The organism is Ruegeria sp. YTSA168 (genome assembly GCF_059610045.1).
In genome coordinates this window covers 112844-339270 of the sequence record NZ_JBXWMW010000001.1, presented here as the reverse complement: position 1 = coordinate 339270, position 226427 = coordinate 112844, and the positions used below count along the sequence as shown (strand labels likewise).

Annotated in this window: 219 protein-coding genes, 6 tRNA genes and 1 pseudogene (2 of these 226 running past the window's edge); 124 read left to right on the top strand and 102 right to left on the bottom strand. The window is 57.5% G+C overall.

From position 1 onward, the window contains the following. The 4 genes from AC2FFE_RS01715 to glmM all read left to right on the top strand — a co-directional run. On the top strand, positions 1 to 665 hold the 3' end of the coding sequence (locus tag AC2FFE_RS01715; RefSeq protein WP_496845685.1) for a multicopper oxidase family protein. Its footprint begins 706 nt before the window's first position; 665 of the gene's 1371 nt are visible here — the last part of the coding sequence; its start codon lies off the left edge, out of view; its stop codon occupies positions 663 to 665. Between the two features lie 101 nt (positions 666 to 766). After that, the gene (locus AC2FFE_RS01710) at positions 767 to 1687 is read left to right on the top strand and encodes a dihydroneopterin aldolase (RefSeq protein ID WP_496845684.1); all 921 of its coding nucleotides are present in this window, start codon (positions 767 to 769) and stop codon (positions 1685 to 1687) included. Next, positions 1684 to 2682 carry a dihydropteroate synthase gene (gene folP, locus AC2FFE_RS01705; RefSeq protein WP_496818625.1) on the top strand — a complete coding sequence of 333 codons (999 nt, stop codon included), beginning with the start codon at positions 1684 to 1686 and terminating at the stop codon, positions 2680 to 2682. The genes AC2FFE_RS01710 and folP overlap by 4 nt, the downstream gene beginning before the upstream one ends. A 33-nt stretch (positions 2683 to 2715) precedes the next feature. Beyond that, positions 2716 to 4059 (top strand): phosphoglucosamine mutase, encoded by a 1344-nt coding sequence (gene glmM / locus AC2FFE_RS01700; protein ID WP_496818624.1) that lies wholly within the window; start codon positions 2716 to 2718, stop codon positions 4057 to 4059. On the opposite strand, the gene AC2FFE_RS01695 is transcribed toward glmM, so the two are convergent. Continuing rightward, positions 4056 to 4958: a DMT family transporter gene (locus tag AC2FFE_RS01695; protein WP_496845683.1), complete on the bottom strand. Its 903-nt coding sequence runs from the start codon at positions 4956 to 4958 to the stop codon at positions 4056 to 4058. The genes glmM and AC2FFE_RS01695 overlap by 4 nt on opposite strands. Positions 4959 to 5036: 78 nt before the next feature. On the opposite strand from AC2FFE_RS01695, the gene AC2FFE_RS01690 reads away from it, so the two are divergent. After that, positions 5037 to 5348, top strand: coding sequence for an ArsR/SmtB family transcription factor (locus AC2FFE_RS01690; protein WP_496845682.1), 312 nt, complete (start codon positions 5037 to 5039; stop codon positions 5346 to 5348). Continuing rightward, positions 5345 to 5800: an SRPBCC domain-containing protein gene (locus AC2FFE_RS01685; protein ID WP_496845681.1), complete on the top strand. Its 456-nt coding sequence runs from the start codon at positions 5345 to 5347 to the stop codon at positions 5798 to 5800. Before AC2FFE_RS01690 ends, AC2FFE_RS01685 begins: the two co-directional genes overlap by 4 nt. 45 nt (positions 5801 to 5845) lie before the next feature. On the opposite strand, the gene ilvC is transcribed toward AC2FFE_RS01685, so the two are convergent. Then, positions 5846 to 6868 carry a ketol-acid reductoisomerase gene (gene ilvC, locus AC2FFE_RS01680; protein ID WP_170689671.1) on the bottom strand — a complete coding sequence of 341 codons (1023 nt, stop codon included), beginning with the start codon at positions 6866 to 6868 and terminating at the stop codon, positions 5846 to 5848. Positions 6869 to 6999: 131 nt separating this feature from the next. Here ilvC and AC2FFE_RS01675 point away from each other — a divergent pair, with 131 nt between their 5' ends. Then, positions 7000 to 7455, top strand: coding sequence for an Lrp/AsnC family transcriptional regulator (locus tag AC2FFE_RS01675; RefSeq protein ID WP_496818621.1), 456 nt, complete (start codon positions 7000 to 7002; stop codon positions 7453 to 7455). Continuing rightward, positions 7452 to 7910, top strand: a complete 459-nt coding sequence (locus AC2FFE_RS01670) for an Lrp/AsnC family transcriptional regulator (protein ID WP_496818620.1) — start codon at positions 7452 to 7454, stop codon at positions 7908 to 7910. The genes AC2FFE_RS01675 and AC2FFE_RS01670 overlap by 4 nt, the downstream gene beginning before the upstream one ends. A 6-nt stretch (positions 7911 to 7916) precedes the next feature. Here AC2FFE_RS01670 and hutC read toward each other — a convergent pair whose 3' ends face one another. Continuing rightward, positions 7917 to 8618, bottom strand: a complete 702-nt coding sequence (gene hutC, locus AC2FFE_RS01665) for a histidine utilization transcriptional repressor HutC (RefSeq protein ID WP_496845680.1) — start codon at positions 8616 to 8618, stop codon at positions 7917 to 7919. Between the two features lie 234 nt (positions 8619 to 8852). On the opposite strand from hutC, the gene AC2FFE_RS01660 reads away from it, so the two are divergent. After that, positions 8853 to 9980, top strand: coding sequence for an aminotransferase class V-fold PLP-dependent enzyme (locus AC2FFE_RS01660; RefSeq protein WP_496818617.1), 1128 nt, complete (start codon positions 8853 to 8855; stop codon positions 9978 to 9980). 12 nt (positions 9981 to 9992) lie between these two features. Here the strand turns inward: AC2FFE_RS01660 and AC2FFE_RS01655 are convergent, their stop codons facing one another. The 3 genes from AC2FFE_RS01655 to AC2FFE_RS01645 all read right to left on the bottom strand — a co-directional run bounded on the left by AC2FFE_RS01655 (position 9993) and on the right by AC2FFE_RS01645 (position 12242). Beyond that, positions 9993 to 11189, bottom strand: coding sequence for a UbiH/UbiF family hydroxylase (locus tag AC2FFE_RS01655; protein ID WP_496845679.1), 1197 nt, complete (start codon positions 11187 to 11189; stop codon positions 9993 to 9995). 73 nt (positions 11190 to 11262) lie between these two features. Further along, complete coding sequence (locus AC2FFE_RS01650; RefSeq protein ID WP_496818615.1) at positions 11263 to 11511, bottom strand: hypothetical protein; 249 nt, start codon at positions 11509 to 11511, stop codon at positions 11263 to 11265. Between the two features lie 86 nt (positions 11512 to 11597). Next, positions 11598 to 12242 (bottom strand): pyrimidine 5'-nucleotidase, encoded by a 645-nt coding sequence (locus AC2FFE_RS01645; protein ID WP_496845885.1) that lies wholly within the window; start codon positions 12240 to 12242, stop codon positions 11598 to 11600. Positions 12243 to 12341: 99 nt separating this feature from the next. On the opposite strand from AC2FFE_RS01645, the gene AC2FFE_RS01640 reads away from it, so the two are divergent. Beyond that, the gene (locus AC2FFE_RS01640) at positions 12342 to 12989 is read left to right on the top strand and encodes a GntR family transcriptional regulator (RefSeq protein ID WP_496818613.1); all 648 of its coding nucleotides are present in this window, start codon (positions 12342 to 12344) and stop codon (positions 12987 to 12989) included. Positions 12990 to 12992: 3 nt separating this feature from the next. On the opposite strand, the gene AC2FFE_RS01635 is transcribed toward AC2FFE_RS01640, so the two are convergent. After that, complete coding sequence (locus AC2FFE_RS01635; RefSeq protein ID WP_496845678.1) at positions 12993 to 14873, bottom strand: glycosyltransferase; 1881 nt, start codon at positions 14871 to 14873, stop codon at positions 12993 to 12995. Between the two features lie 82 nt (positions 14874 to 14955). After that, on the bottom strand, positions 14956 to 16122 hold the full coding sequence (carA, locus tag AC2FFE_RS01630; RefSeq protein WP_496845677.1) for a glutamine-hydrolyzing carbamoyl-phosphate synthase small subunit: 1167 nt from the start codon (positions 16120 to 16122) through the stop codon (positions 14956 to 14958). Positions 16123 to 16305: 183 nt separating this feature from the next. Here carA and AC2FFE_RS01625 point away from each other — a divergent pair, with 183 nt between their 5' ends. Beyond that, on the top strand, positions 16306 to 16791 hold the full coding sequence (locus AC2FFE_RS01625; protein ID WP_496818610.1) for a GatB/YqeY domain-containing protein: 486 nt from the start codon (positions 16306 to 16308) through the stop codon (positions 16789 to 16791). A gap of 24 nt (positions 16792 to 16815) precedes the next feature. On the opposite strand, the gene AC2FFE_RS01620 is transcribed toward AC2FFE_RS01625, so the two are convergent. The 3 genes from AC2FFE_RS01620 to ctaD all read right to left on the bottom strand — a co-directional run bounded on the left by AC2FFE_RS01620 (position 16816) and on the right by ctaD (position 19712). Further along, on the bottom strand, positions 16816 to 17307 hold the full coding sequence (locus tag AC2FFE_RS01620; protein ID WP_496818609.1) for a DUF2244 domain-containing protein: 492 nt from the start codon (positions 17305 to 17307) through the stop codon (positions 16816 to 16818). A 106-nt stretch (positions 17308 to 17413) separates the two neighbouring features. Then, positions 17414 to 17896 (bottom strand): GNAT family N-acetyltransferase, encoded by a 483-nt coding sequence (locus tag AC2FFE_RS01615; RefSeq protein WP_496845676.1) that lies wholly within the window; start codon positions 17894 to 17896, stop codon positions 17414 to 17416. A gap of 157 nt (positions 17897 to 18053) precedes the next feature. Continuing rightward, positions 18054 to 19712 (bottom strand): cytochrome c oxidase subunit I, encoded by a 1659-nt coding sequence (gene ctaD, locus AC2FFE_RS01610; RefSeq protein ID WP_496818607.1) that lies wholly within the window; start codon positions 19710 to 19712, stop codon positions 18054 to 18056. 189 nt (positions 19713 to 19901) lie between these two features. Here ctaD and AC2FFE_RS01605 point away from each other — a divergent pair, with 189 nt between their 5' ends. Both AC2FFE_RS01605 and AC2FFE_RS01600 read left to right on the top strand, forming a co-directional pair. Then, positions 19902 to 20657 (top strand): glutathione S-transferase family protein, encoded by a 756-nt coding sequence (locus AC2FFE_RS01605; RefSeq protein WP_496845675.1) that lies wholly within the window; start codon positions 19902 to 19904, stop codon positions 20655 to 20657. Positions 20658 to 20740: 83 nt separating this feature from the next. Further along, on the top strand, positions 20741 to 21160 hold the full coding sequence (locus AC2FFE_RS01600; protein WP_496845674.1) for an HIT family protein: 420 nt from the start codon (positions 20741 to 20743) through the stop codon (positions 21158 to 21160). A 472-nt stretch (positions 21161 to 21632) separates the two neighbouring features. Here the strand turns inward: AC2FFE_RS01600 and lipB are convergent, their stop codons facing one another. Together lipB and AC2FFE_RS01590 are read right to left on the bottom strand one after the other, a co-directional pair. Further along, positions 21633 to 22298, bottom strand: a complete 666-nt coding sequence (gene lipB, locus AC2FFE_RS01595; RefSeq protein WP_496818604.1) for a lipoyl(octanoyl) transferase LipB — start codon at positions 22296 to 22298, stop codon at positions 21633 to 21635. Between the two features lie 39 nt (positions 22299 to 22337). Beyond that, the gene (locus AC2FFE_RS01590; RefSeq protein ID WP_496845673.1) at positions 22338 to 22997 is read right to left on the bottom strand and encodes a DsbA family oxidoreductase; all 660 of its coding nucleotides are present in this window, start codon (positions 22995 to 22997) and stop codon (positions 22338 to 22340) included. A 143-nt stretch (positions 22998 to 23140) separates the two neighbouring features. Here AC2FFE_RS01590 and AC2FFE_RS01585 point away from each other — a divergent pair. Beyond that, a tRNA-Leu gene (locus AC2FFE_RS01585) sits at positions 23141 to 23227 on the top strand. 231 nt (positions 23228 to 23458) lie between these two features. On the opposite strand, the gene AC2FFE_RS01580 is transcribed toward AC2FFE_RS01585, so the two are convergent. Together AC2FFE_RS01580 and AC2FFE_RS01575 are read right to left on the bottom strand one after the other, a co-directional pair. Then, positions 23459 to 24244: a hypothetical protein gene (locus tag AC2FFE_RS01580; protein ID WP_496845672.1), complete on the bottom strand. Its 786-nt coding sequence runs from the start codon at positions 24242 to 24244 to the stop codon at positions 23459 to 23461. 172 nt (positions 24245 to 24416) lie between these two features. Beyond that, positions 24417 to 25217 carry a hypothetical protein gene (locus AC2FFE_RS01575; protein ID WP_496845671.1) on the bottom strand — a complete coding sequence of 267 codons (801 nt, stop codon included), beginning with the start codon at positions 25215 to 25217 and terminating at the stop codon, positions 24417 to 24419. Positions 25218 to 25732: 515 nt separating this feature from the next. Here AC2FFE_RS01575 and AC2FFE_RS01570 point away from each other — a divergent pair. The 4 genes from AC2FFE_RS01570 (at position 25733) to AC2FFE_RS01555 (ending at position 31394) form a co-directional block, all read left to right on the top strand. Continuing rightward, positions 25733 to 27616 (top strand): glycosyltransferase family 2 protein, encoded by a 1884-nt coding sequence (locus tag AC2FFE_RS01570; protein ID WP_496818598.1) that lies wholly within the window; start codon positions 25733 to 25735, stop codon positions 27614 to 27616. 95 nt (positions 27617 to 27711) lie between these two features. Further along, entirely contained in the window at positions 27712 to 28374 is a 663-nt protein-coding gene (locus AC2FFE_RS01565) for a class I SAM-dependent methyltransferase (protein ID WP_496818597.1), read from the top strand. Between the two features lie 31 nt (positions 28375 to 28405). Beyond that, positions 28406 to 29461, top strand: a complete 1056-nt coding sequence (locus AC2FFE_RS01560; RefSeq protein ID WP_496818596.1) for a glycosyltransferase family 2 protein — start codon at positions 28406 to 28408, stop codon at positions 29459 to 29461. Between the two features lie 25 nt (positions 29462 to 29486). Continuing rightward, positions 29487 to 31394 carry an ATP-grasp fold amidoligase family protein gene (locus AC2FFE_RS01555; protein ID WP_496818595.1) on the top strand — a complete coding sequence of 636 codons (1908 nt, stop codon included), beginning with the start codon at positions 29487 to 29489 and terminating at the stop codon, positions 31392 to 31394. A gap of 12 nt (positions 31395 to 31406) precedes the next feature. Here AC2FFE_RS01555 and AC2FFE_RS01550 read toward each other — a convergent pair whose 3' ends face one another. Next, positions 31407 to 31712, bottom strand: a complete 306-nt coding sequence (locus AC2FFE_RS01550; RefSeq protein ID WP_496818594.1) for a DUF6476 family protein — start codon at positions 31710 to 31712, stop codon at positions 31407 to 31409. Here AC2FFE_RS01550 and AC2FFE_RS01545 point away from each other — a divergent pair. The 4 genes from AC2FFE_RS01545 (at position 31711) to AC2FFE_RS01530 (ending at position 35230) form a co-directional block, all read left to right on the top strand. Continuing rightward, a complete protein-coding gene (locus AC2FFE_RS01545) occupies positions 31711 to 32745 on the top strand; it encodes an RluA family pseudouridine synthase (protein WP_480548955.1) in 1035 nt (344 codons plus the stop codon). The genes AC2FFE_RS01550 and AC2FFE_RS01545 overlap by 2 nt on opposite strands. Positions 32746 to 32891: 146 nt before the next feature. Further along, positions 32892 to 33788 carry an RNA polymerase sigma factor RpoH gene (gene rpoH / locus AC2FFE_RS01540; RefSeq protein ID WP_496818593.1) on the top strand — a complete coding sequence of 299 codons (897 nt, stop codon included), beginning with the start codon at positions 32892 to 32894 and terminating at the stop codon, positions 33786 to 33788. Between the two features lie 141 nt (positions 33789 to 33929). Continuing rightward, the gene (locus tag AC2FFE_RS01535; RefSeq protein ID WP_496818592.1) at positions 33930 to 34904 is read left to right on the top strand and encodes a Gfo/Idh/MocA family protein; all 975 of its coding nucleotides are present in this window, start codon (positions 33930 to 33932) and stop codon (positions 34902 to 34904) included. 56 nt (positions 34905 to 34960) lie between these two features. After that, positions 34961 to 35230: a DksA/TraR family C4-type zinc finger protein gene (locus AC2FFE_RS01530; RefSeq protein ID WP_496845670.1), complete on the top strand. Its 270-nt coding sequence runs from the start codon at positions 34961 to 34963 to the stop codon at positions 35228 to 35230. A 51-nt stretch (positions 35231 to 35281) separates the two neighbouring features. On the opposite strand, the gene AC2FFE_RS01525 is transcribed toward AC2FFE_RS01530, so the two are convergent. The 4 genes from AC2FFE_RS01525 to AC2FFE_RS01510 form a co-directional block, all read right to left on the bottom strand. Further along, positions 35282 to 37129 (bottom strand): amidohydrolase, encoded by a 1848-nt coding sequence (locus AC2FFE_RS01525; RefSeq protein WP_496818590.1) that lies wholly within the window; start codon positions 37127 to 37129, stop codon positions 35282 to 35284. A 171-nt stretch (positions 37130 to 37300) separates the two neighbouring features. Further along, positions 37301 to 39121 carry a M3 family oligoendopeptidase gene (locus AC2FFE_RS01520; RefSeq protein ID WP_496845669.1) on the bottom strand — a complete coding sequence of 607 codons (1821 nt, stop codon included), beginning with the start codon at positions 39119 to 39121 and terminating at the stop codon, positions 37301 to 37303. A 104-nt stretch (positions 39122 to 39225) separates the two neighbouring features. Further along, positions 39226 to 40173 (bottom strand): alpha/beta hydrolase, encoded by a 948-nt coding sequence (locus AC2FFE_RS01515; RefSeq protein WP_496818588.1) that lies wholly within the window; start codon positions 40171 to 40173, stop codon positions 39226 to 39228. Next, on the bottom strand, positions 40173 to 40463 hold the full coding sequence (locus tag AC2FFE_RS01510) for an SCP2 sterol-binding domain-containing protein (protein WP_496845668.1): 291 nt from the start codon (positions 40461 to 40463) through the stop codon (positions 40173 to 40175). The genes AC2FFE_RS01515 and AC2FFE_RS01510 overlap by 1 nt, the downstream gene beginning before the upstream one ends. Positions 40464 to 40532: 69 nt before the next feature. Here AC2FFE_RS01510 and AC2FFE_RS01505 point away from each other — a divergent pair, with 69 nt between their 5' ends. From AC2FFE_RS01505 to AC2FFE_RS01485, 5 genes are all read left to right on the top strand, one after another. Then, positions 40533 to 41102, top strand: a complete 570-nt coding sequence (locus tag AC2FFE_RS01505) for a tetratricopeptide repeat protein (RefSeq protein WP_480827537.1) — start codon at positions 40533 to 40535, stop codon at positions 41100 to 41102. Between the two features lie 22 nt (positions 41103 to 41124). After that, positions 41125 to 43935 carry a helicase-related protein gene (locus AC2FFE_RS01500; protein ID WP_496845667.1) on the top strand — a complete coding sequence of 937 codons (2811 nt, stop codon included), beginning with the start codon at positions 41125 to 41127 and terminating at the stop codon, positions 43933 to 43935. A gap of 6 nt (positions 43936 to 43941) precedes the next feature. Beyond that, on the top strand, positions 43942 to 44307 hold the full coding sequence (locus AC2FFE_RS01495; RefSeq protein ID WP_496845666.1) for an RNA-binding S4 domain-containing protein: 366 nt from the start codon (positions 43942 to 43944) through the stop codon (positions 44305 to 44307). 65 nt (positions 44308 to 44372) lie between these two features. Continuing rightward, complete coding sequence (gene fdxA, locus AC2FFE_RS01490) at positions 44373 to 44711, top strand: ferredoxin FdxA (RefSeq protein ID WP_353007833.1); 339 nt, start codon at positions 44373 to 44375, stop codon at positions 44709 to 44711. 284 nt (positions 44712 to 44995) lie between these two features. After that, on the top strand, positions 44996 to 45511 hold the full coding sequence (locus AC2FFE_RS01485) for a CarD family transcriptional regulator (RefSeq protein ID WP_170532727.1): 516 nt from the start codon (positions 44996 to 44998) through the stop codon (positions 45509 to 45511). A 349-nt stretch (positions 45512 to 45860) separates the two neighbouring features. On the opposite strand, the gene cobS is transcribed toward AC2FFE_RS01485, so the two are convergent. Further along, entirely contained in the window at positions 45861 to 46625 is a 765-nt protein-coding gene (cobS, locus tag AC2FFE_RS01480) for an adenosylcobinamide-GDP ribazoletransferase (RefSeq protein ID WP_496845665.1), read from the bottom strand. Between the two features lie 78 nt (positions 46626 to 46703). Between cobS and cobT the strand changes: the two genes are divergently transcribed. Continuing rightward, entirely contained in the window at positions 46704 to 47714 is a 1011-nt protein-coding gene (gene cobT, locus AC2FFE_RS01475; RefSeq protein ID WP_496845664.1) for a nicotinate-nucleotide--dimethylbenzimidazole phosphoribosyltransferase, read from the top strand. A gap of 29 nt (positions 47715 to 47743) precedes the next feature. Here the strand turns inward: cobT and AC2FFE_RS01470 are convergent, their stop codons facing one another. Further along, on the bottom strand, positions 47744 to 49624 hold the full coding sequence (locus AC2FFE_RS01470) for a cation:proton antiporter domain-containing protein (protein WP_496845663.1): 1881 nt from the start codon (positions 49622 to 49624) through the stop codon (positions 47744 to 47746). A 19-nt stretch (positions 49625 to 49643) separates the two neighbouring features. Further along, a complete protein-coding gene (locus AC2FFE_RS01465) occupies positions 49644 to 50108 on the bottom strand; it encodes an Lrp/AsnC family transcriptional regulator (protein WP_496845662.1) in 465 nt (154 codons plus the stop codon). A 138-nt stretch (positions 50109 to 50246) separates the two neighbouring features. Between AC2FFE_RS01465 and hppD the strand changes: the two genes are divergently transcribed. Next, positions 50247 to 51344, top strand: a complete 1098-nt coding sequence (gene hppD / locus AC2FFE_RS01460; protein ID WP_496845661.1) for a 4-hydroxyphenylpyruvate dioxygenase — start codon at positions 50247 to 50249, stop codon at positions 51342 to 51344. 106 nt (positions 51345 to 51450) lie between these two features. Here hppD and AC2FFE_RS01455 read toward each other — a convergent pair whose 3' ends face one another. After that, entirely contained in the window at positions 51451 to 53412 is a 1962-nt protein-coding gene (locus AC2FFE_RS01455; protein WP_496845660.1) for a hypothetical protein, read from the bottom strand. Positions 53413 to 53575: 163 nt separating this feature from the next. Here AC2FFE_RS01455 and AC2FFE_RS01450 point away from each other — a divergent pair, with 163 nt between their 5' ends. Further along, positions 53576 to 54271 carry an SIMPL domain-containing protein gene (locus AC2FFE_RS01450; RefSeq protein ID WP_496845659.1) on the top strand — a complete coding sequence of 232 codons (696 nt, stop codon included), beginning with the start codon at positions 53576 to 53578 and terminating at the stop codon, positions 54269 to 54271. Positions 54272 to 54273: 2 nt separating this feature from the next. Here the strand turns inward: AC2FFE_RS01450 and AC2FFE_RS01445 are convergent, their stop codons facing one another. The 3 genes from AC2FFE_RS01445 to AC2FFE_RS01435 form a co-directional block, all read right to left on the bottom strand. Beyond that, a complete protein-coding gene (locus AC2FFE_RS01445; protein WP_496845658.1) occupies positions 54274 to 54984 on the bottom strand; it encodes a GNAT family N-acetyltransferase in 711 nt (236 codons plus the stop codon). Between the two features lie 3 nt (positions 54985 to 54987). Further along, positions 54988 to 56280 (bottom strand): O-acetylhomoserine aminocarboxypropyltransferase/cysteine synthase family protein, encoded by a 1293-nt coding sequence (locus AC2FFE_RS01440; RefSeq protein ID WP_496845657.1) that lies wholly within the window; start codon positions 56278 to 56280, stop codon positions 54988 to 54990. Positions 56281 to 56351: 71 nt separating this feature from the next. Beyond that, positions 56352 to 57347 carry a GT-B fold glycosyltransferase domain-containing protein gene (locus AC2FFE_RS01435; RefSeq protein ID WP_496845656.1) on the bottom strand — a complete coding sequence of 332 codons (996 nt, stop codon included), beginning with the start codon at positions 57345 to 57347 and terminating at the stop codon, positions 56352 to 56354. A gap of 299 nt (positions 57348 to 57646) precedes the next feature. Here AC2FFE_RS01435 and AC2FFE_RS01430 point away from each other — a divergent pair, with 299 nt between their 5' ends. From AC2FFE_RS01430 to preA, 3 genes are read left to right on the top strand one after another with little or no spacing between them, the layout of a single operon-like run. Next, on the top strand, positions 57647 to 58981 hold the full coding sequence (locus AC2FFE_RS01430; RefSeq protein WP_496845655.1) for an NAD(P)-dependent oxidoreductase: 1335 nt from the start codon (positions 57647 to 57649) through the stop codon (positions 58979 to 58981). Between the two features lie 43 nt (positions 58982 to 59024). Then, a complete protein-coding gene (locus tag AC2FFE_RS01425; RefSeq protein ID WP_496845654.1) occupies positions 59025 to 59861 on the top strand; it encodes a methyltransferase domain-containing protein in 837 nt (278 codons plus the stop codon). A gap of 20 nt (positions 59862 to 59881) precedes the next feature. After that, positions 59882 to 61186 carry an NAD-dependent dihydropyrimidine dehydrogenase subunit PreA gene (gene preA, locus AC2FFE_RS01420; protein WP_496818569.1) on the top strand — a complete coding sequence of 435 codons (1305 nt, stop codon included), beginning with the start codon at positions 59882 to 59884 and terminating at the stop codon, positions 61184 to 61186. Positions 61187 to 61234: 48 nt separating this feature from the next. Here the strand turns inward: preA and AC2FFE_RS01415 are convergent, their stop codons facing one another. Beyond that, positions 61235 to 61843 carry a TetR family transcriptional regulator C-terminal domain-containing protein gene (locus AC2FFE_RS01415; RefSeq protein ID WP_496818568.1) on the bottom strand — a complete coding sequence of 203 codons (609 nt, stop codon included), beginning with the start codon at positions 61841 to 61843 and terminating at the stop codon, positions 61235 to 61237. 170 nt (positions 61844 to 62013) lie between these two features. Between AC2FFE_RS01415 and AC2FFE_RS01410 the strand changes: the two genes are divergently transcribed. The 10 genes from AC2FFE_RS01410 (at position 62014) to AC2FFE_RS01365 (ending at position 71348) form a co-directional block, all read left to right on the top strand. After that, entirely contained in the window at positions 62014 to 63264 is a 1251-nt protein-coding gene (locus AC2FFE_RS01410) for a Zn-dependent hydrolase (protein ID WP_496818567.1), read from the top strand. Positions 63265 to 63356: 92 nt separating this feature from the next. Next, entirely contained in the window at positions 63357 to 64811 is a 1455-nt protein-coding gene (hydA, locus tag AC2FFE_RS01405; protein WP_496845653.1) for a dihydropyrimidinase, read from the top strand. Between the two features lie 53 nt (positions 64812 to 64864). Next, positions 64865 to 65662: an ABC transporter ATP-binding protein gene (locus AC2FFE_RS01400; RefSeq protein WP_496845652.1), complete on the top strand. Its 798-nt coding sequence runs from the start codon at positions 64865 to 64867 to the stop codon at positions 65660 to 65662. Then, the gene (locus AC2FFE_RS01395) at positions 65652 to 66089 is read left to right on the top strand and encodes a GNAT family N-acetyltransferase (protein ID WP_496845651.1); all 438 of its coding nucleotides are present in this window, start codon (positions 65652 to 65654) and stop codon (positions 66087 to 66089) included. The genes AC2FFE_RS01400 and AC2FFE_RS01395 overlap by 11 nt, the downstream gene beginning before the upstream one ends. Further along, complete coding sequence (locus tag AC2FFE_RS01390; protein WP_496845650.1) at positions 66086 to 67018, top strand: ABC transporter permease; 933 nt, start codon at positions 66086 to 66088, stop codon at positions 67016 to 67018. The genes AC2FFE_RS01395 and AC2FFE_RS01390 overlap by 4 nt, the downstream gene beginning before the upstream one ends. Next, the gene (locus AC2FFE_RS01385; protein WP_496845649.1) at positions 67015 to 67860 is read left to right on the top strand and encodes an ABC transporter permease; all 846 of its coding nucleotides are present in this window, start codon (positions 67015 to 67017) and stop codon (positions 67858 to 67860) included. The genes AC2FFE_RS01390 and AC2FFE_RS01385 overlap by 4 nt, the downstream gene beginning before the upstream one ends. A 62-nt stretch (positions 67861 to 67922) precedes the next feature. Continuing rightward, positions 67923 to 68912, top strand: coding sequence for an ABC transporter substrate-binding protein (locus AC2FFE_RS01380; RefSeq protein WP_496818560.1), 990 nt, complete (start codon positions 67923 to 67925; stop codon positions 68910 to 68912). Between the two features lie 160 nt (positions 68913 to 69072). Beyond that, positions 69073 to 69786 carry an ABC transporter permease gene (locus AC2FFE_RS01375; protein WP_496818559.1) on the top strand — a complete coding sequence of 238 codons (714 nt, stop codon included), beginning with the start codon at positions 69073 to 69075 and terminating at the stop codon, positions 69784 to 69786. Then, a complete protein-coding gene (locus AC2FFE_RS01370) occupies positions 69779 to 70513 on the top strand; it encodes an ATP-binding cassette domain-containing protein (protein ID WP_496845648.1) in 735 nt (244 codons plus the stop codon). The genes AC2FFE_RS01375 and AC2FFE_RS01370 overlap by 8 nt, the downstream gene beginning before the upstream one ends. A 19-nt stretch (positions 70514 to 70532) precedes the next feature. Continuing rightward, positions 70533 to 71348: an ABC transporter substrate-binding protein gene (locus AC2FFE_RS01365; protein ID WP_496818557.1), complete on the top strand. Its 816-nt coding sequence runs from the start codon at positions 70533 to 70535 to the stop codon at positions 71346 to 71348. A gap of 39 nt (positions 71349 to 71387) precedes the next feature. Here AC2FFE_RS01365 and AC2FFE_RS01360 read toward each other — a convergent pair whose 3' ends face one another. From AC2FFE_RS01360 to AC2FFE_RS01315, 10 genes are all read right to left on the bottom strand, one after another. Then, on the bottom strand, positions 71388 to 72260 hold the full coding sequence (locus AC2FFE_RS01360) for a substrate-binding domain-containing protein (RefSeq protein ID WP_496845647.1): 873 nt from the start codon (positions 72258 to 72260) through the stop codon (positions 71388 to 71390). Then, on the bottom strand, positions 72261 to 72386 hold the full coding sequence (locus AC2FFE_RS01355; protein ID WP_496818555.1) for a hypothetical protein: 126 nt from the start codon (positions 72384 to 72386) through the stop codon (positions 72261 to 72263). Between the two features lie 13 nt (positions 72387 to 72399). Further along, a complete protein-coding gene (locus AC2FFE_RS01350; protein ID WP_496818554.1) occupies positions 72400 to 73662 on the bottom strand; it encodes a c-type cytochrome in 1263 nt (420 codons plus the stop codon). Then, on the bottom strand, positions 73663 to 74871 hold the full coding sequence (locus tag AC2FFE_RS01345; protein WP_496818553.1) for a formate dehydrogenase subunit gamma: 1209 nt from the start codon (positions 74869 to 74871) through the stop codon (positions 73663 to 73665). Between the two features lie 73 nt (positions 74872 to 74944). Then, positions 74945 to 75541 carry a formate dehydrogenase FDH3 subunit beta gene (gene fdh3B / locus AC2FFE_RS01340; RefSeq protein WP_039530246.1) on the bottom strand — a complete coding sequence of 199 codons (597 nt, stop codon included), beginning with the start codon at positions 75539 to 75541 and terminating at the stop codon, positions 74945 to 74947. Between the two features lie 15 nt (positions 75542 to 75556). After that, positions 75557 to 78451 (bottom strand): formate dehydrogenase subunit alpha, encoded by a 2895-nt coding sequence (locus AC2FFE_RS01335; RefSeq protein WP_496818552.1) that lies wholly within the window; start codon positions 78449 to 78451, stop codon positions 75557 to 75559. A gap of 154 nt (positions 78452 to 78605) precedes the next feature. Next, complete coding sequence (locus AC2FFE_RS01330; RefSeq protein ID WP_480827516.1) at positions 78606 to 78794, bottom strand: twin-arginine translocation signal domain-containing protein; 189 nt, start codon at positions 78792 to 78794, stop codon at positions 78606 to 78608. A gap of 58 nt (positions 78795 to 78852) precedes the next feature. Continuing rightward, positions 78853 to 79464: a TorD/DmsD family molecular chaperone gene (locus tag AC2FFE_RS01325; RefSeq protein WP_496818551.1), complete on the bottom strand. Its 612-nt coding sequence runs from the start codon at positions 79462 to 79464 to the stop codon at positions 78853 to 78855. Positions 79465 to 79467: 3 nt separating this feature from the next. Then, entirely contained in the window at positions 79468 to 80049 is a 582-nt protein-coding gene (locus AC2FFE_RS01320) for a DUF3306 domain-containing protein (RefSeq protein ID WP_496845646.1), read from the bottom strand. Beyond that, on the bottom strand, positions 80046 to 80600 hold the full coding sequence (locus AC2FFE_RS01315) for a DUF3305 domain-containing protein (RefSeq protein WP_480549037.1): 555 nt from the start codon (positions 80598 to 80600) through the stop codon (positions 80046 to 80048). The genes AC2FFE_RS01320 and AC2FFE_RS01315 overlap by 4 nt, the downstream gene beginning before the upstream one ends. Positions 80601 to 80859: 259 nt before the next feature. On the opposite strand from AC2FFE_RS01315, the gene AC2FFE_RS01310 reads away from it, so the two are divergent. Then, entirely contained in the window at positions 80860 to 82815 is a 1956-nt protein-coding gene (locus AC2FFE_RS01310; RefSeq protein ID WP_496845645.1) for a 4Fe-4S binding protein, read from the top strand. Here AC2FFE_RS01310 and AC2FFE_RS01305 read toward each other — a convergent pair. Continuing rightward, positions 82809 to 83537 carry a hypothetical protein gene (locus AC2FFE_RS01305; RefSeq protein WP_496845644.1) on the bottom strand — a complete coding sequence of 243 codons (729 nt, stop codon included), beginning with the start codon at positions 83535 to 83537 and terminating at the stop codon, positions 82809 to 82811. The two genes, AC2FFE_RS01310 and AC2FFE_RS01305, sit on opposite strands and share 7 nt — an antisense overlap. 108 nt (positions 83538 to 83645) lie before the next feature. On the opposite strand from AC2FFE_RS01305, the gene AC2FFE_RS01300 reads away from it, so the two are divergent. The 3 genes from AC2FFE_RS01300 to AC2FFE_RS01290 are packed head-to-tail and all read left to right on the top strand — an operon-like array spanning position 83646 to position 85878. Next, positions 83646 to 84707, top strand: a complete 1062-nt coding sequence (locus AC2FFE_RS01300; protein ID WP_170532826.1) for an Mrp/NBP35 family ATP-binding protein — start codon at positions 83646 to 83648, stop codon at positions 84705 to 84707. Beyond that, positions 84704 to 85402, top strand: a complete 699-nt coding sequence (locus AC2FFE_RS01295) for a biotin/lipoate--protein ligase family protein (protein ID WP_496845643.1) — start codon at positions 84704 to 84706, stop codon at positions 85400 to 85402. Before AC2FFE_RS01300 ends, AC2FFE_RS01295 begins: the two co-directional genes overlap by 4 nt. After that, complete coding sequence (locus AC2FFE_RS01290) at positions 85399 to 85878, top strand: DUF6505 family protein (RefSeq protein WP_480862458.1); 480 nt, start codon at positions 85399 to 85401, stop codon at positions 85876 to 85878. The genes AC2FFE_RS01295 and AC2FFE_RS01290 overlap by 4 nt, the downstream gene beginning before the upstream one ends. Here the strand turns inward: AC2FFE_RS01290 and AC2FFE_RS01285 are convergent. Beyond that, on the bottom strand, positions 85875 to 86375 hold the full coding sequence (locus AC2FFE_RS01285; protein WP_480549045.1) for a flavin reductase family protein: 501 nt from the start codon (positions 86373 to 86375) through the stop codon (positions 85875 to 85877). The two genes, AC2FFE_RS01290 and AC2FFE_RS01285, sit on opposite strands and share 4 nt — an antisense overlap. A gap of 126 nt (positions 86376 to 86501) precedes the next feature. Then, positions 86502 to 86578: transfer RNA gene (locus AC2FFE_RS01280), tRNA-Ile, on the bottom strand. Positions 86579 to 86685: 107 nt separating this feature from the next. On the opposite strand from AC2FFE_RS01280, the gene purM reads away from it, so the two are divergent. The 3 genes from purM (at position 86686) to rnd (ending at position 89597) form a co-directional block, all read left to right on the top strand. Beyond that, positions 86686 to 87732 (top strand): phosphoribosylformylglycinamidine cyclo-ligase, encoded by a 1047-nt coding sequence (gene purM, locus AC2FFE_RS01275; protein WP_496845642.1) that lies wholly within the window; start codon positions 86686 to 86688, stop codon positions 87730 to 87732. Continuing rightward, positions 87729 to 88325: a phosphoribosylglycinamide formyltransferase gene (gene purN, locus AC2FFE_RS01270; protein WP_496818543.1), complete on the top strand. Its 597-nt coding sequence runs from the start codon at positions 87729 to 87731 to the stop codon at positions 88323 to 88325. The genes purM and purN overlap by 4 nt, the downstream gene beginning before the upstream one ends. Positions 88326 to 88439: 114 nt before the next feature. Then, the gene (gene rnd / locus AC2FFE_RS01265; RefSeq protein ID WP_496818542.1) at positions 88440 to 89597 is read left to right on the top strand and encodes a ribonuclease D; all 1158 of its coding nucleotides are present in this window, start codon (positions 88440 to 88442) and stop codon (positions 89595 to 89597) included. 6 nt (positions 89598 to 89603) lie between these two features. Here rnd and AC2FFE_RS01260 read toward each other — a convergent pair whose 3' ends face one another. Next, positions 89604 to 90128, bottom strand: coding sequence for a hypothetical protein (locus AC2FFE_RS01260; protein WP_496818541.1), 525 nt, complete (start codon positions 90126 to 90128; stop codon positions 89604 to 89606). A gap of 140 nt (positions 90129 to 90268) precedes the next feature. Here AC2FFE_RS01260 and AC2FFE_RS01255 point away from each other — a divergent pair, with 140 nt between their 5' ends. Continuing rightward, entirely contained in the window at positions 90269 to 90679 is a 411-nt protein-coding gene (locus AC2FFE_RS01255) for a SufE family protein (RefSeq protein ID WP_496818540.1), read from the top strand. A 9-nt stretch (positions 90680 to 90688) separates the two neighbouring features. Here AC2FFE_RS01255 and AC2FFE_RS01250 read toward each other — a convergent pair whose 3' ends face one another. Beyond that, positions 90689 to 91345 (bottom strand): DUF1638 domain-containing protein, encoded by a 657-nt coding sequence (locus AC2FFE_RS01250; RefSeq protein WP_496845641.1) that lies wholly within the window; start codon positions 91343 to 91345, stop codon positions 90689 to 90691. A gap of 192 nt (positions 91346 to 91537) precedes the next feature. Then, positions 91538 to 92236 (bottom strand): corrinoid protein, encoded by a 699-nt coding sequence (locus AC2FFE_RS01245; RefSeq protein ID WP_496818537.1) that lies wholly within the window; start codon positions 92234 to 92236, stop codon positions 91538 to 91540. Between the two features lie 286 nt (positions 92237 to 92522). On the opposite strand from AC2FFE_RS01245, the gene AC2FFE_RS01240 reads away from it, so the two are divergent. Further along, a complete protein-coding gene (locus tag AC2FFE_RS01240) occupies positions 92523 to 93590 on the top strand; it encodes a PA0069 family radical SAM protein (RefSeq protein ID WP_496818536.1) in 1068 nt (355 codons plus the stop codon). Between the two features lie 45 nt (positions 93591 to 93635). Here AC2FFE_RS01240 and gltA read toward each other — a convergent pair whose 3' ends face one another. Both gltA and gltX read right to left on the bottom strand, forming a co-directional pair. Then, entirely contained in the window at positions 93636 to 94931 is a 1296-nt protein-coding gene (gene gltA / locus AC2FFE_RS01235) for a citrate synthase (protein WP_496818535.1), read from the bottom strand. A gap of 122 nt (positions 94932 to 95053) precedes the next feature. After that, entirely contained in the window at positions 95054 to 96454 is a 1401-nt protein-coding gene (gene gltX / locus AC2FFE_RS01230) for a glutamate--tRNA ligase (RefSeq protein ID WP_496818534.1), read from the bottom strand. A gap of 78 nt (positions 96455 to 96532) precedes the next feature. Here gltX and AC2FFE_RS01225 point away from each other — a divergent pair, with 78 nt between their 5' ends. Beyond that, the gene (locus AC2FFE_RS01225; protein ID WP_496845640.1) at positions 96533 to 98584 is read left to right on the top strand and encodes a ComEC/Rec2 family competence protein; all 2052 of its coding nucleotides are present in this window, start codon (positions 96533 to 96535) and stop codon (positions 98582 to 98584) included. Here the strand turns inward: AC2FFE_RS01225 and lexA are convergent. The 6 genes from lexA to AC2FFE_RS01195 all read right to left on the bottom strand — a co-directional run bounded on the left by lexA (position 98578) and on the right by AC2FFE_RS01195 (position 103403). Continuing rightward, positions 98578 to 99276: a transcriptional repressor LexA gene (gene lexA, locus AC2FFE_RS01220; protein WP_496818532.1), complete on the bottom strand. Its 699-nt coding sequence runs from the start codon at positions 99274 to 99276 to the stop codon at positions 98578 to 98580. The two genes, AC2FFE_RS01225 and lexA, sit on opposite strands and share 7 nt — an antisense overlap. A gap of 78 nt (positions 99277 to 99354) precedes the next feature. Then, positions 99355 to 100527 carry a molybdopterin molybdotransferase MoeA gene (locus AC2FFE_RS01215; protein WP_496845639.1) on the bottom strand — a complete coding sequence of 391 codons (1173 nt, stop codon included), beginning with the start codon at positions 100525 to 100527 and terminating at the stop codon, positions 99355 to 99357. After that, positions 100524 to 100997: a cyclic pyranopterin monophosphate synthase MoaC gene (gene moaC, locus AC2FFE_RS01210; RefSeq protein WP_496845638.1), complete on the bottom strand. Its 474-nt coding sequence runs from the start codon at positions 100995 to 100997 to the stop codon at positions 100524 to 100526. Before moaC ends, AC2FFE_RS01215 begins: the two co-directional genes overlap by 4 nt. Next, positions 100997 to 101809, bottom strand: a complete 813-nt coding sequence (gene trpC / locus AC2FFE_RS01205; RefSeq protein WP_496818529.1) for an indole-3-glycerol phosphate synthase TrpC — start codon at positions 101807 to 101809, stop codon at positions 100997 to 100999. Before trpC ends, moaC begins: the two co-directional genes overlap by 1 nt. Further along, positions 101806 to 102825, bottom strand: coding sequence for an anthranilate phosphoribosyltransferase (gene trpD / locus AC2FFE_RS01200; protein WP_496818528.1), 1020 nt, complete (start codon positions 102823 to 102825; stop codon positions 101806 to 101808). Before trpD ends, trpC begins: the two co-directional genes overlap by 4 nt. Next, on the bottom strand, positions 102822 to 103403 hold the full coding sequence (locus AC2FFE_RS01195) for an anthranilate synthase component II (protein WP_496818527.1): 582 nt from the start codon (positions 103401 to 103403) through the stop codon (positions 102822 to 102824). Before AC2FFE_RS01195 ends, trpD begins: the two co-directional genes overlap by 4 nt. Before the next feature lie 196 nt (positions 103404 to 103599). Here AC2FFE_RS01195 and AC2FFE_RS01190 point away from each other — a divergent pair, with 196 nt between their 5' ends. Then, positions 103600 to 105009: a divergent polysaccharide deacetylase family protein gene (locus AC2FFE_RS01190; protein WP_496845637.1), complete on the top strand. Its 1410-nt coding sequence runs from the start codon at positions 103600 to 103602 to the stop codon at positions 105007 to 105009. Positions 105010 to 105053: 44 nt separating this feature from the next. Here the strand turns inward: AC2FFE_RS01190 and trpE are convergent, their stop codons facing one another. From trpE to fabI, 5 genes are all read right to left on the bottom strand, one after another. Continuing rightward, positions 105054 to 106565: an anthranilate synthase component I gene (trpE, locus tag AC2FFE_RS01185; RefSeq protein ID WP_496845636.1), complete on the bottom strand. Its 1512-nt coding sequence runs from the start codon at positions 106563 to 106565 to the stop codon at positions 105054 to 105056. 9 nt (positions 106566 to 106574) lie between these two features. Continuing rightward, complete coding sequence (locus AC2FFE_RS01180; protein ID WP_496845635.1) at positions 106575 to 108416, bottom strand: peptidyl-prolyl cis-trans isomerase; 1842 nt, start codon at positions 108414 to 108416, stop codon at positions 106575 to 106577. Between the two features lie 80 nt (positions 108417 to 108496). Then, positions 108497 to 109672, bottom strand: coding sequence for an aminotransferase (locus tag AC2FFE_RS01175; RefSeq protein WP_496845634.1), 1176 nt, complete (start codon positions 109670 to 109672; stop codon positions 108497 to 108499). A gap of 81 nt (positions 109673 to 109753) precedes the next feature. Beyond that, positions 109754 to 110263 (bottom strand): xanthine phosphoribosyltransferase, encoded by a 510-nt coding sequence (gene gpt, locus AC2FFE_RS01170; protein ID WP_170532900.1) that lies wholly within the window; start codon positions 110261 to 110263, stop codon positions 109754 to 109756. A 4-nt stretch (positions 110264 to 110267) separates the two neighbouring features. Continuing rightward, positions 110268 to 111074, bottom strand: a complete 807-nt coding sequence (gene fabI / locus AC2FFE_RS01165; RefSeq protein ID WP_496818521.1) for an enoyl-ACP reductase FabI — start codon at positions 111072 to 111074, stop codon at positions 110268 to 110270. Positions 111075 to 111209: 135 nt separating this feature from the next. Between fabI and pdxH the strand changes: the two genes are divergently transcribed. The 5 genes and pseudogenes from pdxH (at position 111210) to AC2FFE_RS01140 (ending at position 113951) form a co-directional block, all read left to right on the top strand. Then, positions 111210 to 111815, top strand: coding sequence for a pyridoxamine 5'-phosphate oxidase (gene pdxH, locus AC2FFE_RS01160; RefSeq protein ID WP_496845633.1), 606 nt, complete (start codon positions 111210 to 111212; stop codon positions 111813 to 111815). 142 nt (positions 111816 to 111957) lie between these two features. Next, positions 111958 to 112464 carry a cold-shock protein gene (locus tag AC2FFE_RS01155; protein WP_353007746.1) on the top strand — a complete coding sequence of 169 codons (507 nt, stop codon included), beginning with the start codon at positions 111958 to 111960 and terminating at the stop codon, positions 112462 to 112464. A 7-nt stretch (positions 112465 to 112471) separates the two neighbouring features. After that, positions 112472 to 112939 (top strand): DUF192 domain-containing protein, encoded by a 468-nt coding sequence (locus tag AC2FFE_RS01150; RefSeq protein ID WP_496818519.1) that lies wholly within the window; start codon positions 112472 to 112474, stop codon positions 112937 to 112939. Between the two features lie 43 nt (positions 112940 to 112982). Further along, positions 112983 to 113059, top strand: a tRNA-Pro gene (locus AC2FFE_RS01145). 108 nt (positions 113060 to 113167) lie between these two features. Further along, a pseudogene (locus tag AC2FFE_RS01140) lies at positions 113168 to 113951 on the top strand (Stf0 family sulfotransferase). A gap of 11 nt (positions 113952 to 113962) precedes the next feature. Here the strand turns inward: AC2FFE_RS01140 and AC2FFE_RS01135 are convergent. Continuing rightward, positions 113963 to 114397 carry a hypothetical protein gene (locus tag AC2FFE_RS01135; protein ID WP_496845632.1) on the bottom strand — a complete coding sequence of 145 codons (435 nt, stop codon included), beginning with the start codon at positions 114395 to 114397 and terminating at the stop codon, positions 113963 to 113965. Between the two features lie 522 nt (positions 114398 to 114919). Between AC2FFE_RS01135 and AC2FFE_RS01130 the strand changes: the two genes are divergently transcribed. Together AC2FFE_RS01130 and AC2FFE_RS01125 are read left to right on the top strand one after the other, a co-directional pair. After that, positions 114920 to 118549, top strand: a complete 3630-nt coding sequence (locus tag AC2FFE_RS01130; RefSeq protein ID WP_496845631.1) for a vitamin B12-dependent ribonucleotide reductase — start codon at positions 114920 to 114922, stop codon at positions 118547 to 118549. Positions 118550 to 119091: 542 nt separating this feature from the next. After that, positions 119092 to 119337, top strand: coding sequence for an EF-hand domain-containing protein (locus AC2FFE_RS01125; RefSeq protein ID WP_496818516.1), 246 nt, complete (start codon positions 119092 to 119094; stop codon positions 119335 to 119337). 51 nt (positions 119338 to 119388) lie between these two features. On the opposite strand, the gene AC2FFE_RS01120 is transcribed toward AC2FFE_RS01125, so the two are convergent. Beyond that, positions 119389 to 120933, bottom strand: coding sequence for a trimethylamine methyltransferase family protein (locus tag AC2FFE_RS01120; protein ID WP_496845630.1), 1545 nt, complete (start codon positions 120931 to 120933; stop codon positions 119389 to 119391). Between the two features lie 400 nt (positions 120934 to 121333). Here AC2FFE_RS01120 and AC2FFE_RS01115 point away from each other — a divergent pair, with 400 nt between their 5' ends. After that, the gene (locus tag AC2FFE_RS01115; protein ID WP_496845629.1) at positions 121334 to 121861 is read left to right on the top strand and encodes an outer membrane protein; all 528 of its coding nucleotides are present in this window, start codon (positions 121334 to 121336) and stop codon (positions 121859 to 121861) included. A gap of 5 nt (positions 121862 to 121866) precedes the next feature. Here the strand turns inward: AC2FFE_RS01115 and AC2FFE_RS01110 are convergent, their stop codons facing one another. Both AC2FFE_RS01110 and AC2FFE_RS01105 read right to left on the bottom strand, forming a co-directional pair. After that, entirely contained in the window at positions 121867 to 123054 is a 1188-nt protein-coding gene (locus AC2FFE_RS01110) for a pyridoxal phosphate-dependent aminotransferase (protein ID WP_496845628.1), read from the bottom strand. A 40-nt stretch (positions 123055 to 123094) separates the two neighbouring features. After that, positions 123095 to 123442, bottom strand: coding sequence for an MmcQ/YjbR family DNA-binding protein (locus AC2FFE_RS01105; RefSeq protein WP_496845627.1), 348 nt, complete (start codon positions 123440 to 123442; stop codon positions 123095 to 123097). Between the two features lie 207 nt (positions 123443 to 123649). On the opposite strand from AC2FFE_RS01105, the gene cysS reads away from it, so the two are divergent. The 3 genes from cysS (at position 123650) to AC2FFE_RS01090 (ending at position 127525) form a co-directional block, all read left to right on the top strand. Continuing rightward, positions 123650 to 125047: a cysteine--tRNA ligase gene (gene cysS, locus AC2FFE_RS01100; RefSeq protein ID WP_496845626.1), complete on the top strand. Its 1398-nt coding sequence runs from the start codon at positions 123650 to 123652 to the stop codon at positions 125045 to 125047. A 64-nt stretch (positions 125048 to 125111) separates the two neighbouring features. Then, positions 125112 to 126746, top strand: a complete 1635-nt coding sequence (gene cimA, locus AC2FFE_RS01095; protein ID WP_496845625.1) for a citramalate synthase — start codon at positions 125112 to 125114, stop codon at positions 126744 to 126746. Continuing rightward, positions 126743 to 127525, top strand: a complete 783-nt coding sequence (locus AC2FFE_RS01090) for a squalene/phytoene synthase family protein (protein WP_496818508.1) — start codon at positions 126743 to 126745, stop codon at positions 127523 to 127525. The genes cimA and AC2FFE_RS01090 overlap by 4 nt, the downstream gene beginning before the upstream one ends. On the opposite strand, the gene AC2FFE_RS01085 is transcribed toward AC2FFE_RS01090, so the two are convergent. After that, on the bottom strand, positions 127526 to 128752 hold the full coding sequence (locus tag AC2FFE_RS01085) for an MFS transporter (protein ID WP_496818507.1): 1227 nt from the start codon (positions 128750 to 128752) through the stop codon (positions 127526 to 127528). 97 nt (positions 128753 to 128849) lie between these two features. On the opposite strand from AC2FFE_RS01085, the gene AC2FFE_RS01080 reads away from it, so the two are divergent. Genes AC2FFE_RS01080 through AC2FFE_RS01065 form a run of 4 tightly spaced genes read left to right on the top strand, consistent with a single transcriptional unit; the run spans position 128850 to position 130946 of the window. After that, a complete protein-coding gene (locus tag AC2FFE_RS01080; protein ID WP_496818506.1) occupies positions 128850 to 129482 on the top strand; it encodes a DNA-3-methyladenine glycosylase family protein in 633 nt (210 codons plus the stop codon). After that, a complete protein-coding gene (locus AC2FFE_RS01075; protein ID WP_496818505.1) occupies positions 129479 to 130144 on the top strand; it encodes an alpha/beta hydrolase in 666 nt (221 codons plus the stop codon). Before AC2FFE_RS01080 ends, AC2FFE_RS01075 begins: the two co-directional genes overlap by 4 nt. Positions 130145 to 130164: 20 nt before the next feature. Then, positions 130165 to 130644, top strand: a complete 480-nt coding sequence (locus AC2FFE_RS01070; protein WP_496845624.1) for a GNAT family N-acetyltransferase — start codon at positions 130165 to 130167, stop codon at positions 130642 to 130644. Continuing rightward, positions 130644 to 130946, top strand: coding sequence for a putative quinol monooxygenase (locus AC2FFE_RS01065; RefSeq protein WP_496818503.1), 303 nt, complete (start codon positions 130644 to 130646; stop codon positions 130944 to 130946). The genes AC2FFE_RS01070 and AC2FFE_RS01065 overlap by 1 nt, the downstream gene beginning before the upstream one ends. Before the next feature lie 6 nt (positions 130947 to 130952). Here AC2FFE_RS01065 and AC2FFE_RS01060 read toward each other — a convergent pair whose 3' ends face one another. Together AC2FFE_RS01060 and AC2FFE_RS01055 are read right to left on the bottom strand one after the other, a co-directional pair. Beyond that, positions 130953 to 131378 carry a VOC family protein gene (locus AC2FFE_RS01060; protein WP_496818502.1) on the bottom strand — a complete coding sequence of 142 codons (426 nt, stop codon included), beginning with the start codon at positions 131376 to 131378 and terminating at the stop codon, positions 130953 to 130955. Between the two features lie 32 nt (positions 131379 to 131410). After that, positions 131411 to 132016 (bottom strand): rRNA large subunit pseudouridine synthase E, encoded by a 606-nt coding sequence (locus AC2FFE_RS01055; protein WP_496845623.1) that lies wholly within the window; start codon positions 132014 to 132016, stop codon positions 131411 to 131413. A 212-nt stretch (positions 132017 to 132228) separates the two neighbouring features. Here AC2FFE_RS01055 and AC2FFE_RS01050 point away from each other — a divergent pair, with 212 nt between their 5' ends. Further along, positions 132229 to 132816 (top strand): HNH endonuclease, encoded by a 588-nt coding sequence (locus AC2FFE_RS01050; RefSeq protein WP_496818500.1) that lies wholly within the window; start codon positions 132229 to 132231, stop codon positions 132814 to 132816. Here AC2FFE_RS01050 and AC2FFE_RS01045 read toward each other — a convergent pair. Continuing rightward, entirely contained in the window at positions 132813 to 133280 is a 468-nt protein-coding gene (locus tag AC2FFE_RS01045) for a disulfide bond formation protein B (protein ID WP_496845622.1), read from the bottom strand. The two genes, AC2FFE_RS01050 and AC2FFE_RS01045, sit on opposite strands and share 4 nt — an antisense overlap. Further along, positions 133277 to 133855: a YqaA family protein gene (locus AC2FFE_RS01040; protein ID WP_170532969.1), complete on the bottom strand. Its 579-nt coding sequence runs from the start codon at positions 133853 to 133855 to the stop codon at positions 133277 to 133279. Before AC2FFE_RS01040 ends, AC2FFE_RS01045 begins: the two co-directional genes overlap by 4 nt. A 145-nt stretch (positions 133856 to 134000) precedes the next feature. Here AC2FFE_RS01040 and AC2FFE_RS01035 point away from each other — a divergent pair. The 5 genes from AC2FFE_RS01035 (at position 134001) to AC2FFE_RS01015 (ending at position 140038) form a co-directional block, all read left to right on the top strand. Beyond that, positions 134001 to 134086 (top strand) — tRNA-Leu (locus AC2FFE_RS01035). Positions 134087 to 134396: 310 nt separating this feature from the next. Beyond that, on the top strand, positions 134397 to 135611 hold the full coding sequence (locus tag AC2FFE_RS01030; protein ID WP_496845621.1) for a glycosyltransferase family 2 protein: 1215 nt from the start codon (positions 134397 to 134399) through the stop codon (positions 135609 to 135611). Positions 135612 to 135929: 318 nt separating this feature from the next. Then, a complete protein-coding gene (locus AC2FFE_RS01025; RefSeq protein WP_496845620.1) occupies positions 135930 to 136898 on the top strand; it encodes a TAXI family TRAP transporter solute-binding subunit in 969 nt (322 codons plus the stop codon). A gap of 102 nt (positions 136899 to 137000) precedes the next feature. Continuing rightward, positions 137001 to 139610, top strand: coding sequence for a TRAP transporter permease (locus tag AC2FFE_RS01020; RefSeq protein WP_496845619.1), 2610 nt, complete (start codon positions 137001 to 137003; stop codon positions 139608 to 139610). Beyond that, positions 139607 to 140038, top strand: coding sequence for a universal stress protein (locus AC2FFE_RS01015; protein WP_496818494.1), 432 nt, complete (start codon positions 139607 to 139609; stop codon positions 140036 to 140038). Before AC2FFE_RS01020 ends, AC2FFE_RS01015 begins: the two co-directional genes overlap by 4 nt. On the opposite strand, the gene AC2FFE_RS01010 is transcribed toward AC2FFE_RS01015, so the two are convergent. The 3 genes from AC2FFE_RS01010 to AC2FFE_RS01000 are packed head-to-tail and all read right to left on the bottom strand — an operon-like array spanning position 140039 to position 144127. Continuing rightward, positions 140039 to 141079, bottom strand: coding sequence for a lipocalin-like domain-containing protein (locus tag AC2FFE_RS01010; RefSeq protein ID WP_496845618.1), 1041 nt, complete (start codon positions 141077 to 141079; stop codon positions 140039 to 140041). It abuts the gene before it with no gap. Next, on the bottom strand, positions 141069 to 143483 hold the full coding sequence (locus tag AC2FFE_RS01005; RefSeq protein ID WP_496845617.1) for an FtsX-like permease family protein: 2415 nt from the start codon (positions 143481 to 143483) through the stop codon (positions 141069 to 141071). Before AC2FFE_RS01005 ends, AC2FFE_RS01010 begins: the two co-directional genes overlap by 11 nt. After that, a complete protein-coding gene (locus tag AC2FFE_RS01000) occupies positions 143480 to 144127 on the bottom strand; it encodes an ABC transporter ATP-binding protein (protein WP_496845616.1) in 648 nt (215 codons plus the stop codon). Before AC2FFE_RS01000 ends, AC2FFE_RS01005 begins: the two co-directional genes overlap by 4 nt. A 174-nt stretch (positions 144128 to 144301) precedes the next feature. Here AC2FFE_RS01000 and AC2FFE_RS00995 point away from each other — a divergent pair, with 174 nt between their 5' ends. Next, on the top strand, positions 144302 to 144757 hold the full coding sequence (locus AC2FFE_RS00995) for an ion channel (RefSeq protein WP_496845615.1): 456 nt from the start codon (positions 144302 to 144304) through the stop codon (positions 144755 to 144757). Here AC2FFE_RS00995 and cls read toward each other — a convergent pair. Then, a complete protein-coding gene (gene cls, locus AC2FFE_RS00990) occupies positions 144747 to 146159 on the bottom strand; it encodes a cardiolipin synthase (RefSeq protein WP_496845614.1) in 1413 nt (470 codons plus the stop codon). The two genes, AC2FFE_RS00995 and cls, sit on opposite strands and share 11 nt — an antisense overlap. Positions 146160 to 146230: 71 nt before the next feature. After that, on the bottom strand, positions 146231 to 147301 hold the full coding sequence (locus AC2FFE_RS00985) for an AI-2E family transporter (RefSeq protein ID WP_496845613.1): 1071 nt from the start codon (positions 147299 to 147301) through the stop codon (positions 146231 to 146233). A 145-nt stretch (positions 147302 to 147446) separates the two neighbouring features. Here AC2FFE_RS00985 and AC2FFE_RS00980 point away from each other — a divergent pair, with 145 nt between their 5' ends. Beyond that, positions 147447 to 148313 carry a YihY/virulence factor BrkB family protein gene (locus AC2FFE_RS00980; protein WP_496818486.1) on the top strand — a complete coding sequence of 289 codons (867 nt, stop codon included), beginning with the start codon at positions 147447 to 147449 and terminating at the stop codon, positions 148311 to 148313. Between the two features lie 108 nt (positions 148314 to 148421). Continuing rightward, positions 148422 to 148610, top strand: a complete 189-nt coding sequence (locus AC2FFE_RS00975) for a hypothetical protein (protein WP_496818485.1) — start codon at positions 148422 to 148424, stop codon at positions 148608 to 148610. A gap of 2 nt (positions 148611 to 148612) precedes the next feature. Here AC2FFE_RS00975 and AC2FFE_RS00970 read toward each other — a convergent pair whose 3' ends face one another. After that, entirely contained in the window at positions 148613 to 149329 is a 717-nt protein-coding gene (locus AC2FFE_RS00970) for an RlmE family RNA methyltransferase (RefSeq protein WP_496845612.1), read from the bottom strand. Then, positions 149329 to 150441, bottom strand: coding sequence for a Ppx/GppA phosphatase family protein (locus tag AC2FFE_RS00965; protein WP_496818483.1), 1113 nt, complete (start codon positions 150439 to 150441; stop codon positions 149329 to 149331). The genes AC2FFE_RS00970 and AC2FFE_RS00965 overlap by 1 nt, the downstream gene beginning before the upstream one ends. 180 nt (positions 150442 to 150621) lie before the next feature. Between AC2FFE_RS00965 and AC2FFE_RS00960 the strand changes: the two genes are divergently transcribed. The 4 genes from AC2FFE_RS00960 to AC2FFE_RS00945 all read left to right on the top strand — a co-directional run bounded on the left by AC2FFE_RS00960 (position 150622) and on the right by AC2FFE_RS00945 (position 155076). Further along, on the top strand, positions 150622 to 152508 hold the full coding sequence (locus AC2FFE_RS00960) for a PhoX family protein (protein WP_496845611.1): 1887 nt from the start codon (positions 150622 to 150624) through the stop codon (positions 152506 to 152508). Between the two features lie 247 nt (positions 152509 to 152755). Further along, on the top strand, positions 152756 to 153052 hold the full coding sequence (locus AC2FFE_RS00955; protein ID WP_496818482.1) for a virulence factor: 297 nt from the start codon (positions 152756 to 152758) through the stop codon (positions 153050 to 153052). Between the two features lie 26 nt (positions 153053 to 153078). Further along, entirely contained in the window at positions 153079 to 154005 is a 927-nt protein-coding gene (locus tag AC2FFE_RS00950; RefSeq protein WP_496818773.1) for a methylenetetrahydrofolate reductase, read from the top strand. 9 nt (positions 154006 to 154014) lie between these two features. Beyond that, positions 154015 to 155076, top strand: a complete 1062-nt coding sequence (locus tag AC2FFE_RS00945; RefSeq protein ID WP_496845610.1) for a methyltetrahydrofolate cobalamin methyltransferase — start codon at positions 154015 to 154017, stop codon at positions 155074 to 155076. Between the two features lie 85 nt (positions 155077 to 155161). Here AC2FFE_RS00945 and AC2FFE_RS00940 read toward each other — a convergent pair whose 3' ends face one another. Beyond that, entirely contained in the window at positions 155162 to 155698 is a 537-nt protein-coding gene (locus AC2FFE_RS00940; protein ID WP_496845609.1) for a winged helix-turn-helix transcriptional regulator, read from the bottom strand. Positions 155699 to 155737: 39 nt separating this feature from the next. On the opposite strand from AC2FFE_RS00940, the gene AC2FFE_RS00935 reads away from it, so the two are divergent. After that, the gene (locus AC2FFE_RS00935) at positions 155738 to 156109 is read left to right on the top strand and encodes a VOC family protein (protein ID WP_496845608.1); all 372 of its coding nucleotides are present in this window, start codon (positions 155738 to 155740) and stop codon (positions 156107 to 156109) included. Between the two features lie 63 nt (positions 156110 to 156172). Continuing rightward, positions 156173 to 156246 (top strand) — tRNA-Gly (locus AC2FFE_RS00930). Positions 156247 to 156354: 108 nt separating this feature from the next. On the opposite strand, the gene AC2FFE_RS00925 is transcribed toward AC2FFE_RS00930, so the two are convergent. After that, on the bottom strand, positions 156355 to 158403 hold the full coding sequence (locus tag AC2FFE_RS00925; RefSeq protein WP_496845607.1) for an ASKHA domain-containing protein: 2049 nt from the start codon (positions 158401 to 158403) through the stop codon (positions 156355 to 156357). 215 nt (positions 158404 to 158618) lie between these two features. Here AC2FFE_RS00925 and guaB point away from each other — a divergent pair, with 215 nt between their 5' ends. From guaB to AC2FFE_RS00910, 3 genes are all read left to right on the top strand, one after another. Next, positions 158619 to 160067, top strand: coding sequence for an IMP dehydrogenase (gene guaB / locus AC2FFE_RS00920; RefSeq protein ID WP_496845606.1), 1449 nt, complete (start codon positions 158619 to 158621; stop codon positions 160065 to 160067). Between the two features lie 16 nt (positions 160068 to 160083). Then, positions 160084 to 161241, top strand: coding sequence for an RsmB/NOP family class I SAM-dependent RNA methyltransferase (locus AC2FFE_RS00915; protein ID WP_496845605.1), 1158 nt, complete (start codon positions 160084 to 160086; stop codon positions 161239 to 161241). A gap of 111 nt (positions 161242 to 161352) precedes the next feature. Continuing rightward, positions 161353 to 163644 (top strand): ATP-binding response regulator, encoded by a 2292-nt coding sequence (locus AC2FFE_RS00910; RefSeq protein WP_496845604.1) that lies wholly within the window; start codon positions 161353 to 161355, stop codon positions 163642 to 163644. A gap of 5 nt (positions 163645 to 163649) precedes the next feature. Here AC2FFE_RS00910 and AC2FFE_RS00905 read toward each other — a convergent pair whose 3' ends face one another. Next, positions 163650 to 164243 carry a gamma-glutamyl kinase gene (locus AC2FFE_RS00905; protein WP_496818474.1) on the bottom strand — a complete coding sequence of 198 codons (594 nt, stop codon included), beginning with the start codon at positions 164241 to 164243 and terminating at the stop codon, positions 163650 to 163652. Between the two features lie 192 nt (positions 164244 to 164435). Between AC2FFE_RS00905 and recA the strand changes: the two genes are divergently transcribed. From recA to AC2FFE_RS00885, 4 genes are all read left to right on the top strand, one after another. Continuing rightward, on the top strand, positions 164436 to 165503 hold the full coding sequence (gene recA, locus AC2FFE_RS00900) for a recombinase RecA (protein ID WP_496818473.1): 1068 nt from the start codon (positions 164436 to 164438) through the stop codon (positions 165501 to 165503). A 182-nt stretch (positions 165504 to 165685) separates the two neighbouring features. After that, the gene (gene alaS, locus AC2FFE_RS00895) at positions 165686 to 168358 is read left to right on the top strand and encodes an alanine--tRNA ligase (RefSeq protein ID WP_496818472.1); all 2673 of its coding nucleotides are present in this window, start codon (positions 165686 to 165688) and stop codon (positions 168356 to 168358) included. Position 168359: 1 nt separating this feature from the next. Next, entirely contained in the window at positions 168360 to 168647 is a 288-nt protein-coding gene (locus AC2FFE_RS00890; protein ID WP_170533034.1) for a DUF1330 domain-containing protein, read from the top strand. Between the two features lie 360 nt (positions 168648 to 169007). Beyond that, positions 169008 to 169631, top strand: a complete 624-nt coding sequence (locus AC2FFE_RS00885) for a transglutaminase-like cysteine peptidase (protein WP_496818470.1) — start codon at positions 169008 to 169010, stop codon at positions 169629 to 169631. A 67-nt stretch (positions 169632 to 169698) separates the two neighbouring features. Here AC2FFE_RS00885 and AC2FFE_RS00880 read toward each other — a convergent pair whose 3' ends face one another. From AC2FFE_RS00880 to AC2FFE_RS00855, 6 genes are all read right to left on the bottom strand, one after another. Continuing rightward, the gene (locus AC2FFE_RS00880; RefSeq protein WP_496845603.1) at positions 169699 to 170538 is read right to left on the bottom strand and encodes a hypothetical protein; all 840 of its coding nucleotides are present in this window, start codon (positions 170536 to 170538) and stop codon (positions 169699 to 169701) included. A 300-nt stretch (positions 170539 to 170838) separates the two neighbouring features. Further along, the gene (gene typA / locus AC2FFE_RS00875; protein WP_480549148.1) at positions 170839 to 172656 is read right to left on the bottom strand and encodes a translational GTPase TypA; all 1818 of its coding nucleotides are present in this window, start codon (positions 172654 to 172656) and stop codon (positions 170839 to 170841) included. A gap of 76 nt (positions 172657 to 172732) precedes the next feature. Further along, on the bottom strand, positions 172733 to 173068 hold the full coding sequence (locus AC2FFE_RS00870) for a DMT family transporter (RefSeq protein ID WP_496818468.1): 336 nt from the start codon (positions 173066 to 173068) through the stop codon (positions 172733 to 172735). Positions 173069 to 173443: 375 nt separating this feature from the next. Continuing rightward, entirely contained in the window at positions 173444 to 174607 is a 1164-nt protein-coding gene (locus tag AC2FFE_RS00865; RefSeq protein ID WP_496845602.1) for an HD domain-containing protein, read from the bottom strand. Continuing rightward, entirely contained in the window at positions 174604 to 174849 is a 246-nt protein-coding gene (locus AC2FFE_RS00860; RefSeq protein ID WP_353007675.1) for a hypothetical protein, read from the bottom strand. Before AC2FFE_RS00860 ends, AC2FFE_RS00865 begins: the two co-directional genes overlap by 4 nt. Beyond that, complete coding sequence (locus tag AC2FFE_RS00855; RefSeq protein WP_480827471.1) at positions 174849 to 175502, bottom strand: alpha/beta hydrolase; 654 nt, start codon at positions 175500 to 175502, stop codon at positions 174849 to 174851. Before AC2FFE_RS00855 ends, AC2FFE_RS00860 begins: the two co-directional genes overlap by 1 nt. A gap of 177 nt (positions 175503 to 175679) precedes the next feature. Between AC2FFE_RS00855 and iscR the strand changes: the two genes are divergently transcribed. From iscR to AC2FFE_RS00810, 9 genes are all read left to right on the top strand, one after another. Further along, positions 175680 to 176138: a Fe-S cluster assembly transcriptional regulator IscR gene (gene iscR, locus AC2FFE_RS00850; RefSeq protein WP_496818466.1), complete on the top strand. Its 459-nt coding sequence runs from the start codon at positions 175680 to 175682 to the stop codon at positions 176136 to 176138. A 49-nt stretch (positions 176139 to 176187) separates the two neighbouring features. Next, positions 176188 to 177231: a cysteine desulfurase family protein gene (locus tag AC2FFE_RS00845; RefSeq protein WP_496818465.1), complete on the top strand. Its 1044-nt coding sequence runs from the start codon at positions 176188 to 176190 to the stop codon at positions 177229 to 177231. A gap of 18 nt (positions 177232 to 177249) precedes the next feature. Further along, entirely contained in the window at positions 177250 to 178770 is a 1521-nt protein-coding gene (gene sufB, locus AC2FFE_RS00840) for a Fe-S cluster assembly protein SufB (RefSeq protein WP_496818464.1), read from the top strand. Positions 178771 to 178841: 71 nt separating this feature from the next. Beyond that, positions 178842 to 179597 (top strand): Fe-S cluster assembly ATPase SufC, encoded by a 756-nt coding sequence (gene sufC / locus AC2FFE_RS00835; RefSeq protein WP_496818463.1) that lies wholly within the window; start codon positions 178842 to 178844, stop codon positions 179595 to 179597. Continuing rightward, on the top strand, positions 179597 to 180877 hold the full coding sequence (gene sufD, locus AC2FFE_RS00830; protein ID WP_496818462.1) for a Fe-S cluster assembly protein SufD: 1281 nt from the start codon (positions 179597 to 179599) through the stop codon (positions 180875 to 180877). Before sufC ends, sufD begins: the two co-directional genes overlap by 1 nt. Continuing rightward, the gene (locus AC2FFE_RS00825; protein ID WP_496845601.1) at positions 180877 to 181362 is read left to right on the top strand and encodes a YIP1 family protein; all 486 of its coding nucleotides are present in this window, start codon (positions 180877 to 180879) and stop codon (positions 181360 to 181362) included. Before sufD ends, AC2FFE_RS00825 begins: the two co-directional genes overlap by 1 nt. Continuing rightward, the gene (locus tag AC2FFE_RS00820; RefSeq protein ID WP_496818460.1) at positions 181359 to 181925 is read left to right on the top strand and encodes a YIP1 family protein; all 567 of its coding nucleotides are present in this window, start codon (positions 181359 to 181361) and stop codon (positions 181923 to 181925) included. Before AC2FFE_RS00825 ends, AC2FFE_RS00820 begins: the two co-directional genes overlap by 4 nt. Positions 181926 to 181937: 12 nt before the next feature. Next, complete coding sequence (locus AC2FFE_RS00815; RefSeq protein ID WP_496845600.1) at positions 181938 to 183158, top strand: cysteine desulfurase; 1221 nt, start codon at positions 181938 to 181940, stop codon at positions 183156 to 183158. Between the two features lie 68 nt (positions 183159 to 183226). Next, positions 183227 to 183303 (top strand) — tRNA-Arg (locus AC2FFE_RS00810). 107 nt (positions 183304 to 183410) lie between these two features. On the opposite strand, the gene mepK is transcribed toward AC2FFE_RS00810, so the two are convergent. Further along, complete coding sequence (mepK, locus tag AC2FFE_RS00805) at positions 183411 to 183980, bottom strand: peptidoglycan L,D-endopeptidase MepK (RefSeq protein ID WP_496845599.1); 570 nt, start codon at positions 183978 to 183980, stop codon at positions 183411 to 183413. Between the two features lie 352 nt (positions 183981 to 184332). On the opposite strand from mepK, the gene AC2FFE_RS00800 reads away from it, so the two are divergent. Genes AC2FFE_RS00800 through AC2FFE_RS00785 form a run of 4 tightly spaced genes read left to right on the top strand, consistent with a single transcriptional unit; the run spans position 184333 to position 188579 of the window. Then, positions 184333 to 185940, top strand: coding sequence for a L,D-transpeptidase family protein (locus tag AC2FFE_RS00800; RefSeq protein WP_496845598.1), 1608 nt, complete (start codon positions 184333 to 184335; stop codon positions 185938 to 185940). Between the two features lie 36 nt (positions 185941 to 185976). Continuing rightward, the gene (gene lpxD, locus AC2FFE_RS00795) at positions 185977 to 187068 is read left to right on the top strand and encodes a UDP-3-O-(3-hydroxymyristoyl)glucosamine N-acyltransferase (RefSeq protein ID WP_496845597.1); all 1092 of its coding nucleotides are present in this window, start codon (positions 185977 to 185979) and stop codon (positions 187066 to 187068) included. Between the two features lie 32 nt (positions 187069 to 187100). Next, entirely contained in the window at positions 187101 to 187358 is a 258-nt protein-coding gene (locus tag AC2FFE_RS00790) for an acyl carrier protein (RefSeq protein WP_496818455.1), read from the top strand. A 9-nt stretch (positions 187359 to 187367) separates the two neighbouring features. Beyond that, positions 187368 to 188579: a beta-ketoacyl-[acyl-carrier-protein] synthase family protein gene (locus AC2FFE_RS00785; protein WP_496818454.1), complete on the top strand. Its 1212-nt coding sequence runs from the start codon at positions 187368 to 187370 to the stop codon at positions 188577 to 188579. A gap of 47 nt (positions 188580 to 188626) precedes the next feature. On the opposite strand, the gene AC2FFE_RS00780 is transcribed toward AC2FFE_RS00785, so the two are convergent. Then, entirely contained in the window at positions 188627 to 189205 is a 579-nt protein-coding gene (locus AC2FFE_RS00780) for an invasion associated locus B family protein (protein WP_496845596.1), read from the bottom strand. 453 nt (positions 189206 to 189658) lie between these two features. Here AC2FFE_RS00780 and AC2FFE_RS00775 point away from each other — a divergent pair, with 453 nt between their 5' ends. Beyond that, the gene (locus AC2FFE_RS00775) at positions 189659 to 191206 is read left to right on the top strand and encodes a helicase HerA-like domain-containing protein (RefSeq protein WP_496845595.1); all 1548 of its coding nucleotides are present in this window, start codon (positions 189659 to 189661) and stop codon (positions 191204 to 191206) included. 95 nt (positions 191207 to 191301) lie between these two features. Here AC2FFE_RS00775 and AC2FFE_RS00770 read toward each other — a convergent pair whose 3' ends face one another. The 7 genes from AC2FFE_RS00770 to AC2FFE_RS00740 all read right to left on the bottom strand — a co-directional run bounded on the left by AC2FFE_RS00770 (position 191302) and on the right by AC2FFE_RS00740 (position 198395). Continuing rightward, the gene (locus AC2FFE_RS00770; RefSeq protein WP_496845594.1) at positions 191302 to 191556 is read right to left on the bottom strand and encodes a hypothetical protein; all 255 of its coding nucleotides are present in this window, start codon (positions 191554 to 191556) and stop codon (positions 191302 to 191304) included. Positions 191557 to 191746: 190 nt separating this feature from the next. Continuing rightward, complete coding sequence (locus tag AC2FFE_RS00765; RefSeq protein WP_496845593.1) at positions 191747 to 193189, bottom strand: branched-chain amino acid ABC transporter permease; 1443 nt, start codon at positions 193187 to 193189, stop codon at positions 191747 to 191749. Further along, a complete protein-coding gene (locus AC2FFE_RS00760; protein ID WP_496845592.1) occupies positions 193186 to 194196 on the bottom strand; it encodes a branched-chain amino acid ABC transporter permease in 1011 nt (336 codons plus the stop codon). Before AC2FFE_RS00760 ends, AC2FFE_RS00765 begins: the two co-directional genes overlap by 4 nt. A 257-nt stretch (positions 194197 to 194453) precedes the next feature. Next, positions 194454 to 194783, bottom strand: a complete 330-nt coding sequence (locus AC2FFE_RS00755; protein WP_496818447.1) for a hypothetical protein — start codon at positions 194781 to 194783, stop codon at positions 194454 to 194456. Positions 194784 to 195457: 674 nt separating this feature from the next. Then, entirely contained in the window at positions 195458 to 196300 is an 843-nt protein-coding gene (locus AC2FFE_RS00750) for an ABC transporter ATP-binding protein (RefSeq protein ID WP_496818445.1), read from the bottom strand. Beyond that, complete coding sequence (locus AC2FFE_RS00745) at positions 196297 to 197085, bottom strand: ABC transporter ATP-binding protein (RefSeq protein ID WP_496818444.1); 789 nt, start codon at positions 197083 to 197085, stop codon at positions 196297 to 196299. The genes AC2FFE_RS00750 and AC2FFE_RS00745 overlap by 4 nt, the downstream gene beginning before the upstream one ends. A 128-nt stretch (positions 197086 to 197213) precedes the next feature. After that, positions 197214 to 198395, bottom strand: coding sequence for an ABC transporter substrate-binding protein (locus tag AC2FFE_RS00740; protein WP_496818443.1), 1182 nt, complete (start codon positions 198393 to 198395; stop codon positions 197214 to 197216). A gap of 162 nt (positions 198396 to 198557) precedes the next feature. Here AC2FFE_RS00740 and AC2FFE_RS00735 point away from each other — a divergent pair, with 162 nt between their 5' ends. Continuing rightward, positions 198558 to 199652 carry a PQQ-dependent sugar dehydrogenase gene (locus tag AC2FFE_RS00735; protein WP_496818442.1) on the top strand — a complete coding sequence of 365 codons (1095 nt, stop codon included), beginning with the start codon at positions 198558 to 198560 and terminating at the stop codon, positions 199650 to 199652. A 4-nt stretch (positions 199653 to 199656) separates the two neighbouring features. Here the strand turns inward: AC2FFE_RS00735 and AC2FFE_RS00730 are convergent, their stop codons facing one another. Then, complete coding sequence (locus AC2FFE_RS00730; RefSeq protein ID WP_496818441.1) at positions 199657 to 200661, bottom strand: GlxA family transcriptional regulator; 1005 nt, start codon at positions 200659 to 200661, stop codon at positions 199657 to 199659. Between the two features lie 168 nt (positions 200662 to 200829). Here AC2FFE_RS00730 and AC2FFE_RS00725 point away from each other — a divergent pair, with 168 nt between their 5' ends. After that, positions 200830 to 202200, top strand: a complete 1371-nt coding sequence (locus AC2FFE_RS00725; protein ID WP_496818440.1) for a class II 3-deoxy-7-phosphoheptulonate synthase — start codon at positions 200830 to 200832, stop codon at positions 202198 to 202200. 57 nt (positions 202201 to 202257) lie between these two features. Here AC2FFE_RS00725 and AC2FFE_RS00720 read toward each other — a convergent pair whose 3' ends face one another. Further along, positions 202258 to 202926, bottom strand: a complete 669-nt coding sequence (locus AC2FFE_RS00720) for a PAS domain-containing protein (protein WP_496818439.1) — start codon at positions 202924 to 202926, stop codon at positions 202258 to 202260. A gap of 244 nt (positions 202927 to 203170) precedes the next feature. Here AC2FFE_RS00720 and AC2FFE_RS00715 point away from each other — a divergent pair, with 244 nt between their 5' ends. The 12 genes from AC2FFE_RS00715 (at position 203171) to AC2FFE_RS00660 (ending at position 214968) form a co-directional block, all read left to right on the top strand. Further along, on the top strand, positions 203171 to 204061 hold the full coding sequence (locus AC2FFE_RS00715; RefSeq protein WP_496845591.1) for a YicC/YloC family endoribonuclease: 891 nt from the start codon (positions 203171 to 203173) through the stop codon (positions 204059 to 204061). 17 nt (positions 204062 to 204078) lie between these two features. After that, positions 204079 to 204717, top strand: coding sequence for a guanylate kinase (gmk, locus tag AC2FFE_RS00710; protein WP_496845884.1), 639 nt, complete (start codon positions 204079 to 204081; stop codon positions 204715 to 204717). After that, positions 204717 to 205241: a gamma carbonic anhydrase family protein gene (locus AC2FFE_RS00705; RefSeq protein WP_496818435.1), complete on the top strand. Its 525-nt coding sequence runs from the start codon at positions 204717 to 204719 to the stop codon at positions 205239 to 205241. Before gmk ends, AC2FFE_RS00705 begins: the two co-directional genes overlap by 1 nt. A gap of 28 nt (positions 205242 to 205269) precedes the next feature. Next, the gene (locus tag AC2FFE_RS00700) at positions 205270 to 206316 is read left to right on the top strand and encodes a sensor histidine kinase (protein WP_496818434.1); all 1047 of its coding nucleotides are present in this window, start codon (positions 205270 to 205272) and stop codon (positions 206314 to 206316) included. 196 nt (positions 206317 to 206512) lie between these two features. After that, positions 206513 to 207553 (top strand): substrate-binding domain-containing protein, encoded by a 1041-nt coding sequence (locus AC2FFE_RS00695; protein WP_496818433.1) that lies wholly within the window; start codon positions 206513 to 206515, stop codon positions 207551 to 207553. A gap of 90 nt (positions 207554 to 207643) precedes the next feature. Continuing rightward, positions 207644 to 209116, top strand: a complete 1473-nt coding sequence (gene pstC / locus AC2FFE_RS00690; RefSeq protein WP_496818432.1) for a phosphate ABC transporter permease subunit PstC — start codon at positions 207644 to 207646, stop codon at positions 209114 to 209116. Continuing rightward, a complete protein-coding gene (pstA, locus tag AC2FFE_RS00685) occupies positions 209113 to 210444 on the top strand; it encodes a phosphate ABC transporter permease PstA (protein ID WP_496818431.1) in 1332 nt (443 codons plus the stop codon). Before pstC ends, pstA begins: the two co-directional genes overlap by 4 nt. A gap of 13 nt (positions 210445 to 210457) precedes the next feature. Next, a complete protein-coding gene (gene pstB / locus AC2FFE_RS00680; protein WP_496818430.1) occupies positions 210458 to 211255 on the top strand; it encodes a phosphate ABC transporter ATP-binding protein PstB in 798 nt (265 codons plus the stop codon). 25 nt (positions 211256 to 211280) lie between these two features. Then, a complete protein-coding gene (phoU, locus tag AC2FFE_RS00675) occupies positions 211281 to 211982 on the top strand; it encodes a phosphate signaling complex protein PhoU (protein ID WP_496818772.1) in 702 nt (233 codons plus the stop codon). A 12-nt stretch (positions 211983 to 211994) separates the two neighbouring features. After that, positions 211995 to 212684: a phosphate regulon transcriptional regulator PhoB gene (phoB, locus tag AC2FFE_RS00670; protein WP_170536733.1), complete on the top strand. Its 690-nt coding sequence runs from the start codon at positions 211995 to 211997 to the stop codon at positions 212682 to 212684. Positions 212685 to 212814: 130 nt separating this feature from the next. Next, complete coding sequence (locus AC2FFE_RS00665; protein ID WP_496845590.1) at positions 212815 to 214044, top strand: acyl-CoA dehydrogenase; 1230 nt, start codon at positions 212815 to 212817, stop codon at positions 214042 to 214044. A 156-nt stretch (positions 214045 to 214200) separates the two neighbouring features. After that, positions 214201 to 214968: an SDR family oxidoreductase gene (locus AC2FFE_RS00660; protein ID WP_496845589.1), complete on the top strand. Its 768-nt coding sequence runs from the start codon at positions 214201 to 214203 to the stop codon at positions 214966 to 214968. On the opposite strand, the gene AC2FFE_RS00655 is transcribed toward AC2FFE_RS00660, so the two are convergent. Beyond that, positions 214965 to 215828 (bottom strand): acyl-CoA thioesterase, encoded by an 864-nt coding sequence (locus AC2FFE_RS00655; RefSeq protein WP_496818427.1) that lies wholly within the window; start codon positions 215826 to 215828, stop codon positions 214965 to 214967. The genes AC2FFE_RS00660 and AC2FFE_RS00655 overlap by 4 nt on opposite strands. 49 nt (positions 215829 to 215877) lie before the next feature. After that, complete coding sequence (locus AC2FFE_RS00650) at positions 215878 to 217110, bottom strand: serine hydrolase domain-containing protein (protein ID WP_496845588.1); 1233 nt, start codon at positions 217108 to 217110, stop codon at positions 215878 to 215880. A gap of 149 nt (positions 217111 to 217259) precedes the next feature. Here AC2FFE_RS00650 and AC2FFE_RS00645 point away from each other — a divergent pair, with 149 nt between their 5' ends. Then, complete coding sequence (locus AC2FFE_RS00645) at positions 217260 to 217865, top strand: 2-hydroxychromene-2-carboxylate isomerase (protein ID WP_496845587.1); 606 nt, start codon at positions 217260 to 217262, stop codon at positions 217863 to 217865. 27 nt (positions 217866 to 217892) lie between these two features. On the opposite strand, the gene AC2FFE_RS00640 is transcribed toward AC2FFE_RS00645, so the two are convergent. After that, positions 217893 to 218921, bottom strand: coding sequence for a phosphotransferase (locus AC2FFE_RS00640; RefSeq protein ID WP_496845586.1), 1029 nt, complete (start codon positions 218919 to 218921; stop codon positions 217893 to 217895). Positions 218922 to 218934: 13 nt separating this feature from the next. Beyond that, entirely contained in the window at positions 218935 to 219753 is an 819-nt protein-coding gene (locus AC2FFE_RS00635; RefSeq protein WP_496845585.1) for an SDR family NAD(P)-dependent oxidoreductase, read from the bottom strand. 123 nt (positions 219754 to 219876) lie between these two features. On the opposite strand from AC2FFE_RS00635, the gene AC2FFE_RS00630 reads away from it, so the two are divergent. The 3 genes from AC2FFE_RS00630 to AC2FFE_RS00620 all read left to right on the top strand — a co-directional run bounded on the left by AC2FFE_RS00630 (position 219877) and on the right by AC2FFE_RS00620 (position 222203). Beyond that, positions 219877 to 220878, top strand: coding sequence for an NADPH:quinone oxidoreductase family protein (locus tag AC2FFE_RS00630; RefSeq protein ID WP_496845584.1), 1002 nt, complete (start codon positions 219877 to 219879; stop codon positions 220876 to 220878). A gap of 123 nt (positions 220879 to 221001) precedes the next feature. Then, entirely contained in the window at positions 221002 to 221451 is a 450-nt protein-coding gene (gene aroQ / locus AC2FFE_RS00625; protein WP_496818420.1) for a type II 3-dehydroquinate dehydratase, read from the top strand. Beyond that, positions 221448 to 222203 (top strand): LuxR family transcriptional regulator, encoded by a 756-nt coding sequence (locus AC2FFE_RS00620; RefSeq protein ID WP_496818419.1) that lies wholly within the window; start codon positions 221448 to 221450, stop codon positions 222201 to 222203. The genes aroQ and AC2FFE_RS00620 overlap by 4 nt, the downstream gene beginning before the upstream one ends. 338 nt (positions 222204 to 222541) lie before the next feature. On the opposite strand, the gene tsf is transcribed toward AC2FFE_RS00620, so the two are convergent. The 5 genes from tsf to AC2FFE_RS00595 all read right to left on the bottom strand — a co-directional run bounded on the left by tsf (position 222542) and on the right by AC2FFE_RS00595 (position 226338). Next, on the bottom strand, positions 222542 to 223417 hold the full coding sequence (tsf, locus tag AC2FFE_RS00615) for a translation elongation factor Ts (RefSeq protein ID WP_496818418.1): 876 nt from the start codon (positions 223415 to 223417) through the stop codon (positions 222542 to 222544). A 76-nt stretch (positions 223418 to 223493) separates the two neighbouring features. Then, complete coding sequence (gene rpsB, locus AC2FFE_RS00610) at positions 223494 to 224291, bottom strand: 30S ribosomal protein S2 (protein WP_496818417.1); 798 nt, start codon at positions 224289 to 224291, stop codon at positions 223494 to 223496. 167 nt (positions 224292 to 224458) lie between these two features. After that, positions 224459 to 225313 (bottom strand): lyso-ornithine lipid O-acyltransferase, encoded by an 855-nt coding sequence (gene olsA / locus AC2FFE_RS00605; RefSeq protein ID WP_496845583.1) that lies wholly within the window; start codon positions 225311 to 225313, stop codon positions 224459 to 224461. Continuing rightward, positions 225300 to 226055, bottom strand: a complete 756-nt coding sequence (gene olsB, locus AC2FFE_RS00600) for an L-ornithine N(alpha)-acyltransferase (protein ID WP_496818415.1) — start codon at positions 226053 to 226055, stop codon at positions 225300 to 225302. Before olsB ends, olsA begins: the two co-directional genes overlap by 14 nt. Before the next feature lie 100 nt (positions 226056 to 226155). Continuing rightward, positions 226156 to 226338, bottom strand: coding sequence for a DUF3553 domain-containing protein (locus tag AC2FFE_RS00595; protein WP_496818414.1), 183 nt, complete (start codon positions 226336 to 226338; stop codon positions 226156 to 226158). A gap of 44 nt (positions 226339 to 226382) precedes the next feature. Here AC2FFE_RS00595 and AC2FFE_RS00590 point away from each other — a divergent pair, with 44 nt between their 5' ends. Then, positions 226383 to 226427, top strand: partial view of a histidine phosphotransferase family protein gene (locus AC2FFE_RS00590; RefSeq protein ID WP_496845582.1) — the start only. The gene runs 552 nt beyond the window's last position; only the first 45 of its 597 coding nucleotides appear in the window; its start codon is at positions 226383 to 226385; its stop codon lies beyond the right edge, outside the window.

Below are 226427 nucleotides of genomic sequence, written 5' to 3'. Positions count from 1 at the left end.
CGCTGGATGGGATGCCTCTGGAATCCCCGCTGAGGGTCGCCGACACTTTCCCGTTGGCCCCCGCACAGAGGGTCGATTTGATTGTCGATGTTCTTGCCCAGACCACAGCAAGTCTGGTCAGCGTCGAGCGAGACGGCGCCTTTGGTCTGGTGCGGTTCGATGTGAAAGAAAGCGCGGCCCGTGCCCCGCGTGATGGCATAGCTTCCCTGCCGCGCAATCCCGTGCCCGAGGTGACGCAGATCAGCACCGCCCCGTTGCACCAGATGGTTTTGCAGGGCGGGGCGATGCGTTGGTTGCAAAGCGCGAGACTTGGCGGTGCTGAATTGTCAGGCCGTGAACTGGCGCAGCTTGGGCGGTTCTGGGCGTTGAACGGTATCGCCGAGCGCCCATCTGATCCGTTTCTGGACGCCGCGCGAGGTAGCATTCACCGGATTGCATTCGTAAACGAAACCGCTTTCCCACATGCCATGCATCTGCATGGTCACCACTTCCGTCTGGTGCTGGAGGATGGGTCGCTGGGTCCCTGGCGTGATACGGTTTTGGTCGAGCGTGGGCAAACCCGGCAGGTGGTACTGGTCGCGGATAATCCGGGTGATTGGCTGCTGCATTGCCACATGCTGGGGCACGCCGCCGCTGGGATGATGATCTGGTTTCGCGTCACCTGACGCCGCAATCAGCGGTTGGAATGGCGTTTGTATGGATGTTATAGGCCCTCGAAACGCCTAAACTGGGCGAACTGTTTTACGAGCCGGAAAAGGCCTGATCCATGAGTTCTGAAATCCGCCTTGCCTTTGCGCACCCGTCTGAACGGTCCGAGGCGACCTCGCCCAGGGGGGCGCTGGATCGCATCTCGCTTCGCGATCACATCGTCGAAGTTGAGATCGGAGCTTTTCAGGCCGAGCGCGGCACGACCCAGCGCATCTGCTTTAACATCGTTGTCGAAGTCCGCCCGCTGACCGCGGATATTGACGATGACGTGGATCGTATCCTGTCCTATGACCGCGTGACCGAAGCGATTGCCTATGAACTGGCGGCAGAGCGTCTGAACCTTCTAGAAACGCTGGCCGAACGTGTGGCCGAGCGTATCTTGCTTGAGCCACAAGCTGTGCGCGTGTTTGTCCGGATCGAGAAACTGGATCGCGGCCCCGGCGCATTAGGGGTCGAAATCGTGCGCGGCAAGGATGCCGTGCATCATGACGTCGTCGAAGAGGAACGTCCGCATCCGCGTCTGGTTTTCCTTTCGAATGAGGCCATTGCATCTGGCAATCTGAAAGGCTGGATCGATCAGTTGGAAAATCGCCAGCGCCCGCTGATCCTGTGTGTTGGCGCCTCTGATCTGGTGGTGCCGCAGACCGGCCACGCCATGACTCAGCGCCGGATCGACCTGCTGTCCATCGAACAAAACGCATGGGTTTTGGCCGCACGTGATCATCGCTGTGTGGTTGTTTCAACTCGAACCGAGTTGGATTGGGCGATGAAAAACGGCCAAATCTGTGTTTGGGCCCCTTCCAAGATTGTGTTGGATGCAGTTGATGGTCCGTCGGCTGCGCCTTCGAACGCGGTTGCTCTGGCGGCATGGTTTGCCGCGACATTCGAGGCCAGCGAGATGATGGTTATCGGAGGAGAGTTGCCGAAAGAGCCCAAGACCCCGTTGCGCGCGGTTGCCGTCGATCAGGCACAATTGTGAGGGAATACTATCGCCCGCTCGTTCAACATGGCGCGGCTCGGCCCGATGGCGCTGTGCCATTGGCGGGTCAGGCGCTTTGGTTCACCCATGTCGAGGTTTTGTCGCGGGATCGCGCACCAGGTGTCGTCGTGGCGGCGGAGGTCCCGGCTGATCAGTTGGATTGCCTCAGCCGTCCTCGCGCATCCATTGCGGGCCTGGATATGGCACAACCACAGATCATGGGCATTCTGAACGCCACGCCGGACAGTTTCTCGGATGGGGGTGTACATAGCACCGTCGACGCGGCGCGTGCAGGCGCGGCTGATATGGTCGCTCATGGCGCAACCATTCTGGATATCGGTGGCGAATCCACGCGACCCGGCGCAGATTTTATCCCAGAAGACGAAGAAATAGCCCGGACACGCCCGCTGATCGAAGCGATCCGGGCCGAAACAGATGCTTTGATTTCAATCGACACTCGCAAGGCGGCGGTGGCCAAAGCAGCCTGCGCAGCCGGGGCGGGTTTGGTCAACGATGTTTCGGGCTTTACTTTCGACCCCAAGCTTGCTCCGTTCTGCGCCGGGCTCGGCGCGCCGGTTTGTGTGATGCATATGCAGGGCGATCCGGCCACGATGCAGGACGACCCGCAATATGATAACGTCGTGCTGGACGTTTACGATTTTCTGGAAGGCCAGATCGCTCGTCTTGAGGCGATGGGCCTGAACCGGGACCTGATCATCGTCGATCCGGGCATCGGTTTTGGCAAAACCGAACAGCACAATCTGGACCTTCTGCGCAATCTCAGCCTGTTTCACGGGTTGGGTTGCCCGATTCTGCTGGGCGTGTCGCGCAAGGGGTTTATCGGTTCCATCGGGAAAGAGCCGCAAAAAACCGCCCGTGCACCGGGATCAATCGCTCTGGCTCTGGACGGATTGTCCCAAGGTGTGCAGATCATCCGCGTGCATGATGTGACTGAGACCGCTCAGGCCTTGCGTCTATGGGCTGCGGTCCGGTAATCCGGTCTCAACGATTTTGGTGAGGGGTCATTGATGCGCAAGTTGTTCGGAACCGATGGTGTGCGGGGCACGGCCAATACACATCCGATGACCGCAGAAATGGCTTTGCGTATCGGGGCTGCGGTTGGGCGGTATTTCCGCCGCGATGCCTCAGGCGTGCACCGCGTGGTCATTGGCAAGGATACCCGCCTGTCCGGCTATATGCTGGAAAACGCGCTGACAGCAGGTTTGACCTCAACTGGGATGAACGTGCTGCTGCTGGGTCCGGTGCCGACACCCGCAGTGGGTCTGATGACTCGGTCCATGCGCGCCGATCTGGGGGTGATGATCTCGGCCAGCCACAACCCGGCCATCGACAATGGGATCAAGTTCTTTGGTCCTGATGGGTTCAAACTGTCTGATCAGGCAGAGATCGAGATCGAGCGCCTGATCGAAGAGGGTGTCAACCCGGCCCAGGCACAGAATATCGGCCGCGCTCGCCGCGTCGACGATGCGCGTTTTCGCTATGGCGAGCGGATCAAATCCTCTCTGCCGCGCGATGTGCGACTGGATGGCCTTAAGGTTGTGATCGACTGCGCCAATGGTGCAGCGCACCGCACCGCACCGGAGGTGCTGTGGGAGTTGGGCGCCGAGGTGATCCCCGTTGGCATTGCCCCGAACGGTAAAAACATCAACCTCAACTGCGGATCGACACAGCCGCAATTGGCTGCAGAGACCGTAGTGGCGCATGGCGCGCATGTGGGGATTTGCCTGGATGGCGATGCGGATCGGGTCGTCGTTATTGATGAGACTGGAAAAGTAGCGGATGGCGATCAGTTGATGGCCTTGCTGGCCTCGGCCTGGGCCAAGTCTGGCCAGTTGAAAGGCGGCGCTTTGGTCGCCACCGTTATGTCTAACCTTGGGCTAGAACGGCATTTGCAGTCGCAGGGTTTGCAGCTGGAACGCACGGCGGTTGGGGACCGCTACGTTGTCGAACGCATGCGCGAGGGCGGCTTCAATCTGGGCGGCGAACAATCCGGCCATATCGTGATGAGTGACTACGCCACCACGGGTGATGGTCTGATGGCTGGCCTGCATTTTCTGGCGGAAATGGTTCTGTCGGGCCGCAAGGCCTCGGACCTGGCACAGCAGTTCGAGACCGTGCCGCAACTGCTTAAGAACGTCCGCTATGCTGCCGGTCAGGCCCCGCTTGAGGCGCAAAACGTTAAAGCGGCTATTGCCGATGCTGAGGCCCGCCTGAACGGGCAGGGGCGTCTGTTGATCCGAAAATCAGGCACAGAACCATTGATCCGAGTGATGGCAGAATGCGAGGATGATGCGCTTCTGTCTCAGGTGGTCGATGGCATCGTCGCCGAGGTCGAAGCGGCTGCCGGCTAGCGGCCGATCAGCAATTTACGCAGGCTGAACCACTGGCTGATCGCCAGCCCGGTCAGGATCATCGCCAGCGCGATGAAGAATCGCAGTGGCAGCGCCTCGGACAGAACCCAGGCACCGAATACCATCGACCAGATCGGAACCTGATAGTTCACCAGCGTCAGAAACACCGAACCGGCGCTGCGAATGATCGAGACCCGCAGAAGCGTTGCAAAGGCGGTCGGAACCAGCCCGAGGAGGATGATGGCAAGACCAGAGCGTGTGCCTTCCCATTTCGGTAACCCTTCAATGACCAGCATAAGCGGCAGCAAGCAAACTGCGCCGACCACGAGCGTTAGTGCGGCCAGGGTCACCGGGTCGATGGGCGGGCAGCGTCGGGTGAAGATCGAGGCCACGGAATAGCACAGCGCAGCTGTGATGCAGGCAAGCTGGGCCAAAGGTTCGGCGCCTTGTCCAATCTGGGCAAGCCCCGGACCGATCAGCACCAAAGCCCCGGCAAACCCCAGCGAAACGCCAAGCATACGGCGCGCATTCAGTGGCTCATCGGAAAAGAAATGGGCAAGCGGTAGAACCATTAACGGTATCGCTGCCATGGAGAGACCAGCGAATGCTGAAGGCACATATTGCTGCCCCCAGCTGAGCAGCATGAAGGGTAGGGCAGTTGACAAGAGCCCGATGATGGTAATCGCCCCCCAAAGGTGGCGATCCGGTCCGGGCAACCTGCGACCGGTGACAGCCATCAACCCCAGCAAAGTGATTGCCCCGAGCGTCGTCCGCGCTGTTGCGACGGTCACGGGTCCATAACCTTCGAGCGCCATGGCAACCACCATGAACGTGCCGCCCCAGATGAGGCCGAGTGAAATCACACCACTCCAATCGCGGTAGTTGGGGTCTTGAACCATAATTCCCCTTATCCTTTGATTTTATAGATGTCACGTGCCTGAGGTTGACAATATGTAAGTCATAACTTACGGTAAGTTATGACTTACCATGATGCATTCTCAGCCCTAGGTGATCCAACGCGCCTAAAGGTTTTCGAAGCGGTGGCGGCCCGGCCTTCTGCGGTCGGGGCCTTGGCGGAAACGCTACCCGTCAGCCGCCCAGCGGTATCGCAGCATCTGAAGGTTTTGTCTGACGCCGGATTGGTCGAATGCCGATCAGAAGGGACGCGTCGTATTTACTTTGCACGTCCAGATGGGTTGGACAGCATACGGGCATGGCTGGAAAGACACTGGTCGGACGTGCTGGGCAGTTTTGCAGAAGAAATCAATCGGGAAAGGCACGATGTATGACCAATCCAATTGTCAAATCTATTACCGTGAATGCTGCGCCGAATAGGGCTTTTGATGTTTTCGTTCATCGCGTTGCAAACTGGTGGCCGCTGGACGGCCATGCAGTGTCGGCCTCCAAGGGAAAACCAGCGCTGGCGGTCATGATCGAGCCTTGGGTTGGTGGTGCGGTGTACGAAACCATGTGCGATGGCGAAAGGGCCGACTGGGGCGAGGTGCTGGTCTATGAAGACGGGCGGCGCGTGGCGTTCACTTGGCATCCTGGCACGAACAAGGACTTTCCCACGCAGGTTGAAGTGCTTTTTGAAGAGAGCGATCCCGGCAAAACCCTTGTAACACTGACCCATTCGGGGTGGGAAGTCTGGGCTGCAGAGGCGCCGGAGAAACGGGGCGGATACGATACAGGCTGGGAATTTGTTCTCGGCGAGTGTTACGCCAACGCATTCACGAAATAGAAAGGGCGACCACTTGGGTCGCCCTAACTCTGACGTGTGTCAGGTTTAGTTCTTTTCTTTGTCGACCATCTTACCGGCCGAGATCCAGGGCATCATGGCACGCAGTTTTGCACCGGTTTCTTCGATCATGTGCTCGTCATTGGCACGGCGCGACGCTTTGATAGTCGGCTGGCCAACGGCGTTTTCCAGCATGAAGTCGCGAACGAATTTACCCTGCTGGATGTCGTCCAGAACCGCTTTCATGCGGGCTTTGGTCTCATCGTATTTCAGGATACGCGGGCCGGTGACGTACTGACCGTATTCTGCAGTGTTCGAGATCGAGTAATCCATGTTGGCGATGCCGCCTTCATAGATCAGGTCGACGATCAGCTTCACTTCGTGCAGGCATTCGAAATAGGCCATCTCGGGTGCGTAGCCTGCCTCGACCAGAGTTTCAAAGCCGCAGCGGATCAGTTCGACCAGACCACCGCACAGAACGGCCTGTTCGCCGAACAGGTCGGTTTCACACTCTTCGCGGAAGTTGGTTTCGATGATGCCCGAGCGACCGCCACCAATAGCCGAGCAGTAGGACAGGCCGATTTCCAGCGCTTTGCCGGTTGCGTCATTGTCGACAGCAACAAGGCAAGGCACGCCGCCGCCTTTGGTGTATTCGCCACGCACGGTGTGACCGGGACCTTTGGGGGCCATCATGATGACGTCGACGCCTTCTTTCGGCTCGATCAGACCAAAGTGGACGTTCAGGCCGTGGGCAAACGCGATCGCAGCACCCGGCTTGATGTTGTCGTGGACGTATTTCTTATAGGTTTCGGCCTGCAATTCGTCGGGCATGGTGAACATGATGACATCGCACCATGCTGCCGCTTCGGCGATACCCATCACTTGCAGTCCTTCACCTTCGGCTTTCTTGGCTGAGGGCGAGCCTTCGCGCAAGGCGATGACAAGGTTCTTGGCGCCCGAGTCGCGCAGGTTCAGCGCGTGAGCGTGTCCTTGGCTGCCATAGCCCAGGATGGCCACTTTCTTGTCCTTGATCAGGTTGATGTCGCAATCGCGATCGTAATAGACGCGCATTTTGCCGGTCCTTTCTGTTTCGATTGATTTGCTTTTACCGGGGGTTTTTCCGATTGGCGAGCGTGTTGGCATCATGTATTCACAGAAAATAAGAAGATCTATTCGCTATCGCGAAGAATTATGGAAAATTCATGCTCGATGAGATTGACCGCCGTATCTTGCGCCATTTTCAGGCCGATCCCAGCCTTTCGACTGCGGAATTGGCCGAGAGGTGCCGGGTCACGCAAGGCGTTTGTTGGCGGCGCATCGAAAAGATGCAGGCCGCCGGGATTGTCGAGGGCCAAGAGGCGGTGATTGACTGGGCCGCTTTGGGTTACGCGGTCGAGGTGTCATTGCGCGTGACGCTGGACAAAACACAGCCGCGCGCATTTGACGAATTCACCGCCGCAGCCCGGCAGGTGCCAGAAGTGATCGAAATCCAGACCTTTCTGGGCAGGGTGGACGTACGCCTGTCTATTCTGGCAAAGGATATGGCGCATTATCAGCAGCTGTACCGTGATCGCATCCTGACCCTGCCGCATATCGCGGATATCGAGGCGTTGATGCATATCGCACGGGTCAAGCGGGACGAGGTGCTTCCGGTATGATCGAACTGGATGAAATTGATCGACAAATCTTGCGGTCCTTACGTCAGGACGCAACGCAAAGCGCCGGTGGCTTGGGTCGCAAACTGGAACTGTCTCAACCCGCCACGTGGCGGCGTATTCGCAGGCTCGAAGAGGCCGGTGTGATCAAGGGCCGCCGGCTGCGTCTGAATGCCGAGGCTTTGGGGTTCGGGGTCACGGTTTTTCTGGGTGTGAAACTGGCCCGCAAAGGTCAGGCCAGTCTGGAAGATTTCGAACGCGCCGTCAGTGCTATCCCCGAAGTGCAAACGGTGGAACATGTGCTGGGGCTGTATGACTACCGACTGCGCGTTGTGGCTAGGGACCTGTCCGATTTCGAACGAGTGCTGCGCCGCCGGATCATGACCCTGCCCGGCGCAGGAGATGTTGAGGCGAACGTTTTGCTCAGCGAAGAACGGCTGCCCGGGCCGATCGGCTGACCAAGTTCAATATCGCGTCCGGATGCAATAGCCGGGATGATAGGTCACCCTGGAAAAATTCAACGGTATGTCATCCTTCCACGACGTGCGCTCCATCTGGATCATCGACGTCCCGGCCGTGGTTCCCATGAACTCGGCAAGCCGACTGTCGGCGGAAATCGCGCAGAACGAAACTTCGGCTTCGGTAAATGGCGCAGCGGTCAGCAACCATTCCTGTGGGCCTTGTTCGGTCAGATCGGCATGTTCAACTTCGGGGATCGCCGCAATATTGATCCAGCGTTCTTCAAGCTGAAAGGGGCGGTTGTCAGCATAGTGCATGCAGATCACGTGCAGAACGCTGGCATCGGTTGAAACGCCCAGTTGCGAGGTCAGCCAACCTGGGCTGAACTCGACATTCCGTTCGACCAGAGCATACCGATAGGCGGCGTTTTGGTTTTGCACCATCTGTCGGGCCAGCAGAAGCTCTAGCTTGGCATGGCGGCTGGGCTCTTTCTTGACCCGTGTCCCGCTTTTGCGTTTGCGTTCGACAAAGCCCTGATCAGCCAATTCGCGCAGCGCGCGGTTTACAGTTGCGCGGGCGCAGTTGAACTCTTCAGCCAGTTGCGTTTCTGTCGGTAAAAGCGAGCCCTGAGGCCAGATGCGGCTTTCGATACGGCGTTTGACTTCGTCACGAACGACCTGGAAGCTGATCCGCTTTTGAACATTCACCTGTGAAATTATCCCTTCAAGCAAAAAGTGTATGCATCTGGTCAGAAGCAAGTAAAAGTGTAAAGGGGAGCTGACACTAATTGGCGTCATTTTTGCTGTAATTGAAGCCTTTAGCACGGAATCACGGGGATTGTTTCACTTGACCTTGGGTCATTTCTGTCGTGCCGTTTTGACTTTACCCGTCCATGTAATCCCGCCAGTCTTTCAACAAAATGCCGAAGGGAAGGATTCGAAATGCCTGCATTGCTGGAAACCGTGGATCCAGACGGTCTTGAAGAGTTCTCGGTTGTCTTTACCGACCGCTCTTTGAATCACATGTCGTCGAAGTTTCAGCAGGTCATGCGCGATACATCCGCCATGCTGCGTGAGGTTTATAACGCTGACGGCGTCGCAATCATTCCCGGTGGCGGGACCTATGGGATGGAGGCTGTCGCCCGTCAATTTGCCCGGGATGCAAGCGTTCTGGTCGTGCGAAATGGGTGGTTCTCTTACCGGTGGAGCCAGATCATCGAAAGCGGGTCGTTGACCCGGGCAACAACTGTTCTGAAAGCGCGGGAAACCGGGAATTCCAGCCCATCCCCGTTTGCACCTGCACCTATCGAAGATGTGGTGGCGACCATTCATGAGACCCGCCCGAACGTGGTCTTTGCACCGCATGTGGAAACCTCGGCTGGGGTGATCCTGCCGGATGAGTATGTGACCGCCATGGCTTCGGCCGCGCATGAGGTCGGGGCGTTGATGGTTCTAGATTGCATCGCCTCTGGCTGTGCCTGGGTCGATATGAAAGCAACCGGAGTGGACGTCCTGATCTCGGCCCCGCAAAAAGGGTGGAGCGCATCCCCCTGTGCCGGTCTTGTCATGCTGTCCGAACGGGCCGAAGCGCGGTTGCAAGAGACCGAGTCCGACAGTTTTGCAGTGGATCTCAAAAAGTGGCGCCAGATTATGCAGGCCTACGAAAACGGCGGACATGCCTATCACGCCACCATGCCCACAGATGCGTTGACTGCTTTTCGTGATACGATGCTTGAGACGCAAGATTACGGGTTCGAAAAGCTGCGGCAGGCGCAATGGGCCTTGGGCAATGGCGTGCGGGCGCTGTTGAAAGAAAAAGGCATTGTCTCAGTGGCTGCGGATGGTTTTGGCGCGCCGGGGGTTGTCGTCAGCTATACGGCTGATCCCGAAGTTCAGAATGGCAAGAAATTTGCGGCTCTGGGCATGCAGATTGCCGCCGGTGTGCCGCTGCAATGTGACGAACCGGCCGGGTTCAGCACGTTCCGCCTGGGCCTGTTCGGCCTCGACAAGCTCTATGATGTCGATGGCACCATCTCCCGTTTGAAACGCGTTCTGGATCAGGTTCTGTAAACCTGTCGGGCCTTAGCGAACGCCGAGGCCCATCTGCATCAGCGTCTTGCGCACCGGTGCCATAGAATACAGGGCGTTCAGCCCCATGGCGCGGGCATCGCGCAACGGGCGCGCTTCGATCATCGAGGCGCGGTTCAGCAGATCAATGCCTTTGACCCGCAGGTCAATCTCGGCATGGCGCGCCTTGTGATAGGCATCCAGCATTTGCGCGTCGCCCAGGCCATCAGGTCGGGCTTGCGCCAGATCCAGCAGTGACCGAAGATCGCCCAGCGACATGTTCAGGCCTTGTGCGCCGATAGGGGGCACCACATGGGCGGCCTCGGCCATGAGCGCGATGCGTTCGCCTGACAGGCGTGCAGCCGATTGGCTGATGATCGGCCAGATCGTCCGGCGTGAGGCCAGTTTCAACGACCCGAACAAACCGCAGGACCGCTCAGTCATCGCGGCCTCGAATGCGTCGGTATTGAGGTTTTGCAACTCGACGGCCCGTGGCCCGCGCTCCATCCAGACGATGGCGGATGAAGGCTGACCCTGCCAATCGGGCAATGGCACCAGCGTGAAGGGGCCACCGGACCGATGGATCTCGGTCGACACATTTTCATGCGCAATCGGATGCGTTACCGCAAAGGCCAGCGCTTTCTGACCATAGCGTGTGGTGCGAACCGTAATCCCCGCGGCTTCGCGCATGGGAGAATTCCGCCCGTCCGCAGCAATGACCAGCTTGCACAGGATGCGGCTGCCATCACTCAGGCCAACACGTGCTTCGGCAGTGCGGGTGAACAGGCTGACCGTACCGGTTCCGGGGCGGAAATCGACATTGGGAAGCTCGGCCAACCGTGCCACCATCTCGCGCCGCAGCAGCCAGTTGGGCAGGTTCCAGCCAAAGGGTTGATCCGAGATGTCCGAGGCGTTGAAATCCCGCACCACGCGCGGTTCGGGGATGTCGCCGCCCGCATCGACGATACGCATGATCTGCAAGGGCGCTGCGTGCGCCTGCAGCCGGTTCCATAATCCGCACTGTTCCAGCAACGCCTGCGCGGGCTGAAGAAAGGCAGTGGTCCGCAGGTCTGACCCATCAACATCGCGTTCCGTGATCGGAGGAGCCGGGTCAACGCAGACCACATCGAAACCAGCTGCGCCAAAGGCGGCCGCCGCGGTCAGGCCGGCGATGCCGCCACCGGAAATCAGGATGTCACAGCTGTTTGTCATGGCGCTTACTCCGTTCCCGGCAGACCCTAGTGCGGTTCCGCCGCCTGCGCCAAGTGACATCCTGTCTCGTGCCTTAGCCGCGTGAAACCAGAATGAGGATCAGGAAAACCACCGGAACCATCATCACCGCTGGAATATAAAGGCCCGGTAGTCCGAACAGAAAAGTTGAACAGCCCCACATGCTGAAGATCGCCGCCGCGGTGTACACAAGATCTTCTGGTTCGCCCTCGGCGGCGTCGCGCGCCAGCCAGCCAAGCAAGGGAATTCTATAAAACAAACGCTGCCAGATCGGCAGGCGCCTAGGCATCTCGATCGCGGTCATCGGGGTCTCCGTTCTGTTCGTCGCAAAACGGGATATAGGGTCGATGCTTCGGGCGCAGAATGTGCAGATCGTCGCAGTGTGACAGCCTATCGCAGGCGCGCCAGAAAGGCGGTCAGATCGTCCGTGTGGTGGTGGATATGGTCGGCCTCATGTGGATCGGGTGCAACGTGAACGGTGCGCATTCCCATCTCGTAAGGCGCGGCCAGATTGCGGGGGTCATCCTCGAACATTGCGGCCTTATCGGCCTGAATGCCATCCTGCGCAAAGATCGCCTCGAAGGCTGCTTTTTCCGGCTTCGGGCGATAGCCTGCATGTTCGACGCCGTAGATCGCATCAAACAGACCTGTCAGCCCACGCGCCTCAAGCACACGCTCCGCATAGGGCGCGCTACCATTGGTATAAACGATACGCCGACCGGGCAGGGCGCGGATATGGGCAGCCAGTTCGGCATCGGCATCCATATGGCTCATATCGATCTGATGGACCGCATGCAGATAGGGATCAGGATCCAGATCATGTTCAGCCATCAGACCCGCAAGCGTGGTGCCATATTCACGCCAATAGTGGCTGCGCAGCCGGTCAGCCTCGGCCCGGTCCACGCCGATGGCTTGCACGACATAATCCGTCATCAGCACCTCGATCTGGTCGAACAGGCGCATATGCGGCGGATAAAGCGTGTTATCCAGATCGAACACCCATTGGGTGACGTGGCTAAAAGCAGGTTTGACCATGCTGCGGGTGTAGGCTGCAACGCAGAGCTTTTCAATGCCGGGCTTGATTGCACGGCCCGGACACGGATAGACATGTCCGAACGAGGAGACGTAAGACACATGCCCCAATCCCGACAATCCAACAAGGATGCCTATAGCCTGATCTTGGAAGCGATAGATGTGGGGGTCTATAAGCCCGGCAATCGTCTGGTCGAAAGTGAGCTGGCCGAGCGGTTTGGTGTCTCGCGTACTCCGATCCGCGAGGCGCTTCAGCGACTTGAGACGCAATCCTTGTTGGAACGGGACGGGCGGTCGCTGATCGTGGCGTCTTTGGATCACAACCAGATGGCCGAACTGTATGTGGTCAGGCGCGAGCTAGAAGGGCTGGCCGCCCGTCTGGCCGCCAAGCATGCGACCGAAGAAGAGATCAGAGTTCTGCAAGACATGGTGGCCGAGGATGATGCTTTGGTCGATGACCCAACCGCCTTGGCGCGGGCAAACCGTCGGTTTCACGAGCAGATACATTTGGCCTCGCACAATCGGTATCTGGTGCAGCAATTGGACCTGGTACATCGCACGATGGCCTTGATGGCAACGACGTCACTGGCGGTTCAAGGGCGTGGCGAGATTGCGCAGAGCGAACACAAAGCCATTGTCGATGCCATTGCCGCACGGGATGAAGACGCCGCAGGCCACGCCCTGAAAGAGCATATCTCGGTCGCGTTTATGACGCGCCTCAAACAAGATGCCGTGCGGCGGGAGAACTAACGCTCAGACCTGTTGCAGGTCCTCGGCGGCTTGGCCGTGTTGGGTTTTGTCCCAGAAGAATGGGTTGAACACCAACTCCCACAACGCCTTGTAGGCCGCAACGACCCCTAAGGGAAAATACAGTCCCATAGTCGGCACCCAGGGCAGAAGAAACCGCCGCTCGCGCGCGGCGACAGCCAGCATTCCAACCGCAATGTTGATCGCTTCGGTTGCAATAAACAGCGCCAGCAACGACGTGATGAGAGCGGGGGGCAGGATGGTTTGCATCGGGTTTGAAATACCCAGTGTCGATAGCCAGAACACCCATAGCACCGGGGCCAGAAGGAACTGGCCCAGTGTGCCCAGAAAGAACGCCTGAACCCCGGCAAATCTCATCAATCCGAGATCGCGATACAGTTTCAAGGGGCTGCGCATATGCACCAGATAGGTGACCATAAAGCCCTTGAGCCAGCGCGAGCGCTGTTTGACCCAGGGCCAGGCGCGAAAGTTGGCCTCTTCATAGGTGGTGGTATTCACCATTTCAGTTCGGTATCCGGCACGGCTGAGGCGCACGCCTAGGTCTGCATCTTCGGTCACATTATGGGCATCCCAACCGCCAAGTTCGATCAGCTTATCCCGGCGAAAGAAAAAAGTGGTTCCACCCAGAGGCACCACAAGGCCCAACCGGGCAATGCCCTGTAAAATAACCCGAAACCAGCTGTTATACTCGATCGTAAAACAGCGTGAGCGCCAGTTGGTACGGGGGTTGTAGTAGTCCAAAACCCCTTGCAGGCAGACCACATCCGGTGCGGCTTGGGTGAAATGTTCGACAACACGTTCGATCTGATCCGGCTGCGGCGCATCTTCGGCATCCCAGACGCCCAGAATGTCGCCCCGGCAGAAATCCAGCGCATAGTTCATCGCGCGTGGTTTGGTGGTGAGGCCGCTCAACTCGGGAACTTCGACGGTTCTGATCCAACTGGGCAGATCGACCTTGGCAACCGTTTCGCGCGTAACTTCGTCGCTTTCTTCCAGCACGAGGATCACATCCAGCAGCGCCTTGGGATAGGTCAACCGTTGCAAGCGCTGGATCAAAGCACCTGCAATCTCGCGCTCTTTATACAGTGGGACCATGATCGAGACACAAGGTTGTCGCAGGGAAATCGGGGCGGAGCTGTGATCAACCTCTCGTCGTCTGATCTGCGACAGCACAAAGGCCGACGCGCCTGCTACCCGCAGGATCATGAACAGGATCAACGTGATAACAGCTGCAGTCAGAAGAACGGAAAGCCCGAACTTCGGCATCAGCGTAAAAAGGGTGATCACCCCAATGGCACCCAAAACCGGAACGGCGCGCGAAACGGGTGTCCAGGTGCGGCAGCTTTGCGCCTCATCCACACGTGTTTCGGCGGCTTGGGCCAAAGGTATGGCGAATTGCTGCGATATCACCCGGTCAATCTGGTCTGGCGCGGCCAGAACGGGAATGACGGCGTAGGGGCAATCTTGCATCTCGGCGGTGACGGTTGGAAACCGGTCGGGACGGGCAGTCGCAACCAGAAGAAGGGGGCCAATGCGCATCCAGGGGATGACATTATGCGCCAGCCAGAATTCCACCGGCTTGAACTCGGACAGGCCCGGGGCGGGTGGGATTTCCTCGAGATCGGCAATTTGCCAACCGCTTTGTGCGGACAATGCCGTCAGGATATCGGCGCGGCTGACCCAGCCCTCACCAACCAGAATTTCCCCCAGTGGCGCCTTTTGCCGTGATTGCAGGTCCAGCGCTTGCCCCAATTGGTCCGCTGTGATTGCGCCTTGTTCGATCAAGCAGGCCCCAAGGGGCTTGCGTAATCCTTGTGGCGGGATCGGTGCAGCAGAGGTGAAATTCTGAAGATTCAATTCAACCATTAAAAAAAACCCTGACGCAGCGACCTGTCGTCAGGGTTGATCATTTTAGGTTAATAGCGGGTTAACCTTGGGCAGAAGGCGATTATGCTTGCTCTTTACGTCCTGCCATGGCGTCTGCGAAACGTTCGAACAGGTAGAAACTGTCCTGCGGTCCCGGTGAGGCCTCAGGGTGATATTGTACTGAATAGACCGGGCGATCCGTCATGCGAATGCCGCAGTTTGATCCGTCAAACAAAGACCGATGAGTTTCCACAATGCCCTCGGGTAGGGTCTCGGCATCCACAGCAAAGCCATGATTCATCGAAGTAATTTCGACCTTTCCGGTCTCAAGATCCTTAACCGGGTGGTTCGCACCATGGTGACCGTGGTTCATCTTGATGGTCTGCCCCCCCAGCGCCAGCGCCAGCATCTGGTGACCCAGACAGATGCCAAAAACCGGCAATTCTGTCGTCTCAAGAATTTCTTTGATCATCGGCACGGCGTATTCACCTGTCGCGGCGGGATCGCCCGGACCGTTTGACAGGAACACTCCGTCGGGATTGTGAGCCAGAACCTCGGCGGCAGTGGCGGTTGCCGGCAGCACGGTCACATCGCAGCCCGCCGAAGCAAGACAGCGTAGAATGTTGCGCTTGGCACCATAGTCGATTGCCACGACCTTATGAACAGGCGCGTCCTGACGGGCATAGCCCTCGGGCCAGGCCCAGCGCATTTCATCCCAGCGATAGCTTTGGGCGCAGGTAACCTCTTTGGCGAGGTCCATGCCTTCCAGACCGGCAAACCCACGGGCCGCTGCAATTAGCGCTTCTATATCGAAATTCCCCCCTGGATCATGGGCCAGGGCCACATGCGGTGCGCCTTGCTGACGGATTGCACGGGTCAGGCGGCGGGTATCAACACCGCCAATGGCGATCCGGCCACGGCGGGCCAGCCAATCCTTCAACTCTTCAGCGGAGCGCCAGTTCGAGGGTTCGGTCGGATCCCATTTGACCACCATACCGGCGGCCACCGGATCGCCGGTTTCGTCATCTTCAGGGTTCACACCGACGTTGCCGATATGCGGGAAGGTGAAGGTGACGATCTGCCCAGCGTAGGAGGGATCAGTCATGATTTCCTGATACCCTGTCATCGCGGTGTTAAAACACAGCTCGGCCACGGTTTGGCCGGTTGCGCCGAAGCCTACGCCGTAAAACAGGGTTCCGTCGGCCAGAGCCAGACATGCGGTGGGCTTGGACGGGGCATTCTGGACCATGGCGCAACTCTCCTAAAGGGTAAATCGGCGCATAACTAAGGGGGTTATGCCTTCGGGTCAAGTGTGTTCAAATTTTTGGCTATTGTTATTTATCAATAGGTTAAGTGGTTTCGCACCCTGTTGTATCATGCTTTTTGTTTGGATATGTTCGGGGTTCCTTTGTCATGGGGATGGACAAACCAAATGGACATGCGATCACGGGTGAACACTGCCCTGAAGCAAGCAATGAAAGACAAAGCGGCAGAGCGTCTGTCGACGCTGCGTCTGATCAACGCCGCAATCAAGGATCGAGATATCGCCTCGCGCGCTTCTGACAATGAAGAGGCGAAGGGCTGTGGTGATGCCGAGGTTCTTGAAATTCTTGGTAAAATGACCAAGCAGCGCAAGGAAAGCGCCCGCGCCTATGAAGAGGGCGGACGCCTGGACCTGGCCGAACGTGAAATGCGTGAGGTTGCGATTATTGAGGAGTTCCTGCCCAAGCAATTGGATGAAGATGAGGTCACACGGGCGATCCAATCCGCGATCACTGCCACAGGTGCCGGTTCGATCCGGGATATGGGCAAGGTGATGGGCGAGCTTAAGACCCGCTATACCGGCCAGATGGATTTTGGACGGGTTGGCCCGATGGTCAAAGACCACCTATGCGCCGCATCAAACGGCGGCTGCTAAACACTTAGCCAGATGTGAGTGCAGCTACTGCGCGGCTGGTCCGCGCAGTCGTTCCACCAGCTCATCATACAGCCTGATGCGTTCCTCTTCGGATAGGAACGCACCGATTTCGACTTCGCGCCCGTCTCCCACAAGGGTAACGTAATACGGAACCGGGCCGCCTTTCCTGTGCATCTCTGCACGCGCCCAATAGCGGTTGCAGGACCATTCCTGCTGCTGCTTGCCGGGTGTGCGGTGGATCAGCTGCGCGCGGGTTCCGTTCAGTGTGAGCACCTCAAACACGCTACGCGCTTTATAGTTCGTCTGAATGGCCAGCCACAGGCCCAGTACCGTCACAAGCAGAAAGGGCAACAGGCCCCACAGTATCGCAGATCCCAGCATCGCCAGGATTGGGATCAGACCGAATAGAAATACCGATAGGATAACAATCATCGCACCACGTGGCGGCAGCGAATTGTGCGGCCACAAGCGCAGCTGTTGTTCACTGTCCGAGGTCTGGGTCCATTGATAGGGCATGGCTGAAACTTAGCGTAGTCGAGGCGCGTGTCGAAGGGCGGTTTGATGGTTTATGCGACAAATCAGGCCGCAAGCAAGCTATGGTTCAAGCCTGCAACAGCGGCGGTTATGTATCCCTTACAACAGGCTTTTGCATAATGATGTAAGTTGGGCGATCAAATCCAACATGCGCCCCTTCGCCGGCTTTGACAAACCCCATGCGTTGGAAGGTGTTGTGGTTCTCAGTCAGCTCGATCCGCGTTTCCAGCTCCAGACAGGAAAGCCCCATTGACCGCGCGCGTTGCCCGGCCAATTCAATCAACGATCTGGCAAGCCCTTTCCCGCGCTTGTCATCGCGGACAGACAGTTTGCCAACAGAGAGGCAATTACCTTTCGGCGTCAGAAAGATGCAACAATCTGGCCTGTCACCCATGACCCAAACCTCGCCTTCAGTGCAGGTCTTGCGGATGCTATCCTCGGTCAGGCGGTGCATTGACGAGGGCGGATCAATCCGCTGTTCCATATAGGCAAAGCTCTGCCGTACAAGGCTTAGGATATCCGGAATCATTGTGCTTGCAGGCTCGATCCTATGGGCATCAGTCGTCGGCATGATTGTCCCTGCAAATGTTGTTGTTTGTACTTTCCGCACAATCCACCGGCTACCGTCGTATCTGTGTTGGGGTAGGTATAGCGTGGATTTTTGAGAACTGCCTGAAAAAGAAAAACCCCGCCGGTTCGGGCGGGGTTTTCTGTGCTCTCTGACCGGATCAGTGCGCGTGGCCCTTATCCCAGTCTTCCTGCTTTGGCAGCTGCTCGAACGTGTGTTCAGGCGGCGGTGTCGGCAGGGTCCATTCCAGCGTGTCCGCGTATTCGTTCCACGGGTTCGGACGGGTTTCTTTCGCGCCACGCAGCAGGGCGTAGATCACGATGCCGAAGAACAGGATGAACGAGGCGAACGAGATGAACGCGCCAATCGACGAGACATAGTTCCACTGCGCGAACGCTTCGGGATAGTCGATATAGCGGCGCGGCATGCCCTGACGGCCCAGGAAGTGCTGCGGGAAGAAGGTCAGGTTGGCGCCGATGAAGAACAGCCAGAAATGAACCTTGCCCCAGAACTCCGAGTACTGACGACCCGTCATCTTCGAGAAGTAGAAGTACACACCCGCGAAGATCGCGAAGACGGCACCCAAGCTCATCACATAGTGGAAGTGTGCCACCACGTAGTAGGTGTCGTGATAGGCGCGGTCGATACCGGCCTGCGACAGAACCACACCGGTCACACCGCCAACGGTGAACAGGAACAGGAAGCCGAAGGCAAACAGCATCGGCGTCTTGAACTCGATGGAGCCGCCCCACATGGTCGCAATCCACGAGAAGACCTTAACACCGGTCGGTACCGCGATGACCATCGTGGCCAGCATGAAGTAAGCCTGCTGACGCAGTGACATGCCAACCGTGTACATGTGGTGTGCCCACACAACGAAGCCCAGAACACCGATTGCGATGATCGCCCAGACCATCGGCAGGTAGCCAAAGATCGGCTTGCGCGAGAAGGTCGCGATCACGTGGCTGATGATACCGAAGCCCGGCAGGATCACGATATACACTTCCGGGTGGCCGAAGAACCACAGGATATGCTGATACAGGATCGGGTCACCGCCACCGGCCGGATCAAAGAAGGTGAAGCCAAAGTTGCGGTCCATCAGCAACATGGTGATTGCGCCAGCCAGAACCGGCAGGGACAACAGAATCAGCCACGAGGTGATGAAGATCGACCAGCTGAACAGCGGCACCTTGAACAGGGTCATGCCCGGGGCGCGCATGTTCAGGAAGGTGGTGATCATGTTGATCGCGCCGAGGATCGAGGAGGCGCCCGATACGTGCACGGCGAAGATCGCAAGGTCCATGGACATGCCGCCCTCGGTCGTGGACAGCGGTGGATACAGAACCCAACCCACGCCCGAGCCAAGCTGGTCATTACCGCCAGGGCTCAGCAGCGAAGCAACACCCAGCGAGGTGCCAGCGACATACAGCCAGAAGGACAGGTTGTTCATCCGTGGGAACGCCATATCCGGTGCACCGATCTGCAACGGCATGAAATAGTTGCCAAAACCGCCAAACAGGGCCGGGATGACAACGAAGAACATCATCAGAACACCGTGATAGGTGATCATGACGTTCCACAGGTGCCCGTTCGGGGTACATGGATCGGCCATGAACCCTTCGAGGCACATGTACTGCACACCGGGGTGCATCAGTTCAAGCCGCATGTAAACGGTCATCATCACCGAGATCAGACCGGCCAGAGCCGAGAAGATCAGGTATAGAATCCCGATGTCTTTGTGGTTGGTCGACATGAACCAACGCACAAAGAAACTGCGCTGGTCTTCATGATCGTGACCATGAATGGCTGCGTCTGCCATTATAGGTGCCTCCTGTTGCAACTGCACCGCGCAGTCGGACCTCTCCAACGCGCGGGATTCCTGCTGGTTTTAGAATGCGAAGAGGGCGCCTTCAATGGTCGAGTTTGATATGGATCAAGATTAATTGTCGCGGGCAGCGGTTGCGGCACTTGGTATAAGTGCACATGTAGCATCATTGGAGGGGTCCAAATGGCGTTGAAATACGCGACGACCGAGCAGGCAAAAGCAGCGTCAGGTCTGCGTATGATTGTGGTCGGCGGCGTGCCCAGCCCCTGGAGCGAGGCGGTCAAAGGATTGCTCTACGTCAAGGACATCCCCTGGATGCCCGTCTATTTGGACCAGCAGGACCGCGCACAGGCTGTTTGGGCGCAGACAGACAGCGCGCCGGTTGTTTTCTGGGAAGACGAAAGCCCGGTTTCGGACGCGGCCCAGATCGTTTCGCTGGTTCAGCTTATAGCGCCTGACCCGGATTTGGTTCCTGAGGCAGCAGTCTCCGAGATTATGGAGTTCATAAATCTACTGGCGGCCCCGGGTGGGCTGGGCTGGCACAGGCGGTTGCAGCAAATTCATTCGGGGCTTGAAGGACGGGATGGTGGTTTCCACCCCAAGATTGCCGCATATCTGGGGGAAAAATACGGGTATGATCCTGAGGCGGGCGCTTTGGCCGAAGGGCGTGCAAATGAGATACTGAAACGCGTCAGCGCTCAGCTTGAAACCGGTGGAGATTTTCTGTTCTGCAATCGTCTGACCGCCGCTGATATCTACTGCGCCGCCTTTATGGCCCTGTTTTCACCTTTGCCAGATGCGCTCTGCGCCATGCGGCCCAGCACCAGAGCTGTGTTCGCGCATGTCTCGGATGAAACGAGGGCGGTTTTGTCATCTGGTTTGTTGGCGCACCGCGACAGGATGTATCAGGACTGGTTGGCGACGCCCTTGTCGCTGTGACACTCGTTTTTTGCGGCTTGACCGCATCCATGGGGCCTCGCACAAACGCAGGTAGGAAACCAGCATCCAACCGGAGCCTGCATATGTCCAGCTATGACCCCGACAACATCTTCGCCAAGATCCTGCGCGGTGAAATCCCGTCGACCCGTGTTTACGAAGATGACGACACGCTGGCCTTCATGGATATCATGCCGCGATCAGACGGCCATTTGCTAGTCATCCCCAAAAGCCCGTGCCGCAACATGCTGGATGCTACGCCCGAACAACTATTTGCAGTGATGGCGACGGTGCAGAAATTGGCCCATGCGGTGAAACAGGCGTTTGAGGCCGACGGGGTTACCATCCAGCAGTTCAACGAAGCAGCTGGTGGGCAAGAGGTATTTCACCTTCATTTCCATGTTCTGCCCCGACACGAAGGTTTCTCATTGCGCCCACCGGGCAATATGGGGGATTTTGATCTGATTGCCGAGCATGCGGAAAAGATCAGGAAGGCGCTGAACTGAGTGAAGCGACGGAAACGCGCTATCTAAGAGGGGGATGTCCTAGAGTTTAGTGCAAACGTCAGTTTTTGAACGCTCAAAGCCTTTGCAACCAGTGCCCGGCCAGCCGTGACGGACGATTGCGCTGTGATCTTCCGATAGGGATCATGTGCTTTTGAGAACGTGGTCCAGCTCATCGAATGCTTAGAGATAGAATTGCCGTTCCGATTTGGGGTCGGAACGGCAGACTCGTAACCAAACACTGATCGGATTTCACAGGGCAAGCCCTGGATCACCGGTTTAACATACCACTCACTCTAGATTGGCTGTTCCATGCTACTCGTAAACATTGGTGTTGTATTCAAAGAAGTGAATTTTGGTTAAATTGAAAGATAATATCGTTACATAATTGTGCAAGGCCCTCGAAATCGGGAAACAGAGCTATGTGAGCCTACGGGATTGTGTCTGCGAACTATCAAATTGCGATTCGAATCATTCAAATATGGCTTTTTGGTGGGGCTACGAAAACCTCTTCAAAGGTCTTCTGCAGCGCGGCATCCACATCCGCCATGGTCACAGGCAAGCCCAGATCGACCAGCGAGGTGACCCCGTGTTCGGTGATGCCACAGGGTACGATCCCGTTGAAATGATCCAGCTCCGGCTCGACATTGATCGAAATGCCATGAAAGCTGACCCATTTGCGCAGGCGCAGTCCAATAGCAGCTAGTTTATCTTCGGCAGGCTTGCCCGTTGCGGTCAGCGGCTTGTCATCGCGCCGAACCCAAACGCCCACGCGGCCATCGCGGATTTCACCCTGAACGTTGAATTCCGCTAGGGCGGCAATCACCCAGGTCTCCAGCTGTTTCACAAACTGCCGCACATCGCGGCCGCGTGTGTTCAGGTTCAGCATCACATAGGCCACGCGCTGCCCGGGGCCGTGATAGGTGTATTCCCCGCCACGTTTGCTTTCATAGACAGGGAAGCGGTCGGGGTCCTTCAGATCCGCGATTTTGGCCGATGTTCCGGCGGTATAAAGCGGGGGATGTTCCAGTAGCCACACGCACTCCTCTGCATCGCCCGCTGCAATCGCGGCCACGCGCGCCTCCATTAAGGCAACGGCATCCTCATACCGGGTCAGACCATCAGTGATTTTCCATTCCATACCGGCCTCATATCGCGCATGCGGGGCAGGGGGAAGGGGTCAGGCCGCCTCGGCCAAGCAGCGCTGCAGAACTTGGGTGTAAGTCTCGGTTCCCTGCGCTCCGGTCAGCAGGTATTTGCCCCCAAACACCATGGATGGAACACCCGTGACGCCCCGATTGGTCCAGAACTGCTGTTTCTCGCGCACTGATGCAGCATGGGCGCCGGATTCAAGCGCCGTGCGGGCATCATCTGGATTCAGCCCGGCCGCAGACACAGCCTCAATCAGAACATCGGTATCCGAGACATCTTGTTGGTGGCTAAAGTATGCTTCGAACAAGGCCAGTTTCAGCGGGTGCTGCCGTCCATGTGTTTCGGCCCAATCCAACAGCTGATGCGCTGCGAAGGTGTTAACAATGCGGCTTTCGTCATTGAAATTGAAGGTAAACCCAAGCTCCAACCCCAAAGCGGTCAACCTGTCGCGGGCTTGCTGGCTTTGCTCAGCCGTCGAGCCATATTTTTCCGCAATATGTTCGCGCAGGTTCTGACCTTCCAAGGGCATGGCTGGGTTCAACTCAAAAGGATGCCATCTGAGACGGGCCAACACCTGCTGCTGTTGCAAGGCCAGATCGAGCTGCCGAAATCCGACAATGCACCAGGGGCAAACAACATCCGAGACGATATCAACCTGAAGAACGGGGCGTGGGTCAGAGGTGTTCATGATAAGGTCCAGTCTGTCTGTTTTCGTTTCACCTGACCCAACAGATATGCCGGTTCAAATGGAATTTAAACCAGCGCTGTTTTGCCTCTTCACATCAGCCCCATCTGCGTCTATACGCCCCTCTACCAAGTCAATGGCAGAGTGCGGTCGTGGCGGAATTGGTAGACGCGCAGCGTTGAGGTCGCTGTGGGGTAACACCCGTGAGAGTTCGAGTCTCTCCGTCCGCACCAGTAAAAACAAAGGGTTACGTCCTTTCGGCGTAACCCTTTGTTTTTGGAAGTAACTAAGAAGTAACTTTATTGTTTCTGTTTCCGCCGTCGCCTACGCGGCCCTATCCCTTTGCATCGGACACGTGCTGCCTGTTTCGACCAGCGATCAACGAGCGTAAGATCACGGCTGCACCTGCAGAGCGCTCTGTTTGAGGTCTGGCTGCTAGCCTTAGCTCACCCATTCTGCGCCTCTCAGGCCGTCGATATCACAACCTGTTTTCGAGGTATCAAGTGTAACCATTGCATTGGAAACCCGCGACCTTCTGACAAGAGCGCCCATTTGAAATCGTCACCGAGCTTTATGATTTTGTCCATTTCTGAGGTGTCCCGGACGCTGCCATCGATGTACTTGATGTCAAAATATGGACCGCAGAACTCTTCAATTGCCTTTAGCTTTGCGTCTCCATCTTCAACCATTTGAGGATGAAGTTCGATCAGGAATTCTGACTCACGAAAGTGGTGTAGGAATTCTTCTGTTAAGAGGTCGAATTCAACACCTTCGATGTCAATCAAGAAGAATATGTCGTCAGGATCGGAGGACACGGTCGCAATATTATCAACGGTATTGTCCAGGGCATTGCCAAAGATGCTGACCCGGTCTTCAACCCCATTGTGTTTGGCCGTTTCCAGGATTACTTCACGACCTTTATCGGAGATTTCAAAGCAAGCGCTTTTTTCGAACTTACCTGCAGATACAAGACCGACGCCCCAAAATCCGTCTGCGGCACCTATGTCCACCAGAACTTGTTTCTCTGACTGGCTCAAGATTTCCAGGTTTTGCTGCTCGTACAGACCAAAAATCTTTGTGGCTGTATCAGAGTGCTGACCCCAGAATGCGTTCTCGGTGAAACGAAACCCCGCCATGGGGCCGCACAAAACCTGAGAGCGGCTCTGTTCCAACACATATTGCGAAAACTCGCTGCGGAACTTTCGTACGACACTTTTGACATGCCGAAAACGCCTCTTTGGAAAGTGCATTTTTCTACCTTTTGTGTTCACTCAGACGGAAACATCTGCGGTCAGTTACACAGGCTCCAGTCAGTTATTCACTCGTGGCTTACCTGATCGTCTGAGAATTCGGCAGAAACAAGAAACCGTGCAGAAGAGTTTCCGTTTATCCGACAATCCTACAGGCATCTGTTTCGGTCTCCTAAACGACTGGGTATTTTTCAGGATCTACCCCATGCCGTTGACAAACAAAATCAATGTAGCTTCCTTTCGGGGGAATACCTCCAAACTGAGAGCGGATGTTGCTCCGAGTTTCACCTTGAAAGTGATGGAACCGTGCCCAATCGGGTTCATAGTCTTCAATATCCTGTGACGGATCAAGGAAGCCTCGTCTCGGCCAGTACAAATGCCAATGCTGACCACGGCTGATTTCGCCGGTGATGCTTAGCGCCCAGCGGGCGACACTGGGTCCGGTCGTTGTCCAGGGGAGGTCATACAACGTTATGGTTTCACCCGCTTCGTATCGGCCGACCAGTTTGTCCACTTGCTCACGCCCCAACCAGAAAGGGATCGGAACCTCGGACTCCAGGAAATTCAGGATCAGTCTCAACGCTAGGGAGTGTTTGGGGAGCCGCAAAACGCAATTGTTCATCGCGTTTTTTCTTCTGACGACCCCGAACAGATAGTCGGATTTGATATCCAGCGGGTTCACACAATAGATATCCAGGTCGACCCAAACATAGTCGGTCTCTTTCAGCATGTAGATACGGAAAATATCTGAATAGACTGCCATGCGTCGGCGCCCACCTGTCAGGTTTTCCGTGTTTTCGTCTGAATAAATTTCCCTTGCGTCATGCAGGACAACGCCGTTGGGTACATCGAGGCTCAAGTCAAGAACATACAGGTGAAAGGTGTACCCATGGTCCAGAAAGGACTGGATGCACACCCTCTCCACACATGACAAGGCGGAACCGGACCAAAAGCTGGCGACTTCGAAATCCAATGCTGTAATCCTTACTTACGGCTAGATCGGGGTCAGATGTCACTAGTGATTAGAAGACATGCTCGTCAACCGACATTTGCTCAGCAATACGGCGATATAAAGGTCTTCCGGCCATGCTGTTTCGACCCGTTTGAATCCGTCTGAACGAAGGGCAAACCGCAATCAGATGTGTCACGAACCACCGGGGCAGGTCTTCAATCCGTTCAAAGCCGCGTTCGCCCATCGCGGCGACAAACTTGCTGAAGCGGTTCTTCCTTCAAGCGTCACTTCGCAGAGACCTCGGCAAGACCGCATTGGTGGTGGCGCAGGATGCGCGGACCATGTGGCAAGACGCATTTTAGGGCGGCGGATGGAATTGTTGGCCTATAGTGTCGATGCGATCACGTGCGCGCGCTTGCAAAGCACAATACGGACCCGTAACAAAGCTAGGCAGTCAAGACCGCTTGCATGTGCCGCCTAAGCCCCGGTTTTGCTTGCAGTCTTGCGGTTCCGAACACGGTCACGGGTGAGAATAGATGAGACTAATCGTATCCACGATGAAAGACGAAGGACCGTTTATTCTGGAGTGGATCGCCTACTACCTGTCGATAGGGTTCACACATTTCATCGTCAATTCAAATGATTGTTCGGATGGAACCGATGCTATTCTCAAGCGCTGCGAAGAGCTTGGGTTTCTAGCCCATATCGACAATCCCGGCCCTTGGGAGCACGGTCCGCAAGCTTCGGCCTATGAAAACGCTATGAAGCACCCCTGGTACAAAGAGGCCGAGTGGATCATGGTTTGCGATGTGGATGAGTTTTTCGACATCCGCATTGGCGACGGAACACTGGATGACTTGTTCCGGGCTTTGCCGCGTGCGGATGGATTTGCAGCGCTATGGCAGCTATTTGGGCACAACGGTGTCGTGGAATTCGAAGATCGCTTTGTGATCGAACAGTTCACCCGGGCGGCTGAAATGGGAGTCGTAAGCCCTCACAATATGCGGGCGTTTAAATCCTTGATTCGGAACAACGGATCATACCGATCAATAAACACGCACCGGCCACGTGGTCCCATACCGGGTAAGGCCGAGACATTCGACTGGGTGGATGGGGATGGCGATCCTTTGCCCCCGGTGGTCCGCCGTCGTGGCTGGGCGCATTTGACAACAGGCGGAGCATTCGGACAATCGCTGTTTCGAATGAACCATTACGCGGTTCGGTCCGTTGAAAGCTATTTGATGAAGCGTCTTCGAGGCGATGTGAAAACCTCATCATTCCATCGAAAGATGGAGGGAACAGGCGAGGAATACTGGCGCCTGCACTGTTTCAACAACACAGAAGAAAAATCCATTCTGTCTAGGCTGGATCGACTGAAGCTCAGCTATGATCGGTTGCGGTCTGATGATGTATTGAATCATCTGCATCAAAAGGCGGTCGCGTTTCACAAGGATCGGATAGCCGGAATACGAGAGACCGAGGCGGCCAAAGAGTTTATCAAGAAATACAGGAACTTTCGCGGTGGACGCTATGTGAAAGCTCTGGATTTAGGGGTTATGGAAGAAGCAGATCTTTCTTTCAATGCTGCGACTTACAAAGACCCGGATGTGACGTTTGCGCAGGTTGCGAAATGGACGCGACTGGGTAAGATGTCCAAGATCGAGAATGCCAAACCCAATAGCTATCCTTGGTTTGTGCGGCTGGATGCTTTGGATACCACAATGAACTACGAAGAGGCTGTTGCTCAGCACGCGGTCATAACCGACGCGAAGCAAGTTTCCCTGCCATTTGACCCAAAGGATCCGGCGTATCTGCCCAAAGCGACCCCCGAACTTGAGCGCACTAAGAAGCAGCGCCAGAGCTTTCTGAACTCGATAAGTGGCAAGAAATCCTGGGTTGTGATCGGCCATGTTGAGGCAGAGCTGGTCGAGGAAATCCTCGCAGTTGATGCTGTCTCGCAGCTGACGATCATAGGTCCCTGGGGGTTGTCGTGGGATCGGTTCACTTGTCGGGACACAACTCAGACCCCAGAGTTGCAGAATCTTGATCGCGCGTTTTATGCGCTGCTTGAGTACTTTCGCGAACCGATTATCGCTGGTCGTCTTCGCGTCTATCGTGCATTGCCTCCCTTGATGTTGAAATTCTTCGAAGACGAATCCGTTGGTGTAGTTTTGATCCGGGGTGTCCGGTCCGAACGGGTTATGAACGGGTTGCTGCGCAGGATTGACCGTGTTTTGGCCCCTGGGGGTAGCATCGCCTTCACCACATATCGCCGTCGTGGCGGCGGCTCATATGGCGGGATGAACGCAGCCATCAACACATTTTTGGGGCAGAATGCCAGCCGTTACAGGATAACCAGCCTGCAACCACCGTGGCTTGGGATCGACAAGTTACCACCACTTAACGCAGAAGAGACTTAGCTTCTGGTTCTTGAAGGGCTGGCGTGGTAACGATAGCTCAACGAACAAAACGGGTTCTGAGCAAGGCTGAAACCCGTCTGCGAAGTGAGGTCGAGATGTCAGATGAATCCAAGGTGATTGGCGTAGCGCCGGGAAGCCAGCCCAAACCCAAGGCGGACAAGGCAACCAAGCGCAAAAATTCGAAAGAGGCCATCCGACGGACATTTCTGTCCCGCCTGCCTAAAGGTGGGGTCGCGGTTGAGATTGGCGTTTGGCAGGGGGAGTTTTCTCCGACCATACTGAAGCTGCTGGAGCCCAGCCAATTGTTTCTGATCGACCCCTGGAAACATATCGGGGAAGAGTCGCACACCACAGCCTTTGTCGGTCGGACCGAAGATGAAAAGATGGAAGCCATCTTTCAGAAGGTCAAAAAGTCGTTCGAAAAAGAGATCGAAGACGGGAAGGTTGGCATTATCCGCGACTTCTCTGTCCCGGCTCTGAACTTGTTCGATGATGACAGCATATCCTTCGCCTATGTCGATGGGGATCATTCCTACGAAGGTGTTTCGGCGGATCTGGCGGCGCTTTTCCCCAAGATGAAGATTGGTGGCATCATGGCGTTCGACGACTATCACCGTCGCGGCTGGTGGGGGGATGGGGTCATCCGTGCCGTGAACGAATTCCTGGGTCAGTATCCAAGGCATCTGCGCATCAGAGCCATAGCAGGGGCACAAATCGCGATCGAGAAAATCGAACCTCAGGTCGATAAAAAGGACTAATCTGCCCCAGTATTGAGACCGAGCGCATCAGATGAACAACCCTGAGAAAATCCTCATCTCTGCCATGAAGAATGAGGGGCCCTATATCCTGGAATGGGTGGCCCATCACAAGGTTCTCGGCTTTGATAAGATCATTGTCTACACCAACGATTGTTCGGACGGAACCAACCGCATCCTGCGACGGTTGCAGGAACTTGGGCATGTAGAGTTTCGCCGCAACCGGGTCGGCGTTGGGGGAATTCACCGATCGGCCCTGAGGCAGGCGCGTCGATTGCCCGTGGTTAAAGAAGCAAAGTGGATTTATGTCTGCGACGCTGACGAGTTTCTGAATATTCATGTTGGCAACCACAAGGTTGACGATCTGATCGAGGCGACGCCCGATGTGGACGTGATCTCGATCCCTTGGAAGATATTCTCGAACAGTGGTCGGCATGTGCTGCGCGATTCCCCTGTTACGGCTCAATTCCATGACAGCGAACTGGATTTTGAGGAAGGCGGGGCCGGGCGGCGCTTTGTGAAATCGATATTCCGGCAGGGAGAGTTTTACAACCGCTTCGGTCTGCACAACCCACACCCCCGGCCCGAGTGCCAGTCCAGCGTGTTCCGGTCTGTACCCGGCGGCCACGCAAGGGAACCCGCCCCCTTTGGAAATCACGTGTCGCCGCCATTTGGGTTTGAGGTTGCACAGATCAACCACTATGCGGTGCGTTCAACCCAGGCGTATCTGGTTAAACGCAGCCGTGGACGGGCAAACCATTCGTCACATACGCTTGGAACGGATTATTGGGACCGCTGGAACCGGGGTGGTTCCAAGGATGAAACCATTCTGCGATATCAGGACGAAACGGCAGAGATGTTGGAGCAGTTCAAATCCGATGACGCGCTCAGGCGGTTCCACCGCAAAGCGTTTCGCTGGCACAAAGAGCTGATTACCAACCTCATGCAGATGCCTGAATACCAAGATATTTATCAGAAGCTTCTGGAAAAACCTGCGGCCAAGTTTGTCAAAAAGGACCGGGGAGTACATGAGCGCGTCAGTAGCGAGCCCTTGTCTCGCCCATCCGATCAAAATCAACCGGATACGTAAATAGAGCCCCCGGAGTAGCGAATTAATGGTTGTCGACAATAACCTTCCGACGATTGGAATGCTCTGGTTGGAAGGCCCGCTGAGCTTTCTTGAGCAGATGTGTCTGCTGTCTTTTGTGGCAACCGGCCACAAAGTAGTGCTTTTTCATTACGGTGAAGTCGAGAACGTCCCCGAAGGCATCGAATTGGTCTCGGCCAATGAAATCCATGAGCCGCAGCAATTCATCATGAACAACCAGTTCAAAACGCCCGTTCCGCAGTCAGACATTTTTCGCCTGCAACTGATGAAAAAAACTGATTTCCTATGGTGTGATACAGATGTGTTGTCGCTCGCGCCAATTCCAAAAGCGGATCACATATTCGGCTATTTCAACAAAACGACGATCTGCAACGCAATCATGCGGTTACCGTCCGACAGCCCAGCATTGCGCGATTATACCGAATATAGCCTTGATCCGTTCCCGATCCGACCTTGGATTGAAGGTGAAGAGCGGGCAGAACTGGAACGCAAAAAAGTGGCCGGAGAACTGCCCCATGCCTCTGATCAGGAGCATAGCGTCTACGGGCCGGGTGTACTGACATGGTACCTTACGCATTATGGTGAGATAAAACACGCAAGTTCTGTCTCGGTTTTCTACCCCCTCCCGTTCAGGCAAACGGGGCAGGCGAACGATATTCACTCGCGGGAGTTTCGAGATACCTATCTGAAAGACGATACACTGACCGTGCATCTTTGGGGGCGCCGCATGCGGTGGTGGATCGCCAAAGGCGTCAAGCGATACTCCTTTTTGGACCGCAGGCTAAGGAGCTTGGGCATCAACCCAGCAAGTGCCCCTTTGCCACGCAGGCGCAGGGGCGAGCGGCAAGAAATTGAGTTTCCCGAGGTTCTACCGGAATTGAGGATCAGCAAAGAGGCCATCAGTCGGGCAACCAATGGCGTCATGTCCGTCGCGCAAGTGTCTAAAGATGAGCCGTATCTGCAAACCGCGCAAAATGAGCTGGATAAAATTCGTGAAGCTAACCTTTACGGCGTGAACCGCGAGGCTTTGCCGGGCCACAAACGCGGCTGGGATTTCTACATCAGTGACGCGACCCGTCTAAACGCGCTTTCGATGTCTCTGTCGCGATTTGCAAGCCATCACCACTATTTACCGGACCTTTCGAACCCTAAGACTCTGACAGAAAAGCTGCTGGTCATGAAGCTGTTTGCCGATTTGCCAGAGGCATCTCCGGCGAACAAGTTGATAGTGGAAAGCTGTGTGCCGGAACCCGCCCAGAAGCTTCTGTCACCGATAAAGCGCTATTGGCAATCTGCAATTCCCAGGTTGCCCGATGACCTGGAGTTAGAACTCGGTAGTTATTGGCTAAAGCGAAACAACGGACAGAGTCAAAATTGCCGTATCAACTGGCCTTTAAGCGATGAAGACCGCAAATTGGCCAACGAACGCATGAACTATTGGAACAGAAGGCGGCTCCCTCAGGGATATTGGGCGGCCGAATGGTGGTACGCAACCATCGATACGCAGTACTTTATCGAAGAAGATCTCGCTGCCGAAGGTGAGGATATCATCGACTGGAAATTCTGGGTTGTCGCCGGGCGGGTTCAGCTGGTTCAGGTCGACCGGGATCGCTCGCGCGGGCATGTGCAGATGATCCATGATCGGGGTTTCAACTTTATTCCCAAAGAGTTGTACTTCAAGACCAGCGAAGATACGGAGCCGAAGCCAGAACGCTATGACGATATGGTACAGATCGCTGAAGCCATTGGCCAACGGGTCGAGTTCGCGCGGGTCGACCTCTATGCGATTGGCGACAAGATTTACCTTGGTGAAATTACACTCTGCCCGTTTGGAGGGAAACGTCAGATGCGCACGCCCGAGCTGGACACTCAGTTGGGCGATGCGTGGACGGGCACGCGGTTGTTCCCGAACTAAAGCAGCGCCGGTTTAGTCTACGGGTATCTCTTGCCGCAAGTTACCTGTCGTCTTGTCGAAGATCAGGATGCGGTTGTCATCGGTCACTACGGCGTACCAGTTGTTGCCAATCGTCACCGCCTGCGCGCGTGCGCCATCGGGCAATTCGACCTGATCGGGCAGGGTGGGGGTGCGGTCCGATAGGCGGATGACAATCAGTGCGAATGTCACTAGAACCCCGCCAATCATCACCGCGGTCAGCAGCATGACCATGCGCCGCAGCAATCGCAATTGCGACGTCTCTTGCGGTTCGTCTTGGGGGTCGGAAGGAACAGTCATGGGCACCCGCCAGATAGAGTTTCAGATCGCGGCCGATCCGCCGCCTCGTCTTGATAAGGCCCTTTCGCGGGATGTGCCAGCCGATGAGAGCCTGTCACGCACCCGCTTGGCCCGCCTGATCGAAGAGGGCGCAGTGTCTATTGATGGTGTCGCAATTTTTGATCCGAAATACAAAGTGGCCGAGGGAGCTGCGGTGGTTATTTGGGTTGCCGAGGCTGAAGACAGCCATATCGGCCCCGAGGATATTCCGCTGGAGATTGTCTTTGAAGACTCCGACCTGATCGTGATCAACAAACCGGCGGGCATGGTCGTACATCCGGCGCCAGGCTCGCCTAAGGGAACGCTGGTGAATGCGCTGTTGCATCATTGCGGCGATGATCTTTCCGGAGTCGGTGGCGTCAAGCGCCCCGGTATCGTTCATAGAATAGATAAGGAAACCAGTGGCTTGCTGGTCGTCGCTAAATCAGACGCGGCGCATCACGGGTTGGCCGCCCAGTTCGAGGCGCATAGTGTTGAGCGTTATTATCGTGCCATCTGCTACGGGGTGCCGGATGCCAATGATCCGCGCTTGCGTGGGGTGAAGGGCGTAAGCTTCGAGCCAGGCAACATCATGCGGCTAACCACGCAGTTGGCGCGGCATAAGACGGACCGGCAAAGACAGGCTGTACTGTTTCATGGCGGGCGTCATGCCGTCACGCGCGCACGGGTCGTCGAGAGCTTTGGCAATCCTGTGGGGCTGGCGCTAATCGAATGCTGGCTGGAAACCGGTCGCACGCATCAGATCAGAGTCCATATGGCCCATGCTGGCCACGGGCTGGTGGGGGATCCTGTCTATGGCGGCAAACGCAAGCTGGCGGCCAAAGCGTTCAGCGCCGCAACTGCCGAGGCGGTGCGCGCCTTTCCACGTCAGGCGTTGCATGCCGCAGTTTTGGGCTTTGAACACCCGGTCACAGGTGAAAACCTGCGGTTTGAGGCCGAATTGCCAGCCGATATGCAGGTTTTGATCGACACTCTGCATGCGCCGCTGACATAATCCGCAAACTGCTGTGAGTAAGGTTTTCTTATCTTTCCTTTACCAAAGCTTAATTCCAAACTGTTAACGGTACCTCTTGAAAGGGGTGGGTTCCTTACCTATCTCCTATGTTAAAGAGCTAAACATTTGTCGGAGGGACATCATATATGGCCAATTACGCAAATCTCCCCGCACCGACGCCTGAGGGCGGCCTGAACCGCTATATGCAGGAAATCCGCAAGTTTCCTCTGCTGGATCCGGAAGAGGAATACATGCTGGCCAAGCGTTGGGTTGAAGAGCAAGACACTGAAGCCGCGCATAGAATGGTCACGTCGCACCTGCGTCTGGCGGCTAAGATCGCCATGGGCTATCGCGGATATGGGCTGCCGCAGGCCGAAGTGATTTCCGAAGCTAATGTGGGCCTTATGCAGGCGGTCAAAAAGTTTGACCCCGAAAAGGGCTTCCGCCTGGCTACATATGCCATGTGGTGGATTCGCGCCTCGATTCAGGAATACGTCCTGAGGTCTTGGTCGATGGTCAAGCTGGGTACAACTTCAGCGCAAAAGAAACTGTTTTTTAACCTCCGAAAGGCCAAAGCCCGTATCGGAGCGCTGGAAGAAGGTGATTTGCGTCCTGAAAACGTCAAGAAGATTGCCGAAGATCTGGGCGTGACCGAAGACGAAGTGATCAGCATGAACCGCCGGATGTCCGGTGGTGACGCCTCGTTGAACGCGACCGTGGGGTCCGAAGGCGAAGGTACCATGCAGTGGCAGGACTGGTTGGAAGATGAAGATGCCGACCAGGCCGGTGACTATGAGGCGCGCGATGAGTTGGAAGCCCGGCGCGAGCTGCTTGCCGCTGCGTTGGATGTCTTGAACGATCGCGAGAAAGATATCCTGACCCAGCGACGTCTGATGGATCAGGCCGTTACGCTGGAAGAACTGAGCACGCAGTACAATGTCAGCCGCGAACGCATCCGTCAGATCGAAGTGCGCGCCTTTGAGAAGTTGCAAAAGAAGATGCGCGAACTGGCCCGTGAAAAGGGCATGCTCAGCACGGCCTAAAAGCACGTCGAATGCAGGTGGAGCCGGCTCAACCCAGTTGAGCCGGTTTTCTTTTGGCCGATCGGGTGGAAAGCCGCATGACAGCACCGTCATCTCCCGCTACATAGAAAACAGCTATGGTTGCGCTAACGGGAGGGGAAAATGCAGAAACCGGTTCGATGGGGCGTTCTTGGGGCTTCGAAATTCGCGCAGCAATATCTCGCCCCTGCAATCCACGCGGCGGACGGCGCACAGCTTTATGGGCTTGCGACCTCGGATCCGGCGAAGGCCGCCCCGTTTCAGGCATTTTGCCCGGATCTGCATGTCTATGACAGCTATGATGCGATCTTGGCGGACCCTCAGATTGATGCGGTCTATATCCCTTTGCCAAATCACATGCATGTGGAATGGAGCCTGAAGGCACTGGACGCAGGCAAGCACGTTCTGTGCGAAAAGCCGATGACCATGCGCGCCGCAGAGTTCGACACCTTGATCGACAAACGCGATCAGACCGGTCTGTTGGCGGCCGAGGCTTATATGATTGTCCACCACCCGCAGTGGCAGTTGGTCCGCAAACTGATCACCGATGGGGCAATCGGCAAGCTGGCGCATGTGACCGGTGCGTTTAGCTTCGACAACCGCGCGGATACTGGAAACATCCGCAATAAGGCGGAAACAGGCGGCGGCGGCCTGCGGGACATAGGCGTCTATGTGATCGGCTCGGCGCGGTTTGCGACAGGGCAAGAGCCTGACAGCGTTCAATCGGCGATACGCTGGCAGAACGATATCGACATCTTTACCGAAATCCGCGCGCAGTTTCCTGATTTCACCTATTCGGCCTATGTTTCGATCCGGATGCACCCGCATCAGGAAATGGTGTTTCACGGCGAAAGCGGCGTGATCCGCCTGACAGCCCCGTTCAACGCGCGCGTCTTTGGCGAGGCGCGGGTGGAACTGCACTGCCCCGGGCTTGAGATGCAGGTCATGCGCTTTCCAGGCGATGATCACTATAAGCTGCAGATTGAGGCGTTTTGCCGGTCGGTGCGCGACGGTGCCGACTACCCGTGCCCGCTGGAATTTTCGCGCGGGACACAACAGATGATTGATCGGGTGTTTGATGGGGCCGTGGCCCTGTAACTTGCCTTACGCGCTGGCTTGGCTATCCTGACCACCTTGGACACAGGAGAGACCCCATGGCAGGCGGCTGGGCACGCGATGGCGCTGTAAGCGAACAGATCGAGGCGTCGATATCGGACGAGCTGGCCCGGATGCGGGTGCAAAAGCGTCCCGTAGGAGAAAGCCTGACCCATTGCGCGGAATGCGAGGAACCGATCCCCGAGAAACGACGCATCGCCTTGCCGGGTGTGAAGCTGTGTCTGGAGTGCCAGCAGGAGCGGGATGGGGCATTCAAGGCACGCGGTGGGATCAATCGACGCGGGTCGAAGGACAGTCAGTTGCGGTAAGGTTGGTTTGGCTGCTTTGAGCCCAGAGCAGAACCCAAATTACAGTGTAACCTAGGCCTTGTAGACTTGCCGCCCGTCCATCCACGTTTCGACCACTTTGATGTCTTTAAGGCTGTCCGGGTCGACAGCGCGAGGGTCACTGTCGAGGATCACTAGGTCGGCGAACTTGCCCGGCTCCAAACTTCCGATCTCATGGTCAGAGAACAATTGCCACGCAGCCTCGGATGTGACCGCCCGGATGGCCGACTCAACTGAGATGCGTTCTTGAGGGGCCAGAACATAATCTGGCTCCTTCCATGTTTTCCGCGTGACCGCCATCTCAATCATGTGCAGGGGCACAGGGTCGGTCACCATGAAGTCCGAATGCAAGGAAAAGCCAACACCAGCGTCCTCTGCACTCTTGCAGCGGTCGAGCAATTGCGCCTTTTCCTCACCAAAGACCTCGTCGCGCATTGCAACGCCCCAATAGTGCACGTGCCCGATCAGAAAGCTGGCCGAAACCCCAAGGTCTTTCATGCGTGCGATCTGTTCGTCGTGCAGAATCGAGCAATGCTCGATCCGCGCCCGGACCCGTGACATGTCGACACCCGCGTCGCGGACCGCCTCGCAGGCGTCAAGCACGTTGTCAATTGCGGCATCGCCATTGCCATGTATCGCGAGGTGCCAGCCCTTGGTCGCTCTGTCTACGGCAAGGTCGATAAGGTCTTCACGGGCGGTATAGGCCAGTCCAAGACTGTCGGAATTGAGATAGGGTTCTCTCTGCAGGCCGGTAAAGCCCTGATTAGAGCCATCAGCCACCAGCTTGTAGCCCGTGACGCGCGCGATGGCGTTTCCGGTGCCGGGTACCACACCAGCCTCGTCCCACGCCTCGGCACCGATGGTATAGAAGGGATAAGCCCGTATGCGCGCCGGCAGTCGTCCGGAGGCGGCGGCGCCAAGCAGTACTTGCGTATCCACAGGCGACTGCGAGAGGCCACCGAGGCTCAATTCACTGACGGTTGTGAGGCCATGTTGGCTCCATTTCGACAGTAAGTCGACGACAGCGTCCACCGGCTCCGTCGTTGCAAGCGCCGGGTACGCCCTGAGGACTTGCAGGAAAGACACGTTGTTCTTCATGACGCCGGTCAGGTTGCCGTTGGCATCGCGGACGAACTCAGCGCCCGACGGGTTCTCAACGTCCGCGGGCACTCCGGCAACTTCGAAGGCTGTAGAGTTTGCATACGCGAGGTGCCCGGAGGCATTGAAGACAAAAATTGGATGATCCGTCGAGATCGGGTCGAGGTCGGCGAAGGTTAGTTCATCCAGACCTTCCTGAACCGCAGGATCTAAATTCCGAAAGACGAGCCACTCCCCGGAAGGCGTTCCAGCGGCCCGCTGGGTTATATGATCCAAAACCTCCGCCACTGTGGCAAAGCGCGCCATCCCAACGTATTCCATTACCGCGTCGACGACGGACCCGGCGATCACATGGGTGTGCGGATCGACAAAACCGGGCAACACGGTCTTGCCGGCCAGATCGACGACAAGCGCATCTGCGCCGGCAACGGCCCGGACTTCGCCTTCGGTTCCGACAGACAGAATGCGGTTGCCGCGGATGGCAATCGCTTCGGCCTCGGAAAAATTGTCGTCCACGGTTAGGACGGTACCCCCCGTGAAGACGATCGTCGTGTTGGATTGTGCTTGAGCCTGCACAGGTACCATAGCCGCGAGGCCTGCCGCTGCCGCACCGCCTTTCAGGAAGTCCCGCCGCCCGAGGCTGCCCAGATCAAAGCCCCAGTTACAGGACCAGCCGTCGCCCGATGCCGCCTTTTCCCTGAGGTCGCCGACAGCAACATTCGAGCGAAACAGCTTTCCGAAATCCGCGCTACAACAAGCGCATCCATAAACATGTTTGGTCATTTAGATCGGCTCTCAGTAACTTCTCAATTTGACGTGGCACCTAGAAACCGCAGCAGGGCGGTCGCCGCAGTTTGGCAGACGATTGGCGACGAGTTAACGTTGCAATCATTTGGAAAGTCAAAGACAGCTTTGTCCGCGAAGCGGACAAAGCGATTATTGGCCTGTCCTGATTCAGCTTTCCATCGCTTCCAACTCGTCAATAAAGCCCGAGATCATCGATAGGCCCTTGTCCCAGAATTTCGGGTCGCTGGCGTCCAGTCCAAACGGGGCGAGCAGGTCCTTGTGGTGTTTCGAACCACCAGCGCGCAGCATTTCGAAATACTTGTCCTCGAACCCCTCGGCGCCGCTCTCATAAACCGAATAGAGCGCGTTCACGAGGCCGTCGCCAAAGGCATAGGCGTAGACATAGAAGGGGGAGTGCACGAAGTGCGGGATGTAGGCCCAGAAGGTCTCATATCCGTCCATGAATTCAAACGCGGAACCAAGGCTTTCGGCCTGAACGCTCATCCACAGGGCGTTGATGTCATCGGGGGTCAATTCGCCCTCGCGGCGTGCGGCGTGCAGTTTGCATTCGAAGTCGTAGAACGCGATCTGGCGGACGACCGTGTTGATCATATCTTCGACCTTACCGGCCAGCAGCACCTTGCGCTGTTCCGGAGTCTCTGCCTGATCCAGCATCTTGCGGAAGGTCAGCATTTCTCCAAAGACCGATGCGGTTTCGGCCAGTGTCAGCGGCGTGGATGAGAGCATCTCGCCCTGATCAGCGGCCAGCACCTGATGCACGCCGTGGCCCAGTTCATGCGCCAGAGTCATCACATCGCGCGGCTTACCCAGATAGTTAAGCATCACGTAAGGATGCACGTCGGTCACGGTGGGGTGCGCAAACGCACCCGGCGCTTTGCCGGGCTTTACCGCTGCATCAATCCAACCTTTTGAGAAGAAGGGCGCCGCGATCTCTCCCATACGCGGATCGAACGCATTGTAGGCGTCCATCACTGTCTGTTCGGCCTCATCCCAGCCAACGATGCGTGTGTCTTCCATCGGCAGGGGCGCGTTGCGGTCCCAGACCTGCATAACGTCCAGCCCCAGCCATTTGCGTTTCAGTTCATAATACCGATGGCTCAGCTTGGGATAGGCGGCCACGACTGCTTCGCGCAGGGCCTCGACAACTTCGGGTTCAACATCGTTCGACAGGTGACGCCCGGTCTGCGCAGTCGGCATGTTGCGCCAGCGGTCGACGATTTCCTTTTCCTTGGCTTGCGTGTTGTGCACACGGGCGAAGGTTTTGATGTTGTCCTGAAACACCGATGCCAGTTCGCGCGCCGCCGCTTCGCGTTTGCTGCGATCCTGCTCGGTCAGCAGGTTCAGGGTGCCTTCGATGTTCAGTTCTTCGCCGTCAACGTCAAAGGTCAGACCCGCGATGGTCTCGTCGAACAGGCGTTCCCAGGCATCGCCAACAACGCCCAGATCGTGCAGGAATTTTTCCAGCTCATCAGAGAGTTGATAAGGCTTCATCGCGCGGATGCGGCGGAAGACCGGCTCATATCGCGCCAGATCGGTATTCGCGTCGAAATGCGCCTTCAGCACGTCATCGTCGATGCGGTTGAGTTCGAGGGTGAAGAAGACCAGTGGCGTGGTAAAGATAGTAATCTTTTCCTGCATGTCCGACAGGAATTTCGCGCGATCCGCATCAGTGGTTAGTTGGTAGTAGCGCAGACCAGCGAAGGACATAATCCGCCCGGCAATTGCATTGATCTTTTCGTTTCGCAGCACGCAGGTCAGTAGGCCATCGGCATCCAGATCGGCCAACTTGCCTTCGTAGTCTGACGCGAAAGAGGCGCATTCATCTTCCAGCCAATCCAGATCACGTGCCAGTTCAGGCGCGTCCTCGGATGCGTAAAGATCGCTCAGATCCCATTCCGGCAGGTTGCCCAGATTGTCAGTACCACCAACAGCGTTTGCATCACGGACGGGAAAGGGAAGGTCGCGCATAGATCACCTTTTGAAACTGCTTTGGCAAACATCTAGGGCTGCCGCGCCGGGATCACAAGCGGGCAGTTGGCACAACCGTTATCAACGCATGCGTTAAGGAGGCCCTATGACGAATGCGCCAGAAAATGAGCCGCCAGTTGATCCAGAACCGGGCCACGCACATCGGGTGCTTCCATCAGCACTTCGTGTTCGCCATCGGGGATTTCGACCAGCGTGCCGTTTGGCCAGTTGGCCATGCGGGTACGGATCGCCTTACGGTCCACGATTTGTTCGTGGCTGCCCAGGAAGGTCAGGCAGGGTGTATTAGGGGCGGGTTGATCCATCAGCCAGGCGCATTCTGTTAACGCCTCGCGCAGCCACCGGTTGGACGGTGCGCCAAGCGACAACTCAGGATGTGCGGTCAACTGTTCCTGCATCATCTTGAACATCGCCGCGTCGCGGGTCAGCACATTGTCCTTGAACGGCTGCGACAGCACATAACTGTCCAGCGAGGTTGTCGGCGGTGTCCGTTCGCCGAGGCCAAGCGCAGTGCCCCAATAGGCCGTCAGACGGCTGAGCGGTTTCATGACAGGCGTGAAGAATATGCCCCACATAGGGCCGGTGAAGGCACAGGCGGCAAAGCATCCCTGCTCGACAACCGCGCGAAACCCGATGGCCCCACCCATCGAATGCCCGATCACATACCAGGGTTTCGGCAGGTCAAGCTGCGTGGCCAGATCAATGACGGCCCGCACGTCATGCTGATAGTCCGGGAAACGGTCCACATGGCCAATGCGGGGGTTGTCCAGCAACCGATCTGCCAAGCCCTGACCGCGCCAGTCGACAGCCAACATGGCGAACCCGCGTTCGGAAAACTCCGCAGCGGTGCTGCCGTATTTTTCAATATATTCGGTTCGGCCCGGAAACATAAATACCGTGCCGTTTGCATCGCCCTGAGGCCGCCAATGGCCCATGCGAATGCGGGGCCCGTCCGTGGTCTGCAACCAATGAGCCGCACCACCGGCGGGACCGCCGGCCACATCTTCGTAAAAGGGGGCCGGCGACAGTTCCATCAGGCCAGCACCGAGGCAAGCTTCATGGCGACGCCCATGTCACCATCTACGCTCAGCTTGCCGGACATGAATGCGCCCGTGGGGTTCAGCGCGCCGCTGAGAATCTCCTGAAACGTATCGGCATCGGCGCTTAGGGTGACGTCTGCGTCGTCATCGCTGATGCGCGCACCGTCCGAATCGAGAATGATTGCGCCCAGATCGGCAATTGCAAATTTGGCCGAGGCGTCAAAGTCGCCACCCGCCAGTTTTTCATTCAGCGCGGATACGGCTGCTTCCAAAGTGTCGCTCATGGTGCTCCTCATTTTGTTTGTGCGCCGTGAATGGACATCCCCGGTCGCAACGCTACACTGAGCATTGTTATGGGCATTGCAACAAACAATCTCAAAGGTACCGTTGCGGCAATCGCGCTGCTAGTCATGATTTCCGGAACTTGCGTCGCGCAAGAGGCTGATTCCCGGGATGAGACTCAGTTGTTACAGCAACTGGCGCAATCAACGCCGCAGCAGGCCATTGGTCTGGACCGTCAGCTTCAGGCACTTTGGTCTCAATCCGGCTCGGCCTCGGCAGACTTGCTGTTAGAGCGCGGGCGAGAGGCGCTGGATGATGGGGATGTCGAAACCGCCATTGAGCATCTGACAGCCCTGACAGATCACGCCCCTGATTTCGCCGAAGGCTGGCATGTGCGAGCTTCGGCCTTCTTTGGGCAGGAGCGCTTCGGCATGGCCGCTGCCGATCTGGAATACGCATTGACCCTGAACCCCAATAACTACGAGGCCATCTATGGGCTGGGCCTGATCTTTGAGGTTGTGGGCAAGCCCAAGCGCGCATTCGATGCCTATCAGCGCGCGCTGGCTATACATCCCCATCACGAAGAAGTAACCAATGCGGTGAATCGACTAAAGCCTCAGGTCGAGGGCTCATCTCTCTGAGACACTGGGGCAGGGGGCACAGGTGAGCGGGTCATCCCGGGTAGTGGCCGTACTTGGCCCGACGAATACAGGCAAAACCCATTACGCAATCGAACGCATGCTGGGGCATCGAACGGGCCTCATTGGCTTGCCGCTGCGGCTGCTCGCGCGCGAGGTCTATGACAAGATCGTCGCCATTCGCGGCCCGTCTGTTGTGGCTCTGGTCACGGGCGAAGAACGGATTGTGCCGCCCCGTGCACAGTATTGGGTCTGTACGGTCGAAGCGATGCCCGAAGGGATGGGGGCTGATTTTGTCGCCATCGACGAAATCCAGCTTTGCGCTGATCCGGAACGCGGTCACGTCTTCACCGACCGCTTACTGCGATCCCGTGGAACCCATGAGACCCTGTTTCTGGGTTCGGATACCATGCGCGGCCCCATTGTAGCGCTGGTCCCCGAGGTGCAGTTCATACGGCGCGAGAGGATGTCGCAGTTGGTCTATTCCGGCTCGAAGAAAATCAGCCGGATGCCCGCACGCAGCGCCATCGTCGGCTTCTCGGTCGACAATGTCTATGCCATCGCCGAACTACTTCGTCGCCAGAAGGGTGGCGCGGCGGTGGTGATGGGCGCGCTTAGCCCGCGCACGCGCAATGCACAGGTCGATCTCTATCAGAATGGTGAGGTCGACTATCTGGTCGCGACCGATGCCATCGGGATGGGGTTGAACCTGGATGTGAACCATGTGGCGTTCTCGTCCCTGTCCAAATTCGATGGCCGCCGGATGCGCCCGCTCGCCCCGAATGAGCTGGCCCAGATCGCAGGCCGGGCTGGGCGGGGCATGTCAGATGGCACCTTCGGTGTGACCGGTGAGGCCGCGCCGCTGGATGAAGGCGTGGCGCAGGCGATCATGGACAGCCGGTTTACGCCGATGAAAAAGCTAAATTGGCGAAATGCTGCCCTTCGTTTTGGCTCGATTGAGGCACTGATTGACGCGCTTGAGGCCAGTCCCCAGGGCGAAAACCTGGTTAAGGCGCGCCCGGCTGATGACCTGAACGCCCTGAAATCCCTGTCACAAGTGACCGAGGTTGTGGCCCGCGCCAGCGATGGGCCATCGGTCCGTTTGCTATGGGATGTGTGCCGTATTCCCGACTTCCGGGGGATCAGCCACGCCGAACATGCAGGTTTGCTCGAAGTGATCTTTGGCCACCTACACGAGCGCGGGTCTATCCCCGATGATTTCATGGCCCGGCAGGTGCGACGTATCGACCGGGCAGATGGCGATATCGATGCTCTTTCCAAAAGGTTGGCGTATATTCGCACCTGGACCTATGTTGCGCAACGAAACGGCTGGGTCCGTGACGAATCGCATTGGCGGGACGAGACGCGCATTGTAGAAGACAGGCTGTCAGATGCTCTTCACGAACGTTTGACTCAAAGATTTGTGGACCGGCGCACATCCGTGTTGCTGCGCCGGCTCAAACAGAAGGAGGCCCTTTTGGCCGAAGTGAATGACAAGGGTGAAGTGACCGTCGAAGGCGAATTCGTCGGTCGTCTGGAAGGGTTCCGGTTTTCTCCGGACAAGGCTGCGCAAGGGGCTGAGGCGAAAGCCTTGAAATCGGCGTCTCTGCAAGCCCTCGCGCCGCAATTCCATCTGCGTGCCGATCGCTTCTACAATGCACCCGATACCGAAATTGATTTCACCGATCAGGGTGGCCTGATGTGGGGCGAATATGCTGTCGGCAAACTGGTTGCCGGGGCCGAACCGCTCAAGCCCATGGTCGAGGTTTTTGTGGATGAGGCCGCAGGCCCAGATGTCGAGCAGAAAGTACAGCGCCGGCTGCAGCACTTCATCGACCGCAAAGTGGCCGCGCTGTTCGAGCCGCTGCTGAACCTGTCGCGGGACGAGGAGCTGTCCGGTCTGGCCAAAGGCTTTGCCTTCCGCATGGTCGAGGCACTGGGCGTGCTGCCCCGCGCGCAGGTCGCGCAAGAGGTCAAGGATCTGGATCAGGACGCCCGCGGCGCGCTGCGCAAGCACGGCATCCGCTTCGGTCAGTTCACCATCTTCATGCCACTGCTTTTGAAGCCCGCGCCCACGCGCCTGCGCCTGGTTCTTTGGGCGCTGTCCAGTGGTCTGCAGGAATTCCCCGAGGCACCGCCTCCGGGTCTGGTCACTGTACCGGTCGCCAAGGATGCGCCGCAGGGTTATGACACCATGTGTGGCTACCGCGATGCGGGCGAGCGCTCGATCCGCATCGACATGCTGGAACGTCTCGCCGACATGCTGCGTGCTGAGGACAGCCGGGGTGGCTTTGAAGCCAAGCCAGACATGCTCTCGATCACCGGTATGACGTTGGATCAGTTCGCGGACCTGATGCAGGGTCTGGGCTACAAAGCCGAACGCGGTGAGCGCGAAAAGATCAAAGCCGCACCGGCTGAGGCACCTGCGACTGAAGCGGCTGAGCAACCCGCCGCCGAAGAAATCCCGGCAGTTGAGGCTTCGAGTGATGAGGTCACCGCACCCGCCGAGGCGGAAGCCGAGGCCACCGAAAGCACCGAAGCAGCAGCCGAGGCCCCGGCAGCAGAACCCAAAAATGATGAACCCGAAGTTGAAGTGTTCTACACCTTCACATGGGGTCGCCAACGCCAGCCGAACCGTGGCCCGCGCCGCGAGCAGGGGCAGGGCAAAGGCAAGCCGCGTGGGAAACCTCAGGACGGTCGTAAGCCGCAAGGCAAGAAGGGCGGCAAGCCGCAGGGCGCAAAATCCTTCTCGTCCCGTCCTCCGAAAAAGGAAAAGGCAATTGACCCTGACAACCCGTTTGCAGCCGCGCTGATGGGTTTGAAGGGCGGTAACTGATCCGTCATGGATCAGGCCAAGCTGCGGATCGACAAATGGCTCTGGCAGGCGCGGTTCTTCAAGACCCGCAGCCTGGCGGCCAAACAGGTCAGCGGAGGCCATGTGCGATTGAATGGAAACCGGGTGCTGAAAACCGCTCAGGCGGTGGGACCCGGCGATGTTTTAACCTTCCCACAGGCCCGCACTGTTCGGGTCGTCAAGGTTGAAGCGCTGGGTAACAGGCGTGGCCCCGCTTCAGAGGCACAAACGCTGTATTCGGATTTGACCCCGAATCAGGAGGTACGACCCATGAATCCGGGTTTCGAGGGAAAAGGTCGTCCAACCAAGAAAGATCGGCGAGCAATTGATCTTTCTCGCAGGCTGGATGACTGATCTGACCTTGAAGATAAGGACAGTCTGAATTAGCTAAGCGCCAAAGATCATACGGGAACTCAGCAATGACTTATGTCGTCACGGAAAACTGTATCGCCTGCAAATACACCGACTGTGTCGAAGTGTGCCCGGTGGACTGTTTTTACGAAGGTGAGAATGCGCTGGTCATTCATCCCGACGAATGCATCGACTGTGGCGTGTGCGAACCCGAATGCCCCGCCGATGCGATCCGTCCGGACACTGAGCCGGGAATGGAGACCTGGGTCGAGTTTAACCGTAAGTTTTCAGAAATTTGGCCGGTGATCGTGACCAAAAAGGATCCGCTGCCCGAAGCAGAAGAACGCGACGGCGAAGAAGGCAAGATGGAGAAGTACTTCTCCGAAGCGCCCGGCGAGGGCGGGTAAGCGATTCGCCACGCACCTTGGGGCTGATGTTCCTCAATACAGCGTGTTAATTCGCTGTAATTATGGCAAATATTGCGATTTTACCTAAGGTAAACTTTCGGGTGTCGCATTTTTGTGATATACTCAGTCCTTACATGATGACTGAGATCGGGATGCACTCCGTAAGTATGCTCGCTTTGGAGTTCTGAATTTATGACAAATATGCCGCCTGTCGGGGCTGAAACAGTCCCCGCTTGTGGTGTTTTGTCGTCTGCGTACCGGTCCAAAACCAAGGAATACATTGAATGACAAAGTCGAAAAAGCTTGAGTTCCGCCCCAACGACTATGTTGTCTACCCCGCCCATGGCGTGGGCCAGATCATCTCGATCGAGGAACAGGAAGTCGCGGGCTATTCGCTTGAGCTGTTTGTCATCTCATTCGAGAAAGACAAGATGACCCTGCGGGTGCCGACCAATAAGGTCACCGAATCCGGGCTGCGTTCGCTTAGTTCGCCGGACGTGATCAGCCAGGCGATGAAAACGCTGAAGGGTAAGGCCAAGGTGAAACGCGCCATGTGGTCGCGCCGGGCGCAGGAATATGAACAAAAGATCAACTCGGGCGATCTGATCTCAATCGCAGAAGTGGTTCGTGATTTGCACCGCACCGACGATCAGCGCGAGCAGAGCTATTCCGAGCGTCAGCTGTACGAAGCCGCGCTGGAACGCCTGACCCGGGAAGTTGCTGCTGTTTCGGGCGCAGGTGAGCTGTCGGCAGCCAAGCAAGTGGATGAGGTGCTGACCTCGCGCGCTGCTGCTGCCTGAATGCACTGACGCTAAGTTGTCAAAGCCGTTCTGACTTCAGGGCGGCTTTTTCTATCTAAGTTGGGCTAAGCCCAAACGCCCATTGGCTGAGGAACCGGCCGTGATCAGGATAGTCATAGGATGCGCTTTGCTTGCCATGTCCGGTGTGTTTTGGGCAGCTTACTATTCCAGATACTTCAAGTGGCGTGATTGCTTCAACGAGTTGGGCCGGTGTTATGACCCGGAGACGGGTCAGGTTCTTTTGCAGCAAGCGGGATTGGTGTGGGGATCGGCAGGCGTACTGAGCCTTATTCCTGTGCTCTATCTGCTGATTGGGCATGTTTGCCAAAGGCGTAGGCGGGCCTGATGTTTACAGCTGGGCGCTGATTGCGACCAAGAATGTAATCTCGGCCAGTTGCTGAGACGCCCCAAGAATGTCGCCGGTCTGGCCGCCGATTTTCTTCTTGGCCAACTGCCAAAGGCAAAAAACAACGACCGCAGCGCAAATTGCAGGCAACAAAGACTGCGTTCCAACCAGCAGTAAGCTGATCACGAATGCCAGACCCAAGGACAGGCTGACCACCATCGCTCTTGGCGTGCCGACTGAATGGCTCAGGCCCGATTGCCGTGCATTGGGCAAGGCGGCCATCAGAACCGGCATCATGGCGCGGGACAGCACGCAGGCGGCAAGGATCGCCCAGAACGCCCCTGCGGACAAAAGCGCGGCAATCGCCGAGATGCGGATCAGTTGCGCGCTGATCAGGGCCAGAACGCCATATGTCCCGATATGGCTGTCTTTCATGATTTCCAGACGACGTTCGGCTGTGAAGCCGCCCCAAAGTCCGTCAAAAGTGTCAGCCAAACCGTCTTCATGCATTGCACCCGTCAGCATGATCAGGGCCCCCACAAGCAGAACAGCGGAAATAAATGGGGACACGGACAACGCCAACAAGACCCAGCCCACCGCGCAAGCTAGCCCGCCGACGACAAGTCCGACCACTGGAAAAGCCCAGACCGCATGAGCCTGCCGGGCAAAGACATGCTCGGGCAGACGGGGTAAGGGCAGGCGGGTCAACAGGACCAGTGCCAGCGGGATATCCCACCGAGAAATCGCGTAGTTGTCGTTTTTATTCACTCCCGCGCCTTTCAGGGTCTTGTTGGTCTTTCAGCTTCGGTTAAACACGCAGGACCACTCTGATGCAATGAGGCTTTGATGCTGCCCGAACTGAATGATTTGAACACGTTCCGCGATGCGTTGATCAACGCGCCGGGTCCGGACATAGCAGCCGCAGACGGCGCCGCCACGCGTAATGGCCAGCTGACGAAACCTCCGGGTGCGTTGGGGCGGCTTGAGGATCTGGCGATCTGGTACGCGTCCTGGCGCGGCGATACGCGTCCTCAGATCGAACAGCCTCAGGTCATTGTGTTTGCAGGCAACCACGGGGTCACGGCGCAAGGCGTATCGGCCTTTCCGCCTGAAGTGACCGTGCAGATGGTTATGAATTTCGAACATGGAGGGGCCGCGATCAATCAACTGGCCAAGGCGGCCGGGGCAAAGATGGATGTCCATGCGCTGGACTTAGAGCGCCCGACGGCGGATTTCACGCAAGGGCCAGCCATGAGCGAAGCCGAATTTCTGAGCGCGCTGAAAACCGGTTGGAACGCGGTCGACCCACAAGCCGACCTGCTGGTGGTCGGTGAGATGGGGATCGGCAACACCACCCCCGCTGCGGCCATCGCCTGCGCGCTGTTCGGGGGTGAGGCTGCCGATTGGACCGGGCGCGGCACCGGTGTCGACGATGCGGGCCTTGGGAACAAAACCCGCGTTGTATCCGAAGGCGTTGCGCGCCATGCCACCGACGATGGGCTAGAAGTTCTGCGGTGTTTGGGCGGGCGCGAGATTGCCGCGATGGCAGGCGCCATAGCTGCCGCGCGTGTGTTGCGCATTCCTGTCATTCTGGACGGGTTTATCTGTACTTCGGCAGCGGCCTGTCTGGCGCGCGTGTCAGCATCGGCACTGGACCATGCGGTTGCAGGCCATCAAAGCGCCGAGGGCGCGCATGGCGCAATGCTTGCGAAACTCGGAAAGGACCCGTTGCTGAGCCTTGGCCTGAGATTGGGCGAGGGCTCTGGCGGGGCGCTGGCTATTAACATCCTCAAAAGCGCCGTGGCCTGCCATTCCGGCATGGCCACCTTTGATGAGGCGGGCGTAGCAGACGGCTGAAACAAACGGCCTGTCCGGGCAGCCCCCGGTCAGGCAGATTTCTTGGCGTGTTCTTCGGCCAGTTCCAGCAGTGCGGTCTCCAGATCCTTCTCCAAAGACTGCGCCCTTTCTATGTATTTCTTGTTTTCTGCCGTGGGCATACCGGGCACCCAGAGTTCCGCCAGTTCACGCACTGACGTCCGGTCGTGATGATAGAAGGTCTGTTCCGCCTGCGCAGCTTCGTATTCGCTGAGCCCGATGTTTTCCAATACGTATCGACCAGCGCGTAGTGAGCTGTCGAACATCTCACGCACGATGTCGTTGGCACCAGCCTGATACAGCTCGTACACATGGGTTCGATCATGGGCGCGGGCGATGATGTGCAGGTCTGGGCGCTGGCGGCGGGCGAAACCGACCAGTCGCGTCACCGTCTTTCGATCATCCATCGCGGCAACCAGAACCGACGCCTTATCCAACCCCGCTGCGCGCAAAAGCTCGGGCCGGGTTGGGTCACCTAGAAACCCTTTCACGCCAAACCGACGCATCAGCTGGATCGTCTCGATATCATGGTCCAGAACGATGGTCTTGAACCCGCTGGCCACCACAAGGCGATTGACGATCTGACCGAACCGTCCAATGCCCGCAATGATCACCGGCCCTTTTTCGTCGATCTCGTCCGGTTCCATCGTGGTTGTTGTCTCGCCCAGCTTCCGCGACAGCAGGTCGTAGATGATGAACAAAAGCGGCGTAATCAGCATGGTCAACGCGATGATCATAAGCAGTTTTTGCGCCAGGTCCTGAGGGATCACATTCTGTTGCCGTGAAAAGGCCAGAAGGACAAAACCGAACTCACCCGCCTGCGCCAAGCCAAGGGTGAACAACCAGTGATCCCGGCCCTTCAGCTTGAAGGCTTTGCCGACAATATAGAGGATGACACCCTTGGCCAGGATCACCAGCAGGGCAAGGCCGATCAGATCAAACGGGTCGTTGAAGAAATAGCCAACGTCGATTCCAGCCCCAACCGTGATGAAGAAAAGGCCCAGAAACAGGCCTTTGAAGGGCTCAAGGTCGCTTTCCATCTCATGCCGAAATTCCGAGCTGGCCAGAACAACGCCCGCCAGAAAAGCGCCCAGAGCAGGTGAAAGACCAACCAGCGTCATCAGGAAGGAAATGCCAACCACGATCATCAGGGCCAACGCTGTATACATCTCGCGCAGGCGTGTGGCATGGATGAAGCGGAACAGCGGGCGGGTCAGGTAGACACCGGCCAAAATGACAAAGGCGACGGCTCCGATCGTTACCAATGTGACGGCCCAGCCGGGCAGACCTTCGACCAGGGACAGGCTGTGATGCGCGTCGTGCAGGTGATCCCCCGCGCCGCGATCAATTGACCCGTCGGCCTCGATATGAGGGATGGCGGGCAGTGCCAGCAAGGGCAACATCGCCAGGATCGGGATGACCGCAATATCCTGCGTCAACAGCACCGAGAAGGTCGCGCGCCCGCCATTGGTCTGCATCAGCCCCTTTTCAGACAGGGTTTGCAGTACAATTGCGGTTGAAGATAGGCAAAGGGTCAGGCCGACGGCGAGCGCCACTGTCCACGGGTGGCTGGCATAAATTGCCACGCCCGCAATTACTGCGGTGGATAGCAAAACCTGCAAACCACCCAACCCCAATAACCTGTCCCGCATATCCCAAAGAGCGCGCGGTTCCAGCTCCAGCCCGATCAGGAACAGCATCATGACTACGCCGAACTCTGCCACATGCTGCAGGTCTTCGGTTTCTGCCCCAACAAGGCCCAGAACCGGGCCGATGATAAGACCGGCGGCCAGATATCCCAGAACCGATCCCAACCCCAGACGCGCCGATAACGGAACGGCAATCACCGCAGCGGCGAGATAGATAGAAGCCTGGTACAGGAAATCGTCCATAGGTGTCCTCGTAGCCTGCTCAGGTCGGCAGGGGGGCGTCGCGTTTCAATTGGTCCATTACGATCTGGCTATGAACCCGTGCAACTGCAGGATGCGGCAGGATCACTTGATGAAGCAAGCTGTTGAGCGCAGATAGATCGTCGCAATAGACATGCAATAGGTAATCTGCCTCTCCGGTCATCGTCCAGGCGCTGGTGATTTCGGGGCGGGCATCGACCATGCGGGCAAAACTGGCCGATTGATCTGGCCCATGCGTGCCGAGATGGACCTGAACAAAGCCCTGCACTTGCAGGCCCAGCTTCAGCGGATCCAGCCGCGCGGTATAGCCGGTGATGTAACCTTCGGCCTCCAGCCGTTGGCGGCGGCGACCGGCCTGACTGGCGGAAAGGTGTAGCACCTCGCCAAGTTGTTGGGCGGTCAGATGCGCATCGCGCTGAAGCGCTGCCAACAACCCAATATCGATGTGATCCAGTCTTTGCGGCATATCATCACATTATGTCAATCTGGCGCGGGGTTTGCGCACACGAATACAGTCTAGTTGAAAACAATGCGCAGAAACAGCGTTGTTTAAGACATATCTTGGAATCAGCAAAGAAATTCCTGTTTTTAAAGGAGACGCGCCATGGGTCCTTTCCCGCACAACGCCCCAAAATCTACCATCACAGCCGAAAACCCGGCTGGAACCGACGGGTTCGAATTCGTCGAATTCGCTCACCCCAACCCGCAGGAATTGCGGGATCTGTTTGCGACCATGGGCTATGACCTTGTCGCGCGCCACAAGGACAAACCCTTGGTCGAGTTGTGGCAACAAGGGGACGTGACCTATATCCTCAATGCCGATCCTGAGAGTTTTGCCGCGAAGTTTGTCGCCGAACATGGCCCCTGTGCGCCTGCGATGGGCTGGCGGGTTGTCGATGCGCAGCAGGCGTATGAGCACGCGGTTTCAAAAGGGGCTGAACCCTATGATGGCGCAGACAAAACCATGGACGTGCCCGCGATCAAAGGAATTGGCGGGTCGCTGATCTATTTCATCGATCAGTACTATGACACATCGCCCTATAATCAGGAATTCGAGTGGATCAAGGAATCCAAGCCGCGCGGTGATGGGTTCTACTACCTCGACCACCTGACCCACAATGTGTTCAAGGGTAACATGGACAAGTGGTTCAGGTTCTATGGTGACCTGTTCAATTTCCGCGAAATCCGGTTCTTTGACATTCAGGGCAAGTTTACAGGGCTCTTTAGTCGTGCGCTGACCTCGCCTTGTGGCCGTATCCGCATCCCGATCAACGAAGATCGCGGCGAAACGGGCCAGATCGTCTCGTACCTCAAGAAGTACAAAGGCGAAGGCATCCAGCATATCGCGGTGGGCAGCGAAGATATCTATGCCTCAACGGACGCGATTGCCGAGAAGGGGCTAAAGTTCATGCCCGGCCCGAACCAGTCGTACTATGATATGTCAAAAGACCGCGTCAAAGATCATGATGAACCGCTGGATCGGATGATGAAGCACGGTATCCTGATCGATGGCGAAGGTGTGGTTGATGGCGGTGAGACGCGGATTTTGCTGCAAATCTTTTCGAAAACCGTGATTGGCCCTATCTTTTTCGAATTCATTCAGCGCAAAGGCGATGATGGGTTTGGTGAGGGGAATTTTCAGGCCCTGTTCGAATCCATCGAACGCGAGCAGATCGAAAGCGGTGAGATTACAGCGGCTTAATCCGCTTCGAAAACACGCTTTACCCAAGTCATTCCGGCGCGCCAGTTTCTCTTGCGAAGAGAGGCGTTGCTGGAGTGATTAAGGCTTTAATGCCTGCGCGCAGCGATCATCCACGCGGCATTTTGAGGGACACGTTGCGACCCTTCTTTTGATATAGCAACTCACTGTCGCTGATTGCGACGACCTTGCCGCCGTCGACCCGGTCACCCACTTTCAGTTTCTTGTATCGTCCGCTGGGCAAGCGCACCAAGGCGCGCCGGTTGGCTGGTGTGCCGTAGACCCCGATCAGGTTCAGGCGGCGCAGGTTGATCGCGTTGTCGATGGTCGCCTGTCGCGCCACTGATGCGGTCGTGGGGATCTTGGGGGCAACTGTTTTGGGCTCGAAGGTTTCGGCTTCGCCAGCGTTCTGATCCAGCCCGGCGGTTGATCCCAGATTGGTCGCCGGCGCGGCCGCTGCAGTCCGAACCAGCCCTGCAGGGCGTGCCTTGGGACGTGGAACAAGGACAACGGCCAGGGCAGTTGGGGTGTCATCTACCTCGGGGCTGGCTTGTAGCGAAGCGGGGCGTTGCTTGGGCCGCAACACGGACAGTTCTTGCAGCGATCTGCCGCCCAATTGCTGACGTTCGAATTGATCTTGCAGGTTCTCGGGGCGGGGTTTGGGCCGTATTCCGGCCAGGCGCGAGGTCGTTTCCTCGACCACCGGTTCTTCTTCGAACCGCAAAGGTACGGCAGGCGGCACAGATGAGGGGCGGCCCTGATAGACCAGCACGCCATCTGGGTTCAGCGTGCCTTCAGGGGATGGGGTGACAAGCCCGCGCTCATCCAGGTCAAACCCGGGGATGGAGGCGCGCGCCAGAGCGGGCAGATCAAAGGGCTGATCTGTTTCAAAACTTGCTGACGGTGCCAGGGCCACCGCGTCGTTGGAGAAATCGGATTTGTCCACCGAAGCCAAATACAGATCGTCCGGTTCAACGGCTACCGGTTCTGCGGGCTGCGCCGGGGCGGTTTTAGCAACACCGGTGACGATTTCGGCAGGCAGGGCCGTCTCGGTTTCCTGCGCAACGTCCTCGACCGGGGTGGGTTCTACCTTCAACGCCTCAAGGATCGCCGCATCGGTCGCAGACAAGGCGGGTTGATCTTCGGGTGTTGCCTCGGGTGCGGGTTCGGTAGCTGCCACCTGATCGTCTTCTGGCGCGGGTTCGATCACAGGTTCCGTGTTTTCTGCCTCAGGTGCTTCGGGCAGCGCGTCAACCGCCAGATCAGCGGCCAGTTCGGCTTCGGGTGATGTGGTTTCAGGTTCCACATCCACCTCGGCCACGATCTCCTCTTCCGGCGATCCGAGCAGAGACCACGTTCCAATCGCCAGGGCCAATAGACCCGCCGCTGCGACAGCAGGCAGGGCAAATTTTTTGAGGCCCGCACCAGCATTCGCTGAATCACCCTCCGGTGGCGCAGGCGCACGAAACGCGTCCGGGGCAGCGGTTTCCGCAATGGCGTGAACCTTGGGGGCTGACGGATCGGCGTCTTCTTTGGGTTCCGGCTTTGCTGGGGGTGGGCCGACCTCTGGTACAGTAACCGCAGCAGCTACCGGCGGTTCGGTGTCCAGATCAAACACTGGCGCGCCGGGGTACTCGTCTTCACCGGGCTCTGCGGTATAGGCGACGGGGACGAATCCGTGCTCGGTGGTAAAACTATGCGCTTCGTTCAAGGTCTGGCGTGCCACTGCCGCCCCATAGACCAGTCCATCTTTGGTGATCGAGGCAAAACTCAGTTCATCGCGCTCATATGGAGTGGCATCGACCAATGCGTCCTGCACCATTTGCGCGTTTTCGTCAGCAGACAGACCATCCGATGGAATCGACAGATACCGGATCTGATCCGCCGGGATGACCACATTGCAACTCAGGTCGTTTTCCAGCGCAAAACCCTGATCCCGCAGCGCCTGCATCTGCCCGTTCAGATCATCTGTATCCAGCGATACAGTGCCGATCTCATACCACTCACCTTCGGACAGGTGGTGCAACGAGATGCCGGTTGCAGAAAAAGATAGCGTAAAGGCGGGTTTCATATTCCCGGAGAACCATAACTATATCATTAGCGCAAACGATCACACGCTTGCAGAGTGACAGTAGAGCAGGAACCCGCCGAGGGAAAGAAAAACGCGAACTCTCCCCTTGTATGGCAAAGCCCTGCCAACCCATGTTGGACAGTAGTAAATTGGAGGGATGACCTTGAAGACATTCGCTTTTCTGGCGGCAATGATGGCCGCAACTGCCGCTGGTATCGCCCATGCGGAAGAACGTCGCATTACCGTTGACGCGACTGGAACCGTGCAAGTTGCACCCGATATGGCGACGATCACGCTGGGGGTGACCAATCAGGACGTTGAGGCATCGGTTGCGATGAAAGCCACGTCAGATGCGGTGGCGCAGATGCTGTCCCGGCTGACAGATATGGGGATCGAGGACAGGGATGTGCAAACACGCGACCTCTCGCTCTCACCGGTCTGGTCGAATCGCAATCAGCAGAACGGAGAGCCGCCCGAGATCACAGGGTTTGTCGCTTCGAACCGTGTTTTTGTCCGTGTGCGCGACCTGTCACAGCTTGGGCAGATCATGGACGCGGTCATTCAGGACGGGGCCAATGATTTTGGTGGGCTGAGCTTTGGTCTGCAGGACACCAAACCGATCGAGGTTCAGGCACGCGCTCAGGCGGTGGGTGAAGCCACAGCAAAGGCCGAGCAACTGGCACAAGCGGCCAATGTCACGTTGGGCCCGGTTCAGTCGATCTCCGAGCGCACCGGAGGGGTTCGACCCATGGCGGAAATGCGCGCCTTTAGCGTCGCCGATGCTGGCGGAGTGCCAGTCGCAGGAGGTGAAATCACGATATCCGTCAGCGTCTCGATGGAGTTTGAAATCTCTGAATAAACTCAGCCGTCGGCGCGGGCCATCAGCTTCTGTTTCTGTCGGCCCGTCGCGTCGAAATTGTCGGGCGATAGCCAGGCCTCGAATGCGTCCCGGATGCGCGGCCATTCACTGTCGAGAATGGAAAACCACGCCGTATCCCTGTTGCGCCCTTTATAGTGGGTCGCCTGTCGGAATATCCCTTCGTAGGTAAAGCCGAGACGCCGCGCCGCCGCACATGAGGGGGCGTTCAGCGCATCGCATTTCCATTCGTAGCGGCGATAGCCCAACTCGTCGAAGACGCGTTTCATCATCAAATACATGACTTCGGTGGATTGCGGTTTGCGTTGGAGAAGCGGCGAGAAATGGATATGCCCAACCTCGATCGCACCTGAAGCCGGTTCAATCCGCAGATAGGAAGCCATGCCCACCGGAACTTCATCTGCATCCAGAACCGTATGGAACATCGGATCCGCATCCATGCAGGTGGCGCGCGCCCAGGTTTCGAAATCCCGCTCAGAACCAAACGGCCCATAGGGCAGGTAGGTCCAATTTTGGTGATCGGCGTCATTGGCAAACGCCCGGAACAATCCGGGCGCATGCCGGTTCACGTCCAGCGGCACGACCGAGCAATACTGGCCCTCCATCGGGGTATAGGGCGGCGTCGGGCGAGGGAACTCGCCCGTGACCGGCCGTCCGATGGGTTGACCAAGTGCGTTTGTGTCGTGACCGCCCATGGGTTACGCGCTGGCTTTGCTCAGCGCCTGATCCAAATCGGCGATCAGGTCATTGGCATCTTCGATCCCGATGGACACCCGCACCACATTCGGGCCAGCCCCTGCGGCCTCTTGCTGTTCGGGGGTCAACTGGCGGTGCGTGGTCGAGGCCGAGTGGATGATCAGCGACCGCGCATCGCCGAGGTTTGCAACGTGGCTGAAGATCTCCAAAGCGTTGACAAGTTTGATACAGGCGTCGTAGCCACCCTTGACCGCAAAGGTGAACAGGGCACCGGCGCCGCGCGGATACTGCGCTTTGACCCGGTCGTGATAGGGCGACGAGGGCAGGCCCGCATAGGTCACGTAGTCGACCCGGTCATCCGCTTCGAGCCAGGCGGCGATCTTCTGGGCGTTCTCAACATGACGCTCCATCCGCAGCGACAGCGTCTCAATCCCCATCAGCGTGTAATGGGCCGCTTGCGGGTTCATCGTCATACCCAGATCGCGCAGACCGATGGCGATGCCGTGGAAGGTGAAGGCCAGCGGGCCAAACGTCTCATGGAACTTCAACCCGTGATAGGCAGGCTCGGGTTGGCTGAGCGAGGGGAAATTGCCATTCGCAGACCAGTCGAACGTGCCCGAATCCACGATGCAGCCGCCGGTGACAGTACCATTGCCGGTCAGGTATTTTGTGGTCGAATGTACCACCAGTGTCGCGCCGTGTTCGATCGGGCGGCACAGGTAAGGGGTCGCCGAGGTGTTGTCGACGATCAGCGGAATGCCCGCCGCATCGGCAACATCCGCAAGCGACCGGATATCAGTCACGTAGCCGCCTGGGTTGGCGATGGATTCGCAGAACACCGCGCGGGTGTTTTCGTCGATGGCGTCCTTCACGGCGTCCAGATCGTCGGTATCAACAAACTTGGCCGACCAGCCAAAGCGTTTGATCGTCTGGCTGAACTGGGTGACAGTGCCGCCGTACAAACGGGTCGAAGCAACCACATTGCAGCCCGGCTCCATCAGCGGGAACAGCGCCATGATCTGCGCCGCGTGGCCCGAAGAACAGCAGACCGCCCCAACACCACCTTCCAGCGTCGCAACACGTTCTTGCAGTACGGCAATCGTGGGGTTGGTCAGGCGTGAATAGATAAAGCCGACCTCTTGTAGGTTGAACAGGGCGGCTGCGTGATCCGCATCGCGAAACACAAAGGCCGTGGATTGATAGATTGGCGTTTGCCGTGCTCCGGTCGCCGGGTCAGGGCGTGCCCCGGCATGAATTTGCAACGTGTCGAAACCATAGGTGGGGCCGTCGGACATCGTGAAGTCTCCTGTCGAAATAGAACTTGGGAAATCTGTAGGACATTGCCCGCCGTCACACAACGCCGCTTTCAGCGCATCCACAGGCCTTGCGCTTTGATCCGGTTGCGAATGGCCTGTTCGCGGCTTGGCAGCGCGTTACGGTCGAACAGGTCCCGGATTTTCTGACCCTTGGCCTGAATCACCAGTTTTTTGATCGGATCATATTGCTTGAGAACCTTCTTGACCTTGTTCGGGGCCACGACGGTTTCCAGAACATCGATCACATGATCGTCCTCGCGGGCATAAAGCAGCGGGAACAGGCGATAATGGCAGCTGACCGAGCCATCCAGCAACCCGTCAGGCAAGGCATCACGCCCACCGCCGAGAGAGTGGATCACAAGGGGCAGAGCGGCTTGATCCAGCCAGGGATCAAGGTTCTGCCCGACCAGTTCCGGGATGTGTTCATCTCGGATGGTGCGCGCATAGTCCAGGAAGCGTTCGCCAAATTGACGCGGGCATTTGTAGAAGAAATAGCCTGCGTTAAAGTACAGATACCGACGCCAGTGTCCCTGTGGTTGGCTGATATCAATCGAGCTTTCGAAATCCAGTTCAAAACGGCGATAAAGCGCAGACCAGATGCCCTCATACCCCGGGCCATAAAGCGTGGGCTTGGGCCATGTGCCTTCGACCTTCAGCGAAGCGCCGGGGCGATTAAAATCAAACGGAACGCTGCCTAGATCGCCGGTGATCAGGGTATCTGTATCAAAGAAAACAAAGGGTTCGCCTTCGGGCAGGGCCAAAAGCGCTTCGATCTTGTTCCCGTTAGGATAGCTTTCCCCGAAGACATGATTGTCAAAAGGCAGGATTTCCGCATCAAGTTGATCTAGGGACTTTAGGACGTCTTGATCCTGAATGGTGGGGTTCTGGTTCCAGCGCGGGCCAGGGTTGGGTGTGGCTACAAAAAGACGCCCTTTGAAATCGGGCGCGGAATGGCGCAGCGAGGCGGCGAACAGGACCGCCTCATATTGCAGGCGGTTGTTCTGACCAATGATGACAATATTGAAGTCTTGCGAAGCTGCCCGCATCTGTGCCCGTCCTAAACATGCGTTGATCTCACGCATCTGTGTTTCGGCTTACAGCAACCGGGGTAGGGCGTCAAAAGTCGTTTGTGGGGCGCGGGGTGTCAAATGCCGGCTTCAGTTACAGCATTTCAGCGTGTCAATTCCGCCTAGTTTGCCGTCAAAACCCGCGAAAACGCCGATATTTCACACGAAATCTCGTGCAAAATCAGAATTTTGACCATTTGATAAATTTTACCAATTGATAAAATTTTGATTTGTGGCAAGCTGTGCTCATAACAAACATATCTACAGGGAGTAGAGCGATGGCACAGGGCCAGATGGCACCCGGGATCGTTTCCGGGCGGCTTTCCAGCGATGAACTGACATCGAATTTTTCGGATCTGCATCCGCCTTTGGCCCCGCATGAGGCTGCCGTGGCCGCAGATCGCTGCTATTTTTGCTATGACGCGCCATGCGTTACGGCCTGTCCGACGGATATCGATATTCCGTTGTTCATCCGCCAAATACAGGCGGGCCAGCCGCAATCGGCGGGAAAGACCATTCTGGATCAGAACATTCTGGGCGGTATGTGCGCCCGTGTCTGCCCGACCGAGACACTGTGCGAAGAGGCCTGTGTGCGCGAAGCCGCCGAAGGCAAACCGGTTGAGATCGGGCGGCTTCAGCGCTTTGCAACTGATGATGTGATGGCCTCGGGCGATCATCCTTTTGAGCGCGCGCCTGCGACCGGTAAGACAATTGCCGTTGTGGGGGCGGGGCCTGCGGGTCTGGCTTGTGCGCATCGGCTGGCGATGCTGGGTCATGACGTGGTGATCCACGAAGGCAAACCCAAGCCGGGCGGTCTGAACGAATACGGGATTGCGGCCTATAAATCGACCAATGATTTTGCGCAGGCCGAGGTCGACTGGCTGCTGAAAATCGGTGGTATCTCGATTGAAACGGGATCAGCCTTGGGCAATGGCGTCTCGATGGAGGGTTTGCAGCAAAACTATGATGCTGTGTTCCTGTCTATTGGTCTTGCCGGCGTCAACGCGCTGAGGGCGCAGGGCTCTGATAAGGACGGTGTCTTGCACGCGGTCGATTTCATCTCGGACGTGCGACAGGCGTCGGATCTTGCGAATCTGCCGGTTGGTCGGAATGTGGTTGTGATCGGTGGCGGCATGACGGCTGTTGATGCGGCGGTGAAGTCGAAACTACTAGGCGCCGAGCATGTCACGATTGCGTATCGCCGTGGACGCGATGCAATGGGCGCCAGCCGCTACGAGCAAGACCTGGCCGCCTCGCATGGTGTACGGATCATGACCAATGTTCAGCCCGTTGCCGTACACGGCAATGGCGCGGCGGTTGAGATCGAGCTCGAATATACCTCAAGCCAGAACGGCCAGCTGACCGGAACCGGTGAGATGGTTCGCCTGCCCGCAGATCAGGTTCTGAAAGCCATTGGTCAGACGCTGGATGGCGCACCCGAAGGGCTAAAGCTGGATGGCAACAAGATCGCCATCAGCGGAGCAGGGCGTACATCAATGGCTGGTGTTTGGGCGGGCGGCGATTGCGCTGCGGGAGGCGAAGACCTGACTGTGACTGCGGTGGCCGAGGGCCGGGATGCGGCGATGGACATCCACGCGAGCCTGATTTCGTGATAGGGTGAGGTATTCAATTCATCCCATTCGTTGAGGTACCGTTATGTCCCAAATCGAAGACGCAGTTGCCAAACATTATACCACCGGTGCCCTTACGGACCGCGTGCGAGATGCGCTCAAAGCCAGCGGTGTGGACCCGGATGCGGCCACGGTCGCCGACCTGAAAGCCGGAGACGAGTTTCATACGGGCGGGGTACTGGCCACTGATCACCTGTTTGATCAATTGTCTTTGATCCATGCGACGCGGGTGCTGGATGTGGGCTGCGGGATTGGCGGAACATCGCGCTATATCGTGGATCGCTATGACTCGACGGTGACGGGGGTCGACCTGACACCCGAATTTGTCGAAACTGCAAAGGCGCTCAGCCAGCTTGTCGGCCATTCCGACAAGGTCGCGTTCCATGTGGGCAGTGCTTTGGACATGCCCGTCCCGGATGCCGGGTTCGATCTGGCGGTGATGCTGCATGTGGGCATGAACATCGAAGACAAGGCCGGGCTATTCGCGGAAGTTTCGCGCGCGTTGGCAACGGGCGGTCGCTTTGCGCTGTTCGATGTGATGGCCGGTGAGGTTGCCGAACCTCTGGCGTTCCCTCTGCCCTGGTCAAGCGTCGCTGAGACATCCTTTGTAGACGCACCTGAGGTCTACAAGGATGCGGCTGCAGTGGCGGGACTTGAGCTGGAGACCGAGACCGACCGCACCCAATTCGCGATTAAGTTCTTCGAGGACGTCTTTGCAAAGATCGCCGAAACCGGTCCCGCGCCGCTGGGCATCCACCTGATGATGGGCGAGACGGCGCCCGAGAAGTTCCAAAACTACGTCGCGAACCTGCATGCCGGGCGAATCCGCCCGACTGAGATGATTTTCAAGAAAACCGGCTGAGGAGCCGGAAAGGAGTACCCATGGCTGACCTGACGACAGACTTTCTGGGCATTTCCAGCCCCAATCCATTCTGGCTGGCCTCGGCCCCACCAACTGACAAGGAATACAACGTCCGCCGTGCCTTTGAGGCCGGTTGGGGCGGTGTCGTCTGGAAAACACTGGGTTCTGAGGGCCCTCCGGTGGTGAATGTGAATGGCCCGCGCTATGGTGCGATCTACGGTGCGGACCGGCGGTTGCTGGGGCTGAACAACATCGAACTGATCACCGACCGGCCACTTGAGGTAAACCTCGAGGAAATGGCCCGCGTGAAAGCCGATTACCCGGATCGCGCTCTGATCGCTTCGATCATGGTGCCGTGTGAGGAGGGCGCGTGGAAAGCAATCCTGCCGCGCGTGGCTGAGACTGGTGCAGATGGAATCGAATTGAACTTTGGCTGCCCGCACGGAATGAGCGAGCGGGGCATGGGAGCGGCGGTCGGGCAGGTGCCGGAATACATCGAAATGGTCACCCGTTGGTGCAAAATGTATTACGACCGCCCGGTGATCGTGAAGCTGACGCCGAACATCACCGACATTCGCAAACCCGCGGCGGCGGCCAGGAATGGCGGTGCGGATGCGGTGTCGCTAATCAACACGATCAACTCGATCACCAGCGTCAATCTGGACACGTTCAGCCCTGAACCCTCGATTGATGGCAAGGGCAGCCACGGCGGGTATTGCGGTCCGGCGGTGAAGCCGATTGCCCTGTCTATGGTTTCAGAAATTGCGCGGGATGCGGAAACGCATGGCCTGCCCATATCCGGCATCGGTGGCGTCACCACATGGCGGGACGCGGCAGAGTTCATATCGCTCGGCTGCGGCAACGTGCAGGTCTGCACAGCGGCCATGACTTATGGCTTCAAGATCATCGATGAACTGACGGCCGGCTTGTCCAAATGGATGGACGAGAAAGGTTATTCCAACGTCTCGGAAGTTGTTGGTCGCGCGGTCCCCAACGTAACCGATTGGCAGTATCTGAACCTGAATTACATTGCCAAGGCAAAGATCGATCAGGACCAGTGCATCAAATGCGGTCGCTGCTATGCCGCCTGTGAAGACACCAGCCACCAGGCCATCGCGATGTCACCGGACCGGGTGTTCGAGGTGATCGACGAAGAATGCGTGGCCTGTAACCTCTGCGTCGATGTCTGCCCGGTCGAGGGCTGTATCTCGATGGAACCGATGGCAGCCGGAGAGGTTGATCCGCGTACCGGACGCGAAGTTCAGCCGGATTATGCAAACTGGACAACGCATCCCAACAATCCGATGGCCAAGGCTGCGGAATGAGGTGGTTCGCGCAGATCACAAAGGGGCCGCTGATACGGCCTCTTTTTTTCAAGGCGTCAGAAGCTTGCGGTACAGGGTGTCGACAAAAGGTTCTGCGCCTTCGAACGGGTCTTCGTCGCCCAGAATCGCGCGCACCTGAACTTCGAAATCTGCGTAGTGCTGGGTCAGGGCCCAGATCGAAAACATCAGGTGATAAGGATGCACCCGCGCGATTTTGCCTTGATCCATCCATCCGGTCAGAAGCGCGGTTTTCTGATCGACCAGTGCCTTCAAATCTTGCGACAAAGCCTCGTGAATGCGCGGCGCGCCTTGAACCAGTTCATTGGCAAACAGGCGGCTTTCTCGTGGTAGCTCCTGACTCATCTGCAGCTTTCGGCGAATATAGGACAGCAGTTCCTCTAGCGGGTCACCATTTTCGTCCAGATCGTGCAGCGGCGCCAGCCAGGTTTCCAGCAGGCCAGACAGAAGCTCCGTATGGATCGCTTCTTTTGACGGGAAGTAGTACAATAGGTTCGGCTTACTCAGTCCGGACTCAGCCGCGATCTGATCAACAGTCGAGCCGCGAAACCCATGCGACGAAAACACGTTCAAAGCGGCTTCTAGAATCGCAGCGCGGTTCTTCTTCTGAATGCGGGTTGGGGCGCGGTCGCTGGGCATCTGTTCGGCCTGTCTCTTTTTTTGTCAAGCAATCGTGGAATAAGCCAAAAATTCCGGCTGGTCCGCGCAATTTCTTGACTGATGTCGAACCCGTGATAGCGTGAGTTTGACCAGATGGTCAAATCAAGACACCAAAAGCGAGCAAATCGCAAGCAACAGGGAAAGTAACTATGGCAGCTCCGGCGCAGAATCTCAGGATCAATGGCGACAGGTTGTGGGACAGCCTGATGGAGATGGCCAAGATCGGCCCCGGTATTGCAGGTGGCAATAATCGCCAGACCCTGACGGATGAAGACGCCGCGGGGCGCGCCCTGTTCCAGGAATGGTGCGAGGAAGCAGGCTGTTCCATGGGATTGGACCAGATGGGCAACATGTTTGCCATGCGCGAGGGAGCCGACCCAGAGGCGCTGCCGGTTTATGTGGGTTCACATCTCGATACCCAGCCGACAGGCGGCAAGTATGATGGTGTGCTGGGTGTACTGGGTGGGCTAGAGATCATTCGCACGTTGAATGATCTGGGCATCAAGACCAAACATCCGATCATTGCGACGAACTGGACCAATGAAGAAGGAACGCGCTACGCGCCGGCCATGCTGTCCTCGGGCGTGTTTGCTGGGATGCACACACTGGATTGGGCCTATGACCGCGAAGACGCGGAAGGTAAGAAGTTTGGCGACGAATTGCAGCGGATCGGCTGGCGCGGCGAGGAAGAGGTTGGTGCCCGCAAGATGCATGCCTTCTTTGAACTGCATATCGAACAGGGCCCGATCCTGGAGGCCGAGGGCAAGGATATTGGCGTTGTAACCCATGGGCAGGGCCTGAGCTGGACCCAAGTTACGGTGACGGGCAAGGATGCCCATACCGGCTCGACCCCGATGCCGATGCGCAAGAACGCGGGGCTGGCCATGGCGCGAATTCTCGAGAAAGTGGATGAGATCGCCTGGTCACATGCACCGCACGCGGTGGGTGCGGCGGGGCATATTGATGTCTATCCGAATTCCCGCAATGTGATACCGGGCAAGGTGGTGTTTACGGTCGATTTCCGCTCGCCCGAGTTGGAGGTGATCACCGATATGGAGAACCGCCTGCGCGTGGCGGCCGAAGATATCGTGAACGAGATGGGGCTGCAGATCGCGTTCGAGAAGGTTGGCGGGTTTGATCCGGTGAAGTTTGATGACGGCTGCGTGGCAGCTGTGCGCAACGCCGCCGAGCGGCTGGGGTATTCGCATACAGATATCATCTCGGGCGCGGGTCATGATGCGTGCTGGATCAACCGCGTCGCGCCAACTGCGATGGTGATGTGCCCCTGTGTGGACGGGCTGAGCCATAACGAAGCCGAAGAAATCAGCAAGGACTGGGCCGCAGCGGGGGCGGACGTCTTGCTGCATGCGGTCGTCGAGACAGCTGAGATCGTGGGATAGGGGGCGCTGCCCCCGTCGCCCGATGGGCGACTCCCCCGAGGTATTTTTGAACAGAAGAAGCACGTGGCGCAGACCGCGACAGGGAGAGTAAAATGAGCACTGTGATCAAGAACGGAACCGTCGTGACTGCGGATTTGACCTATAAGGCGGATGTGCTGGTCGAAGGTGGTATCATCACTGAGATCGGGAAAGATCTGCAAGGCGACAAGGAGTTGGATGCAACCGGCTGCTATGTCATGCCGGGCGGGATCGACCCCCATACGCATCTTGAGATGCCGTTTATGGGCACGTATTCCAGCGACGATTTCGAAAGCGGTACGCGCGCGGCCTTGGCCGGAGGCACCACGATGGTGGTGGATTTCGCGCTTCCCAATCCGGGCGAAAGCTTGCTGGACGCGCTCAAGCGTTGGGACAACAAATCAACGCGGGCAAATTGTGACTACTCGTTCCATATGGCGGTGACCTGGTGGGGCGAGCAGGTCTTTGACGACATCAAGACGGTCATCGAGACTCGCGGGATCAACACATTCAAGCATTTCATGGCCTATAAGGGCGCCTTGATGGTCAACGATGATGAGTTGTTTGCCTCATTCAAACGTCTGGCCGAATTGGGCGGCACCGCGATGGTGCATGCCGAGAACGGTGACGTGGTGGCCGAGCTGAGCGCCAAACTGCTGGCCGAGGGCAATACCGGCCCAGAAGCACACGCTTATTCCCGCCCGCCGCAGGTGGAAGGCGAAGCGACCAACCGCGCGATCATGATTGCTGATATGGCCGGTGTGCCCTTGTACGTGGTGCATACCTCGTGTGAAGAGGCGCATGAGGCCATTCGGCGCGCGAAGATGCAAGGCAAGCGGGTCTGGGGAGAACCTTTGATCCAGCACCTGACATTGGATGAGAGCGAGTATTTCCACCATGACTGGGAACATGCGGCGCGGAGGGTCATGAGCCCCCCGTTCCGGAACAAGCAGCATCAGGACAGCCTGTGGAATGGTCTGCAATCAGGCACATTAAGCGTGGTCGCCACGGACCATTGCGCGTTCACGACTGAACAGAAACGCTATGGAGTGGGGGATTTCACCAAGATCCCGAACGGAACTGGAGGGTTGGAGGATCGGATGCCGATGCTGTGGACCCATGGGGTGAATACCGGGCGTTTGACGCCGAACGAGTTTGTGGCTGTTACCTCAACAAATATCGCCAAGATATTGAATTGTTATCCGAAAAAGGGCGCGGTTCTTGTCGGTGCTGATGCTGATCTGGTGGTTTGGGATCCGGACAAGGCCAAGGTGATCTCGGCCGAAACGCAACAATCGTCGATCGACTACAACGTGTTCGAAGGTAAAGAAGTGCGTGGACTGCCGCGGTTCACGCTGACCCGTGGTGCGGTTGCTGTGCATGATGGTGAGATCCAGACGCAGGAAGGGCACGGAAAGTTCGTATCGCGTGAGGCCAATACACATGTGAACAAAGCGCTGAGCACTTGGAAAGAGCTGACAGCACCGCGACCTGTCGAGCGGACGGGTATTCCGGCGTCCGGTGTGTGATCTGTACGAGCTGTCTGGTGGCGGCTCAAACTCAATCTTTTCAAGGCGATGGAATGACTACTGAAAGTAAGACCCAGCCCGTGATCGAGGCAAGGCAACTCGACCTGACCTTTCAGACGAATGATGGCCCGATCCATGCCCTTAAAGATGTGAATCTCACCATCGACAAGGGCGATTTCGTTAGCTTCATTGGCCCGTCTGGCTGTGGTAAAACCACGTTCTTGCGTTGTATCGCGGCGTTGGAAGCCCCGACCGGCGGAACGTTGAGCGTGAATGGCATGACCCCGGATGAAGCGCGTCGCAAGCGTGCCTATGGATACGTGTTTCAGGCCGCCGGGTTATACCCGTGGCGCACGATTGCCAAAAACATCAAACTGCCGCTTGAGATCATGGGATACTCGGCTGCAGAACAGGATGAACGTGTTAAGAAGGTCCTGGAACTGGTTGATCTGGAAGGGTTTGGTGGGAAGTTTCCTTGGCAGCTATCGGGCGGGATGCAGCAGCGCGCCAGCATCGCGCGCGCCTTGGCTTTTGACGCCGATATCCTGCTGATGGACGAACCTTTTGGCGCTTTGGATGAGATCGTGCGCGATCACCTGAACGAACAGCTTCTGGCTCTGTGGGCGCGAACCGAGAAGACGATTGGGTTTGTGACCCACTCGATCCCCGAAGCGGTGTATCTGAGTACCAAGATCGTGGTCATGAGCCCGAGGCCCGGGCGGATCACGGATGTGATCGACAGCCCTCTGCCCAAGGAACGTCCCTTGGACATTCGTGATACGCCGGAATTCATCGAGGTCGCGCATAGGGTGCGCGACGGCCTGCGGGCGGGGCATTCTTATGACGACTGACGCAGATCAGATCAGGCGCGCAAGGCCCGCGGATGTCGAAGCATGCGCCCGGGTGGTTCACGACTGGGCCAGCCGGACCGCGTGGATGCCCGAAGAATTGCCGGTTGATCAGTTGGCCGGGATGATCAGAGAAGCATTTGAGGCACGTGAAATCTGGGTCGCCGGTGATCCGGTGGATTGTTACATGTCTGTCGACCCAAAAGAACAGAAGATCGGCGCGCTCTATTGCAGCCGAACCGGGCAGGGAATTGGCAAACACCTTGTCGATAAGGCTAAGGAAGGGCGCGATTTTCTTTGGCTAACCACTCATACACCTAACACAGCGGCGCAAAGGTTTTATCGGCGCGAAGGGTTCGCGGTTACGGCTGAGGAACCACCTGTGCCTCCGGATACGGTTCCGGTGTTTCGGATGGAGTGGCGCGCATGAAGCAGTTTCTCGCCGTCATGACCGTTTTGCTGGCGATTGTCGTGCTTTGGTATTTGGCCGTGGCACCGATGAATATCCGCGTATCGCTGGATCAGGCGGAACGCGCCGGGGGAACAGTGACACCCGAATTGTCCAGGGATCGCCAGCAGGTGTCGGCCTGGGTTCTGATGGCGCAGAATTCTTCGCATATCGCACGGGGTTACGAATTGGATCGGCCACGCCTGCCAACCCCGGTCCAAGTTGGCCAGGAGCTTTGGAAAACTACCGGTGAAATGGCGATGCGCGGGCGAGCCATGTCTAAACGGTCGCTGATTTACCACGGATGGATCACCCTTCAATCAACGCTTTGGGGTTTTGTTCTGGGCACGGCTGTCGGCATTCTCGGGGCCGTTGCCATCGTCTATTCCCGCGTTGTGGATATGAGCCTGATGCCCTGGGCCATTATCAGCCAGACAGTCCCGATTGTGGCTTTGGCGCCGATGATCATTGTCTTAAGCTCGCAACTGGGGATCGAAGGGCGCGGCGTTCCGAAGGCCATCATCTCGGCCTATCTGTGTTACTTCCCGGTTTTGGTGGGGATGGTCAAAGGGCTGCGGTCGCCAGCTGCTTCGCAATTGGATTTGCTGAGAACCTACAATGCAAACGGGTTACAGGCGTTTCTGAAGTTGCGTCTGCCGTCCTCGGTGCCCTATCTGTTCACCTCTTTGAAGGTGGGCGTCGCAGCCGCTCTGGTCGGAACAATTGTCGGAGAACTTCCAACAGGTGCAATTTCAGGCCTCGGCGCGCGGATACTGATCGGCGATCAGTTTGGCACGCCGCTTGCGATCTGGGCGGCTCTGTTCGCGGCGGCGATTCTGGCGGGGATTCTGGTGACCTTGCTGGATGTGTTGCAACGGGTGACCCTGAAACGCATGGGGATGAGCACATGAGTTGGTTGATCTTTGCGCTGATCTTCTGGGCCGGAGCCTGGTGGCTGAATGCCTGGCTGGCGCGGTCGATCTATCGCGCTTCCAAGGGCGTCCGGGTCTTTGTGCCTGTGCTGTTCGGTGTCACATTGCTGATCCTGTGGGAGGGTCTGGTGCGCGGGCTAAACGTCTCACCCGTGATCCTGCCGCCACCCTCGATGGTGGCGCAGACCTTTGCGAACTCAACCGATATTCTGTGGCAGGATTTCACTCAGACCGTGTTCAAAGGAGCTTTCACCGGGTTTGCCATTGGTAGTACCGCAGCTTTCTTGACCGCGATCCTGATCGACCGATCGGTATTCTTAACACGCGGGCTGCTGCCCATCGGGAACTTTGTCGCCGCTTTACCAATCGTCGGGATTGCGCCCATTCTGGTCAGCTGGTTCGGGTTCGACTGGCAATCCAAAGCGGCCGTTGTCGTGGTGATGGTGTTCTTTCCGATCCTTGTGAATACGGTGCAGGGCCTGCGCGAGGCGGATGCAATGCAACGCGATCTGATGCGCACCTATGCGGCCAGCTATTTGCAGACGCTGATCAAGCTGCGCTTGCCTGCGGCGATGCCGTTCATTTTCAACGGGCTCAAGATTGCCACAACGCTGGCGCTGATCGGGGCGATTGTCGCCGAATACTTCGGATCGCCCACGCGCGGCATGGGTTTTCGGATTTCGACCGGGGTGGGTAGCCTGTCGATCGATCTGGTCTGGGCCGAGATTGCGGTGGCGGCCATGGCGGGTACGGTGTTCTATACATTGGTGGCAGGGATCGAAAAGGTGGTGACCTTCTGGCACCCCTCACAACGCGGATAACCAAAAGAAGACTTAACAGACCTCGAAAACGAGGCACACCAAGCAACTAGGAGAAGATGAAGATGAAAAAGCTACTCAGCGGGGCGGTTGCCGCCTTGAGCCTGACCGCCAGTGCATCACTGGCCGCAGACGAAGTGAACCTGCAGCTCAAATGGGTCACGCAGGCTCAGTTCGCGGGCTACTATGTGGCGAAGGACAAGGGGTTCTACGAAGAAGAAGATCTGGACGTGACCATCTTGCCGGGCGGTCCGGATATTGCGCCAACGCAAGTGATTGCTGGCGGTGGGGCAGATGTGACCGTTGAATGGATGCCAGCGGCCTTGGCCGCGCGCGAAAAGGGTCTGCCGCTTGTGAATATTGCGCAGCCATTCAAAAGTTCGGGCATGATGCTGACCTGTTGGAAGGATGCCGGGATCGCCGCGCCCGAAGACCTGAAGAACCGCACCCTGGGCGTTTGGTTCTTTGGTAATGAATTCCCGTTCATGAGTTGGATGAGCCAGTTGGGTATTGATACTGGCGGCAAGAGCGAAAATGGTGTCGAGGTTCTGAAGCAGGGCTTCAACGTCGATCCGCTGTTGCAGCGTCAGGCCGATTGCATCAGTACCATGACCTATAACGAGTACTGGCAAGTGATCGATGCGGGCGTCAGCCCCGATGAGCTGGTGACCTTCAAATACGAAGATCAGGGCGTCGCAACTTTGGAAGACGGTCTGTACGTTCTGGAAGAGAACCTGAGCGACGCGGCTTTCGTGGACAAGATGCAGCGCTTTGTGCGCGCCTCAATGAAAGGCTGGAAATATGCCGAGGAGAACCCGGAAGAGGCCGCATTGATCGTTCTGGACAATGACGCAACAGGTGCGCAGACCGAAGAACATCAGAAGCGAATGATGGGTGAGATTGCCAAGCTGACCGCTGGTTCGAATGGTGCGCTGGACCCGGCGGATTTTGAGCGGACAGTGGGCACATTGCTGGCAGGCGGGTCTGACCCGGTTATCACCAAACAGCCCGAAGGGGCCTGGACTCACCAGATCACGGATGCAGCCTTGAACTAAGGTAATTCATCCTCGAAGCCGTTTTAGCGCGGTCCCAAATGGGGCCGCGCTTTTTTTGTGCCGACTGTTGGAATTGTGCGTGTACTCGGTGTCAAATCAGGTTAGTATTTCCCTGTATAATTTCGCATTTCATCCGTAATGCATTGGATGATGGGGTAAAATGCAAGGATTTGCATCAGAATTCAGGATGGCGATGGGTCTGATCCTCAACGGGGATGCAGAGCTTTGGGCGATAGTGCTTTTGTCTCTGCAAGTTTCCCTTCTTGCCGTGCTGATTTCCGCGCTGATCGGAATGCCCATTGGGGCGGCTCTGGCGGTGGCACGGTTCCCCGGGCGGCGGGTTTTGATCGTGCTGATGAACGCGCTGATGGGCTTCCCGCCCGTGGTGGTCGGGCTGTTGGTCTATCTGATGCTCTCACGCTCAGGGCCCTTGGGTGTGTTGGAACTGCTTTACACACCTACCGCCATGATCATCGCGCAGGTCGTGTTGGTCACACCAATTGTGGCCGCGCTGACCCGCCAAGTGGTTGAGATGTTGGCCGAGGAGTATTCGGAACAACTCCGTTCGCTGGGCGTGTCGCGATTGGCGTCTGTACCAGTTCTGCTTTGGGATGCGCGGCTTGCTTTGGTCACGGCGCTGCTGGCCGGATTTGGCCGTGCGATTGCCGAGGTTGGGGCCGTGATTATCGTTGGGGGCAATATCAACCACGTGACGCGGGTGATGACCACGACGATTGCGCTGGAAACCTCGAAAGGCAACCTGGCGCTGGCGCTGGCTTTGGGGGCGATCCTGATCGGGATTGCGGTGGCCGTGAATGCCATGGTCAGCGCGGCCAGCCTGCGGGCTGAGCAGGAGGGGTTGCGCCATGCGTGATCTGGTGTCGGAAATGGCGAACTGCCTACAGGTCCGCGATGTACAAATCCGCCGCAATGGCACTGCTCTGCTGGATGTTTCCAATCTGATGCTGGATGGGCCGGGGCCGACCTTGCTGTTGGGCCCAAACGGGGCGGGCAAAAGCCTGCTGCTACGTTGTTTGCACGGGCTGATCGCACCTGATCAGGGTCGAGTGTTGCAGGATGATGAGGCTTTGAACGTCGGTCACATGGCCCGGCAGGCAATGGTGTTTCAGCAGCCGGTTCTTCTGCGGCGTTCGGTGTCGGCCAATCTGGATTTTGTGCTCAGGCGTCAGGGCCTGAAGCGCGCAGCGCGCAAGGCGCGGATTGTCGAATTGTTGGCCGAAGGCGGGCTTGAGGGCAAAGCGCGGCAGGCCGCGCGTTCTTTGTCAGGTGGTGAGGCGCAGCGTCTTGCGATCCTGCGCGCTCTGGCGGCAACGCCCGAAACCTTGTTTCTGGACGAACCCACAAGCGCATTAGACCCAAACGCGACGCAGATGATCGAAGGCATGATTTTGCGGGCGTCGTCACGCGGCGTACGGATTGTCATGGTGACACACGACATCGGGCAGGCACGGCGGTTGGCGGCAGACATTGTCATGATGCAAGGCGGTCGCGTGGTTGAACACGGACCTGCCAAACAGGTTCTGGAGACCCCAGAAAGTGAAGCCTCACGCCGTTATCTGGCGGGCGGCTTGGTGACCTAACAACAAATCGGAGATTATGATGGTTCGGGCAGTATTGCGCGCAGCGGCGGTGGGGCTTGGCCTGATGACAGGGGCGGGTTTTGCGGAAGAGCCGTTCATCATTGTGCAGTCGACAACTTCAACACAAAATTCGGGCCTGTTGGATTATATCCTGCCGGGGTTTGAGGCTGAATCCGGGATCGATGTGCGTGTTGTTGCCGTCGGCACCGGACAGGCCATTCGCAACGCGATCAACGGGGATGGTGACGTGTTGCTGGTGCATTCCAAACCAGCGGAAGAGAAGTTCGTGGCCGATGGCTGGGGCGTTGAGCGGTTTGATTTGATGTATAATGACTTTGTGTTGGTCGGGCCAAAATCGGACCCTGCTGGCGTCAAAGGTGGGTCAGACATTCTGTCTGCGCTCAAGGCGATCGAAGCGGCGGGCGCCGTGTTTGTCTCGCGCGGGGATGATAGCGGGACACACAAGGCCGAGATGAGGCATTGGGCGGATACCGGTATTGATCCGACCCAGGTGTCCGGAACCTGGTATCGCGAAACCGGCTCGGGCATGGGGGCGACGTTGAATGTGGCCAGCGGCATGGGGGCGTATACGCTGACAGATCGGGCGACGTGGTTGTCATTTGGAAATCGGGGCGATCTTGAGAGTCTGGTCGAAGGAGACCCGCGCCTGTTCAACCAATATGGGGTGATCCTTGTAAACCCGGACAAACATCCCAAAGTGCGGGCCGAGGCAGGGCAGCGGTTTGTCGATTGGCTGACAGGGCCGGAGGGGCAGATGGCCATCGAGTCATACCGCTTGCAAGGGCAGCAGGTGTTCTTTCCCAACGCGCGCTGAATGGGCCTTTGGCTAGAGGGTTCTTAAAATGATCAAGCGCTAGCCGCTGGCGCCATTATGGTGGACCTGTCCGCGTCCGGTCAGGTCGTAGCCCCCAAACTCGGATGCGCGGTCCTTGAACGGGTCTGATTGCAGAAAGCCCAGCAGTTTCTGCATGGGCGCATCAAAGTAAGCGCGCCGCCAGATCGCCAGATCCAGCCGTTCGGAATGGGTTGGTGAAAATCCAAGGTTATAGAGTCCGGCCAAAGCCCCGAGGCCAAAACCTGCCTCGGCTTTGCCATCATGTAGGGTGATCGCCAGTTCCTCTTCGGTGCGGGCGCAGTTTGGAAGGGCGTCCAGATCATCCCGTGTCATGCCATGTACTTCCAGCTGCGCATCGAACAGGCGCTGGCTGGCTGCACTGTCCTGGCGCAAAATGACGCGTCGGCCCTTAAGATCAGCAAAGCCCGCGATACCTGAGGTTCCGGGCGCAAGAAGCAGACCCCGTTGGCGCTGCGCGACCTCAACCAGCACAACAGGCGCCTCACCAAGCGTGTCGCGCAAGGATTGGGTGTTGAACCCACGGTCTTCGTGGATGTGCAGTACTGCCGCCTGTGCGCTTCGGTCTGCAAGGCGAGTCAGACCGTCAAATGAACCGTCGTAGTAGGTCGCCAGCCCCGATCCGCTTTCGCGCAGCGCCCAGTCTAGCAAGGGATCGTGGCTGCCCGCGACAATCGGGGGCAGGGGTGGTTCGGCCACATGTGGGCCCGATCGCGAGGCATTGAGCCAGGCTATGACTTCGGCCCGTGGAAACAAAAGCTTGCCCATGGCGCGGACGCAAGGCAGCTCACCCGATGAGGCCAGATCGTAGGCCTTGCGCTCGCCGATCCGAAGCAGGTCGGCCAGTTCCTTGGTGGTCAGATATTCGAACATTTAATCCAGACGTACAGCTGCGCCAGAGGTGGCTTCTTCAGCGCTAAACCCCATCTGCTCCAGCGTGTAGGGGGCTGCAACCGTGATGACGACCATCGCGGCCAAGGCGGTAAGAAAGGCTTTCATGGTCTCCTCCGGTTCAGTTTTGATCAACCGTTGCACTGCGCAAGAAGGCAATCAGGTCGATCCGGTCTTGCGCTTGCGTGATCCGTTGCATCGGCATCTTTGATCCTGGAATGTAGTGATCTGGCCCTACATCGAAAAGGGCGTTTATCGTCTCGTCATTCCAAATGATATCAGAGTCTTGCAGCGTTTCCGAGTAGAAATAGCCCGGTAAGGTGCCGGCCCGCCGCCCAAAGATACCATGCAATGTGGGACCTGCGCGGCGTTGCCCATCGGGTGTCAGGCTGTGACAGATCGAGCATTTGCGGGCAAATTGGCGCTCTCCATTACCCATTTTTGCGGGGTCTTTCAGAAAGCTGGGCTCGGCTACCGCCATTTGTCCCTGATCACCAAGGGTAGACACTGGCCAACTATACATGGCCTCATCAATGCCACCGGCATGGATATTCTGCCCGTCTGTGGAAAATGCCAAGGCCCAGACCGGACCGCGCAGGGTTGCGCGGAAATCACTGGCGATGCGCCAGTTTTCCGTGTCGATCACCATGATATAGCCTTCGCCGTCGCCGACGGCCAAAAGCGAGCGATCCGGGCTGAGGGCAAGGGCCAGTATCGGACGGCGATCCAGGGTGAAATCCCGTTCTTCACCTGTTGAAAGATCGCGGATGCGGGTCACGCCATCCACCGCGCCATAGGCGATCCAGCCGTCATCTTCGTTCAGGATCAACTCGTTCAGCCCGAACCCGTGTTCGACCAATCGCAGTACCTCTTGGCCGCTGAAGACATCCCATTTCCGCAGACTGCCATCGACCCCGGCAGAATAAAGCTGGTCACCTTCGCGCGAAAACGCCAGTGCATTCACGCCACTGCCGACTGGGCCAAGCAGAATTGGGTCTGATCCGTCAACCGACCAAACACCTATTGTGCCATCCCAACTGGCGGTGGCTACATGCGTTTTCGAGGCTGCGATGCCGACGATCTTGCCTTTGTGCTGGCCAATGATTTCTCCGCCCGGCCAGCGGCGCAGGGTGAAATCGTCCCCGGCTGAATAGATCGCAGTGCCATTAAAGACGACCGCGTTGACCGCCGCTTCGTGGCCTTCCAGCCATTCGGGTGTCTGGTCTGACCACACTCCGACCGAATTGTCGAAACTGGCCGTTGCGATCCGGCCATCCGATGCGGTCGCAATTCCCATGATGGGGCCGCCATGCCCCTTGAGCGTGAAGAAATCAGCCCAAACGGGTAGGGGGATCAGAGCAAACGCCAGAACCAGCGCGCGCATCTATTCCGCAGGTGAGGCCGCTGCCTTGCTGGCCTCTTTTTCCTGCACCTCTTCCAGCCACAGCGAGTGGTGCTCACGGGCCCATTGCTCCTCGACTTCACCAGTGCCCATGGCGTCAAACGCGCCCTCCATGCCGATGGATCCAAGATAGATATGCGCCACGATGATCGCGATGAACACATAGGCAACCATCACGTGCCAGACTTGGGCGTATTGCATCTCTTCCTGCGGTGACATCTGGACGGGCAGGCTTAGGCCCAAAGCCTGCGGAATGCCGGTGGAATTGGCAACGGCGAACGTCTTGGCGAACATCGGCAGTTCGAAGGGGAACAACAAGGATAGGCCGGACAGGCTGATTGAGGTGCCCAGCACTATGCAGGCCCAGAAGATGATCTTTTGGCCCGCGTTGAACTTCTTAGCAGGTGGATGGCTGCCTTTGGTGAACAGGCCCCCTCCGGCAGCGAGCCATTTCAGATCGGTCCGGTTTGGAATGTTATGTGAAATCCAGTTCACCGTGACAATGATCAGGCCCAGCATAAAGGCCCAGGCCAAATTATTGTGCAGCCATTTGCACCCTTGGGCGATCACCGCAAACCCTTCCTTGCCGAAGATTGGGATCAGGACGTCGCGACCATAAAGGGTGAGCAATCCGGTTATTCCGAGGATGATAAAGGATCCGGCAAAAAGCCAATGACCAAAGCGTTCGAAACTTTTGAAACGCGTGACTGTGCGGCCCGTTTTTTCGCCATCTATGCGAATTCGGCCCCGGATCAGGAAGAACAATAGGATCAGACCCAGCATTACGGCGATGATATAGGTGCCGTATTCGCGTAATGGTCCGGTGCGGAATTGCCACCACCACATGCCGCCGTCTTGTATTAGAACACTGTCTGCCGGGCCGCGCGATGACACGGTAACATCTGCCGACCCAAAGCGCAGCGCGCGGTAAACATCGCTGTCCGAGGATACGCCGCTAGGTCCAAACTGGCCCAACAGGCCTTCGACATTGCCCTGGCCGGTGTTCTCCGATCGAAAACTGTTGTCCACATTTTCGCCGCGTTGGCGGGCCAGGATATCTTCGAGCGTTGACGCACCTCCGGTCGAGATGCGTTCATTTGCGGTGGCTGGTGCATCGGCCTCGTCGGTTTGTGCAACGACGGCTTGGGCCATCCCAATGGTCAAAAGCAATGCGATGAGTAAGCGGAACATCTGAGCCTCGGTCAAAATTCCATATCAGGCGACCCACGGTTGCGGGTCGCCTGTTTGGTCAATGAAAGCGGTCTTAGCCGTCTTTCTGGTCGTAGGCAGTGCCCCAACCCCACGCGCCTGAACCAAACCCGCGGGCGACGACGCGCTCACGGTAGATGGCCGAGACCACATCGCCGTCACCGGCGAGCAGGGCCTTGGTGGAACACATCTCGGCGCAGATGGGCAATTTGCCCTCGGCGATCCGGTTGCGACCGTATTTGGCGAACTCTGCGGTCGAGTGCGTTTCTTCAGGGCCGCCAGCGCAGAAGGTACATTTGTCCATCTTGCCGCGTGATCCGAAGTTGCCCGCCTGTGGGTATTGCGGCGCGCCGAATGGGCACGCGTAGAAACAATAGCCACAGCCAATGCACAGGTCCTTGGAATGCAGGACAACCCCTTCTTCGTTCTGATAGAAGCAGTCGACCGGGCACACCGCCATGCAGGGCGCGTCAGAGCAATGCATACAGGCCACCGAGATCGAGCGTTCACCCGGGTCACCGTCATTGATCGTTACCACCCTGCGGCGGTTTACGCCCCACGGAACCTCGTGCTCGTTTTTACACGCGGTGACGCAGGCATTGCACTCGATGCAGCGTTCGGCGTCGCAGAGAAATTTTGCTCTTGCTGCCATTTTCTCTTCTCCTCCTTACGCTGACCAGATTTTACAGAGAGTCGCTTTGGTCTCTTGCATCTGGGTCACTGAATCATAGCCATAGGTCTGAGCGGTGTTGGTACTTTCGCCCAGTACATAGGGGTCTGCACCAGCGGGATATTTATGCCGCTGATCTTCGCCCTGGAAATGGCCACCAAAGTGGAACGGCATGAAGGCCACACCGGCACCGACCCTGTTGGTCAGCATCGCCATAACCTTGACCTTACCGCCCTCAGGACCCTCGACCCAGACCTGCGATCCGTCCCGAATACCAAGGTTGTTGGCATCGCGCGGATTGATCTCGACGAACATGTCCTGCTGAAGCTCGGCCAGCCACGGGTTCGACCGTGTCTCATCGCCGCCGCCTTCATATTCGACCAGACGACCTGACGTGAGGATTATCGGGTAATCCTTTGAAAAGTCGTTCTTTTGGATCGAAGCGTAAAGGGTGGGCAGGCGATAGGCCTGACGGTCCTCGTAGGTCGGATAGTCCGCAACCAGATCGCGCCGGTTGGTATAAAGCGGCTCGCGATGCAGTGGGATCGGATCCGGGAAGGTCCAAACAACCGCGCGGGCTTTGGCGTTCCCGAAGGGCGCACAGCCATGCTCGATCGCAACCCGCTGGATACCGCCCGACAGGTCGGTTTTCCAGTTGGTCTCTGGTCCCGCAACGGCGTCAATGGCTGCACGTTCGTCAGCCGTCAGATCACCATCCCAGCCAAGGTCCATCAGCATCTGCATCGTGAATTCGGGATAACCATCCTGAATTTCCGATCCAACGCTATAGACCCCTTCAGCCAGCAGGTTGTCACCATCGCGTTCCACGCCAAAGCGCGCGCGGAAGGTCAGGCCGCCTTCGGCCACCGGCTTGGACATGTCATAGAGGTTTGGTGTCCCCGTATGCCCCATTTCCGGCGTTCCCCAGCAAGGCCAAGGTAGACCGTAATACTCGCCGTCGTTTGGCCCACCGATGGCTTGCAGCGTGGTTCTGTCGAACGTGTGCTGGTTGGCCATATGGCTTTTCAGGCGCTCTGGCGATTGTCCGGTATAGCCGATGGTCCAGAGGCCCGCGTTGAACTCACGTGTGATGCTTTCAACATTCGGAGTTTCCGGGTCGTCCATCTCGATATTACGGAACAACCGATCCGCCCAGCCGAACTTGTTGGCGAACTTGGCCATGATGACCTCGTCCGGCAGGCTTTCGAACAGCGGATCGACCACCTTATCGCGCCATTGGAGCGAGCGGTTCGAGGCGGTGACCGAGCCACGGGTTTCGAACTGCGTACACGCAGGCAACAGATAGACGCCATCGGTGCGGTCATGCAGAACGGCGGAAACGGTAGGATACGGGTCGATCACGACCAGCATGTCCAGCTTCTCCATCGCCGTCTTCATTTCCGTCATCCGGGTCTGCGAGTTGGGCGCGTGGCCCCACAGAACCATGGCGCGGACGTTATTGTCCTGATCCATGTTGGCCGGGTCTTCCAGAACACCGTCGATCCAACGAGAGACCGGGATGCCGCGTTCATTCTGAAGCGGTTTATCCTTGCCGTCCTTGTCCTTGATCGTGGCGAACTGACCTGCCAGCCATTCGGGGTCTTCCCCCCAGACACGGGCCCAGTGACCCCAAGCCCCTTTCGACAGGCCATAATAGCCGGGCAGGGTGTGTGACAGAACACCAAGGTCGGTCGCGCCCTGTACGTTGTCATGGCCACGGAAGATGTTGGTGCCACCCCCCGAGGTGCCCATGTTGCCAAGCGCAAGCTGCAGCACGCAATAGGCGCGCGTGTTGTTGTTGCCGTTGGTGTGCTGGGTCCCACCCATGCACCAGATCACGGTGCCGGGGCGGTTATTGGCCATTGTGCGGGCAACGCGTTTCAGCTGTGAGCCGGGCGTGCCGGTGACGCGTTCGACCTCATCCGGGTTCCACTTGGCGACTTCCTCACGGATCTGGTCCATGCCCCAGACACGGGTGCGGATGAACTCTTTGTCTTCCCAACCGTTGTCGAAGATATGCCACAGGATACCCCAGATCAGCGCCACGTCTGTGCCCGGACGGAACCGGACATATTCATCCGCATGGGCTGCCGTGCGCGTAAAGCGCGGGTCACACACGATCAACGGGGCGTTATTCTGCTCTTTCGCGCGCAGAACATGCAGCAGCGAGACAGGGTGCGCCTCGGCCGGGTTGCCGCCGATGATGAAGATGGCCCGAGAGTTGTGGATGTCATTATACGAATTGGTCATGGCGCCGTAGCCCCATGTATTCGCAACACCCGCAACCGTGGTCGAGTGGCAGATACGGGCCTGATGATCCACGTTGTTCGTGCCCCAATAGGCGGCGAATTTGCGGAACAGATAGGCCTGTTCGTTATTGTGCTTGGCCGAACCCAACCAGTACACGCTGTCCGGCCCGGATTCCTGACGGATGTTCATCATGCCGTCGCCGATCTCGTCGATCGCCTGCTCCCAGCTGATGCGTTTCCACTCGCCACCTTCCTTTTTCATCGGATATTTCAGGCGGCGCTCGCCATGGGCATGCTCGCGCACCGAGGCCCCCTTGGCGCAATGTGCACCCAGGTTGAACGGGCTGTCCCAGCCGGGTTCCTGCCCGACCCAAACGCCGTTCTGCACTTCGGCAACGACGGTACAGCCGACCGAGCAGTGGGTGCATATGGATTTGATATTCTCGACGGCCTGATTGGCCGCTGTCTGGGCACTGGCTGGCGTCACGGTTCCACCCGTAGCGCTGATCGCGGCGAGGCCGCCGATCGTCAGGCCCGAGCCACGCAGGAATGCGCGGCGATCGACGGTTTTCTCGCCGACCTGGGACAGGATACTTGTCCGCTGGGGGCGTCTCGCAACCCCGTTGGTCTTTTTCCTAAGCATTTCTTTCCTCCCTTGCTGGCCATGATGATCATGGCTGGCTTGGTAACTGCGAAACCGACGTCAGGGCCAATCGCAACCGTCAGTCGGGTAGATGACATCGTCCAGCTGGTGCGCCGGGCGCGGTCGTCGTGCTGAAAGCGCGCTTTCAAGTGGCTTAGAAGCGCGCGCTTTCCAGATACGCACGGGTGTGCGGCGTATCCTGCATGCGAGTCTCGTCCGTGGGCAGCTCGGCTGCTTCGGCTTGACCGCTTAGGCTGGCAGCGGCAACAGCAGCAGGCGCTGCGGTTCCGGCCAGTTTCAGGAAGTCGCGGCGCGTTGCGCCTTCTTCCTTCGTCGTGCTCATGGGTGTCTCCTCTCCCATTTGCGATCTAGCGCCAATTCGGGCGCTGGCGAGTGGCGGGTTATGCCGCCGTCATTCGGAACGCCTCGCGTTCGATCTCCATGAACACCCGACCGGCAGTACCGACCGAGGCATAGAGAACCGAATTTTCAGCGGCTTCCAAATCCGAATAGAAATGCGCGGCCCAGGGACCGATATGTTTGTTCCAGAACGCTTTCTGGTCATCCAACAAGGCAGGCGCACCAAAGCGTCCAACGATCATGCCCGCCATCATCTCCATCAACGAGGCGATGTTGTCTTCGGGTTCGAACACATTCTGCGCCCGAGTTATGCCGCGCACGGCCATATCGTTACGCAATTGCGCCAAGGGTTTTTCGTTCAGGAACCCAGTCAGATAGAAACTGGCATAGGGCAGCAGCTCACCACGCCCCAATCCGATAAACAACGCGTTGAATTCGCGCTCGGCGGCGGCGGGTTTGGTGACCTTTGCTACGCGCGACATCGCCTGAATGGCCTGTCCCAGATCGGTTTCATCGCCGCTTAGCCCCGCCATCTGGTCCAGCAGCAATTTATCCGGTGGACCGGCCAAAAGCAGACCGAGGAAATTGTAGAAATCCGCGCGCAGCCGATCCTCGGCTGAGATATCCAGTGTTTGCGCGTTATCTGCGGTCATGCGTTATCCTTCGAATTCAAATCTCATACGACGCGGGGCAGGGGGAAGCTCTGCGATCTCTTCGGCCGCATCCCGTTCGACCATAGCGACGGGTTCGGGGGCAGGTTCCGCAGCTACGACCGGATGGGTCTCGGACTCGTCCTCGGTCTCTTGAGCCTCGGTCTCGACTTCTTGTTCTTCGGTCTCAGCCGCCAGTGCCTCGACATGGGCCAGCATCCCTTTGCCAACCTGATACGCGGTTTGCAGGTTCTCGATCACGCAGGCCGCGTCGGTGTAATCCTCGCCGTAGTCGACAAGACCATCCACATTGGCCAGCACCGGGTTCAGACGCCACAGGCGTCGCAATGCGCGGCGGCGCAGGCGGTCTGGCACCGCTTTGGCCATGAAACCCGAGACATCATCGCCCGCCTGCAAGTGATCCGGGTCGGGCAAGTTGAATTCGGCCAATATTTCGGCGTCGCTTTTTTCTTCCAGCTCGGCCTGCCGAAGGGCAATCACCTGTTCTTCGGCGGCGATAACTTCAGCCTCAGCTTCGGCCTGAACGGCAGCCTTGCGGCGAGACCAGAAATCGCGGGACTGGGTCATTGCACAACCCTCCGCGGCGCGCGGTAGACGTCTGAATCCTGCCGGATCCGCGCATCGCCTTTGCCATCTTCCACCAGATCGGTCCGTTTCTTGTCGCGGCGGCGCTTGATGAAAACCTCATCACGGTGGTGTTCCAAGGTAAAATCGCGCACCCAGGCAATCAAACCTTCGGACATCGGGATCTTCTCGACCAGTTCCTCACCCGTATCCGCATAGTCCTGGCCTTCGAACGGAGAGGCAGTGATCAATACCGCATCCATCGGGCGTTCCCCGTCCAATGCATCGCGTAGAACCAGATAGATCGACGGTTGCCCGTCAGACAGGTTGACCATGTAGGCCTCAGTCTCATCCACCCATAGGGTCAGGGGCAAGGTGGCGGCGTGGTATTCGACAGCATCGCCCTCGCGGCGCAGTTCAACCCAATCCGCAGGGCCTGCACCCGGCAGGGCAGCGACCGCGCGCCAGTTCCACTTGGCCCAGCGGGTTACCCCGGGCGTTTTGCGCACGATGACGCCAACTGGCATTTCGATACAGCTTGCGGCCTTGGCCACTGGCTCCTCCCCGTAAGGCTCTCCCGTGCCTTAACTTGCGTCTACTATGGTACACAAAATACCGATCTGCCAAGCCTGTATTATGTGCAAATCCGCGTGATCGACAAAAATTTAACATGTGAAACTCTGAGTATTTCTATAAGAAAAAAGAAGCCTTGCAGATTGTTGGTTACAATTCGGTCTGAGTTTCAAGTGTGGATTGTAAGCTGCGGCATACCATCTAAAGTGGGCACCTAAGGAAGCTGTCCGGGGGAGGGACATGGCCACCAAACTTATTCTATGCGACTGTGAAGGATCGCAATCCGTCGATGCTGCGCGGATCGGATCCGCCTGCGATCTGGAATGTTCGAAGGTTCACACCGGATTGTGTACCCGCGAACTTGGGCTGGTGGCCGATTTTCTGACAGGCGATGACCCGGTGCTGATTGCCTGTGGGCAAGAGCAGGAAGTGTTTCGGGACCTGGCCGAAGACCTGGGTGTTGAACCGCCCGCTTTTGTGGACATCCGGGATCGTGCGGGTTGGTCAGAGCAGGCGCAAGATGCGGCCCCTAAAATGGCTGCACTGGCGGCTGAGGCCATGATCCCGATGCCCATTACACCTAGCGTGGATGTGATTAGCGAGGGGACCTGCTGCATCATCGGCCCCTCCGACGTTGCGTTCGAACTGGCGGATCGTCTGGCCAACTTGCTGGCCGTGACGGTTCTGACAACTGATGGCGGCCATCCCATGACCCGATCTTTTGACGTAGTTCAGGGGCAGGTACGGTCGGTCACTGGCGCGTTGGGGGGATTTGTGCTGCGGATCGATCAGCTGCGGCAATTGGAGCCTGGGGGTCGCGGGGCTTTCGCCTGGTCCGATCCGCGTGACGGGGCCAAATCCACCTGCGACATACTGATTGATCTGACAGCTGGCACACAGCTGGTTCAGGCCCCTGCCAAGCGCGAAGGGTATCTGCGGGCAGATCCGCGCGATCCGTTGGCGGTGGCCCGTGTGGCGTTTGACGCGGTGCAACTGGTCGGGACGTTTGAAAAACCGCTTTATGTGCGGCTTGAGGAAACGCTCTGCGCTCACTCACGCGCTGAACAGGTCGCTTGCACCAACTGCCTTGATATCTGCCCAACCGGTGCGATCACATCTGCTGGAGAGCATGTCGCAATCGACCCGATGATCTGTGCAGGTTGTGGGGCCTGCGCCGCTCTGTGCCCTTCGACCGCGATCACCTACGAGGATCCTCCGGTATCAGCAATCCTGTCGCGGATGCACGTTCTGGCGCGCACCTATCGGCGGGCGGGTGGCACTGTGCCACGCCTGCTTGTGCACGATGCGCATGGGGCCGAGATGATCCGCCTGGCCGCGCGTTTTGGCCGTGGCTTGCCCGCCGATGTGATCCCGATGGAGCTGAGCGTCATCTCGGGTTTCGGCCATGCCGAAATGTTGGCCGGTCTGGCCCATGGGTTTGCACGGGTGGATGTATTGCTCGCGCCAACAACTGAGCGGGATGCGCTGGATCGGGAACTCGCGCTGGCTTTGGCCATCGCCACAGATGCCGGTCTGAGCCTTATTGATGAGCCCGACCCGGACGCGTTGTCTGATCTGCTTTATGCGCAGGCTGTTCCGGCACCGCTGATAGACTCTGTGTTGCCATTGGGCAATCGCCGACAGATCACGCGGCTGGCGGCACAAGCTTTGAACCCAATGAAGCAAGAGCCGCTATCTTTGCCAGAGGGCGCCCCGTATGGTGCGGTTGCAGTGGATACAGACGCCTGCACCCTTTGTCTGAGTTGCGTTTCGCTCTGTCCTTCAGGGGCGCTGATCGACAACCCGGATAAACCACAACTGAACTTTCAGCAGGATGCCTGCCTGCAATGCGGCCTATGCCGGAGCATTTGCCCCGAGGATGCGATTGCGCTGGTGCCACAACTGGATTTGAGCGATACGGCCCTGTCGCAACAGGTATTGAACGAAGAGGAACCCTTTGCCTGTGTCGAATGTGGCGCCCTGTTCGGCGTGAAATCGACGGTGGAACGCATCATGGAGAAACTGTCGGGCACGCACCCGATGTTCGCCTCTTCCGAGCAGGCGCGGATGATCCAGATGTGTGACAATTGCCGGGTCGAGGCGCAGTTCAAGTTGGAGGACAATCCGTTCCGGTCCAATCCCAAGCCGCGGGTTGTGACGACGGATGATTACTTCTCAAAGCGGAAAGATCATTGATGCTGCAGCGGCTTGCCCAGATCCGCCGCTTCAATGATCGAGACAAAGGCCAGGATCGCGTCGAGGTCATCCAATGTCATCTCAACCGGATGGATGGGCGACGGGCGCGTCGGATCGAAGGGCGGCGTCAGCCCATCGATTTGGGTAAAGGCGGGGTGCGGGTTCAGCGCAAAGAAGGCCTGAAATCGTTCGTCCCAATCCGGAAGACTGCGCAAAACCGCGAAAGAGGGGGTCGAGCCCAATCCGTTCATCCGGTTTCTTGGACCGATAACATGGCAGCGACCACAATGGGTCATCGAAAGCTCCTCACCCAGGGTCACGTCACCCTCGGGTGTGGTTGCTTCATCGGAAACGGCGACCTCAAAACTGGCGCTAAAGGGCGCGCCCTGATCGGGTGCAAAGCTTTCGATCGTGCGTTTTCCGATCTCGGATATCAGCCAATCCCGGAACCGGGCCTGCCGGGGATCGTCCTGAATGTTCAGATGGTAGGCGATACCGCCGCGGGCAAAGACCGGATCACCGGCTGGGCCCGCCGTCAGCGACATAACACCGCTTTCATCCGCAATAACGCGTATCCCGGTCTTGAGCGAAAAGCGTGGAAGAATATGTTGCAACAGGCCGGTGTCTGTCACCTCGGACGGGGCGGCCAGGCCGATGGCCTCTTGCGACCCGGAAGGGGTGGCGGTGAGCGTCAGGCTGAGGCACAACAGGACAAAGCGCATGGCCAAACCTAACGGCCAACAGGCAAATGCGTCAAATGAACTAGGAAAGACGGAGACAGGTGCGATGAAATGCAGCCATGCGATGGGGCAGGTTTTGGGGATGAAGGCATGAGTGTCCGTGACGCGGTTCTGGCGAACCTAAAAAAGATCACCGATCCGGTATCCGGTCAGGATATTGTCAGCGCAGGCGTTGTCCGTGCGCTGAATGTCGAAGGCGATACCGTCCGGTTTGTCATCGAGATCGATCCCAAACATGCCGAGCGCATGGAACCCGTGCGCGCGGCTGCCGAACAGGCCGCACAGATGGTGGATGGGGTCGCCAAGGTCTCGGCCATGATGACCGCACATTCCGATAAGGCCCCGCCGGATCTGAAGCCCAAGCCCAAACCATCGCAGACCGGCCCGCAGGCCGTACCTGGCGTGGATCGGATCATCGCCGTAGCCTCGGGCAAGGGCGGGGTGGGTAAGTCCACCGTATCCGCGAACCTTGCCTGTGCATTGGCTGCCGAAGGGCGGCGTGTGGGTCTGCTGGATGCGGATGTCTATGGCCCGTCGCAGCCCCGGATGCTGGGTGTGTCAGGACGTCCGGCCAGCCCCGATGGCAAGACGATCCTGCCGCTGCGCAATCACGGCGTTACCATGATGTCGATGGGTCTGATGACCAACGAAGGGCAGGCGGTCGTCTGGCGGGGTCCGATGCTGATGGGCGCATTGCAACAGATGATGAGCCAGGTGCAATGGGGCGCGCTGGATGTTCTGATCGTGGACCTGCCGCCGGGCACCGGCGACGTGCAACTGACGCTCAGCCAGAAATTCCAGGTGGATGGCGCCATCGTTGTCTCAACCCCTCAGGACGTGGCCCTGATCGATGCCCGCAAAGGGATCGACATGTTCAATCAGCTCAAGACGCCGATCCTGGGGATGATCGAAAACATGTCGACGCACATCTGTTCGAACTGCGGGCACGAGGAACATATCTTTGGCCATGGCGGTGTCGCCTCTGAGGCTGAGGGCCTGGGTGTTCCCCTGTTGGGAGAAATTCCGCTGCATCTGGATATCCGCCTAGCCGCAGATGGCGGCGCGCCGATCGTGGTCAGCAAACCAGACAGTGCGCAGGCAGAATCCTTCCGCAAGATTGCCCGCGACCTGATCGCCAAAGGTAACGCATGACCGATCCGGTCTTCCCTCCGCTACTGACCGGTCTCGCCGCGAAGGGGGGCGAGGATCCGTGCGAAAAGGCACAGGCCATGGCAGCCCTGGGCTGTGATGCGGGCACGGTGATCCACAATATTCAGGCTGACCGCCTGCGCGTGGCCATCGTGTTCGCGCCCGAGGTGCCGTTGCAGGACGCGATGGCGATGCTACCGCTCTGTGCTGTTGGGTTTCAGAACGCTTTGGGCGCGCTGGCCCCGCCCGAAGTGGCTGTGCATCTGGGGTGGGATGGGCTGATTTGCGTGAACGGCGCAAAATGCGGGCAGTTCCACGTCGCGGCCTCGTCCTCCGATCCCGCGCAGATGCCTGACTGGCTGGTGATCGGATGGGAACTGGCACTGCTGCAAACCAGTGATGCGCCCGGGAACACGCCTGATATTACCGCGCTTTACGACGAAGGTTGCGCCGACGTGTCTGCTACTCAACTGGTGGAAAGCTGGTCACGGCACATGCTGACCTGGCTCAACCGCTGGCAAGAGGATGGCAATGGGCCGCTGCACGGCGAATGGCTGGGCCTTTTGCGCGGAGTAGGAGAACCTCTGGCCGAAGGGGGCGTCTTCCTAGGTACGGATGAACGATTTGGCATGTTGATCCGGTATGGTGAAGAGACCCACCTGCGCCCGCTGACAGAGCTATTGGAGGCAAACCAATGAAACTCGCCCGCGCGATCCATTTCGATGAAAGCGATATGAACGTGTTTCATTCCCCTGCGCGGACCGGGGAATGGTGCATCTCGGGCGGGTTCGAGTTTTCGAACTGGGGGCAGGGCGATCTTGAAGGGAAATCCCGACAAGCTTTTGCCAATGGTTGGTTGGGGCTGGAAACCTTTGGGCGCGTGACCTTTGTCGCGGTGACCCAGATTGAAGCGGCAGAAAAAGATCAGATCATTCAGAATCTGGCCGAGCATTTCGTGCAGTTCTACGGTGCGCCTTCAGTCGAAGCGGCACATGGCGTGGCGCAATCGGAAATCGATCATATGTCGGAGCTTTGCGAGGACCACGCGCCAAACACGCTGTTGACCGTCGCACGCGAGCTGACGGAAAGCGGCGTGCATGAAGCGTTTCGGGTGATCACACCGCAAGAGACGCAGTTAGAGGCGCTGGCCGTGCATGGGTCGCTTGACGATTAGACGTTGTCGACAAAACCACCGAACTGACCGCGTTTAAAGATCAGGCCTTTGCCAGTGCGGTACATCACCTGTTCGACCTGACCCACAAGGATCAGGTGATCCCCGGCTTCATGTTTGGTGTGCAGCTCGCAGTCGAACCTAGCCAGACATTCGGCCAGTTGCGGGCGACCGGCTGCGTCCAACTCCCACTTGGCATGTGAGAAATCGGTGCCGTCGCGGGCGAATTTTAGCGCGGCGTCCTGTTGTTCCTGCGCCATGACGTGGATCGCATAGTGCTGGCAGGAATTGAACGCGTTAAAGCGAAACGAGTCTTTGGCCAGACACCACAGCACCAAAGGCGGATCCAGCGACACGGATGCAAATGAGTTGACCGTAATCGCACGGGGGCCGTTTTCCGTATGTGTGGTGACAACCGTAACACCGGTCCCAAAACAGCCCAAAGCCGCGCGAAAATCGCTGCTTTGATCTGGGCCGGGGATAAAGGTCTTCTCGGTCATCGTACGCTCTTGTCTTCGCCGCGCCTCAGGTGCCATGCAGCAAAGGCTTTGTCCATCAAAAGCTTGCCCCGGCAGTCGTTCAGCCCGAAAGCCGGATCAATGCGTCAGCAGGCGAATTGGGAGATCTGGTAGGCCCGGCAGGACTTGAACCCGCAACCAAAGCGTTATGAGCGCTCTGCTCTAACCAATTGAGCTACAGGCCCGCCTGAGCGCTTTGAGTATCACGGTGAACGCCCGCGTCAAGCCTGACCGTTGCAACAAGACGCACAATCGACTAACCCGCCCGAAAAGCATTCTTAAGGGACCTACCATGACAGCGGGCAAGAACGGAATCACCTATGCCGATGCGGGTGTGGATATTGATGCAGGCAACGCGTTGGTTGATCGGATCAAACCCGCGGCCAAGCGGACGAACCGCCCCGGTGTGATGAGCGGCCTGGGCGGCTTTGGTGCACTGTTTGACCTCAAGGCAGCAGGCTACGACGATCCCATCTTGGTCGGGGCGACTGACGGTGTGGGCACCAAGCTGCGGATCGCTATTGATACTGGTGTTGTTGACGGTGTTGGCATTGATCTGGTGGCCATGTGTGTCAACGATCTGATCTGTCAGGGCGCTGAGCCTTTGTTCTTCCTTGATTATTTTGCGACCGGCAAGCTGGACACAGATACCGCCGCCCGGATCATCGAAGGGATTGCCGAAGGTTGCGCGCAGTCGGGTTGCGCGCTGATCGGCGGAGAGACGGCCGAGATGCCAGGCATGTATCCCGATGGTGATTTCGATCTGGCCGGATTCTCGGTTGGTGCAATGGAACGGGGCGCTGACCTGCCCGACGGTGTCCAGGCCGGCGATGTTCTTTTGGGGCTTGCCTCGAATGGGGTGCATTCCAACGGCTATTCGCTGGTCCGCAAACTGGTTGAGATCTCGGGTCTGGGCTGGGACGCAGACTCACCCTTTGGCGTGGGCTCGCTGGGCGAGGCATTGCTGACGCCGACGCGCCTTTATGTAAAACCCGCACTGGCTGCGATCCGGGCAGGGGGCGTGCATGCGCTGGCCCATATCACAGGCGGTGGCTTGACCGAGAACCTGCCGCGCGTGTTGCCCGAAGGTTTGGGGGGCCAGATCGATCTGGATGCGTGGGATGCGCCCTGGGTCTTCAACTGGATGGCCAAAACCGGCGGGATTTCTGAAGCTGAGATGCTGAAGACCTTTAACTGCGGCATTGGCATGATCGTGGTTTGCGCGGCTGACCAAGCAGATGCGCTGTCAGCTTTGCTGACCGAAGCGGGTGAGGACGTCTCGCGCATTGGCGTCATCACCGACGCAGAAGGCGTGGCCTATTCAGGCAAGTTGCTGTGAGCCACAAGCGCGTTGCGATCCTGATTTCGGGGGGTGGGTCCAACATGGTGTCGCTGGTCGACAGCATGACAGGCGACCACCCTGCGCGGCCCTGTCTGGTCTTGTGCAATGATGCGCAAGCGGGCGGATTAACGAAGGCGCAGGAGCGCGGCATTGCAACCGCCGTGGTGGATCATCGCCCCTTCAAGGGCGACCGTGCCGCCTTTGAGGCCGAGCTTCTGAAACCGCTGGAACAGGCGCAACCAGACATCGTGTGCCTGGCCGGGTTCATGCGGGTTCTGACGGCTGATTTCGTCTCGCGCTTTCAGGGGCGGATGCTGAATATCCATCCGTCACTACTGCCCAAGTACAAGGGCCTGAACACCCATGCGCGCGCCATCGAAGCAGGGGACGCGGAACACGGCTGCACCGTGCATGAAGTGACCGCGGCTTTGGATGACGGCCCGATCCTTGGTCAGGCGCGGATTGAGGTTTCACCGGGCGATACACCCGATGATCTGGCTGCACGGGTACTGCTTTGGGAGCACAAATTATACCCCGCAGTGCTGCGTCGTTTCGCGGATGGCAACAGTTCACGCCTTATGCTGCCCTGATCGCCCCTGAGTGATTTACAGATCCCTAAAATTCGTCCTATGGTCGCATCTATCGCTCGGGACGCGGAAAATCGGGCAGTCACATAAAGAACAAGAGCAAGAATAGTACGGCGCATGAAAACCCTGACGACGACGCAAGAGCTGGCCGAGTTTTGCTCGGCTGCTGCAGGCTATCCCTATGTCACTGTAGACACCGAGTTTCTGCGCGAACGGACCTATTACTCGAAACTGTGTCTGGTGCAGCTGGCCGTACCATCAGAAGATGAGGGCAGCGCCGTTCTGGTCGACCCATTGGCGGATGGTCTGTCGCTTGAGCCGCTTTACGACTTGTTCCGGGATGATAGCGTGGTCAAAGTGTTCCACGCCGCCCGGCAGGATCTTGAGATTTTTTGGGTTGAGGCCAATGTCTTCCCAACACCGTTGTTTGACACGCAGGTTGCCGCAATGGTCTGCGGTTTTGGCGAACAGGTGGGGTACGAAACTCTTGTACGCAAAATCTGCAAACAGGGTGTCGATAAGACGTCGCGCTTTACCGATTGGTCCCGGCGGCCGCTGACGGATGCGCAAAAAACTTATGCCTTGGCGGATGTCACGCATCTGCGCAAGATCTATGAACACCTGGCGGCGGAGCTGGAAAAGACGCGCCGCAGCCACTGGGTTGCGGAAGAGCTGCGCACCCTGACCCAGTCGCAAACCTATGACATTCAGCCCGAGGATGCCTGGAAACGGGTCAAGACGCGCACCAATTCGGCCAAGTTTCTGGCCGTTGTGCGAGAGCTGGCGCAATTCCGCGAGGAGTACGCACAGGAAAACAACGTGCCGCGCAATCGGGTGTTCAAGGATGATGCCTTGATCGAATTGGCCTCGACTAAGCCCAAAACACCCTCTGATCTGGGTGGCTCTCGCCTATTGCTGCGCGAGGCGCGCAAAGGCGCGATTGCCGACGGTATTCTGGCCGCAGTGAAACGCGGCGTGAATTGCCCGGCGGACAAGCTGCCCAAAGTTGATAACTCGCGGGATAAACTCAAGGTTAACCCGGCGCTGGCTGATCTATTGCGCGTGCTCTTGAAGTCAAAGACCGAAAGCTCCGGGGTGGCGGCCAAGCTGATCGCCACAAGTTCGGAACTGGATCAGATCGCGGCGGGCGAGCGTGACTTGCCCGCCATGTCCGGATGGCGCTTTGAAGTGTTTGGTGAAGACGCGCTGAAACTGTGCGAAGGCAGGATCGCACTGGCCGCCAAAGGACAAAACGTCAAAGTCGTCTCGCTATAGACGCAGTCAGCGCCGACGCGATTCCAATGCGTTCTGCTGTCCGACCACACGCACCAGGCGGATGCCTTCCAAGTCCTGCGTCGAGACATTGATGGCGTCCGACACCATGCGCGTCCGTTCGGACCCTTGCGGCGTCTGAGTTTTGGGGTAGTCGACGCGGAATGTGTATTCCAGGATACCGTTCTTCTGGTTGTCTTCCGAGTCCACCCGGACCAGTCGCGCATCAAACGCACCCTGGCGGATTGCAGTGCCCGAGGCATAGACGATGGCGCCCGACGGGATGGGTTCGATCCGCAGCTCATCAACCTTCGCAATCGGCACGCTGGTATCTTCTTCTTCGGGGCGTGCGAACAAGCCGCCACCCTGACGTTCCTGCGGAACCAGAGCGTTCGCATCATCTGCTGGGGGGGCTTCAACCGGGGTTGATCTGCTACCGCCGAACCAGTTTGACGGGTTGACCCGCGAATCCCGCCAGCCGCAGGCAGACAGGGTCAGTGAGACGACGACAAGTAAGGACAGAGGTTTCAGCATGGACCCACAGCTTTATGATGGCAGTTCAGCCAATGGGTTAGCGCAATTTCCACGCCTTGAAAAGCCACGGCAGGGGCTGGACAGCGATGATGGCTGAGCTTAGGTCACAATTGTGAAGATAACGCAAGGATCGCCCCGCCATGGCAACGCCCGCCTTTGAAGAAATCGTTGAGGATTTTGAGTTTCTCGAGGACTGGGAAGACAGGTATCGCCATGTGATCGAACAAGGCAAGGCGATGGAACCGTTGGACGACGCCTTCAAGGTGCCTTCGACCAAGGTGGATGGATGCGCCAGTCAGGTCTGGCTGCAACCTGTGATCGAGGATGGCACATTTCGCTTTGACGGGGATAGCGACGCACTGATCGTGCGTGGCCTGATCGCGGTATTGCGTTCTTTGTATAACGGACTACCCGTGGCAGAGGTTCTGAAAGTGGATGCAGGGGGTGAGTTGGCCCGTCTGGGGCTGCATGATCACCTGTCTGCGCAGCGATCAAACGGGTTGCGCTCAATGATCGAGCGCATCCGCGAGGTCGCGCAACAAAACGTCTGACACCATCGCTTAGCGGTTGGCCCAGTCTTTTAGCGTGACTTCAAGATCGCCATAGCCGGTCAGGCGACGCTCGAACGCCAATCCCATCTTTTCAGCGCAAGCACGGGCGCGTTCGGTCAGGGCCGGATCGTCCGTCTGCGCCAGATAGATCAGCTTGGTGTAATTTCCGAAATACATCTCACGCAGGTCTGGGTGACGGTCCAGACCCAATGGCTTCCAGACAAAGGCATCGAACTGCCGCGCCAGAAAATCCGTCAGATAGAAGGCGGTTGTTTCATCATCTCCGCGGTCAGCAAAGGTCTCATTGCCTTCGAAAAACGAATAGCAATGCGGGCCTTTGATCATCTCGACCCCGAGCCTTTGGCAGGCTTTCTGCAACAGCCCTCCGGTGCCGCAATCTGCGTAAACGACGAAGATCTGATCATAGTCGTCACGATGTTTCGCAACTGTATCCTCGACCGCCTGTGTGATGCGATCCGGATGGATATGCAGGATCGCGGGCAGGCAGGTCAGGGCCATATGATCCCAGCCGTTGCGCTTTTTCAGGTCGAGGATCTCGCGCGCCAGGGCACCGCAGGCGATCAGCAAAATCTGCTGCTGACCAACATTCTCGGAATATCCATCGGTGGTCAGGCTTGCGTCGTCAGGTAAAGTGTTCTGTGGCATGGCTTTGAACCCGTCTGCTTCTGGATAAGAGAATGATCTTTAGCGCAGGAAGGCAAGTCTGGTGCCGACATTCCTATTGTGGCCACCGACGCTTACTGTACAAACTGATGATAAGCTGGCGCTGCACCACAGCCGCGCACAAAAAAAAGCCGCCCAAGATGGGGCGGCTTTGGCTTGGTGTGCTTAGTCGGATCAACCGGCCATTTGGTTGTGCTTGCGGGAAACGAACTCCTTAGCGGTTTCAACCGCAACGGCCGCATCCCGGCAGTAGGCATCAGCGCCGATGGCCTTGCCGAATTCTTCGTTCAACGGCGCACCGCCGACCAGAACGATATAGTCATCACGCACGCCTTGCTCGACCAGCGTGTCGATCACGACCTTCATGTAGGGCATGGTTGTGGTCAGCAGGGCGGACATGCCAAGAATATCAGGCTCTTCGCTTTCCAGCGCTTCAAGATAGTTTTCGACCGGGTTGTTGATGCCGATATCGACAACTTCGAAACCTGCACCTTCCATCATCATCGAAACAAGGTTTTTGCCGATGTCGTGGATGTCACCTTTGACGGTGCCGATGACCATTTTGCCAACGCGCGGCGCACCGGTTTCGGCAAGCAGCGGCTTGAGGATAAACATGCCGCCCTTCATCGCGTTCGCCGCCAGAAGAACTTCGGGTACGAACAGGATACCGTCGCGGAAGTCATGTCCCACGATGGTCATACCGCCAACTAGCGCTTTGGTCAGAATATCGTACGGCACCCATCCGCGTTCCAGCAGGATGTTCACACCTTCTTCGATTTCTTCTTTTAGGCCGTCATAAAGATCGTCGAACATCTGTTCGACAAGTTCATCGTCATTCAGTTCGGACAGGACGATATCTTCTTCATCAGACATGGGGCGTTTCCCTGAGCTGTGTGGGCCAATGGCACCAAGATGGCATTTTTTCTGTTTTGGCCAAAACGCCGCAGTTTGACTGTGACGATTGCGACCTCAGTCGTTTCGGGACCGACCTATAAGAGAGAAAATTGCACAGGGCGACTGAATTTTCTGCATGATCATTCTGCATAACGTTCAGATTGTTAGGTAAATTCATCTCATCAACTGGCCGTAGCACGAATGAAGCGCTCTTGATGGAGCTGCGCTCTTTCAGTATTCTCAAAAAAGAACAAAGAGGGAACATATGGTCGATCAATCCAGAATTCGGGGGCGGGGAACGGCATCAAATGATGCCGGGCGTTTCGAACGTTTTATGACGTTTGAAACCGACGATGGATGGCCACAGGACGACGATCTTCCACCGCTTCGGACCGAAGTTCGGGAGGAGGTTGCGCGCAGTATCATTTCCTATAACCGGTCCCCGGACTTGCCTTTTGATAGGTCGATCAACCCGTATCGTGGGTGTGAGCATGGCTGTGTCTATTGCTTTGCCCGGCCAAGCCACGCCTATCTTGGGCTGTCCCCCGGGTTGGATTTCGAAACTCGCCTGATTGCGCGCCCGAACGCGGCTGATCTGCTGCGGCAAGAGCTTTCGGCGCGCAAATACCGCGTGGCCACAATGGCGCTGGGTACGAATACTGACCCATATCAGCCCATTGAGAAAACCCGCTTAATAACACGAGGATGCCTGGAGGTTTTGCGCGATTTCAACCATCCGCTTGCCATCGTGACCAAAGGGGCCTTGATTGAACGCGATTTGGATATTTTAGCGCCCATGGCTGCGTGTGGGTTGGTGCGTGTTGGTATATCGCTGACAACGCTGGATGCGAAACTGTCGCGCCGGATGGAACCTCGGGCCCCTTCACCCAAGCGGCGGTTGCATATGATCCGTCAGCTTACACAGGCAGGGATACCGGTCCGAGTAATGACATCACCGCTTGTCCCCGGGTTAACCGATCATGAACTGGAACAGCTGCTTGAGGCGGGCCGGGATGCCGGGGCTGATACTGCTAGTTGGATCATGCTGCGCCTGCCGCGCGAAGTGTCGGGGCTTTGGAAGGATTGGCTGGCACAACATGAACCAGCGCGCGCGGAAAAGGTTATGTCGCGCCTGCGCGAAATGCATGGTGGGCGGGAGTATGATCCGCGTTGGGGTCATCGGATGCGGGGCGAGGGCGAATATGCCGAAGTGATCGCGCAACGGTTTAAACTGGCGGTCAAACGATTGGGGTTGCGCATAGACGCGCACCCTTTGCGAACGGATCTGTTTGCCAGGCCACCGCAGGCAGGCGATCAACTGAGCCTGCTCTAAAGCAAAACGCCCCGGATGATCCGGGGCGTTGCATGGGTCTGGCGCTTAGCGCTTTTCGATATCCACGTAGTCGCGGTTCGTGTCGCCCAGATACAACTGGCGCGGGCGACCGATCTTGTTCTGAGGATCGGCGATCATCTCTTTCCACTGGCTGACCCAGCCAACGGTGCGCGACAGCGCAAAGATCGGCGTGAACATCGAGGTCGGGAAGCCCATCGCCTCGAGAATGATGCCCGAGTAGAAATCGACATTCGGGAACAGCTTCTTCTCTGCGAAATACGGGTCTTGCAGAGCTTCTTTCTCAAGCTCTTTAGCGACCTGCAGTTTCGGGTTGTTTTCAACACCGAGCAGATCCAGAACTTCATCCGCCGACTGCTTCATCACCTTGGCGCGCGGGTCAAAGTTCTTGTAGACGCGGTGGCCAAAGCCCATCAGGCGGAAAGGGTCGTTTTTGTCCTTGGCGCGGGCGATATACTCCGGGATGCGATCAACGCTACCGATCTCTTCCAGCATTTCCAGACAGGCCTGGTTTGCACCCCCATGGGCTGGCCCCCATAGGCAGGCGATCCCGGCGGCGATACAGGCAAACGGGTTGGCACCCGAAGACGAGGCCAGACGCACGGTTGAGGTCGAGGCGTTCTGTTCGTGATCCGCATGCAGGGTAAAGATACGATCCATCGCACGGCTCAGGATCGGGTTGACCTCATACTCTTCGGCGGGAACGGCAAAGCACATGCGCAGGAAGTTCGACGCATAGTCCAGATCATTGCGCGGATACACGAAAGGCTGCCCGATGTGATATTTGTAAGCCCAGGCCGCAATTGTCGGCATCTTGGCGATCAGGCGGTGCGAAGCGACCTCACGTTGATGCGGGTCCGAAACATCGGTCGAATCGTGGTAGAAGGCTGACATGGCGCCAACAACACCCACCATAATCGCCATCGGATGCGCGTCACGGCGGAAGCCGCGGTAGAAATACAACATCTGCTCATGCAGCATTGTGTGACGGGTGATCGTGGTCTCAAAATTTTCCAGTGCTTTGGCACCCGGAAGCTCTCCGTACAGCAGCAGATAGCAGACTTCCAGGAAATGGGATTTCTCGGCCAGCTGATCGATCGGGTAACCCCGGTGCAGCAACTCGCCTTTTTCACCATCGATATAGGTTATGGTGCTGTCGCAGCTGGCGGTTGAAGTGAATCCGGGATCATAGGTGAACACACCCGCCTGACCATACAATTTGCGGATATCGATAACGTCAGGCCCGGCTGTCGGCGAGTGAATCGGCAGCTCGTACTCATTTCCGTGAACCGTCAGAGTGGCTGTTTTGGTGCTATCAGTCATGATTGTCCCTTCTTCATTCGTGCGCAGGCCGGATCGTTGCCGAACCATGCGGGCAATGACTGCGCGCGGGCGCGCAGTCCGGGTGTTAGCGGAGCAGCGTTACCCGTTTATGAAGATTGGGTTTATGTCGCTGCCTCAGAAAGCCGCGCCAGGGTTTCATCGCGTCCCAGCACAAGCATCATGTCAAAAACCGAAGGTGTGACGGCCCGACCTGCCAAAGCGGCCCTGAGTGGACCTGCCAGCTTGCCGAACTTGAGTTCCCGTGCCTCGGCAAAGGAATTCAGCGCCTCTTCCAGCTCGTTTCGCGACCAGCTAACATTTTGCAGCTGCGGCGTCAATTCTTCCAGTATACCATCGGATACATTTGTGAGCGCCTTGGCGGCCTTTTCATCTGGAGCGATTGGTCGTTCAGTCAGAACAAAATGCGCTTTTTCAAGGAGTTCTGGGAAGGTCCGCGCGCGATCCTTCAGGCAAAACATCGCCCGTTTAAGATCACCTGATTGTGTCTGCGTGAGAGCGGGTAGTGCAGCAGCGGCCAGATATCCCTCGATCTCATGCCGCAGTGCAGTATCGTCCGAGATCGCAATGTGCTGCCCACACAGATTTTCCAGTTTTTTCAAATCGAAACGCGCCGGGCTTTTGCCGATGCCGTCCAGATCAAACCAGTCTTTAGCCTGCGCGTCAGTGAAAAACTCATCATCTCCGTGGCTCCATCCCAGACGCGCCAGGTAGTTTCGCATACCTGCGGCAGGATAACCCATCGCCTGATATTCCTGCGCACCCAAAGCACCGTGGCGCTTGGACAGTTTTTTGCCGTCAGGTCCGTGAATCAATGGGATATGGGCCCAGACCGGGATATCCCAGCCCATAGCCTCGTAGATCATCATCTGACGCGCGGCGTTGTTCAGATGGTCATCGCCCCGAATGACATGGGTGACGCCCATATCGTGATCGTCCACAACCACAGCCAGCATATAGACCGGTGTGCCATCGGAACGCAGCAGGATCATGTCGTCCAGCTGATCATTGCGAATGGTCACATCGCCCTGCACCTGATCGCGGATCACTGTTGCACCGTCCTGTGGGGCCTTGATGCGGATCACAAAGGGCGCATCCGGGTGCGTCGCCGGATCCGCATCGCGCCAGGGGCTGTGGAACAGGGTCGATTTACCCTCGGCGCGGGCCTGTTCGCGGAAGGCTGCGATTTCGTCCTGGGTCGAGAAACACTTATAAGCCTTGCCCTCGGTCAGCAGCTGATGTGCCACCTCGGCGTGGCGTGCGGCACCTTCGAACTGAGAGATCACATCGCCATCATGATCCAGCCCCAGCCAGGCCATGCCCTGCAGGATCGCGGCTGTTGCTTCCGGTGTAGACCGCTCGCGATCTGTGTCCTCGATTCGTAGCAGGAACTTGCCGCCACGTCCGCGCGCGTAAAGCCAGTTGAACAGCGCAGTGCGTGCGCCGCCGATATGCAGAAAACCGGTAGGCGAGGGGGCGAAACGGGTGACGACCTGATCGGACATTGTATGGATTAACCTTTTGGTAACCGTGTCGGGCATAGTTTGGCGCCTGTCTAACGAGCCCGAAGGACGGGGGCAACCATGCGTGTTCTTGCACGGGCCCAGGCCGCGCTGCTGAACCAGACAGGGTTCTTGTTTCCCTGGTCGCCGGTGTGCCTTGCGGTTGGGATCGGCCTCTATTTCGGACTTCGGTTCGAACCGGATTGGACGGTCTATGTCAGCCTTGGCTGCATTGGTCTGGGGCTGATCTGGTTAAGCCGTGTATTCCCTTCGGGTTGGGGATCGTTAGCGATCGGGGGGGCGCTGGTTATCGCTGGCTTTGTGCTGGCCGGCACTCGCGCCCAATTGGTGGCAGAACCGGTTCTGTCATGGCGGTACTACGGCCCGGTTGAGGGGCGCGTGGTGGCCATGGACCGGTCTGCCTCGGATGCGCTGCGGCTGACGCTGGATCAGGTGCGACTAGGGGACGTACCAGACGACCGGCGTCCGCAGCGCATCCGCCTTTCCATCCATTCCGACATTGGACCCATCGCGCCCGGACAACGGATCATGACCACGGCCCATCTGTCGCCGCCACAAGGCCCGGTTGAACCCGGAGGGTTCGATTTCCGACGCCATGCCTGGTTTCAACGCTTGGGCGCAGTCGGATACACGCGTGTTCCGGTCCTGACTATCGCCCCGCCGCAGGATGCGCTGGGGGGCGTTCGGGTTACGGCGATCCGGATGGCGATCTCGGATCATGTGCGCGGTATCCTTCCGGGTGAGGTCGGCGGGTTTGCTGCCGCAGTCACAACCGGAGATCGCAGCGGCATGGGGCAGGCATCGCTTGATGCGTTGCGGGCGTCGAACTTGGCGCATTTATTGGCGATCTCCGGTCTGCATATGGGGCTGCTGACCGGATTTGTCTTCGTGGCCTGCCGGATTGGCCTGTCGATGATCCCAACCCTGGCGCTTCGACTTCCGGTCCGCAAGCTGGCAGCCGGATGTGCCCTGGTGGCCGCGGTTATTTACCTGATGCTTTCAGGGGGCAATGTGGCGACCGAGCGGGCTTTTGTCATGGTCAGCGTCATGTTCGGGGCCATCCTGATCGACCGCCGCGCGATTTCGCTGAGGGCGGTGGCAGTGGCTGCGCTGATGGTGTTGGTCTTGCGCCCGGTGACATTGCTCAGTCCCGGTTTTCAAATGTCGTTTGCTGCCACGACCGCGTTGGTTGCCGTGTTTGGTACGTTACGTGACTTTGGCCCGACACCGGGTCCAAAATGGCTCAGGCCCATTCTGGGTGTTCTGCTGTCTTCGGCCATTGCGGGCCTTGCCACGGCGCCGATTGGGGCGGCGCATTTCAATACCATGTCGCATTACGGGCTCTTGGCAAATCTGCTGTCCGTGCCCGTGATGGGGACGGTTGTTGTGCCTTCTGCCGTGGTTGCTGCGTTGCTGGCACCGTTTGGACTGGAGTGGATCGCCCTAGAGGTCATGGGGATTGGGTTGAGCTGGATTTTGTTGGTTGCCGATTGGGTTTCTAACCTTGAGGGCGCGCAAGGCTATGTGGTCAGCCCGCCGTGGTTCGTGCTGCCTGCGATAGCGCTTGGAGGGCTCTGGGTGGCGCTCTGGCAGGGGCGTTTGCGCTGGGTTGGCCTTGGTCCGATGACTGCAGCGTTCCTACTGTGGACCTCAGATCATCGCCCCGAGGTTTTGGTCGCAGAATCCGGCGGGCTAGTTGGTGTCATGACTGAAGAGGGTCGGGCGCTGAGCAAGAAGAAGGGCAGCGGTTTCGTTGCAAGCGTCTGGTTGGAGAACGACGGCGATGGTCAGGATCAGGGGCAGGCGGCAGGGCGCTGGCCGGGTAAGATTGATCTAATCCAGCGCATCGCTGTGCAGGGAACGGAGGTTGTACATATCACCGGCAAACGGGCTGCACGCAGTTTTTCGGAATGCAACGCGAACCAGATTGTCGTCTCGGCGGTGGAGCTGACGATTCAGGGGGATTGCGGGGTGTTCGACCCGGATCGGCTGTATCGCACAGGCAGCCTGTCCATTTCGGATGGCAAGGTGATCACTAGTACCGATCTGACAGGAGATCGTCTCTGGTCCCCGAAATTTACCGGGGACCGTAAGAAGGCAGGCGATCAGTAACTGCGGATCAGCCCGACCAGACGCCCCTGAACCCGAACTTTATCTTCGGGCAGCACGCGGGTTTCGTAGGCCGGGTTCGCAGCCTCAAGTGCGATGGCATTGCCACGGCGGAAGAACCGTTTCAGCGTGGCCTCCTGATCTTCGACAAGCGCAACCACGATGTCGCCATTGTCGGCTGTCGATGTCTCCCGGATGATGACGACGTCCCCGTCATTGATACCGGCATCGATCATCGAATCGCCTTGCACTTCAAGCGCGTAGTGCGCCCCTTGGCCCGACACCATCGGGCCGGGCACCGCAACGCGGTGAGATTCATGACTGATCGCTGCAATTGGGACACCGGCGGCGATCCGTCCCATGACCGGTAATTCCAGCGCATCGACCGATACCGGTTCGAAATTCGCAGGGCGCGGACCTTCGGGCTTGTCACCTTCGATGACACGAGGGGTAAATCCAGCCGTTGGCTCGCCCCCTAGGCTTTCGGGCAGTTTCACGATCTCAATCGCACGCGCTCGGTGTGCCAGACGGCGGATAAAGCCGCGTTCTTCCAACGCTGTGATCAATCGGTGGATGCCGGATTTGGATCGCAGATCCAGAGCGGCCTTCATTTCGTCAAAACTGGGTGGAACGCCATCCCGTTGTACGCGTTTGTGGATGAATTCCAGCAAATCCAACTGCTTCTTGGTCAGCATCGCTCACACCTCGTCGCTCATGCGTTTTCTTTTGTTCTACGCATGTTCACGTTTTGTGTCAATGAATTTGAGGATGTTCTAGATCGGCAGATAGAGCACTTCGGTGCCAATTGGCTTCTCTGGGTCCTCGGGCGGACGCATGATCAGAGCGTTGGCTTCGGCCAAAACACTTAGCAGAGAACTGTCCTGATCGGCGCAGGCGCGGATGCCGTTTTCGTCGAGAATTGCACGCATATAGTGTTCGCGCGGGCCATTTACAGGCAGCGCTTCGGCTAGAACCGCACGCTGGAAGGGTGTGACGACTGTATCAAGCCCCAACATCCGTCGCACCATCGGAACCAGGAACAGGTAGCCGCACACCATTGCACTGACTGGGTTCCCAGGCAGGCCAATCATTGCGGCATCGCCCATCCGTCCGGCCATCAACGGTTTTCCGGGGCGCATCCGGATTTTGTAGAAGGATCGCTCCATCCCCAGAGCCTCGGATACTTCGGAGACCAGATCATAATCCCCAACTGATGCGCCGCCGATGGTGACCACCAGATCGGCCCCTTCCGCCAGTCCAAACGCGGTTTCCAACGAAGAGACCGTGTCCCATGCGATGGGCAGAACACGGACATGAGCGCCGACCCCTTCAAGCAGCGCCTGCAGGCCGAACGTGTTGGAGGCGATGATCTGATCGGGGCCCGGGGTCTCACCCGGCATCACCAATTCGTCCCCGGTCGAAATCAGGGCGATCTGCGGTTTTCGAGTCACTGGGATCTGGGGGATGTTCATGGCAGCCATGAGCGCCACATCCTCGGGCCGGATCAGGCGCGGGGCGGCGATTGTGGTACCTTTGGCAAAGTCCACGCCAGCGGGTCGGATATTGGTTTTGGGGCCGGGCGCGTCGGTTATCGTGATCAGGTCGCCGCGACGGTCCGCATCTTCCTGTATGACAATGAAGTCAGCCCCTTCCGGCACGGGTGCTCCGGTAAAGATCCGGACGGCTTGTCCGGGTCCGATGTCGCCATCGAACCGGTTACCCGCAGCAGCCTCGCCCACAACCTTGAACATGGCGTGGCGCTCGACCTCAGCCGCCTTGACCGCATAGCCGTCCATCGATGAGGCCGCAAAGGGAGGCTGATCGCGGGTTGCGATAACGTTTTCGGCCAGGACGCGACCCGCCGATTGGGCAAGTGGCACATGTTCGGAAGGAAGCGGGGCGACCAGATCAAACAGCAGCGTGCGGGCGTCTTCGACCGTGATCATAGCGCTTCGTAACGCCCTGATTTGCCGCCATCTTTGAGAAGAACGCGAATGCCGCCGATCTCCATTGCCTTGTCCACGGCTTTGGTCATGTCATAGACCGTAAGCGCGGCGGTTGAGACAGAGGTCAATGCTTCCATCTCAACGCCGGTCTGGCCCGAGGTTTTGACCGTGGCTTCGATTTGGACACCCGGTAGATCAGGGTCCAGTGTCAGTTCAACTGCAACCTTGGTCACGGGTAGCGGATGGCACAGCGGGATCAGATCGGGCGTTTTCTTGGCCCCCATGATCCCAGCAAGACGCGCAACGCCTAGAACATCGCCTTTCTTGGAGCGGCCTTCTGAAATCAAATCAAAGGTTTCTGCCGCCATCTTGATGTGCCCGGCAGCCACTGCAACGCGATCAGTGACATCCTTGTCCGAGACGTCGACCATATGCGCCTGACCTTCGGCATCAAAATGCGTAAGCGGCATCACATCACCCCGGGGATCAACGGGTTCGACAGGATATGGCGGGTCGCGGCAGTGACGTCATCCTGCCGCATCAGGCTCTCGCCGATCAAAAAACACCGTGCACCGTATCGCGCGATATCGGCCAGATCTTCCGGCGCGCCCAGACCGCTTTCGCAGACAATCGTTCGGTCGCCCGGAACCAGCTTTGACAGGCGCCGCGTAGTATCAAGAGTGGTTTCGAAGGTCTTGAGATTGCGGTTGTTTATACCGATCAGGGGGCTTTTAAGTTGCGCTGCGCGGTCAAGCTCGGCTTCGTCGTGAACTTCGATCAGAACGTCCATTTCCCAGTCAAATGCGGTTTGTTCCAACTCGGCGGCCTGCGAATCCTCGACCGAGGCCATGATGATCAGAATACAGTCCGCCCCCAAGGCCCGCGCTTCGACGACCTGATAGGGATCGTACATGAAATCCTTGCGCAAAGCGGGCAAATTGGTCGCAGCGCGCGCAGCAGTCAGATATTCTTTGGCACCCTGAAAGCTGGGCGTGTCGGTCAGAACCGACAGACAGGCTGCGCCGCCGTCTTCATAGGCTTTTGCCAGCACGGGTGGGTCAAAATCCGGACGGATCAAGCCTTTGGAGGGGCTGGCCTTTTTGACCTCGGCAATCAAACCGTAGCCGGTACGCGATGCATTGTGCAGCGCCTGGGCAAAGCCGCGCACCTCAGGCGCATCTCGCGCTTCGCTTTCCAGCTGGCTCAGCGATTTCTGTGCCTTATCCGCTTCGATCTCTTCCAGCTTATAAGCCTTGATTTTGTCCAGAACAGTCTCGGTCATGCGGCTTCCTGTGTGATCCGCGCAAGGGCGGCGATCTTCTCTTTGGCTTTGCCACTGTCGATGCTTTCGGCCGCCTTTTCAACGCCTTCACGCAAATCACTCGCGGCCTCGGCCACGACCAAAGCAGCGGCGGAGTTCAGCAGAACAGCATCACGATAGGCCGATGGGGCACCATCCAGCAATGCGCCAAAGGCAACAGCGTTTTCTTCTGGTGTCCCTCCGATGATCTGTTCGAACGGATGGACCGGCAGGCCCGCATCTTCGGGGTGCAGTTCAACTTCTTTTATGGCGTCGTCTTCCAATGCGGCAACCCAGCTGACACCGGTGATGGTCAACTCATCCGTCCCGTCCGAGCCATGAACCAGCCACGCGCGGTCAGATCCCAACAGGCCCAGCGTTTCAGCCATCGGCCGGATTAATTCGCGAGAGAAGGCGCCAGTCAGTTGGCGTTTGACGCCCGCCGGGTTGGTCAGCGGTCCTAGAATATTGAAGATCGTGCGCGTTCCAAGTTCCTGCCGAGACGGCATGACATGAGCAATTGCAGGGTGATGCATGGGGGCCATCATAAAACAGATACCCACCTCATTCAGTGCCTTTTCAACCACTTGCGGGCCGACCATTACGTTGATGCCCATCTGCCCAAGTGCATCTGCTGCGCCGGATTTCGAACTGAGGTTCCGGTTGCCATGCTTGGCCACGGTGACACCGGCCCCCGCCACGACAAAGGCCGTTGCGGTTGAGATATTCAGTGTTCCCTTGCCATCCCCGCCGGTGCCCACGATATCCATCGCGCCCGTCGGGGCGGTGACCGCGTTACACTTGGCGCGCATCACGGCGGCGGCGGCGGCGTATTCGTCCACGGTTTCGCCACGTGTGCGCATCGCCATCAGCAGCCCGCCAATCTGGCTGGGCGTGGCTTCGCCATCGAACAGAATGCCAAAGGCCTGTTCCGCCTCGGTGCGGGTCAGGGGCCGATCGGCAGACGCGCCGATCAGCGGTTTCAAAGCATCGCTCATGCGGGGACTTTCAGTTCTTGCAGGAAGTTCTTGAGCAGGGCGTGGCCATGCTCTGAGGCGATTGATTCCGGATGGAATTGCACCCCGTGAATGGGCAGGTCTTTATGCTGCAGCCCCATAATCGTGCCGTCATCCAGTTCTGCCGTGATCTCAAGGCAGTCTGGCAGGCTCTCACGTTCGACGACCAGCGAATGATAGCGCGTCGCCTCAAAAGGTGAGGGCAGACCGGCAAAGACACCTTTGCCCGTGTGTTTCATAGTACCCATCTTGCCATGTACGATCTCATGGCAACGCACGACCTTGCCGCCGAAAACCTGACCGATGGTCTGGTGTCCCAGGCAAACACCCATTAGTGGTGTTTTTGTCTCGGCGGCGGCTTCGGTCAGGGCCAGGCAAATCCCGGCCTGATCCGGGTCGCAAGGGCCGGGGCTAAGCAGGATACCGGCGGGATTCATCGCCATAGCTTCCTGCACATCCAGCGCATCATTTCGGCGAATGACCATTTCGGCCCCAAGTTCGCCCAGATAATGCACCAGGTTGTAGGTAAACGAATCGTAGTTGTCGATCAGCAGCAGCATTTGGGCACTTATCTTAGCTTGGGCATTTCAGGCTGGCGATACAGCCCCCGGCCACGGTATAATGTCGGGACATACATGCTCAGGCTTGGGCGGCAGCGTCAAGAGGACAACCCGTTCCCGACGCGCCATCAGGCCAAGCGTTGCAAAAGATGACGTAAGAACGGGCGTAGCAGCAGACAGGCGAAAGGCGTTGGACATGGGCGGATTTGTCGGAGGGATGGTCGCAGGTGCGGTCGTTGTTTTGATCTTGGGCGCGGTTTTGTCGTTGCAGGCACCGTTGACCCAAAAACCGGTTGTGGCAACCGAAGCACCACAGCCCGAGGATGTCACCGCATCCGAAGCCTCGGCCAGTGTGACCGAGACCGGATCAGACGCCGATCTTGTTGATGCGCAACCTGCTGGGCCAAAAGCTGCCGATTTCCAGGAAGAGGATGTGGCCGATCTGTCGGGTCTTGAGCAAGAGACAGACGCCCAGCCAAACATTACCGCGCCGGGGCAACAACCCGAACAGCCCGACCCCGGCACAGCCGATGAGGTTGCGGTGCTGACAAATCCGCCTGCGGCGCCGCCACTGCCAGGTGCCGCGCCTGAAACCCCTCAGGATGAGGTGCAGCCACAGGTTATTGGTGAGGCACCTGCTGCGCCTGAAGCTGAAGAGGTTGCGGTTCTGGAACCCGTGCCAAGCATCGACGTTCCGGGCTCGACCGAAGACAGCACCGAGGAAAACCCGTTTGAAAACAGCCCGATTGCTGTCGAAGGGGATGAGGATACGCTGCCACGCACTTTGCCGCGTATTGCAGCCTTGCCACAGATCGGTGGAGAGGGTGAAACCAGCACCAGCACGATCGTCGGCAAGCGTGTGGTGCCGCTGACCGAACGCGACGATCCACCGGCTGAGGAAACAGGCGATATCGCAGGTCTGATCCCTATGGGTAAACCTATCGAAGCGTATGCTGCCGCGTTTGAAAACGCGGAAGCAAAACCGCTGATGTCGATTATCCTGATCGATGATGAACAATCCTTTGGGGCCGAAGCATTGCAGGACTTTCCCTATCCGATCAGTTTTGCTGTCAGCCCGTCTGATCCAAACGCCGCCGAAAAAATGGCACGCCACCGCGCTGCCGGGTTCGAGGTGATGGCATTGGCCGATCTACCCGAGGCTGCCAGCGCACAGGATGCCGAAGTTTCGATGGCCGTCTGGCTGGAAACCCTGCCGGAAACCGTGGGAATTCTGGAAGGTGTTGAAACCGGCATTCAGGGCAATCGCAAGCTGGCTGATCAGGTGGCCGAAATTGCAGGCGTCACGGGTAGGGGGCTGATCACACAGGACAATGGTTTGAACACGGTCCAGAAAATTGCCGCGCGCAACGGCGTCCCATCCAGCGTCGTGTTCCGCGATATCGACGGAGCACGCCAGGACCCCAAGATCATGCGCCGTTTTCTGGATCAGGCCGTTTTCCGCGCCGGGCAGGAGGGCACTGTGGTGATGCTGGGCCGCGTGCGTCCCGAAACGATTTCTGCCTTGCTGCTCTGGGGGCTAGAGGATCGCGCCAGCCGGGTCGCCATGGCGCCGATCTCAGCTGTGATGAAGCGAGAGGTTCAGTAAGTGCTAGAAAGGCGGCTGATCCGGGATCGCCGCCTTTTTTCTGTTTAGCTGTTTCCGGTTGAGGTAAACCGCGCCGCATCTGCGGCTGCCCGCCGGATGGCGTTCGATTTATGAACGGTCTCCATAAACTCTGCCTCGGGGTCGCTGTCATACACGACGCCGCCGCCTGCCTGAATGTAGAGCTTCTGGTCTTTCACGATGGCCGTGCGCAGGGCGATACACATGTCCATGTCACCACCCGCGCTGAAATAGCCAACACCGCCGCCATAAACGCCGCGCTTTTCAGGCTCTAATTCGTCGATGATCTCCATCGCGCGGACCTTTGGCGCGCCCGAGACAGTGCCCGCAGGCATCCCTGCAAAGAAGGCATCCAGCGCGTCTTTGTCCTCGGCCAACTCACCCACCACGTTCGACACGATGTGCATCACGTGGCTGTAGCGTTCGATGATGAACTCTTCGGTTGGGCGTACAGTACCGATTTTGGCGACGCGGCCCGTATCGTTGCGGCCCAGGTCCAAAAGCATCAGATGTTCGGCCAATTCTTTCTTGTCGGCCAGCAAATCCAATTCGTTTGCTTTGTCCTCTTCGGGCGTTGCACCGCGCGGGCGGGTGCCAGCGATGGGGCGAATAGTGACTTCATCGCCAAAGACGCGCACCAGAATCTCGGGGCTTGCACCCACGACCTGAAAGCCACCGAAGTTGAAGTAGAACATGAATGGCGAAGGGTTGGTGCGGCGTAAAGACCGATAGAGTGTGAACGGCGGCAGCGGGAAATCCTGTGTCCAGCGCTGCGCCGGGACGACCTGAAAGATGTCGCCTGCTCGGATGTATTCCTTGGCCTTTTCAACCGCTTCCATGTAGCCGGATTTGGTGAAGTTCGACACGGGCGGAGCGACTTCGGACGCATCACCCAGATCGCGCGTTTCTGCTGGCATGGCGCGTTCCAGATCGCGGACAGCGTCCATCACGCGTTCGGCTGCCTGCGCATAGGCGGCCTTGGCCGATTGCCCGTCGCTGACCCATGCGGGCGACACAACGGTGACTTCGCCTTTGACGCCATCCAGAACCGCCACGACCGAAGGGCGCAGCATGATCGCATCGGGCAGTCCCAACGGGTCAGGGTTCACATCCGGCAGATATTCGACCAGACGCACCATGTCATAGCCCAGGTAACCAAACAGCCCGGCAGCCGCCTGCGGCAGATCATCGGGCAGCGCGATCCGGCTTTCGGCCAGCAAGGTGCGCAGATTGTCCATCGGATTGTCGGCTTGCGGCTCAAACGCCTCGGGATCGAACCGGGCGGATCGGTTCAACTCGGATGTTTCGCCCCGGCACCGCCAGATCAGATCAGGCTTCATGCCAACGATCGAATAACGCCCGCGCACCTCTCCGCCGGTAACCGATTCCAGCATAAAGGCATCTTTTTGCGCACCGGTCAGCTTCAGCATCAGCGATACAGGCGTGTCCAGATCAGCAGCAAGGCGTGTGTATACGACCTGATTTTCACCCGCCTCATAGGCACGGGCGAATGTGTCGAAATCGGGTGTCAGTGCCATGATGGCCTCTTAATAACTCGCCTGCACGGCGTTCAGGGCTTGCTGATCGACCACGGGGCGTGCGCGGGTCTGCGCGTCGCGGACATAGGCGTCAAAGATGTTCTGCGCCAAGGCCTGATCCAGCTGCGCGCCAAGCGCCTCTTGCAGCTGCCGCAACTCGTCGGTCTCATCCGGTGGCAGGATCTCATCCAGACGTACAATCAGGGCGGCGCCATTGCCGCTGATCGCGCGCAGTTCCCCTGGCTCCATCTCGAAGACCTCAGCCATGAAGCTGGGGGGCACATCCTCAAGAAATGCGGTGCGGGTTAGGGCATTTTCCACGCGGAAGGGCAGGCCCGTTGCGGTGAAATCGCCATCGGTGGCCAGGTCCAGCAGGACCGAGGCCGCCTGATCCTGCAACGCCGTATTTGTCTCGGCTGCGGTCCAGGCCGCAGCGACGCGGTCGCGCGCGCTGTCCAAGGGTTCGGGGCGCGGGGGTAGGTCTTCTTCCAGTCGAAGCGCGAAGATCGACCCATCCTCAAGGAACGCGATCTCGGGGAAATCACCTTCTTGCACCGCTTCGGCGGCCACACGGAACCCATCATAGGCGGCAACCTGTTCGTTGCTGTCGCGGGTCCAGTCGATCTGATCCAGCACCATCTCGGTTTCAGCGGCCAGCTCTTCCAGCGTGGCGCCACCGGCCAACAGGTCGTTGATATCCTCGGATTGGGCTTCGATGAGGCGGCGCGCGCGCTCTGAGGCCTGCTCTTCACGCAGTGTTGGTTCAGCCTCTTCAAAAGGAACATTGTTGGCCGCCAGCGAGCCGTTGACGCGGAACAAGGCCGGGCCAAAGACCGAGGGCAACGGGCCAACAACCTGATCCAGCTCTGCGGCAAAAACAGCATCAGCAGCCTCACCCAGATCATCGCGGGTGACATCACCCAGATCGATATCGCTCAGTTCCAGCTCGCGGGCGCGGACAAGCTGTTCGAACGTGGTGCCGCCAACCTCAAGCTGTGCCATGGCGTCATTTGCGGCCTCTTCACTGGGGAAGTTCAGCCGTTCGACCAACCGGCGTTCGGGTTGCTGGTATTCAGCCGCGCGCTGATCATATAGCCTGCGCAGTGTGTCTTCGTCGACCTCGACCGTATCGATCAACATCTCGGGCGAGAGGATCGCATAGGTCAGCCGTTTGGTCCGGGGCAGGGTAAACAGGTCGGTGTTTTCATCATAAAACGCCTGAACCTGTTCATCGGTTGGTTCAGAAACCGGCGTCGTCAGCGCCTCAACCCCAAGGGTCGCAATGGTAAAGCTGCGCCGCGCGCCCAGATAATCGACCAGTGTTTGGGTCAGGGTATCGGGCATGACAACACCACTGGTCACAGCGGCCTGGAGGATCGTGCGAGAAGATTCCTTGCGCAGGTCGGATTCGAATTCGGTATCCGAGATACCCAGTTGATCCAGTTGGAACCGATAGGCTTCGCGGTCGAAACTTCCATCAACGCCCTGAAAGGCCGGGATCGCCACGATCTCTTCCTGCAGGTTTTCGTCGCCAATCGAAATGCCCAACAGGCTGACTTCGTTGTCCAACGCAGCGAGGGCGGTCAGGCGGGACAGGGCGCGCTGTTCCAAACCCAGCTCTCGGGCCTGAGACATCTGCAGAGATTGCCCGGTCTGGGCCTCAACAGCACGGATTTCGCGCTGCAGCTCACGTACATAGGCATCGACCGAGACGCTTTCGTCACCCACCTGTGCAACGGTGCGGATGGTGCCGCTGAGATTGGTGGCGCCAAAGCCGGCAAGACCGACGAACAAAAGGCCCATCAATATCCAGACAAAGGTTTTCGAAAGACTGTTCTTGCCTGCAGCCATAATGCCCTCTTGGTGTTTTGGCAGGTCTCTGCCCTGTTGGTCGCCGCCCTGAATACGACGGGCACCGCCGGGGGGCAAGCTTAGAAGGAAACTGCCTGCAAGCGGTCGAACAATTGGCCAATCCCGGCCCGATCCAGATTGGCAAAAGCGATGCGTACCTGGCGCTGCCCGGCAGGATCGCCTGCGGGCATGAACATCGTACCTGGCAGCAGGAGAATACCGGCTTCGGGAACGAGGCGGCGGGCAAGTTCATCCGAGGGGATAGTGAACGGATGTTCAAGATAAGCGAAATATGCGCCGAGGCCCAACAGCCGCCAGCCCTTGGCAGTCAGCCTAGACATCCCATCGGCGATCGCGGCACGCCGGTCGAGGATCTCATCGCGTTCCCCGGCCAACCATTGGCTGAGATTCCGCATGCCCCAAAGGGCAGCAAATTGGCCGATCTGGCCGGGACAAATCGCGACCGTATCCAGAAATTTCTCGATCTCGGCCAGCAGGGCGGCGCTGGATGCGATTGCCCCAACGCGATGACCAGTCAGGCGGTAGGCTTTCGAGAAGGAATAAAGATGAACAAACGTCTGATCCCAGCCCGGCAGTTGGAACAGCTCATGCGATGGACCATTGCGACTGTCGAAATCGCGATAGGTTTCGTCGAGCAGAAGGTAGATGCCAGCCTCGCGGGCCAGATCGTAGAAGGCGCGGACCAGTTCGGCCGGGTATTCAACCCCGCCGGGATTGTTGGGCGTGACCAAAGAAATGGCGCGGGTTCGATTAGTGATCAGAGCGCGCGCCTGTTCGGGATCAGGCAAAAGATCAGCGCCGGTTGGCAAGTCGACCGCGTGGACACCCGCCATGTCCAGCCACATTTTGTGATTGAAGTACCATGGGGTAGGTAGGATGACCTCGTCCCCTTGATCCGTGATCGCCGAGATGACCGCCGAAAATGCCTGATTGCACCCCGAGGTGATGGCAACCTGGTTCGCGGCGACTTCTGCCGCGTAATGAGTGCTGATCTGGTTGGCCAGTTCCGCGCGCAAATCACTGTTGCCCAAGACGGGCCCATAGAGATGGGCGCTATCTTGCTCTACCGCAAAATCGGCCATGGCTTGACGCATGGCCAGAGGTGGTGGATCGACAGGGGCCGCCTGACTGACATTGATCAACGGCTGATCATCCGAAAATGTAACCCCGTCCAGCCAGCGGCGTGCCTCCATCACCGGGGGCGGGAAGGTGACGCTGGTGCGGGTTTGAGTCATTGGGTTTGGTCCTTGGACATTGCCAGCAGGGCTTGTGCGAGGCTCTGCCTCGCGCTCCGAGGTATTTTTGAACAGAAGAAGTTAGTCCGTGCCGCGATAGGGTTCGACATATTGCAAGGCCATGTCCCAGGGGAAGAAAATCCAGGTATCCTGGCTGACCTCAGTGATGAACGTGTCGACCATCGGGCGACCTTTGGGCTTGGCATAGACGGTGGCGAAATGCGCTTTGGGAAACATCCGGCGCACCAGATCCAGGGTTTTGCCGCTATCGACCAGATCGTCGATGATCAGAACGCCTTCGCCATCACCCATCAACTGGGCATCTGGCGCTTTGAGCACTTCAGCCTCGCCCTGTTCCTGATGGTGGTAGGAGCGTACGCTGATCGTATCGACGGTGCGGATGTCCAGCTCACGGCTGACGATCATGGCCGGGGCCATGCCGCCACGGGTGATCGCGACAACCGCGCGCCATGATCCATCATCGGGGCCTTGCCCATCCAGCCGCCAGGCCAGCGCGCGCGAGTCGCGGTGAATCTGGTCCCAGCTAATGTGAAAGCCTTTTTCGTGGGGCAGGCGGTCCTTCGCGCTCATGTTCCTAGCCCTTCTCGACGTCGGGGGCATCGACAGCTTTCATGCCGACGATGTGATACCCTGAATCCACATGCAGGTTTTCGCCCGTCACCCCACTGCTGAGATCAGACAGCAGATAGAGTGCGGATTTGCCGACATCGTCGATTGTCACGTTGCGACGCAGGGGCGAGTTATACTCGTTCCATTTCATGATATAGCGGAAGTCCCCGATGCCACTGGCGGCGAGCGTTTTGATCGGCCCGGCCGAGATCGAGTTCACGCGGATGCCATCCTTGCCCAGATCCTCGGCCAGATATTTGACCGATGCTTCAAGCGCGGCTTTGGCGACGCCCATGACATTATAGTGGGGCATGACCTGTTCGGCGCCATAATAGGTCAGGGTCACGGCGCTGCCACCTTCGCCCATCATCTTTTCCGCGCGCTGCATAACGGCTGTGAACGAAAAGACGGACACATCCATCGTCAAATTGAAATTCGCGCGGCTGGTGTCGACATAGCGACCGCGCAGTTCGTTCTTATCCGAGAATCCGATGGCATGAACGATAAAGTCCAGCTTGCCCCATTTCGCTTCGAGCGCGGTAAACAGTGCATCAATCGACTCTTCGTCGCTGACGTCGCAGGGCAGGACGACTTCGCTGCCAAGCTGTGCCGCCAACGGATCGACACGTTTCTTCAGGGCATCGCCCTGATAGGAAAAGGCCAGTTCGGCCCCGGCATCGGACAAGGCGCGGGCGATTCCCCATGCGATTGATTTGTCATTGGCCAGTCCCATGATGAGGCCGCGCTTACCGGCCATCAACTGATTTGACATGATTGGTTCTCCGCCTGTCTTCGCGTTGTATTGCGTTGGTTTATGCCATCGTTAGCGCTGCATCAAGGCCATCCACTCTTGCCCGTAGCGGGTTATCGCCTTAGGTTCGACTTTAGTACTTTCCTGGGGATGGAAATGAACGAGCGTGATGGCATCTTTGCTGGCTCCGATCCGTTTGAAATAGCGGCTCGGTGGTTAAGTGAGGCTGAAGTAAGTGAAGTCAACGATCCGAACGCAATCGCGCTGGCGACTGTCGATCAAGACGGTTTGCCCAATGTTCGCATGGTTCTTCTGAAAGAAATCGAGCCGGACAGCTTCGTTTTCTATACGAATTACGAAAGCGCAAAAGCGTCCGAACTGGATGGCGCGGGCAAAGCGGCCTTTGTTATGCATTGGAAATCTTTGCGGCGCCAAATCCGAGTTCGTGGTACAATAACCCGCGAGACGGGTCCGAAAGCGGATGAATATTATGCATCCAGATCACTCAAAAGCCGATTGGGGGCCTGGGCTTCGCGGCAGTCACAGCCGCTGAGCAGCCGCGCTGCGCTGATGGCCGAAGTTGCAAAGGTTACTGCGAAACACGGCCCGAATCCTGCGCGACCGCCATTTTGGGGAGGATATAGAATAGCGCCGACTGAGATTGAATTCTGGGCTGATGGGGCCTTTCGCCTGCATGATCGCTTTAGATGGACAAGGGATCAGGCCGATTCAATCTGGCAGGTTGAAAGGTTGAATCCATGATGTTCGCGTTGCGCGAAATGCAACTTGTAGAAAACAATGGGTTTTTTCAGCTTGAATTTGCGGGGCATTCCCATAAACAACGAACCCTTAACGATCTTAAAAACTGCGCGTTAGGAAAACAGTGCCGGACGATCTGAACAATATGTATCGCGTACGTGGACACGTGAAATGGTTCGACCCCGCGAAAGGGTATGGATTTGTTGTGTCCGACGAGGGTGGTCCGGATATTCTGCTGCACGTTAACGTCTTGCGCAATTTTGGGCAAAGTTCTGTCGCAGATGGTGCGGGCATCGAAATTATGACCCATCGCACGGACCGTGGCGTTCAAGCGGTCGAGGTGATCAGCGTTGATCCGCCAGCGCGCGCAGATTCGATGCTGCTGGCCGATTTTGCCGAACTTGATCCAGACGTGATCGCCGATGCCCCGATGGAGGCGGCGCGGGTGAAATGGTTCGACAAGGGCAAAGGCTTTGGCTTTGCCAATGTGTTTGGCCGTGGCGAGGATGTGTTTCTGCATATCGAAGTTTTGCGCCGCTCGGGCCTTGCCGATCTGCAACCCGGCGAAGCACTGGCCATGCGCGTGATAGATGGCAAACGGGGCCGGATGGCAGCACAGGTGCTTGCCTGGGAAGCCGCACTGGACGAATGATTCCAACATGATGTCTCGCTTCGCCGTTCCTGCCCTGATCTTTACCATTTGGGCCGGGGGCGCGTTGGCGGAATGCCGTGCGGATCGGGTTGAGCTGAAAAATGATCAGACTCAGATACGTTTCGACATTGAACTGGCCATAACACCCCAAGAACGTTCGCGTGGGTTGATGTTTCGAGAGTCCCTGCCCAACAGGTCAGGGATGCTGTTCGTCTTCGATCCGCCTCAGCGTGTGGCATTCTGGATGAAGAACACGCTGATTCCTCTGGACATGATCTTTATCGACAAAACCGGAGCGGTCAGCAGTGTGCATGAAGGCGCGATCCCGGGTGATTTGACCCCGATCGAAGGGGGCGATTCCGTGTTTGCAGTGCTGGAAATCAACGCCGGATTGGCCGCACGCTATGGAATCGAAGCCGGAACTCGGATACGGCACGAAATTTTTTCACAAGGCCCGGCAATTTGGCCCTGTTAGGGCTTTTCAAATCAGATCGGCACGTTTAGGAAGGCGCACGGTCCGGGGCGTGGCGCAGTCTGGTAGCGCACCTGTTTTGGGTACAGGGGGTCGTAGGTTCGAATCCTGCCGCCCCGACCATTTTCATCACATAAGGCAATGTTCGCGCAAAAGGCGCAGCATACCTTATGTGAAAGCATTTTTTGATGTGGTCACGCACTCTTCATGACGCGTTGCTATGTGTAGAGGATGAAAAATCCCGCCTCCTATATGATCTGCACGTCGCCTCGAAGCGGCAGTACTTTGTTGTGCAGCATGCTCAAGAACTCCGGGGTTGCCGGAGATCCCAGATCTTTGTTTTATCGACCATCGCTTGAGGATTGGTTAACCAGATTGGGGCTGCCTCAGGGGGTGCTGAGCGAGCAAGAAGGCCTTGAGGTTGTGATGCAGAGAGCGCTGCAAGCAGGGCGAGGTGAAACACCTGTTTTTGGTTTGCGTCAGCAATTTCCTAGCTTTGATTTTCTTTGCCAGAATTTGGCGGCTCTTCATCCTGAGGCAACCAAGGATAAGGATCGAACACGCATTTGGACCTATGTTGTTTGTACATCTGAGCCGCAGAAATAAATTGGAGCAGGCCGTTTCCTATCTCAAGGCGCAACAGACTGGATTGTGGCATGTTGCCGTTGATGGGTCGGAATGGGAGCGGACAGCCCCCGCTCAGGAACCCGTTTTTGATGCGCGTAAGATCAAGGACTGCATCGCCACGCTGGAAAGCTATGACAGGGGCTGGGATGCTTGGTTCCATCGGGAAGGAATCCAGCCCGTCAGAGTTTATTATGAAGATCTATCCAAGGCACCTGCTGCGATGCTGCGTCTGGTTTTTGCCGAGTTGGGGTTGGACCCTGGAGTGGCGGAAGAGGTCGCTCCGGATATCCGCAAGATGGCCGACGCGACCAGCCGGGACTGGGTTCAGAGGTTCCTTTCGGAACAGCCTCCCGCGTCTTCGGGGCGTCGACCTCTCGCCCTAAAATAATGCTGCAGCAATCAGCCGGGCAATCCGCCCATCGTGCGATAGAGTCTGCTGAGGGCAAGGTCCAAAGCCTCGCTTTCTACCGGAACGTCAACTACGGATCCGGCCTTTTGTGGAACCCTGAACACCAGTGAGGCATCCACACGGTAGCCGGATGCGGTTTTGGTCGGGTTCAACCGCATGACGCTTTTTGGCAACTCTTGGGGCGAACCATCATAGGTCAGAATCAGAGAAGCGGCCGCTTCGGGGGGCAGGTATTGGCTGCACTCAAAACTGCGATCCGGTAATTTGCTAAATCTGTCGCCCGGGCCGGTACAGCTCATTTCAAAGGTTTCGAACAGACGCTTGGGGTAGTCGTTGAACTGCGCACTGCGTGATGGATCGGGTACATCTTGTGGTGTGCAGGCCACGATCAGGGCCAGTGCCGATAGAAAGTGAAACAACCGCATCTGATTGTAAGCCCTCGTTGATTTGCGTGCCAACCACATCGACCTTCGATTAGCCCGTGATGATTCTGTTTCAGCCTAACCAGCCGCGGTCCGGTTCACCAAACGCTTATAACTATGCTGGTAAAAACGGGAATTTCATTTCGTCAAATCCAAGGCCGGCGGATTTTCGCCGTGGATCACTTTGCGGAGGAATCGGGAGCGCGCGTTTCGCGGCCCCATGGCGGGATCGGGTCAACACAAAAGATTTCAAAAATGTCGGAAAAAGGCCGTTGACCTTCTATGTGAAGATACGCCAAATTGTATGAGCCGAATATGACGCCACTACATCTGGTGCAAAATCAGAGAAAGGCGCAGGGCAGGGACGGGACGCACACCATGCTAATTGTGCAACCGCTGATGCGGTTTTGCGCTGCGCGCGGCAGCGCCCGGACCGTTGCGTCTGTCGGATTCGGCAAAGTGGGGGGCTTGGCATTTCTCGGGCCCGAAGCTGGGTAGACGGTCATTAATTCGAAGGCGGCGGACATGAAAATTGAAAGAAAATTCACCAAACCGGGGCAGGATGCTTACGCAGACTTGGATTTCATTTCGGCCACGTCCGAGATTCGAAACCCCGATGGTACAATTGTCTTTCGGCTGGATGATATCGAAGTTCCATCAAGCTGGAGCCAGGTCGCCAGCGACGTCATCGCTCAGAAGTACTTCCGCAAGGCGGGCGTTCCGTCCAAACTGAAAAAGGTCAAAGAGAAAGACGTGCCCGAGTTCCTGTGGCGTTCGGTCCCCGCCGAAAGTGCAGAGTTCGATGGCGAGACGTCCTCGAAGCAGGTGTTCGACCGTCTGGCCGGTGCCTGGGCCTATTGGGGCTGGAAGGGCGGCTATTTCTCGACCGAGGAAGATGCGCGCGCCTATTTCGACGAGATGCGCTATATGCTGGCCACCCAGCGCGCCGCACCGAACTCACCGCAATGGTTCAACACCGGCTTGCACTGGGCCTATGGGATCGACGGCCCGGCGCAGGGGCACCACTATGTCGACTACAAGACCGGCAAGCTGACCAAATCAAAATCCGCTTACGAACATCCGCAGCCGCATGCCTGTTTCATCCAGTCTGTCGATGATGACCTGGTGAACGAAGGCGGGATCATGGACCTGTGGGTGCGCGAGGCGCGCCTGTTCAAATACGGCTCGGGCACCGGAACCAACTTCAGCCATCTGCGGGCCGAGGGCGAAGCGCTGTCAGGTGGCGGCAAGTCTTCGGGCCTGATGGGCTTCCTCAAGATCGGCGACCGCGCCGCAGGTGCGATCAAATCAGGCGGAACAACCCGTCGGGCCGCAAAGATGGTAATCGTCGATGCAGATCATCCTGACATCGAGAAATTCATCGAATGGAAGGTGATCGAAGAGCAGAAAGTGGCCTCTATCGTTGCCGGATCGAAGATGCACGAGAAGATGCTGAACGGCATTTTCGAGGCCATCCGCAGCTGGGACGGTGCGCAGGATGATGCGTATGACCCCAACAAGAATGACAGCCTGAAGAAAGCGGTTCGTGAAGCGAAAAAGGTCGCGATCCCTGAGACTTATATCAAGCGCGTGCTGGATTATGCCAAGCAGGGACACGACAGCATCGAATTCCCGACCTATGACACGGACTGGGATTCGGAAGCCTATAGCTCGGTTTCGGGCCAGAATTCGAACAACTCCATCCGCGTGACCAATGCGTTCCTGACCGCTGTTGAGAAAGACGCCGATTGGGAATTGATCAACCGCACCGACGGTAAGGTCGCCAAGACCGTCAAGGCGCGCGATTTGTGGGAGAAGGTCGGCCACGCCGCTTGGGCCTGCGCCGATCCGGGCATCCAGTTCCATGACACGGTCAACGAATGGCACACATGCCCCGAAGATGGCGCGATCCGTGGGTCGAACCCGTGCTCGGAATACATGTTCCTGGACGATACGGCCTGTAACCTTGCGTCGATGAACCTGCTGACCTTCCTCAAGGATGGTGAGTTCCAGGCGGCGGATTACATGCATGCCTCGCGCTTGTGGACCCTGACGCTGGAAATCTCAGTGACCATGGCGCAGTTCCCGTCGAAGGAAATCGCGCAGCTGTCGTATGACTTCCGCACGCTGGGTCTGGGTTACGCCAATATCGGCGGCCTGCTGATGAATATGGGCTACAGCTATGACTCGGACGAGGGTCGGGCGATCTGTGGCGCGCTGACTGCAATCATGACCGGTGTGGCCTATGCGACCTCGGCCGAGATTGCTGGCGAACTGGGCGCCTTCAAAGGCTATGAGCGCAACGCCGACCACATGCTGCGTGTCATCCGCAACCACCGCCGCGCATCGCAGGGGGTTACCGAGGGCTATGAGAAGCTGGCCGTGAAGCCGGTGCCGCTGGACCACGGAAACTGCCCTGACAAGCGTCTGGTCGATCTGGCGATGTCGGCTTGGGATGAGGCGTTGAGCCTTGGCGAGAAAAACGGCTACCGCAACGCGCAGGCCACCGTGATCGCGCCCACCGGCACGATCGGTCTGGTGATGGACTGTGATACCACGGGGATCGAGCCGGACTTTGCGCTGGTCAAATTCAAGAAGCTGGCCGGTGGCGGGTACTTCAAGATCATCAACCGCTCGGTGCCGTCGGCGCTGGAAAAGCTGGGCTATTCCTCGTCTCAGATCGAAGAGATCGTGGGCTACGCCGTCGGTCACGGAACCATCGGTAACGCGCCGGGGATCAACCACACCTCGCTGACCGGTCATGGCTTTGGACCGAATGAGTTGGCCAAAGTGGACGCTGCGCTGGAAAGCGCCTTCGACATCCGGTTCGTCTTCAACCAGTGGACACTGGGCGAGGATTTCTGCACCGGCGTTTTGGGCATCCCGGCCACCAAGCTGAATGACCCGACCTTCGATCTACTGCGCCATCTGGGCTTTACCAAGGCGGATATCGACGCGGCCAACGACCACGTTTGCGGAACCATGACGCTGGAAGGTGCTCCGCACCTGAAGGAAGAGCATTATTCGATCTTCGACTGCGCCAACCCGTGCGGCAAGAAAGGTAAGCGTTTCCTTGGGGTTGATAGCCACATCACCATGATGGCGGCGGCGCAGAGCTTCATCTCGGGCGCGATCTCGAAAACGATCAACATGCCGAATGACGCGACCATCGAAGACTGCCAGAAGGCTTATGAACTCAGCTGGTCGCTGGGGGTGAAGGCGAACGCGCTCTATCGTGATGGCTCGAAACTGTCGCAGCCTCTGGCCGCGGCGCTGGTCGAGGATGACGACGAGGCGGCGGAAATTCTGGAAAGCGGTTCGACGCAGGAAAAAGCCGTGGTTCTGGCCGAGAAGGTGATCGAGAAGGTTGTGGTCAAGGAGATCATCCGCAGCCATCGCGAAAAACTGCCGCATCGGCGCAAAGGCTATACTCAAAAAGCGATCGTGGGTGGCCACAAGGTCTATCTGCGCACCGGTGAGTTCGAAGACGGCAAGCTGGGCGAGATCTTCATCGACATGCACAAGGAAGGCGCTGGCTTCCGGGCGATGATGAACAACTTTGCCATCGCCGTGTCGGTTGGCCTGCAATATGGCGTGCCGCTGGAAGAGTTCGTGGATGCCTTTACCTTCACCAAATTCGAACCGGCGGGGATGGTGCAGGGCAACGACTCGATCAAAAACGCGACGTCGATCCTGGATTACATCTTCCGCGAACTGGCCGTGTCTTATCTGGATCGCACCGATCTGGCCCATGTGAAACCCGAAGGCGCCAGTTTTGACGATCTGGGGCGTGGCGAGGAAGAGGGCGTCTCGAACGTTTCTGAATTGAGCGACAGCGCGGCCTCCAAGTCCTTGGAAGTACTGAAACAAATCAGTTCGACCGGCTATCTGCGTAAGCGCCTGCCGCAGGATCTGATGGTTCTGAACGGCGGTCAGGCCGAGGTGAACGGCATGGCTGAAACGGCGGCGCAATTCGAAGTGCAGAGCGAAACGGCAGTGGTGTCAGAGGTCGCGACCGGAATGGACGCGCGCACCAAGGCCAAGATGCAGGGCTACGAGGGCGACCCCTGCGGCGAATGCGGAAACTACACGCTGGTGCGCAACGGCACCTGCATGAAATGCAACACCTGCGGCGCAACAAGCGGGTGTAGCTGAGTTCAACGCCCCGGCAACCCGGGGTGCAGGGGTCGGATAGCTGCCACAGGTACCGACCCCGACGAATACGGATCAAGGCGCTGAGACTTACCTTCGATGCTTTGGTCCACTCGGCCGACATGCCCGTGTTGGCCGGGAACAGGGTGGGGCGGAATATTTGCTCCCTCCCACTCTCTCACGGGGCGGGTGCGCTCGCCCCATGCGCAGTCCAGGCCGCAGGCAAAAAAATACCGGGCGGTCAACGAAATGAGCCTGGAAGGCGAAACTGACAGGGGGCTTCGGCCCCCTTTCTTTTTTCAACCCCATACGCCTGTCGTCAGCAGAGCCTTGCCGGATTGCCTCTCGGTCATCGGGTCAGAACCGCCGAAAGCAGATCGGCGGATTTCGCCCGGCGGGGGATCGCAGGGCCGACTCAGTGAAATCCGCAAGGAATGGCGCGAAATTCGGGGATGCAAAGGATGCGGATGACGGCGACGGGCAAGATGGTGTCTGTGGTGCCTGTCCGGACGTAACAACGCAAAACTCACTCAGGAGGCACTATCATGAAACCGCAACAACTGGCCGTTATCTCGGCATTCGCACTTGGCTTGCCCTCGTTGGCTTTGGCGCAATCGAGCGCCGATGCTAATGGCGATGGCGTTCTGACCATCGAAGAAGTGCAGGCTGTGGTACCAGAAGTGGATACCGACACATTCTCGGCCATGGATGCAAATGGTGACGGCGCGCTGGATCAGGATGAGATCGCAGTTGCGCAAGAAGCCGGATTGCTGCCACCCAGCAACGGCTGATTTGTATTGAAAATCGGCGGCCCGAGGGTTTCGGGCCGCTATTACAATGGGTTACGTGTTCAAGTGAATGTTGAACTTGGCGCGAATTTCAGCATCTAGCAACGGATCGAACTGGGCGGGTGACGGTGCGCTCAGAATTTCTTCCTTACGGGCCGTGGCCTTATCAAGCAGATCAGGTTTACCCATCTCGGCCCATTCTTTTGGTGACGTCCGGTCGCCGAATGTCGGATAGACATAGTCGGCCTGCATCCGGCTGAGCGTCGCGTCGGTTCCCAAATAATGACCCGGCCCACCCATGCACACCTCGGCAATCTGATCCAGCGCAAGTGTGTCGTCATTGACTTCGATGCCACGCACGCAGCGCTGTGCCTGTCCGATCAGATCATCGCTGAGGATCAGGCTTTCGAGGCAAAAACCCAGAAGCGAGGCATGCATGCCCGCGGCTTCATAGACCATATTAAGCCCGGACAACCCGGCCATGACGTTCGAACACATTTGCTCCCACCCGGCCTGCATATCGGGCAGTTTCGAATCTGACGCGCCCGCAGCGGCGCCACCCGGCAGGTCGTAGAACTGGTGCATCTGTGCGCAGCCCGCGCTCAGCAGGGCCTGTTCGCCAGACCCGATAGACATGGCCCCGGTGCGCAGGTCCAGGCCAAAGGGCCAGGTGCCAAAAATCGCGGGTGCACCGGGCTTTACGGCGTTTACATAAACCAAACCGGCCAGGCATTCGGCGGTGGCTTGCGTGATCGCCCCGGCAATGGTGGAAGGGGCAGTTGCCCCGGCCATGCCAGCAGACAACAGCAGAACCGGCATACCGGCCTTGATGCATTCCTCCATCACTTCGCAGCTTTCAGTGGCGAATTTCATCGGGGGAACGACAAAGCAGTTCGAATTGGACACAAAAGGCCGCTCGCGCCATTTGTCCTCACCGCCAGCGATCATGTGCAGCATTTCGATGGCGGGTGCGACATGCGATGGCTCGGTGAATGATGTTCCGATGTGTTTGTAAGTCCCTGAGCATGCAGCATAAACTGTGTTATAGTCCATCTCGAGATTGTCGAGGATGTCGCGGCAGACCATGGGGCGTTGAACGAAGTGGATATTGTCCAACTGTTGGCAAATCCGCGCGGCATCATGCAGATCCTGCACGGTTGAATCGCGGTATTGGCGGCCATGGACATCAACTACGCTTACGGCGGCCCCGGCTGTGCCATAGTGGACCTTGGTACCGGTCAGGTCCAGATCGGTTTGACCGTCGCGGCTATAGAGCGTGATGGACCTGTTGGCCTTGGCGATTGTATCTTCGACCAATGCGCGCGGGAACCGAATGCGCCCGTCGTCGCCCAGTGTACACCCCGCACCCACAAGATAGTCGATGCCGCTTTGGGGGGCGTCTGCAAGGCCAATGGTTTCAAGGGCTTGCAGGGCGGCATTGTGGATTTTTTCCACCTGAGCCGGGGTCAGAGGTTTGTATGTTCCGCCTTCCATGCCGGGGCGGATCGGGCGCAGATGTTCTGGAAGGGCGGATGCGCGGGCTGCGCGACGTGCGGAACGTCCACCGCTACGAGAGGCACTACGGGATTGCGTGTTCATTGAATAAGTCCAGGATTTGGGAATGTGTCTTGAGCGTGAGCGATCAAGACAAGCCAGGCCGCCCCCTTGCCGCACGCCCACGATCTGCACCAATGGTACGGCTGATCAGGCGAATTTTCCAAATCTCGTTTGCCATGAGACCTCTCAGTTGCCAAAGAGGCTGACAGACGGTCCCACCCTGATCTGTTCCGTTTGCGACCTCGGTGCCAAAAACCGACAGATTGTATCACTGGCGCCGAGGAGGGCGTGTTCTGAGCACATTTTCTCCCGCTTTGGGCGAAATCTGTTATACTTTATTAACTTACTGCTGAATATCCTGTGATCAGAATTGAAATCTGGTAGCCATGTACCAGTTTGAATTTGTGACTGATGCTGCTCCGGACACGGATGAACACTGTTGATGATGAATTGGAAACCACATTGGGCCCTGATCGCCGCGATGACGATCACATGCACCAGCCCTGCCATGGCAGAGGATTGGACAGGTGCCTATGCAGGTTTCAGTTTCGGCTATGCCGAGGCAAGCGGTCCTGACAGCTCCAGCGGGGATACAGGCACCTTTGGTGCCCATATCGGTTTTGATCAGGATTTTGGCAATTTCGTTCTGGGGGGTGAGCTGGAGTATAACCGCCTGTCATTAAACCTCAGCGAAAGTCAGGGAAGCCTGGACAGTATGTCACTTGTGAAACTTCGCGGCGGGTATGATTTTGGCAACGCGCTCGGATATGTGGTCGTCGGCGCGGCCCGCGCGGAAACCTCGACCGACAGCGATACAGCGGCGGTTTACGGCATTGGTGTCGCTTACCCGATCGGCGAAAACCTTGTGATCAGTGGTGAGGCGCTGCGCCAGAACTTCGACGATGCCACCCGATCTGAAGGTGGTCTGGGCACAAATGTTTTTAACCTGAGGACAACCTTCCGGTTCTGAGCCCGTCACCCAGCCGCGCGATGTTTTGACTGACCAGCTGCAAAATCGCATAAGGTCTGCAGAGCCTGCGAAAAACGCGCGTCCTCTACCGTCATTGCCACGCGAATATGGCCTGCTGCGGCCCGGCCAAAGCTTTCGCCAGGCATGACGGCGATGGCATGTTTGTCCAGCAGTGCGTTCGCAAATTCTTCGCCGGACAAATCTGTCGCGCGGATATCCAGCATCAGATACATTGCACCTTGTGCGGGCACGAGGCTGATGACGTTCTGCTTGCTCAGAATCTCCTTGGCAATTGCGCGACGGCGACGGAAGGGGCCCGCGATCTCGGCCTCCAACTCTGGGCCGGTATTCAGTGCAAAACAGGCGGCATCCTGAATGAATCCGGGCACACCATAGGTCGTGTGCGTGGCGAGATTGATCAGATGCGCGATCACTTCTTCTGGACCAATAACCCATCCGCAGCGAGAACCTGTCATGGCATGGGATTTGGACATGGAGCCAACAACAAGCGTGCGCTCGGCCATATCCGACAAGGCACGGGGAGAGATGTGCTCACCTTCCCAGACCTGCGTGTCATAGACCTCGTCCGAAATCAGCCAAAGATCGCGTCGCATACAGGCGGCTGCAATGCCCGCAAGCGTTTCGCGCGAATAGACCACTCCGGTTGGATTGTTGGGTGAGTTGATCAGCAGGGACACCGCCCTGTCGGACGCGGCTTCTATATCTTCGGCACGTGGTTGAAACGACTCCTCGGCCCGTGTTTGAATGGCGCGGGCTTGCGCGCCGACCCCTCGGATCGTGCCGGGATAGGTGGCGTAATATGGGTCAATATACAGTCCCACATCGCCCGGATCGCACAGGGCCATATGTGCCGCGAACAGGGCAGCTTGCCCGCCGGGGGTGATCAGCACATTGTCACGCGTGGTGGGAACTCCGGTCCGTGCCTGTGTTCGGGCCGCCACCGTATCGCGCAGCTGATCAGTGCCGGGCACCATGGCATATCCGGTGTGACCATTCTGCGCAGAACGATCCATGGCGTGCAAAATCGATACATCGGTTCGGATGTCGTGTTCGCCAATGGTCAACTCAGTCACCGGTAGCCCGTCGCTGACCATCTGACGTGCGCGGTAGAATACATCCCAGCCGTCGCTGCCGCCTCCGGTGATTTGTGAAATGCGATCTGACAGTTTCATCTAAGCTACCTATTGGTGAATGTTTCGAGTGGCCAGAAGCCTATTGGCCGCGCGCAGGCAAGGTTGCCTGAACCTTCTTCGTGAGTGAAGAACGGACCAGATCATAAGAGGCGGTCAGGCGATGGCGCAGTTCATCTGTGTCCGCATCAAAGGGCAGACGCACCCAACTGCGGTGAAAATACGGGGCTTTGACGCCAACACCTGCATCGATCAGCATTTGTGCGGTTTCGATATCGGCTGTCTTGACCGAGACGCCGTCATTGGCAATTCCGATACAGGCGAACATCTTGCCGCCCACCTTCCACGCATCATGTCCGCCGCCCCAAGGGTCGGACCATTCCGCCCCCGGCAGGTCGCGGCACACAGAGTTGACAAAATCCCGGCTCATATCAGGCACCATGCAGGCGAGGCGAGGCAAACTCAAGCCTTGGCTTGGCGTTTGTCGCATGATAAAACACTCGCATGAACCGGATGACCTGCATCATTATCTGCTGCATTTCCTGCTGATTTCTCAAGCGGGCCGGTATCTTTCGTTTTCATCTCTGAGACAAGTTGCTAAGCCCGCGCCAACGCGCATGCTTTAGGAGCCTAAGTGATGACGACACTTAAACTGCACAACACACGGATACGGACGAAGGAAGATTTCGTTCCGATCGATCCTGACAACGTGCGGATGTATGTCTGTGGGCCAACTGTTTATGACCGTGCCCATCTTGGCAATGCGCGTCCCGTGGTCGTGTTTGATGTGTTCTACCGGTTGCTGCGCCATGTCTACGGCGCGGGACACGTGACCTATGTGCGCAATTTTACGGATGTGGATGACAAGATCAACGCGACCGCGCTCAAGCGTAAACAGGCCGGCGCCGAAGGGTCGCTGGAGCAGCTGGTTCAAGAACGCTCGGACGAAACCATCGGCTGGTATCTGCATGATATGGGTGCGCTTGGGGCGTTGGAGCCCAATGCCATGCCGCGCGCGACCGAATACATTGCTCAGATGATCGAGATGATCGAAGACCTGATTGCCAAGGGCCATGCCTATACGGCTGAAGGCCATGTACTGTTCGCGGTCGACAGTTGGAAGGATAGCTATGGCAAGCTATCCGGTCGTTCCGTCGATGACATGATCGCAGGCGCGCGGGTCGAGGTTGCGCCTTATAAGAAGAACCCGATGGATTTCGTGTTGTGGAAGCCGTCGACAGACGAGCTGCCCGGTTGGGACTCGCCATGGGGCAAGGGGCGGCCTGGCTGGCATATCGAATGCTCGGCCATGAGCTATGAATTGCTGGGCGCAAGTTTCGACATTCATGGCGGTGGCAACGATCTGATCTTTCCGCACCATGAGAACGAGGTCGCGCAGAGCTGCTGCGCACACCCCGAGGGCGAATTCGCGCGCTATTGGTTGCATAACGAAATGCTGCAGGTCGAGGGTAAGAAAATGTCCAAGTCGCTGGGCAATTTCTTTACCGTGCATGATCTGTTGGAGCAGGGTGTGCCAGGCGAGGTGATCCGGTTTGTTTTCCTGCAAACCCACTATCGCAAGCCGATGGACTGGACCGAGAAAAAAGCGCGCGAGGCCGAAGCAACGCTGCGCAAGTGGCGGGCGCTGACCGCGGGCATCGAGCCCGCCGCCAGCGCGGCACCCTTGGTGATCGCAGCACTTGCGGATGATCTGAATACGGCGGGTGCCATCACCGAATTGCATCGTCTGGCTTCGGACGGGGATGCTGCGGCGTTATTGGCAAGTGCGCAAGTGCTGGGCCTGCTGACGGATGAGATGGGCGGCTGGGCTGCAGTTCCGGCGGCGGATTTCTCTGAATACGAAGAAAAGCTGGCGGCCGCGCGTGCACAAGCCATGGTGAGCAAGGATTTCTCGGAGGTTGATCGTTTGAAATCCGCGTATCTTGCCGCAGGTCTGGAAGTGCGCATGAGCAAGGACGCTGTTGAGATCATCGCCGGATCGGGTTTCGACGCGTCGAAGCTGGAAAGCGTATAATCAAATGCTTCGCCCGGAACTGTCCGGGCGGGGTGATGCCTGAACAAGCCAAAGAGCCAGAACCATGACCAAGACCCGCCTCTACCTCTACGACACGACACTGCGTGACGGGCAGCAGACGCAAGGGGTGCAGTTTTCGACCGCTGAGAAGGTTCAGATTGCGCAGGCGTTGGATGAGTTGGGGGTCGATTACATCGAAGGCGGCTGGCCCGGGGCAAACCCGACCGACAGCGCGTTTTTTGAGGTGGCTCCGAAAACCTCGGCCCGGTTGACGGCGTTTGGGATGACGAAGCGTTCGGGCCGGTCGGCGGCAAATGATGACGTTCTGGCGGCAGTCATGAATGCGGGCACGCAGGCAGTCTGTCTGGTCGGCAAGTCGCATGATTATCACGTGACCCAGGCGCTTGGCATCTCGCTGGAGGAGAATGTCGAGAATGTCCGCGCCTCGGTCGCGCATCTGGTGGCGCAGGGGCGCGAGGCACTGTTCGATGCGGAACATTTCTTTGACGGCTACAAGGACAATCGGGCCTATGCGACCGAGGTGTGCCGGACAGCACTAGAGGCTGGCGCGCGTTGGGTTGTGTTGTGTGACACCAATGGCGGCGCTTTGCCTGCCGAGGTCGGGCGTATCGTCTCAGACCTGATCGCAGCGGGCCTGCCTGGGGATCGGTTGGGCATTCACACCCATAACGATACCGAGAACGCGGTAGCCTGTTCCTTGACTGCCGTTGATGCAGGTGCCCGTCAAATTCAGGGTACGCTGAACGGGTTGGGCGAACGCTGTGGCAACGCGAACCTGACCGCCTTGATCCCGACCTTGCTTCTTAAAGAACCTTATGCTTCGCAGTTCGAGATTGGTGTCAGTCCTGAGGCGTTGGCTGGTCTGACGCGGATCAGTCGGATGCTGGACGATATACTGAACCGGGTGCCCAGCAAGCAATCGGCCTATGTGGGCGCGTCGGCCTTTGCGCATAAGGCTGGGTTGCACGCCAGCGCGATCCTTAAGGATCCGTCGACCTATGAGCATGTTGATCCGGCAATGGTGGGTAATGCGCGTATCATTCCGATGTCGAACCAGGCGGGGCAGTCGAACCTGCGCAAGCGTCTGACCGAAGCCGGGCTTAAGGTAGAAAAGGGCGCCCCTGCTTTGGGGCGCATCCTTGAGCGGATCAAGCAACGTGAGGCCGAGGGCTATTCCTATGATACGGCGCAGGCCAGTTTCGAACTGCTGGCACGGGATGAGCTTGGACAGCTGCCCGAGTTTTTCGAGGTCAAGCGCTATAAGGTCACCGTTGAGCGGCGCAAGAACAAGTACAACAAGATGGTCAGCCTGTCCGAGGCCGTGGTTGTCGTGAAGGTCGATGGAGAAAAGAAACTTTCGGTCAGTGAGTCCCATGACGAGCAAGGCAGTGACCGGGGGCCGGTGAACGCCCTGGCCAAGGCGCTGGCCAAGGATCTGGGGCAGTATTCGCAAGTGCTGGCGGATATGAGGTTGGTTGATTTCAAAGTGCGGATCACCCAAGGCGGGACCGAGGCGGTGACGCGCGTCATCATCGACAGCGAAGACGGGCAGGGGCGGCGTTGGTCTACTGTCGGGGTCAGTGCGAACATAGTCGATGCCTCGTTCGAGGCGCTGCTGGACGCGATCCAATGGAAACTGGTGCGTGATTGCGACCCCCAGCAGGCGGCGGCAGAGTGACGGCCACATTTGACGAAGATGTCAAAGCCTGTGCCGCCTTGGTGCATAAGGCTGATCCCGATCGGTTCCTGGCGGCAATGGCTGCTCCGGTCCGGGCGCGGGCGGTTCTGTTTCCGATCTATGCATTGAATGTCGAGGTCGCGCGCGCCCCTTGGGTGACGCAGGAGGCGATGATTGCCGAAATGCGGCTGCAATGGTGGCGCGACGCCTTGCAGGAGATCGCGCAAGGGCCGACCGTGCGGCGGCACGAGGTGGTGACGCCTTTGTCTCGGGTTTTGTCGCCTCATCTGGCGGGTATGCTGGACGAATATGTAGCGGTGCGACGGTGGGACATCTACCGCGATCCGTTTGAGGATCAGGAGCACTTCGACGCTTATATCAATCACAGCTCCGGCGCGTTGCTGGTGGCTGCGGCTCAGTCCCTTGGGGCGGCGGATGAAGATGTGGTGCGCGATTTCGGCTATGGCGTGGGCGTGGCGAATTGGTTTCGCGCGATCCCAGAGCTTGAGGCGCGCGGGCGTATCCCATTGCTGGATGGCAGGCCTGAAGGCGTGAGGGTATTGGCAGAGACGGCATTGGCGCGACTGATGCGGGCACGATCCAACCGGTCTGGGGTGTCAGATGCGGCGCACCCGGCGCTTTACCTCGGGTGGCAGGCGGAATGGATTTTGAAACGGGTGATCGCTCAGCCTGACAGGGTTGCGATTGGCGCTTTGGCGCAGAGCGAGGCGCGGCGGCGCTTGTCATTGATGTGGACCGCAGCGACCGGCCGGTGGTGATCAAGCCGGTTTGGCGTCCGCAGGTCTGAGGACCAGCCACAGCAATGCGCCACCCGCCAGGGTCAGCAGCGGAATCATGGCGAGGTTGACGGCTGTCCAGCCTTCTACCGGCGAACCGCCGGAACAGTTCATCAATCCGCCCGAAGCCAGCGAAGCAACCGTCACACCTCCGAACACCAACAGGTCGTTCAAGCCCTGCATCCGGCCACGCTCATGCACTTCGTGCGACGCGGCCAGCATGCTTGTCGCGCCGATAAAGCCAAAATTCCAGCCGATCCCCAGCAGGATCAGGGCGATGAAGAAGTTCTCCAATTCGACGCCCTGCAACGCGACAACTCCGGCCCCGGCAAGGATTGCAAGGCCAAGGGCCACAATCTTTTCCACGCCAAAGCGCGCGATCAGGTGACCCGTGAAAAAGCTGGGAACATACATGGCCAACACGTGGTACGTAACAACATCCGCGGCATCATTGGCCGAGAAGCCGCAGCCGACCACCGCAAGAGGGGTCGAGGTCATCACAAGGTTCATCAACGCGTAGGATACCATCGCGCAGATGATCGCTACGGCGATGCGTGGGGTTTTCAGCAACTCCAGCCGCGAGCGGCCCTTGGGCGCATCTTCGGCCGGTTTCGGCGGTGTCGGGATGTCCAGAAAGAAAAACAGCGCCGATCCGATCACGTTCAGGGCGATCACTGCCACATATGTGCCGAGAAACGGAATCACATATGACTCTGACGTCAGTTTGACGATTTGTGGTCCGATGATCGCTGCGGCCAAACCGCCTGCCATTACATAGGAAATCGCCTTGGGCCGGAACGCGTCCGAGGCGGTATCAGCGGCGGCAAAACGGTAAAACCCATGCGCGCTCATGTAGATACCGGTCAGCAGGCTGCCCAACAGGAAGATCGGGAAGGACCCAAGGTAAAGGCCATAGGCTCCGATCAGGCCGCCCAAAGCCCCAGCTGTGGCTCCGACAAGGAAGCCGGTCCGGCGACCCCAGCGCTGCATGATGGCCGAGATCGGCGTGGCCGCCAGCATCGACCCCAGTACGATCAGCGAGATTGGCAGGGTCGCAAGGCAGGGGTTGCTGGCCAGGGACTGACCGGCCAATCCACCGACGATGAAGATCATCGGCATTTGCGCACCTAGGATCGATTGCGCAGCGACCAGAACCGCTACGTTGCGTTTGGCTTGCGAGTCGTCCGGGGCAGCTGTTGTCAGTGTCATGGGCCAATCCGTATCGGTGAACGCGCCGGGGCACAAGCGGCTTGCATCTGTGGCTGATCCCCCTAACGTGCGACCCGTATCACAAGGCAGAGAGTGCATGTCCGTAGGTCGCATCATTGAAACACCCGATTGTGTGACGGAAGGGGCCGAGTGGCTGGCCAACACCTGCCCGCGCATGGCCTATGCGATGGAGCAGACCGGACCTTTGCCCCTGCGGCGCAAGCCTGACGGTTTCGGCCAGTTGCTCAGCGCGATTGTCAGCCAGCAGGTCAGCGTGGCCTCGGCCAATGCGATCTGGAAACGGATGCAGCAGGCAAAACTGACCGGACCGCGCAAGATCATGTGGGCCACGGATGAGGATTTGCGCGCTGTGGGCCTCAGCCGTCAGAAGGTTCGTTATGCGCGCGCACTGGCAGAGGCGCGCATTGATTACAAAGCGTTACGCGATACAGCTGATGCAGATGTTGTCAAAACACTCACGCAGGTTCCGGGCATTGGCGTTTGGACCGCCGAGATTTACGCGATGTTCTCACTGGGCCGCGCCGATGTGATCGCGCCGGGCGATCTGGCCCTGCAAGAAGCCGCGCGAGTGCTCTACGGTTTGCCCAAACGTCCAACCGACAAGGAATTGCGCCTTATGGCCGAGGCCTGGTCGCCTTGGCGATCAGTTGCGGCGCGGGTGCTCTGGGCCTATTACCGGGTGGCCAAGAAGAGAGAAGGGATCAGATGACACGGGTTTTGAACGCGCTCCGGAAAGAGCCGGTTTCGGGCGACACACGCTCAGTCGTGGTGTTCGTGCACGGCTATGGGGCCAATGGCGCCGATCTGCTGGGTCTTGCTGATCCGCTGGGTGAACATCTGCCCGATACGCTCTTCGTCGCCCCCGATGCGCCAGAACAGATCCCCGGTATGCCGAACGGGTTCCAATGGTTCCCGATCCCTTGGATTGACGGATCATCCGAAGAAGAAGCCCGGCGCGGGATGGAAATGGCGGTTGAGGACTTCAACGCCTTTCTGGATGCGCTGATGGTGGATGAGGATGTCCTGCCCGAACAGGTCGTTCTGTTCGGCTTTTCTCAGGGCACGATGATGAGCTTGTACGTCGCACCCCGCCGCGAAGACCCGGTGGCCGGGATCGTTGCGTTCTCGGGCCGCTTGCTGGAACCCGATCTGCTGCCCGATGAAACCGTTAGCCGGATGCCGATTCTGCTGGTCCATGGCGATGCGGATGATGTAGTCCCGCCGCAATCGCTGCCCGAGGCGGCCGAAGCCCTTCAAGCCGCTGATTTCAAAGAGGTCTATGCGCATGTGATGAAGGGGACCGGCCATGGAATCGCCCCCGATGGGCTCAGCGTGGCGCTGGCCTTTATGCGTGACAAGCTGAGCTTTTAGCCGTGATCGCCGTCCGCCCGATGATGTCAGAAGATGTGGCTGAGGCCTGGCGCATCCTCAATGATATCATCGCGGCGGGTGGTACGACTGCTTTTGAGATCCCGTTCTCAGACGCCCTGTTTGCGCAAAGCTATCTGGATGGAGCAGATAAGATATGTTGCCACGTTGCGCTGGATGAACAGGGCGATGTTGCTGGGTTTCAGTGGTTGGGCAGGAATGATTCTCTGCCTGATGATTGCGCTGATATCGCAACTTTCACACGCCGAAATCCGGTGTTGCGTGGTGCTGGAAGGGCCTTATTCGCCGAGACGAAAAAGACGGCCTGTGCACTGCGTCTTAAGGCAATAAACGCAACTATCCGTGCCGATAATTTACCTGGCTTAAGCTATTATGAAAAAATGGGTTTCCGCGACTACTCGGTTGCATACGGCGTTCCGCTGCGGGACGGCACTCCGGTCAATCGCATATCGAAACGCTATGATCTGACGGAGGATAGATGATGCTGGTTGTAACAGGCGTTGTGGAAGTGAACGAGGCCGGGGTCGAACGGGCCCGCGAGGCCGCGCAGCAGATGGTTGCAGAAACCGTGAAAGAGACCGGCTGTCTGGTCTATGAATTCAGTCAGGTGCTGGGGCACAATACCCGGTTTCGTGTTTACGAAGAATGGCAGGATCAAGCCGCGCTTGAGGCGCATTTTGCAACGCCCCATATGGCCGTTTTTCGCGCAACTTTGGCTGAGATTGGTCTTATGTCCAGCGAGATTTACAAAGTTGTCGGTGGTGAAAAACAGCCGCTTGGTTGAGCGAAATCAACCCCACAAATGGCTTTCGGCAAACTCGACCGAATTGCCTGCGGGGTCGCGGATGTAGAGTGACCGCGCGCCGCTGGGCCAGTCGAACTCGGCATCGATCGGGACATTCCAATCCAGAAGGTGTTTGCGCATGGCTGTGATTTCATCACGGGTCAGCACAAGGCATACATGCCCAGCACCACGCGCGCCATGAGGCGGGACGGGCAGGTTGGGGTTTAATGGCGGTTGTTCGGTCTGATCCGGGTTGAACAGCAATAGAACGGACCCGCCAACACGATAAAACACGTGCCTGTCTTTGATACGCTGAATGCGCTCCAGCCCAAGAACCTGGCCATAGAACTGTTCTGCCGCATCCAGATCATCGACATACAGCGCAGCTTCCAGAATGCCTGACGGGGCAGGGATGTCCGGTGTGAGTTTCATGATCGTATTCTAGCAGACAACAGTGGTCTGTGTCACCGCCGCGCGCGCCGGTCTCGTTTGCGTTGCGGGGCCGCGTTCAGGGTGGGCAGGGGCAGACTGTCCCATTGACCGGGCTCCAGATCGTCCAGTGTCCAGTCGCCAATGCGATATCGGATCAGGCGCAGGGTCGGCAGGCCGACAGCCGCCGTCATTCGTCGTACTTGTCGGTTCTTGCCTTCACGGATGGTCAGCTCGATCCAACTGTCAGGGACGGTTTTACGCTCGCGGATCGGCGGGGTGCGAGGCCACAGGCCCTCTGGTTCGTCCATCTCACGCACTTTGGCGGGGCGGGTCAGGCCATCCTTCAAATCGACACCGTCGCGCAGTGCTTTCATTGCAGCCGCGTAAGGCTCACCTTCGACTTGCACCCAATAGGTTTTGGCCATCTTGTGCTTGGGGTCCGAGATCTGCGCCTGCAACCGCCCATGATCCGTTAACAGCATAAGCCCTTCGCTATCCCGATCCAGCCGCCCTGCAGGGTAGACGCCGGGCAGGTCGATGAAATCTGAAAGGGTGCGACGCGGCGTATCCGCGCTGCCGCGGTCCGTGAACTGTGGCAGAACATCAAAGGGTTTGTTGAATCGGATGAACCAGGACATGCCCCGCCATAGCCTGCAAAACACGCTGTGCGCAACCTGTGGATAACTGTCATGTGCCTGTTACGGATTCGGCTTACCCAATCAGCGACATATTGTGGAAACTCAGGGCTTGTCAGAGATTTACCACGATATATAGTTATCTTAAGATCGGGGCGGGTGCTCTCCGCTCTGGTGACACATACGGGCAGCTGAGAGCGAGGAGCGATTTTGTGATGGACGGAGACTTCAGGACCGAATTTGTTAGAGAACCGGGGACGCTCAAGCATCACCCGGCCTTGGTTTTGAATGCCGATTACCGCCCTTTGTCTTATTACCCGCTGTCGTTGTGGCCCTGGCAAGAGGCGATCAAAGCTGCCTGGCTGGACAGGGTCGACATCGTGGCCGAATATGACGAAGTCGTCCGAAGCCCGAGTACCGAGATCCGAATACCCTCGGTCGTTGTTTTGAAAGACTATGTAAAACCCAGAAAGCGCGTGGCCTTCACGCGCTTTAATTTATTTCTGAGGGATGAGTTTCGCTGTCAGTACTGCGGCAGCCGGGACAACCTGACCTTTGACCATGTGGTTCCGCGCGCGGCAGGTGGGGTGACGAGCTGGCAGAACGTGGTGGCAGCGTGCAGCCCATGTAACCTGAAGAAAGGGTCCAAATCCCTGCGTCAGGCGGGCATGACCCTACGCAAACCACCGCGCCAGCCTGATGCCGAGGCATTGCGTAACATTGGCCGAAAGTTTCCGCCAAACCACCTGCACGACAGCTGGATTGACTTTCTGTATTGGGATGCTGAACTGGATGAGTTTTAGGGTTTAGTGCGCCAGGCCGCGACCCAGATCAGCGCCAACCCAAGCGAAAGCAGGGCGTTCCAACCGGCCATCGACAGACCTAGCATTTGCCACGGGATTTCGTCGCACCGCGCCAGCGGGGCGGACATGATCTGATCCATTAACTCTTCTGCGGATAACCCGCCGATACTGCCCGACGTGCAACTGGTTGGGCCTTCCCACCAACCTTGTTCAACGCCGGCATGATACAGCCCGATACCGGCTGTGGTGAACGCGGCAAGCGCGCCAGCAAGCGGCAAAAGGCGCAATGATGGCAGGAGCAATGCGACCAGGCCAATCGCGAAGGCTATCCCATGGGGATATCGCTGCCAGATGCACATTTTGCATGGTGCGAGCCCACCCAGGTTTTGGAAACCCCAGGCCCCCAGCAGCAATGCCGCGGAACCGCCAGCGGCAAGAGTGATCAAAACCGTACGTTTTGTCATAGGTACCGTACCGCCAGAAAGCCGCCGAACAGCAGGATGATGAACAGTGTGAACATCAACCCCAGGCGCTTTTCTATGAAGTCCCGGATCGGCTCACCAAATTTCCAAAGCAGACCTGCAACCAGGAAAAACCTAAGCGCGCGCGCCAGGATTGATGTTGCGATGAAGGTGCCAAGTGGCATGCCTGTCCAGCCCGACATGATGGTGATGACCTTGTACGGGAAAGGTGTGACACCAGCGGCCAACACGGCCCAGAAGCCAAAGTCGTTGAAACGGGTGTTAAACTCTTCCATTGCGTGGGCCTTGCCCATCGATTCCAGGATGGGCTGGCCAATGCTTTCATAGGCGAAAGCCCCGATCGCATAACCCAACAGACCGCCCAGGACCGATGCAACCAGCGCAACACCCGCGATCAGCCAGGCACGCGAGGGGCGTGCTAGAATCATCGGGATCATCAGTACGTCAGGTGGGATCGGGAAGAACGAGCTTTCGATGAAGGCAACAATTGCCAGCGCCCAAAGGGCATGAGGGTGCTCGGCCAGTCGAATGGTCCAGTCATAAAGCGATCGTAACATAGTCTACTCAAATCCCGGTCTTTGCCCGTGCAAGCCAAACCACGCACCCACGTACCCGTCAACCGCTGGCGATCAAACAATCGGAAAGCTGGTTGATTTTTGCCTCTGGACCTTCCCGCGCGGGGGCGCTAATCCAGTGTCCGTGGCCCAAGTGGCGGAATGGTAGACGCAGGGGATTCAAAATCCCCCGCCTTCACGGGCGTGAGAGTTCGAGTCTCTCCTTGGGCACCACATTTTCTCGTATATCGGATTGGAATGAACACAACAGCAGCGCCTCAGTTGGTTGTTGAACCTTGGATTCCAAACGGATGACGTATTCTGGTGCGTCACAAGGCTGTACCTGAATCAAAAAACCACCTAGGTTCGCTGCGCGGATTGGATTGTGCGTGTTTGTTTTGATTTTGGAGGTTAATGCCGGGTTTGTGTCTGCTTTGTTGCCAACAATCTTTCAAACACCGGCGGATGTCGTATATCGTTCACTTACAAATCTGATCCGTGAGTGGAATATTGGTTAGTGTATTGATTTGAAAGGTGCGTTCCATTGGTTGGAAACTCTGAAACCGCTAAGCCCGTCGGCCAGACCGACGCGCTTGAACTGACGATTTTGATGCCTTGTCTGAACGAGGCGGAAACGATCGAGATTTGTATCAAGAAAGCGCAGGATTTTATTGAGCGCGCGCAGATCAAGGGTGAGGTGCTGATTGCCGATAACGGCAGCACCGATGGTTCGATTGAAATGGCTGAGGCCCTGGGTGCGCGAGTCGTGAATGTTCCGCAAAAGGGGTATGGGGCTGCGCTATCGGGCGGGATTGATGCAGCCTTGGGCACCTATGTGATCATGGGCGACGCGGATGACAGCTATGATTTCTCCAGCCTCGATCCCTTCGTCGAGGCGCTGCGGGCTGGAAACGATCTGGTCATGGGCAACCGGTTCAAAGGTGGTATCTCGGATGGTGCGATGCCGTTTCTGCACAGATATCTGGGCAACCCGGTGCTCAGCTTCATTGGCCGACTTTTGTTCAACATCAATATTGGTGATTTCCACTGCGGTCTGCGCGGATTTAGGCGTGACTCGATCCGGGATCTTCAACTGCATACTTCCGGCATGGAGTTTGCCTCCGAGATGGTCACCCGATCCGCAATGTCGCGCCTGAAAATTGCCGAAGTGCCCACCACGCTGCGGCCTGATGGCCGAAGCCGCCCACCGCATCTGCGCACCTGGCGGGACGGGTGGCGCCACCTCAAGTTTTTGCTGATGCACAATCCACGCTGGCTGTTCGTCTATCCGGGGCTGTTTTTCAGTGTTGTTGGCGGGCTTGCCGCCTTGATCCTGATGTTCGGTCCTGTTCAGGTTGCAGGTTCGGTCGAGTTGGGCACAAACACCTTTATCGCCGCCTGCGTGATCACCATCCTTGGAACCCAGTTGCTGACCTTTGGCGCCTTGGCGCGGATGATGGCCACCCGGAGCGGATTGCTGCCAGTGGGTGAGCCGAGCCGGATTCTTCGAACCTGGGCCACAACCGACAATATCGCCCTATTTGCGTTTTGGTTGTTCCTGTTCGGTGTCATCCTGTTCGGTGTGGCGTTCGGCCAATGGGCGCGCCTGGGCTTTGGCAATATCGAAAACCCTCTGCCAACACGCCTGACTGTAGCCGGATTCAGCCTTATGGCCGTTTCGGTACAAACCGCCTTTGCCGCATTCTTGTTCGGGATTATTGAGATCCCAACCCGGGAACAAAACACCAAGTCCGATTGACCTTTCCGATCTTCGGCGAATGGTGGCCAACAGTTTGATAGGGCTGTCCGTGTCAGCGGGCAGCCTGTTTCATCTTCGATGGTTCGACGGGGAAAGTTCAAAAATCAACCTCAAATATGCTGCTTTGGCGCAATCTGCGATGGGCTGGCCTTGACATTCATTGTATCTGAATGAAACCTCGAAGATGTTGGGAGACATTGGAAAAATTCAAAATAGCAGCAGTTGCAGGGCAGCCGGTTCTGAGGTACCAGCGCGCTCCCTCGCTATTGCAGGGTTTTTGGCTTTTACCGCCCACACTAAAAAATGGGAGTTTTTTACATGAAAAACAGTAGCAAGCTTAGCCTCGGCGCGTTTGTGACCGCTGCAATGATGGCACCCGCGGCTTATGCCGAAGAGTTCATCACAATCGGCACCGGCGGCGTGACTGGCGTTTACTATCCGACCGGTGGCGCGATCTGCCGTCTGGTGAACAAAGGCCGTAAGGAACATGGCGTGCGCTGCTCGGTCGAATCGACCGGCGGTTCCGTTTACAACATCAACACCATCCGCGAAGGCGAGCTGGAATTTGGTGTGGCGCAGTCCGACTGGCAGTATCATGCGTACAATGGCAGCTCGAAATTCGAAGAGGCCGGTCCCTTTGAGAACCTGCGCGCCGTCTTCTCGGTTCACCCCGAACCGTTCACCGTTGTAGCGCGTGCCGATGCTGGCATCACCAACTTCGAAGACCTGAAGGGCAAGCGCGTCAACATCGGTAACCCCGGTTCAGGTCAGCGCGGCACCATGGAAGTGCTGCTGGGCGAAATGGGCTGGACCACGGATGATTTCGAACTGGCGACCGAACTGAAAGCGGCTGAACAGTCGGCGGCTCTGTGCGACAACCAGATCGACGCGATGGTTTATACTGTTGGTCACCCTTCGGGTTCGATCCAGGAAGCTACTACCGCTTGTGATTCCGTTCTGGTGAATGTCAGCGGTGAAGCCGTTGACAAATTGGTTGGCGACAACTCGTTCTACCGGACTGCGACCATTCCCGGTGGCATGTACCGTGGATCGGATGGCGACACTGCAACCTTCGGTGTGGGCGCGACCTTCGTGACGTCTGCGGATGTGTCGGATGACGCGGTTTATGCGGTTGTCAGCTCGGTCTTCGAAAACTTCGATGACTTCAAAAAGCTGCACCCGGCATTTGCGAACCTCAAGCCCGAAGAGATGATCGCGGACGGCCTGTCGGCTCCGCTGCATCCGGGTGCCGAGAAGTACTACAAAGAAAAGGGCTGGATTCAGTAAGCCAAACCTAAAGCAGAGCGCCTACAGGCGCCCTGCAACCCAAACCCGCACAAAGCGGGTGATTCAGAAGGCCAAAAATGGTCGCGACGGGGAGACATTTGCATGAGTTCCGACACACAACCCAATCGTCCGCTATCCGAAGAAGAACTTCAGGATCTTGTGGCGTCATCCGATGCGGGCGGACGTAATCCGGTCGGCAATGTGGGGATTTTCCTGGCCATTGTTGCGGCGATCTGGTCGATCTTTCAGGTCGTTTTGGCCTCGCCCATAGCGAACTATGTGCTGCCAGGCAGCATTGTGAACAACTCACGGCAGTTTCATCTGGCCTTTGCGATGTTTCTGGCCTTTGCGGCCTATCCGGCGCTGAAATCCAGTCCGCGCGACTATATCCCGATACAGGATTGGATCATGGGCATGTTGGGGGCGTTTGTCGCGCTGTATGGCTACTTTTTCTATGAGAAGATCGTCAATGCAGGCGGTCTTGCAGATGATACGGACAAATGGGTTGCCCTGGGCGGTCTGCTACTGCTGTTTGAGGCTGCGCGCCGCGCGCTTGGCCCGGCAATGGCAATCATTGCAACGATTTTCCTTGCTTATGTTTTCTTTGGATCTTCCGAATGGGTGCCCGAAGTCATCCGCTGGAAAGGCGCCAGCCTGAAAAAGGCGATGAGCCATATGTGGATCACCTCGGAAGGCGTATTTGGTATCGCACTTGGCGTTTCCACAAAATTCGTCTTCTTGTTCGTGCTGTTCGGGGCCTTGCTGGATAAGGCCGGGGCAGGGAACTACTTTATCAAGATGGCCTTTGGTGCCCTTGGCCACCTGCGCGGTGGCCCTGCCAAGGCGGCTGTTGTGGGGTCTGCGGCGACCGGCCTGATCTCGGGCTCGTCCATCGCCAATGTTGTTACCACGGGTACCTTCACCATCCCGCTCATGAAACGCGTGGGCTTTAGCAGTGAACAGGCAGGCTCGGTCGAGGTTGCAAGTTCTGTGAATGGCCAGATCATGCCGCCCGTCATGGGCGCTGCGGCCTTCTTGATGGTGGAGTATGTGGGTATTTCCTACGTCGAGGTGATTACCCATGCCTTCCTGCCAGCTGCGATCTCCTACATCGCGCTGGTCTATATTGTGCACCTTGAAGCCGTTAAGCGGAACATGCCGACGCTGGGCGACCGCGATGTGCATCTGGCGCGCACGGTGGTGGGCATGCTGTCCTTCTTCCTCGTCTTTGCCGGTCTCTGCTATGGCTCGCAATTCCCGGTCGACGCGGTCACTACGTTGGTGCCATCAGCTGCTGGGATTGTGCTGAGCCTGATTATCGTCGCGGTGTATATCGCTCTGCTTTATCTGGCGGCACAGGTTCCGGATCTGGAGCCCGATGATCCAAACGCGAAAGAAGTCACCTTGCCGGTGATCGCTGATATCTACAAAGCTGGCCTGCATTACCTGCTGCCGATCATCGTTTTGGTCTACTTCCTGATGATCGAACAGAAATCACCGGGTCTGTCGGCCTTCTGGGCAACGGCGCTGTTGTTCGTGATCCTGCTGACGCAAAAGCCGCTCAAGGCGATCTTCCGTGGCGAAAGCGATGTCTATAACCGCTTCATCGACGGTGTTGCCGATCTATGGCAGGGCCTGATCGACGGCGCGCGCAACATGATCGGTATCGCTTTGGCCACGGCCACGGCAGGTGTGATCGTGGGCACCGTAACGCTGACCGGTGTTGGACAGGTGATGGCCGATCTGGTCGAGTTCCTGTCGGGCGGCAACCTGATCCTGATGCTGATCATGGTCGGTATCCTTAGCCTGATCCTGGGGATGGGTCTGCCAACCACGGCGAACTATATCGTCGTCAGCTCGCTGATGGCCGGTGTGGTTGTCGAACTGGGTGCCCAAAGCGGGTTGATTGTGCCGTTGATCGCGGTGCACCTATTCGTGTTCTACTTTGGGATCATGGCAGACGTGACACCGCCTGTTGGTTTGGCCAGCTTCGCGGCTGCCGCTGTATCGGGCGGTGATGCGATCAAGACCGGTTTCACCGCGTTCTTCTACAGCTTGCGGACCGTAGCGCTGCCTTTTGTGTTTATCTTCAACACTGATCTGCTGTTGATCGATGTCACCTGGGTCGAAGGGATAACCGTCGCCATATTTGCAACCATCGCTATCCTGGTCTTCACGGCTGGCACGATGGGCTACTTCCTGACCCACAGCCGCATCTATGAAAGCATCGCGCTGATCTTCGTCGCTTTTGCGCTGTTTAGACCCGACTATTTCATGGATCGCATCTCGCCTCCGTTCCAGTCGGTCGAGCCTGCTGCGTTTGAAGAAACGATAGGTCAGACGGCACCGGGGTCCGAGGTGCGACTGGTCATATCCGGCCCGGATTTCGACACGCTCGAAATGGCCGATACCACCGTTGTTGTCACCGTCGGTGATGAAGAGGGCGGCGCGGCAAGGGTTGAAGCGATGGGGCTGATCCTGATCCCCGAAGATGGGCTGATCAAGCTTGAGGAACCGCTGTTTGGCACGCCTGTCGCCGATGATCTGGATATCTTCGACTATTACGGGGACGAAGCGGTGCGCCTGACCTCGGTCAGCTTGCCATCCAGCCAGCCTCCGAAACAACTGGTCTATATCCCGGCGATGATCCTGCTGGCTCTGATCGCCTTCCTGCAACGCGGCCGTGCCGCCAGACAAGAGGTGCCCGCATGACCAAATCAGTTCTTTGCGCCGTCGATATCAGCAATGGTGATCTGGACAGCCCGGTCCTGAAACAGGCCGCCAGGCTGGCGGATCTGGATGGGGCGCAGCTGGATGTCGTGACCGTTCTTCCGGATTTTGGCGAAAGCTGGGTGTCGGGGTTTTTCGAGGCCGACTTCCACGATAAGGCGCTGGCCGAGGCGCATGACAAGCTGGCGAACCTTTGTGTCTCTGCGCTTGGAGCGGAACGCAACGCCGTGATGCGCCACGTGGTGGCCACTGGCACGGCCTATCAGGAAATCCTGAAAACAGCTGAGGGCGCCGGATCCGACCTGATCGTGATCGGGGCACATAAGCCTGATTTTAAGGATTATCTGCTGGGCCCCAATGCGGCGCGCGTTGTACGTCACGCTACGGCTTCGGTCTACGTGGTGCGCTGATCAGTACCCGGTCATTTCCAGATAGCCGCGCCCGGCGTGGCTGCCTGAGACAGTGACCGGGCCTTCCCAGTATTCAAATCGCGTGGCCATCCAGGCATCAGGGATCAGGGCCGAGACCTTGACGTTAAGCCCCCGGTCCGGCAGGTCCACCTGCCAGCGTATCGGTACATCTCGTCCCGCGACCTCTGCGGTTTCTAACTGGGTGAATGCGGCGGAACCGTTCGGCAATGCCTCGGTGCTGCCATCTGCATTGATCCAAGTGGCGGCAGTGAAATCCCCGCGATCCCCGCGCAACCGGAAGGCCATCAGCTTGTCGCCATCATCAAAGCTGAGCGAGAACCAATCCCATCCGCTTTGATCTTCGGCCAGAGGTTGCGAGGACCATTCACGGTCCAGCCAAGCCGAACCGGTGACGGTGACATCGCGCTGTGGCAGGTGCAAAGTACCTTCAACTGTATAGAAGGGTTGAGAATAGTAGTAGCTGGCCTGTCCATCGGCGGATTTGACTGAATAGCCATCTTCGCCGTGAAACACCAATGGGCCTTGGGCGTTTAGCGACAGGGTGTACCCAAAATCCTCTCCGTTTGCGGTCAGGGATAGCGTATCGAAATCGGGCCCGCTTATGCGCCATTCGTCGATCCAAGCGGCAAAGGGTTTTGCTATGACCCCCGCCTGACCGATACCGCCGCGCGACAGGCGTTCGGCAAAGTAGTGCCGTTCAGGCGTCGTGACAGCGGCGTGGCCCATCCAGATCTGTGGGCTTTGCCAACCCTCGACCTCAAAGGGCTTGAGAGCCGAGCGAAACAAGGTCCACTGGATGCCATAGTCGCGCCCGTCATCCCCCTTGAGATTGGCGGTCAGATACCACCATTCGATCCGGTAGCTGGGATGGGGCCCGTGATCTTGCGGAAACTCGAACGGGACGCCACGCTGCGGCACATCAAACCCGTCTGCCGATCCGCCCAGACCCGCATAACCTTGGGCTAGTGCGGATGTCGGAAGCCAGACCAGCAGAAAAAGAAAAAACGCTCTAACGTTCATTGGCAAACACTCTCAGCAGGCTGGCTGGGGGCAGGCGCAGCAGTCGCAACGCGGGCAGGGCCGCCGCCACAAAAGCAGCCAGTAGCGTCAGAAGGAACAGATACAGCCAGTCCCACGGGAACAGGAACATCGGAAGTCGCCATCCAAAGGCCTGTACATTGATAACAGCAAGCAAAACCCAGGCCAGAACCAGCCCCAAGGGCAAAGCCAGACAGGCAGTCAATGCGGCCAGCAGGGCACTGCGCAATAGCTCGAACCTAGCCAGTTGCGCACGATTCAGACCCAAGGCCCAGACCGGCGCGATTCGGGGCAGGCGCTGCGTCCAAAGGGTAAGCAGGCTGGTCAGTATTGCAAATCCGGCAACCCCAAGGGTCAGGATATTCAGGGCTGAGGTCACGACAAATGTCTTCTCGAAAATCGCCCGCGATTGTGCCTTCATCGCCGCCTGTTGAACCACGCTGCGCGGGGGCATATCGAACTGAGTGCGCAGGGATTGCGCCATCTCGGTCGCGTGATCTGGGTCCATGCGAATGCCGAAACGTCTTGCATCAGCCCCCGGCGCGATCTGATCCAGACGGGACATCGACACGATCGCCTGACCGGTTGGATTGCCATAGTCGGAATAGACGCCTGCAATGGGCAGAGAGGCAGTCGACGACAGCGCCAGAACATCTCCGGGCCAAAGATCCGCGCGCCGGGCTAGCTGTTCGTTAATGAGGATTGCCTGTCCTGACATCACCCGATCCCAATCGCCATCTGATCGTGCGATCAATGGCCAGTGATCCCGGTAGACCGGGTCGTCGACCACGCCATACAGGAACAGCGGGCCGGTTTCGTGTGTAAGTTCTGCACTGCGGATGGGCAGAATTGCGTCCACCTGAGGGGTCAGCCACGCGATGATGTCCGCCGCTTGCTGATCATCTGCGGCGGTCACATACAGCTCCGAGGTCAGGCGTTGATCCAGCCAGCCGACAAAGGTCAGCCGAAAGCTGGACACCATCGTGCCGACACCGATATTGGCCGCAAGCGCTAGCAACAAGGCCATCAGTGCCAAGGAAAGCCCAGGTAATTGCGCCCGCATATCCGCCCAGATCCATTGAGATACGGGCCCGCGTGCTTTCATAGCAAAGATCGTCAGGGCTAGCGAAAGGAACCAGGGCAAAACCAGTGCTGCACCGGTCAACAGCCCAGCGAGCAGTGCAAAGCCCCCGAGCAGACCACCGATGCCGAAATAGAGGGCGGTTCCGCAGGCGATCAGGAACACTCCGACCATCCCGATCAGGTCGTGTGATCGCCCGCTGCCGCGCCAAGCCTGAGCGCCGGGTCCTTCGAGCAGTGGCATACGAGACAGACGCCAAAGCGCATGACCGCTGGCCCCCAAGGTGCCGACCAGTGCCATGGCCATACCCGCCAGCGCCCAGCTCGGTTGCAGGCTCAACTGCCCGGTGACAGGGGCGCCATAAAGCCCACGCAGGGTTGCGGCGACATCCGGCAGCAACGCGCCTGCGAGAAAGAAACCCAGGATCAGGCCCAAAGCTCCGCCGATACAGGCCAGTACCGCCAATTCAGCCAGAACCATCCAAACCAGCCGCCGCATCGAAACGCCCAAGGCACGCAAGGTTCGGATCATGCCGCGCCGCTGGGCAAAGGCCAATCCGACCGTGCCGTTCACAATGAACAACCCGACAGCAAATGACAGTAAGCCGAAGGCAGTGAGGTTCAGGTGAAAACTATCGGTCAGCTGGGCCGTATCGACCTGCGAGGCCGGGCTGATCTGCTGTAGTTCAGGCGCGACCTGCGACAGGGGCGGGCGTCCGCGTGGCTGGTTTGGCAAAACCACAAGACGGGAAATCATACCGCGTTGGTCCAGAAGGGCTTCGGCCGCGCCGATATCGGTTAGAATCACATCGGAAGGCAGCGATGTGCTGAGGATGATCGGTGGCAGTCCTGCGACGGAAGACAACAGCGGCACGAGGTCTGGATGAACCAGCAATCTGCCCGGAGCCGTCAAGATGTCGGCCGGATTTGGGGAAGCGGTACTTTGCTCGGTTTCCGTCACGGCGGGCAGGGCAGGGTAAGCCACCATATCGACACCCATCACACGCAAGGTGCGACCTTCCACGCGATAAGGACCTTCCAGAACGGCAGCCACCTGCCAACCTGCCCGGCGCAGTTCAGCGTATCGGGACAAAGGGATGGGTCCGCTTGGATCGCGCAACTCATCAAACTGCCCCAAGGCCAGTTGCGCATTGGCACGCGCATAGCTTGCGCGGGCCTCGGCGTTGATGGCCTGCACGGCAGACCACAGACCGGTTGCCAAGGCAATGCCGATCAGCAGCGTTGCCAGTTGCAGCCAATGCGCGCGCCAGTGTGATAGCAGCGCCTGTATGACGGCCCTGGTCATTCGATGCGGCCACCGGCCAGATGCACGCGCTGGTCGAGCCGCGCGGCAATGTCTTGTGAATGGGTCACCAATAGCAAAGCGGCGCCGGTATCAGCAACCAGTGCCAGCATCAGGTCCAAGACATTGGCACTGGCAGTTTCGTCCAGGTTGCCCGTAGGCTCATCGGCCAGCAGCAGTTTGGGCCGCGCGGCCATGGCGCGGCCAATGGCAACGCGCTGTTGCTGCCCACCGGACAGGTTCTCGGGGAAGCGTTCCAGCAGATCGGACAACCCGAGCCGATCAGCCAGTTGAGTGCTCCACTCGGTGTCATGGCACCCCGCCAGCCGGGCGTGAAAGGACAGATTTTGCGAAACAGTGAGCGATGGGATCAGGTTAAACTGTTGAAACACCAGAGAGACCTGAGTGCGGCGCAAGGCGGCACGGCCTGCATCATCCAGCGTTGAAAGGGCCACGCCATCAAGTGTGATCTCACCGGCATCGAAGCTATCCAAAGCGGCGGCTAGGTTCAGCAAGGTGGATTTGCCGCTGCCACTTTCACCGGTCAGGGCCAGTGTCTGCCCCTGATCCAGGGTCAGCGACACATCACGCAGGACAGGCCGCCCACCAGGATAGGATTTCTGCACCTTGTCTATCGTCAACAGCATGATCTGCCCCGCTTTTTCATGCAGGATGTGCAACGGAATTCACCCATGTCCAGTGCCGAACGCTCTCCGATGCGTTTCGCCGCAGGTATATTGAGGGCGCGCCGGTCTTGTACCTTTCCGCCGCAGAGGCCATTCTAATACTCACGGGATCATCGCGGAACAGGGTGGAAAATCATGAGCTTGCTGCACCAGATTGTTTGGGGCAGTGCCTTTCTTGGGCTCTGCTTTGTGGTCGAGATCTTTTTCCTGACCTGGTGCACGATTTTCGTGATGAGGATGGAAATGAAATGGTCCAAATACGGGCTGTTTCTGGCCACTGCCGCCCCGATTGCCGTGGCGCTGGCGTTTATCGTTTTAACACACACAATTCAGGTGTGGATATGGGCGATCGTTTGGGTTTTGCTTGAGGTGCTGCCGGATTGGAATACGGCGTTGTATTTCTCATTGGTGACGTTCACCACGCTGGGTTATGGCGATATCGTTCTGGGTGAGGCGTTACGGATTTTTGGATCTTTTGCGTCGGTTACCGGGCTTTTGGCCTTTGGTCTTTCGACCGCCTATATGGTTGCCCTAATGACCCGTGTGTTTCAGGAACGGCTCTTTTCCTTAGGCCAATCCCCTAGAGAATAGGTGCAAACAAACGGGCCAGGGGCGCACCAAACCGAATATAGGCCGGTTGTTGGCTCAGTGACCGCGTCAACTCGTAACTCTTGTCGAAATCAGCCAGCAGCATCCGTTCCACTGCCCGCGCGGCTTCGGTGTTGAAAAACAACGCCATTGCTTCAAAATTCAGCCGGAATGATCGGTTGTCCAGATTGGTTGTGCCCACTGCGGCCAGCGTGTCATCGACCACAAACACCTTCTGGTGCATGAAGCCATCCGTATAGCGAAACACCCGCGCGCCGCAGTTTCGAACCTCATCAAAATAAGCAAAGGCGGCCAGCCAGGGCAGGCGGTGATCGATCACCTCGGGCACAAGGATACGCACATCCACACCGCGCATGGCCGCATGTTGCAACGCTGTCATAACGTCGATATCGGGCACGAAATAGGGCGAGGCAATCCAGAACCGCTCTTTTGCTTCGGCGATGGCCGAAAAGAACATCATAGCGCCGGTTTCGGTGTCGTCGCCGGGCCCGGTGGCGACCAGAAGCGCGTTCATATCTTGATCAGATTCGCTGCCAGCCCAATCCAGATCGTCGATCAGGTCCTCGCCACGGGCCCAGTGCCAATCCTCGGTAAAGATCAGCTGCAGTTGTCGGACAATATGGCCGGTAATTTTCACATGTGTGTCGCGCCAGTGGCCGAACTTTTCGCCCTGACCTAGATATTCGACGCCAACATTGTGCCCGCCGATAAAGCCGGTCTCTCCGTCGATCACCACGGTTTTTCGATGGTTGCGGTAGTTCAACTGAAAGCGAAAGTTCGGGCCGCGTTGTTCCTTCGGGTTGGCGACATCAATGCCTGCGTTCTGCATGGTTTCCAGAAACTCGGACGGCAAGCCATAGCTGCCCACCGCGTCGGTCATGAACCGCACGTGCACACCCCGATCCGAGGCCGCGATGAGCCGTTTCTGAAGCTTCAGCCCCAATTCATCGGCACGCACAATGTAGAACTGGATCAGGATGTAGTTCTTTGCCGCATCAATGGCTTCGAAAATCGCATCGAATGTAGCATCGCCATCAATCAGCAGCTCGGCCCCATTGCCGCGCGAAACGGGCAGGTGGGCCAGGAATTCGAACGGCCGGGGATTGATCGACATTTTCTCAGGATCTGGCTTGGAGTGATCGGCGAATGTCTTGATGCCTTCGACCACGCGCTCGCTTTCCTGTCGGGCAATGCGGTAGCCGCGAAAACGGTGGCGGCCCAGAAACAGATACATCGGTACGGCAAAGAACGGGGCAGCGATCAGAAAGACCACCCAGCCAACCGCGCCCTGTGGTGTTCGGGCCGTCTGCGCCGCCCTGAGCGAGAAGATGGCGGCCGTGACATAAAGTGCAAAGACGGCGGCAGATACCAACACTGTCCACATTTTGTTTTCAGGGCTCCGTCTGTTTGCTTTGCGCTAGAGTCGATAGACGAACGACGCTGCGTTCTTGTTCTTCATTTGGAATCGTCCCCTAATCGCCCATCCAAAGACATCAAAATCGCGACTGGACGCAGCGCAGGGATATGGCTGAAAACGATCAGGATGCAGACCGTCAGGGGCACGCTCAGGAAGGCGCCGATCAAACCCCAGACTGTGGTCCAGAAAGTCAGCGCCAGTATGACCAGGAAGGTGGACATGTTCAGCGACCGGCCCAGCATCGCAGGGTCCAGGAAGTTGCCGATCAGGAACTGGATTGTGCCACAGCCCAGGACCACTACCAGAAACGGGCCGATGCTTTCGAACTGCACCAGAGCGATCATGGCCGGGAACACCACGGCAATGATTGACCCGATTGAGGGGATGAAATTCAGCGCGAAGGTCAGAACCGCCCATGTCTCGGCATATTCCAGGCCAAGCATGCGGAAGATGCTATAGCTGATGCCTGCTGTGATAAGACTGATCAGGGTTTTGACGCCGACATACCGCTGTAGGCTGAACGAGATTGCATCCAGCATCACCGACAGCTCTTTCCCGGTTTCGGGGCTTCCTGCGGCCAGCTGGATCTTTTTGCGAAAGGCCAGGCGTTCGACCATCAGGAACGAGACATAAAGGCTGATCAGAAAGAACTGGTTCAGCAGCGATGTGGCGCTGCCCAGCAACAGCCGCGCCAGATAGGACATGTCGATGCTGACAAGGTTGTCACGGATAAATGTTGTCACATCGCTGCCCACCAGCCCGGCGATACGGTTGATGGCGCTGTCGAACTGGGCCTCATACGTGGTGATACCACGGGCAAATTGGGTGGCCTGGCTGCCAAGAATATACATGATGGTGAACAGGCCTGCCAAAACAACGGTCACTCCGGCCAGGTTTGCCAGCCAAACCGGCGAGTGTGTAAGGGCGATGACGCGATCGCTGAGCGCGATGATCAGAACATTGACCAGCAGGGCAAGCGTCAACGGGATCAGAAAGGCCGCTCCTGCATAAAGCCCAAGAACAACCAAAGCGGCAACGATGCAGCTGTCACGTACCACAGACAGGCTGAGGCGGCGGCGTATCACTGGGGCGTTTGGATCGGATGTCATAAAGAACCTGACTTGGGGCAGGGTACGGGCCTGCCTTGATCCTGCACAGCCCGATACGTTTATGCAATGCTGTCAGCTATTTAATAATTTGGAATTCGCGATGCGGCGGGTTCTACCTTGGCTTGTGGCGGGCTAGGGTCGACCCATGTCTGTTGCTTCGAATCTGTTCTCAACCCATCCGATCAAGGCGCTGTTTCTGGCGGTGCGGCGGTTCAACGATAAGAACGGCTTTGTCATGAGCAGCCACGTTGCCATGTCGATGATGATGGCGCTGTTTCCCTTTGTGCTGTTCACCGTCGCGCTGGCGGGAGCACTCTCGCAAGGTTATGTGACGGATGAACTGGTCGATTTGATCTTTGGCGCATGGCCACAGGACGTGGCCGGACCTATCGTGGCCGAGCTGCGGGCGGTGCTGGATGGGTCCGGGTCCGGGGTAATTACGCTGGGCGGTTTGCTGGCCGTTTACTTTGCCTCAAACGGGGTCGCGGCGGTGCGGACAGCAATGAACCACGCCTATCACGACCATGACAGCTGGCCCTTCTGGAAAACACGTCTGCTGTGTATCGCTTTGGTTATTCTGGGCGGCGCGTCCGTCCTGATCGTGGCAGCAGTTGAGGTTGTTCTGCCCGTCTACACAGCGCTTGTTTCCGAACGCACAGATGTGGATGTCGCAACCTGGTTGTCGGCGGATCGCCTGCGCTGGACCTTTGCGGTGGCGGTGCCGGTTGTGACCATTCTGATGGCGCACCTTGTTCTGCCCACGCGGCGTCATAGTCTGATGCAGATCCTGCCGGGCGTGGTTCTGACACTTGTGCTGTTGGGGACCGGGGGATGGGGGTTTTCGATCTATATCGGTCAATTCGCCAGCTACAGCGCCACTTATGCGGGTTTGGCTGGGGCTATGGCGGCGCTGATCTTCCTGTACCTGTGCGCTGCGATTGTGATCATGGGGGCCGAATACAACAGCGCTCTGATTGATCTATCGAAAGACGATCCCGGCGCGCAGGTCTAAGCTCAGTTGGATCGGCACGCGCTCGCCCGTATTGGGCCATGATCCCGGCAAATTTCACCTTTAGACAGCCTTAGGGGCATCAGCCTCAGGTTTGTTTGCAGGTGGCACATGTCAGAAACGATGCAGAAACAGCCCTGTGCAGGGGCAGTTAAAGGGTCATTGGAGCAGCGTATCGCGCAGTTGCGGGATCGTAGACCAGTGTATCTGAACGATTCACAGGTTGTTGAGATGCAGAGCCTTGCAACCGCGTCTTTCCAGGAGCACCCGCTTGCAGTGCAGATCGCGACCGAAGATTAACTTCAGCCGCGAAACCCTGTTGCTACCACGAATTTTTCTGAGCTGTCTGATCGGGATGCGGGCGGTTTGACGTTGGCAACCTTATCGAATTTCTGCTTCAGAAGTTTCTGCAGGTCGCCCTCGGCCCCTCCGGCCAAAACTTTGGCAACGAACGTGCCGCCTTCCTCAAGAACGTCGAAAGCGAAGTAGGCGGCGGCCTCGCACAATGCCATGATCCGCAGGTGGTCGGTTTGCTTGTGACCCGAGGAGGCGGCTGCCATGTCTGACATCACCACATCCGCCTTGCCACCCAGCCAGTCTTTGACCTGTTGGTCGGCGTCGTCTTCCATGAAATCCAGCACATGGGCCGTTGCGCCAGCCACTGGCTCAACCTCTTGCAGATCGACGCCCAGAACCGTTCCGATCCGCTTGCCGCTTTTTTCGCCCAGTGCATTCACCCGCTTGACCGCAACTTGCAGCCAGCCACCGGGGGCGCAACCCAGATCCACGACGCGCGCACCGGGTACGAGGAATCGGAATTTCTCGTCCAATTCCAATATCTTGAACGCCGCACGCCCGCGATACCCTTCGGCATTTGCGCGTTTTACATAGGGATCATTCAACTGTCGTTCCAACCAGCGAGTCGAGCTGAGCTTTCGCCCGCGCGCGGTCTTTACCTTGACCTTCAGGTCGCGTTGCCCACGGCCTGAGGTGTTCTTTTCACTCGGTGTCTTCGCCATCAGAACGGTCCGTCTTCCAATACACCGTCCGCGCTCATTTGTGCATACAGCAGACCTTCGCGCAGCCCCCGGTCCGCTACAGACAAGCGGTCGGTGGGCCAGCAACGCAAAAGGGCCTGCAAAATGGCCGAGCCGGACATGATCAGGGCTTGCCGGTCATCCCCAATCCGGGGGTCGCGGCGGCGCCCATGAGGGCCGAGTTCTAAATACCCGCGGATGACTTTGTCAATCTGATCGCTGGTCATGCGCAGACCGTCCACTTTGGTTCGGTCATAGCGCTTGAGACCCAGATGCGAGGCGGCAACGGTCGTTACTGTTCCGCTGGTGCCGACGATCTGGAACCCCTCGCGGGTCTGTTCGTCCTTGTAAGGGGCGAAATCGGCCAGGTTTTCTTCAAAAAACCAGCTCATCAGGGCAAAACGGGCCGAGTCGTCTTCGACGTCGTGGAACTGATCGCGCAAAGTGGCAACTCCCAGCGGAACACTGATCCAGTCGACAACTTTGGCCGCCGGGAAGGGGCTGTCAGCGGTGTGAAACCCGTTGTGCAAGCGCATGATCGCAGCCGGGCGGTCGCGTCGTGGGAGGGAGGAAATATCGATCCACACCAACTCGGTCGAACCGCCGCCGATATCAACGACCAGTAACTGTTCGGTCTTGGTGGACACCAAGGGCGCACATGAGATGACGGCCAGGCGTGCCTCTTCTTCGGGCTGGATGATCTCCAACGTCAAACCGGTTTCACGTTTCACCTGTCGGATGAAGTCGCGCGCGTTCTTGGCGCGGCGGCACGCTTCGGTGGCGACCAGACGCATCCGTTTGACCTTATTGCGTTTCAGCTTTTGCTGGCAAATGCGCAGAGCCTGAACGGTACGCGACATCGAGGCCCGGGACAGACGCCCCGTGCGTTCCAGACCCGCGCCCAACTGCACGGATTTGGAGAAACTGTCGACCACATGGAACCCGCTGCCCTTGGGCTGGGCTATCAACATGCGGCAGCTATTTGTCCCCAGATCCAACGCCGCATAGAGTGCATCTGGATCGGGTCTTGCCGGCGCGGGGCTTTCGACCGCCTTCGGGAACGCGCCCGCACCTTTGGGACGCTTGGGCGCCATTCGTCACGCCCTCCGATTTTCGAGTTAGTTTGACCCTAGGCGGGGGATCGCCGACGCGCAAGTGATTTCAATTTTGAATTTAACGTGACTGTCACACCGCGTTCATACTGGGGTGCGATCCCGTGGCCGATCCCCGATACGGGATTCTCTACCAGCTTTCAGCCAGATATGGAGATTGCCATGAAAGACGAGCACACCCTTTCTTTTGATGAGTATGATGAGGTCGTAAATCCACGCCCCGAAGAATGTGAATTTGATCGTGTGGTTGAACGGGCCTTGTCGCGACGCGGTTTTTTGGGCGGTGTTCTGGCGATGGGCAGTTTCACGGCTGTAGCCGGCTCGTTTGTACCTTCGGGTGCACGTGCTGCGGCAGATCGTTTCGCGTTTGACGCAATCCCGATTTCCACCGCAGATGACATAGTGGTACCTGCGGGTTACAAGGCCGAGGTTTTGGTGCGCTGGGGGGATCCGCTTTGGTCCGATGCGCCCGAATTTGACCATGCAACGCGCGGTACGGCTGCCAGCCAGGAACGTGCCTTTGGTGACAACACTGATGGTCAGGACGTCTTCCTGCATGACGGTCATGTGCTGTTGGTTGTGAACAACGAGTACACCAACCGTGACATCCTGTGGGGCAATAACTCCGATGCCAAGGCGGCCTCGGATGACGATGTTGCCAAGGGCATGATGGCCCATGGTGTTACCGTGGTCGAGATCGCGAACACCGATGGCACATGGGCGATCGTCAAGGATAGCCCTTACAACCGCCGTATCACGCCGCAGACCGATATGGCCTTGACCGGGCCGGCCGCAGGCCACGATCTGCTGAAAACCGCAGCCGATGCGACAGGGACGACCTCGAAGGGCACCTGGAACAACTGCGGCAACGGCATGACGCCCTGGGGCACATATCTGGCCTGTGAAGAAAACTTCAACGGTTACTTCTCGGCAGCTGATGAGAATCACGAGGTCAGCCCTGAACTCAAGCGCTATGGCGTTTCGGCCAGCGACTGGGGCTATGGTTGGGCCAAGATCGATGACCGCTTTGACGTCTCGAAAAACCCCAACGAACCGAACCGCGCAGGCTATGTGGTTGAGATTGATCCGACCGATCCCACCTCAACTCCGCGTAAACTGACCGCTTTGGGCCGTTTCAAGCACGAAAATGCTGAAGCGGTTGTAAACAACGATGGGCGTGTCGTCGTTTACATGGGCGATGATGAGCGTGGCGAGTTCCTGTATCGCTTTGTCTCTGATGGCGTCTATGCAGCTGGTGTTGACACCAATGCTCTGCTGGAAAACGGTACTCTTTCGGTCGCCAAGTTCAACGACGACGGAACCGGTGAGTGGCTGGAGCTGACACCTGAGACAACAGGTATGGCGTCGCTGGCAGAAATCAGCGTTCACACCCGTCAAGCCGGTTCGGCTGTAGGTGCAACCACAATGGACCGCCCGGAATGGGTTGCCGCGAACCCCAACTCGCCCGAGGTCTATTGCTGCCTGACCAACAACAAGAACCGGGGCGTCAAGCCGAATGCTGGTGGCGATGAAACGCCGGTGAACGGTCCGAACCCGCGTGAGGCCAACAACTATGGCCAGATCGTGCGCTGGACCCCTGAAGGTGGCGATCACACAGCGGCAGGCTTCGGCTGGGACCTCTATGTTCTGGCTGGTAACCCCACCGTGCATCAGGACGCCAATGCAGGATCTGACAACATCAATGCCGACAACATGTTCAACTCACCCGACGGGTTGAAGTTCGACAGCAATGGGCTGATGTGGATCCAGACAGATGGCAAATACTCGAACGAAGGCGACTTTGCCGGTCAGGGTAACAACCAGATGCTGGCAGGTGACCCGGTTACCGGCGAAATCCGTCGTTTCCTGGTAGGCCCGAATGAGTGTGAGATCACCGGCCTCAGCTGGTCGCCTGATCGCCGCACCATGTTCGTGGGCATCCAGCACCCCGGTGAGGATGGCAACAGCCATTGGCCCGAAGGCGGTGACGCGGTTCCACGCTCTGCCATCATCGCGGTAACCCGCGAAGACGGTGGCCTGGTCGGCTAACCTCGCCGATTGCTGAAAATAAACCCCGGACGATGCAATTCGTCCGGGGTTTTTCTGTTTCATGCAGCAGTTTCATAGTGACGATGAGAATTTTGATATGCGGATTGGCTTGGAACTCGGCTAAAAGCCCGGGTACAGGATCGTGGGCGAAAAAGTCGCTTGAAATGCTACTTGTGTCGAAAACCGACCGACCACGACCCACATAGGTGTTTAGAACCGGCCCATCGGGTTAGGAGGAATCACAGCAATGCCTGACGTTACCATCGTTTATTGGCGCGACATTCCCGCTCAGGTCATCGTCGGCAAAGGCCGTCGTGGCGCGAAGCGGCAGTTGGAAGAACGGTTTGAACAAGCCATCGACCGTGCCGCCATGAGAGTGAACGCCAAGGACAGTGATGCCTACCTGGCCGAATGGCGCAAAGCCGCGCCTTTTGCGGTTGAGGGCGACCCGTCCGAGATTGCTGAGGCGCAGGCCGTGCGTCTGGAAACGGAATATGATCAGGACCGCATCAAAGCGCTGATCGCCAATGACGGTTGGGCATGAGCCCCAGACAGCTATGGGAGGCCGCAATGGCTTTGCTGAACTTCAAGAAACGTGACGCCGTCGAAAACGGCCCCGTAAATCCGACCGTCGAAGCCTTTTTGCAGGGCTATTCGATCGAGGTGATGCCGCGCACCGCCGAGAAGGTCGAAGATTTCCGCGCGCTGCTGCCCGAAGGCACCCGCGTCTACATCGCCCATATCGAGGGCACGCCGATCGAAGATATGGTCAAGACCGCTAAGCGCATCGCTGCTGACGGTTATCCGGTGATGCCGCATTTCCCGGCGCGGATCATCAAGGATGCGGCGACGCTGGAAAACTGGATTTCCATGTATCAGGGCGAGGCGGGCGTTGAACAAGCGCTGCTGCTGGCCGGTGGCGTGGCAAAGCCCCATGGTGATTACGACAGCTCGATGCAGCTGCTGGAAAGCGGTCTGTTCGACAAGGCAGGCTTCAAACGCCTGCATGTGGCGGGTCACCCAGAGGGTAACAAGGACATTGACCCCGACGGTTCAACCAAGAATGTCGATGACGCGTTGCGCTGGAAACAGAAATTCTCTGAGACCACCGATGCGGAAATGGCTCTGGCCACGCAATTCGCGTTTGACGCGAAGCCGATCATCGCTTGGGCCGACAGCCTGAAAGAGGCAGGGATCGACATTCCGGTCCATATCGGTATCGCGGGCCCCGCCAAGCTGCAGACCCTGATCAAGTTCGCCATCGCTTGTGGCGTTGGTCCGTCACTGAAGGTGCTGCAAAAGCGCGCCATGGATGTGTCCAAGCTGCTTCTGCCTTATGAGCCGACCGACGTGATCACCGAACTGGCCAACTACAAAGCGGCCAACCCTGATTTCAACATCACCAACGTTCACTTCTTCCCACTGGGCGGGATCAAGACCAACGCCAACTGGGCGATCAATAACGGCGGCGCTTCGACGAAGCCTGCAAACTCCTAAGGAACGGACATGACCCGTACAGTCGTAGAATCAAAAACAAAAACTGCCGTTCTGGGCTTTGACGAACCGTTCTGCGTGATCGGTGAGCGGATCAACCCCACAGGCCGCAAGAAACTGGCTGCTGAACTGGAAGCGGGCGATTTTTCGACCGTCGAAAAAGACGCACTGGCACAGGTTGCTGCCGGCGCGACCGTTCTGGATATCAACGCGGGCGTTGTCTACAACTCGAACCCCAATCCGAATGAAACCGAACCGCCGCTGATGCGTAAGATTGTCGAGCTGGTACAGGGCCTCGTTGATGTACCCCTCTGTGTCGACAGTTCGGTTCCTGGCGCATTGGAAGCGGGTCTTGAGGCGGCTGAAGGCCGTCCGCTGCTGAACTCGGTCACCGGCGAGGAAGAGCGTCTGGAACTGGTTTTGCCGCTGGTGAAGAAATACAACGTGCCGGTCGTTGCCATCTCAAACGACGATACCGGTATTTCCGAAGATCCTGACGTGCGTTTTGCTGTTGCGAAAACGATTGTCGAGCGCGCTGCTGATTACGGCATTCCCGCGCATGATATTGTTGTCGACCCGCTGGTGATGCCCATCGGCGCGATGGCTACTGCGGGTCAGCAGGTGTTCGCTCTGGTCCGTCGTCTGCGCGAGGAATTGGGTGTGAATACGACATGCGGTGCGTCCAACGTCTCATTTGGCCTGCCGAACCGTCACGGCATCAATAATGCCTTCCTGCCAATGGCCATGGGTGCTGGCATGACCTCGGCGATCATGAACCCGGTAGCCCTGCCGGTGACCCAAAAGAAGATTGCCGAGAAGAAAGAGGCCGTGACCGCCGCCGGTATCATCCTGCCGGAAGGCATGGACGATGAGACTTTCGTGCAGATATTTGGTCTGGGCTCGACCTTGCCGCGCGCCGGTAAAGAAATGGAGGCCATCCGCGCCGCCAATTTGCTCACCAACAACGACCCCCATGGTGGTGAGTGGATCAGGTTCAACAAAGCCCCCGAGGCACCCGGAGCCGAAGGTGAAGGGCGAGGACGTCGCGGAGGCGGTCGCCGCCGCCGCGCCTAGGCTGTGAACGCAACTTGATCGGAGGTCGGGCACTTGCCCGGCCTTTTTTTGTTGTTGCGCTCCCAAAAGTCAGACCAGCGTGGCCTCAGATACGCAAGCCGATGGCCTGATTTACCGCCAAACCGGTATTGATCGCGCAATAGGTCGGGTAAGGCGTACGTTCAGAGAGGTTGATATCCCTTTGAATAAATTGATGATCTTCTAGCCTGTATAAGGACTCGGACAATGCCCTGTCTGTGATTGTGCTCAGGGTGGTTTTCATGGTCGAAAACCGCTGCGGAGCGTTGGTCAACGCCAACACTGGGACCGACCAGCTTTTGCGAAGCAGGGTAAATTCACTTTCATCAGGTACGGCTTTGATAATCTTGCTAGCCATTTGCGCGGCCTCAACACCCTTTGGTGTCAGCCGGAATTCAGGCCGCAACGGATGGCCGTGGCCGGGATTTCTTTCCAGAAGTCGCAGCGTGATCAGATGATCAAGACTGGCGCGAAAGGACGTCCGGCTTGCGTTAGTCGCAGCCAGCAAGGGGGCCTGACGTCCCGGCGTACCCTCATCCAACAACGCCAGTATGTTGAGCGACCAAGCGCGCGATGTCAGGTTGACAAGTGTCGTAATGTCCATAAAGTATAGTTACTAGATTTATAGAAAAAGGTAAAGTATATGGCCCGCGTTTCCCTTGATGATACGATCACTCTGGCCCTTTCTGTCCGCGACCGCCACGCAAGTGCGAGATGGTATCACGATAACCTGGGTTTTGAGCTCGTCTATCACATGGACGAAGCGGGCTGGAGCGAAGTGCAGACCAATACCAAAGGTGTGACCCTGGGTTTGGGAGAGCAGGCAGACCCCAATCCCGGTAACTGCGTACCTGTCTTTGGCGTGGCGGATATCTTAGAGGCTCGCAAGGCGTTGGAAACAGCAGGTGTACGGTTCGATGGCGAGACCGAAACCATCGAAGGCATGGTCAGCACCGCAACCTTTTTCGATCCAGACAATAACGCGCTGATGCTGGCTCAGGACCTGACCAAGTAGATCCTGGCCAGACATGATCCCTCTTGAACCCCGGTCAAAGGGGGTGCTATCCACATCTGCGCGGCGGGTATGATGTAATGGTAGCCTGTCAGCTTCCCAAGCTGAACGCGCGGGTTCGATTCCCGCTACCCGCTCCAGACTTTCATGTTCAAGATCAATAAGTTGGTGCCGCCTTGGGCGGCTTTGGTTAGGTCTGAGAGGCCGCGACTCTGTTTGTGAGCCACAGCCTGTCTTTTCTGACCCAGTTACCCCCTGCGACGACGGCGCCGACCTCCGCCAGCGTCGGAATCGCCACCGCCCGTATTGAACGAAGGCGCGGGCAGGGTGACGACCTTAGCCAGTTCTGGGAACGGATCGGTTTTGTGTGGGATCGCGTTGGCGGCGACGAAGTGATCCTGGAACTTCGGCTCGATGGCGGTTTCGACCTTGGTGATTTCGCGCACCACGCGCTCGATTTCGGCCCGCGCACCGATGTTGCACAGCGCAATTCGGGCACCGGTGCCTGCGGCGTTGCCAGCGCTGGACACTTTGTCCAGCGGTGCATCCGGGATCATGCCCAGAACCATCGCATGTTTGGTCGAGATATGCGCGCCAAATGCGCCTGCGAGGACAACACGATCCACACGGTCAACCTCCATTTCGTCCATCAACAGCCGCGCCCCGGCATAGAGTGCGGATTTGGCCAGTTGGATGGCGCGGATGTCGCCTTGTGTCACGGTGATCCGCGGGCCGCCATCCGCGCTGGCATCATGTATCAGGTAGGAATGGGTGCGACCCTCGGGCACGTTGCGCGACGTGCCGGTTTGCTCGGCCGAGCCGATTAGCCCGCTTTCATCCAGCAGGCCCGCGATACGCATTTCAGCGACCGCTTCGATAATGCCGGACCCGCAGATGCCAGTAATGCCGGTGGTGGCAATATCGACGTCAAACCCATCCTCATCCGACCATTTCTCGGACCCGATGACACGAAAGCGGGGTTCTTTGGTGACAGGGTCGATCTCGATCCGTTCGATGGCGCCGGGGGCGGCCCGCTGGCCGGAACTGATCTGTGCACCCTCAAAGGCTGGGCCGGTGGGTGAGGAACAGGCCAGAACGCGGCTGGTATTGCCCAGCAGGATTTCTGCGTTGGTACCCACGTCGACGATCAGCACCAGATCTTCGGATTTGCCGGGCTCTTCCGACAGGGCCACAGCGGCGCAGTCCGCACCCACATGGCCTGCGATGCAGGGCAGGATATAGACCTGCGCGCGGGGGTTCATGTTGGTTAGGTCCATCTCACGGGCGGGCAGGGACATTGACTCGGATGTGGCCAGCGCAAATGGGGCTTGACCCAACTCGATAGGATCCAGACCCAGTAGCAGGTGATGCATGACCGGGTTACAGACAAACACCGTTTCCACGATCAACGCGGCGTCAATCTCAGCTTCATCAGCGATTGAGGTGGTCAGATCGTTGATCGCCTCGCGTACCGCTTTGGTCATCTCGGCATCGCCGCCGGGGTTCATCATGGCATAGGAGACGCGGCTCATGAGGTCTTCGCCAAAGCGGATTTGGGGGTTCATCAGGCCCGAGGATGCCTTGACCTCGCCGGTATCCAGATCGGTCAGATGGGCCGCGATGGTGGTTGAACCAAGGTCGATGGCCAGACCGTAGAGCCCGCCCTCGTGCAGGCCCGGCCAGATTTCGACAACTCGCGCGATAGTGTCTTTGTGGCCTTTGTGGATGGCGACCGTGACCTCCCATTTCCCTTTGCGCAGAACGGGTTGCAGCTTGGACAGCAGCGACAGATCGGCGGTGATGGCGTCGATCTGCCACTGATCACGCAGGGCGCGTTCGAGCCGTTCCAGATCACCGGTGGGCGAATGCATATCGGGTTCTTCTACGGCAACGAAGTACAGACGCGTTGCCGGATCCATGGTGATGGCGCGCGCAGTGGCCGCTTTGCGCACCACTTGTCGATGTACCTGGCTTTCCGGAGGCACGTCGATCACGACGTCACCCTGCACGGTGGCCTGACAGCCCAGACGGCGACCTGGTTTTAGCCCCCGCTTGTCGTCATAACGCTGCTCGACCGCGTTCCATTCACTCAGCGCGCCGTCGTTCACGGTTACGCCGTGTTTGGAAAACTCACCATAGCTGGGCGTGATTTGGCATTTCGAACAGATGCCGCGCCCGCCGCAGACCGAATCCAGATCCACACCTAACTGCCGTGCGGCGGTCAGAATTGGGGTACCAATTGGGAAATGCCCGCGTTTGCCGGATGGGGTGAAGACGACAAGAGGGTCAGTGGTCATGAATGGCCTGCCTTTATATTTGCGGGTTCGCCCGGAAACATATGGGTTTATGCACAAAGGGAAAGGCCATTCAGCGGCAGGTTTTCAACAACAAGCGTCGTTTGGGGCGCACAGTTCCTTCGCTTTTGGCAACAACTTGGGTTCAGGGGCTTTTCCTTGGGGTTGATCCATGCAATAGGGTCACCGCCAAACGGGCTTTTGCATGGGGTGATCAGATGCAGATTCGTGAGGCACTTACCTTCGACGACGTTCTTCTTGTTCCGGGCGCATCTTCTGTGCTGCCGGCCACGGCAGATACGACCACACGTGTAACGCGTGAGATTACCATGAACATCCCGCTGCTGAGTTCGGCAATGGACACCGTGACCGAGGCGCGCATGGCCATTGCCATGGCGCAGGCTGGCGGCATTGGTGTGGTGCATAAGAACCTCTCGGTCGAGGAACAGGCCCGCGAGATCCGTCGGGTCAAACGGTTCGAATCCGGGATTGTTTACAACCCTGTGACGTTGCGGGCGGATCAGACGCTGGCGGATGCCAAGGCTCTGGTCGAGCGGTATAACTTCACTGGTTTTCCCGTGGTGGAAGAAGATGGCCGCGTTGTTGGCATCGTCACCAATCGGGATATGCGTTTCGCGACTTCGGACGATACGCCAATCAAGGCAATGATGACATCGGACAATCTGGCGATGCTGAAAGAGCCTGCAGATCGCGAAGAAGCCAAAAGCCTGATGCGCGCGCGCCGGATCGAAAAACTGCTGGTCGTTGATGCTGAAGGCAAGCTGACCGGCCTGTTGACGCTGAAAGACAGTGAGCAGGCTGTTCTAAACCCCACCGCATGCAAAGATCGTTTGGGGCGTCTTCGGGTTGCTGCTGCAACTTCAGTTGGGGATGCCGGGTTTGAACGGTCGGAACAACTGGTCGATTCTGGTGTCGACATCATCGTGGTTGATACCGCGCATGGCCATTCGCAGGGCGTTCTGGATGCGGTGAAACGGGCCAAGACGCTGTCGAATGAAGTGCAGATCATTGCGGGGAATGTGGCCACCTCCGAGGCGACCAAAGCGCTGATCGACGTAGGTGCAGATGCGATCAAGGTGGGCATCGGGCCGGGCTCGATCTGTACCACGCGGATGGTGGCAGGCGTTGGTGTGCCTCAGCTAACCGCGATCATGGATTGCGCGGCAGCAGCTGGCGACGTTCCGGTGATCGCCGATGGCGGTATCAAGTTTTCGGGCGATTTTGCCAAGGCCATTGCGGCAGGGGCCTCCTGCGCCATGGTCGGTTCGATGATCGCTGGCACCGATGAAAGCCCGGGCGAGGTGATCTTGTACCAGGGCCGGTCCTTCAAATCCTATCGCGGCATGGGCAGCCTGGGCGCGATGGCGCGTGGCTCGGCTGATCGCTATTTCCAGAAGGATGCAGCAAATGACAAGCTGGTGCCCGAAGGGATCGAAGGGCAGGTGCCGTACAAAGGATCAGCTGGGGCAGTGGTGCACCAGTTGGTTGGCGGTCTGCGTGCGGCCATGGGCTATACCGGCTGCGCAACGGTCGAAGAGATGCGCAGGAACTGCAACTTTGTGAAAATCACCGGGGCAGGTCTGAAAGAAAGTCATGTACATGACGTTCAGATCACCCGCGAAAGCCCGAACTATCGGGTGATGTAAGGCAGCAGAACCAGATATGACACCTGCGGCGCGCGTTCAGGCCTCGATCGAGATCCTGGATGAGATACTGGGCGGAGCACCCGTTGAAAAAGCCCTAACCGGCTGGGCGCGCCGCAGTCGGTTTGCCGGATCCAAGGATCGTGCGGCGGTTCGGGATCACGTGTTCGATACGCTGCGGTGTAGGCGATCTTTTGCCGCGCTTGGTGGCGCGTGTACCGGGCGCGGTCTGATGATTGGTGCGGTTCGGGCGCGGGGTGGTGATCTTCAGGCCGTCTTTACGGGCGACAGGTATACTCCGTCACTTCTGAGTGCCTCCGAAACCGCCCGCGCGTTTGCCTCTGATGCCGAACGGTTGGATGTTCCTGAATGGCTATGGCCGCAGTTTTCTGCCTCGTTGGGGGCGGACGCGGAAGCCGCAGCAGAGGCTTTGCAGAGCCGCGCGCCGGTTCATCTGCGCGTGAACCTTCTGAAAGCCGATCTTGCGTTGGCGACCGAAGCCTTGGCGGCGGATGGCATCACCGCAATCCCGCATCCAATTTGTGAAACAGCGCTCGAGGTCACAGACGGTGTGCGCAAGATCGCGCAAAGCCGTGCCTATACCGATGGGTTGGTCGAATTGCAGGATGCTGCAAGCCAGGCCGTTGTTGCAGCGCTGGATGTGCAGTCGGGGATGCGTGTTCTGGATTATTGCGCAGGTGGCGGCGGCAAAGCGCTGGCCCTGGCCGCGCATAAGGATGTCGCCGTGTTCGCCCATGACGTGAATGCGGGCCGTATGCGGGATTTGCCCAAACGGGCAGAGCGGGCGGGGGCTGACATCACCTTGCTCAGTTCTGAAGATCTGGCAAGGCATGGGCCATTTGACATCGTACTTGCCGATGCCCCGTGCTCTGGCAGCGGGTCATGGCGGCGCGCTCCGGCGGGCAAATGGGCCCTGACCAGGGAACGCTTGCACGAATTGACGGGTATTCAGGCCCAAATTCTGACCGATATTCAGCGGTTTGTGCAGCGCGATGGTGTTCTGGCCTATGCCACTTGTTCGATGCTTGACTGTGAGAATGGTGACATTGTCGAGGCCTTCTTGCGGTCCAACCTCAACTGGCAGCAAATTTTGCGCAGATCGTGGCGGGTAACACACGGTGTGGATGGTTTCTTTACGGCACACTTGACGCGGTAGTAGGTCCGGTTCTAGCAACTTTAGGTAGAGGTTCGCCCGACCGAATTTGTTAAGCGGGTTTTAACCAATTTAAGTTCGAGATACCCCAACGTCCCTTTGACCGAGCCATTGATGTCTGATACTGCAGATTTTTCCTATCGACCACGCCCAGATACCGCCCTTTCCACACAACGTGTCGCCACTCTGGCCCTGCTAGCGCTTGCATTGATCTTAGCGCCCAGCACCGATTTTATATCCCCGGATTGGGCAATGGGGCTTTGGGTTTCTGGCGGATCGCTGGCGGTGGTTACATTGATTGCGGTGTTTCGATCAGCGCTGAACAACCGGTCTGTGAGCAGATCGACCGCTGTGATGGCAGCCTTTGCACAGCAGGATACTTTTCCCTGTCTGATTGCCAATGCAGAAGGCGATATCCTGGTTGCGAATGCGGCGGCTTACAGACGGTTTCGCGCGACGCCAGGCGAGGCCCTGACTCACTGTCTGCGCCCCGTCTTCGCCAACCCGGCGGCGATCCTGTTGCGTCTGCAATCGCGGGCGCAATCGCAAGGACGGGCGCATGAGGATGTGGTGACACTCGATACGACAGTCCCGGTATCGGTCTTCCGGCTTTGTCATGGGCTGTTGTGTTGGCGTTTTCGGTTTGAGGAAAACGGGCCCTGGGACAGTCTGGCGTTGCCGGTTCTGACCGAAGGGCGACACGGCGATGTATTGGGCCTGAACCGCGCGGCCGAGAGTTTCTTGGGCTTTCTTCCGAAAACGATGGATCAGGTGTTGTCCCAAGGTGGTGACGAGCAGAGTGATGTCAGGCGGCTTTGTACTAAAACCGGTGAACAAACCGCGGTGGTGACTGAGTTGTCCAGCTCGAGCACCGGGCGCAATCTGGCGCTGGTTCCGCTCGCGGTCTCTCCTACACAGGGGATTAGGACGCATTTCAACGATCTTCCTGTGCCGCTTTTATATCTCTCTCCTGATGGCACCATTCTGCAGGCCAATCGGCTGGCGTTGAAGTTGCTGGGCGGTGGGGAACTGACCAACAGCAACATCAGCACGATCATGCAAGGGCTGAACCATCCCGTGTTGGACTGGTTGCAGCGAACGGCGGCGGAAGAAGAGGCACATCGGTCCGAATTTCTGCGGCTCAGCCGTGATGACAAAGAGGTCTTTGTGCAGGTTACACTCAGCCGTGTCGTAAAAGACGGGCAGGTGTGCTTGATCGCGGTTCTGAACGACGCGACCGAGTTAAAAACGCTTGAGGCGCAGTTTGTACAGGGGCAAAAGATGCAGGCCGTTGGCCAGTTGGCAGGCGGTGTTGCGCATGATTTCAACAACCTGCTGACCGCCATCTCAGGCCATTGCGACCTGTTGTTGTTACGTCATGATCAGAATGATCCTGACTATGCCGATCTGGTGCAGATTAATCAGAACGCCAACCGGGCGGCGGCATTGGTCAGCCAGCTTCTGGCCTTTTCCCGCAAACAGACCTTGCGCCCCGAGGTGCTGGATTTGCGGGATACGATCTCGGATCTGATCCACCTATTGAACCGTCTGGTCGGGGAAAAGGTGCATCTGACGCTCAGCCATGACCCTGTGCTCAAACCTGTTCGCGCCGATAAGCGCCAGCTTGAACAAGTGCTGATGAATCTGGTGGTCAATGCCCGCGATGCGATGCCCGAAGGCGGAGAGATCCGGATCGAGACTGAGATACTTACCCTGACAAGCCCGCTGGTTCGGGACAGGGCCACGGTTGAGCCGGGCGAATATGTCACCGTCAAGGTCAAGGATGGCGGCATCGGAATACCCGCCGACAAGCTGCAGAAAGTGTTCGAGCCGTTTTACACGACCAAACGCACCGGCGAGGGGACCGGGCTGGGCCTGTCGACCGTCTATGGCATCGTAAAGCAGACCGGCGGCTTCATCTTTGTCGACAGCGTGGTCGGGCGCGGGACGAATTTCACGCTATTGCTCCCGGTCTGCAAAACCGCCGCCGCACCTGAAGTGACCGCGGAAGCTCAACAGGCTCCACAAACCACACGTCAGGGCGAAGGTGTGGTGCTGCTGGTCGAAGACGAGGCCCCGGTGCGCGCTTTTGCAACCCGCGCGTTGCGCCTAAAAGGCTACACCGTGCTCGAGGCGGAATCTGGCGAGGATGCCCTGAGCATATTAGACGACCCTGATTTGGTCGTGGATGTTTTTGTAACCGATGTGGTGATGCCGGGCATGGATGGCCCGACCTGGGTCAGCAAGGCGCTGGAAATCCGGCCCGATGCCCGGGTCGTCTTTGTGTCCGGTTATACCGAAGGCGCGTTTGGCGATTCCGGGCCGCAGATCGCCAATTCGACCTTCCTACCCAAGCCGTTCTCGTTGAACCAACTGACCGAAGCGGTGTTCGAAAAGCTTAACTGACGCGCCTAAAGCGCTGCGTCATGGGTCGCAAATTCTTCGGCATGTATTTTTCGGAACATGTTCTCGGTTTCAGATGTCAGCGATGTATCCCGGGTAGGCGAAACGTTTTCGCGGTGCAGGGTGATATCCATCTGCAGCCGGTTCTGCAGGAAATCCAGGATCCTGTCCTGGTTTTCATATTTAAATACATGCCTCGCACCGACGCCATTGTTGCGGGTGCGAAAGAATTGGTTCTGGCTGCCCACATCCGCAAATTCCGGGCGTGGGTTTTGCATATAGGCGCGTACAAACTCATCGAAGCTCAGATCATGGGTTGAATGTGGATGTCCGATACGGTCATCGCGGCCGCGAAAGCGATACCAGCTCCCTAACCAGTCGATGGGTTCGCGTACAACTGCCATGATCTCCATCTCGGTGTCATACATCTTTCGGTACATATTTTGGAAAAAGCGATCAAACCGCCGTACTGGGGCGTGTTTCAGTTCGGGTGGGCCCGTGATCACCAGATCCGCACGCGGGCCAAGTGCTGTGTGATAGGCCGTACTGCCGGTCTTTGGAACAGATAAAAACGCAAGGCGTTCTTTATAGAAAACAAGCATTTATCGATCCCATGCCACCAACGCTTACCTGTGCAGATTGTCGTAAACCACTCTTTAACACAATTGCCGAAGAGTAAGTTCCGTAAGTTTTAGTTGAAATGTTCTCTTTTTGGTCCCATAAGGAACAAGAGGCGAACAAAGCAGCGATTGCCGCCCGGCAAAGGGTGTGACAAAAGGGAAGGCGACAGGACAATGGCGGATCTTCTGACAATGAGCGACAAGAAAAACGCAGACAAGCAAAAGGCGCTCGATAGCGCGCTGGCCCAGATCGAACGGCAGTTCGGCAAAGGTTCGATCATGAAGCTGGGCGAAGGTGCCACGCAGGATATCGAAGCAAGCTCGACCGGTTCGCTGGGGCTGGATATTGCGCTGGGGATTGGCGGTCTGCCAATGGGCCGAATTGTCGAGATTTACGGGCCTGAAAGTTCCGGTAAAACCACGCTGACGCTGCATTGCATTGCTGAACAGCAAAAACGCGGCGGTGTTTGTGCGTTCGTAGATGCAGAACATGCGCTGGACCCGCAATATGCCCGCAAGCTGGGTGTTGATCTGGATGAGCTGCTGATCTCGCAGCCTGATACCGGAGAACAAGCGCTTGAGATTACCGATACGCTGGTGCGGTCGGGCGCGGTGAACATGGTCGTGGTCGACTCGGTGGCGGCGCTGACGCCGAAATCCGAATTGGAAGGTGACATGGGCGACAGCAGTGTCGGTGTGCAGGCCCGTCTGATGAGCCAGGCGATGCGCAAACTGACCGGCTCGATCAGCCGCTCAAACTGCATGGTCATCTTCATCAACCAGATCCGGATGAAGATCGGCGTTATGTTCGGCAGCCCGGAAACCACGACCGGTGGTAATGCGTTGAAGTTCTACAGCTCGGTCCGTCTGGATATTCGCCGCATTGGCGCGATTAAGGATCGTGACGAGGTGGTGGGCAACCAGACCCGCGTCAAGGTAGTGAAAAACAAGGTGGCACCGCCATTCAAGCAGGTGGAATTCGACATCATGTATGGCGAAGGCATCAGCAAGATGGGCGAACTGCTCGATCTGGGTGTGAAGGCTGGTGTGGTTGAAAAATCAGGGTCCTGGTTCAGCTATGGGGATGAGCGCATCGGGCAGGGGCGTGAAAACGCCAAGCAATATCTGCGAGATCACAGCCAGATCGCGCTGCAGATCGAAGACAAGATTCGCGCAGCCCATGGTCTGGATTTCGACATGCCACCGGGCGCGGCCGAGGATGATGATATCCTCGAAGCTTGAAAAACCGCGTGAGAGGCAACAGGTGATACCCTCCGGCACCTTGATGGGCTGAGAACAGACAGGACAGGGCGGTCAAACGGGGCCGCCTTGTTTCGTTTTCGGGCAGCCTATGCTGTGGACACTCCTTAGGTGCGGCGGTAAACCTGCGCAGACCCTTCTGATTGCGCGCCGAGAGAGCCCAAATGCCCACGCTGAACGATATCCGATCGACCTTTCTGAACTATTTCGCCAAGCAAGGGCACGAAGTGGTGGCATCCAGCCCTCTGGTGCCGCGTAACGACCCGACGCTGATGTTCGTGAATTCGGGCATGGTGCAGTTCAAGAACCTGTTCACCGGCGTTGAAACCCGTGACTACCAGCGCGCCACCACGGCACAGAAATGCGTTCGCGCCGGGGGCAAGCATAACGATCTGGACAACGTGGGTTACACAGCACGCCACCATACGTTTTTCGAGATGCTGGGGAACTTCTCGTTTGGAGACTACTTCAAACCTGAGGCTATCCCCTTTGCATGGGAACTGATCACCAAGGAATTCGGCATTGACAAGAACCGTTTGCTGACAACGGTTTATCACACGGATGATGAGGCGTTTGAGATCTGGAAAAAGGTCGGTGTGCCCGAAGACCGGATCATCCGCATCGCTACCAGTGATAATTTCTGGCAAATGGGCCCAACCGGCCCCTGTGGTCCGTGCACCGAGATTTTCTATGATCACGGCGATCACATCTGGGGCGGCCCTCCGGGATCGCCAGAGGAAGACGGTGATCGTTTTATTGAAATCTGGAACATCGTTTTCATGCAGAACGAACAGTTCGAGGATGGCTCGATGGTCGAGCTCGACATGCAGTCGATCGATACGGGCATGGGTTTGGAACGGATCGGCGCGTTGCTGCAAGGCAGCCACGACAACTACGACACTGACCTGTTCAAAACCCTGATCGAAGCCTCGGCAGATGCAACGGGTGTTGATCCGTATGGCGATCAGAACGTGCATCATCGGGTGATCGCGGATCACCTGCGCTCGACCTCATTCCTGATCGCGGATGGGGTCATGCCCTCCAATGACGGTCGTGGTTATGTGCTGCGCCGCATCATGCGCCGGGCCATGCGGCACGCGCATCTGCTGGGTGCGAAAGATCCGGTTATGCACCGTCTGGTGCCATCATTGGTGCAGTTGATGGGCGCGCAATACTCCGAGTTGGGACAGGCGCAGCCGCTGATCGAAGAAACCCTGTTACTGGAAGAAACCCGTTTCAAGCAAACACTGGACCGTGGTCTGAAACTGCTGGATGACGAAGTGGCGGGCCTGCCCGAAGGCGCGGCCTTGCCGGGCGATGCCGCTTTCAAGCTGTATGACACTTACGGTTTCCCACTGGACCTGACGCAGGACGCGCTGCGCGAGAAGGGCAGGACCGTGGATACTGGTGGCTTCGATGCAGCCATGGCCGAACAAAAGGCTAAGGCCCGTGCAGCCTGGGCCGGCTCGGGTGAGGCGGCGGATCAGGCGGTGTGGTTCGATGTGCTCGATACCGCTGGCGCAACCGATTTCTTGGGCTATGACACCGAAAAGGCTGAAGGGCAGATCGCGGCGTTGATCGTTGATGGTGCTTTGGTCGACAAAATCGACCAGGGTGGTACCGGCTGGGTCGTAGTGAACCAGACTCCGTTCTACGGTGAGGCCGGCGGTCAGGTTGGAGATATGGGTGAGATTAGACGTTTGGAAGAACGCGAAGATGTCTCGCGCGTGGAAGACACTAAGAAGTTCGCGGATGGTAAAGTCTATGCGCACAAGGTGACCGTAGAGCGCGGCGTGCTGTCCAAGGGCGATGCGGTCGAGCTTGAGGTGGATCACGCGCGCCGGTCCTCGATCAGGGCCAACCACTCGGCGACACACCTGCTGCATGAAGCCTTACGCGAAACGCTGGGTGATCATGTGGCGCAGCGTGGGTCCTTGAATGCCGCGGATCGCTTGCGGTTCGATTTCAGCCACTCAAAGGCGTTGACGTCTGAGGAAATTCAAAAGGTTGAGCGCGAGGTGAACGACTTCATCCGCCAGAACTCAACCGTTGAGACCCGGATCATGACGCCGGATGACGCGCGTGGATTGGGTGCTCAGGCCCTGTTTGGCGAGAAATACGGCGACGAAGTGCGCGTTGTGTCGATGGGCAAAGCGCCAACTGGCAAGGGCCAGGATGGTGAGACGTGGTCGATTGAACTTTGCGGTGGCACCCATGTGCGCCAAACCGGCGATATCGGAACCTTTGTGGTGCTGGGCGACAGCGCCAGCAGTGCCGGTGTCCGCCGCATCGAGGCGCTGACCGGGGATGAGGCGTTCCGCTATCTGTCCGGGCAGGATCAGCGGCTTTCACAAGTTGCGCTGGAGTTAAAGGCGCAGTCGGATGATGTCGTCGCGCGCGTGAAATCCTTGCTGGATGAGCGGAAAGCCTTGCAAAACGAAGTTGCGCAGTTGCGCCGCGATCTGGCGATGGCTGGTGGCGCGGGTCAGGGAAGTGGGGCCGAGGCCCGTGATGTGAACGGGGTCAGCTTTCTGGCGCAGGTTCTCCGCGGAGTGTCGGGCAAGGACTTGCCAACTTTGATTGACGAGCACAAAGCGCGTCTTGGCTCGGGTGCGGTTCTGCTGATTGCGGATACCGGCGGTAAGGCGGCGGTGGCTGCCGGTATTACCGCTGATCTGACCGGCAAAGTCTCCGCGGTAGACCTGGTCAAAGCGGCCGTTGTCGAATTGGGAGGTAAGGGCGGTGGCGGGCGCCCGGACATGGCGCAGGGCGGTGGTAAGGACACCACGAACTCTGACGCCGCAATCAAGGCCGCCGAGCAGGTATTGGGAGGATAAGATGGCTGCACTTTGGATTGCACATGTGACTGTGACCGACGCGGACGCCTATGGGAAATATGCCGAATTGGCAGGGCCCGCGATTGCAAAACATGGCGGTGAGTTCATCGCACGTGCGGCGCGCTATGTTCAGCTGGAAGGAAAAGAACGCCCCCGCAATGTCGTTGCGCGCTTTCCATCGGTCGAAGCGGCGGTTGAGTGTTATAACTCAGACGACTATCAGGCGGCTTTGAATCACGCGCGTGGAGCAAGTGAGCGTGAACTGGTTGTTGTCGAGATCACCGAGTGAGAATCACTTGCTGTGATCAGCGTCGCGCAAGCCCATAGCTATAAGCGAAAAACAGCCAAGGCGCGAAGGATGAGATTGAGACCTTCCGCGCCGCGCATCATATTCTAAGTAAATGTGTTTAATTACAGAGCCTTAACCTGATCACCTAAGGTTGAGGTTCAATATTCCCGTTATAATTGTGGCAATCTGACCCCAATTCTTGCCCAACTTTGTCATAGTAAGTGACGAAATTCCGCCCTTTTTCGCCGCCACATTCATCCATGATTGCATCACGGGCCATGTTTACGGATATTTTCTGAAAACAGGGCAGAGTCCGGTTTGACGGCAATCGCATGGTTGAACACGGATTGGGGATCAGGAATGAAATCGATCGGCACGAAACTCATGCCTGTCTTGGGGCGCGCCACTTCGGCCTCGGGGCATTTTCTTTGTGCTGCTGCGATTCTGCTTGGCTCTCTCGGGGCGACGCCTGCGGCAAATGCCTCTGAGGGTGCGTTTATCACAATCGTTTCAGCCTCTCCTCCGCCATCCGGTGCGCGGCAATTGTGCCGTCAGTATGATTGGGCATGTGCCACCAAGCGGTCCGGCACGTTGACCAGCCAGCAGGAAATGCAGATCGTCCAGCGTGTGAACCGCCATGTCAACGCGACGATTCGCGAGGTAACCGATCAATCACAATATAAGACCCGTGAACGTTGGGCGCTTCCTACGTCGCGGGGTGGTGATTGCGAAGATTTCGCCCTTCTGAAAAAACGCGATCTGATCGCCGCGGGGATTGACCCCAGAAAGCTTCTGATCGCAACGGTGTTGGATACACGCCGTAACTCTCATGCGGTGTTGGTATATCGTTCTGACAGCGGTGATCTGGTTTTGGATAACCTGACAAACCGCATTAAGCCTTGGGCGTCGACACGATATCTCTTCCTTCGCATGCAGGACCCCAAACAACCGCGTCGTTGGGTTGGTGTCTACGGAAGCAGCTAAACGCGTTCAGATGTTGGTAGTAACGAACACCAGCAGCCGCTAACGCTGCTGGTTTTTTGTATCTGCCTTAGACGTTGGCGTTTGGGGAAGGGTCGTTGGTTGTGCCGGTCGCACCGACATCGCCATTGCCGCCACCCGAGCCGCCACCGTCGCCCGAGCCGCCACCGTCGCCTGAGCCGCCACCGTCGCCTGAGCCGCCACCGTCGCCTGAGCCGCCACCGTCGCCTGAGCCGCCACCGTCGCCCGAGCCGCCACCATCGCCCGAGCCACCACCGGTGCCACCGCCATCACCCGAGCCGCCGCCCGAGCTGGAACCGCCGCCGGAGCTGGAACCGCCACCCGAACTGGAACCGCCACCCGAGCTTGAGCCGCCGCCCGAGCTGGAACCGCCACCCGAGCTTGAGCCGCCGCCCGAGCTGGAACCGCCACCCGAGCTTGAGCCGCCGCCGGAGCTGGAACCGCCACCCGAACTGGAACCGCCACCCGAACTGGAACCGCCACCCGAGCTTGAGCCGCCGCCCGAGCTGGAACCGCCACCCGAACTTGAGCCGCCGCCCGAACTGGAACCGCCACCGGAACCAGAATCACCACCGTTCTCATCAGCGGGGCCATCACCCGTGCGCTGAGGATTTGTGATCGATGCCGTCGGGAAGTCGGTCAGAACTGCTGCAAAAGCCGGGCAGGCCTGAAGAGTGCGGGACAGAATATCTTCGAAATCTGCGCGGCGCTGAATGTAGCGCAGCATCCGTGCATCGACGACGTTACAGGCGCAAAGCGTCTCGGTTGACACGGATTGTTTGGCGGTACGCACCGAGCAGGTGCCATCGGAAAAGCTAGGTCCAACTGTCAGCAAAGATGCTGTTGCGGATGCAAAAACGACGGAAAACAAACGGGGTTTAATGCGCATAGCGCTACTCCTCAAAACTCATTACCAACTGCGTCGATCTTATGCACCAATCAAAACGTGCTTTATATGAACGACGTCACACTTTGGCCGTGAATACACCTTTGTTAGGCCGAATTTACAAGAGGGACTTGTGGTGAAAGTATCAACTTGAGCATTACCTAAAGTTGATTGATGATGAAAAACAGGGGCTAAACCTGACCTTAGGTCAAATCAGCCCCAATTCACCATTTTTGCGATGGATGAAAAAATGTCACACTCGCGTCATTGTTTCTGATTTTGAAACCCTGACTTTGCCACAATTTAGGCGGATTTCGCCATTCTTTTGCGCTCGTGCGGGTCAAGATAGCGCTTGCGTAGGCGTACAACGCTTGGTGTCACCTCGACCAGTTCGTCATCATCGATATAGGCAATCGCCTCTTCCAGCGAGAACTGAACATGTGGTGTCAGGCGCACTGCATCATCCGAGCCACTGGCGCGAACATTGGTCAGCTTTTTGCCTTTCAGCGGGTTCACTTCCAGATCATTGTCACGCGAATGCTCACCGATTACCATGCCTTGGTAAACTTCGGCCTGTGGGCCCACAAACATGCGGCCACGTTCTTCGAGATTCCACAACGCATAAGCGACGGCCTGACCTTTCTCCATCGAGATCAGGACGCCGGCGCGACGGCCCGGAATCTGGCCCTTGTGCGGGGCCCAGTCATGGAACACGCGGTTCAGAACGCCTGTGCCGCGCGTGTCGGTCAGGAACTCACCGTGATAACCGATCAATCCGCGCGATGGGACATGGGCTATGATACGGGTCTTGCCTGCACCTGCCGGGCGCATCTCGACCAGTTCACCTTTGCGGGCGCCGGTGATCTTTTCGATGACCGAGCCCGAATATTCGTCATCCACGTCAATAGTCACTTCTTCGACCGGTTCCAGGCGCTGGCCATCTTCCTCGCGGAACAGAACCTGCGGGCGTGAGATGCTGAGTTCGAACCCTTCACGGCGCATGTTTTCGATCAAAACGCCCATCTGCAATTCGCCACGACCAGCCACTTCGAACGCCTCGCCACCCGGAGTGTCGGTGATACGGATCGCAACGTTCGACTCCGCTTCTTTCATCAGACGGTCGCGGATCACGCGAGACTGGACCTTTTTGCCGTCACGACCGGCCAGGGGCGAGTCGTTGATGCCGAAGGTCACCGTGATGGTCGGCGGGTCGATGGGTTGAGCGGGCAGGGCTTCTTCAACCTGTGGCGCGACCAGCGAGTCGGCAACGGTGGCTTTGCTCATCCCGGCGATGGTGACGATGTCACCGGCCTCGGCCACGTCTATAGGCTGTTGCGCAAGACCGCGGAACGCCAGGATTTTCGATGCGCGGAAGTTCTCGATCAGCGTTCCGTCGCGGCTGAGCGCCTTGAGGCTGTCGCCTGCTTTCAGAGTGCCGCTTTCCACACGGCCCGTCAGGATGCGGCCAATAAAGGGGTCGCTGCCCAACGTGGTGGCCAGCATGCGGAAAGGTTCGTCTTTCTTTTCGGCTTGCTTTGGGGCCGGGACGTGATCGACGATCAGGTCGAACAGTGCGGTCAGGTCTTTGCGCGGCCCGTCGAGTTCCATGTCGGCCCAGCCGGAGCGGCCCGAGGCATACATGGATGGGAAATCCAGCTGATCATCATCAGCGCCCAGGTTCGCGAACAGATCGAAACACTCATCCAGCGCGCGATCCGGTTCGGCATCCGGTTTATCGACCTTGTTCAGCACCACAATCGGGCGCAAGCCCAAAGCCAGCGCCTTGGAGGTCACGAATTTGGTCTGCGGCATCGGGCCTTCAGCCGCGTCAACCAGCAGGACGACACCGTCCACCATGCTGAGGATGCGCTCGACTTCTCCACCGAAATCGGCGTGGCCGGGGGTGTCGACGATGTTGATACGCGTGCCTTTCCATTCGACGCTGGTCGCCTTGGCCAGAATGGTGATGCCACGCTCGCGTTCCAGATCATTGCTGTCCATGGCGCGTTCCGCCACGGCCTGATTTTCCCGGAACGCGCCGGATTGTTTGAGCAGCTCATCCACCAGCGTTGTCTTGCCGTGGTCCACGTGAGCGATGATTGCGATATTGCGCAGGTCCATGAGAGGTCAGCCTTTGAACGGGAAGTTGCCGCGCGCATAACGCGGCGCGGCAAAATATACCAGCCCTAACCGGCCTTCAGTGGCCCGCGGTCTTCGAAAACAGGTGAATGATCAAGATTCCGGCCAGAATCAGCGACAGACCAAAGATCGCCCAGATGTCCAATTTCTGCCCAAAGACCACAAAGCCGATAATGGCGATGAAGAAGATACCCAGGCCGGACCAGATGGCATAGACGATGCCCACTGGCATGTACTTCAGTGTCAGCCCCAACAAATAAAATGCAAACCCGTAGCCGATCACAACCAGAACCGATGGCCAAAACCGCGTGAATTGCTGGCTGGCCTGCAATGCCGTTGTCCCAACCGTTTCTGCAAAAACCGCAATCAACAGGATCAGGTAGGCTTTGGGCATGGTCATAACCTTAATCTTGTATGGGCCGGGCAAGCTTGAGCACGGAATCAGCAAGGCAGGCAAGCGGATTCAGACATGCTGGTGATGGCGCTGGCTATGAGGTCGGGTATACCTGACTTTAGGTAAGTGCGAGATCATGTACCATACGCGCTGTAGTTGGTGTTTTGTTGCCGAGTGTATTTTATGACTTTATTTGCAAAAACTGTGATTCTTGCCGCGTTTCTTATTGTGGCGCTTGGGTGGCTTGCTGGCGGGGGGTCCGTCGATACTGATGCAGCCAGTATGGTTCAAAAGTTGGATGGTAGCGTGATTTAGGCGCCGATCTGATCCGGTAGGGGGAAAAGGGGCCTTTGGGCTCCTTTTTTCCGTTACGTGTCAGGCGTCCACTGGGACGTGGGTTTGGAAATACGCGGCTAACTGAGGCTGCAGCCAGCGCCATAGAGCAGGCGCGCCAGTCTCAATTGCAGGCCGAACCCGCGTTTCGATTTGCGCGTAGGTGACGTTATAATCGATCCATGACCCACCACCTGTTTCCAGATTGGCAATGGGCGTTTGGAAGCGGTCCACCGCTTTGGCAAATACTGCATCCGCAGTTTCTGCCGCTTCGAATTCATGCCACAGATCCGAAAACTCGGCGTTCTGGGGGGCAGGCAGCAGGCCAAACAGACGCTGCGCTGCAGCCTCTTCCTCGGCGGCCTGTGCCGTGTGATCCACGTGACCGTGAATGGGGTGATCTCCGGCGTCGATTTCTACAATGTCATGCAGCAGGAGCATACGCAGCACCCGCGCGACCGAGACTTCGGTTTCGGTATGTTCCAATAGCACCCAAGCATAGAGCATGATGTGCCAGGAATGCTCGGCCGAGTTTTCGAACCTGTCCGATGTCATCAGGCGTGAGGCGCGCAAGACGGTTTTCAGCTGATCAGCTTCGGTTAGGAACGGCAACCGGGTGGTAAAGGCATTTGTGTCGGCGGTCTCGCCTTGCAGCAGTGCCTTTGCGTGGTCGAAGGCCAAAGGAAACGCTTGTGTAAGATAGGCGACGCGCCCACCATCCATATTGTCTTGTGCTATCTCAACATGTGCTGGCTGAGGCTGATCTGCGCAGAGCACCTGAAACAGCGGCTGACAGCGATCCAGTATCTTGGCAAAACGGGCATCGGCTGTCTTATCGCGTTCAAATTCCTGCCAGAGGGCCTGGAATTCCTGGGCTTGATCGGGCGGCAATAGACCAAAGAGCTGTGACGCGGCCCGGTCTTCGGCCTCCGCCACGGCCTGCCAGTCGGTATCCAGGTGGATGGGATGGTCGCCCACAATGATCTCGACCAGATCATGCAGCAGCAGCATCCGGATGACCCGATCAATCGACACATCTGCCGCAGCCAGAGGTGCCATGACCAAAGCCCAAAGCGCCAGATGCCAGCTGTGTTCTGCCGAGTTTTCGGGGCGCGATTGATCCAGCAGAACATTGGCGCGTTCTACCGTTTTTAACCTGTCGGCCTGTTTCAGAAACGCGATTTGAGCCGACAGTCGATCCGTCATTGTTTTTCGATGGCTTTCACTTTGGAGCGGTGGGTGCTGAGGCGTTTGATGACAAAGGCGCGGGCCTTGCGTTCGGCCAAACGCACGCGAATTTCAGTCAGAAACGCCTCTTCCAGCGATTGAGAAGCCGCGCCAAGCACTTCGCCAACTTCGACAAAGAATCGATCATCGCCGGTTTCATCCATAACCTTCATCGTATCCTCGGCCAATTTGGCAGCGAGGCTTGTGATGGTGTCTGACATCAGCGCGTGGTCTCGGTCAGGCGGCGTTTCACATAGTCACTGACATCGGTGATCAGCGTGTCCATGTGGCGATCCTGGAAGAAGTGATCGGCGCCTTCAACCTCGGTATGGGTGATGGTTATGCCTTTCTGCTCGTGCAGTTTGTTGACCAGTGATGTGGTGTCTGCCGGCGGCGCAACACGGTCGGATGAGCCGTTGATGATCAGGCCAGAAGACGGGCAGGGTGCCAGGAACGAGAAATCATACATATTGGCCGGGGGCGAGACACTGATGAAGCCTGTGATCTCGGGGCGGCGCATCAGCAGCTGCATCCCGATCCATGCGCCAAACGAGAACCCTGCCACCCAGCAGTGTTTCGAGTTGTTGTTCATCGACTGCAGGTAATCCAGCGCCGATGCCGCATCGCTCAGCTCGCCCACGCCCTGGTCATATTCGCCCTGGCTGCGACCTACGCCGCGGAAGTTGAAGCGCAACACGGTAAAGCCCATGTTGTAGAACGCGTAATGCAGGTTATAGACGACCTTGTTGTTCATGGTCCCGCCGAACTGCGGGTGCGGGTGCAGCACGATGGCGATCGGAGCGTCTTTTTCCTTTTGCGGGTGGTAGCGGCCTTCCAGACGGCCTTCGGGTCCGGGAAAAATCACCTCGGGCATGTGTGCTTTGGTCCTGTCTTTTTCTTCTTCGAGCCCGGATATACTTGACGATAATCGTCGGGCACCTTAGAACGGTTCTAATTAATAGCGGCGCGTATTGCCGCTGTCCGTCGGAGATACGCACTGGCGGCGGCGGCGTCAATGATTTCGCGCGCATCTTGCCATGAGGGAATGACAATGAAGCTGTCGACGAAAGGTCGCTATGCCATGGTTGCGTTGGCCGATATCGCATTGCAGCCATCGGATAAGCTGGTCACGCTAGGCGAGATTTCCGAGCGTCAGGACATTTCGCTGCCCTATCTTGAGCAGTTGTTTGTCAAACTGCGCCGGGCCGAGCTTGTGGCGTCGGTCCGTGGCCCGGGCGGTGGATACCGCCTGGCACGTCCAGCTTCAGAGATCAGCGTTGTCGAGGTCCTGTCGGCCGTTGATGAAACTGTTGACGCCTTGTCCAAGGGGGCTGGTGCGTCGGGTGCGTCCTCTGGCAGCCGGGCGCAATCGCTGACCAACCGTCTGTGGGAGAGTCTGAGCGCGCATGTCTATGTGTTCCTGCATCAGACCCGCCTGTCGGATGTGATCAAAAACGATCTTGCCCCATGTCCTGCTGTACCAAGCCTGTTTGCGATTGTTGATGAATAAGCCTGCGGTTCTTCGCATGCGCGCCTAGTGTCTGAAAAAAGATGTATCCATGACTCGCGTCTATCTTGATCATAACGCCACTACCCCTTTGCGGCCCGAGGCACGGGACGCAATGGTTGCGGCGATGGAGGTTTGCGGGAACCCGTCTTCAGTGCATGCAGAAGGCCGGGCAGCTAAGGCGCTGATTGAACGCGCAAGGGCGCAGATCGCCACCGCGTTTGGCGCTGATGGAGCGGATATCGTGTTTACCTCTGGCTCTACCGAAGGGGCCGCGCTGGCGCTTGCCGGTCGGGATTTGCACGGGGCAGCAATTGAGCATGACGCCGTAAGATCATGGATCAATGAAGATATCCCGGTTTCCTCATCGGGTTTGGTTGAGTTGGCGGAGCCCTCCACGGCAACGCTCCAACTTGCGAATTCCGAAACAGGCATCGTACAAACCCTGCCATCTGGTCTTGCCGTGACAGATGCCACGCAGGCCTTTGGAAAACTGCCTGTCGCGTTCAATTGGATGGACGTCCAAATGGCGCTTATCTCGGCCCATAAGCTGGGTGGGCCCAAGGGTGTCGGTGCTGTCGTCATGAAACGCGGCACCGATCTTTCGGCTCAGATCAAGGGCGGCGGGCAGGAAATGGGGCGGCGTTCGGGCACGGAAAATGTCATTGGAATCGCGGGGTTCGGGGCCGCAGCTGAAGCTGCTGCACGTGATCTGGCCAATGGTGTTTGGGAGCAGGTTGAAGAATTTAGAAATATTCTAGAAAATGCTCTTGAGGCTAATATAAAATCACCTATTTTTGTCGGGAAAGGCCAGAAGCGTCTTCCGAACACCCTGTGTTTTGTCTCCCCCGGTTGGAAAGGCGAAACCCAGGTGATGCAGATGGATTTGTCGGGTTTTGCGGTGAGCGCGGGTTCTGCCTGCTCCAGCGGTAAGGTTCGCGCCAGCGCGGTATTGACTGCGATGGGATTTGATGAGGTCACGGCAGCCAGCGCCATCCGGGTGTCGCTGGGACCTCTGACAACAAAAGAGAACGTGCTGCGTTTCGCTGAAACGTGGCTGGATAAAGAGAAAAAGCATCGCGCGCGTGCCGCGTGATCTGACGGAGTAAAGGACATGGCCGCTTTGGACCAGACCCAGGTAAAAGAAGGTGTCGATCAGGAAACCGTGGATGCGGTGCGCGAGGTCAGCACCTATAAATACGGCTGGGACACCGATATCGAGATGGAATATGCGCCCAAGGGCGTGAACCCCGATATCGTGCGGCTGATCTCTGAGAAAAACGAAGAACCCGAATGGATGACCGAATGGCGTCTGGCCGCGTTCGAGCGTTGGACAAAAATGGATGAGCCGAAATGGGCGATGGTCAACTACCCCGAGATCGATTTTCAGGACCAGTATTATTATGCCCGTCCAAAATCGATGGAGGAAAAACCCAAGTCTTTGGATGAGGTCGATCCCAAGCTGTTGGCCACATACGAAAAGCTGGGTATCCCGCTGAAAGAACAGATGATTCTGGCCGGTGTAGAAGGTGCAGAGGATGCACCTGCCGAAGGCCGCAAAGTTGCTGTCGACGCGGTGTTTGACTCCGTCTCGGTTGGGACAACTTTTCAGAAAGAGCTGAAGGCCGCGGGCGTCATCTTCTGTTCGATCTCTGAGGCGATCAGAGAGCATCCTGAGCTGGTCAAGAAATACCTTGGCACCGTTGTTCCGGTCTCGGATAACTTTTATGCCACGTTGAACTCAGCCGTGTTCTCGGATGGCTCGTTCGTCTACATCCCACCGGGTGTGCGCTGCCCAATGGAGCTGAGCACCTATTTTCGCATCAATGCTGAAAACACCGGTCAGTTCGAACGCACCCTGATCATTGCCGATAAAGGCAGCTATGTCAGCTACTTGGAGGGCTGCACTGCACCTCAGCGTGACACCGCACAGCTGCACGCCGCCGTGGTTGAGATCATCGTCGAAGAAGACGCCGAGGTGAAGTACTCGACCGTTCAGAACTGGTTCCCCGGCGATGAGAACGGCAAGGGCGGTATCTACAATTTCGTAACCAAGCGCGCCGATTGCCGTGGCGACCGATCCAAGGTGATGTGGACGCAGGTAGAAACCGGCTCAGCCGTGACTTGGAAATACCCGTCCTGCATCCTGCGCGGTGAAGAAAGCCAGGGTGAATTCTACTCGATCGCGATCGCCAACAACTATCAGCAGGCCGATACCGGCACCAAGATGGTTCACCTGGGCAAGAACACCAAATCGCGTATCGTGTCCAAGGGCATCAGCGCGGGCAAGGCGCAGAACACCTATCGTGGTCTGGTCTCGATGCACCCGAAAGCCAAAGAAAGCCGCAATTACACTCAGTGTGACAGCTTGCTCATTGGCGACAAATGCGGGGCGCATACGGTTCCGTATATCGAGGTCAAGAACAACTCCAGCCGCGTGGAACACGAGGCGACGACCTCGAAGGTCGACGATGATCAGCTGTTCTACTGCCGCCAGCGGGGCATGGACGAAGAAGAGGCCGTGGCCCTTGTGGTCAATGGTTTCTGCAAGGATGTCCTGCAGGCGCTGCCGATGGAGTTTGCGATGGAAGCCCAGCAATTGGTGGCCATCAGCCTTGAAGGATCAGTGGGTTAATCCCGACTTTCTCAGAATTTAGAACAGATTCGGGGTCGAGCGACCCCTTGCGATACGCAAAAGGACAAAACATGCTGGAAATCAAGAACCTGCACGTACAGCTTGAAGAAGAAGACAAGCAAATTCTCAAAGGTGTGGACCTGACGGTTGAGGCCGGCAAAGTGCATGCGATCATGGGGCCGAACGGCTCGGGCAAGTCGACGCTCAGCTATGTGCTGTCGGGCAAGGATGGCTATGAAGTCACCGAAGGCGCGGCCACGCTGGACGGTGAAGATCTGCTGGAGATGGAACCCGAGGAGCGCGCTGCCGCAGGCGTGTTCCTAGCGTTCCAATACCCGGTTGAGATTCCGGGCGTTGGCAACATGACCTTTTTACGCACCGCTGTGAACGCCCAGCGCAAAGCGCGCGGGGAGGAAGAGCTGTCCGCCGCAGACTTCCTGAAAGAGGTACGCGCCAAGGCAAAAACCCTGAAGATCGACGCCGATATGTTGAAGCGTCCGGTCAACGTGGGCTTCTCGGGCGGTGAGAAAAAGCGCAACGAAATCCTGCAGATGGCGATGCTGGAACCCAAGATGTGCATCATGGATGAGACCGACTCGGGCCTTGATGTGGATGCGATGAAGCTGGTGGCCGAAGGGGTGAACGCGCTGCGCGATGAGGGCCGTGGTTTCCTGGTCATCACCCACTATCAGCGCCTGCTGGATCACATCAAACCCGATGTTGTACACATCATGGCGGACGGCCGTATCGTGAAAACCGGCGGGCCTGAGCTGGCGCTTGAGGTTGAAAACAACGGCTATTCCGACATTCTTGCCGAGGTGAACTGATGGCCTTGCCCGAAGTCAAACAATCCGCAACCGAGGCGCGGCTGGCCGCGCTGACCATGCCTGATGCAGGCTGCACCCGCGCGGCCCGCGAAGATGCGCTGGCCCGTGTGTTGGAAACAGGTCTGCCGGGGCGCCGCGACGAATATTGGAAATACACACAGCCTGATACTCTGGTCACGCCCGCCGCGCTGCCCGCGGCCGTGTTTGCAGATGACGAGGCGCTGATCTTCGATGAGTTCGATAGCTTGAAGATCGTATTCATCGATGGCGTTTTCAGCGCTGAAGAATCCGATGATCTGTCGCTGGAAGGTGTTAGCATCGACCGGCTGGAAGATATTTGCTGCAAGGATATCCACTGGGCCAAGGACCTTTATGGCGTTCTGGAAGCCCGTGGTCAGGTGCCGGTGCAACGACCTTTGGCTGCGTTGAACACAGCTTTTGCGGCGGATGGGGTGGCCATTCATGTGACCGGTAAGGCGTCAAAACCGATCAACTTGGTCTATCGTCACGCTTCGCCAACCTCTGACGCGATCCTGCACCACGTGATCCGCGTGGAAAGCGGTGCCGAGGCGACCATATTGGAAACCGGCCCAGCAGCGTCGCGCTTTAACAAATGCACAGAGATCGACATTGCCGACAACGGAACGCTGCACCATGTCCGGGCGCAGGGTCGCGATCATGAGCGTCGTGCTGCCACGCATATGTTCACGCGTCTCGGGCAGGAATCGGTCTACAAATCCTTCACTCTGACCGTAAACGGCGTGCTGACGCGCAATGAACAGGTCATCGAACTGACGGGCGACGATGCGGTTGCCCATGTGGCCGGGGCCTGTGTCGGGGATGGAGATTTTCATCACGACGACACGGTTTTCGTCACCCATGACGCAGTGAATTGCGAAAGCCGTCAGGTGTTCAAGAAGGTCTTGCGCAACGGCGCGACCGGCGTTTTTCAGGGCAAGATCCTTGTCAAGGAAGGGGCTCAGAAGACCGATGGCTATCAGATCAGCCAATCACTGCTTTTGGATGATGACAGCCAGTTTCTCGCCAAGCCAGAGCTTGAGATCTATGCCGATGATGTGGCCTGTTCGCACGGGTCAACCTCGGGCGCGATTGACGAGACTGCGCTGTTTTACCTGCGCTCGCGCGGGGTTCCAGAGAAAGACGCGACCAACATGCTGACGCTGGCGTTTCTGGCCGAAGCCGTGGATGAGGTCGAAGACAGCGCCCTGGCCGAGGCTTTGGTCAGCCGGCTGGAAGGGTGGCTGGCTCGCCGCAGCTGATGCCGGTGTCATCAGATATCGTTGCCACATATCGGGGGCCGGGGCGCGTTGTGCGTCGGCTTCTGGATATGGGGCCGCGCGAAGATCGGGCGCTGATCTTCGTTATGGCGTTCTGCATTGTCGCCTTCATCGCCCAGATGCCCGCCCTTGCACGTCGTGCCCATATTGAAGGTGTCGAGCTGAATATGCTGCTGGGCGGGGCCTTGATGGGCTCTGTCTTTATTTTGCCGCTGTTTTTCTACACGCTTGCCCTGTTGTCGCATTGGGCAGCGCGCATGATGGGCGGCAATGGCACGCCCTATGGTGCGCGGCTTGCATTGTTCTGGGCCTTACTGTCTTCGGCTCCGCTGGTGTTGCTGAATGGGTTGGTCGCCGGATTCATCGGCCCAGGCCCGGCTTTGACCCTGGTTGGGTTGATTTGGGTTGCTGTCTTTTTCTGGTTCTGGTTATCGGGGTTAAGGCAAGTGCAAAGGTCAGCAGAATGAATGTTCCTCATCTGGGTCAACTGGCGGTTCTGACAATCAGAAAACCCGCCGAAGCGGCAAAACAGCTATTGGCTCTGAACCCGGGACGAGAGGTTCTTTGGTTGAGCTTCTTTCTGGCGGTTGTCCTCAACTGCCTGATCCAGTTGGGTATTGATCTGTCCGTTCCTGTGAGCGACGGCGAAACCGGCCCGGTGATCGACAGCGTACCCTTGGTCCTGATCCGGTCTGCGGGTGCGATGATGTTGAGCATCCTGGCATTTTTGTTCGTGGGTCGTCTGTTGGGCGGCACAGCCACGTTTGACGACATGATGATCCTGACGATCTGGCTGCAATACCTTCAGATCGCCGCCTTGATGGGGACCTTGATCCTTAGCTTAACCGTTCCGGTCTTCATGGCGCTGTTGTTGTTCGCCACAGCAATCCTGAGCCTCTATATCACGCTGCATTTCCTGAACCAGGCGCATCAGTTTGGGTCGCTCTGGAAATCCTTTGCTGTCGTACTGCTGTCTGCTCTGGTTGCGGTTCCGTTTGTCCTGATGTTTGCCCCAGCGGCCCCCGTTTAGAAAGATCACCTCATGTATGATGTGCAGAAGATCCGATCTGATTTTCCAATCCTGTCGCGCGAGGTGAATGGAAAGCCGCTGACCTATCTGGACAACGGGGCCTCGGCGCAGAAACCGCAGATCGTGATTGATGCGGTGACTCAGGCCTATGCGCATGAGTATTCGAACGTGCATCGCGGGCTGCATTACCTGTCGAACCTCGCGACCGAGAAATATGAAAACGTGCGCGGCACTATCGCGCGGTTCCTGGGTGTGGCCAACGAGGATGAGATTGTTCTGAACTCGGGCACCACCGAAGGGATCAACCTGGTGGCTTATGGCTGGGCGATGCCTAGGCTTGAGGCAGGGGATGAGATCGTTTTGAGCGTGATGGAGCATCACGCCAATATCGTGCCCTGGCATTTCTTGCGTGAACGGCAGGGCGTTGTTCTGAAATGGGTTGATGTCGATGCAGATGGCGGGCTCGACCCTCAGGCGGTGCTCGACGCGATAGGCCCAAAAACCAAGCTGGTTGCGATCACGCACTGTTCGAATGTCTTGGGTACGGTGGTCGATGTCAAAGCGATCACCGACAGCGCTCATGCCAAAGGTGTTCCGGTGCTGGTGGATGGCAGTCAGGGTGCGGTTCATATGCCGGTCAATGTTGATGAGATCGGCTGTGATTTCTATGCCATCACGGGCCACAAGCTGTACGGTCCGTCAGGATCGGGTGCGATTTTCATCAAATCCGACCGCATGGCCGAAATGCGCCCCTTCATCGGCGGCGGCGACATGATCAAAGAGGTCAGCAAGGATCAGGTCATTTACAACGACCCGCCCATGAAGTTCGAGGCCGGCACGCCAGGTATCGTGCAAACCATCGGTTTGGGCGTGGCGCTGGAATACATGATGGACCTGGGGATGGAGAACATTGCCGCCCACGAATCCAGCTTGCGCGATTATGCGATGCAGCGCTTGGCAGGTCTCAACTGGTTACAGGTTCAGGGTACTCGCCCGGATAAGGCCGCGATCTTTAGCTTTACGCTGGACGGGGCAGGGCATGCACATGACGTCTCGACCATCCTCGACAAAAAAGGCGTTGCCGTGCGCGCTGGTCATCATTGCGCCGGTCCGTTGATGGATCATCTGGGGGTAACGGCGACCTGCCGAGCGAGCTTTGGCCTCTATAACACCACCGATGAGGTCGATACGCTGATCGAAGCGCTTGAACTGGCGCATGATTTGTTTGCCTGAAGCGATCCTTGGATGTGCGCAGTTTTCCAGTTGCACCCGGACCGGATCAGGGTTAGCTAACGGCCAAGGCACCTGTAGCTCAGCTGGATAGAGCGCTGCCCTCCGAAGGCAGAGGCCAGAGGTTCGAATCCTCTCAGGTGCGCCATTTCGTCAAATTTCACCTATCCACTCGGCCTGGGGTCGAACAGGCAAAGCAAAACCCCCGCCAGATGATCTGCGGGGGCTTGGGACGGCTAGGTTTGGCAGCGCGGGTCAGCCGCGCCAGGTTCGGACGACGCCGCAATCCATGTGGACGAAGTTGGACCGATAGTATTGACCCACACCACCGGCACGGCAGGACATCGCGGCCTTGGCCATTTGCGATACCGAACGGGATGACAGGCGCAGATCAGCGGCCTGACCTAGCATGTGCAAAGAGTTCCGGGCCACGCGGCGCGATTTGGAACGCAGCATGGCGTTGGTCTGAGGGGAGCGATAGCCCGACAGCAGCATATAGGGTTCGCTTGCGTCTAGCAGATTGTGCGAGGCTGCCATGATGTCGATGGTGCGCAAATCCATGCCCTTGACCTGGTCAGTGCGCCAGTCGCGCATGAAGTGATTCACTTCTTTGACAGCATCCTTGATGTATTTGCCGTCAACCCAATATATCATATCGATCCGCTCGCCCGTGCGACCGGAATACATGCGAATGCGACGAACATCGCCGCCACCGCGAAGAAATCCTGCTGCATTGGAATAGGTCGGTGCGGCTGCGACTGCGGTTGCCGCGAATGCGCCCAATAGGGCACGCCGGGTCATGCCCGATGTACTGCTCTTGGTCATTTTCTGTTTCGTCCCGTACTGTATCCTGCCTGCGAACGATGTTACGTTCGCTGTCTTAATATTTCCCATCCCAGATGGCGAATTTATGGCACAAACAGATTCGAGGGCCAAGTTTTGTTTGATTTTCTGCAGAACAAGGGGGAATTTTCGGCAGCTTTTCGCGCAATCAACATTTCCGACATATTTTTTTCGCATCTGAGAGGTTTTCGCACCGCCGCGATGCAATCGCGCATCAGCTGAAAAAGAAGGTCAAGGGTAAGGTATTTGTGAATAGACAAGGCCCTGTCGTCAAAATCATAGTAATTCGGCACATTCCCATCTGTGCAAGCTATTGAATAACCAAGGGCATCCCATGTTCTCTGCATTTCGGACCAGTACCAGTATTCTTGTAACAGCCTGTTTTGCGGCAACGGCTGCAATGGCCAATACGGCCTCTGACGCGATGCAGGGCACAGCCTTTCAGATGGCAGTCGCCGAACATATGCCAACGTCGGACGATATTGCAGTGTTTTACCGGTCGAACGGCTATGCACCGGTTTGGGTGGGTCCTTCGCAAGATCATGCCGATCGCCGCGCCGCTTTGATCAGGGCTTTGTCAAGCAGTCATATGCATGGGTTGCCGTCCGCAAGCTATGATATCGACGCTCTGATGGACCAGATGCGCACGGCACGTTCGGTGCGGGATCTTGGCGCGCTTGAGGCCGAGCTGACGACCCTGTTTCTGGACTATGCCGACGATCTCTATGCAGGGGCGCTGCGCCCGGCCAGCATTGATGATGGTCTGGTCCGCAAAGTCGAGCGCCGCAGCCCCGAAGAGCATTTGCAACAGTTGAACGCCCAGGGGGCTGACTATTTCGATCAACTTGCGCCGCAAACGCGTCAATACCGGTCATTGATGAAGCAGAAACTGGCGTTGGAAGCTTTGCTGGATCAGGGCGGCTGGGGGCCTACTGTTCCCGTGACCAAGTTAGAATTTGGCGACACGGGTGCCACAGTGGTCAAACTGCGCAACCGTTTGGTGACGATGGGGTATCTGAAGCCAACAGCGAGCCCGAGCTATGACGATGCCATGCTTGCTGCCGTTCGTGCCTTCCAGACCGATCATGGGTTGGAGCCCGACGGGGTTGCCGGAAAGGGCACCATCTCTGAGATCAACCGCCCGGTATCAGACCGACTAAAAGCCGTTCATGTCGCGCTGGAGCGGGAGCGATGGTTGCCGCGCGAACGCGGTGAGCGTCATATCCTGGTCAATCAGGCCGATTTCTCGGCCAAGATCGTGGATGACGGGCAGGTCACGTTTGAGACTCGCGCTGTGATTGGCAAGAATGTCCATGATCGTCGTAGTCCCGAGTTTTCGGACGAGATGGAGCATATGGTGATCAATCCCAGTTGGTATGTGCCACGTTCGATCATCACCAAGGAATATCTGCCCAAGCTGCAATCCAATCCGAATGCCGTGGGCCATATTCAGATCACCGATCGCAGTGGCCGGCAGGTCAATCGCGGAGCCGTGGATTTCACCCAGTTCACCGCGCGCAACTTCCCGTTTTCGATGCGCCAACCCCCCAGCAAAAGCAACGCGCTGGGGCTGGTGAAGTTCATGTTCCCCAACAAATACAACATCTATCTGCATGATACGCCTCAGAAATCTTTGTTTGCGCGTGAAGTGCGGGCATTTTCACATGGCTGTATCCGTTTGGCGCAACCATTCGAGTTCGCCTATGCGCTGCTGGCTTTGCAGGAGGAGGACCCAAAGGCGTTCTTCCACCGTGTGCTGAACAGCGGCAAAGAGACGAAGGTGGACCTGGATAAGAAAGTTCCAGTGCATCTGATCTACCGCACGGCCTATGTTGGCCCAAAAGGTGAGGTTCAGTATCGCCGCGATGTCTATAGCCGCGATGCCAAGATTTGGGCGGCGCTGCAGAAGGCAGGGGTGGTCCTGCCGGACGTTCAGGGATAAGCACAAGGGCAAATCCTGCCAAAAGGAAAGCCCGTCATGCAGTATACGATTCAGCAAATCGCCGACCGCCTTGGCGCTGAGTGTCAGGGCGACACCGACCTCACGATCGTAAGGGCCGCCGAGCCGAGCGATGCTGGTGCAACTGATCTGGCCATGGCGATGTCTCCGAAATATGCTGAGGCACTTACGGGTGGTTCGGCCCGCGCTGCGGTTCTATGGGAAGGCGCAGACTGGCAGGCAATGGGCTTGCGTGCGGCGATCTTTGTGAAACGTCCGCGCATGGCCATGGCAGGGATCACATCCATGCTGGATAGAGGGCAGGGGGTAGAGCCCGGCATCCATCCATCTGCAGTGATTGATCCGACTGCGGAAATTGGTGCGAATGTCTCAATCGGACCTTTGGCGGTAGTAGGTGCGCGCGCAAAGATTGGCACCGGCTCGGTGATTGGAGCGCATTGTAGCATCGGAATCGATGCAGTTTTGGGTGAGCACGCGTTTTTGCGCGAAATGGTCAGCATTGGGGCCCGTGCCCAAATCGGAGATCGCTTCATCGCACAGCCAGGTGCGCGCGTCGGCGGCGATGGATTCAGTTTTGTCACGCCCGAGGTATCGGGCGCTGAAAACGCGCGCAAAACCTTGGGAGATCAGGGCGCGGCCAAGGCGCAAAGCTGGCTGCGTATTCACTCGCTGGGCGCGGTTGAAATTGGAGATGACGTCGAGGTTGGCTCGAACTGTACCATCGACAATGGCACGATCCGAAACACGCGTATCGGTGACGGTTCAAAGTTGGATAACCTTGTACATGTGGGTCACAATACCCGTGTGGGACGTGATTGCCTTCTGTGTGGGCAAACCGGTGTGTCGGGGTCGGTCGAGATTGGCAATAACGTGGTGCTGGGCGGGCAGACTGGGGTTGTTGACAATATTTTCATCGGCGATGGCGTGATCGCGGGTGGCGGCACCAAAATCCTGTCGAATGTACCTGCCGGGCGCGTCATTATGGGCTATCCGGGCGTCAAGATGGACACTCATACCGAGATCTACAAAGTACAACGCCGGTTGCCGCGTTTGGCCCGCGACGTCGAGGCACTCAAAAAGGCTGTTTCCAAACAGCCCCCGAAGGATTAAATCATCCTCAGATTGACAATCAGGGGATCGACATGAGCATCAGCGACCGCGTCATCGCAATCATTGCAGAGCAGGCCGTGCTGGAGCCATCGGATGTGACGCCCGACAGCACGTTGGAGGATCTGGGTATCGACAGCCTGGGTTTGGTCGAAAGCATCTTTGCCATCGAAGAAGAGTTCGACATTACAGTACCTTTCAACGCCAACGAGCCAGAAGCGAATGATTTCGACATCTCGAACGTGGCCGCGATCATTGCAGGCATCGAGAAGCTTGTATCGGAAAAGGTCTGACCCGGAACAATGAAACGGGTCGTTATTACCGGGGCAGGTACAATCAATTCGCTGGGTCATTCCGTCCCTGACACGCTTGAGGCTATGCGCGAAGGTCGTTGCGGGATCTCTGAGCTGGAGTTTCGCGATGTGGATCGCCTAGCCATCAAGATTGGCGGACAGGTGCGCGGGTTCGAGGCCGAAGGGCGCTTTAACCGCCAACAGATGACTCTGTATGACCGATTTACGCAATTCACACTGACCGCCGCGAAAGAAGCCATCGACCAATCGGGGATCGAGTTTCACGGTGAACTGGCGGCCCGGTCCGGGGTGGTTCTGGGCACGGCTGGGGGTGGTGTCTCGACCTGGGATGACAATTACCGTTCGGTCTACGAAGACGGCAAGAACCGCGTGCACCCCTTTGTTGTGCCCAAGTTGATGAACAACGCCGCGGCCAGCCACGTGTCGATGGAACACAACCTCAAGGGCCCAAGCTTTACCGTGTCGACCGCCTGCGCGTCATCGAACCACGCGATGGCGCAGGCCTTTCAGATGGTGCGCAGCGGAGCAGCGCCCGCCATGGTCACCGGTGGGTCCGAATCCATGCTGTGTTTCGGCGGGGTAAAAGCCTGGGAAGGGCTGCGGGTCATGTCCAAGGATGCCTGTCGCCCCTTCAGCGCCAACCGCAACGGAATGGTGCAGGGCGAAGGCGCTGGCATTTTTGTATTCGAGGAATACGACCACGCTCGCGCACGCGGCGCCGACATTCTTTGCGAGGTCGTAGGTTTCGCCATGTCGTCTGATGCATCCGATATCGTCATGCCCAGCAAACAGGGCGCCTCCCGCGCGATGGCAGGGGCCCTTGCGGATGCCAAGCTGAACGCCAGCGATGTATGCTACATCAATGCGCATGGCACTGGGACGGCAGCGAATGACAAGACCGAATGCGCGGCGGTTGCCGATGTGTTTGGGCCGCATGCAGATGATCTGATGATCTCATCTACCAAGTCCATGCACGGACATCTGATCGGTGGCACAGGCGCGGTCGAGCTGTTGGCCTGTATCATGGCACTGCGGGATGGGGTCATTGCCCCGACGATCAGCTATGAAGAACCCGATCCGGAATGCGCATTAGATGTGGTGCCAAATGAAGCGCGCGAAGCCAAGGTCGAGGTCGCGCTCAGCAACGCGTTTGCCTTCGGGGGATTGAATGCTGTGCTTGCGTTAAAAAAGGTACAGTAAATTAGAATCGCCGCAGTTGATGCACTGCGGCGATGTGCTTGTCTGGTTTAGTTCGCGTTGACGGTCAGGCCGTCAAATCCGGATGTGAAACCCGATAGCGACATATCCATATCTAGAATCTGATCCGGGAAGCGTGCCGGCACCAGCGAGAAGATCGCGGTGCTTCCTGCTTTCATCGCGTCGATGTCACCTTGGCTCAGGCCCAACTGTGCAACGCAACCGACTGGCACACAGTGGTGATAGTTATACAGCTTGCGCGGGGCGCCATCGATCGACAGTGCCAGTTGTGCTTGCAGCAGTGTTTCCAGCGGTACAATCACATTGGCCCAGGCTACGGCCGCACCGCCTTCGGGCAATTTGCCGATCGATACTTCGGCAATGGGCTCACCTTGTTGACCTTTCAGCACCTGAACGAGGGCACACGGGTCATCGCCCTCTGCCGCCTTTATACAGGAGACATCCCAATCTCCGCTGGTTTCTTTGACGAATTGTTCACCCACGCGTGGACCGGTTTCACCCAGATCTAGGCCGGTTTCAGCGTCCGTGGTGTTTGTATCCTGCGCGCTTGCAGCACCGCAGATCAGCGCAGCGGCGAGTGTATTGATCGAGAGGAGTTTCTTAGTCATGAATGCCTCGGTTTGATGATTGAGTGAGTTTTTTCTTCCTCTACCACCGTTCGCCATCAGTGTCAGTCACTAAGCGCCGTACAGGTTGCAAAGTGAACAATTTCTTGCCGCAAAGATGGGAATTCGAAGCAGTACTTCAAAGAAAAAGGGAGCTGGTGATGCAGCTCCCTTCTCGAATTGGTTCTCCCCGTCGGACTGGCCGACTTAGTTATGAGCGAACGTTACGAGAGGGGGACGCAACGGTCAACAGCTAACCTGAATTATTAATATACCGCTTAGTTCACCTTTAACATGGCGCGCGTGAAAAAAAGCCGTGCCCGAAGGCACGGCCAGTCGACAGGGAGGAAGTGCGGCTTTGCAGCTGGCACCACAAAGCGCGCAAATTGACTATCGCAGTCAAAGGTTAACTTTGTATGCTGGCCCCAGAGCGATGGATATTAAGGCAGTGAAAACATGGGCGAAGATATTTTTCTGGGCGGCGGCGGGGCCGAGTATGGGCAGCCACAGGGGCTGACGCTGAAATATGCTAACCGGCATGGCCTGATTGCCGGGGCAACGGGAACCGGCAAGACCGTAACGCTTCAAATTCTGGCCGAAGGGTTTTCCAAAGCCGGTGTTCCGGTGTTCCTGTCCGACGTCAAAGGTGACTTGTCCGGCCTGGCTCTGCCCGGCAGCGAAACCCATAAGCTGCATCAGGCGTTCATGGATCGTGCCGCGCGCATCGGGTTTTCCGATTTTACCTATGGTGCCTGTCCGGTCACCTTCTGGGATCTGTTCGGTGAGCAGGGGCATCCTGTACGCACGACCGTGACCGAGATGGGCCCGCTGCTGCTGTCGCGGTTGATGGAACTCAGCGAGGCGCAGGAGGGTATTCTGAACATCGCCTTTCGCGTGGCGGATGAAGAAGGCATGCCGCTTCTGGACCTTAAAGACCTGCAAGCGCTGCTGGTCTGGATTGGAGAAAACCGGGCGCAGCTGTCGTTGCGCTATGGCAATGTCTCAACCTCCTCCATCGGAGCGATCCAACGGCGGTTGCTGGTGTTGGAAAACCAGGGTGGAACGCGCCTGTTTGGCGAACCCGCTCTGGATTTGTCAGACCTGATGCGCACCGATGAGGCTGGGCATGGCATGGTGAACATCCTGGCCTCGGACAAGCTAATGGGGTCGCCACGGCTTTATGCAACGTTCCTATTGTGGCTGCTGAGTGAGCTGTTTGAAGAACTGCCTGAGGTTGGTGACCCCGAAAAACCCAAGCTGGTGTTTTTCTTCGATGAGGCGCATCTGCTGTTTGATGATGCGCCCAAGGTTCTGGTAGACAAGGTCGAACAGGTCGCGCGCCTGATCCGATCCAAAGGCGTTGGCGTCTATTTCATCACGCAGAACCCGGCGGATGTTCCCGAAGACATTCTGGGCCAGTTAGGAAATCGGGTTCAGCATGCGCTGCGCGCCTTCACAGCGCGGGATCGCAAAAACCTGCGCCTTGCAGCTGAGACCTATCGCGAAAATCCGACCTTCGATACAGAAGCCGCAATCCGAGAGGTTGGCGTCGGTGAGGCCGTTACATCAATGCTGCAAAAGAAAGGCGTGCCGGGGATGGTCGAGCGGACGTTGATCCGCCCACCGGGGTCTCAGCTTGGACCGATTACCAAGGCAGAGCGTCAAACGGTCATGGCGGCATCCTTGATGTCGGCAAAATATGACACGCCGGTTGATCGGAAGTCGGCCTTTGAAATCCTTCAGGCCCGCGCTGAAACCGCCGCCAAAGAGGCGGAAGCTGCCGAAGCTGATGAGGTGGTGGAGATGCAATCCGCGATGGAGCGGGAGTTTGCCTCGGCCCGCCGATACTCCGGCAGCCGCGTCGGGCGATCTTCCTCGCGCGTGACGCGCAAGAAAGACACGTTTGCCACGGCCATGGGTGAAGCTGTGATCAAAGAGCTTAAAGGCACCACTGGCCGCCGCATCGTGCGCGGTATTCTCGGTGGCCTGTTCCGGAACAGATAAGGCCTTCGAATTCAACAGACAAATATGTGTAGCATATGCCCCGCGGACGCCATCGGCGCAGCGGGGCATGAGCGCCTCATATCAAATGCGACAATTTACTTGCCGATGCGGCGCAAGCCTTCCTGTTGGCAAATGGCATCCGCCTCGGACACTGACATCTTGGTAGCCGGGAAATCGATGGCGCGATCCCAAGTCACGCGATCTTGGCGATACAGTTGGCAGGTCACAACGCCTTTAGGGGTCTGGACCTGGACAGGTGTCGTTTCCAGATCTTTCGGTGAGGGGATACAGGCCGCGACTGTCGCAACAAGCGGCAACAATACGAACGTTTTGGTGAGCGGGTTTTTCATGGTTTTTACTACTCTTTAGACTGGTTTACTGGTCATTTGCGGACCGGGTGAGCGGTGTGAGTGAGTGCCAACAAATTGAACAGTGTCAGTTGCCGGTAATGGTAGGCCGGTTTAGTCAAAAAACCTTTAAGAAACAAGACGCCGCGCCGGTTCTCGCCGACGCGACCATCTGATTTAAGAGGATTTCGGCCTATTTCTCGGGGATCAGCCCTCTTGGACTGAATCTGAGAACAATCAGCAGGATTAGACCCATCGTGAACAATCGCATGTGAGCGGCGCTATCGATCAGATGTGTCTTCAGCGCGCTACCATCAGCCATGCCACTGGTGATCAGGTTCATCAGCCAAAGGCCCATCGGTTCAACCTGAACCCAAAGGAACCAGATCAGAAAGGCCCCAAGAACGGCACCGAAATTGTTGCCTGACCCACCGACGATGACCATCACCCAAACCAGGAACGTAAAGCGCAACGGGTTATAAGTGCCGGGGGTAAGTTGCCCATCCAGCGTGGTCATCATAGCGCCCGCAATGCCGCAGATGGCCGACCCTAGAACAAAGATTTGCAGATGGCGGCGGGTGACGTCCTTGCCCATCGCCTCAGCTGCAACCTCATTGTCACGAATGGCGCGCATCATGCGGCCCCACGGGCTTTTGAGCGCCATTTGCGCCATCCAGAGCAGGATCAGTAGAACGATCAGGAACAGCAGCGAATAGCCCAGCTTGACCGACAATGTCGACGCGATGACCGGGTCAATCCCAAGCCAATCTGCCCGCGCGATGAAGGCTGGATCCTGTTGCAGGTCGACCTCGTAGCCAACGACGGGAGAGGGGCGCGGGATGCCGTAGACGTTTTTCACACCACGGGCCAGCCAGTCTTCGTTTTTCATCACAGCAATGATGATCTCGGCAATGCCCAAAGTGGCAATGGCCAGATAGTCCGAGCGCAGACCCAGCGCGGTTTTCCCGATCAACCAGGCAGCACCAGCGGCCAGCAGACCTCCGGCGGGCCAGGCCAGCAGAACGGGCAGGTTCAAACCGCCGATATTGCCCGCTACGGCAGGGTTAATCGCCTCAATCGCCGCAACATTGGGATCAAAGACTGCACGATAGACAAAGAAACCCACGATCAGGATGCCGATAATGGTGACGGTCTGCGCACGTCCTTTGGGCATCTTCTTCGCAACCATCACGGCGGCAACCACCGTTGCGGCTCCCAGCAAAAGCGCAAGGATCACACCATAGCCACCATCCGACCAGGCACCCGGTGTTGGAGGGGTCGAGACCAGAACAACCGCCAAACCGCCCAGCGCGACAAAGCCCATAACGCCGACGTTGAAGAGGCCGGCAAAGCCCCATTGCAGGTTCACCCCGATGGACATGATGGCCGAGATCAGCCCCATGTTCAGGATCAGGATCGCCGCGTTCCAGCCTTGCGCAAGCCCGGTTGCCAATATGAGAACCGCGACAGCAGCAAAAAGCGCTGAGTTTTTGAGCTTTTCATTTTCTCTTTGAACCGCATAACGGTAGGCCCACCCCAACGCGACCTCTGCAATCCCAGCAATCAAACCAACTGGGCCGAGAGCAAAACCTGCGATCAAAGGGATCGTAATTGATGCAATAACACCGAGGATCATACCGCTTTCCCTTTGAACAGGCCCGTGGGCTTAAACAGCAGCACGATCAGCAGTATCGCAAAGCTGACCGCGAATTTGTAGTCGGTCGACAAGAACTGCACCAATCCGGATGGGGCAAGGCTTTCCGGCGCGACATAGGTCAGCACCTTTTTCCAGGCATAGGTGATCGTCACCTCGGAAAACGCGATGATGAAGCCGCCTGCGATGGCACCCAACGGGTTGCCTAGGCCGCCTACAATGGCCGAAGCGAAGATGGGCAGCAGAAGCTGGAAATAGACGAAGGGTTTAAAGCTTTTGTCGAGGCCATAAAGCACCCCTGCCGTCGTCGCCAGAGCGGCAACGATGATCCATGTGATCATGACCACACGCTCGGGGTTGATGCCAGACAGCAGTGCCAGATCCTCGTTATCCGAATAGGCGCGCATCGACTTGCCCGTGCGGGTTTTGTTCAGAAACCAGAACAGCAGCGCCACCGCCAAAACAGCGACGATCACGGTAATACCCTGAGAAGTCTTGATTGCCAGCCCTTCGCGCAGCCCGGTCATCGCCTTGAAATCCCGTGCCGAGACGATGAACCGTGCACCGTCCGAAAACCTTTGATCATCCGGCCCGATGATAAAGCGCACAAGACCGTTCATGATGAACATCACGCCCATTGAGACGATCACCAATATGACCGGTTTGGCCTTTTGCGCGCGATAGAAGCGATAGACCAGCCGATCCGTGATCAGCACCAGTACGATACAGCCCAGAATGGCAAATGGCAGGGCCAGCAGTGCGGTCGGCAGCGGATCGAAACTGACACCGGCTGCTTGTAGCGCCCATGTGACCAATACAGCGATCATCGCACCAAAGGCCATGGTATCGCCATGCGCAAAGTTCGAAAATCGCAGGATGCCGTAGATCAGCGTCACCCCCAACGCGCCCAGCGCCAATTGGCTGCCATAGGCAATTGCGGGTACGATCACAAAATTCGAAAGCGCCACAAGCGCATTTAACAGGTCCATATTCATTCCCTCTGACCGGGTGCGGCCTTATGGCACAACGCCGTCGCGGGACACAACACAAGAGGTCGGGTTTTTAGCCTGTTCCACTGGTATTTTCAGGCGTTTCCACCCTGCATGTGGAAATTCTGGTGCAGGGTGGAACGGATCATGACTGTTTCTGCGAATCCACAAGCCGCGCATAGGGCAGCAAACGGGTGGCTATACATTATGCATATCAACGCAGAAATGTATCATATTGAAACTTAGAGGTAAAAAGGTCAGGCGTCAGCTTCGGTGCAAGACCCGCGATCGGTGCCTGCATTTGGACCTTTGATCGAAAGGTCATAGCTCATATCGTCCAGATTGACGACAAAGGTCATTACTTTCTGGCCATCGATGTAAAGAAAGGTCAAATTGCCGACCCCCTTCAATACGACCACGTCGCTTGCAGCCGTTCCCGTGGTGATCTTGCCCTTATCTCCCTCGGCGAAACGGTCCAGCCGTACTTCGCTGCCGTCCTGATCCGAGACACAGACAAAGTGACGTTCTTCCGCAGTTGCGGCCGTCGCGCACAGGGTGGTGACGGCCACCCACATCCATTTTTTCATTTTTGGGTCCTGAATAGAGTTTTCATCCAGAAGGTTCGCTGATTTCACGGGGCTGGATTTTGCTTACCCGTGAAAGTGTTTCCTTCTCAGGCTGCGGCGCTAATCGCAGAATGTGACCGGATTGCAGCCGACGCGTGGAATTGTTGGGAAGGTGATCGAGGATTTGAGACCGTAGGATACCGAAATCAATCTGCATGTTCTAAAAAATTGGTGACTTCGGTCGATTGCGGGAACAAGAACGAAGTTCGAGAGCGCCAAAAAGGAAAAGGACGTTGAGGAAATTCATTACTTTGCTCCTCCAAAAGTCGAACACTTGCCGTGCCATTGGGAGACTACAAACTCGCCCGCAATCGCAGTGTGCCGAGAATGAACTGCGGTTCCGTTTCTTAGAACCGACGTCGATTGTACAATGCCGAATCCTGCTGGTTCTACGAAGGAATAAGCCTGATCACCTGCCAACGTAATAACCTGAACTAGGTTTGCATTTCCCTGCATGTAAGCTTGGCCCTGCTCATTCAAAAAGAAAATTAGGTCCATCGTTTTTTCTTCGCATCCGTTGTCAGGAGTGCACTCGACATCGAAATTGCACACAAACGAAGTTACTTGCGCCGATAAAACCTGCGGCATCAGCAAGAACAGAGTGAGCAGTGTCGCACCGTATGGTTGCCTCATCCTCACCCCCCCAAGAAACTCTTTCGCACCTCGGGATCAGCCAGCAATTCCTTTCCAGTACCGCTATAGGCATTCCGCCCCTGAACCAGAACATAACCTTTATCGGCAATCTCCAACGCCTGACGGGCATTCTGCTCAACCATCAGGATCGGTAACCCAGTGCGGGAAACCTCGATGATCCTGTCGAACAACTCGTCCATCACGATGGGTGAGACACCAGCAGTCGGCTCATCCAGCATCAGCAATTTGGGCTGGGTCATCAAAGCGCGTCCAACAGCGACCTGTTGGCGTTGACCGCCCGAAAGCTCTCCGGCGGCTTGGTTGCGTTTGTCGCGCAGGATGGGGAACAGCTCATAGACCTGCTCCATCGTGTCCGAAAAATCGTCACGCCGGATAAACGCCCCCATCTCAAGGTTCTCTTCCACCGTCATCGAGGTGAAGATGTTGGAGGTCTGGGGAACAAATCCCATGCCGCGGATGACGCGATCCTGCGGGGTGAGGTTGGTGATGTCCTCACCATCCAACCGGACTGAACCGGACCGAACATCCAACATACCGAACACTGCTTTCATGGCCGTCGACTTGCCTGCGCCGTTGGGGCCGACGATGACCGCGATCTCTCCCTTGTCGACGGAGATGGTGCAGTCGTGCAGAATGTCTGGGCCCTTGCCATAGCCGCCAGTCATAGTGTCGCCGATCAGAAAGGGGCCGCCTTCGACCTTGCGCGTTTCGCCGCTTTTCGTGTGCGCGGGCGTCATGGTACCAACGCCATGGGTGTTGGTGATCGAGGCATCCTTGTTGCCCTTGTCGTCCTGATAGGGGTTGTCACTCGCACCAGCGGTCATGTTTGGGCCTCCAGCTTGTCTTTGTTTTTGAGGCCGGTGCCCAGATAAGCTTCGATCACGTGCTCATTGGCCTTTATCTCATCCAGAGTTCCTTGGGCCAGAACCTTGCCCTCGGCCATGCAGATGACCGGGTCACAGATCTTGCCGATGAAATCCATGTCATGTTCGATGACCACAAAGGTATAGCCGCGTTCCTTGTTCAGGCGCAGGATCGTGTCGGCGATGGTCATCAGTAGGGTGCGGTTCACGCCCGCGCCAACCTCGTCCAGAAACACGATCTTGGCGTCCACCATCATGGTGCGGCCAAGCTCCAGCAGTTTCTTCTGACCACCCGAAACCTGACCCGCCTTGTGGTCGGCCAGATGTTCGATGGTCAGGAACTCCAGAACTTCATCGGCCTTGGCCATCAACGCCCGTTCCTCATCCGCGATCCGCTTGCGCCCGAACCAGGTGTTCCACAGCATTTCCCCCGCCTGGGCACCTGGCACCATCATCAGGTTCTCGCGACAGGTCATCGAAGAAAACTCATGTGCAATCTGGAACGTGCGCAGCAGGCCTTTGTGGAACAGATCATGCGGTGGCAGGCCGGTGATATCCTCGCCATCCATAAAAACACGGCCGGAGGTCGGGGGCAAAACACCGGCAATCACGTTGAACAGCGTCGTTTTTCCGGCGCCGTTTGGCCCGATCAGCCCGGTGATTGATCCTTTCCGGATTTCCAGCGATGCCCCATCCACCGCGTGAAACCCGCCGAAATGCTTGTGCACGTCATCGACGACGATCATCTTTTCCCCCAGCTGCCAGTCCTGGCTACTCTTGTCACTTCCCCGTTTTCCGGGGTGCGGCCTTTTTTCATTGAAACAGCCCGGACACAAGGCCCGGGCTGTTTGATTTTAGCACGATGTCCGGAAGATCAACGGAAGTTGACGGTTTTGTTCTCGCCGTCGGTCACTTCGATCTCGCGATACGAACCCGCGCTTTCGCCGGGGCCGATCAACTCAACACCCGATGCGCCGACATAGTCGATGTCCTGACCAGCAGCCAGCAGCTCCAGGCCTTTCGCCAGCTCACCGGGATAGATTTTCTCACCCGGAGCGTTGGCAACGTCCATGATCTTGGAACCATAGTCCGCCGGGCTGGTCGAGCCTGCGGCCTGCATTGCCAGCATGAACAGGGCAGCAGCGTCATAGGATTCAGGCGAGTAGGGCGACGAGCCGTCGAAACCGGCAGCTTCGGCCATGGCAAAGTACTTCTCGGCACCTTCACCACCCGAACCGGCGATCTGACCGAACGAGCCGTTCAGGTCCGGACCGACATTTGCAGGCAGCGAGTCACCGATCATGCCGCCGGGCAGGCCGAACGTATCAAACGCACCGCTGTCCAGCGCCGACTGAATGATGCCCAGACCGCCTTGGTCCAGATAGCCCGCAACAACCAGAATGTCGCCACCGGCCGAGGCCAGCGCGCCGACTTCGGCCGAGTAATCGGCCTTGCCGTCTTCGTGTGCGGCAACGATGGTCACTTCACCACCCGATGCCTCGAAGGACGACTGGATCGCGTCCGCCAGGCCTTTGCCGTAGTCATTGTTGGTGTAGGTCAGAGCGATCGAGCTGATGCCACGATCGTTCAGGATGTCAGCCATCACCTGACCTTCACGCGCGTCCGAAGGGGCGGTACGGAAGAACAGGCCGTTATCTTCCATGGTCGACAGGCCGGGCGAGGTGGCCGATGGTGAGATCATCACCATTCCGTTCGGGATCGCCACGTTCTGCAGGATCGCGCCAGTCACGCCCGAGCAGTCGCCGCCGATGATGCCACTGACGCCATCCGCGATGAAACGCTCGCCGTTCGAGGTGGCCAGACCGTTGTCGATACAGCCGGTATCCGCACGGGTGCCAACAACCGTTGCGCCATCCAGCAGCTTGCCCGACTCGGTGACTTCGGCAATCGCCATCTCGGCACCTGAACCCATTGCCGGGGCCAGCGATTCAATTGGGCCGGTAAAGCCGAACAGAATGCCCAGTTTGACATCCTCGGCCATGGCCGTGCCCGCCAGCAAGGCGGTTGCTGCAGTTGCTGTAAGCAGCTTTTTCATGAAGTTACTCCCTGATTTGGTATTCCAACTGGGCATGACCCTAGGCAAGCTGTTCGAAAAAGAAAAGTCCCCTAAAACGCCTGCTTTTTGTCTAAGCGCACCTATCTATTGGGGGGTATCGGCCAGTATTGGTGACGCAACCCGAATCTGCGGAGGTTTTCTATGTTTCGGCTTTTTGCTCTTGTTCTGTTGATCTGCGCAGGTGGCGCGTCCTTAGCCGGAGTGCTGCAAACCAAAGATGGCCCGGTTCAGGTTACTCAGATGCTGGGCGGGCTGGATACGCCCTGGGGCCTGGGTCTGCTACCTGATGGAAGCTTTCTGGTGACCGAGCGGGACGGAGAGCTGATCTATGTGTCGAATGGCGAAACCAACCGCGTATCAGGCGTTCCGAAAGTAGCCGCTGCCGGTCAGGGCGGGTTGCTGGACATTACCATCCCGCGTGACTTTGATCAGAGCCGCGAGGTCTTTTTGACGTTTTCCAAACCTCAAGCGGGCGGGGCTGGCACCGCCTTGGCTGTTGCGCGCCTGTCAGAAAACGGAAAGCGCCTGAATAATCTGCGTGTCTTGTTCGAGGCTGAGCCGGGCGGTTCTGGCGGTCGCCATTTCGGATCACGCGTGGTCGAGGCGCAGGATGGAACGCTGTTCGTAACCATCGGAGACCGGGGGGATCGGCCCTCAGCACAGGACACAAGCAATCACATGGGCTCGGTCATCCGGATCAACCGCGACGGGACGGTTCCGGCCGATAACCCCTTCGTCGGGCAGTCCGGCATTCGGCCCGAAATCTGGTCTTTTGGCCACAGAAACCCGCAAGGGGCCGGTTTGGATACCAGCGGCACGCTATGGGTTTCAGAACACGGAGCGCGCGGTGGGGATGAAGTGAATCTGGCCCAGTCGGGCAAGAACTATGGCTGGCCGATTATTTCCTATGGCACGCATTACTCAGGTGAGAAAATCGGCGAAGGCACCTCGAAACCCGGCCTTGAACAGCCCGCGTTCTATTGGGATCCTTCCATCGCGCCCTCGGGTCTGATGGTTTACGCCGGCGATCTATTTCCGCGGTGGAAAGGCGACATTTTCGTCGGTTCGCTCAAATTTGACTACATCGCACGATTGTCCGGGTCGCCCTTGCGCGAAGTCGAGCAGATCAAGGGACCGGAAACAGAACGTGTCCGCGATATCGTTCAGGCCTCAGACGGATCGATCTGGTTCATTTCCGTAGGGCAGGGTGCTGTCTATCGTTTAACATCCGACTAAGATGTCAGATCGACAGCCGCCCGCTTTGCGATCCACGTTCCCGGTAAGGTGTGGTGTTGTAATGCGCCCGGTAGCATTTTGAGAAATGGCTGGGCGAAGCAAAGCCACAGGCCAGCGCCACGTTGATCACGCTCATATCCGTCTGCATCAGCAGGTTGCGCGCTTTGTGCAGGCGCAGTTCCATGTAGTACCGCTTGGGCGAGCGGCTCAGGTAACGGCGAAACAGACGTTCAAGCTGACGGGTCGACATGCCCACATCTTTGGCCAAGATCGAGGGCGAGATTGGCTCTTCCGTATTTTTCTCCATCATCAGGATGACCTGGCTCAGTTTTGGGTGACGAACGCCAATACGGGTCGGCGTCGACAGGCGCTGCGTGTCCTGATCCGTGCGAATCGAGGAATAGATCATCTGATCGGCGACGGCATTGGCCAGTTCTTCGCCGAAATCATCTGCGATCAGCTTAAGCATCAAATCGATTGAGGATGTGCCCCCTGCAGTTGTCATACGATTGCCGTCAATCAGGAATACCGATTTGGTCAGTTCAACCGAGTCAAACTCTTCCGCGAAACTGTCAGCGTTCTCCCAGTGAATGGTCGCGCGTTTGTCATCCAGCAGGCCTGCTTTGGCCAGCGTATAGGCCGCTGTACACAGACCACCGATTTTCAGGCCCTTGCGCGCCTCGCGGCGGAGCCAGCTCAAAACTTTTTTGGTGGTCGAGCTTTGAACATCGACGCCACCACACACCATGATCACGTCGTCACGACGCAGATCGCCAAGATCCGCATCAAGCTTGAAGGTGGTTCCGGCAGAGCATGACATCACGTCGCCGCCTTCACCGACCAGCGACCAGGTATAAATCTCTTTGCCTGCCATGCGGTTGGCTATGCGCAGGCTGTCCAACGCGGATGCAAAAGACAGCAACGAGAATTTGTCTAACAAGATAAATACAAAGTTGACCGGCTTATCTGTGTCGCCGTCCACTGTGACAACTTGGCGTTGCTCTTGCATGGCTGTTGTTCCCCGAATCCACGACGGCTGCACCTACGTCGCGCGTATTTTGCCAGACACCATGCTCAAAGCTTGTTTCCGGCGTCAAGAGGCGCAAATGGGATATGGTCACTCTTCTTTGCATTTTGTATAGAGACGACCTGAATACTATCAGCGGAGATCAAGGCTATGACCGAATGGCAGAAAACGAACTGGCGCAACAAGCCCCGGGTTCAGATGCCAGACTATACCGACGCGGCCGCCCTGGCCAAAGTCGAGGCGCAGCTTTCGCAGTATCCCCCGCTGGTCTTTGCCGGTGAGGCGCGGCGTCTCAAGCAACATCTGGGTGCTGCCGGTCGCGGCGAGGCCTTCCTGTTGCAGGGCGGGGATTGTGCTGAAAGCTTTGAACAATTCAGCGCGGATGCGATCCGTGACACCTTCAAGGTTATGCTTCAAATGGCGATGGTGCTGACCTATGGCGCCAAGGTGCCAGTCGTCAAAGTGGGCCGGATGGCGGGCCAGTTTGCCAAACCACGCAGCGCACCGACCGAGGTTGTGGATGGTTTGGAACTGCCCAGCTACCGCGGTGACATCATCAATGAACTGGCCTTCACGCCCGAGGCGCGGATTCCGAATCCGTCAAAGATGTTGCAGGCATACACACAGGCCGCGGCGACGCTGAACCTGCTGCGCGCCTTCTCGACTGGCGGTTTCGCGGATATGAGCCGCGTTCATGCCTGGACGCTGGGCTTCGCCGATGACCAGGACGTTCAGAAGTATTCCGAGATCGCGGATCGCATTCAAGACAGCATCGACTTTATGGGTGCTGCCGGGATCACAGCGGAGACCACGCATGAGTTCTCGACCGTCGAATTCTACACCAGCCACGAAGGTCTGTTGCTGGAATACGAAGAGGCGCTTACTCGTCTGGATTCGACCTCGGGCAACTGGTTGGCAGGATCGGGCCATATGATCTGGATCGGCGACCGGACCCGTCAGCCCGACGGCGCACATGTTGAATTCTGTCGCGGCGTTCAAAACCCGATTGGTTTGAAATGCGGCCCGACCACAACCGCCGAGGACCTGAAGGTTCTGATGTCCAAACTGAACCCGGACAATGAAGAAGGTCGCCTGACCCTGATCGCGCGCTTCGGGGCCGGTAAGGCAGGTGAGCATCTGCCGCGTCTTGTCAAGGCCGTGAAGGAAGAAGGGGCCAAGGTGACCTGGGTCTGCGATCCGATGCATGGCAACACGATCAAGTCGGCCACCGGGTATAAAACCCGCCCGTTTGACTCGGTCCTGCGCGAAGTGCGCGACTTCTTTGGTGTGCATCAGGCCGAAGGCACCATCCCCGGCGGTGTGCATTTTGAGATGACCGGTCTGGACGTGACCGAATGCACCGGCGGTGTAAGGGCCGTGACCGAAGAGGACCTTTCGGACCGCTATCACACCGCATGCGATCCGCGTCTGAACGCGTCGCAATCGCTGGAGCTGGCGTTCCTGGTCGCGGAAGAGTTGACCAATCTGCGCAGGAACGGCTCAAAACGCGCGGCCAGCTGATTAGGGTAATCCAAAAGACGAAACGGCGGGCTAATGGCTCGCCGTTTTTTGTGGTGTCTAGTCGTCGCGCGAGACGACCAGTCGCAGATGGCTTTTTCGGTTGAACTCGGTCTGATCTTCGGCAAAGCCTGCGGCCTCACGCTGGGGTTCAACCGGGCTGTGTAGTTCGGAAACCTGCTTGACCCGCTGGTCCGAGATCGTAAAGCGGCGCGGGGTAGACCCGATGGCACCATCACTGAGCATCACGCCCAACACGCGGCTGACATCACCCAGATCGCTTCGCAAGGGCAGCAGGATCATCCGGGCTTGCAAACGGGCGCGGCCAAATGCGCCGCTGGAGGTTAGGCCAAGCTCGGCGGTGGCGGGCGCGCTGAACACCTGTTCCAGTGTCTCTTTGACCTTGGGCCGCGCTTCGGCCTCAAAAAACGCAGTCATTGGCATGCCGCGCACTTCCATGCCGGCAAGCTTGTTCAGATGGCTGCCTGCCAGCCGAAACCGAGCCAGCCCGGGCGCAATCCGTTCCAGAATGAACGTATATTCCAGCACGTTTTCCAACCCGCGCGGGTCGATTTGCGACCGCATGGGCACTCCGTCGCCGGACAACAGCGCGGTCCAATACGCCTCGGCCTGACGGATCGGCGAAAGAGAACGTCCACTGTCAAAGCGATCCATTGCGACGATCTTTCCAAATTCTGACCCGGAATCAGTCCCGAAAAAGGTTTTCATTTCCATCACCCTAACGCCATTCAGCCGCTATTTTCTTAAAATGCAACGCATCCGGGACATCTGCGGCCCGACAGCCTTTGCTTTGGCCAAATTGACACGGGTTAATACAATTTTGGAGGAATTCTTTAATGAATGGTTAACTTCTGCGGATGAATTGCGGCTTGAGCAAACTCTTGCCCTTGCAAGGCCAATGGCATTAGGTGCGGCAAGTGTTGAAAATGCGGAAGCCATAGAAAGGGCTGTCATGATCAAATCCATGACCGGGTTCGCCTCGGGGACAGGCGAGTTTGGCCCGCATAGTTGGGCGTGGGAGTTGCGCAGCGTCAACGGCAAGGGGCTGGATATGCGTATCCGCGTCCCGGACTGGCTGACCGGGCTTGAGGCCGGGTTGCGCGCCACCCTGTCCAAGTCTTTGAGCCGTGGCAACGTGACGCTTTCCATGCGCCTGAGCCGTGATGAAGCGCTGACTGAACTGGCGCTGAATACAGCCGCCATGGCAGCCGCGCTTGAGGCGTTGCAGCAAACGCAGGACATGGCCGAGGCCAAAGGTATTACGCTGACCCCGTCCAAGGCGACGGATTTGCTGGCCCTCAAGGGCATGATGGATGCGGGATCAGAGAGCGATGATCCTGCGCCTCTGGTTGCGCATCTGATCAAGGCGTTTCCTACATTGCTGGACGCCTTCATCCAGATGCGCCAAACCGAAGGTGAGGCTTTGGCCGAGGTTTTGGCGTCGCAGTTGGATCAGGTCGCCAAGCTGACGACGCAAGCGGCTGATCTGGCCGAACAGCGCAAGGACAAGATGGCCGAAGCCCTGCGAGAGAACCTGACGCGGGTGATGGAGAATGCTCAAGGTGCCGATCCGGAACGGGTGGTGCAGGAACTGGCGCTGATCGCGGTCAAGGCAGACGTGACCGAAGAGATTGATCGCCTGACCGCACATGTTGCCGCTGCGCGCGATTTACTAGCTCAGGACGGGGCAGTAGGTCGCAAGCTGGATTTCCTGATGCAGGAATTCAACCGTGAGGCAAACACATTGTGTTCCAAGGCGCAAAGCGCTGACCTCACAGCGGTCGGGTTGGAGTTGAAGGCTGTGATCGACCAGATGCGCGAGCAGGTACAGAATGTTGAATAATGATGGAACATATTGAAATGGCAGATCGTCGTGGCCTTCTAATCATCCTGTCTTCGCCCTCGGGTGCTGGCAAATCCACCTTGGCACGGCGTCTGATGGCCTGGGATGAGGGGCTGGAATTTTCAATCTCGGCCACCACCCGCGCGCCGCGCCCGGGTGAGCAGGACGGGCGCGAGTACTACTTCCTGACGGAAGACGCATTCAAACAGCAGGTCGCTGATGGCCAGATGCTGGAACACGCCCACGTCTTTGGGAATTTCTACGGCTCTCCGGCCGGACCGGTGCGCGAGTCGATTGATGCGGGCCGCGATGTTCTGTTTGACGTCGACTGGCAGGGTGAGGTGCAGATTCGCAATTCCGACCTTGGCAAACACGCCTTGTCGATCTTCATCCTGCCGCCCTCGATCCAGGAACTGCGTCGCCGTCTGGAAACCCGCGGTCAGGACAGTGAGGACGTGATTGCCAAACGCATGCTCAAAAGCTGGGATGAGATCAGCCATTGGGGTTATTACGACTACGTTCTGGTCAATGACGATCTGGATGCGACCGAAGAAAAGCTGAAAACAATTGTCAGCGCCGAACGCATGCGTCGTATTCAGCAACCCAGGCTGCAAGACCACGTGCGCAAACTGCAAAATGAATTCGAGGCCCTGTGATGCCAATCTATGCTTTAGGCAACGACGCCCCCGAGATTCACGAAGATACATGGGTTGCGCCGGATGCCAATCTAATCGGCAAAGTGGTGCTGGAGCAGGGCGCATCGGTCTGGTTTGGCTGCACGATCCGCGCGGACCACGAAGAAATTCGCGTGGGTGCAGGCAGCAATGTGCAGGAAAACTGTGTGATGCATATCGATGCGGGCTTTCCCTTAACCATTGGGGCGAACTGCACCATTGGCCACAAGGTCATGCTGCACGGGTGTACCATAGACGAAAACACCTTGATCGGTATGGGCGCGATTGTTCTGAACGGGGCAAAGATCGGCAAGAACTGCCTGATCGGGGCAGGGGCTTTGATCACTGAAAACAAAGAGATACCGGATAATTCTCTGGTGATGGGATCGCCTGGCAAGGTCGTGCGCCAACTGGACAACTCTGCCGCGCAGCGGATCACATTCAGCGCACAATACTATCAGGAAAATATGCGCAGGTTTCGTGAAACTTTAACGCCCGTGTCCTAACAGGCCGAAGCGAATAAGGTTACAGACGATGTCAGAGGATTTACTTGCGGAAATAGTGTCGGCCATTCCGATGCCGGCGCTGATGGTTGATCAGACCGAACGTATCATCGCCGCCAATACTGATGCGCGCACGCTTTTGGGCCAGAACATGCTGGGCCGTCATTTTGCAACGATATTGCGCCAGCCGCAGGTGATCGACGCGATGGAGCAAAGCCTGCGCAGCAAAGGCCCGCGCAAGACCCGACATCTGTCAAACGATGGCGCCCAGGACACGACATTCGAGATGCAGTGCCGCTATATGAACGGGATTGGCGCGGTGTCCGGGGGCGCTGTTCTTGCGGTGTTTCAAGACATTACGCATCTGGAACAGGCCTCTCAGATGCGGCGTGATTTCGTCGCCAATGTCAGCCATGAATTGCGCACGCCGTTGACCGCGTTGATGGGATTCATCGAAACCCTGCGCGGCCCGGCACGTGAGGATGCCGCGGCAAGGGATCGGTTTTTGCAGATTATGACGGATGAAGCGAACCGGATGAACCGTCTGGTTGGTGATCTCTTATCACTCAACCGTGTTGAAAGCGAAGAACGGGTGCGCCCGAAAGAGCAGCTGGAGTTGAATGGCTTGCTGGAATCGACGCTTAATTCTCTGAAACCCTTGGCTGAAGATGCGGGAGTTGTGCTCTCCTTGACCGCGCCTGATGACCCGGTCTCCATCACCGGGGACAGTGATCAATTGCGTCAAGTCTTCACCAATCTGGTCGAAAACGCGATCAAATACGGCGGCAGCGGAGGCAGTGTTGAGGTGCGGATCGCACCTTCTGAACGTGACACAGCAGTGCGTGGTCCTGCCGTGCGGGTTCAGATCGTGGACAAAGGGCCCGGAATCGATTCGGTGCACCTGCCGCGACTGACAGAGCGATTCTATCGCGCCGACAGCCACCGCTCGCGGCAATTGGGCGGAACCGGTCTGGGTCTGGCGATTGTGAAACATATCGTTAACCGCCATCGGGGACGTCTGCGGGTTGAAAGCGATCTGGGCAAAGGGTCGGTCTTCACCGTTATTCTGCCGAGATAGCGCTTAGGTGGTTTAGATATTGGACCAATGCAACCTAAGGCTTATTACATTCGGCGGCACGAAGTGAATTTCAAATAAAATTCCTGCCGTCATAAAAGCGTTACATACTTGTCACAAAAGCCTTACTCAGGACCCATAGGGGTTCGCGCAAGATCATCATGGGGGTGATCAGCTAATCCTTTTCAGGGAGACTGTAATGTCCTTTGTAAAACTGTCGGCTTCCGCGCTGGCGATCGCTGCTGTTTCGGCAACTGCTGCTGCCGCACGTGACAACGTTCAGGTTGCCGGTTCTTCGACCGTTCTGCCTTACGCGTCGATCGTTGCTGAACTGTTTGGTGAAAACACCGACTTCCCAACACCCGTTGTTGAATCGGGTGGTTCGTCGGCTGGCCTCAAGCGCTTCTGCGAAGGCGTTGGCGAAAACACCATCGACGTTGCAAACGCATCGCGCGCGATCCGCGAAAAAGAGATCAAAGCCTGTGCCGAAAACGGCGTGACCGACATCATGGAAGTCCGCATCGGTTATGACGGCATCGTCTTTGCAAGCCAGCAGTCTGGCCCCGCCTTCACCGCGTTTGAGCCTGCAGACATCTTCAACGCTCTGGGTTCGAAGGTTCTGAAAGACGGCGAGATCGTTGACAACTCTTACAACTCCTGGGCCGAATTCAATGGCGATCTGCCCGATGTTGAAATCGCAGCCTTCATCCCCGGCACCAAGCACGGCACCCGTGAAGTGTTCGAGGAAAAAGTTCTGCTGATCGGCTGTGAAGCAACTGGCGCCATGGAAGCGATGATCGCTGGCGGCATGAGCGAAGATGACGCAGAAGATGCATGCCTGGACGTTCGCACAGATGGCAAATCGGTCGACATCGACGGTGACTACACCGAGACCCTGGCTCGTATCGACACCAACCCGAACGGCATCGGCATCTTTGGTCTGGCGTTCTACGAAAACAACACCGACAAGCTGAAAGTTGCGACCATGTCGGGTATCGCGCCGTCGACCGAGACCATCTCGACCGGTGAATACCCTGTGTCGCGTCCGCTGTTCTTCTACGTGAAGAAAGCGCATATCGGCGTGATCCCTGGCCTGAAAGAATACGCTCAGTTCTTCGTCGCTGACGAAATCGCTGGCGGTTCGGGCCCTCTGGCAAACTACGGTCTGGTTGCTGACCCTGAGCTGGCAAAAACTCAGGACGCAATCGCCAACGAAGTCACCATGGGTTCGGGCAGCTAAGCCTGACATTGGTCTAAATGCCGGGGGCGGCCGTAGTCGTCGCCCCCTCGCTTCTTTTTTTGAATTCCCAATCGGACCAGTGGGGGTGTTATGCCGATACTTTGGCTTTTCTTGATCGTTGTTGCGATCGCTGTGGTCGGATATGTGCTGGGCCGATCCCGTGCACTTTCCAGCGCCGGCGGCGATATCCGAAACCTGCACTCCCTTCCCACATTTTATGGCGCGAATGTTGCGCTGAAGGCAATCGTTCCTGCCTTTGGATTGCTGGTGATCTGGCTGCTTGTTCAACCGCTTTATGTGAATTCTCAGGTTTCAAGTATGATGCCTGATAGTGCGATCAAAGAAGGATCATCGCGCGGGCTGCTGCTGGCCGAGGTGCGACGTGCTGCGACCGGGCTGGATAATGCTGTTGCCCAAGGCGCGATGACCGAGGAAACTGCCAGGAACGCCCGAGCCGAATTCACGGACATGACACAGCGTCTGAAAGACGCCGGACAGGTTGTGACTTCGAACATCACACAACCGATCCTACGCGGCGCGCAGAGCTACCGCATCATGAATTCAACCGGCTATCGGATTATGTCGATTGCCGTAATCCTTGTCGCGTTGGTTGGCGCCGCAGTCAGCTGGCTGCAAACCAATGCCGATTATCGAGCGCGCAACGTCGTCGAACAGGGTGTCCGGATGATGCTGCTGGGCGCGGCGTCAATCGCCATTCTGACTACTGTCGGTATCGTGCTCTCGCTGGTGTTTAACACTTGGGAGTTCTTCCGGCTTTACCCCGCTTCTGACTTTTTCTTTGGCCTGACATGGTCGCCCAGCTTTTCCGGTCGCGGTGGCGCATCTGATCTTGGCATTATCCCGTTGCTTTGGGGTACACTCTATATTTCGATTGTTGCGCTGCTGGTTGCAGTGCCAATCGGTCTGTTTGCCGCGATCTATCTAAGCGAATATGCATCCCCGGCGGTTCGCGCCTTCGCAAAGCCGCTGCTCGAAGTGCTGGCCGGTATCCCGACCATCGTTTACGGTCTGTTCGCCTTGCTCACTGTGGGGCCGATGTTGTTAGGCGTGTTCGGAGATGGCGGTCTGGGCTGGATGAAAGCTGGTACTGCGGTGATGACCGCTGGTCTGGTCATGGGCATCATGTTGATCCCGTTTGTCTCCTCCCTGTCCGACGATATCATCAACGCTGTGCCACAGGCGATGCGCGATGGGTCCTACGGATTGGGAGCAAACCAGTCTGAAACCATCCGTCAGGTGGTTTTGCCCGCCGCCTTACCCGGCATCGTAGGTGCGATCCTGCTGGCCGCTTCGCGCGCCATAGGTGAGACAATGATCGTGGTTCTGGGGGCAGGGGCCGCTGCAAGGCTTAGCCTCAACCCCTTTGAAGCCATGACAACAGTGACTGCAAAAATCGTCAGCCAGTTGACTGGTGACGCTGATTTTGCCTCGCCCGAAGCCCTTGTTGCCTTTGCGCTTGGCATGACACTCTTCGTTGTCACGCTGTGCCTGAACGTTTTTGCCCTTTACATTGTGCGTAAGTACCGGGAGCAGTACGAATGACCGACGCAAGCATGCAAACCCCTGAAACGGGTGGCCACTCTGTCTCACTGACTGCATCTGACGCCCGGACCCGTAAACGGGCCAAAGCAGAAAAACGCTTCCGTGCCTATGGCATAGCTGCGATTGCAACAGGCCTGTTCTTTCTGATCGTCTTGTTTGCCTCGATCCTGTCCGAGGGCATTCCGGCCTTCACCCGGACTGTTGTCAGCGTTGATTTTACCCTGACCCAGCAAGAGCAGGAAGAGGCCGAAGGCACGCTGTTCAAGACCAAAGCCTATTCGGATCTGTTCATTTCAGCCTTGAACAAAGAACTTGATGAAAGCGGCTTCGAGGTCGATTTCGACGAGGCCGCTATTGAGCGTCTGTTGGGCAAGGTCGGCGGAACAATCCGGACGTACTATGCTGCAAATCCGGACAAGTTGGACGAGCCTATCGAATTTGATCTGGCTGCCTCCAGTCGGGTTGATGGATACTATAAGGGCCGAGTGTCACGTGACAGTATTCAGGACAGCCGTTTCCTGCAGAAGAGCGACCTGGATCTGGTCGATGCGCTTGAGCAAGCTGGTATCATAAAGCAGGTTTTCAACTGGCCTTTCATTACCGGGGCCGACTCGGGCGTGGACAACCCCGGCGGTGCTGGAATCGGTGCCTCTGTCGTGGGATCATTCTTCATGATGCTGGTTGTGCTGGGCCTGTCGTTGCCCATTGGTGTGGCCGCGTCGATCTATCTGGAAGAATTCGCGCCACAGAACAAGTTTACGGACCTGATCGAGGTGAACATCTCGAACCTGGCCGCGGTTCCATCGATCGTGTTTGGTATCCTTGGTCTGGCCGTCTTCATCCAATTCATGCACCTGCCGCAATCGGCACCTTTGGTCGGTGGTCTGGTGCTGACGCTGATGACCCTGCCAACCATCATCATTTCGACCCGCGCGTCGCTGAAGGCGGTTCCGCCGTCGATCCGTGATGCCGCACTTGGGGTAGGGGCGTCGAAAATGCAGGCCGTATTCCATCATGTTCTGCCGCTGGCCGCACCTGGTATCCTGACCGGAACCATCATCGGTCTGGCGCAGGCGCTTGGTGAAACCGCACCGCTGCTGCTGATCGGAATGGTGGGCTTTGTGGCCCGTGGCTACCCGGATGGCTTCATCGCCGGGTTTACCGAGCCGAACTCGGCCATGCCTGCCCAAATCTACACCTGGGCCGCGCGCGCGGATGTTGGCTTCTATGAAAAAGCCTGGGGCGGGATTATCATCCTTTTGATTTTCCTGCTGACTATGAACATCATCGCAATCATTCTGCGCCGCCGCTTTGAACGCCGCTGGTAAAAAGGGCAGACCCATGAACGACATGTCACGAGTGGAGAGACAAGTGGATACCAATGAAATCAAGCTGGAATGCCGGGACTGCCAGGTCTTCTACGGTGACACCCACGCGATCAAAGATGTGAATGTCGATATCGAAGATAAGACTGTCACGGCTTTCATCGGTCCGTCGGGCTGCGGTAAATCTACATTCCTGCGCTGTTTGAACAGGATGAACGACACAATTGATGTCGCACGGATAGAAGGTAGCTTTAAGCTGGACGGCGAAGACATCTATGACAAGCGTGTTGACCCTGTGCAGCTGCGTGCAAAGGTCGGTATGGTGTTCCAAAAACCGAACCCGTTCCCGAAATCGATCTATGATAACGTGGCTTACGGCCCGCGCATTCATGGTTTGGCCAAGAATAAGGCTGAACTGGATGAGATCGTTGAGAAGTCCTTGCGTCGCGGGGCGATCTGGAATGAGGTCAAGGATCGCCTGGATTCCCCCGGCACCGGCCTGTCAGGTGGTCAGCAGCAGCGCTTGTGCATCGCGCGTGCCGTTGCAACAGAACCCGAGGTTCTGCTGATGGACGAGCCATGCTCGGCACTGGACCCGATTGCCACGGCCCAGGTCGAGGAACTGATTGACGAGCTGCGCGCGCAATATTCGGTGGTCATTGTGACCCACTCGATGCAGCAGGCCGCACGGGTCAGCCAGAAAACCGCCTTCTTCCATCTCGGCAATCTGGTCGAGTTCGGCGAAACCGGAACGATCTTTACCAACCCCGTAGATCCGCGCACGGAAAGCTACATCACCGGCCGCATCGGCTGAGCACAGGTATTCAGATATGACCGATATGAACGAACAACATATTGCATCCGTTTTTGACCGCGATCTCGAGGCGATTCAGGCGCACATCATGAAGATGGGCGGGCTGGTAGAAGCCGCCATCATGGGTGCTGCACGGTCACTGGAATCCCGTGATGAGGAATTGGCACAAGAAGTCCGACAGGGCGACAAAGCCATCGACGCGCTGGAAGAAGTGATCAACGAAGAGACAGCGCGTCTGATCGCGCTGCGCGCGCCAACAGCAAGCGATCTTCGCCTTGTCCTGTCGGTTCTTAAAGTATCGGCCAACCTTGAGCGGATTGGTGACTATTCGAAGAATATTGCCAAACGCACCACAGTTCTGGTCAATTCCGGTGAAATCAACGGCAGCGCCGCAGCCCTACGTCGCATGGCGCGCGAAGTTGAAGTGATGCTGCGTGATGCGCTAGACGCTTATATCCAGCGGGACCATGAACTGGCCAAAGACGTGATCGAACGCGATGAAGAGGTTGACCAGATGTATAACGGTCTGTTCCGCGAGTTCCTGACCTTCATGGCCGAAGACCCGCGCAACATCTCGGCCTGTATGCACCTGCATTTCATCGCCAAGAATATCGAACGCATGGGCGATCACGTAACGGCTATCGCCGAGCAAGTGGTATATTTGGTTACGGGAGAACGTCCGGCGGATGCGCGGCCCAAGGCCGACAACACCTCGCAAACCGTTTAGGAGACGCAGACCATGTCCGCAGATCAACCAACTGTCCTGGTTGTCGAGGATGAATTGGCCCAGCGTGAAGTGCTGGCGTATAATCTTGAGGCCGAAGGGTTTCGGGTGTCCAAAGCGGCCAGCGGCGACGAAGCACTGTTGCTGGTCGACGAAGATTGCCCGGATATCATCGTGCTGGATTGGATGATGCCCAATCTCAGCGGGATCGAGGTTTGCCGGCGGTTGAAAACGCGGCCCGACACCCGTTCGATCCCGATCATCATGCTGTCGGCCCGCTCGGAAGAGGTGGACAAGGTGCGCGGGCTGGAAACAGGCGCGGATGACTATGTGGTCAAGCCGTATTCGGTCGTGGAACTGATGGCGCGTGTGCGCACCCAACTGCGCCGTGTACGTCCGGCAACGGTCGGGATTCTGTTGGAATTTGACGATATCATTCTGGACTCGGAAACCCATAAAGTCAGCCGCGACAGCAAACCGTTGAAACTGGGTCCGACCGAATTCCGCCTGCTGAGCACTTTCATGGAAAAGCCTGGTCGTGTCTGGAGCCGTGAACAGCTGCTGGATCGGGTCTGGGGTCGCGATATCTATGTCGATACGCGCACCGTCGACGTGCATATCGGACGTCTGCGCAAGGCGCTGACACAGCATGGGGGCGAAGACCCGGTGCGCACCGTGCGTGGCGCCGGATACGCCTTGGGCTGAAGCCAAGGGCAGGGGCGCTGGGTCGTTCACGCCGCTTTACCTCTGATTGTCACAATGTGCCAAACTCCTGTTGTTGTTTGCGTCAGACCCGCGCTAGGGTTCGGCAAAATTGATCCAACGGAGAAGCACAATGAACGCGCCTCAGACGAAACCGACCTTGCGGGCAAAAGATGCCCCCGATTTAGGTAAATTTTCGTGGGAGGATCCGTTTCGCCTGACCGACCAGTTGCACGAAGACGAACGGATGATCACCGACAGCGCACGCGCCTATGCGCAGGAAAAGCTGCAACCGCGTGTGATCCAAGCCTATCAGAACGAAGAAACTGACCCCGAGATTTTCCGTGAAATGGGGGAAATGGGCCTGCTGGGCACAACCATTCCCGAAGAATATGGCGGTCTGGGTGGCAACTATGTCTCGTACGGTCTGGTCGCGCGCGAGATTGAGCGTGTGGATTCCGGCTATCGTTCGATGATGTCGGTGCAAAGCTCTTTGGTCATGTATCCCATTTACGCCTATGGCAGCGAAGATCAGCGCCGGAAATACCTGCCGAAACTGGCCTCGGGTGAATGGATCGGCTGCTTCGGCCTGACCGAACCGGATGCAGGGTCGGACCCGGCTGGCATGAAAACACGGGCCGAGAAGATCGACGGCGGGTATCGTCTGACCGGCAGCAAGATGTGGATCTCCAACGCTCCGATTGCGGATGTGTTTGTCGTCTGGGCCAAATCTGACGCCCATGACGGTAAGATCCGTGGCTTTGTTCTGGACAAAGGCCTTAAAGGTCTCAGCGCGCCGAAGATCGAAAACAAACTGAGCCTGCGTGCGTCCGTCACCGGCGAGATCGTGATGGACGGCGTCGAAGTAGGCGAGGGCGCCTTGCTGCCGCATGTTCAGGGTTTGAAAGGTCCGTTTGGCTGTTTGAACCGCGCACGCTATGGCATCAGCTGGGGCGTCATGGGGGCTGCAGAAAGCTGCTGGCATGCGGCATTGCAATACGGTCTGGACCGCAAGCAGTTTGACAAGCCCTTGGCGCAAACTCAGCTGTTTCAGCGTAAACTGGCCGATATGCAAACCGAAATCGCCTTGGGGCTGCAAGCCAGCCTGCGTGTTGGGCGTTTGTTGGATCAGGCCGAGGCTGCGCCCGAGATGATCTCGATCGTCAAACGCAATAACTGCGGCAAAGCGCTCGACATTTCGCGAATGGCCCGTGACATGCATGGCGGCAACGGTATCTCACTGGAGTTCCACGTGATCCGGCACATGGTCAACTTGGAAACAGTAAACACGTATGAGGGCACACATGATGTCCATGCGCTGATCCTTGGACGCGCGCAAACTGGGCTGCAGGCTTTCTACTGAAAACGCTTGAAATTGGGCTACCATGCGGTTGGCAGGTAGCCCAGATGACCGAGATATATATTTCGCATAATTGGTATTATGGTAAATAATAGATACGGCGTGACGCTTGAAAACAATGACTTACCATACCAACCTCACCAACCTTGGAACCGTTAAATGGAACTGAAAGAAAAAACAGTCGTCATCACTGGCGCTGCTGGTGGAATTGGCAAAGGTCTGGCGGAACGCTTCGCCAACGATGGCGCCACGGTTGTCTGTTCAGATATCGACTTTGAGGCCGCGCAAGAGCTGGCCGCTCACATCGGTGGTCACGCCTATCCCTGTGATGTGTCCAGCGAAACTCAGATCAAGGCGTTGATCGACCATGTTGAAGCGGAGATCGCGCCCATTGATCTGTTTTGCGCCAATGCCGGAATACTGACGCTTGGCGGTCTGGATGTGCCAGATGAAGATTGGAACCGCATCTGGGACATTAACGTGATGTCTCATGTCTGGGCTGCACGCCATCTTGTGCCCAAAATGCTTGAGCGCGGTCAGGGTTACATGCTGTTCACCGCATCTGCAGCTGGTTTGCTGAACCAGCCAGGAGCTGCTCCGTATGGCGTTACAAAACACGCAGCTGTTGGATTTGCCGAATGGTTGTCGCTGACCTACGGCCACAAGGGCTTGCGTGTATCTGCGTTATGTCCTCAGGCAGTGCGGTCCGAGATGACGCGCGGGCACGAAACATCGGTCGCTTCCATTGATGGTATGCTTGAACCCGAAGACGTTGCAGACGCCTGCGTTAAGGCCATTCGGGGCGAACAGTTCCTTGTTTTGCCGCACCCTCAGGTGCTCGACTATATGCGACACAAAACGGCAGATTATGATCGCTGGTTAGGTGGAATGCGTAAGTTAAATCAAACCTTTGTGGAGGATTTTTAAATCTTCGGTTTACGCATCAGGCCTTCTTGAGCAACAGAAGCGACCAGAACTCCGTCCTGTGTGTAGATGGAGCCCCGATTGAAAGACCGTCCCTGCCCTGTCCACGGCGAATCCATCGCATAAAGATGCCAATTGTCGAACTGCACCGGCGCATGAAACCATAACGCATGGTCCAGGCTCGCACCGTTGACCTGACCGGTAAACCAACTGAGCCCGTGTGGACGCATGCCAGAACTCAGCAAGCTCATATCCGAGGCATATGCCAACAACAGGTGCTGAGTGCGAGTATCTGCAGTTTCCGCGGCCCCCATCCGGAACCAGATTTGATTGCGGTCGTCAGCGGCCACGGGGTTGAACGGATCAAGATGATCCACCTCACGCACCTCGATGGGACGTTCGCGCAATAATTCGCCGCGCAGTTTCTCAGGAACACGCTCCAGATATTGATGTCGTAGATCGGATCGGGCCGGGTAGCTTTCGGGCGCATCCAGATCCGGCATCGGATGTTGATGCGCCCAGCCTTCATCCTGAACATGGAACGAGGCGGACATGTTCAATATCTGTTTTCCATGCTGAATTGCGACCACACGGCGGGTCGTGAACGAACTTCCATCTCTCGCTCTATCCACCTGATATATAACGGGTATCGAAGGATCGCCCGGGCGGATGAAATAGGCGTGTAGCGAATGACACAGCCGATCTTCGACTGTTCTATAGGCCGCAGCCAGTGCCTGCGCGATCACTTGCCCGCCGAAGATACGCGTTGGGGTTTCACCACCGGACCCGGTGCCCCGGAACAGATCAACTTCCAGACGTTCAACATCCAAAAGATCAAGAAGAATGCGTTCTGCTTCGGTCATGTTCTGCTCTCTGAGTGTGACAGATATCCGCCTATCAGTCGCGTTCGGATCAATCAATCATCGCGCCTAGCACAAGCGCCTTTAACTCGGCTCGTGACGGGTAAGAACTGGAAGGCGACAACTGAGTAAAAAAGATACCGCTCAGTTCGTTTTCTCGATCCAGCCAGAAATAAGTTGAGGCCATGCCGCCCCAACTGAAATCGCCAACTGAACCGGGCACGCGCATCCTTGCTGGGTTCAGAACCACGGATCCACCGAGGCCAAAGCCCATACCCTCCATCGGTTGTTCGGCAAAACTGCGGGGACCCATCGATGCAATATCGCCGGATAAGTGGTTGCAAAGCATGAAATCTACGGTTTTGGGTCCCAGAATGCGTTGCCCATTCGCTATACCTCGATTGCGCAGCATTTCGACGAATTTGGCATAATCATCAATGGTGCTTATCAATCCGCCACCACCCGAGAAAGTCGAGGTGTTTTCAAATGGGGATGACCCGGCCTCATCTATCAGTCGCAGTGTTTCTCTGCCCCGTTCGGCTGAGTTCAGCGCCATCGCATCACCCGACAAGGGGGAATAAAGCGACGCAAAACGATCCCCTGCCCCTTTGGACACGAAAAAACCGGTTTCCCACATGCCCAGAGGCGTAAAGATCTGCTGGTCGAAATATTGATCCAACGCTTGGCCCGAAACAATTTCGATCACGCGCCCCAGAACGTCGATGCTGACGGAATACTCCCAGCGCGAACCGGGTTGAAACGCCAATGGCAAGCGCGTCAAATCATGGATCCGATCCGCCAACGGGCCCTGATTAGGTTTGAACAGCAAATCCTGCTGTTCCATGGCCTTAGGCAATAGGCCGGGATTGAACGGGTAGCTCAGACCGCTTGTATGCGTCAGCAGGTGATGCAGCGTCGGACTGGTTGCTGTTTCGGTTTGATCCAAACGGGTGGCACCGGGAACAAGGGCCTGTATATCATTGAATTCGGGTATAAATTCAGACAACGGCGAATCAAGGTGGATCAAACCCTGTTCGACCAGCATCATCAATCCAACCGAAGTTATGGGCTTAGTCATCGAATAAATCCGCGCCAGAGTATCGCGTTGGAATGGCAGGTTGTTTTCAACGCTGCGCTGACCACAGACATGAAAAAACACCTCGGCGCCTTGGTGATGCAGCAGAAAGGCGCTTCCGGCATATCTGCGCTGGGTGACATAGCGTTCCATCCAGACACGTATTCGGTTCAGCCGATCATGATCAAAACTTGCAGTGGATTGTGTCATAGAACCTGCCTGATCCTGCTTATGTCAGAAAAATACGCTTTGCTTTACCAAAGCCATACGCGATTGTTGCCACTGAAAAACGACCCTTGTCGCGGATTCGTTGCGTGCCGGTTCTAAAATCTGCCGACACCCCGGATTGGAGTATCAACATGGCGCAAACTATAGATTTCGTTTACGATTTCAGCAGCCCAAACGCGTTTCTTGCATATAAGATGCTGCCGGAACTTGCCAAAAAGCACAAGGCGAAGATCAACCCGATCCCGGTGCTGTTGTCCGGTGTGTTCAAATCTACCAACAACCAGAGCCCGTTCGAGGCGTTTTCCGAAAATCGTCAAAAAACGGCCTATTTGACCCACGATCTGCACCGCTTTGCCCGGCGGCGTAGTGTGAGTTTCCACATGAGTCCGCATTTCCCGATCCATAGCAAATTTGCCATGCGTGGCGCCTACTATGCATCCGGTAAATCATGGGAATCCAAATATATAGATGCGGTCTTTGATGCGATCTGGGTGCATGGTCAGAAGGTCGAGGAGCTTGGCGTATTGACCGACATTCTGCGTGAAGCAGAACTGCCCGTTCGTAAAATCCGCGAGGCGATTGCCGCTCCGGAAACCAAGCAGCTGCTAAAAGAACAAACCAAAGCCATGGTCAAGCGCGGCGTCTTTGGCGTGCCTAGCATGTTTGCAGGGTCTGAGATGTTCTTTGGAAAGAACAGTCTGGGCAATCTGGATCTGGAGCTGACACTACATAAGTGATCTAAAACTGAGCTCTATCGCGATATTTTAATCTTGTTTAAGTGCAGCCAAGCCATGCTGCGCAAAAACGGGAACGTATGCCCCGAATGCTTGGGCGCGTTTCGGATCTGAGGCGTTTCCGTCCAGCGCGCGTTTGTACACACCCTGTAGAATCCCGGCCATTCGGAAGAAGTTAAACGCCAGATAGAAACCGAAGTTATCAATCCCCGGCAATCCACGACGGGCACAATACTGCGCAACAAAGTCCGCGTCGCAGGGTAGGCCCAGTTGGTCCCGATCAATACCGGCCAGCCCGCGCCCCTCTTTGCCCGGTGGCATCTGCCATTGCATGATCACTGCGGCCAGATCGGCATAAGGGTGGCCGATTGTGGACAATTCCCAATCCAGAACGCCGATGCAGTCCGTCCCATCTGTAGCAAACATCAGGTTGTCGATGCGGTAGTCCCCATGCACCAGCGTGCGTTGCCCGTCATCGTCTGGGATCGCAGAGGTAAGTGCATCGATAAGCGCGTTCAAATCGGCGATATCAGATGTTTCAGAAGCGCGATATTGCTTGGTCCAGCGCGAGATCTGGCGTTCGAAGTAGTTGCCTGTTGGCCCATAGTCAGACAGGCCTACGGCATCGATATCCACCATATGAAGCTCTGCCAAAACGCGGTTCATTTCGTCCAGAACAGCGCTGCGGACCTTGTTGCTTTCTCCCTCCAGTGTGGGTTGCAGGAAGACGCGCCCTTGCAAATGCTCCATCACGTAGAAGGCCGATCCGATAACCGAGTCATCCTCGCATAGCAGCAGCATTTTGGGCACCGGAACCGAGCTATCCGCCAGGGCGCTTTGTACACGAAACTCGCGATCCACCGCATGGGCCGACTTCAGAAGCACCCCGGGGGGTTTGCGACGCAGTACATAAGACCTTTTGGGCGTGCGCAATTCATAGGTCGGGTTGGATTGCCCGATCGCAAATTTTCTGGCTTCAAGCGGGCCGCTATAGCCTTTCAGATGCGCTGACAGGTAGGTGTCTATCGCTGCCAGGTTCAAATCTGTGTTGGGTGTCATGTCCGCCCCTCACCTAAAGGGCTTCGGCAAAGATGTTCGGAGCGGTTACCACGTTTATACCGCCCGACACCGGAATGACTGCCCCCGTCACATAGCCACCGCCGCGACCGCAGAGGAACAGCATACAGCCTGCAATATCCTCATCGCGGCCCACACGCCCCAAAGGCACCGATTTACCGACCCTGTCGCGCGTATCTTCATCCGCGGTTGCAAAAGCGGTCATCTTAGACACAAACGGTCCGGGCGCCAGTGCGTTGACGGTGACATGATAGGGTGACAGTTCTTTGGCCAGGATTTTGGTCAGATGCAGCACGGCTGCCTTCGAGGCGGAATAGCTGTAAGCGCCATCGCCCATAGGAACCTCACCCATCACCGAGCCAACGTTGATGACCCGTGCTGGGTCTTCGGCCGTTCCAGACTTCATCAGCAACGGCAGTAGTCTCTGCGTCAACTCAAAGATGCCCGTCACGTTGACTGACATCACTTTATCCCAAGCCTCATAGGGGAATTGCCCCATCGGCGCCCCCCAGCTGACACCAGAATTATTCATAAGAATATCAAGTGTCTCGGTCCGCGCGTTGATGTCAGAAACAAGCGCCTCAATCCCCTCCTTGCTGCCCAGGTCGCCCGAAAACCCTACTGCGCTTCCCGGCGCATCCATCGCGTTGAGTTCTTCGGCGACAGCGGCGCAGGCGTCGCCTTTGCGTGAGGCGATCATCACATGGGCCCCAGCCCGCACCAGTGCTTCGGCAGCCATGCGGCCAATTCCAGTGGCCCCGCCTGTGACCAGCGCGGTTTTACCCTGAAGTGAAAAAAGAGTTTCGGGGTTCATGCGTGTCTCCTCACTTACACGTGGTGGCGGTTGCCGTGACGGGAACCAGAGGTGGCCGTTGACAATACATACCCCAGCCTCAAAAGTTTCCGATACCGGAATAACAGGGACAACAGGGTCAACATGCAAGCATTACTCAGCGTCGCCCCCGGCGGGCCAGAGACTTTGGAACTGACCACCCTGCCCGATCCAGCGCCTGGCAAGGGAGAGCTGTTGATCGCCGTGAAAGCAGCCGGGGTGAATTTTCCGGACACGCTGATCATTCGAGACCTCTATCAGATGAAACCACCGCGCCCCTTTGCCCCCGGCGGAGAAATCGCCGGAGAGGTTCTGGCCATCGGTGAGGGCGTAACAGGGTTTGAACCAGGTGATCGGGTTCTGGCGCTGACGGGTCATGGAGGGTTTGCAACCCATCTGACGATCAAGGCCCCATCTGCCATCAAGTTCCCGGACGACATGCCCTATGAGGACGCGGCCTGTTTCATTTTCACCTATGGCACCTCGTATCACGCGCTCAAGGACCGGGCATCGCTTCAAGCCGGTGAAACCTTGTTGATCCTCGGTGCAGCAGGTGGTGTCGGCTCGGCAGCGATTGAGCTGGGCAAAGCTATGGGTGCGCGGGTCATCGCCGCCGTGTCATCCGACGAAAAGGCCGCATTTTGCAAACAGATTGGTGCGGATGAGACGATCATCTATCCGAGCGAGATGGATAAAGACGCCCAAAAGGCGTTCTCGGGCCAGATCAAAGCGCTGGCTGGTCCCAATGGCGTGGATGTTGTTTATGACGCCGTCGGCGGGCCGTTTGCCGAACCCGCGTTGCGCAGTATGGCGTGGAACGGGCGTTTTCTGGTGGTGGGGTTCCCTGCCGGTATCCCCAACCTTCCGCTGAACCTGCCGCTGCTCAAAGGGTGCCAGATCGTTGGCGTCTTTTGGGGCGCGTCGGTGTTCCGTGACCCCCAGGGTCATGCGCAGAATGTTGCAGAGCTATTTTCGCTCTACGGAAAGGGTCAAATCAAACCCCGCATCAGCGCGCAGTTCCCCCTCAATCAGGCTGCCGATGCTTTGAAGCTTCTGGCGGATCGTTCTGTGCTGGGCAAGCTGGTCATCACACCGGACGCGACCTGAGGGTCACAGAACGGCGTGAAAGACGGCTCCTCCGCCCGCAAGGATTGTATCACCTCGCAACAAAGCGCAGTAGACAACTCGGGCTAATCGTGGCTATGAACCAGTGATGGGGAATAAAAAGACATGACGAACATTCTGGTTTTGAATGGTCCGAACCTGAACCTGCTTGGCACCCGCCAGCCAGAGGTTTATGGCAGCACCACATTGCAGATGGTCGAGGATCTGTGCGTTGACCATGGCGCCAAGCTTGGTCTGACTGTAACCCATTTTCAGTCGAACCACGAAGGCGCCCTGATTGATGCCATTCACGCCGCGCGCGAAACACAGCACGGGCTGATCCTGAACGCGGGCGGCTATACGCATACATCCGTGGCGTTGATGGATGCGATCTCGTCCGTCGGGTTGCCGCTGGTTGAGGTGCATCTGTCGAATATTCACGCGCGCGAAGCATTTCGCCATAAATCATACATTGCGCCAGTCGCGCTGGGGCAAATCTGCGGATTTGGTGTGCAAAGCTATGTTCTGGCGCTAGACGCCATAGCAACGCATCTTGGGTCCACGGGTGGCAGATGAAGCTAAACGACTATCTGCATTTCGTAAGCTACGCCAAAACGCTGGAAGAGCTTTGGGATGCCCATTGCCGCCAGATGGCGCAGTTCGGCTTTGATCGGCTGATCTATGGCTATACCCAGTTTCGGACTGAAACCTCCCTGGGTGATCCAGAAGATTTTGTGATCCTGTCCAATCATGATCCGGCCTATACGGATGGCTTTCTGCAGCGCGGGATGTATTTCCACGCCCCGATGCTCAAATGGGCGCTGGACAATGAAGGCGCGGCCAGTTGGCAGATGATCCAACAGATGATGTCCACCGGGCAGATGAGCGCTGAAGAAAAGCGGGTGATCGATTTCAACAGATCGATGGGCGTTGTGAATGGCTACACGGTCAGCTTCAACTCGGTCTCGTTGCGCTCGAAAGGGGCGATTTCGCTATCTGCGCGGGGCGATATCAGCCAGGAAGAGGTTGATGCGATCTGGGCGGAGCACGGAGATGACATATTGCTCATGAACAATATGGCACATCTGAAAATTCTGACCCTGCCCTACAACCCGCCCAACCGCGCTCTGACAAAGCGGCAGCGCGAAGCGTTGGAATGGGTCGGCGATGGCAAAACAACGCAGGATATCGCGCTGTTGATGGGGCTGACCTCGGCAACCGTGGAAAAACATCTGAGGCTTGCACGCGAATCCCTGTCTGTTGAGACCACAGCACAGGCCGTTCTCAAGGCATCTCTGCACAATCAGATGTTCCTAATGGAAGCTTAAGCGCCAAGGGTATTTAAGATGGTTTACCCTAGGTAAGGAAAACATGACTTCCGAATTGGTAGGTAAAATTGCAAATTGGTCTTGTTCCGTGAGTGGTGGCTTTAGCCAGGGAACACTTCGATCAGATCTTTGCAATACCAAAGCTCTCTGATCACTCTGACACAGGGGCGCCTATTTGTCCGCGTCGCTAGGTCGGAAATTTGGGGGGCCTCGACCATCCCCATCATGCGGGGCCCTCCATTCTATTCTCAGTTTGACGAAAACAAAAAAACGGGCTGCGACCGCGCAACCCGTTTCGATGCTTTGAAAAGGCCCCAGAACGAGGCCTTTGAAGTGCTTTAGCCCTGAGCGGCTTTGGCCACTTCGGCTGCGAAGTCTTCTTTTTCGACCACGATGCCTTCGCCAACTTCCAAGCGGATGAAACCTGTGATGGTGGCACCTGCCTCTTTGGCCGCCGCTTCAACGGTCAGATCAGGGTTCACAACGAACTGCTGGTTCAGCAGAGTCGATTCGGCGACGAATTTCTTCATGCGGCCAACGATCATCTTTTCGATCACCTGTTCCGGCTTGCCGGATTCGCGGGCGATGTCCATCTGAACCTGCTTTTCCTTCTCGACGATGGCCGGATCCATGTCCGCCTCGGACAGGGCTGCCGGGTTCACAGCCGCGATGTGCATCGCAACCTGTTTGCCGATCGCCTCGTCACCACCGGTCAGAGCAACCAGAACACCGATTTTACCCATGCCGTTGGTGGCCGCGTTGTGGACGTAGGACACAACCGTATCGCCCGACAGTTTGGCCATGCGGCGCACCGACATGTTTTCACCAATAGTGGCGATCTTGTCGGTCAGGGTATCGGCAACGTTTTTGCCGCCCAGGTCAGCCGCCAGCAGCGCGTCAACATCTGCGACGCCTTCAGCTGCAAATGCGATCTTGCCAACCATTTCCTGGAATTCAGCGTTTTTCGCAACAAAGTCGGTTTCCGAGTTCACTTCGACAGCAACACCGGTGCCACCGTTGACGTGAACAGCAACCAGACCTTCGGCTGCGGTGCGGCCCGATTTCTTCGCCGCTTTGGCCAGACCTTTGGTGCGCAGCCAGTCAACGGCTTCGTCCATGTTGCCACCGGTTTCGGTTAGCGCTTTTTTTGCGTCCATCATGCCTGCGCCGGTCGAGTCGCGCAGTTCTTTAACCATTGCTGCTGTGATTGCCATCTTTAGGCTCTCCTCAATTCAAACGGAATTGGGGCAGGTCTACCCTGCCCCATATGTCATTTACGTGACGGGCAGCTTACGCTTCGGCAGGTGTTTCTGCTTCGGCTTCTGCAGGTGCTTCTTCGGCAACGGCTTCTTCAACCGGCGCTTCTTCGAAGGCACCCAGGTCAACGCCGGCTGCACCCATCTGAGCGGTCATACCGTCCAGAGCGGCGCGTGCGGCCAGATCACAGTACAGAGCGATGGCGCGCGCTGCGTCGTCGTTGCCGGGGATGATGTAATCCACACCATCGGGCGAGCAGTTGGTGTCAACCACGGCCACAACCGGGATACCCAGCTTGTTGGCTTCGGCGATGGCCAGTGCTTCTTTCTTGACGTCGATGACGAACAGCAGATCGGGAACGCCGCCCATTTCGCGGATACCGCCCAGCGAAGCCTGCAGCTTGGCCTGGTCACGCTCCATGCCCAGACGCTCTTTCTTGGTCAGGCCTTCGGCGCCGGTTTCCATCGCTTCGTCGATCTGGTTCAGACGGTTGATCGACTGGGAAACGGTTTTCCAGTTGGTCAGCGTGCCGCCCAGCCAGCGGTGGTTCATGTAGTACTGAGCCGACTTTTCAGCGGCTTCGGCGATCGGGCCTGCGGCCTGACGCTTGGTGCCAACGAACAGAACGCGGCCACCTTTTGCAACAGTGTCGCGAACCGCCTGCAGCGCCTGATCCAGCATCGGAACGGTCTGGGTCAGGTCCATGATGTGGATGCCATTGCGCGAGCCGTAGATGAACGGGCCCATGCGGGGATTCCAACGCTGTGTCTGGTGACCAAAGTGAACGCCAGCTTCCAGCAGCTGACGCATGGAGAACTCGGGAAGAGCCATGCTATATTTCCTTTTCCGGTTTACGCCTGGGCGGGGGTGAAAGAAGCGGATGCTCCAACCGGCGGTCTTGATGAGGATGTCTCCCTCAAAAAGCCCAAACCCCGCCTGCGGGTTTGAATGGCGCGCATATAAGGCAGGATTTGGGGCAGTGCAAGGGCTAAATGCCCTTATTTTTCAAGCCGTGCCAAGCTGTGTGCGTGACGAACGGCTTGCTCACACCAGGCCGCCAGCGCTTTGCGGTTTTCAAAGTCACTGACCTTGGCCGGTGCATGGTAAATCAACTCGACCGCTCCCTGCCGCCGGGCGCCTAACGTTTTGAGCAGATGTGGACCGAATTCCATATCCCCCCACCAGCCATAAAAGCGTGCAGGCTGCCCATCTGGCGCGTGAAACACGGCTGTAACGGGTTGTACATACATGAAATCGCGCAACTCTTCTCTAAAGAACGCAGCGAAAAGCGTTGTTTTAAATGGCAAAACCCGCAAACCGTCCGTCGAGGTTCCTTCTGGGAAAAACAACAGCTTATGACCGGCTTTCAACCGATCTTCGAAAACCTTGGTCTGTTCCTTTGCTTTTTTGGGGTTCCGCTCAATAAAGACGGTGCCCGTCGCACGCGCCAGCCAGCCAATGCCGGGCCAGCGCGCCACTTCGGCTTTTGAGACAAAATAAATCCGTTTACGAGCATTCAGGGCAAAAATATCCAGCCACGAAGTGTGGTTGGCCACGACAGCTCCGCGTTGCTGCATTAACTCACCCGATGTCGTGAACTTAATTCCAAGGATGCGAAAAGCGTTACGACAGACAAATTGGGTGATGAACGGCGTGACCGGGCGGTGCAGACCACATAGCGGCCGTTCAACAAGGCGCAGCAGCAGCAAGATGATCAGCCCGCCAAAGACCAGAATGGCCAAGGGCACCCCCCGAAGCAGAACCAGACTCCAGCCCAGCAGACCCAGCTCAATCGGGTCCGGGGCGTCTTCGCTGTTCCAAAGGGGATCGCTCACCGCGTTACGCTCCTCCATAGATGCGCCTTTGGCGTTCATTCATGCGCGCGGTGTCGAGGATCAGGCAAACATCCGTCGTGTTAAAGCTGTGATCGACAAAGGCCCCCTCGCCCACAAAACCGCCCAACCGCAGATAGGCTTTGATCAGCGCGGGTACCTGAACCATTGCGGCGCGGCGATCCAGATCCTGAGGCGCGACCAGGTCCATGGATTGGAACACACCCGCCTGCGCTCGCACGCGCAGATCAGGCGGCGCTAGGTGGTTGTGATGCAGCATCGCCAAAGGCTGGGCCAAGGCGGCCACATCAGTGCCGTGAAAGCTGGCCACACCAAACAGAACCTCAATTTGGCGCTCGGCGACATAGCCGGCCAGCCCGTTCCAAAGATGATACATTGCCGAGCCGCCGCGATAATCCTTGTGCAAGCAGGATCGACCCAGCTCCAACAACCGGCGCCCGCTGTTTTTCAGTACGCTCAGGTCATACTCATCTTCGGAATAAAACTGCCCGATATCTGCTGCAAGCTCCCCCGGCAACATCCTGTAAACGCCGATTATTTCCCCAGTACCGTCGTCATAGGCCAGCATATGATCGAAATACGGATCGAACCTGTCCTTTTCTAAGCCCGCTTCGTGATCCACCAGGTCTCCACCACCGCCCAGTTCACGCACAAAGACATCATAGCGCAGCTTTTGTGCGGCGCGCAGCTCTGCCGCGGTCTCGGCGAGTTTTACAGTGAATGTCGGGCCAGTATCCGGCATAAGGGGATCCGTTCTCGTTTAGGGGCTGATACCGCAGTCTTTTGACCGTGCGCAACTGCTGCGCTATTGGTCAGGGTTGTTAACCTTTCCTAAACCAGTTTCACGGATCAAAGACGGGCATCAGGGCGATGCGCGTTCCGTCGATTACCACTTTCCCCTGCTCGCGGAAATTTACGGTGATCTTGCCTGAGATGTTGGACTGCACCTGTCCAACGCCCCATTCGGGAAAATCCGGGTGGCGAACAAACATGCCCGGTGCAAGAATAGCATTCATGTCTGTCATGAGGGGTCCCTTGAATCCTGCGGCAGATACAGCAGGAGGTACGCATGGGCGCATCAGACGTCAACCTGGCCGAATTGATCGGATCGCGG

Bases quoted from the DNA above. Each gene is read 5' to 3' on its own strand.
- AC2FFE_RS01710 (WP_496845684.1), top strand. From the start codon at position 767: ATGAGTTCTGAAATCCGCCTTGCCTTTGCGCACCCGTCTGAACGGTCC.
- glmM (WP_496818624.1), top strand. From the start codon at position 2,716: ATGCGCAAGTTGTTCGGAACCGATGGTGTGCGGGGCACGGCCAATACA.
- AC2FFE_RS01695 (WP_496845683.1), bottom strand. From the start codon at position 4,958: ATGGTTCAAGACCCCAACTACCGCGATTGGAGTGGTGTGATTTCACTC.
- AC2FFE_RS01690 (WP_496845682.1), top strand. From the start codon at position 5,037: ATGACTTACCATGATGCATTCTCAGCCCTAGGTGATCCAACGCGCCTA.
- AC2FFE_RS01685 (WP_496845681.1), top strand. From the start codon at position 5,345: ATGACCAATCCAATTGTCAAATCTATTACCGTGAATGCTGCGCCGAAT.
- ilvC (WP_170689671.1), bottom strand. From the start codon at position 6,868: ATGCGCGTCTATTACGATCGCGATTGCGACATCAACCTGATCAAGGAC.
- AC2FFE_RS01675 (WP_496818621.1), top strand. From the start codon at position 7,000: ATGCTCGATGAGATTGACCGCCGTATCTTGCGCCATTTTCAGGCCGAT.
- AC2FFE_RS01670 (WP_496818620.1), top strand. From the start codon at position 7,452: ATGATCGAACTGGATGAAATTGATCGACAAATCTTGCGGTCCTTACGT.
- AC2FFE_RS01660 (WP_496818617.1), top strand. From the start codon at position 8,853: ATGCCTGCATTGCTGGAAACCGTGGATCCAGACGGTCTTGAAGAGTTC.
- AC2FFE_RS01655 (WP_496845679.1), bottom strand. From the start codon at position 11,189: ATGACAAACAGCTGTGACATCCTGATTTCCGGTGGCGGCATCGCCGGC.
- AC2FFE_RS01650 (WP_496818615.1), bottom strand. From the start codon at position 11,511: ATGACCGCGATCGAGATGCCTAGGCGCCTGCCGATCTGGCAGCGTTTG.
- AC2FFE_RS01645 (WP_496845885.1), bottom strand. From the start codon at position 12,242: ATGGTCAAACCTGCTTTTAGCCACGTCACCCAATGGGTGTTCGATCTG.
- AC2FFE_RS01640 (WP_496818613.1), top strand. From the start codon at position 12,342: ATGCCCCAATCCCGACAATCCAACAAGGATGCCTATAGCCTGATCTTG.
- AC2FFE_RS01635 (WP_496845678.1), bottom strand. From the start codon at position 14,873: ATGGTTGAATTGAATCTTCAGAATTTCACCTCTGCTGCACCGATCCCG.
- carA (WP_496845677.1), bottom strand. From the start codon at position 16,122: ATGGTCCAGAATGCCCCGTCCAAGCCCACCGCATGTCTGGCTCTGGCC.
- AC2FFE_RS01625 (WP_496818610.1), top strand. From the start codon at position 16,306: ATGGACATGCGATCACGGGTGAACACTGCCCTGAAGCAAGCAATGAAA.
- AC2FFE_RS01620 (WP_496818609.1), bottom strand. From the start codon at position 17,307: ATGCCCTATCAATGGACCCAGACCTCGGACAGTGAACAACAGCTGCGC.
- AC2FFE_RS01615 (WP_496845676.1), bottom strand. From the start codon at position 17,896: ATGCCGACGACTGATGCCCATAGGATCGAGCCTGCAAGCACAATGATT.
- ctaD (WP_496818607.1), bottom strand. From the start codon at position 19,712: ATGGCAGACGCAGCCATTCATGGTCACGATCATGAAGACCAGCGCAGT.
- AC2FFE_RS01605 (WP_496845675.1), top strand. From the start codon at position 19,902: ATGGCGTTGAAATACGCGACGACCGAGCAGGCAAAAGCAGCGTCAGGT.
- AC2FFE_RS01600 (WP_496845674.1), top strand. From the start codon at position 20,741: ATGTCCAGCTATGACCCCGACAACATCTTCGCCAAGATCCTGCGCGGT.
- lipB (WP_496818604.1), bottom strand. From the start codon at position 22,298: ATGGAATGGAAAATCACTGATGGTCTGACCCGGTATGAGGATGCCGTT.
- AC2FFE_RS01590 (WP_496845673.1), bottom strand. From the start codon at position 22,997: ATGAACACCTCTGACCCACGCCCCGTTCTTCAGGTTGATATCGTCTCG.
- AC2FFE_RS01580 (WP_496845672.1), bottom strand. From the start codon at position 24,244: ATGCACTTTCCAAAGAGGCGTTTTCGGCATGTCAAAAGTGTCGTACGA.
- AC2FFE_RS01570 (WP_496818598.1), top strand. From the start codon at position 25,733: ATGAGACTAATCGTATCCACGATGAAAGACGAAGGACCGTTTATTCTG.
- AC2FFE_RS01565 (WP_496818597.1), top strand. From the start codon at position 27,712: ATGTCAGATGAATCCAAGGTGATTGGCGTAGCGCCGGGAAGCCAGCCC.
- AC2FFE_RS01560 (WP_496818596.1), top strand. From the start codon at position 28,406: ATGAACAACCCTGAGAAAATCCTCATCTCTGCCATGAAGAATGAGGGG.
- AC2FFE_RS01555 (WP_496818595.1), top strand. From the start codon at position 29,487: ATGGTTGTCGACAATAACCTTCCGACGATTGGAATGCTCTGGTTGGAA.
- AC2FFE_RS01545 (WP_480548955.1), top strand. From the start codon at position 31,711: ATGGGCACCCGCCAGATAGAGTTTCAGATCGCGGCCGATCCGCCGCCT.
- AC2FFE_RS01550 (WP_496818594.1), bottom strand. From the start codon at position 31,712: ATGACTGTTCCTTCCGACCCCCAAGACGAACCGCAAGAGACGTCGCAA.
- rpoH (WP_496818593.1), top strand. From the start codon at position 32,892: ATGGCCAATTACGCAAATCTCCCCGCACCGACGCCTGAGGGCGGCCTG.
- AC2FFE_RS01535 (WP_496818592.1), top strand. From the start codon at position 33,930: ATGCAGAAACCGGTTCGATGGGGCGTTCTTGGGGCTTCGAAATTCGCG.
- AC2FFE_RS01530 (WP_496845670.1), top strand. From the start codon at position 34,961: ATGGCAGGCGGCTGGGCACGCGATGGCGCTGTAAGCGAACAGATCGAG.
- AC2FFE_RS01525 (WP_496818590.1), bottom strand. From the start codon at position 37,129: ATGACCAAACATGTTTATGGATGCGCTTGTTGTAGCGCGGATTTCGGA.
- AC2FFE_RS01520 (WP_496845669.1), bottom strand. From the start codon at position 39,121: ATGCGCGACCTTCCCTTTCCCGTCCGTGATGCAAACGCTGTTGGTGGT.
- AC2FFE_RS01515 (WP_496818588.1), bottom strand. From the start codon at position 40,173: ATGGAACTGTCGCCGGCCCCCTTTTACGAAGATGTGGCCGGCGGTCCC.
- AC2FFE_RS01510 (WP_496845668.1), bottom strand. From the start codon at position 40,463: ATGAGCGACACTTTGGAAGCAGCCGTATCCGCGCTGAATGAAAAACTG.
- AC2FFE_RS01505 (WP_480827537.1), top strand. From the start codon at position 40,533: ATGGGCATTGCAACAAACAATCTCAAAGGTACCGTTGCGGCAATCGCG.
- AC2FFE_RS01495 (WP_496845666.1), top strand. From the start codon at position 43,942: ATGGATCAGGCCAAGCTGCGGATCGACAAATGGCTCTGGCAGGCGCGG.
- fdxA (WP_353007833.1), top strand. From the start codon at position 44,373: ATGACTTATGTCGTCACGGAAAACTGTATCGCCTGCAAATACACCGAC.
- AC2FFE_RS01485 (WP_170532727.1), top strand. From the start codon at position 44,996: ATGACAAAGTCGAAAAAGCTTGAGTTCCGCCCCAACGACTATGTTGTC.
- cobT (WP_496845664.1), top strand. From the start codon at position 46,704: ATGCTGCCCGAACTGAATGATTTGAACACGTTCCGCGATGCGTTGATC.
- AC2FFE_RS01470 (WP_496845663.1), bottom strand. From the start codon at position 49,624: ATGGACGATTTCCTGTACCAGGCTTCTATCTATCTCGCCGCTGCGGTG.
- AC2FFE_RS01465 (WP_496845662.1), bottom strand. From the start codon at position 50,108: ATGCCGCAAAGACTGGATCACATCGATATTGGGTTGTTGGCAGCGCTT.
- hppD (WP_496845661.1), top strand. From the start codon at position 50,247: ATGGGTCCTTTCCCGCACAACGCCCCAAAATCTACCATCACAGCCGAA.
- AC2FFE_RS01455 (WP_496845660.1), bottom strand. From the start codon at position 53,412: ATGAAACCCGCCTTTACGCTATCTTTTTCTGCAACCGGCATCTCGTTG.
- AC2FFE_RS01445 (WP_496845658.1), bottom strand. From the start codon at position 54,984: ATGGGCGGTCACGACACAAACGCACTTGGTCAACCCATCGGACGGCCG.
- AC2FFE_RS01440 (WP_496845657.1), bottom strand. From the start codon at position 56,280: ATGTCCGACGGCCCCACCTATGGTTTCGACACGTTGCAAATTCATGCC.
- AC2FFE_RS01435 (WP_496845656.1), bottom strand. From the start codon at position 57,347: ATGCGGGCAGCTTCGCAAGACTTCAATATTGTCATCATTGGTCAGAAC.
- AC2FFE_RS01430 (WP_496845655.1), top strand. From the start codon at position 57,647: ATGGCACAGGGCCAGATGGCACCCGGGATCGTTTCCGGGCGGCTTTCC.
- AC2FFE_RS01425 (WP_496845654.1), top strand. From the start codon at position 59,025: ATGTCCCAAATCGAAGACGCAGTTGCCAAACATTATACCACCGGTGCC.
- preA (WP_496818569.1), top strand. From the start codon at position 59,882: ATGGCTGACCTGACGACAGACTTTCTGGGCATTTCCAGCCCCAATCCA.
- AC2FFE_RS01415 (WP_496818568.1), bottom strand. From the start codon at position 61,843: ATGCCCAGCGACCGCGCCCCAACCCGCATTCAGAAGAAGAACCGCGCT.
- AC2FFE_RS01410 (WP_496818567.1), top strand. From the start codon at position 62,014: ATGGCAGCTCCGGCGCAGAATCTCAGGATCAATGGCGACAGGTTGTGG.
- hydA (WP_496845653.1), top strand. From the start codon at position 63,357: ATGAGCACTGTGATCAAGAACGGAACCGTCGTGACTGCGGATTTGACC.
- AC2FFE_RS01400 (WP_496845652.1), top strand. From the start codon at position 64,865: ATGACTACTGAAAGTAAGACCCAGCCCGTGATCGAGGCAAGGCAACTC.
- AC2FFE_RS01395 (WP_496845651.1), top strand. From the start codon at position 65,652: ATGACGACTGACGCAGATCAGATCAGGCGCGCAAGGCCCGCGGATGTC.
- AC2FFE_RS01390 (WP_496845650.1), top strand. From the start codon at position 66,086: ATGAAGCAGTTTCTCGCCGTCATGACCGTTTTGCTGGCGATTGTCGTG.
- AC2FFE_RS01385 (WP_496845649.1), top strand. From the start codon at position 67,015: ATGAGTTGGTTGATCTTTGCGCTGATCTTCTGGGCCGGAGCCTGGTGG.
- AC2FFE_RS01380 (WP_496818560.1), top strand. From the start codon at position 67,923: ATGAAAAAGCTACTCAGCGGGGCGGTTGCCGCCTTGAGCCTGACCGCC.
- AC2FFE_RS01375 (WP_496818559.1), top strand. From the start codon at position 69,073: ATGCAAGGATTTGCATCAGAATTCAGGATGGCGATGGGTCTGATCCTC.
- AC2FFE_RS01370 (WP_496845648.1), top strand. From the start codon at position 69,779: ATGCGTGATCTGGTGTCGGAAATGGCGAACTGCCTACAGGTCCGCGAT.
- AC2FFE_RS01365 (WP_496818557.1), top strand. From the start codon at position 70,533: ATGGTTCGGGCAGTATTGCGCGCAGCGGCGGTGGGGCTTGGCCTGATG.
- AC2FFE_RS01360 (WP_496845647.1), bottom strand. From the start codon at position 72,260: ATGTTCGAATATCTGACCACCAAGGAACTGGCCGACCTGCTTCGGATC.
- AC2FFE_RS01355 (WP_496818555.1), bottom strand. From the start codon at position 72,386: ATGAAAGCCTTTCTTACCGCCTTGGCCGCGATGGTCGTCATCACGGTT.
- AC2FFE_RS01350 (WP_496818554.1), bottom strand. From the start codon at position 73,662: ATGCGCGCGCTGGTTCTGGCGTTTGCTCTGATCCCCCTACCCGTTTGG.
- AC2FFE_RS01345 (WP_496818553.1), bottom strand. From the start codon at position 74,871: ATGTTCCGCTTACTCATCGCATTGCTTTTGACCATTGGGATGGCCCAA.
- fdh3B (WP_039530246.1), bottom strand. From the start codon at position 75,541: ATGGCAGCAAGAGCAAAATTTCTCTGCGACGCCGAACGCTGCATCGAG.
- AC2FFE_RS01335 (WP_496818552.1), bottom strand. From the start codon at position 78,451: ATGCTTAGGAAAAAGACCAACGGGGTTGCGAGACGCCCCCAGCGGACA.
- AC2FFE_RS01330 (WP_480827516.1), bottom strand. From the start codon at position 78,794: ATGAGCACGACGAAGGAAGAAGGCGCAACGCGCCGCGACTTCCTGAAA.
- AC2FFE_RS01325 (WP_496818551.1), bottom strand. From the start codon at position 79,464: ATGACCGCAGATAACGCGCAAACACTGGATATCTCAGCCGAGGATCGG.
- AC2FFE_RS01320 (WP_496845646.1), bottom strand. From the start codon at position 80,049: ATGACCCAGTCCCGCGATTTCTGGTCTCGCCGCAAGGCTGCCGTTCAG.
- AC2FFE_RS01310 (WP_496845645.1), top strand. From the start codon at position 80,860: ATGGCCACCAAACTTATTCTATGCGACTGTGAAGGATCGCAATCCGTC.
- AC2FFE_RS01305 (WP_496845644.1), bottom strand. From the start codon at position 83,537: ATGCGCTTTGTCCTGTTGTGCCTCAGCCTGACGCTCACCGCCACCCCT.
- AC2FFE_RS01300 (WP_170532826.1), top strand. From the start codon at position 83,646: ATGAGTGTCCGTGACGCGGTTCTGGCGAACCTAAAAAAGATCACCGAT.
- AC2FFE_RS01295 (WP_496845643.1), top strand. From the start codon at position 84,704: ATGACCGATCCGGTCTTCCCTCCGCTACTGACCGGTCTCGCCGCGAAG.
- AC2FFE_RS01290 (WP_480862458.1), top strand. From the start codon at position 85,399: ATGAAACTCGCCCGCGCGATCCATTTCGATGAAAGCGATATGAACGTG.
- AC2FFE_RS01285 (WP_480549045.1), bottom strand. From the start codon at position 86,375: ATGACCGAGAAGACCTTTATCCCCGGCCCAGATCAAAGCAGCGATTTT.
- purM (WP_496845642.1), top strand. From the start codon at position 86,686: ATGACAGCGGGCAAGAACGGAATCACCTATGCCGATGCGGGTGTGGAT.
- rnd (WP_496818542.1), top strand. From the start codon at position 88,440: ATGAAAACCCTGACGACGACGCAAGAGCTGGCCGAGTTTTGCTCGGCT.
- AC2FFE_RS01260 (WP_496818541.1), bottom strand. From the start codon at position 90,128: ATGCTGAAACCTCTGTCCTTACTTGTCGTCGTCTCACTGACCCTGTCT.
- AC2FFE_RS01255 (WP_496818540.1), top strand. From the start codon at position 90,269: ATGGCAACGCCCGCCTTTGAAGAAATCGTTGAGGATTTTGAGTTTCTC.
- AC2FFE_RS01250 (WP_496845641.1), bottom strand. From the start codon at position 91,345: ATGCCACAGAACACTTTACCTGACGACGCAAGCCTGACCACCGATGGA.
- AC2FFE_RS01245 (WP_496818537.1), bottom strand. From the start codon at position 92,236: ATGTCTGATGAAGAAGATATCGTCCTGTCCGAACTGAATGACGATGAA.
- AC2FFE_RS01240 (WP_496818536.1), top strand. From the start codon at position 92,523: ATGGTCGATCAATCCAGAATTCGGGGGCGGGGAACGGCATCAAATGAT.
- gltA (WP_496818535.1), bottom strand. From the start codon at position 94,931: ATGACTGATAGCACCAAAACAGCCACTCTGACGGTTCACGGAAATGAG.
- gltX (WP_496818534.1), bottom strand. From the start codon at position 96,454: ATGTCCGATCAGGTCGTCACCCGTTTCGCCCCCTCGCCTACCGGTTTT.
- AC2FFE_RS01225 (WP_496845640.1), top strand. From the start codon at position 96,533: ATGCGTGTTCTTGCACGGGCCCAGGCCGCGCTGCTGAACCAGACAGGG.
- lexA (WP_496818532.1), bottom strand. From the start codon at position 99,276: ATGCTGACCAAGAAGCAGTTGGATTTGCTGGAATTCATCCACAAACGC.
- AC2FFE_RS01215 (WP_496845639.1), bottom strand. From the start codon at position 100,527: ATGATCACGGTCGAAGACGCCCGCACGCTGCTGTTTGATCTGGTCGCC.
- moaC (WP_496845638.1), bottom strand. From the start codon at position 100,997: ATGCCGCTTACGCATTTTGATGCCGAAGGTCAGGCGCATATGGTCGAC.
- trpC (WP_496818529.1), bottom strand. From the start codon at position 101,809: ATGACCGAGACTGTTCTGGACAAAATCAAGGCTTATAAGCTGGAAGAG.
- trpD (WP_496818528.1), bottom strand. From the start codon at position 102,825: ATGAGCGATGCTTTGAAACCGCTGATCGGCGCGTCTGCCGATCGGCCC.
- AC2FFE_RS01195 (WP_496818527.1), bottom strand. From the start codon at position 103,403: ATGCTGCTGCTGATCGACAACTACGATTCGTTTACCTACAACCTGGTG.
- AC2FFE_RS01190 (WP_496845637.1), top strand. From the start codon at position 103,600: ATGGGCGGATTTGTCGGAGGGATGGTCGCAGGTGCGGTCGTTGTTTTG.
- trpE (WP_496845636.1), bottom strand. From the start codon at position 106,565: ATGGCACTGACACCCGATTTCGACACATTCGCCCGTGCCTATGAGGCG.
- AC2FFE_RS01180 (WP_496845635.1), bottom strand. From the start codon at position 108,416: ATGGCTGCAGGCAAGAACAGTCTTTCGAAAACCTTTGTCTGGATATTG.
- AC2FFE_RS01175 (WP_496845634.1), bottom strand. From the start codon at position 109,672: ATGACTCAAACCCGCACCAGCGTCACCTTCCCGCCCCCGGTGATGGAG.
- gpt (WP_170532900.1), bottom strand. From the start codon at position 110,263: ATGAGCGCGAAGGACCGCCTGCCCCACGAAAAAGGCTTTCACATTAGC.
- fabI (WP_496818521.1), bottom strand. From the start codon at position 111,074: ATGTCAAATCAGTTGATGGCCGGTAAGCGCGGCCTCATCATGGGACTG.
- pdxH (WP_496845633.1), top strand. From the start codon at position 111,210: ATGAACGAGCGTGATGGCATCTTTGCTGGCTCCGATCCGTTTGAAATA.
- AC2FFE_RS01155 (WP_353007746.1), top strand. From the start codon at position 111,958: ATGTATCGCGTACGTGGACACGTGAAATGGTTCGACCCCGCGAAAGGG.
- AC2FFE_RS01150 (WP_496818519.1), top strand. From the start codon at position 112,472: ATGATGTCTCGCTTCGCCGTTCCTGCCCTGATCTTTACCATTTGGGCC.
- AC2FFE_RS01135 (WP_496845632.1), bottom strand. From the start codon at position 114,397: ATGCGGTTGTTTCACTTTCTATCGGCACTGGCCCTGATCGTGGCCTGC.
- AC2FFE_RS01130 (WP_496845631.1), top strand. From the start codon at position 114,920: ATGAAAATTGAAAGAAAATTCACCAAACCGGGGCAGGATGCTTACGCA.
- AC2FFE_RS01125 (WP_496818516.1), top strand. From the start codon at position 119,092: ATGAAACCGCAACAACTGGCCGTTATCTCGGCATTCGCACTTGGCTTG.
- AC2FFE_RS01120 (WP_496845630.1), bottom strand. From the start codon at position 120,933: ATGAACACGCAATCCCGTAGTGCCTCTCGTAGCGGTGGACGTTCCGCA.
- AC2FFE_RS01115 (WP_496845629.1), top strand. From the start codon at position 121,334: ATGATGAATTGGAAACCACATTGGGCCCTGATCGCCGCGATGACGATC.
- AC2FFE_RS01110 (WP_496845628.1), bottom strand. From the start codon at position 123,054: ATGAAACTGTCAGATCGCATTTCACAAATCACCGGAGGCGGCAGCGAC.
- AC2FFE_RS01105 (WP_496845627.1), bottom strand. From the start codon at position 123,442: ATGAGCCGGGATTTTGTCAACTCTGTGTGCCGCGACCTGCCGGGGGCG.
- cysS (WP_496845626.1), top strand. From the start codon at position 123,650: ATGACGACACTTAAACTGCACAACACACGGATACGGACGAAGGAAGAT.
- cimA (WP_496845625.1), top strand. From the start codon at position 125,112: ATGACCAAGACCCGCCTCTACCTCTACGACACGACACTGCGTGACGGG.
- AC2FFE_RS01085 (WP_496818507.1), bottom strand. From the start codon at position 128,752: ATGACACTGACAACAGCTGCCCCGGACGACTCGCAAGCCAAACGCAAC.
- AC2FFE_RS01080 (WP_496818506.1), top strand. From the start codon at position 128,850: ATGTCCGTAGGTCGCATCATTGAAACACCCGATTGTGTGACGGAAGGG.
- AC2FFE_RS01075 (WP_496818505.1), top strand. From the start codon at position 129,479: ATGACACGGGTTTTGAACGCGCTCCGGAAAGAGCCGGTTTCGGGCGAC.
- AC2FFE_RS01070 (WP_496845624.1), top strand. From the start codon at position 130,165: ATGATGTCAGAAGATGTGGCTGAGGCCTGGCGCATCCTCAATGATATC.
- AC2FFE_RS01065 (WP_496818503.1), top strand. From the start codon at position 130,644: ATGCTGGTTGTAACAGGCGTTGTGGAAGTGAACGAGGCCGGGGTCGAA.
- AC2FFE_RS01060 (WP_496818502.1), bottom strand. From the start codon at position 131,378: ATGAAACTCACACCGGACATCCCTGCCCCGTCAGGCATTCTGGAAGCT.
- AC2FFE_RS01055 (WP_496845623.1), bottom strand. From the start codon at position 132,016: ATGTCCTGGTTCATCCGATTCAACAAACCCTTTGATGTTCTGCCACAG.
- AC2FFE_RS01050 (WP_496818500.1), top strand. From the start codon at position 132,229: ATGGACGGAGACTTCAGGACCGAATTTGTTAGAGAACCGGGGACGCTC.
- AC2FFE_RS01045 (WP_496845622.1), bottom strand. From the start codon at position 133,280: ATGACAAAACGTACGGTTTTGATCACTCTTGCCGCTGGCGGTTCCGCG.
- AC2FFE_RS01040 (WP_170532969.1), bottom strand. From the start codon at position 133,855: ATGTTACGATCGCTTTATGACTGGACCATTCGACTGGCCGAGCACCCT.
- AC2FFE_RS01025 (WP_496845620.1), top strand. From the start codon at position 135,930: ATGAAAAACAGTAGCAAGCTTAGCCTCGGCGCGTTTGTGACCGCTGCA.
- AC2FFE_RS01020 (WP_496845619.1), top strand. From the start codon at position 137,001: ATGAGTTCCGACACACAACCCAATCGTCCGCTATCCGAAGAAGAACTT.
- AC2FFE_RS01015 (WP_496818494.1), top strand. From the start codon at position 139,607: ATGACCAAATCAGTTCTTTGCGCCGTCGATATCAGCAATGGTGATCTG.
- AC2FFE_RS01010 (WP_496845618.1), bottom strand. From the start codon at position 141,079: ATGAACGTTAGAGCGTTTTTTCTTTTTCTGCTGGTCTGGCTTCCGACA.
- AC2FFE_RS01005 (WP_496845617.1), bottom strand. From the start codon at position 143,483: ATGACCAGGGCCGTCATACAGGCGCTGCTATCACACTGGCGCGCGCAT.
- AC2FFE_RS01000 (WP_496845616.1), bottom strand. From the start codon at position 144,127: ATGCTGTTGACGATAGACAAGGTGCAGAAATCCTATCCTGGTGGGCGG.
- AC2FFE_RS00995 (WP_496845615.1), top strand. From the start codon at position 144,302: ATGAGCTTGCTGCACCAGATTGTTTGGGGCAGTGCCTTTCTTGGGCTC.
- cls (WP_496845614.1), bottom strand. From the start codon at position 146,159: ATGTGGACAGTGTTGGTATCTGCCGCCGTCTTTGCACTTTATGTCACG.
- AC2FFE_RS00985 (WP_496845613.1), bottom strand. From the start codon at position 147,301: ATGACATCCGATCCAAACGCCCCAGTGATACGCCGCCGCCTCAGCCTG.
- AC2FFE_RS00980 (WP_496818486.1), top strand. From the start codon at position 147,447: ATGTCTGTTGCTTCGAATCTGTTCTCAACCCATCCGATCAAGGCGCTG.
- AC2FFE_RS00975 (WP_496818485.1), top strand. From the start codon at position 148,422: ATGTCAGAAACGATGCAGAAACAGCCCTGTGCAGGGGCAGTTAAAGGG.
- AC2FFE_RS00970 (WP_496845612.1), bottom strand. From the start codon at position 149,329: ATGGCGAAGACACCGAGTGAAAAGAACACCTCAGGCCGTGGGCAACGC.
- AC2FFE_RS00965 (WP_496818483.1), bottom strand. From the start codon at position 150,441: ATGGCGCCCAAGCGTCCCAAAGGTGCGGGCGCGTTCCCGAAGGCGGTC.
- AC2FFE_RS00960 (WP_496845611.1), top strand. From the start codon at position 150,622: ATGAAAGACGAGCACACCCTTTCTTTTGATGAGTATGATGAGGTCGTA.
- AC2FFE_RS00955 (WP_496818482.1), top strand. From the start codon at position 152,756: ATGCCTGACGTTACCATCGTTTATTGGCGCGACATTCCCGCTCAGGTC.
- AC2FFE_RS00950 (WP_496818773.1), top strand. From the start codon at position 153,079: ATGGCTTTGCTGAACTTCAAGAAACGTGACGCCGTCGAAAACGGCCCC.
- AC2FFE_RS00945 (WP_496845610.1), top strand. From the start codon at position 154,015: ATGACCCGTACAGTCGTAGAATCAAAAACAAAAACTGCCGTTCTGGGC.
- AC2FFE_RS00940 (WP_496845609.1), bottom strand. From the start codon at position 155,698: ATGGACATTACGACACTTGTCAACCTGACATCGCGCGCTTGGTCGCTC.
- AC2FFE_RS00935 (WP_496845608.1), top strand. From the start codon at position 155,738: ATGGCCCGCGTTTCCCTTGATGATACGATCACTCTGGCCCTTTCTGTC.
- AC2FFE_RS00925 (WP_496845607.1), bottom strand. From the start codon at position 158,403: ATGACCACTGACCCTCTTGTCGTCTTCACCCCATCCGGCAAACGCGGG.
- guaB (WP_496845606.1), top strand. From the start codon at position 158,619: ATGCAGATTCGTGAGGCACTTACCTTCGACGACGTTCTTCTTGTTCCG.
- AC2FFE_RS00915 (WP_496845605.1), top strand. From the start codon at position 160,084: ATGACACCTGCGGCGCGCGTTCAGGCCTCGATCGAGATCCTGGATGAG.
- AC2FFE_RS00910 (WP_496845604.1), top strand. From the start codon at position 161,353: ATGTCTGATACTGCAGATTTTTCCTATCGACCACGCCCAGATACCGCC.
- AC2FFE_RS00905 (WP_496818474.1), bottom strand. From the start codon at position 164,243: ATGCTTGTTTTCTATAAAGAACGCCTTGCGTTTTTATCTGTTCCAAAG.
- recA (WP_496818473.1), top strand. From the start codon at position 164,436: ATGGCGGATCTTCTGACAATGAGCGACAAGAAAAACGCAGACAAGCAA.
- alaS (WP_496818472.1), top strand. From the start codon at position 165,686: ATGCCCACGCTGAACGATATCCGATCGACCTTTCTGAACTATTTCGCC.
- AC2FFE_RS00890 (WP_170533034.1), top strand. From the start codon at position 168,360: ATGGCTGCACTTTGGATTGCACATGTGACTGTGACCGACGCGGACGCC.
- AC2FFE_RS00885 (WP_496818470.1), top strand. From the start codon at position 169,008: ATGAAATCGATCGGCACGAAACTCATGCCTGTCTTGGGGCGCGCCACT.
- AC2FFE_RS00880 (WP_496845603.1), bottom strand. From the start codon at position 170,538: ATGCGCATTAAACCCCGTTTGTTTTCCGTCGTTTTTGCATCCGCAACA.
- typA (WP_480549148.1), bottom strand. From the start codon at position 172,656: ATGGACCTGCGCAATATCGCAATCATCGCTCACGTGGACCACGGCAAG.
- AC2FFE_RS00870 (WP_496818468.1), bottom strand. From the start codon at position 173,068: ATGCCCAAAGCCTACCTGATCCTGTTGATTGCGGTTTTTGCAGAAACG.
- AC2FFE_RS00865 (WP_496845602.1), bottom strand. From the start codon at position 174,607: ATGACGGATCGACTGTCGGCTCAAATCGCGTTTCTGAAACAGGCCGAC.
- AC2FFE_RS00860 (WP_353007675.1), bottom strand. From the start codon at position 174,849: ATGTCAGACACCATCACAAGCCTCGCTGCCAAATTGGCCGAGGATACG.
- AC2FFE_RS00855 (WP_480827471.1), bottom strand. From the start codon at position 175,502: ATGCCCGAGGTGATTTTTCCCGGACCCGAAGGCCGTCTGGAAGGCCGC.
- iscR (WP_496818466.1), top strand. From the start codon at position 175,680: ATGAAGCTGTCGACGAAAGGTCGCTATGCCATGGTTGCGTTGGCCGAT.
- AC2FFE_RS00845 (WP_496818465.1), top strand. From the start codon at position 176,188: ATGACTCGCGTCTATCTTGATCATAACGCCACTACCCCTTTGCGGCCC.
- sufB (WP_496818464.1), top strand. From the start codon at position 177,250: ATGGCCGCTTTGGACCAGACCCAGGTAAAAGAAGGTGTCGATCAGGAA.
- sufC (WP_496818463.1), top strand. From the start codon at position 178,842: ATGCTGGAAATCAAGAACCTGCACGTACAGCTTGAAGAAGAAGACAAG.
- sufD (WP_496818462.1), top strand. From the start codon at position 179,597: ATGGCCTTGCCCGAAGTCAAACAATCCGCAACCGAGGCGCGGCTGGCC.
- AC2FFE_RS00825 (WP_496845601.1), top strand. From the start codon at position 180,877: ATGCCGGTGTCATCAGATATCGTTGCCACATATCGGGGGCCGGGGCGC.
- AC2FFE_RS00820 (WP_496818460.1), top strand. From the start codon at position 181,359: ATGAATGTTCCTCATCTGGGTCAACTGGCGGTTCTGACAATCAGAAAA.
- AC2FFE_RS00815 (WP_496845600.1), top strand. From the start codon at position 181,938: ATGTATGATGTGCAGAAGATCCGATCTGATTTTCCAATCCTGTCGCGC.
- mepK (WP_496845599.1), bottom strand. From the start codon at position 183,980: ATGACCAAGAGCAGTACATCGGGCATGACCCGGCGTGCCCTATTGGGC.
- AC2FFE_RS00800 (WP_496845598.1), top strand. From the start codon at position 184,333: ATGTTCTCTGCATTTCGGACCAGTACCAGTATTCTTGTAACAGCCTGT.
- lpxD (WP_496845597.1), top strand. From the start codon at position 185,977: ATGCAGTATACGATTCAGCAAATCGCCGACCGCCTTGGCGCTGAGTGT.
- AC2FFE_RS00790 (WP_496818455.1), top strand. From the start codon at position 187,101: ATGAGCATCAGCGACCGCGTCATCGCAATCATTGCAGAGCAGGCCGTG.
- AC2FFE_RS00785 (WP_496818454.1), top strand. From the start codon at position 187,368: ATGAAACGGGTCGTTATTACCGGGGCAGGTACAATCAATTCGCTGGGT.
- AC2FFE_RS00780 (WP_496845596.1), bottom strand. From the start codon at position 189,205: ATGACTAAGAAACTCCTCTCGATCAATACACTCGCCGCTGCGCTGATC.
- AC2FFE_RS00775 (WP_496845595.1), top strand. From the start codon at position 189,659: ATGGGCGAAGATATTTTTCTGGGCGGCGGCGGGGCCGAGTATGGGCAG.
- AC2FFE_RS00770 (WP_496845594.1), bottom strand. From the start codon at position 191,556: ATGAAAAACCCGCTCACCAAAACGTTCGTATTGTTGCCGCTTGTTGCG.
- AC2FFE_RS00765 (WP_496845593.1), bottom strand. From the start codon at position 193,189: ATGATCCTCGGTGTTATTGCATCAATTACGATCCCTTTGATCGCAGGT.
- AC2FFE_RS00760 (WP_496845592.1), bottom strand. From the start codon at position 194,196: ATGGACCTGTTAAATGCGCTTGTGGCGCTTTCGAATTTTGTGATCGTA.
- AC2FFE_RS00755 (WP_496818447.1), bottom strand. From the start codon at position 194,783: ATGAAAAAATGGATGTGGGTGGCCGTCACCACCCTGTGCGCGACGGCC.
- AC2FFE_RS00750 (WP_496818445.1), bottom strand. From the start codon at position 196,300: ATGACCGCTGGTGCGAGTGACAACCCCTATCAGGACGACAAGGGCAAC.
- AC2FFE_RS00745 (WP_496818444.1), bottom strand. From the start codon at position 197,085: ATGATCGTCGTCGATGACGTGCACAAGCATTTCGGCGGGTTTCACGCG.
- AC2FFE_RS00740 (WP_496818443.1), bottom strand. From the start codon at position 198,395: ATGAAAAAGCTGCTTACAGCAACTGCAGCAACCGCCTTGCTGGCGGGC.
- AC2FFE_RS00735 (WP_496818442.1), top strand. From the start codon at position 198,558: ATGTTTCGGCTTTTTGCTCTTGTTCTGTTGATCTGCGCAGGTGGCGCG.
- AC2FFE_RS00730 (WP_496818441.1), bottom strand. From the start codon at position 200,661: ATGCAAGAGCAACGCCAAGTTGTCACAGTGGACGGCGACACAGATAAG.
- AC2FFE_RS00725 (WP_496818440.1), top strand. From the start codon at position 200,830: ATGACCGAATGGCAGAAAACGAACTGGCGCAACAAGCCCCGGGTTCAG.
- AC2FFE_RS00720 (WP_496818439.1), bottom strand. From the start codon at position 202,926: ATGAAAACCTTTTTCGGGACTGATTCCGGGTCAGAATTTGGAAAGATC.
- AC2FFE_RS00715 (WP_496845591.1), top strand. From the start codon at position 203,171: ATGATCAAATCCATGACCGGGTTCGCCTCGGGGACAGGCGAGTTTGGC.
- gmk (WP_496845884.1), top strand. From the start codon at position 204,079: ATGGCAGATCGTCGTGGCCTTCTAATCATCCTGTCTTCGCCCTCGGGT.
- AC2FFE_RS00705 (WP_496818435.1), top strand. From the start codon at position 204,717: ATGCCAATCTATGCTTTAGGCAACGACGCCCCCGAGATTCACGAAGAT.
- AC2FFE_RS00700 (WP_496818434.1), top strand. From the start codon at position 205,270: ATGTCAGAGGATTTACTTGCGGAAATAGTGTCGGCCATTCCGATGCCG.
- AC2FFE_RS00695 (WP_496818433.1), top strand. From the start codon at position 206,513: ATGTCCTTTGTAAAACTGTCGGCTTCCGCGCTGGCGATCGCTGCTGTT.
- pstC (WP_496818432.1), top strand. From the start codon at position 207,644: ATGCCGATACTTTGGCTTTTCTTGATCGTTGTTGCGATCGCTGTGGTC.
- pstA (WP_496818431.1), top strand. From the start codon at position 209,113: ATGACCGACGCAAGCATGCAAACCCCTGAAACGGGTGGCCACTCTGTC.
- pstB (WP_496818430.1), top strand. From the start codon at position 210,458: ATGAACGACATGTCACGAGTGGAGAGACAAGTGGATACCAATGAAATC.
- phoU (WP_496818772.1), top strand. From the start codon at position 211,281: ATGAACGAACAACATATTGCATCCGTTTTTGACCGCGATCTCGAGGCG.
- phoB (WP_170536733.1), top strand. From the start codon at position 211,995: ATGTCCGCAGATCAACCAACTGTCCTGGTTGTCGAGGATGAATTGGCC.
- AC2FFE_RS00665 (WP_496845590.1), top strand. From the start codon at position 212,815: ATGAACGCGCCTCAGACGAAACCGACCTTGCGGGCAAAAGATGCCCCC.
- AC2FFE_RS00660 (WP_496845589.1), top strand. From the start codon at position 214,201: ATGGAACTGAAAGAAAAAACAGTCGTCATCACTGGCGCTGCTGGTGGA.
- AC2FFE_RS00655 (WP_496818427.1), bottom strand. From the start codon at position 215,828: ATGACCGAAGCAGAACGCATTCTTCTTGATCTTTTGGATGTTGAACGT.
- AC2FFE_RS00650 (WP_496845588.1), bottom strand. From the start codon at position 217,110: ATGACACAATCCACTGCAAGTTTTGATCATGATCGGCTGAACCGAATA.
- AC2FFE_RS00645 (WP_496845587.1), top strand. From the start codon at position 217,260: ATGGCGCAAACTATAGATTTCGTTTACGATTTCAGCAGCCCAAACGCG.
- AC2FFE_RS00640 (WP_496845586.1), bottom strand. From the start codon at position 218,921: ATGACACCCAACACAGATTTGAACCTGGCAGCGATAGACACCTACCTG.
- AC2FFE_RS00635 (WP_496845585.1), bottom strand. From the start codon at position 219,753: ATGAACCCCGAAACTCTTTTTTCACTTCAGGGTAAAACCGCGCTGGTC.
- AC2FFE_RS00630 (WP_496845584.1), top strand. From the start codon at position 219,877: ATGCAAGCATTACTCAGCGTCGCCCCCGGCGGGCCAGAGACTTTGGAA.
- aroQ (WP_496818420.1), top strand. From the start codon at position 221,002: ATGACGAACATTCTGGTTTTGAATGGTCCGAACCTGAACCTGCTTGGC.
- AC2FFE_RS00620 (WP_496818419.1), top strand. From the start codon at position 221,448: ATGAAGCTAAACGACTATCTGCATTTCGTAAGCTACGCCAAAACGCTG.
- tsf (WP_496818418.1), bottom strand. From the start codon at position 223,417: ATGGCAATCACAGCAGCAATGGTTAAAGAACTGCGCGACTCGACCGGC.
- rpsB (WP_496818417.1), bottom strand. From the start codon at position 224,291: ATGGCTCTTCCCGAGTTCTCCATGCGTCAGCTGCTGGAAGCTGGCGTT.
- olsA (WP_496845583.1), bottom strand. From the start codon at position 225,313: ATGGAGGAGCGTAACGCGGTGAGCGATCCCCTTTGGAACAGCGAAGAC.
- olsB (WP_496818415.1), bottom strand. From the start codon at position 226,055: ATGCCGGATACTGGCCCGACATTCACTGTAAAACTCGCCGAGACCGCG.
- AC2FFE_RS00595 (WP_496818414.1), bottom strand. From the start codon at position 226,338: ATGACAGACATGAATGCTATTCTTGCACCGGGCATGTTTGTTCGCCAC.